This is a genomic window from Rhizobium indigoferae (assembly GCF_034554815.1).
In the GTDB taxonomy this organism is placed as follows: domain Bacteria; phylum Pseudomonadota; class Alphaproteobacteria; order Rhizobiales; family Rhizobiaceae; genus Rhizobium; species Rhizobium leguminosarum.
In genome coordinates this window covers 1063651-1288237 of sequence record NZ_CP140635.1, presented here as the reverse complement: position 1 = coordinate 1288237, position 224587 = coordinate 1063651, and the positions used below count along the sequence as shown (strand labels likewise).

Annotated in this window: 225 protein-coding genes, 1 tRNA gene and 1 pseudogene (2 of these 227 running past the window's edge); 129 read left to right on the top strand and 98 right to left on the bottom strand. The window is 60.9% G+C overall.

Annotated elements, in window-relative coordinates:
* Together U5G49_RS06590 and U5G49_RS06585 are read left to right on the top strand one after the other, a co-directional pair.
* Positions 1 to 63 carry the final stretch of an outer membrane protein assembly factor BamE gene (locus tag U5G49_RS06590; protein ID WP_003547220.1) on the top strand. The gene continues 471 nt to the left of window position 1, outside the view, so 63 of the gene's 534 nt are visible here — the last part of the coding sequence; the start codon falls outside the window, past its left edge; its stop codon occupies positions 61 to 63.
* Positions 64 to 142: 79 nt separating this feature from the next.
* Positions 143 to 1509, top strand: a protein-coding gene (locus tag U5G49_RS06585) for an IS3 family transposase (protein ID WP_370090368.1) whose coding sequence is annotated in 2 segments (ribosomal slippage) — positions 143 to 620 and positions 620 to 1509 — 1368 coding nt in all. Because the reading frame shifts where the segments join, the coding sequence is not laid out codon by codon here.
* 197 nt (positions 1510 to 1706) lie between these two features.
* Here U5G49_RS06585 and U5G49_RS06580 read toward each other — a convergent pair.
* The 3 genes from U5G49_RS06580 to ribH all read right to left on the bottom strand — a co-directional run bounded on the left by U5G49_RS06580 (position 1707) and on the right by ribH (position 4985).
* Positions 1707 to 3845: a sodium-translocating pyrophosphatase gene (locus U5G49_RS06580; protein ID WP_018447477.1), complete on the bottom strand. Its 2139-nt coding sequence runs from the start codon at positions 3843 to 3845 to the stop codon at positions 1707 to 1709.
* Between the two features lie 198 nt (positions 3846 to 4043).
* The gene (gene nusB, locus U5G49_RS06575) at positions 4044 to 4526 is read right to left on the bottom strand and encodes a transcription antitermination factor NusB (protein WP_018241520.1); all 483 of its coding nucleotides are present in this window, start codon (positions 4524 to 4526) and stop codon (positions 4044 to 4046) included.
* A 3-nt stretch (positions 4527 to 4529) separates the two neighbouring features.
* Positions 4530 to 4985, bottom strand: coding sequence for a 6,7-dimethyl-8-ribityllumazine synthase (gene ribH, locus U5G49_RS06570; RefSeq protein WP_018241519.1), 456 nt, complete (start codon positions 4983 to 4985; stop codon positions 4530 to 4532).
* 347 nt (positions 4986 to 5332) lie between these two features.
* Here ribH and U5G49_RS06565 point away from each other — a divergent pair, with 347 nt between their 5' ends.
* The 3 genes from U5G49_RS06565 (at position 5333) to U5G49_RS06555 (ending at position 6966) form a co-directional block, all read left to right on the top strand.
* Positions 5333 to 5692: a hypothetical protein gene (locus tag U5G49_RS06565; RefSeq protein ID WP_018447475.1), complete on the top strand. Its 360-nt coding sequence runs from the start codon at positions 5333 to 5335 to the stop codon at positions 5690 to 5692.
* Between the two features lie 209 nt (positions 5693 to 5901).
* Positions 5902 to 6423 carry a cupin domain-containing protein gene (locus U5G49_RS06560; protein WP_018241517.1) on the top strand — a complete coding sequence of 174 codons (522 nt, stop codon included), beginning with the start codon at positions 5902 to 5904 and terminating at the stop codon, positions 6421 to 6423.
* Between the two features lie 27 nt (positions 6424 to 6450).
* Complete coding sequence (locus tag U5G49_RS06555) at positions 6451 to 6966, top strand: GNAT family N-acetyltransferase (RefSeq protein ID WP_028733637.1); 516 nt, start codon at positions 6451 to 6453, stop codon at positions 6964 to 6966.
* A gap of 29 nt (positions 6967 to 6995) precedes the next feature.
* On the opposite strand, the gene U5G49_RS06550 is transcribed toward U5G49_RS06555, so the two are convergent.
* The 7 genes from U5G49_RS06550 to U5G49_RS06520 all read right to left on the bottom strand — a co-directional run bounded on the left by U5G49_RS06550 (position 6996) and on the right by U5G49_RS06520 (position 13557).
* Entirely contained in the window at positions 6996 to 7607 is a 612-nt protein-coding gene (locus U5G49_RS06550; RefSeq protein WP_193446108.1) for a riboflavin synthase, read from the bottom strand.
* Positions 7607 to 8728: a bifunctional diaminohydroxyphosphoribosylaminopyrimidine deaminase/5-amino-6-(5-phosphoribosylamino)uracil reductase RibD gene (gene ribD / locus U5G49_RS06545; protein WP_193446107.1), complete on the bottom strand. Its 1122-nt coding sequence runs from the start codon at positions 8726 to 8728 to the stop codon at positions 7607 to 7609. The genes U5G49_RS06550 and ribD overlap by 1 nt, the downstream gene beginning before the upstream one ends.
* A gap of 3 nt (positions 8729 to 8731) precedes the next feature.
* The gene (gene nrdR / locus U5G49_RS06540) at positions 8732 to 9208 is read right to left on the bottom strand and encodes a transcriptional regulator NrdR (protein WP_003547190.1); all 477 of its coding nucleotides are present in this window, start codon (positions 9206 to 9208) and stop codon (positions 8732 to 8734) included.
* Between the two features lie 9 nt (positions 9209 to 9217).
* On the bottom strand, positions 9218 to 10516 hold the full coding sequence (glyA, locus tag U5G49_RS06535; RefSeq protein WP_028733634.1) for a serine hydroxymethyltransferase: 1299 nt from the start codon (positions 10514 to 10516) through the stop codon (positions 9218 to 9220).
* Between the two features lie 216 nt (positions 10517 to 10732).
* A complete protein-coding gene (locus U5G49_RS06530) occupies positions 10733 to 12034 on the bottom strand; it encodes a L,D-transpeptidase family protein (RefSeq protein ID WP_018241513.1) in 1302 nt (433 codons plus the stop codon).
* Positions 12035 to 12475: 441 nt separating this feature from the next.
* Complete coding sequence (gene ldtR, locus U5G49_RS06525; protein ID WP_018241512.1) at positions 12476 to 12991, bottom strand: transcriptional regulator LdtR; 516 nt, start codon at positions 12989 to 12991, stop codon at positions 12476 to 12478.
* 128 nt (positions 12992 to 13119) lie between these two features.
* Complete coding sequence (locus U5G49_RS06520; RefSeq protein WP_018447468.1) at positions 13120 to 13557, bottom strand: DUF6163 family protein; 438 nt, start codon at positions 13555 to 13557, stop codon at positions 13120 to 13122.
* Between the two features lie 229 nt (positions 13558 to 13786).
* Between U5G49_RS06520 and hemB the strand changes: the two genes are divergently transcribed.
* The 5 genes and pseudogenes from hemB (at position 13787) to U5G49_RS06495 (ending at position 17867) form a co-directional block, all read left to right on the top strand.
* Positions 13787 to 14800: a porphobilinogen synthase gene (hemB, locus tag U5G49_RS06515; protein WP_193446106.1), complete on the top strand. Its 1014-nt coding sequence runs from the start codon at positions 13787 to 13789 to the stop codon at positions 14798 to 14800.
* A 281-nt stretch (positions 14801 to 15081) separates the two neighbouring features.
* Complete coding sequence (locus tag U5G49_RS06510) at positions 15082 to 15540, top strand: RDD family protein (RefSeq protein ID WP_003547150.1); 459 nt, start codon at positions 15082 to 15084, stop codon at positions 15538 to 15540.
* Between the two features lie 206 nt (positions 15541 to 15746).
* Positions 15747 to 16523, top strand: a complete 777-nt coding sequence (locus U5G49_RS06505; RefSeq protein ID WP_018241509.1) for an arginyltransferase — start codon at positions 15747 to 15749, stop codon at positions 16521 to 16523.
* Positions 16524 to 17395 (top strand): annotated as a pseudogene (locus tag U5G49_RS06500) (DMT family transporter).
* 82 nt (positions 17396 to 17477) lie between these two features.
* Positions 17478 to 17867 (top strand): type II toxin-antitoxin system death-on-curing family toxin, encoded by a 390-nt coding sequence (locus tag U5G49_RS06495; RefSeq protein ID WP_193446105.1) that lies wholly within the window; start codon positions 17478 to 17480, stop codon positions 17865 to 17867.
* Here the strand turns inward: U5G49_RS06495 and U5G49_RS06490 are convergent.
* The gene (locus U5G49_RS06490) at positions 17851 to 18309 is read right to left on the bottom strand and encodes an SRPBCC family protein (protein WP_018241505.1); all 459 of its coding nucleotides are present in this window, start codon (positions 18307 to 18309) and stop codon (positions 17851 to 17853) included. The genes U5G49_RS06495 and U5G49_RS06490 overlap by 17 nt on opposite strands.
* 211 nt (positions 18310 to 18520) lie before the next feature.
* Positions 18521 to 20776 carry a DNA topoisomerase IV subunit A gene (gene parC, locus U5G49_RS06485; RefSeq protein ID WP_018241504.1) on the bottom strand — a complete coding sequence of 752 codons (2256 nt, stop codon included), beginning with the start codon at positions 20774 to 20776 and terminating at the stop codon, positions 18521 to 18523.
* 235 nt (positions 20777 to 21011) lie between these two features.
* Between parC and U5G49_RS06480 the strand changes: the two genes are divergently transcribed.
* The gene (locus tag U5G49_RS06480; protein WP_028733632.1) at positions 21012 to 22199 is read left to right on the top strand and encodes a membrane protein; all 1188 of its coding nucleotides are present in this window, start codon (positions 21012 to 21014) and stop codon (positions 22197 to 22199) included.
* 104 nt (positions 22200 to 22303) lie between these two features.
* On the opposite strand, the gene U5G49_RS06475 is transcribed toward U5G49_RS06480, so the two are convergent.
* A complete protein-coding gene (locus U5G49_RS06475) occupies positions 22304 to 22945 on the bottom strand; it encodes a TetR/AcrR family transcriptional regulator (protein ID WP_193446104.1) in 642 nt (213 codons plus the stop codon).
* A gap of 66 nt (positions 22946 to 23011) precedes the next feature.
* On the opposite strand from U5G49_RS06475, the gene U5G49_RS06470 reads away from it, so the two are divergent.
* Complete coding sequence (locus U5G49_RS06470) at positions 23012 to 24181, top strand: serine hydrolase domain-containing protein (RefSeq protein WP_193446103.1); 1170 nt, start codon at positions 23012 to 23014, stop codon at positions 24179 to 24181.
* Positions 24182 to 24244: 63 nt separating this feature from the next.
* Here the strand turns inward: U5G49_RS06470 and aspS are convergent, their stop codons facing one another.
* Together aspS and U5G49_RS06460 are read right to left on the bottom strand one after the other, a co-directional pair.
* Complete coding sequence (gene aspS / locus U5G49_RS06465) at positions 24245 to 26035, bottom strand: aspartate--tRNA ligase (protein ID WP_193446102.1); 1791 nt, start codon at positions 26033 to 26035, stop codon at positions 24245 to 24247.
* 23 nt (positions 26036 to 26058) lie between these two features.
* Complete coding sequence (locus U5G49_RS06460) at positions 26059 to 26274, bottom strand: hypothetical protein (RefSeq protein ID WP_245275419.1); 216 nt, start codon at positions 26272 to 26274, stop codon at positions 26059 to 26061.
* Positions 26275 to 26288: 14 nt separating this feature from the next.
* On the opposite strand from U5G49_RS06460, the gene U5G49_RS06455 reads away from it, so the two are divergent.
* The 4 genes from U5G49_RS06455 to U5G49_RS06440 all read left to right on the top strand — a co-directional run bounded on the left by U5G49_RS06455 (position 26289) and on the right by U5G49_RS06440 (position 31817).
* Complete coding sequence (locus U5G49_RS06455) at positions 26289 to 27680, top strand: multicopper oxidase family protein (protein ID WP_193446101.1); 1392 nt, start codon at positions 26289 to 26291, stop codon at positions 27678 to 27680.
* A 176-nt stretch (positions 27681 to 27856) separates the two neighbouring features.
* Positions 27857 to 29002 carry a ribonuclease D gene (gene rnd / locus U5G49_RS06450; RefSeq protein ID WP_018241497.1) on the top strand — a complete coding sequence of 382 codons (1146 nt, stop codon included), beginning with the start codon at positions 27857 to 27859 and terminating at the stop codon, positions 29000 to 29002.
* Positions 29003 to 29188: 186 nt separating this feature from the next.
* Positions 29189 to 30250: an adenylate/guanylate cyclase domain-containing protein gene (locus U5G49_RS06445; RefSeq protein WP_193446100.1), complete on the top strand. Its 1062-nt coding sequence runs from the start codon at positions 29189 to 29191 to the stop codon at positions 30248 to 30250.
* Between the two features lie 208 nt (positions 30251 to 30458).
* Positions 30459 to 31817 carry an esterase-like activity of phytase family protein gene (locus U5G49_RS06440; RefSeq protein ID WP_193446099.1) on the top strand — a complete coding sequence of 453 codons (1359 nt, stop codon included), beginning with the start codon at positions 30459 to 30461 and terminating at the stop codon, positions 31815 to 31817.
* Between the two features lie 102 nt (positions 31818 to 31919).
* Here the strand turns inward: U5G49_RS06440 and ppx are convergent, their stop codons facing one another.
* The 4 genes from ppx to U5G49_RS06420 all read right to left on the bottom strand — a co-directional run bounded on the left by ppx (position 31920) and on the right by U5G49_RS06420 (position 37554).
* Positions 31920 to 33440, bottom strand: coding sequence for an exopolyphosphatase (gene ppx / locus U5G49_RS06435; protein WP_130716105.1), 1521 nt, complete (start codon positions 33438 to 33440; stop codon positions 31920 to 31922).
* A 12-nt stretch (positions 33441 to 33452) separates the two neighbouring features.
* On the bottom strand, positions 33453 to 35615 hold the full coding sequence (locus U5G49_RS06430) for an RNA degradosome polyphosphate kinase (protein ID WP_407693059.1): 2163 nt from the start codon (positions 35613 to 35615) through the stop codon (positions 33453 to 33455).
* A 108-nt stretch (positions 35616 to 35723) separates the two neighbouring features.
* The gene (gene hdaA / locus U5G49_RS06425) at positions 35724 to 36437 is read right to left on the bottom strand and encodes a DnaA regulatory inactivator HdaA (protein WP_018241492.1); all 714 of its coding nucleotides are present in this window, start codon (positions 36435 to 36437) and stop codon (positions 35724 to 35726) included.
* Positions 36430 to 37554 carry an AI-2E family transporter gene (locus U5G49_RS06420; RefSeq protein ID WP_018241491.1) on the bottom strand — a complete coding sequence of 375 codons (1125 nt, stop codon included), beginning with the start codon at positions 37552 to 37554 and terminating at the stop codon, positions 36430 to 36432. Before U5G49_RS06420 ends, hdaA begins: the two co-directional genes overlap by 8 nt.
* Before the next feature lie 245 nt (positions 37555 to 37799).
* Between U5G49_RS06420 and purM the strand changes: the two genes are divergently transcribed.
* Positions 37800 to 38873: a phosphoribosylformylglycinamidine cyclo-ligase gene (gene purM, locus U5G49_RS06415; RefSeq protein ID WP_193446097.1), complete on the top strand. Its 1074-nt coding sequence runs from the start codon at positions 37800 to 37802 to the stop codon at positions 38871 to 38873.
* Positions 38870 to 39541, top strand: a complete 672-nt coding sequence (purN, locus tag U5G49_RS06410; RefSeq protein ID WP_018241489.1) for a phosphoribosylglycinamide formyltransferase — start codon at positions 38870 to 38872, stop codon at positions 39539 to 39541. Before purM ends, purN begins: the two co-directional genes overlap by 4 nt.
* Here the strand turns inward: purN and U5G49_RS06405 are convergent.
* From U5G49_RS06405 to U5G49_RS06395, 3 genes are all read right to left on the bottom strand, one after another.
* Complete coding sequence (locus U5G49_RS06405) at positions 39538 to 40707, bottom strand: alpha-D-ribose 1-methylphosphonate 5-triphosphate diphosphatase (RefSeq protein ID WP_193446096.1); 1170 nt, start codon at positions 40705 to 40707, stop codon at positions 39538 to 39540. The genes purN and U5G49_RS06405 overlap by 4 nt on opposite strands.
* Before the next feature lie 145 nt (positions 40708 to 40852).
* The gene (locus U5G49_RS06400; protein WP_193446095.1) at positions 40853 to 41446 is read right to left on the bottom strand and encodes an NUDIX domain-containing protein; all 594 of its coding nucleotides are present in this window, start codon (positions 41444 to 41446) and stop codon (positions 40853 to 40855) included.
* Entirely contained in the window at positions 41443 to 43647 is a 2205-nt protein-coding gene (locus tag U5G49_RS06395; RefSeq protein WP_193446094.1) for a molybdopterin oxidoreductase family protein, read from the bottom strand. Before U5G49_RS06395 ends, U5G49_RS06400 begins: the two co-directional genes overlap by 4 nt.
* A 16-nt stretch (positions 43648 to 43663) precedes the next feature.
* Here U5G49_RS06395 and U5G49_RS06390 point away from each other — a divergent pair, with 16 nt between their 5' ends.
* Together U5G49_RS06390 and U5G49_RS06385 are read left to right on the top strand one after the other, a co-directional pair.
* Entirely contained in the window at positions 43664 to 44533 is an 870-nt protein-coding gene (locus U5G49_RS06390) for a 23S rRNA (adenine(2030)-N(6))-methyltransferase RlmJ (protein ID WP_003558248.1), read from the top strand.
* A 62-nt stretch (positions 44534 to 44595) separates the two neighbouring features.
* Positions 44596 to 45192 carry a glutathione S-transferase family protein gene (locus U5G49_RS06385; protein ID WP_018241482.1) on the top strand — a complete coding sequence of 199 codons (597 nt, stop codon included), beginning with the start codon at positions 44596 to 44598 and terminating at the stop codon, positions 45190 to 45192.
* 77 nt (positions 45193 to 45269) lie between these two features.
* Here the strand turns inward: U5G49_RS06385 and U5G49_RS06380 are convergent, their stop codons facing one another.
* A complete protein-coding gene (locus tag U5G49_RS06380) occupies positions 45270 to 45905 on the bottom strand; it encodes an outer membrane protein (protein WP_018241481.1) in 636 nt (211 codons plus the stop codon).
* 365 nt (positions 45906 to 46270) lie between these two features.
* Here U5G49_RS06380 and U5G49_RS06375 point away from each other — a divergent pair, with 365 nt between their 5' ends.
* The 5 genes from U5G49_RS06375 to U5G49_RS06355 all read left to right on the top strand — a co-directional run bounded on the left by U5G49_RS06375 (position 46271) and on the right by U5G49_RS06355 (position 50857).
* Complete coding sequence (locus tag U5G49_RS06375) at positions 46271 to 47038, top strand: SDR family oxidoreductase (protein ID WP_193446093.1); 768 nt, start codon at positions 46271 to 46273, stop codon at positions 47036 to 47038.
* Entirely contained in the window at positions 47035 to 49077 is a 2043-nt protein-coding gene (gene uvrC, locus U5G49_RS06370) for an excinuclease ABC subunit UvrC (RefSeq protein WP_193446092.1), read from the top strand. The genes U5G49_RS06375 and uvrC overlap by 4 nt, the downstream gene beginning before the upstream one ends.
* A gap of 215 nt (positions 49078 to 49292) precedes the next feature.
* A complete protein-coding gene (gene pgsA / locus U5G49_RS06365) occupies positions 49293 to 49883 on the top strand; it encodes a CDP-diacylglycerol--glycerol-3-phosphate 3-phosphatidyltransferase (RefSeq protein ID WP_003547103.1) in 591 nt (196 codons plus the stop codon).
* Positions 49880 to 50134: a molybdopterin converting factor subunit 1 gene (moaD, locus tag U5G49_RS06360; protein WP_017959832.1), complete on the top strand. Its 255-nt coding sequence runs from the start codon at positions 49880 to 49882 to the stop codon at positions 50132 to 50134. The genes pgsA and moaD overlap by 4 nt, the downstream gene beginning before the upstream one ends.
* Positions 50135 to 50395: 261 nt before the next feature.
* Positions 50396 to 50857, top strand: a complete 462-nt coding sequence (locus tag U5G49_RS06355) for a molybdenum cofactor biosynthesis protein MoaE (RefSeq protein ID WP_193446091.1) — start codon at positions 50396 to 50398, stop codon at positions 50855 to 50857.
* 102 nt (positions 50858 to 50959) lie between these two features.
* On the opposite strand, the gene U5G49_RS06350 is transcribed toward U5G49_RS06355, so the two are convergent.
* Positions 50960 to 51856, bottom strand: coding sequence for a branched-chain amino acid ABC transporter permease (locus U5G49_RS06350; RefSeq protein WP_193446090.1), 897 nt, complete (start codon positions 51854 to 51856; stop codon positions 50960 to 50962).
* 65 nt (positions 51857 to 51921) lie between these two features.
* On the opposite strand from U5G49_RS06350, the gene U5G49_RS06345 reads away from it, so the two are divergent.
* Positions 51922 to 52467 carry a CGNR zinc finger domain-containing protein gene (locus U5G49_RS06345; protein WP_193446089.1) on the top strand — a complete coding sequence of 182 codons (546 nt, stop codon included), beginning with the start codon at positions 51922 to 51924 and terminating at the stop codon, positions 52465 to 52467.
* On the top strand, positions 52464 to 52967 hold the full coding sequence (locus U5G49_RS06340) for a hypothetical protein (protein ID WP_193446088.1): 504 nt from the start codon (positions 52464 to 52466) through the stop codon (positions 52965 to 52967). Before U5G49_RS06345 ends, U5G49_RS06340 begins: the two co-directional genes overlap by 4 nt.
* 85 nt (positions 52968 to 53052) lie before the next feature.
* Here U5G49_RS06340 and ndk read toward each other — a convergent pair whose 3' ends face one another.
* Together ndk and U5G49_RS06330 are read right to left on the bottom strand one after the other, a co-directional pair.
* A complete protein-coding gene (gene ndk / locus U5G49_RS06335; protein WP_003547097.1) occupies positions 53053 to 53475 on the bottom strand; it encodes a nucleoside-diphosphate kinase in 423 nt (140 codons plus the stop codon).
* Positions 53476 to 53556: 81 nt separating this feature from the next.
* Positions 53557 to 54246 (bottom strand): glutathione S-transferase family protein, encoded by a 690-nt coding sequence (locus tag U5G49_RS06330; RefSeq protein WP_193446087.1) that lies wholly within the window; start codon positions 54244 to 54246, stop codon positions 53557 to 53559.
* Positions 54247 to 54384: 138 nt separating this feature from the next.
* Here U5G49_RS06330 and U5G49_RS06325 point away from each other — a divergent pair, with 138 nt between their 5' ends.
* From U5G49_RS06325 to U5G49_RS06260, 14 genes are all read left to right on the top strand, one after another.
* The gene (locus tag U5G49_RS06325; RefSeq protein WP_047621554.1) at positions 54385 to 54894 is read left to right on the top strand and encodes a DinB family protein; all 510 of its coding nucleotides are present in this window, start codon (positions 54385 to 54387) and stop codon (positions 54892 to 54894) included.
* Between the two features lie 273 nt (positions 54895 to 55167).
* Positions 55168 to 55944, top strand: coding sequence for an NYN domain-containing protein (locus U5G49_RS06320; RefSeq protein WP_193446086.1), 777 nt, complete (start codon positions 55168 to 55170; stop codon positions 55942 to 55944).
* A 382-nt stretch (positions 55945 to 56326) separates the two neighbouring features.
* Entirely contained in the window at positions 56327 to 57376 is a 1050-nt protein-coding gene (locus tag U5G49_RS06315; RefSeq protein WP_193446085.1) for a GGDEF domain-containing protein, read from the top strand.
* A 135-nt stretch (positions 57377 to 57511) separates the two neighbouring features.
* Positions 57512 to 59395, top strand: coding sequence for an ABC-F family ATP-binding cassette domain-containing protein (locus U5G49_RS06310; RefSeq protein WP_018447434.1), 1884 nt, complete (start codon positions 57512 to 57514; stop codon positions 59393 to 59395).
* Between the two features lie 241 nt (positions 59396 to 59636).
* Positions 59637 to 60482, top strand: a complete 846-nt coding sequence (locus tag U5G49_RS06305) for a polysaccharide deacetylase family protein (protein ID WP_131702334.1) — start codon at positions 59637 to 59639, stop codon at positions 60480 to 60482.
* 470 nt (positions 60483 to 60952) lie between these two features.
* Positions 60953 to 61783 (top strand): transporter substrate-binding domain-containing protein, encoded by an 831-nt coding sequence (locus tag U5G49_RS06300; protein WP_065276255.1) that lies wholly within the window; start codon positions 60953 to 60955, stop codon positions 61781 to 61783.
* 24 nt (positions 61784 to 61807) lie between these two features.
* Positions 61808 to 62554, top strand: coding sequence for an amino acid ABC transporter permease (locus U5G49_RS06295; protein WP_193446084.1), 747 nt, complete (start codon positions 61808 to 61810; stop codon positions 62552 to 62554).
* A complete protein-coding gene (locus U5G49_RS06290) occupies positions 62551 to 63333 on the top strand; it encodes an amino acid ABC transporter permease (protein ID WP_193446083.1) in 783 nt (260 codons plus the stop codon). The genes U5G49_RS06295 and U5G49_RS06290 overlap by 4 nt, the downstream gene beginning before the upstream one ends.
* An 11-nt stretch (positions 63334 to 63344) precedes the next feature.
* Positions 63345 to 64127: an amino acid ABC transporter ATP-binding protein gene (locus U5G49_RS06285; protein WP_193446112.1), complete on the top strand. Its 783-nt coding sequence runs from the start codon at positions 63345 to 63347 to the stop codon at positions 64125 to 64127.
* Between the two features lie 9 nt (positions 64128 to 64136).
* A complete protein-coding gene (locus tag U5G49_RS06280; protein WP_193446082.1) occupies positions 64137 to 65495 on the top strand; it encodes an MmgE/PrpD family protein in 1359 nt (452 codons plus the stop codon).
* Positions 65496 to 65509: 14 nt separating this feature from the next.
* A complete protein-coding gene (locus U5G49_RS06275; RefSeq protein ID WP_193446081.1) occupies positions 65510 to 66814 on the top strand; it encodes an LLM class flavin-dependent oxidoreductase in 1305 nt (434 codons plus the stop codon).
* Positions 66815 to 66868: 54 nt separating this feature from the next.
* Complete coding sequence (locus tag U5G49_RS06270; protein WP_193446080.1) at positions 66869 to 68911, top strand: prolyl oligopeptidase family serine peptidase; 2043 nt, start codon at positions 66869 to 66871, stop codon at positions 68909 to 68911.
* 98 nt (positions 68912 to 69009) lie between these two features.
* On the top strand, positions 69010 to 69936 hold the full coding sequence (locus U5G49_RS06265; RefSeq protein WP_047621543.1) for a Gfo/Idh/MocA family protein: 927 nt from the start codon (positions 69010 to 69012) through the stop codon (positions 69934 to 69936).
* A gap of 72 nt (positions 69937 to 70008) precedes the next feature.
* Complete coding sequence (locus U5G49_RS06260) at positions 70009 to 70512, top strand: hypothetical protein (protein WP_018241460.1); 504 nt, start codon at positions 70009 to 70011, stop codon at positions 70510 to 70512.
* 85 nt (positions 70513 to 70597) lie between these two features.
* On the opposite strand, the gene U5G49_RS06255 is transcribed toward U5G49_RS06260, so the two are convergent.
* Together U5G49_RS06255 and U5G49_RS06250 are read right to left on the bottom strand one after the other, a co-directional pair.
* Positions 70598 to 71047 carry a DNA polymerase III subunit chi gene (locus tag U5G49_RS06255; protein WP_193446079.1) on the bottom strand — a complete coding sequence of 150 codons (450 nt, stop codon included), beginning with the start codon at positions 71045 to 71047 and terminating at the stop codon, positions 70598 to 70600.
* Positions 71047 to 72537 carry a leucyl aminopeptidase gene (locus U5G49_RS06250; protein WP_193446078.1) on the bottom strand — a complete coding sequence of 497 codons (1491 nt, stop codon included), beginning with the start codon at positions 72535 to 72537 and terminating at the stop codon, positions 71047 to 71049. The genes U5G49_RS06255 and U5G49_RS06250 overlap by 1 nt, the downstream gene beginning before the upstream one ends.
* Positions 72538 to 72681: 144 nt before the next feature.
* Here U5G49_RS06250 and U5G49_RS06245 point away from each other — a divergent pair, with 144 nt between their 5' ends.
* From U5G49_RS06245 to rsmA, 7 genes are all read left to right on the top strand, one after another.
* Entirely contained in the window at positions 72682 to 73455 is a 774-nt protein-coding gene (locus U5G49_RS06245; protein ID WP_193446077.1) for a phosphatase PAP2 family protein, read from the top strand.
* A 100-nt stretch (positions 73456 to 73555) separates the two neighbouring features.
* A complete protein-coding gene (gene lptF / locus U5G49_RS06240; protein WP_026188342.1) occupies positions 73556 to 74737 on the top strand; it encodes an LPS export ABC transporter permease LptF in 1182 nt (393 codons plus the stop codon).
* Positions 74734 to 75822: an LPS export ABC transporter permease LptG gene (gene lptG / locus U5G49_RS06235; RefSeq protein WP_018241455.1), complete on the top strand. Its 1089-nt coding sequence runs from the start codon at positions 74734 to 74736 to the stop codon at positions 75820 to 75822. Before lptF ends, lptG begins: the two co-directional genes overlap by 4 nt.
* Positions 75822 to 78164: an LPS-assembly protein LptD gene (locus U5G49_RS06230; protein ID WP_193446076.1), complete on the top strand. Its 2343-nt coding sequence runs from the start codon at positions 75822 to 75824 to the stop codon at positions 78162 to 78164. Before lptG ends, U5G49_RS06230 begins: the two co-directional genes overlap by 1 nt.
* Before the next feature lie 184 nt (positions 78165 to 78348).
* The gene (locus tag U5G49_RS06225; RefSeq protein ID WP_193446075.1) at positions 78349 to 79293 is read left to right on the top strand and encodes a SurA N-terminal domain-containing protein; all 945 of its coding nucleotides are present in this window, start codon (positions 78349 to 78351) and stop codon (positions 79291 to 79293) included.
* Positions 79294 to 79299: 6 nt separating this feature from the next.
* Positions 79300 to 80328: a 4-hydroxythreonine-4-phosphate dehydrogenase PdxA gene (gene pdxA, locus U5G49_RS06220; protein ID WP_193446074.1), complete on the top strand. Its 1029-nt coding sequence runs from the start codon at positions 79300 to 79302 to the stop codon at positions 80326 to 80328.
* Positions 80328 to 81155 carry a 16S rRNA (adenine(1518)-N(6)/adenine(1519)-N(6))-dimethyltransferase RsmA gene (gene rsmA / locus U5G49_RS06215; protein WP_130652134.1) on the top strand — a complete coding sequence of 276 codons (828 nt, stop codon included), beginning with the start codon at positions 80328 to 80330 and terminating at the stop codon, positions 81153 to 81155. The genes pdxA and rsmA overlap by 1 nt, the downstream gene beginning before the upstream one ends.
* Positions 81156 to 81196: 41 nt before the next feature.
* Here rsmA and gmk read toward each other — a convergent pair whose 3' ends face one another.
* The 7 genes from gmk to fabD form a co-directional block, all read right to left on the bottom strand.
* Positions 81197 to 81859 carry a guanylate kinase gene (gene gmk, locus U5G49_RS06210; protein ID WP_018241450.1) on the bottom strand — a complete coding sequence of 221 codons (663 nt, stop codon included), beginning with the start codon at positions 81857 to 81859 and terminating at the stop codon, positions 81197 to 81199.
* A gap of 3 nt (positions 81860 to 81862) precedes the next feature.
* On the bottom strand, positions 81863 to 82750 hold the full coding sequence (locus U5G49_RS06205; RefSeq protein WP_047621529.1) for a YicC/YloC family endoribonuclease: 888 nt from the start codon (positions 82748 to 82750) through the stop codon (positions 81863 to 81865).
* 18 nt (positions 82751 to 82768) lie between these two features.
* Positions 82769 to 83986, bottom strand: a complete 1218-nt coding sequence (gene mltG / locus U5G49_RS06200) for an endolytic transglycosylase MltG (RefSeq protein WP_182566398.1) — start codon at positions 83984 to 83986, stop codon at positions 82769 to 82771.
* 179 nt (positions 83987 to 84165) lie between these two features.
* Positions 84166 to 85428 (bottom strand): beta-ketoacyl-ACP synthase II, encoded by a 1263-nt coding sequence (fabF, locus tag U5G49_RS06195; protein ID WP_182566397.1) that lies wholly within the window; start codon positions 85426 to 85428, stop codon positions 84166 to 84168.
* 93 nt (positions 85429 to 85521) lie between these two features.
* Positions 85522 to 85758, bottom strand: coding sequence for an acyl carrier protein (locus U5G49_RS06190; RefSeq protein WP_003547058.1), 237 nt, complete (start codon positions 85756 to 85758; stop codon positions 85522 to 85524).
* A gap of 287 nt (positions 85759 to 86045) precedes the next feature.
* Positions 86046 to 86783, bottom strand: coding sequence for a 3-oxoacyl-[acyl-carrier-protein] reductase (fabG, locus tag U5G49_RS06185; RefSeq protein ID WP_018241446.1), 738 nt, complete (start codon positions 86781 to 86783; stop codon positions 86046 to 86048).
* Positions 86784 to 86813: 30 nt separating this feature from the next.
* Complete coding sequence (gene fabD / locus U5G49_RS06180; RefSeq protein ID WP_018241445.1) at positions 86814 to 87758, bottom strand: ACP S-malonyltransferase; 945 nt, start codon at positions 87756 to 87758, stop codon at positions 86814 to 86816.
* Between the two features lie 201 nt (positions 87759 to 87959).
* Between fabD and U5G49_RS06175 the strand changes: the two genes are divergently transcribed.
* The 6 genes from U5G49_RS06175 to U5G49_RS06150 all read left to right on the top strand — a co-directional run bounded on the left by U5G49_RS06175 (position 87960) and on the right by U5G49_RS06150 (position 93715).
* Positions 87960 to 88997: an aldo/keto reductase gene (locus U5G49_RS06175; protein ID WP_193446073.1), complete on the top strand. Its 1038-nt coding sequence runs from the start codon at positions 87960 to 87962 to the stop codon at positions 88995 to 88997.
* Between the two features lie 375 nt (positions 88998 to 89372).
* Positions 89373 to 89840 carry a 30S ribosomal protein S6 gene (rpsF, locus tag U5G49_RS06170; protein WP_003547040.1) on the top strand — a complete coding sequence of 156 codons (468 nt, stop codon included), beginning with the start codon at positions 89373 to 89375 and terminating at the stop codon, positions 89838 to 89840.
* Positions 89841 to 89854: 14 nt separating this feature from the next.
* Positions 89855 to 90103, top strand: coding sequence for a 30S ribosomal protein S18 (gene rpsR, locus U5G49_RS06165; RefSeq protein WP_003547038.1), 249 nt, complete (start codon positions 89855 to 89857; stop codon positions 90101 to 90103).
* Positions 90104 to 90259: 156 nt separating this feature from the next.
* Complete coding sequence (locus U5G49_RS06160; protein WP_018241442.1) at positions 90260 to 91246, top strand: DUF2232 domain-containing protein; 987 nt, start codon at positions 90260 to 90262, stop codon at positions 91244 to 91246.
* Between the two features lie 22 nt (positions 91247 to 91268).
* Positions 91269 to 91847, top strand: a complete 579-nt coding sequence (gene rplI / locus U5G49_RS06155; RefSeq protein ID WP_018241441.1) for a 50S ribosomal protein L9 — start codon at positions 91269 to 91271, stop codon at positions 91845 to 91847.
* A gap of 371 nt (positions 91848 to 92218) precedes the next feature.
* Positions 92219 to 93715, top strand: a complete 1497-nt coding sequence (locus U5G49_RS06150) for a replicative DNA helicase (protein ID WP_026188341.1) — start codon at positions 92219 to 92221, stop codon at positions 93713 to 93715.
* 24 nt (positions 93716 to 93739) lie between these two features.
* Here the strand turns inward: U5G49_RS06150 and U5G49_RS06145 are convergent, their stop codons facing one another.
* From U5G49_RS06145 to U5G49_RS06135, 3 genes are all read right to left on the bottom strand, one after another.
* Positions 93740 to 94042, bottom strand: a complete 303-nt coding sequence (locus U5G49_RS06145) for an AzlD family protein (RefSeq protein WP_018241439.1) — start codon at positions 94040 to 94042, stop codon at positions 93740 to 93742.
* Positions 94039 to 94743, bottom strand: a complete 705-nt coding sequence (locus tag U5G49_RS06140) for an AzlC family ABC transporter permease (RefSeq protein WP_193446072.1) — start codon at positions 94741 to 94743, stop codon at positions 94039 to 94041. The genes U5G49_RS06145 and U5G49_RS06140 overlap by 4 nt, the downstream gene beginning before the upstream one ends.
* A 67-nt stretch (positions 94744 to 94810) precedes the next feature.
* On the bottom strand, positions 94811 to 95632 hold the full coding sequence (locus U5G49_RS06135; RefSeq protein WP_018241437.1) for an AraC family transcriptional regulator: 822 nt from the start codon (positions 95630 to 95632) through the stop codon (positions 94811 to 94813).
* A 191-nt stretch (positions 95633 to 95823) separates the two neighbouring features.
* On the opposite strand from U5G49_RS06135, the gene alr reads away from it, so the two are divergent.
* A complete protein-coding gene (gene alr, locus U5G49_RS06130; RefSeq protein ID WP_047621522.1) occupies positions 95824 to 96987 on the top strand; it encodes an alanine racemase in 1164 nt (387 codons plus the stop codon).
* 10 nt (positions 96988 to 96997) lie between these two features.
* On the opposite strand, the gene U5G49_RS06125 is transcribed toward alr, so the two are convergent.
* The gene (locus tag U5G49_RS06125; RefSeq protein WP_193446071.1) at positions 96998 to 97633 is read right to left on the bottom strand and encodes a LysE family translocator; all 636 of its coding nucleotides are present in this window, start codon (positions 97631 to 97633) and stop codon (positions 96998 to 97000) included.
* A gap of 163 nt (positions 97634 to 97796) precedes the next feature.
* Between U5G49_RS06125 and radA the strand changes: the two genes are divergently transcribed.
* The 4 genes from radA to U5G49_RS06105 all read left to right on the top strand — a co-directional run bounded on the left by radA (position 97797) and on the right by U5G49_RS06105 (position 102369).
* Positions 97797 to 99197 (top strand): DNA repair protein RadA, encoded by a 1401-nt coding sequence (radA, locus tag U5G49_RS06120; protein ID WP_047621520.1) that lies wholly within the window; start codon positions 97797 to 97799, stop codon positions 99195 to 99197.
* Positions 99198 to 99287: 90 nt separating this feature from the next.
* Complete coding sequence (locus U5G49_RS06115) at positions 99288 to 99914, top strand: CvpA family protein (RefSeq protein WP_018241434.1); 627 nt, start codon at positions 99288 to 99290, stop codon at positions 99912 to 99914.
* 148 nt (positions 99915 to 100062) lie between these two features.
* On the top strand, positions 100063 to 101553 hold the full coding sequence (gene purF, locus U5G49_RS06110; protein WP_180693299.1) for an amidophosphoribosyltransferase: 1491 nt from the start codon (positions 100063 to 100065) through the stop codon (positions 101551 to 101553).
* A 75-nt stretch (positions 101554 to 101628) separates the two neighbouring features.
* Positions 101629 to 102369 (top strand): SDR family NAD(P)-dependent oxidoreductase, encoded by a 741-nt coding sequence (locus tag U5G49_RS06105; protein ID WP_018241432.1) that lies wholly within the window; start codon positions 101629 to 101631, stop codon positions 102367 to 102369.
* A 113-nt stretch (positions 102370 to 102482) separates the two neighbouring features.
* On the opposite strand, the gene U5G49_RS06100 is transcribed toward U5G49_RS06105, so the two are convergent.
* Positions 102483 to 103232, bottom strand: coding sequence for a glycoside hydrolase family 25 protein (locus tag U5G49_RS06100; protein ID WP_193446070.1), 750 nt, complete (start codon positions 103230 to 103232; stop codon positions 102483 to 102485).
* 330 nt (positions 103233 to 103562) lie between these two features.
* Between U5G49_RS06100 and cysS the strand changes: the two genes are divergently transcribed.
* The 7 genes from cysS to rarD all read left to right on the top strand — a co-directional run bounded on the left by cysS (position 103563) and on the right by rarD (position 110253).
* Entirely contained in the window at positions 103563 to 104954 is a 1392-nt protein-coding gene (gene cysS / locus U5G49_RS06095) for a cysteine--tRNA ligase (RefSeq protein ID WP_193446069.1), read from the top strand.
* Positions 104951 to 105427: a GFA family protein gene (locus U5G49_RS06090; protein ID WP_193446068.1), complete on the top strand. Its 477-nt coding sequence runs from the start codon at positions 104951 to 104953 to the stop codon at positions 105425 to 105427. Before cysS ends, U5G49_RS06090 begins: the two co-directional genes overlap by 4 nt.
* The gene (locus U5G49_RS06085; RefSeq protein ID WP_193446067.1) at positions 105424 to 105912 is read left to right on the top strand and encodes a GFA family protein; all 489 of its coding nucleotides are present in this window, start codon (positions 105424 to 105426) and stop codon (positions 105910 to 105912) included. The genes U5G49_RS06090 and U5G49_RS06085 overlap by 4 nt, the downstream gene beginning before the upstream one ends.
* Positions 105909 to 106385 carry a GFA family protein gene (locus U5G49_RS06080; protein ID WP_033180450.1) on the top strand — a complete coding sequence of 159 codons (477 nt, stop codon included), beginning with the start codon at positions 105909 to 105911 and terminating at the stop codon, positions 106383 to 106385. The genes U5G49_RS06085 and U5G49_RS06080 overlap by 4 nt, the downstream gene beginning before the upstream one ends.
* Entirely contained in the window at positions 106382 to 107341 is a 960-nt protein-coding gene (pip, locus tag U5G49_RS06075) for a prolyl aminopeptidase (RefSeq protein ID WP_193446066.1), read from the top strand. Before U5G49_RS06080 ends, pip begins: the two co-directional genes overlap by 4 nt.
* A gap of 164 nt (positions 107342 to 107505) precedes the next feature.
* Entirely contained in the window at positions 107506 to 109119 is a 1614-nt protein-coding gene (gene cimA / locus U5G49_RS06070; RefSeq protein ID WP_193446065.1) for a citramalate synthase, read from the top strand.
* Positions 109120 to 109338: 219 nt separating this feature from the next.
* Positions 109339 to 110253 carry an EamA family transporter RarD gene (gene rarD / locus U5G49_RS06065; RefSeq protein ID WP_193446111.1) on the top strand — a complete coding sequence of 305 codons (915 nt, stop codon included), beginning with the start codon at positions 109339 to 109341 and terminating at the stop codon, positions 110251 to 110253.
* A 69-nt stretch (positions 110254 to 110322) separates the two neighbouring features.
* On the opposite strand, the gene U5G49_RS06060 is transcribed toward rarD, so the two are convergent.
* The 3 genes from U5G49_RS06060 to U5G49_RS06050 form a co-directional block, all read right to left on the bottom strand.
* Positions 110323 to 111255, bottom strand: a complete 933-nt coding sequence (locus tag U5G49_RS06060; protein ID WP_183606360.1) for a hypothetical protein — start codon at positions 111253 to 111255, stop codon at positions 110323 to 110325.
* A gap of 107 nt (positions 111256 to 111362) precedes the next feature.
* Complete coding sequence (locus tag U5G49_RS06055; RefSeq protein WP_183606359.1) at positions 111363 to 112370, bottom strand: alpha/beta hydrolase; 1008 nt, start codon at positions 112368 to 112370, stop codon at positions 111363 to 111365.
* Positions 112363 to 113256 (bottom strand): MBL fold metallo-hydrolase, encoded by an 894-nt coding sequence (locus U5G49_RS06050; RefSeq protein WP_193446064.1) that lies wholly within the window; start codon positions 113254 to 113256, stop codon positions 112363 to 112365. Before U5G49_RS06050 ends, U5G49_RS06055 begins: the two co-directional genes overlap by 8 nt.
* Positions 113257 to 113343: 87 nt before the next feature.
* Between U5G49_RS06050 and U5G49_RS06045 the strand changes: the two genes are divergently transcribed.
* Entirely contained in the window at positions 113344 to 114279 is a 936-nt protein-coding gene (locus U5G49_RS06045; RefSeq protein ID WP_168316233.1) for a LysR family transcriptional regulator, read from the top strand.
* A gap of 47 nt (positions 114280 to 114326) precedes the next feature.
* On the opposite strand, the gene U5G49_RS06040 is transcribed toward U5G49_RS06045, so the two are convergent.
* Positions 114327 to 114950, bottom strand: a complete 624-nt coding sequence (locus tag U5G49_RS06040; RefSeq protein ID WP_193446063.1) for an LOG family protein — start codon at positions 114948 to 114950, stop codon at positions 114327 to 114329.
* Positions 114951 to 115104: 154 nt separating this feature from the next.
* Here U5G49_RS06040 and U5G49_RS06035 point away from each other — a divergent pair, with 154 nt between their 5' ends.
* The 5 genes from U5G49_RS06035 (at position 115105) to U5G49_RS06015 (ending at position 121474) form a co-directional block, all read left to right on the top strand.
* Positions 115105 to 117129, top strand: coding sequence for a LysM peptidoglycan-binding domain-containing protein (locus tag U5G49_RS06035; protein WP_193446062.1), 2025 nt, complete (start codon positions 115105 to 115107; stop codon positions 117127 to 117129).
* Between the two features lie 313 nt (positions 117130 to 117442).
* A complete protein-coding gene (locus U5G49_RS06030; protein ID WP_193446061.1) occupies positions 117443 to 119320 on the top strand; it encodes an ABCB family ABC transporter ATP-binding protein/permease in 1878 nt (625 codons plus the stop codon).
* A 134-nt stretch (positions 119321 to 119454) separates the two neighbouring features.
* Positions 119455 to 120153: a phosphatidylserine decarboxylase gene (locus U5G49_RS06025; protein ID WP_193446060.1), complete on the top strand. Its 699-nt coding sequence runs from the start codon at positions 119455 to 119457 to the stop codon at positions 120151 to 120153.
* An 18-nt stretch (positions 120154 to 120171) separates the two neighbouring features.
* The gene (gene pssA / locus U5G49_RS06020; RefSeq protein WP_018447395.1) at positions 120172 to 121017 is read left to right on the top strand and encodes a CDP-diacylglycerol--serine O-phosphatidyltransferase; all 846 of its coding nucleotides are present in this window, start codon (positions 120172 to 120174) and stop codon (positions 121015 to 121017) included.
* A 310-nt stretch (positions 121018 to 121327) separates the two neighbouring features.
* The gene (locus U5G49_RS06015) at positions 121328 to 121474 is read left to right on the top strand and encodes a hypothetical protein (RefSeq protein WP_018447394.1); all 147 of its coding nucleotides are present in this window, start codon (positions 121328 to 121330) and stop codon (positions 121472 to 121474) included.
* Between the two features lie 225 nt (positions 121475 to 121699).
* Here U5G49_RS06015 and U5G49_RS06010 read toward each other — a convergent pair whose 3' ends face one another.
* Both U5G49_RS06010 and U5G49_RS06005 read right to left on the bottom strand, forming a co-directional pair.
* Entirely contained in the window at positions 121700 to 122464 is a 765-nt protein-coding gene (locus tag U5G49_RS06010) for an SOS response-associated peptidase (protein ID WP_193446059.1), read from the bottom strand.
* A 41-nt stretch (positions 122465 to 122505) separates the two neighbouring features.
* Positions 122506 to 122826, bottom strand: coding sequence for a YnfA family protein (locus U5G49_RS06005; RefSeq protein WP_193446058.1), 321 nt, complete (start codon positions 122824 to 122826; stop codon positions 122506 to 122508).
* A 182-nt stretch (positions 122827 to 123008) separates the two neighbouring features.
* Between U5G49_RS06005 and U5G49_RS06000 the strand changes: the two genes are divergently transcribed.
* The 8 genes from U5G49_RS06000 (at position 123009) to U5G49_RS05965 (ending at position 128072) form a co-directional block, all read left to right on the top strand.
* The gene (locus U5G49_RS06000) at positions 123009 to 123425 is read left to right on the top strand and encodes an NUDIX hydrolase (RefSeq protein WP_193446110.1); all 417 of its coding nucleotides are present in this window, start codon (positions 123009 to 123011) and stop codon (positions 123423 to 123425) included.
* Positions 123426 to 123459: 34 nt separating this feature from the next.
* Positions 123460 to 123903: a TIGR02301 family protein gene (locus tag U5G49_RS05995; RefSeq protein WP_018447390.1), complete on the top strand. Its 444-nt coding sequence runs from the start codon at positions 123460 to 123462 to the stop codon at positions 123901 to 123903.
* A gap of 103 nt (positions 123904 to 124006) precedes the next feature.
* Positions 124007 to 124264, top strand: coding sequence for a hypothetical protein (locus U5G49_RS05990; protein ID WP_003546972.1), 258 nt, complete (start codon positions 124007 to 124009; stop codon positions 124262 to 124264).
* Between the two features lie 18 nt (positions 124265 to 124282).
* Positions 124283 to 125035: a hypothetical protein gene (locus tag U5G49_RS05985; RefSeq protein WP_047621504.1), complete on the top strand. Its 753-nt coding sequence runs from the start codon at positions 124283 to 124285 to the stop codon at positions 125033 to 125035.
* A 98-nt stretch (positions 125036 to 125133) separates the two neighbouring features.
* Positions 125134 to 125997 carry a CAF17-like 4Fe-4S cluster assembly/insertion protein YgfZ gene (gene ygfZ, locus U5G49_RS05980; RefSeq protein WP_193446109.1) on the top strand — a complete coding sequence of 288 codons (864 nt, stop codon included), beginning with the start codon at positions 125134 to 125136 and terminating at the stop codon, positions 125995 to 125997.
* Positions 125994 to 126602 carry an HD domain-containing protein gene (locus U5G49_RS05975; protein WP_018241411.1) on the top strand — a complete coding sequence of 203 codons (609 nt, stop codon included), beginning with the start codon at positions 125994 to 125996 and terminating at the stop codon, positions 126600 to 126602. The genes ygfZ and U5G49_RS05975 overlap by 4 nt, the downstream gene beginning before the upstream one ends.
* Complete coding sequence (locus tag U5G49_RS05970; RefSeq protein ID WP_018241410.1) at positions 126599 to 127129, top strand: tyrosine phosphatase family protein; 531 nt, start codon at positions 126599 to 126601, stop codon at positions 127127 to 127129. The genes U5G49_RS05975 and U5G49_RS05970 overlap by 4 nt, the downstream gene beginning before the upstream one ends.
* Positions 127130 to 127187: 58 nt before the next feature.
* Complete coding sequence (locus U5G49_RS05965; RefSeq protein ID WP_018241409.1) at positions 127188 to 128072, top strand: mechanosensitive ion channel family protein; 885 nt, start codon at positions 127188 to 127190, stop codon at positions 128070 to 128072.
* 102 nt (positions 128073 to 128174) lie between these two features.
* Here U5G49_RS05965 and U5G49_RS05960 read toward each other — a convergent pair whose 3' ends face one another.
* Positions 128175 to 128690: a superoxide dismutase family protein gene (locus U5G49_RS05960; protein ID WP_193446057.1), complete on the bottom strand. Its 516-nt coding sequence runs from the start codon at positions 128688 to 128690 to the stop codon at positions 128175 to 128177.
* A gap of 219 nt (positions 128691 to 128909) precedes the next feature.
* Positions 128910 to 129251 carry a hypothetical protein gene (locus tag U5G49_RS05955; protein WP_246289385.1) on the bottom strand — a complete coding sequence of 114 codons (342 nt, stop codon included), beginning with the start codon at positions 129249 to 129251 and terminating at the stop codon, positions 128910 to 128912.
* 440 nt (positions 129252 to 129691) lie between these two features.
* On the opposite strand from U5G49_RS05955, the gene U5G49_RS05950 reads away from it, so the two are divergent.
* From U5G49_RS05950 to U5G49_RS05940, 3 genes are all read left to right on the top strand, one after another.
* A complete protein-coding gene (locus tag U5G49_RS05950) occupies positions 129692 to 131596 on the top strand; it encodes a putative bifunctional diguanylate cyclase/phosphodiesterase (RefSeq protein ID WP_193446055.1) in 1905 nt (634 codons plus the stop codon).
* A 137-nt stretch (positions 131597 to 131733) separates the two neighbouring features.
* Entirely contained in the window at positions 131734 to 132393 is a 660-nt protein-coding gene (locus U5G49_RS05945; protein WP_018241405.1) for an HD domain-containing protein, read from the top strand.
* Between the two features lie 9 nt (positions 132394 to 132402).
* On the top strand, positions 132403 to 133260 hold the full coding sequence (locus tag U5G49_RS05940; protein WP_112906457.1) for an MOSC domain-containing protein: 858 nt from the start codon (positions 132403 to 132405) through the stop codon (positions 133258 to 133260).
* 104 nt (positions 133261 to 133364) lie between these two features.
* Here U5G49_RS05940 and U5G49_RS05935 read toward each other — a convergent pair whose 3' ends face one another.
* The 12 genes from U5G49_RS05935 to rpoZ form a co-directional block, all read right to left on the bottom strand.
* Positions 133365 to 134360 (bottom strand): aldo/keto reductase, encoded by a 996-nt coding sequence (locus tag U5G49_RS05935; protein WP_193446054.1) that lies wholly within the window; start codon positions 134358 to 134360, stop codon positions 133365 to 133367.
* A gap of 101 nt (positions 134361 to 134461) precedes the next feature.
* A complete protein-coding gene (gene recO, locus U5G49_RS05930; RefSeq protein WP_026230827.1) occupies positions 134462 to 135232 on the bottom strand; it encodes a DNA repair protein RecO in 771 nt (256 codons plus the stop codon).
* 124 nt (positions 135233 to 135356) lie between these two features.
* Positions 135357 to 135842, bottom strand: coding sequence for a response regulator (locus U5G49_RS05925; protein WP_193446053.1), 486 nt, complete (start codon positions 135840 to 135842; stop codon positions 135357 to 135359).
* Positions 135843 to 136223: 381 nt separating this feature from the next.
* Complete coding sequence (locus tag U5G49_RS05920; protein ID WP_020049310.1) at positions 136224 to 136976, bottom strand: Crp/Fnr family transcriptional regulator; 753 nt, start codon at positions 136974 to 136976, stop codon at positions 136224 to 136226.
* A 72-nt stretch (positions 136977 to 137048) separates the two neighbouring features.
* Positions 137049 to 137990, bottom strand: a complete 942-nt coding sequence (gene era, locus U5G49_RS05915) for a GTPase Era (protein ID WP_018070602.1) — start codon at positions 137988 to 137990, stop codon at positions 137049 to 137051.
* A 7-nt stretch (positions 137991 to 137997) separates the two neighbouring features.
* Entirely contained in the window at positions 137998 to 138717 is a 720-nt protein-coding gene (gene rnc / locus U5G49_RS05910) for a ribonuclease III (RefSeq protein ID WP_131702306.1), read from the bottom strand.
* Positions 138714 to 139457 carry a signal peptidase I gene (gene lepB / locus U5G49_RS05905; RefSeq protein ID WP_018241399.1) on the bottom strand — a complete coding sequence of 248 codons (744 nt, stop codon included), beginning with the start codon at positions 139455 to 139457 and terminating at the stop codon, positions 138714 to 138716. Before lepB ends, rnc begins: the two co-directional genes overlap by 4 nt.
* A gap of 198 nt (positions 139458 to 139655) precedes the next feature.
* Positions 139656 to 140060, bottom strand: a complete 405-nt coding sequence (gene acpS, locus U5G49_RS05900; protein WP_018241398.1) for a holo-ACP synthase — start codon at positions 140058 to 140060, stop codon at positions 139656 to 139658.
* A gap of 38 nt (positions 140061 to 140098) precedes the next feature.
* A complete protein-coding gene (locus U5G49_RS05895) occupies positions 140099 to 140689 on the bottom strand; it encodes a DUF2062 domain-containing protein (protein WP_018241397.1) in 591 nt (196 codons plus the stop codon).
* A gap of 161 nt (positions 140690 to 140850) precedes the next feature.
* On the bottom strand, positions 140851 to 141000 hold the full coding sequence (locus U5G49_RS05890; protein ID WP_003558084.1) for a DUF3563 family protein: 150 nt from the start codon (positions 140998 to 141000) through the stop codon (positions 140851 to 140853).
* Between the two features lie 183 nt (positions 141001 to 141183).
* Complete coding sequence (locus U5G49_RS05885) at positions 141184 to 143418, bottom strand: RelA/SpoT family protein (RefSeq protein ID WP_193446052.1); 2235 nt, start codon at positions 143416 to 143418, stop codon at positions 141184 to 141186.
* A gap of 206 nt (positions 143419 to 143624) precedes the next feature.
* Positions 143625 to 144029, bottom strand: coding sequence for a DNA-directed RNA polymerase subunit omega (gene rpoZ, locus U5G49_RS05880; RefSeq protein WP_018241396.1), 405 nt, complete (start codon positions 144027 to 144029; stop codon positions 143625 to 143627).
* Positions 144030 to 144326: 297 nt separating this feature from the next.
* On the opposite strand from rpoZ, the gene U5G49_RS05875 reads away from it, so the two are divergent.
* Positions 144327 to 144908, top strand: a complete 582-nt coding sequence (locus U5G49_RS05875) for a LabA-like NYN domain-containing protein (RefSeq protein ID WP_018241395.1) — start codon at positions 144327 to 144329, stop codon at positions 144906 to 144908.
* Between the two features lie 72 nt (positions 144909 to 144980).
* On the opposite strand, the gene smpB is transcribed toward U5G49_RS05875, so the two are convergent.
* Positions 144981 to 145460: an SsrA-binding protein SmpB gene (smpB, locus tag U5G49_RS05870; RefSeq protein WP_018241394.1), complete on the bottom strand. Its 480-nt coding sequence runs from the start codon at positions 145458 to 145460 to the stop codon at positions 144981 to 144983.
* Between the two features lie 101 nt (positions 145461 to 145561).
* Positions 145562 to 146446, bottom strand: a complete 885-nt coding sequence (gene dapA / locus U5G49_RS05865; protein ID WP_018241393.1) for a 4-hydroxy-tetrahydrodipicolinate synthase — start codon at positions 146444 to 146446, stop codon at positions 145562 to 145564.
* A 214-nt stretch (positions 146447 to 146660) separates the two neighbouring features.
* Between dapA and U5G49_RS05860 the strand changes: the two genes are divergently transcribed.
* Together U5G49_RS05860 and U5G49_RS05855 are read left to right on the top strand one after the other, a co-directional pair.
* A complete protein-coding gene (locus U5G49_RS05860) occupies positions 146661 to 148736 on the top strand; it encodes a lytic transglycosylase domain-containing protein (protein WP_193446051.1) in 2076 nt (691 codons plus the stop codon).
* A 65-nt stretch (positions 148737 to 148801) separates the two neighbouring features.
* Positions 148802 to 149698, top strand: coding sequence for an alpha/beta fold hydrolase (locus U5G49_RS05855; protein ID WP_193446050.1), 897 nt, complete (start codon positions 148802 to 148804; stop codon positions 149696 to 149698).
* Positions 149699 to 149865: 167 nt separating this feature from the next.
* On the opposite strand, the gene U5G49_RS05850 is transcribed toward U5G49_RS05855, so the two are convergent.
* From U5G49_RS05850 to U5G49_RS05835, 4 genes are all read right to left on the bottom strand, one after another.
* Positions 149866 to 150930, bottom strand: coding sequence for a porin (locus U5G49_RS05850; RefSeq protein ID WP_284200489.1), 1065 nt, complete (start codon positions 150928 to 150930; stop codon positions 149866 to 149868).
* 557 nt (positions 150931 to 151487) lie between these two features.
* A tRNA-Ser gene (locus U5G49_RS05845) sits at positions 151488 to 151578 on the bottom strand.
* Positions 151579 to 151746: 168 nt separating this feature from the next.
* On the bottom strand, positions 151747 to 152964 hold the full coding sequence (locus U5G49_RS05840; protein ID WP_026188336.1) for an NAD(P)/FAD-dependent oxidoreductase: 1218 nt from the start codon (positions 152962 to 152964) through the stop codon (positions 151747 to 151749).
* A gap of 185 nt (positions 152965 to 153149) precedes the next feature.
* Complete coding sequence (locus U5G49_RS05835; RefSeq protein WP_193444690.1) at positions 153150 to 154265, bottom strand: Gfo/Idh/MocA family protein; 1116 nt, start codon at positions 154263 to 154265, stop codon at positions 153150 to 153152.
* Positions 154266 to 154471: 206 nt separating this feature from the next.
* Between U5G49_RS05835 and U5G49_RS05830 the strand changes: the two genes are divergently transcribed.
* From U5G49_RS05830 to U5G49_RS05795, 8 genes are all read left to right on the top strand, one after another.
* Positions 154472 to 155347 (top strand): MurR/RpiR family transcriptional regulator, encoded by an 876-nt coding sequence (locus U5G49_RS05830; protein WP_193444691.1) that lies wholly within the window; start codon positions 154472 to 154474, stop codon positions 155345 to 155347.
* A 92-nt stretch (positions 155348 to 155439) separates the two neighbouring features.
* Positions 155440 to 157374 (top strand): bifunctional 5-dehydro-2-deoxygluconokinase/5-dehydro-2-deoxyphosphogluconate aldolase, encoded by a 1935-nt coding sequence (locus tag U5G49_RS05825; RefSeq protein ID WP_193444692.1) that lies wholly within the window; start codon positions 155440 to 155442, stop codon positions 157372 to 157374.
* Between the two features lie 206 nt (positions 157375 to 157580).
* Positions 157581 to 159431, top strand: coding sequence for a 3D-(3,5/4)-trihydroxycyclohexane-1,2-dione acylhydrolase (decyclizing) (iolD, locus tag U5G49_RS05820; RefSeq protein ID WP_193444693.1), 1851 nt, complete (start codon positions 157581 to 157583; stop codon positions 159429 to 159431).
* Between the two features lie 64 nt (positions 159432 to 159495).
* The gene (iolE, locus tag U5G49_RS05815; RefSeq protein WP_018241384.1) at positions 159496 to 160416 is read left to right on the top strand and encodes a myo-inosose-2 dehydratase; all 921 of its coding nucleotides are present in this window, start codon (positions 159496 to 159498) and stop codon (positions 160414 to 160416) included.
* Between the two features lie 209 nt (positions 160417 to 160625).
* Entirely contained in the window at positions 160626 to 161423 is a 798-nt protein-coding gene (gene iolB / locus U5G49_RS05810) for a 5-deoxy-glucuronate isomerase (protein WP_193444694.1), read from the top strand.
* Positions 161424 to 161512: 89 nt separating this feature from the next.
* The gene (locus tag U5G49_RS05805; protein WP_018241382.1) at positions 161513 to 161740 is read left to right on the top strand and encodes a DUF1127 domain-containing protein; all 228 of its coding nucleotides are present in this window, start codon (positions 161513 to 161515) and stop codon (positions 161738 to 161740) included.
* Positions 161741 to 161806: 66 nt separating this feature from the next.
* Positions 161807 to 162643 (top strand): helix-turn-helix transcriptional regulator, encoded by an 837-nt coding sequence (locus tag U5G49_RS05800; protein WP_193444695.1) that lies wholly within the window; start codon positions 161807 to 161809, stop codon positions 162641 to 162643.
* Positions 162644 to 162842: 199 nt separating this feature from the next.
* Positions 162843 to 163004: a hypothetical protein gene (locus tag U5G49_RS05795; RefSeq protein WP_193444696.1), complete on the top strand. Its 162-nt coding sequence runs from the start codon at positions 162843 to 162845 to the stop codon at positions 163002 to 163004.
* 106 nt (positions 163005 to 163110) lie between these two features.
* On the opposite strand, the gene U5G49_RS05790 is transcribed toward U5G49_RS05795, so the two are convergent.
* The 3 genes from U5G49_RS05790 to U5G49_RS05780 form a co-directional block, all read right to left on the bottom strand.
* Positions 163111 to 164478 (bottom strand): MATE family efflux transporter, encoded by a 1368-nt coding sequence (locus U5G49_RS05790; RefSeq protein WP_193444697.1) that lies wholly within the window; start codon positions 164476 to 164478, stop codon positions 163111 to 163113.
* A gap of 85 nt (positions 164479 to 164563) precedes the next feature.
* The gene (locus U5G49_RS05785; protein WP_193444698.1) at positions 164564 to 165004 is read right to left on the bottom strand and encodes a glyoxalase superfamily protein; all 441 of its coding nucleotides are present in this window, start codon (positions 165002 to 165004) and stop codon (positions 164564 to 164566) included.
* A 100-nt stretch (positions 165005 to 165104) separates the two neighbouring features.
* Positions 165105 to 165296, bottom strand: coding sequence for a hypothetical protein (locus U5G49_RS05780; RefSeq protein ID WP_193444699.1), 192 nt, complete (start codon positions 165294 to 165296; stop codon positions 165105 to 165107).
* A gap of 63 nt (positions 165297 to 165359) precedes the next feature.
* Here U5G49_RS05780 and U5G49_RS05775 point away from each other — a divergent pair, with 63 nt between their 5' ends.
* Complete coding sequence (locus U5G49_RS05775) at positions 165360 to 165692, top strand: hypothetical protein (protein WP_018241377.1); 333 nt, start codon at positions 165360 to 165362, stop codon at positions 165690 to 165692.
* Here U5G49_RS05775 and U5G49_RS05770 read toward each other — a convergent pair.
* Positions 165643 to 165906: a hypothetical protein gene (locus U5G49_RS05770; RefSeq protein ID WP_246289012.1), complete on the bottom strand. Its 264-nt coding sequence runs from the start codon at positions 165904 to 165906 to the stop codon at positions 165643 to 165645. The two genes, U5G49_RS05775 and U5G49_RS05770, sit on opposite strands and share 50 nt — an antisense overlap.
* A 91-nt stretch (positions 165907 to 165997) precedes the next feature.
* On the opposite strand from U5G49_RS05770, the gene U5G49_RS05765 reads away from it, so the two are divergent.
* A complete protein-coding gene (locus tag U5G49_RS05765) occupies positions 165998 to 166864 on the top strand; it encodes a LysR family transcriptional regulator (RefSeq protein WP_193444700.1) in 867 nt (288 codons plus the stop codon).
* 123 nt (positions 166865 to 166987) lie between these two features.
* Here the strand turns inward: U5G49_RS05765 and U5G49_RS05760 are convergent, their stop codons facing one another.
* Positions 166988 to 167434 (bottom strand): baeRF12 domain-containing protein, encoded by a 447-nt coding sequence (locus U5G49_RS05760; protein ID WP_193444701.1) that lies wholly within the window; start codon positions 167432 to 167434, stop codon positions 166988 to 166990.
* Positions 167435 to 167596: 162 nt separating this feature from the next.
* On the opposite strand from U5G49_RS05760, the gene U5G49_RS05755 reads away from it, so the two are divergent.
* The 3 genes from U5G49_RS05755 (at position 167597) to U5G49_RS05745 (ending at position 169845) form a co-directional block, all read left to right on the top strand.
* Positions 167597 to 167998, top strand: coding sequence for a DUF2177 family protein (locus U5G49_RS05755; protein WP_193444702.1), 402 nt, complete (start codon positions 167597 to 167599; stop codon positions 167996 to 167998).
* Between the two features lie 234 nt (positions 167999 to 168232).
* Entirely contained in the window at positions 168233 to 168634 is a 402-nt protein-coding gene (locus tag U5G49_RS05750) for a pilus protein PilZ (protein WP_003578226.1), read from the top strand.
* A gap of 95 nt (positions 168635 to 168729) precedes the next feature.
* Positions 168730 to 169845, top strand: a complete 1116-nt coding sequence (locus tag U5G49_RS05745; protein WP_193444703.1) for a pyridoxal phosphate-dependent aminotransferase — start codon at positions 168730 to 168732, stop codon at positions 169843 to 169845.
* A 125-nt stretch (positions 169846 to 169970) separates the two neighbouring features.
* On the opposite strand, the gene U5G49_RS05740 is transcribed toward U5G49_RS05745, so the two are convergent.
* Positions 169971 to 170237 carry an SEL1-like repeat protein gene (locus U5G49_RS05740; RefSeq protein WP_018241371.1) on the bottom strand — a complete coding sequence of 89 codons (267 nt, stop codon included), beginning with the start codon at positions 170235 to 170237 and terminating at the stop codon, positions 169971 to 169973.
* Between the two features lie 446 nt (positions 170238 to 170683).
* On the opposite strand from U5G49_RS05740, the gene U5G49_RS05735 reads away from it, so the two are divergent.
* The 3 genes from U5G49_RS05735 (at position 170684) to U5G49_RS05725 (ending at position 173061) form a co-directional block, all read left to right on the top strand.
* Positions 170684 to 171022 carry a DUF2147 domain-containing protein gene (locus tag U5G49_RS05735; protein WP_003558027.1) on the top strand — a complete coding sequence of 113 codons (339 nt, stop codon included), beginning with the start codon at positions 170684 to 170686 and terminating at the stop codon, positions 171020 to 171022.
* Positions 171023 to 171291: 269 nt separating this feature from the next.
* Complete coding sequence (locus U5G49_RS05730) at positions 171292 to 171471, top strand: hypothetical protein (RefSeq protein WP_018241368.1); 180 nt, start codon at positions 171292 to 171294, stop codon at positions 171469 to 171471.
* Between the two features lie 87 nt (positions 171472 to 171558).
* On the top strand, positions 171559 to 173061 hold the full coding sequence (locus U5G49_RS05725) for an AMP nucleosidase (protein WP_026230822.1): 1503 nt from the start codon (positions 171559 to 171561) through the stop codon (positions 173059 to 173061).
* 9 nt (positions 173062 to 173070) lie between these two features.
* Here U5G49_RS05725 and U5G49_RS05720 read toward each other — a convergent pair whose 3' ends face one another.
* Positions 173071 to 173286, bottom strand: a complete 216-nt coding sequence (locus U5G49_RS05720) for a hypothetical protein (protein ID WP_246289014.1) — start codon at positions 173284 to 173286, stop codon at positions 173071 to 173073.
* Positions 173287 to 173441: 155 nt separating this feature from the next.
* On the opposite strand from U5G49_RS05720, the gene U5G49_RS05715 reads away from it, so the two are divergent.
* Genes U5G49_RS05715 through U5G49_RS05700 form a run of 4 tightly spaced genes read left to right on the top strand, consistent with a single transcriptional unit; the run spans position 173442 to position 175785 of the window.
* On the top strand, positions 173442 to 173801 hold the full coding sequence (locus U5G49_RS05715) for a YciI family protein (protein ID WP_193444705.1): 360 nt from the start codon (positions 173442 to 173444) through the stop codon (positions 173799 to 173801).
* Positions 173802 to 173811: 10 nt separating this feature from the next.
* Entirely contained in the window at positions 173812 to 174171 is a 360-nt protein-coding gene (locus U5G49_RS05710) for a YciI family protein (RefSeq protein ID WP_018447351.1), read from the top strand.
* Positions 174172 to 174174: 3 nt separating this feature from the next.
* Positions 174175 to 174534, top strand: coding sequence for a YciI family protein (locus U5G49_RS05705; RefSeq protein WP_193444706.1), 360 nt, complete (start codon positions 174175 to 174177; stop codon positions 174532 to 174534).
* A 9-nt stretch (positions 174535 to 174543) separates the two neighbouring features.
* On the top strand, positions 174544 to 175785 hold the full coding sequence (locus tag U5G49_RS05700) for an RNA polymerase sigma factor (protein ID WP_193444707.1): 1242 nt from the start codon (positions 174544 to 174546) through the stop codon (positions 175783 to 175785).
* On the opposite strand, the gene U5G49_RS05695 is transcribed toward U5G49_RS05700, so the two are convergent.
* Entirely contained in the window at positions 175753 to 176715 is a 963-nt protein-coding gene (locus U5G49_RS05695) for a lysylphosphatidylglycerol synthase domain-containing protein (RefSeq protein ID WP_193444708.1), read from the bottom strand. The genes U5G49_RS05700 and U5G49_RS05695 overlap by 33 nt on opposite strands.
* A gap of 180 nt (positions 176716 to 176895) precedes the next feature.
* Here U5G49_RS05695 and U5G49_RS05690 point away from each other — a divergent pair, with 180 nt between their 5' ends.
* From U5G49_RS05690 to U5G49_RS05665, 6 genes are all read left to right on the top strand, one after another.
* Positions 176896 to 178389 (top strand): ArnT family glycosyltransferase, encoded by a 1494-nt coding sequence (locus U5G49_RS05690; RefSeq protein ID WP_193444709.1) that lies wholly within the window; start codon positions 176896 to 176898, stop codon positions 178387 to 178389.
* A gap of 137 nt (positions 178390 to 178526) precedes the next feature.
* A complete protein-coding gene (locus tag U5G49_RS05685; protein ID WP_018241359.1) occupies positions 178527 to 179543 on the top strand; it encodes a glycosyltransferase family 2 protein in 1017 nt (338 codons plus the stop codon).
* A gap of 12 nt (positions 179544 to 179555) precedes the next feature.
* Entirely contained in the window at positions 179556 to 181055 is a 1500-nt protein-coding gene (locus U5G49_RS05680; protein WP_193444710.1) for a glycosyltransferase family 39 protein, read from the top strand.
* A 1-nt stretch (position 181056) separates the two neighbouring features.
* The gene (locus tag U5G49_RS05675) at positions 181057 to 182541 is read left to right on the top strand and encodes a glycosyltransferase family 39 protein (protein WP_193444711.1); all 1485 of its coding nucleotides are present in this window, start codon (positions 181057 to 181059) and stop codon (positions 182539 to 182541) included.
* 171 nt (positions 182542 to 182712) lie between these two features.
* Positions 182713 to 182964: a ribbon-helix-helix domain-containing protein gene (locus U5G49_RS05670; RefSeq protein ID WP_003546845.1), complete on the top strand. Its 252-nt coding sequence runs from the start codon at positions 182713 to 182715 to the stop codon at positions 182962 to 182964.
* Positions 182965 to 182968: 4 nt separating this feature from the next.
* A complete protein-coding gene (locus U5G49_RS05665; RefSeq protein ID WP_082933995.1) occupies positions 182969 to 183271 on the top strand; it encodes a type II toxin-antitoxin system RelE/ParE family toxin in 303 nt (100 codons plus the stop codon).
* A gap of 70 nt (positions 183272 to 183341) precedes the next feature.
* Here U5G49_RS05665 and U5G49_RS05660 read toward each other — a convergent pair whose 3' ends face one another.
* Together U5G49_RS05660 and U5G49_RS05655 are read right to left on the bottom strand one after the other, a co-directional pair.
* Positions 183342 to 184709, bottom strand: a complete 1368-nt coding sequence (locus U5G49_RS05660) for an aspartate aminotransferase family protein (RefSeq protein WP_193444712.1) — start codon at positions 184707 to 184709, stop codon at positions 183342 to 183344.
* 266 nt (positions 184710 to 184975) lie between these two features.
* Positions 184976 to 185476 (bottom strand): hypothetical protein, encoded by a 501-nt coding sequence (locus U5G49_RS05655; protein ID WP_193444713.1) that lies wholly within the window; start codon positions 185474 to 185476, stop codon positions 184976 to 184978.
* A 258-nt stretch (positions 185477 to 185734) separates the two neighbouring features.
* Here U5G49_RS05655 and U5G49_RS05650 point away from each other — a divergent pair, with 258 nt between their 5' ends.
* Complete coding sequence (locus tag U5G49_RS05650; protein ID WP_130759535.1) at positions 185735 to 186256, top strand: tetratricopeptide repeat protein; 522 nt, start codon at positions 185735 to 185737, stop codon at positions 186254 to 186256.
* A gap of 118 nt (positions 186257 to 186374) precedes the next feature.
* Here the strand turns inward: U5G49_RS05650 and U5G49_RS05645 are convergent, their stop codons facing one another.
* From U5G49_RS05645 to U5G49_RS05580, 14 genes are all read right to left on the bottom strand, one after another.
* Positions 186375 to 186935, bottom strand: a complete 561-nt coding sequence (locus U5G49_RS05645; protein WP_193444714.1) for a hypothetical protein — start codon at positions 186933 to 186935, stop codon at positions 186375 to 186377.
* 80 nt (positions 186936 to 187015) lie between these two features.
* Positions 187016 to 188320, bottom strand: coding sequence for an ATP-binding protein (locus U5G49_RS05640; RefSeq protein WP_193444715.1), 1305 nt, complete (start codon positions 188318 to 188320; stop codon positions 187016 to 187018).
* A gap of 15 nt (positions 188321 to 188335) precedes the next feature.
* Positions 188336 to 189280 carry a type II secretion system F family protein gene (locus U5G49_RS05635; RefSeq protein WP_112906422.1) on the bottom strand — a complete coding sequence of 315 codons (945 nt, stop codon included), beginning with the start codon at positions 189278 to 189280 and terminating at the stop codon, positions 188336 to 188338.
* A 7-nt stretch (positions 189281 to 189287) separates the two neighbouring features.
* Positions 189288 to 190241, bottom strand: a complete 954-nt coding sequence (locus tag U5G49_RS05630) for a type II secretion system F family protein (RefSeq protein ID WP_193444716.1) — start codon at positions 190239 to 190241, stop codon at positions 189288 to 189290.
* Positions 190238 to 191686, bottom strand: a complete 1449-nt coding sequence (locus tag U5G49_RS05625; RefSeq protein WP_193444717.1) for a CpaF family protein — start codon at positions 191684 to 191686, stop codon at positions 190238 to 190240. The genes U5G49_RS05630 and U5G49_RS05625 overlap by 4 nt, the downstream gene beginning before the upstream one ends.
* Positions 191687 to 191705: 19 nt before the next feature.
* The gene (locus tag U5G49_RS05620) at positions 191706 to 192278 is read right to left on the bottom strand and encodes a L,D-transpeptidase (protein WP_018241348.1); all 573 of its coding nucleotides are present in this window, start codon (positions 192276 to 192278) and stop codon (positions 191706 to 191708) included.
* The gene (locus U5G49_RS05615; RefSeq protein ID WP_193444718.1) at positions 192275 to 193417 is read right to left on the bottom strand and encodes a pilus assembly protein; all 1143 of its coding nucleotides are present in this window, start codon (positions 193415 to 193417) and stop codon (positions 192275 to 192277) included. The genes U5G49_RS05620 and U5G49_RS05615 overlap by 4 nt, the downstream gene beginning before the upstream one ends.
* 28 nt (positions 193418 to 193445) lie before the next feature.
* The gene (locus U5G49_RS05610; protein WP_193444719.1) at positions 193446 to 194069 is read right to left on the bottom strand and encodes a TadE/TadG family type IV pilus assembly protein; all 624 of its coding nucleotides are present in this window, start codon (positions 194067 to 194069) and stop codon (positions 193446 to 193448) included.
* Entirely contained in the window at positions 194063 to 194542 is a 480-nt protein-coding gene (locus U5G49_RS05605; protein ID WP_193444720.1) for a TadE/TadG family type IV pilus assembly protein, read from the bottom strand. The genes U5G49_RS05610 and U5G49_RS05605 overlap by 7 nt, the downstream gene beginning before the upstream one ends.
* Complete coding sequence (locus U5G49_RS05600) at positions 194539 to 196140, bottom strand: TadE/TadG family type IV pilus assembly protein (protein WP_193444721.1); 1602 nt, start codon at positions 196138 to 196140, stop codon at positions 194539 to 194541. The genes U5G49_RS05605 and U5G49_RS05600 overlap by 4 nt, the downstream gene beginning before the upstream one ends.
* Before the next feature lie 93 nt (positions 196141 to 196233).
* Entirely contained in the window at positions 196234 to 196539 is a 306-nt protein-coding gene (locus U5G49_RS05595; RefSeq protein ID WP_193444722.1) for a hypothetical protein, read from the bottom strand.
* Positions 196523 to 198010 (bottom strand): type II and III secretion system protein family protein, encoded by a 1488-nt coding sequence (locus tag U5G49_RS05590; RefSeq protein WP_193444723.1) that lies wholly within the window; start codon positions 198008 to 198010, stop codon positions 196523 to 196525. Before U5G49_RS05590 ends, U5G49_RS05595 begins: the two co-directional genes overlap by 17 nt.
* A 55-nt stretch (positions 198011 to 198065) precedes the next feature.
* Positions 198066 to 198983 (bottom strand): Flp pilus assembly protein CpaB, encoded by a 918-nt coding sequence (gene cpaB / locus U5G49_RS05585; protein ID WP_018241341.1) that lies wholly within the window; start codon positions 198981 to 198983, stop codon positions 198066 to 198068.
* A gap of 98 nt (positions 198984 to 199081) precedes the next feature.
* Positions 199082 to 199279, bottom strand: coding sequence for a Flp family type IVb pilin (locus U5G49_RS05580; protein ID WP_193444724.1), 198 nt, complete (start codon positions 199277 to 199279; stop codon positions 199082 to 199084).
* Positions 199280 to 199537: 258 nt separating this feature from the next.
* Here U5G49_RS05580 and U5G49_RS05575 point away from each other — a divergent pair, with 258 nt between their 5' ends.
* Genes U5G49_RS05575 through U5G49_RS05565 form a run of 3 tightly spaced genes read left to right on the top strand, consistent with a single transcriptional unit; the run spans position 199538 to position 201683 of the window.
* Positions 199538 to 200068 (top strand): A24 family peptidase, encoded by a 531-nt coding sequence (locus U5G49_RS05575; protein WP_193444725.1) that lies wholly within the window; start codon positions 199538 to 199540, stop codon positions 200066 to 200068.
* A 38-nt stretch (positions 200069 to 200106) separates the two neighbouring features.
* Positions 200107 to 200277, top strand: coding sequence for a hypothetical protein (locus U5G49_RS05570; RefSeq protein WP_165403084.1), 171 nt, complete (start codon positions 200107 to 200109; stop codon positions 200275 to 200277).
* Positions 200278 to 200333: 56 nt separating this feature from the next.
* A complete protein-coding gene (locus tag U5G49_RS05565; RefSeq protein WP_193444726.1) occupies positions 200334 to 201683 on the top strand; it encodes a glutamine synthetase family protein in 1350 nt (449 codons plus the stop codon).
* 19 nt (positions 201684 to 201702) lie between these two features.
* Here U5G49_RS05565 and U5G49_RS05560 read toward each other — a convergent pair whose 3' ends face one another.
* Positions 201703 to 202647, bottom strand: coding sequence for a diacylglycerol/lipid kinase family protein (locus U5G49_RS05560; RefSeq protein ID WP_193444727.1), 945 nt, complete (start codon positions 202645 to 202647; stop codon positions 201703 to 201705).
* Positions 202648 to 202942: 295 nt separating this feature from the next.
* On the opposite strand from U5G49_RS05560, the gene U5G49_RS05555 reads away from it, so the two are divergent.
* Positions 202943 to 204187, top strand: coding sequence for an MFS transporter (locus U5G49_RS05555; RefSeq protein ID WP_193444728.1), 1245 nt, complete (start codon positions 202943 to 202945; stop codon positions 204185 to 204187).
* Here the strand turns inward: U5G49_RS05555 and U5G49_RS05550 are convergent.
* The gene (locus tag U5G49_RS05550) at positions 204146 to 204550 is read right to left on the bottom strand and encodes a winged helix-turn-helix transcriptional regulator (protein WP_018241335.1); all 405 of its coding nucleotides are present in this window, start codon (positions 204548 to 204550) and stop codon (positions 204146 to 204148) included. The two genes, U5G49_RS05555 and U5G49_RS05550, sit on opposite strands and share 42 nt — an antisense overlap.
* Positions 204551 to 204653: 103 nt before the next feature.
* Between U5G49_RS05550 and U5G49_RS05545 the strand changes: the two genes are divergently transcribed.
* Positions 204654 to 205667, top strand: coding sequence for a zinc-binding alcohol dehydrogenase family protein (locus U5G49_RS05545; RefSeq protein WP_193444729.1), 1014 nt, complete (start codon positions 204654 to 204656; stop codon positions 205665 to 205667).
* A gap of 305 nt (positions 205668 to 205972) precedes the next feature.
* Entirely contained in the window at positions 205973 to 207346 is a 1374-nt protein-coding gene (gene mgtE / locus U5G49_RS05540) for a magnesium transporter (protein ID WP_193444730.1), read from the top strand.
* Positions 207347 to 207369: 23 nt separating this feature from the next.
* Here the strand turns inward: mgtE and U5G49_RS05535 are convergent, their stop codons facing one another.
* Positions 207370 to 207891, bottom strand: a complete 522-nt coding sequence (locus tag U5G49_RS05535) for an Lrp/AsnC family transcriptional regulator (RefSeq protein ID WP_193444731.1) — start codon at positions 207889 to 207891, stop codon at positions 207370 to 207372.
* Positions 207892 to 207987: 96 nt separating this feature from the next.
* On the opposite strand from U5G49_RS05535, the gene U5G49_RS05530 reads away from it, so the two are divergent.
* A complete protein-coding gene (locus tag U5G49_RS05530) occupies positions 207988 to 208893 on the top strand; it encodes a DMT family transporter (protein ID WP_193444732.1) in 906 nt (301 codons plus the stop codon).
* 97 nt (positions 208894 to 208990) lie between these two features.
* Here U5G49_RS05530 and U5G49_RS05525 read toward each other — a convergent pair whose 3' ends face one another.
* Complete coding sequence (locus tag U5G49_RS05525) at positions 208991 to 209605, bottom strand: L,D-transpeptidase (RefSeq protein WP_193444733.1); 615 nt, start codon at positions 209603 to 209605, stop codon at positions 208991 to 208993.
* Between the two features lie 135 nt (positions 209606 to 209740).
* A complete protein-coding gene (locus U5G49_RS05520) occupies positions 209741 to 211405 on the bottom strand; it encodes an electron transfer flavoprotein-ubiquinone oxidoreductase (RefSeq protein WP_193444734.1) in 1665 nt (554 codons plus the stop codon).
* A 252-nt stretch (positions 211406 to 211657) separates the two neighbouring features.
* Here U5G49_RS05520 and U5G49_RS05515 point away from each other — a divergent pair, with 252 nt between their 5' ends.
* Positions 211658 to 212446 (top strand): SDR family oxidoreductase, encoded by a 789-nt coding sequence (locus U5G49_RS05515; protein ID WP_193444735.1) that lies wholly within the window; start codon positions 211658 to 211660, stop codon positions 212444 to 212446.
* Positions 212447 to 212456: 10 nt separating this feature from the next.
* On the opposite strand, the gene U5G49_RS05510 is transcribed toward U5G49_RS05515, so the two are convergent.
* Positions 212457 to 213335, bottom strand: coding sequence for a phosphotransferase family protein (locus tag U5G49_RS05510; RefSeq protein ID WP_193444736.1), 879 nt, complete (start codon positions 213333 to 213335; stop codon positions 212457 to 212459).
* A gap of 304 nt (positions 213336 to 213639) precedes the next feature.
* Between U5G49_RS05510 and U5G49_RS05505 the strand changes: the two genes are divergently transcribed.
* The 6 genes from U5G49_RS05505 (at position 213640) to U5G49_RS05480 (ending at position 221110) form a co-directional block, all read left to right on the top strand.
* The gene (locus U5G49_RS05505) at positions 213640 to 214935 is read left to right on the top strand and encodes an efflux RND transporter periplasmic adaptor subunit (protein WP_193444737.1); all 1296 of its coding nucleotides are present in this window, start codon (positions 213640 to 213642) and stop codon (positions 214933 to 214935) included.
* Positions 214932 to 218048 (top strand): efflux RND transporter permease subunit, encoded by a 3117-nt coding sequence (locus U5G49_RS05500; RefSeq protein ID WP_018241326.1) that lies wholly within the window; start codon positions 214932 to 214934, stop codon positions 218046 to 218048. Before U5G49_RS05505 ends, U5G49_RS05500 begins: the two co-directional genes overlap by 4 nt.
* A gap of 219 nt (positions 218049 to 218267) precedes the next feature.
* Positions 218268 to 219560, top strand: coding sequence for an Hsp70 family protein (locus U5G49_RS05495; RefSeq protein WP_193444738.1), 1293 nt, complete (start codon positions 218268 to 218270; stop codon positions 219558 to 219560).
* A gap of 68 nt (positions 219561 to 219628) precedes the next feature.
* Positions 219629 to 220531 (top strand): uracil-DNA glycosylase, encoded by a 903-nt coding sequence (locus tag U5G49_RS05490; protein ID WP_193444739.1) that lies wholly within the window; start codon positions 219629 to 219631, stop codon positions 220529 to 220531.
* 131 nt (positions 220532 to 220662) lie between these two features.
* Positions 220663 to 220854: a hypothetical protein gene (locus U5G49_RS05485; RefSeq protein WP_003546802.1), complete on the top strand. Its 192-nt coding sequence runs from the start codon at positions 220663 to 220665 to the stop codon at positions 220852 to 220854.
* A 97-nt stretch (positions 220855 to 220951) separates the two neighbouring features.
* On the top strand, positions 220952 to 221110 hold the full coding sequence (locus U5G49_RS05480; RefSeq protein ID WP_017990856.1) for a hypothetical protein: 159 nt from the start codon (positions 220952 to 220954) through the stop codon (positions 221108 to 221110).
* 99 nt (positions 221111 to 221209) lie between these two features.
* Here the strand turns inward: U5G49_RS05480 and U5G49_RS05475 are convergent, their stop codons facing one another.
* Positions 221210 to 222082, bottom strand: coding sequence for a hypothetical protein (locus tag U5G49_RS05475; RefSeq protein ID WP_193444740.1), 873 nt, complete (start codon positions 222080 to 222082; stop codon positions 221210 to 221212).
* Between the two features lie 244 nt (positions 222083 to 222326).
* Complete coding sequence (locus tag U5G49_RS05470; RefSeq protein ID WP_018241322.1) at positions 222327 to 223265, bottom strand: DMT family transporter; 939 nt, start codon at positions 223263 to 223265, stop codon at positions 222327 to 222329.
* Here U5G49_RS05470 and U5G49_RS05465 point away from each other — a divergent pair.
* Positions 223264 to 223521, top strand: coding sequence for a hypothetical protein (locus U5G49_RS05465; protein ID WP_193444741.1), 258 nt, complete (start codon positions 223264 to 223266; stop codon positions 223519 to 223521). The genes U5G49_RS05470 and U5G49_RS05465 overlap by 2 nt on opposite strands.
* An 89-nt stretch (positions 223522 to 223610) precedes the next feature.
* Positions 223611 to 224587, top strand: partial view of a methyl-accepting chemotaxis protein gene (locus U5G49_RS05460; RefSeq protein ID WP_193444742.1) — the 5' portion only. 130 nt of this gene lie beyond the right edge of the window; only the first 977 of its 1107 coding nucleotides appear in the window; its start codon is at positions 223611 to 223613; its stop codon lies off the right edge, out of view.

Here is a 224587-nt window from a genome sequence, read left to right as displayed (position 1 = left end):
GCCCGCAGCCTGTTCGGTGGTGGCGCCGGCGGCACGCCCCAGAACCCAAGCAGCCTGCGCTGATAGGACACGCCTCATACGAAAAACCCGCCGGATCTGAACTGACCCCCGAAAGTTGGACATCCACCTTCGGGGGTTTTGCATGTCCAATCACAGCCTGGCTTTTAAGCTTTCTGTTGTGGAGTTTTATGAGAAGGGCGAGCGTAGTGCTCGGGAGGTCGGCGCGCACTTCGCGGTAGACCATGGGACGGTTCGCAAATGGGTAGCAAGCTATGAGGCGCATGGGGTTCCAGGTCTTGCGAAGAAGTTCAGCCACTACGATGCAGCATTCAAGCTATCGGTTCTCCAGCGGATGTGGAAGGATGGGCTCTCCTACCGCCAGACGGCGGCGCTGTTCGACATCCGCAATAAGGGTTGCCTTTCGGATTGGGAGCGACGCTACGAGACTGGTGGGATTGATGCACTGACCTCACGCCGCAAAGGAGGCCCCCGATCGATGTCCGAGCCGCCGATCCCCCGGGAGCCGCAAGCTTTGCAGAGCGACGAGGCGAAGAGCCGCGAAGAACTGCTGTCGGAACTGAACTATCTGCGCATGGAGAACGACTACCTAAAAAAACTCGAGGCCTTAACGCGCAAGCAACCAGCGCTCAAAAAGCGCAAGTCGTCCAGGCGTTAAGGCCACTCTATCCGCTTGACGACGTGCTGAAGCTTTCGGGCCTTTCCCGCAGCACGTTCTACTACCGGCAAAGGATGTCGCAGCTGGCCGACAGGCATGCTGCGCTCAAGGACAGGATCAAAGCCATCTTCGAGGCTCACAAGGGCTGCTACGGCTATCGCCGGGTGACGGCGGCGATCCGCCAGCTCGGGCAGACGGTCAATCATAAGACGGTCCAGCGCCTGATGGTCGAGATGGGATTGAAATCGCTGGTACGGCCGAAGAAATACCGCTCCTACAAAGGTGACGTCGGGCGCACAGCCCCCGACCTCGTCAAACGGCAGTTCACTGCGCAGGCAGCCAATCAGAAATGGGTCACCGACGTCACCGAGTTCAAGGTCGCCGGCGAGAAGCTCTATCTCTCGCCGGTCATGGACCTCTACAATGGCGAGATCATCGCCTACGAGACGACCACAAGGCCGGTCTTCAAACTGGTGGAAAGCATGTTGAACAAAGCCTTGAGCCGGCTGGGGAGCAATGACAAGCCGATCCTGCACTCCGATCAGGGATGGCACTACCAGATGCCAGCCTATCAGCGACAGCTTCAAAAATGCGGCATCGCCCAGAGCATGTCACGCAAAGGCAATTGCCTCGACAACGCCGCCATGGAAAGCTTCTTTGCCACCCTTAAATCCGAGCTCTTTCATCCCAATCGCTTCGTCAGCATCAAAAGCCTGAAAGACGGCATCGACGACTACATCCACTACTACAATCATCAGCGCATCAAGTTGAAACTCAAAGGGCTGAGCCCTGTGCAATACAGAACTCAGCCCTTAAATCTAACCAGCCTTTAAACCGTCCAACTTATTGGGGTCAGTTCAATCGCTCCGGCGGGTTTTTTACTGCATGATTCCTTAAATCGGAATCGATTTAAGGAATCATGCAGCCATTCAAAGTGTTACAGCGTCCTTTGCGCGTCTAGAAAGACGCGCGGCGCTGTAATTGCCTCTGCTTGGCGTGAAGTGTACCACGCCAAGCCGGCGGTCTTTGTTTATCCAGCGAGAACGGCGAGCAACAGCAGCGCGACGATGTTGGTGATCTTGATCGCCGGGTTGACGGCAGGGCCGGCGGTATCCTTGTAAGGATCGCCGACGGTATCACCGGTGACGGAGGCCTTGTGTGCATCCGAGCCCTTCATGTGGCGCACGCCGTCCTTATCGACGAACCCGTCTTCGAAGCTCTTCTTGGCATTGTCCCAGGCGCCGCCGCCCGATGTCATCGAGATGGCGACGAAGAGGCCGTTGATGATGACGCCGAGGAGCGATGCGCCGAGGGCGGCAAAGGCGGAGGCCTTGGAACCAGAGATAAGAAGAACGCCGAAATAGACGACGATAGGCGCCAGCACCGGCAGCAGCGAGGGCACGATCATCTCGCGGATGGCGGCCTTGGTCAAAAGGTCGACCGCCCTGCCGTAATCCGGCTTTTCCGTGCCTTGCATGATGCCGGGCTTTTCCTTGAACTGACGGCGCACTTCCTCGACGATCGCGCCGGCAGCACGGCCGACGGCGGTCATAGCGATGCCACCGAAGAGGTAGGGTATGAGACCTCCGAAGATCAATCCCGCCACCACGTAAGGGTTGGAAAGATCGAAGGAAATTTCGCCGATGCCGGCGAAATAAGGGAACTTGTCGCCATTCGCTGCAAAATATTTGAGGTCGTAGGAGTAGGCCGCGAAGAGAACCAGGGCGCCGAGACCGGCGGAGCCGATGGCATAACCCTTGGTGACGGCCTTGGTCGTATTGCCGACGGCATCGAGCGCATCAGTGGATTTGCGCACCTCCGGCGGCAGATGCGCCATTTCGGCGATACCGCCGGCATTGTCCGTCACCGGTCCGAAGGCGTCGAGCGCGACGATCATTCCGGCGATGCCGAGCATCGCCGTGACCGCAATACCGGTGCCGAACAGGCCGCCGAGCTGGTAGGTGGCGAGAATACCGCCGACGATGACGATCGCCGGCAGCGCCGTCGATTCCAGTGAGACGGCTAGGCCCTGGATGACGTTGGTGCCATGACCGGTGACCGAGGCCTGGGCGATCGAGACGACCGGACGCTTGCCCGTGCCGGTATAATATTCGGTGATCACCACGATCAGCGCAGTGACGACGAGGCCGACGATGCCGCAGAAGAAGAGGTGCGCGCCTGATATGTCGGCGCCTCCGACGGAACCGATCGATCCCCAGCCGATGGTGAGCGAAGTGGCAGCACCAAGTCCGACGATCGACAGTAGGCCGGTGACGATGAGGCCCTTGTAGAGAGCGCCCATGATCGAGCCGTTCGAGCCGAGCTTGACGAAGAAAGTGCCGATGATCGAGGTGATGATGCAGGCACCGCAGATCGCCAGCGGATAGACCATCGCAGACTGGAGGATCGGCGCGCCGGCAAAGAAGATCGCGGCAAGAACCATGGTGGCGACGACAGAGACCGCATAGGTCTCGAAAAGGTCGGCGGCCATGCCGGCGCAGTCGCCGACATTGTCGCCGACGTTATCGGCAATCGTTGCCGGGTTGCGCGGATCGTCTTCGGGAATGCCGGCTTCCACCTTGCCGACCAGATCGCCGCCGACATCGGCGCCCTTGGTGAAGATGCCGCCGCCAAGACGGGCGAAGATCGAGATCAGCGAAGCGCCGAAGCCGAGCGCCACCAGCGCATCGATGACTTCGCGCGAGCCGCTCTCATGGCCGAGCCCGACGGTCAAGACCGTATAGTAGATGGAGACGCCGAGCAGCGCCAGGCCAGCCACCAGCATGCCGGTGATCGCACCCGACTTGAAGGCGATGTCGAGGCCGGCGGAAAGGCTGACGGAAGCCGCCTGGGCGGTGCGCACATTGGCGCGGACGGAAACGTGCATGCCGATGAAACCGGCAGCACCGGAAAGCACGGCGCCGATCAGGAAGCCGATCGCGGCCTCGGCGGAAAGAAGCAGCCAGGCTAAAATGAAAACAACAACGCCGACAATGGCAATGGTTTTGTACTGGCGCGTCAGATAGGCTTGAGCGCCTTCGCGGATATAGCCCGCGATCTCCTGCATGCGGCTATTGCCCTGATCGGCGGCAAGCACCGACCGGGTTGCCCAGGCGGCATAAACCACCGAGAGCAGACCGCATGCGATTACGCATAAAAGAATCGTCATTTCGCTCTTTCCTCCCATAGGCCGGAGATCACTCCTTCTCCGGCAGATACGCCGCCGAATCGCCTTCCTCTCCACAGAAATGCCACAGCTAAGCGTTGCGGAGATTGCGTGGTCGATCACGTGGCGTCAAGACCGCAACGGGCGAAAACCATTGCGGTGCGAAGAAAGAAGCGGGAGGACTATTTGGCGGCGAAAGACTTATTTCTTCGCCTCGCCGCGAACCTGCTTTGCGATGCGGTCGAGCACGGCGTTTACGAGCTTCGGCTCGTCGTCATCGAAGAAAGCCTGGGCGATCTCGACATATTCGGTAACGATGACCGCCACCGGAACGTCCTTGCGGTCGGTGATCTCGAAGACGCCGGCGCGCAGGATGGCGCGCACGGTACTGTCGAGGCGCGACAAGGCCCAATCATCCTGCAGGGCTGCGGCAATCAGCGGATCGAGGCGGACCTGATCGCGCACGACGCCGGAGACGATGGAACGGAACCAGGCGGCATCGGCCTTCAGATAGGTCGCGCCGTCGAGTTCCTGGCCAAGACGGTGCGCCTCGTATTCGGCGACGATCTCCAGAACGCCGGTGCCGCCGACATCCATCTGATAAAGTGCCTGAACGGCAGCAAGACGGGCAGCGCCCCGCTGGTTTGCAGTCTTGACTGGCCGTTCCGTCTTGTCGTCGTTCATTCGTTATGCACCCAGTTTCTGCTTCAACTCGATCATGGTCAGAGCTGCACGAGCGGCAAATCCGCCCTTGTCCTTGTCCGAGCGGCGCGCGCGCGCCCATGCCTGTTCGTCGTTTTCGACGGTCAGGATGCCGTTGCCAATGGCAAGGGACTCGCTGACCGCGAGATCCATCAAGGCGCGCGAGGATTCATTCGACACGATATCGAAGTGATAGGTCTCGCCGCGAATGACCATGCCGAGGGCGACATAGCCGTCATAATGCGTTCCGCCATTGTCGTCTCCATCGAGCGACATGGCAATCGCCGCCGGAATTTCCAGTGCGCCGGGGACGGTGACGACCTCGAAGGTGGCGCCGGCCTCTGTCAATGCGAAGGTCGCGCCTTCGAGCAGGGCGTCGGCCATGTCGTCGTAGAAGCGGGCCTCAACGATCAAAATATGGGGAGCGGTCTCTCTCGACATGGTTCACCTTCGGTTGGCGGGACATTTACCCACTCGGCAGCCCGCGGTCAAAACATGCCTTCGTCTGAATGGCAAGCAATTTCGCCCGATGCCGCAATGGGAAAGAGGAAATATCTGCAAGGGGATAGCCGCGCCCTGTATGCACAGCTGGGCAAGCCTCTGAATTCAGCTTTCCCGGACGCCCGGAAAGCGGCAATTCGAAGGCAGTTTTCATGAACAATTCTTAATGTCTTTTCAGTGGCTTAACCCATTGAATCGCGAATGGGAGAACGCCAATTCCATGTCGTGACGCAGACGATCCCCTGCAACGACAGCCGACCGTCTAAGCAGATGAAAGGATACAAATCATGCACCGCGTTCTCACCATCACCCTCGCTGCCGCCCTCTCCTCCCTCGCCTTTGCCGGCGTCAGCCGGGCCGAAAGCCTCGGAATGAACACCCCTCAAGGCATCGAACAGACGCTCAGGGGTTTCCAGGGCAATGATTTCAATGTCCAGGAGGTTTACAACTGGCGCAACTTCGACGACGAGACGAGCGGCCCACACTCGGCACCGCAACGCTCCGGCGAGGCTATCCGTGGCATCCAGGCGTCGATCGATGCCAACAGGTCGCTTGCCCACCGTCTCAACAATGAAGGTGTCAACATTCGCAATGTGGTCAACGCCGAGCAGGCGGCCGATGGAAGCATAACCTTCTACGTTCGTTGACGGCTCCAGCGCATAACCTCGAAAATCGGAACGATCTTCGGGGGGGTATGCGTGGGTCGAAGTGATAGAGCGTCCTTCACGCGTCCTATTCGACGCACGGCGCTCGAAGCATGGGCGGCGGTCTCCTCTCCGCCCATGCTGGGGATATCGGAGATAAGCATTGAATTTTCCTGGGATGACGGCTTCTCTTGCTGAAACAGGAGGACGTTATGGCAACGGAACCGAAGGCGGTGATCAATACCGCCGATCTCAAGCTCGACCACTGGAAACAGGGCGAGCTCTATGAAAGCACCGACACCTCTTTCGGTGCGCTTCTTGGCTTGGCCAGCCTCGGCGTCAGCTACAACGAGGTACCTCCCGGCAAATCAGGCTGCCCCTTCCACAACCACCATGTCGAAGACGAGCTCTTCTATGTGATCGCGGGCTCTGGCGAATATCGCTTCGGCGACGCGCGCCATGTGATCAAGGCGGGCGACGTGCTCGGCGCGCCGGCCGGCGGGCCTGAAACGGCGCACCAGATCATCAATACCGGCACGGCCACACTCGTCTATCTCGGCATTTCGACAATGGCGAGGACCGAGATCGTCGAATATCCCGATTCCGGAAAGTTCCTTGCCAAAACGAACTGGGCAGCCAAGACCAACAGGGACAATACAGAAACCAAGCGCTTCCGTCATATCGGACGGCCGGAAGGCGATCTCGACTATTGGGACGGCGAGCCCGGCGCCTGAGGACACGTTATTTCACAAGGACCCGATGTGACCGACATTCCAACCCTCGAAACGGCGCGGCTGACGCTTCGCCCTCACCGCCTCGACGATTTCGACGCGCATGCGGCACTATGGGCGGACGAGGATGTCGTGCGCTTCATCACCGGCGTGCCATCGACACGCGAGCAGAGCTGGAGCCGCATGCTACGCGTTGCCGGCATGTGGCATCATATGGGCTTCGGTTTTCTGGCGATCGTCGAAAAGGGGAGCGGCCGGTTCATCGGCGAAGCGGGCTTCCTGGAAGCCCGGCGCGAGATGGAACCCTCGATCGAGGGGACGATGGAGGTCGGCTGGGCGCTGATGCCTTCGGCGCACGGCCGTGGTTATGCCACTGAGGCGCTGACCGTCCTGATCGGGTGGGCGGAAACGCATTTCCCGGGAAAACCGATGAGCTGCATCATCAGTCCCGAGAACCAGGCCTCATTGCGGGTCGCGGCCAAGCTCGGCTTCCGCGAGACGGCGCGCACCCAGTACAACGGCGATATCATTCAATTTTCGCGTTAGAGCGCCGCGTCCATTCCGATTTTCGACGGTTATGTGCTGGGGAACTCAGCCAGCCGGGCGGCATAACGCGCCATGGTGTCGACTTCGAAATTGACGAAATCGCCGGCCTTGCGCTCGCCCCAGGTGGTGACCTCTAGCGTGTGCCGAATGAGCAGCACGTCGAAATCCGTGCCGTCGACGGCATTGACCGTCAACGAAGTACCGTCGAGTGCAATCGACCCCTTGGGGGCGACGAATTTCGCCAGATGTTCGGGCGCGCGCAGGCGGTAGCGCGTGGCGTCGCCCTCTGCTGTCACCGAGAGGATTTCCGCCTTGCCGTCGACATGGCCGGAAACGATGTGGCCGCCGAGTTCATCCCCGATCTTCAGCGACCGTTCAAGATTGATGCGGCTGCCCTCCTGCCAGTTGCCGATCGTCGTCAGCCGCAGCGCCTCTTCCCAGGCCTCGACCTCGAACCAGCGGCCGTTGCTTCCCTCGGTCGGAAGTCCAGTGACAGTCAGGCAGATGCCGGCGTGAGAGATCGAGGCGCCCATATCGATGGTTGAGGGATCATAGGCGGTCGCGACCCGCAGCCGGATACCTTCCTTCAGCGGGGAAACGGATTCGACCGTGCCGACATCGGTGACTATTCCGGTGAACATCAAAGCCCTCTTTCGTATTCGTCCAGGCGATCGCCGCCGAACATCAGCGTGCCCGTATGGGCAAAACCCGATGGTATGTCGGTTGCATCAAGCGGGGATTCAATACCACCCTCGCCAATCATAACAGGCGCCTGATAAAGCTGGATGCGATCGACGAGGCCAGCCTCGAGGAAAAGCCGCGCCGTCTTTGCACCGCCCTCGACCAGAAGCGAGGAAATACCGCGCGTCGCGAGTGCCGGCAGCAGGACTTCCGGATGGTAGGGATTGCAATGGACGACCTCGACGCCGGCGGCCTCGAGGGCTGCGCGGCGAGATTCCATCTCTGTGGATGCGATATCACCCTCTGCCTGCGACAATGATCCTTCCTCACTCGTCACCACGATGACCGGCACCTCCCGCGCCGTCCCGACGAGCCTGCTGGTCAGCGGCAATGCCAGGGAAGGATCGAGGACGATGCGGATCGGCGATTGTGATTCAAGACCTGGCGAGCGCACAGTCAGCAGCGGATCATCCGCAATCGCGGTACCGATGCCGACCAGGATGGCATCGGTTTCGGCGCGCAGCGCCTGCACCTGGGCGCGGGCCTCCGGGCCTGTTATCGCCACCTGCCCTGCCCCCTGGCGGCCGATCATGCCATCGGCGGAAACGGCAAGTTTGAGAGTCACATAGGGCCGGTTCTTCGTCTGGCGGGTGAGATAGGCGGCAAGCGACTGCCGACCCTCCGCCTCCAGCACGCCGGCATCCACCTCTATGCTAGCTTCGCGCAGCCTGGCGATGCCGCGGCCGGAGACCCGCGGATCGGGATCGGTGACGCTGATGACGATGCGGGCAACACCATAGGCGATCAGCGCCTCGGCGCAGGGCGGCGTCTTGCCGTGATGCGAGCAGGGTTCGAGCGTCACATAGGCGGTAGCGCCGCGGGCCAGCGCGCCGGCTTCAGAGAGCGCCTGCGTCTCGGCATGCGGGCGGCCGCCGAGGGCGGTCACGGCACGGCCGACGATAACGCCGTCCTTGACGATCAGACAGCCGACGGAAGGATTGGTGGCGGTGCGGCCGAGATGCCAGCGCGACAGACGGATCGCCGCCGCCATGAAACGTTCGTCATGCGGCGTGAAGCTCATGGCTCACCTGTCCAGCGGGTCGCGGGCGATCTTGGCGTTGATTTCGGAAATAACCTTCTCGAAATCCTCGGCAAGCGAGAAATCCCGATAGACCGAGGCATAGCGCACGAAGCCGACATCATCGAGGCTCTTCATGGCTTCCAGCACCTGCAGGCCGATCTGCTCGGAGGAGATCTCGGTCTCGCCGGAGCTTTCAAGCCGGCGGACGATACCGGAGACGGCGCGCTCTATGCGGTCGCGCTCGACCGGGCGTTTGCGCAGCGCCACCTCGAAGGAGCGCACCAGCTTGTCGCGGTCGAAGGGCACTTTGCGTCCGGTCTTCTTGATGACCATCAACTCGCGCAGTTGCACACGTTCGAACGTGGTGAAGCGGCCGCCGCAATCGGGACAGATACGCCGCCGGCGGATGGACGTGTTGTCCTCCGCCGGGCGCGAATCCTTGACCTGGGTATCTTCCGAACCGCAATAGGGGCAGCGCATCCCTACTCCTTATCCCATGTAGCCGTACATGGGGAAGCGGTCGGTGAGGTTGACCACCTTGCCGCGCACAGCGGCTTCGACGGCAGCGTTGCCTTCATCGGAATTGGCGACCTTCAGCCCGTCGAGGACCTCGACGATGAGATTGCCAATCTCGCGGAATTCAGCTTCCTTGAAGCCGCGGGTCGTGCCGGCCGGTGCGCCGAGGCGCACGCCCGAGGTGACGAAGGGCTTTTCCGGATCGAAGGGAATGCCGTTCTTGTTGCAGGTGACATAGGCGCGGCCAAGCGCTGCCTCGGCGCGCTTGCCGGTGGCGTTCTTCTTGCGAAGGTCGACCAGCATCAGGTGGTTGTCGGTGCCGCCGGAGACGACGTCGAGGCCGCCCGATATCAGCGTTTCGGCGAGCGCCTTGGCGTTCTTGACGACCTGGGCGGCATAATCCTTGAATTCAGGCTGCAGCGCCTCGCCGAAGGCGACAGCCTTGGCGGCGATGATGTGCATCAGCGGGCCACCCTGCAAACCGGGGAAGACTGCCGAATTGAACTTCTTGGCCAGATCCTCGTCATTGGTGAGGATGACGCCGCCGCGTGGGCCGCGCAACGACTTGTGGGTCGTCGTCGTCGCGACATGGCAATGCGGGAATGGCGACGGATGAACACCACCGGCAACGAGGCCGGCAATATGGGCCATGTCGACCATGAGATAGGCGCCAACCGAATCGGCGATCTCGCGGAAACGCTTCCAGTCCCAAATGCGGGAATAGGCAGTGCCGCCGGCGATGATGAGCTTCGGCTTGGTTTCCTTGGCCTTGCGCTCGACTTCATCCATGTCGAGCAGGTTGTCGCCTTCGCGCACGCCGTAGGAGACGACGTTGAACCACTTGCCGGACATGTTGACCGGCGAACCATGGGTGAGGTGGCCGCCCGAATTCAGGTCGAGACCCATGAAGGTGTCACCCGGCTGCAGCAGCGCCAGGAACACCGCCTGGTTCATCTGCGAGCCGGAATTCGGCTGGACGTTGGCGAAATTGACGCCGAACAGCTTCTTGGCGCGCTCGATCGCCAGTTCCTCGGCGATATCGACGAACTGGCAGCCGCCGTAATAACGCTTGCCGGGATAACCCTCGGCATATTTGTTGGTCATGATGGAGCCCTGGGCTTCCAGCACGGCGCGGGAGACGATGTTCTCAGAAGCGATCAGTTCGATCTCGTGCCGTTGGCGACCGAGTTCCTTTCCGATCGCGCCGAAAATGTCCGGATCGACGTCCGCAAGCGAGCGATTGAAGAAGGATTCGGTGGAAGCATTGGTCATGGGCGGGCTCCTCAACTGGAATGCGCTGAGGTATTAGCCTTCCGCCGTGGCGAGGGCAATACGAAGAACGACATTTGCTGAGCAAAGCGCGCGCTCTCGCTCTTTTGTGGTCGCACCGCGCCGATCCTTGGCGACCACATCGAGGAGCGTCTCCTCGGACATAAAAAAACCGCGCCCGAAAGCGCGGTTCTCAAATCACAATACAGCGGTCGCCGCTTACTGGACCGGCTGCTCCATGCCCGCCGTGGTGTCGAGCGCCAGCTCGGCATTGCCGTCCATCTGATAGATGTCGTCGCGGAACTGGACGATGCCGTCGGGCATGCCCCAGGCGGAGATGTAAACGAAATATACAGGAACTTCGGCAGCGAGCTTGATCGGCGTGTTGACGCCGGTTGCAATCACCTGCTCCATCTGCTGGCGGCTCCAGCCGGGGGTCTCGCGCAACAGCCAGTTTGTCAGGTCGCGGACGTTCTGAACGCGGACGCAGCCCGACGATTCAAAGCGCATCAGCTTGTTGAACAGGCCCTGCTGCGGCGTGTCGTGCATATACTCGCCGTTCTTGTTGTAGAAGTTGATCTTCGTCGAGGCCATGGCGTTGATCTTGCCGGGGTCCTGACGGAACATCAGATTTGGCGCCTCGCCGTTCCAATCGACGGTTTCGGGGGCGACTTCATTGCCCTTGCCGTCGATCAGGCGGATGGCGTTCTTTTCGAGATAGGTCGGATCCTTGCGCATCAGCGGCATGATGTCTTTTTCGACGATCGAGCGCGGCGCCGTCCAGTAAGGATTGAGGATGACCTCGTAAATCTTCGAATTGACGAGATGCGTCGGGCGGCTCAAGCGGCCGACAACCGCGGTGTGGCGCGTCGCGACACTGCCGTCTTCGACAGCCTCGACATAAGCGGCCGGGATGTTGACCATCAGGTGACGGCGGCCCATGTCTTCGGGGAAGGTCTGCAGGCGGATCAGATTGGTGTTCAGCTGCTGCAGGCGGACATCGGCAGGAATGTTCATCGCCTTCAGCGTGAATTCGCCGAGAACACCATCGGACGGCAGACCGTGGCGGGCCTGGAAGCGCTTGACGGCGCCATCGACATAGGAATCGAAGGCGTTGGACATACCGGCTTCGCGCGGCAGGTCGCCGGTGATCGCAAGGCGCTGGCGCAGCGCCTGGACGGAAGGAGAGCTAACGCCGAGCTGCAGGCGCTGGTCACCGGGATTGACCTCAGGCCAGCCGCCGGCTGCGGCGATCTGCTGATACTGCATGATCGCCTGCTGCGCGCTCGCAACCGACTGCGGGCCGAGGATCGGCGTGTTGGAAACCATGGCGGTCGCCGTGCGCGAAGCCGCCTTGGCGTCAAACTGGTCGTCCCAGTTGCCGCGGCGCGGCGCATTGATCAGCGTATCGAGCGCCGATTGCGCGAATGCCGGCGCAGCAATCGCGCTGGCGCCAACCGTTGCCGCGGACGCAAGGAATGCGCGGCGCGAGAGAGCTTCAATTCCGTTTTTCTTCGACATAGTCCCAACCACTGACTGCGGCGATAAAGAGATGCCGCGGGCTCTTTGCGATATCACTGCGCTTTAACGCAGATCCCAGTCCATTCGTTGTCCCGGCGCATCAAAAAATTCCGCTTGCCCCATCACAAGATTGCGATGCGACAGCCAGCATTCCTGATCGGTCCATTGAAAGCGCCGGTTGTTAAGCCTTCCGCTGCCACACCAATATGGCCAATTCGTGTTGCCGGGCGGGTAGAAGGACTGCCGGCTACCGGAAACACGACACAACGAACCATATGACGGGGTAAAGCGTGCCGGTTAATAACGGCTAAAAAACGGCTTGAATACCGGGCTTTGCGCTTGCCTGCCATGCGTTGCAAAGATGCCACGCGGATCAAACGGCAAATCGGACGTGCAGGGAACACGTCCGATTTTCTGCAACCCTGAAGGAGGTCAGGAGTCTTAGAGACGGTACAGGATCTGGTCGTTCCAGAAACGGTCCAGACGCTGGAGCAGTTTGTTCATCTGCGTGAACTCGTCGGTGCCGATGCCGCCGACCTTGTCGATCGAGGCGATGTGGCGTTCGTAGAGCTTGGCCACCGTTTCGGCGATGTCCTGGCCGGTTTCGGTCAGGCTGATGCGGACCGAGCGGCGGTCGATGCGCGAGCGCTGGTGGTTGATGAAACCGAGATCGACCAGCTTCTTGACGTTGTAGGAGACGTTGGAGCCGAGATAGTAGCCACGCGAGCGCAGCTCGCCGGCGGTCAGCTCGGAATTGCCGATGTTGAAAAGGAGCAGCGCCTGGATGGCGTTGACGTCGCTGCGACCCTGACGGTCGAATTCGTCCTTGATGACGTCGAGAAGACGACGGTGCAGACGTTCAACGAGGTGAAGGGATTCCATGTAAAGATCACGGATGTCGTGGTCCTGCTGGTCACGGAAGTTCGATACCGCCTGCGGCTTAATTTTCGTGTTCATATTGACTGCCTCACTGTTTGTTTGGCGGTGTGTTTTCTTCCCGCCTTGAGTGAGACCCTATCGAATACATATAAAATTCGACTTAAACCGCAGGCTTAACGGAGCCTTACCGCTAACCCCACGTTGTCTCAGGGTAAATCAACACTTACCTGGCGGCGGTGCCGGCGCTTTTCCAGCCACAGCAGCAGGCGGAAAATCCAGTAGACGACGGCGACCATGAGATGCAGCAGGATGATCAGCTGGTTGGGGCCGAAAATATCCGGCAGCAGGCCATACATGAGGATCTGCCCGCCGGCGGCCAGCACCCAGATGACCGGTCCCCAGGAGACAGTGAGCCAGAGGCCGAGGGAGGCGACGGGGAAGAGCACGGCGAGGCTGGTGCTCGCCACCTTCCACGGCAGGCTCAAAAGATCGAAGCGGCCGGCGCCGACCAGCGAATAGCCGACGAGCATCGCCCAATATTGCAGGCCGAACCAGAAGCAGGATACGGCAACCAGCCTCAGGAAGAGAATGAAGAGGATATCCGCCAGTGTGCGTTTCGGTATCGTCGGGGATTCGGTTTCCATAGCGCAGACATCGGTTTGGGGTTGCATCTTCACAAGGGCGTCCGCGCGTCTGACAAGACGCGCCAGGGACGCTCTATAACATTGAGTTGGCGCATAACCCGAAAATCCATTCCGATTTTCGGGTTATGCGCCAGATGTTTTTCCGCCGCGGCCAATCGTCCGGTTTGGATTTTCCAGGCGCCATGATAATGAGCGCTCCGATAAATGGAATGGGCCAAGGACAGATATCATGCAGGACAGGACGCATCTCGTCGACGACATCACCGGTCATCGCCGCATGCGGCGCAACCGCAAGGCGGATTGGACACGCCGGCTGGTGCAAGAGAATCGGCTGACGGTCGACGACCTGATCTGGCCGATCTTCATCGTGCCGGGTTCCGGCATCATCGATCCGATCGCAGCCATGCCGGGCGTCAACCGCATGAGCATCGACAAGGCCGTCGAAGCCGCGCGGGAAGCGGCCGGCCTCGGCATTCCGGCCCTTGCCACCTTTCCGAATATCGAAATGGAACTGCGCGACGAGACCGGCTCGAACAGCCTCGAGGCCAACAATCTGATCAATCAGACGACGGCGGCGATCAAGAAGGCGGTGCCTGAGATCGGCGTCATTACCGACGTCGCGCTCGATCCCTTCACCAGCCACGGCCATGACGGCATTCTCAGGGGCGGCGAGATCGTCAACGACGAGACCGTTGACCAGGTCGCACGCGCCGCCGTCATGCAGGCGGATGCCGGCGCCGACATCATTGCGCCGTCGGAGATGATGGACGGGCGCATCGGCGCGATCCGCATGGCGCTCGATGCGGCCGGCCACCAGAGCGTCGGCATCATGAGCTATGCGACGAAATTCGCCTCCACCTTCTACGGTCCCTATCGCGAGGCGATCTCGACGGGCGGGCTGCTGAAAGGCGACAAGAAGACCTATTATATCGACCCCGCCAACGGCACCGAGGCAATCCGCGACGCGGCCCTCGACGTCGAAGAAGGCGCCGACATGCTGATGGTCAAGCCCGGCCTGCCCTATCTCGATATCTGCTGGCGGATGAAGGAGGCCTTCGGCCTGCCGACCTTCGCTTACCAGGTTTCCGGCGAATATACGCAGATCAAGGCGGCGGCGATGAACGGCTGGATCGATGGCGAGCGGGCAATGCTCGAAACGCTGCTGTCATTCAAGCGGGCAGGATGCGACGGTGTCCTCACCTATTTCGCGGTCGAAGTGGCGAAAATTCTCGCAAAGCGGTGACTGCATAATTCCTTAAATCGGAATCGATTTAAGGATAAAATTATGCAGCGATTCAAAGTGCTACAGCGTCCTTTGCGCATCTTAAAAGACGCGCGGCGCTGTAGTGCATGATGCCGAAAAGTGTCCGCGGTTTTCGGACGACATCATGCTCCATTTCTTTGATTTAGATGCGGACGGTTTTAGGTCGATCCGGCCTAAAACCATCCGCATCTGGGGCAGATTATTGCATTTTGCCCTGCCGATACCATATCAGCGGCATCGCTTTTCCTGAGGAGATTGAGATGAGCTACAACCCCAATCCGCTTTATGCCGCACCGGAGGACTGGCGCGCCTATAGCGGCGTGTTGAGCCGCCGGGTCTTCGCCTTCATTCTCGACTATGTCATCGTGGCGCTGCTCTGCATTCCCGCGGCGATCGTGCTGTTCTTCCTGTCGATCGTCACGCTGGGGCTCGGCTTCTTTCTCTACCCTGCCCTCTTCGTCATCGTCGCCGGCATTTACTTCGGCCTGACTGTGGGCGGGCCGAGCCAAGCCTCGCTCGGCATGCGCGCAATGGGAATCGCGATCGTGCGCGTCGATGGACGGCCGATGGATTTCATGACGGCGATCGTGCATCTGGCCCTGTTCTGGATCCTCAACTCGGTGCTGACGCCGCTCATTCTGCTTGCCGGCCTGTTTATCGAACGCAGCCGTCTCGTTCACGACCTGCTCGTCGGTACGGCGACGGTGCGCACGGCCTGAGATCTCGGCTGATCCCTAACTGCAATCCCCGGGGCGGAGACGAAATAAAGTCTCCGCCTTCCCTTTGCCGGCAGGCGCCGGCGCTCCATATCTATAATTAGAAGACTGATATGAAGGGCGAAAGGCGCCCCGCTGTTGACGTTTTTTATTCTTAGGTCATGCTGTCAGGAAACGGCACGGTCTCGACAAGGAAATTTCCGCGACAAATGAATACGCAGACGACGCCATCACCGCAGTTTTATCTGACGGCTCCGGCTGCGTGTCCGTACCTGCCGCATGAGATGGAGCGAAAGGTGTTCACCCATCTGGTCGGCCCGCGCGCCGCCGAGATGAACGACATCCTGACGCAGGGCGGTTTCCGCCGCTCGCAGAACATCGCTTATCGCCCGGCCTGCGAATCCTGTCGCGCCTGCGTTTCCGTGCGAATTCTCGCCCAGGAGTTCGAGCCGACGAAATCGATGAAGCGGGTGCTTGGCGCCAATTCCGACGTCATCGCCACCGAATTCGCAGCCCAGCCTTCCAGCGAACAATATTCGCTCTTCCGACGCTATCTCGATTTTCGCCACCAGCAGGGCGGCATGTCCGACATGACCGTGCTCGACTACGCAATCATGGTGGAAGACACGCATGTGAATACGAGAATCATCGAATATCGCCGGCGCGAGGAAGGCTCCGGACTGGAGCAGCGGCCAAAGGGCGAGCTGCTGGCCGCCGCCCTCACCGACACGATGAGCGACGGGCTGTCGATGGTCTATTCCTATTTCAATCCGGCGCTTGAACGGCGTTCGCTCGGCACTTTCATGATTCTCGACCATGTCAGGCGCACAAAAGCGCTGGGACTGCCGCATGTCTATCTCGGCTACTGGGTTCAAGGGTCGCGGAAAATGGACTACAAGACGCGCTTCCAGCCGCAGGAGCATCTGACCCCGCGCGGCTGGGAACGCTTCGATCCCTCGTCCATGCCCGAGAGCACCCACGACTGAATGTTCCCCACCGCTCTTTCCGACCATCGGAAGGGCCTGCTGCTGACGGCGATCGGCGGGCTGGCGCTTTCTGTGGATATCCCGACGGCGAGCTGTGGTCGATCCTTGCCGCGAGAAGCATCGCGACCCTTGGCGTGACGCTTCTGGTCGCCACAGTGCTCAGGATCGCCAACGGGCGGTGGCCAGTGCTCGTGCCGGGCTGGCCGGGCCTCGTCACCGGCCTGCTCTACGGGCTGACGACGGTGGTCTTCCTTCTTGCCGTTTTCAATACCTCGACGGCCAATGTCGTTTTCATCGTCGCCTTCAATCCGATGTTCGCCGCCCTGCTTTCCTGGATTTTCCTCAAGGAGCGGCCGGCGCTAGCTACGCTGATCGCCATGGCGGCGATGATCGTCGGCGTCGGCCTGATCGTCCAGGACGGGCTTTCGAGCGGCCATCTCTTCGGCGACAGCATGGCGTTGCTGACCGCCTTCATCATTGCCGCCGCCATCACCATCAGCCGCGCCTCGCGCCGGGAGATGGGCTTCGTCTCCCTGCTTTCGACGGTGCTGCCGGCGGCGGTCGGCCTGATCTCGGTCATGCCGGCAGGCGGTTTTTCGATCGAGCATCCCGCCTGGATCCTCTTCAACGGTGCAGTGATGATGCCGCTTGCCCTCTGGTGCCTGGCGACCGGGCCGCGTTACCTCTCCGCACCTGAAGTCGGCATGTTCTACCTACTCGAAACCGTGCTCGCACCGATCTGGGTCTGGCTGATCTTCGCCGAAACGCCGACGACCATGACAATGGTCGGGGGCGGCATCCTGGTGGCGGCGATCGCAGCCCATTCCGTCTGGATGGTGCGGAGGAAAAGCATCGTTCAAATGGCAGGCTAGGACGTTCTCGCCTGCTCAGCCTCAAGTTATAACGCCGTTATCACAGAGGATAAAACCGGGTGGCACTCCGCGAACTCGCGAAATGATACGGCTTCAGTGGCTGAGCCGCCAAGCGATTGAAAATATGCACGATAATCGCCGAGCAGGCGGTCTGCCTGGCCTGCGGGATGCCAATGCATTGGAAACCTTAGCGCGCCCACTTAACAAGGCTGCATACGGCGAGACCGACATCTTCGTACTCGCCGCAGCCTATCTCTATGCCATTGTTAGAAACCACCCATTCGCGGATGGAAACAGGCGTACCGGCTATCTCGCGGCGTTTACGTTTCTCTACATCAACCGCTATGTCATCAATGCCGACAACGCGCAGGTCATTGCATTTGTACTAGATGTAGCCGCAGGCGAGATCGACGAGGAAGGTGCGACCCGCTTCCTTCGAGATTTCAGCATACCGCTCAACCCGTCGCCTTGAACTGCTGCTGCTCCAGTTCCCTGCCAAGCCCTTCGACCACATGCGCCCAGCCTTGCCGGGTCTTTTCCTCGTGTTCGGCCCATTCGGCGCACATTTCGTGGGTCAGCGTCAGACGACTGCCCCCGCCAAGAGGCTCGATGTTGATTTCGACACGATCGCAATTGTGGTCGTGTTCCTCGACGGAAAAGCTGAAGACCATGCGCTGCGGGCGCTTCAGCTCCAGGAAGACACCCTGGTGGAAGGCGTCGCCGGTCGGGCGGCGGTCGACGACGAAGAAACGGCCGCCGACATGCGGATCGATATCGGCGCGGATGACGTGACCGTCATCGGTCGCAAACAGGAAGCGGCGGGCGATTTCGGGGTTAAGCCAGGCGTCGTAGACAACGGCGGGCGGCACCCTGTAGGTGTGGCTGACATGCAGTTTGATGGTGCTGGCGGGCATCGATTTTCCTCCGGTAATGGCGCGCACACTCCTCCCGTGCGCGGCCTGCGGCCATTCCGTCCGCCTCCGGAGCCGGCCTGCTCATATTTTTGCTAACAGGATTGAAATAGAGGAATTGTCGCGCCCGCCAAGACTCGGGCGCGGAATTTACTGCATCTAAGTTTTACAGCGTTCTTTGCGCGTCTGAAAAGACGCGCGGTGCTCTCGTGCCTCAGCCGGCGAATTTACCGCTGCGCGGGAAGCCCTTCGGCACGGTGCGGCCGGCGGTGGCGCGGTCGGCCAGCCATTCGGCAAGTTCATCCTTGTTCTTCGTGAAGGTGCGGCCGGCGCTGTCTTCCCAGACGAGGCCGTCTGATATCGCGAAGCAACGGACGTCGGAAATGCCGCCATCCTTGTAACGCTGCAGACGCACGCCCTTGCCGCGCGACATTTCCGGCACCTGCGCCAGCGGGAATACCAGCAGCTTGCGGTTTTCGCCGACGACGGCGACATGGTCGCCGCTGACGGGCACGAGCAGCTGCGTTTCCTCGGGCAGCCCGACGTTCATGATCTGCTTGCCCTTGCGCGTATTGGCGACCAGTTCGGCTTCAGGCACGACGAAGCCGTTGCCGGCGGTCGATACGATCAGCTGCTTGCGCGAGGGATCATGGACAAAAGCGGTCAGCACCGCCTGATCGTTATCCATGTCGACGATGATGCGTAGCGGCTCGCCATGACCGCGGCCACCCGGCAGCTTGTCACCACCGAGCGTGAACGCCTTGCCACCTGTCGTGACGATCAGGATCTTGTCCGTGGTCTGCGCCGGGAAGGCGATCTTCAAACCGTCACCTTCCTTGAAGGTCAGCGTTGCCGTATCGGCGATATGGCCCTTCAATGCGCGGATCCAGCCCTTTTCGGAAATGACGACGGTGATCGGTTCCTTCTCGATCATCGCCTGCTGGATTGCTTCCTCGTCGGTCTCGGGCGCGTCGGCAAACTGGGTGCGGCGGCGGCCGACCTCCGTTGCCTTGGCGAATTTCTTCTTCACCTCACCGATTTCCCAGGCGACCGTCTGCCATTGCTTGTCGTCGGAGGAAAGCAACGCCTCGATCTCGCCCTTTTCCTTGGTGAGTTCGTCGAATTCCTTGCGGATCTCGAACTCTTCCAGCTTGCGCAAGGCGCGCAACCGCATATTGAGGATCGCCTCGACCTGATTGTCGGTGAGATCCCACCGCGCCATCATGACCGGCTTCGGCTCGTCCTCCTCGCGGATGATGCGGATGACCTCATCGATGTTGAGGTAGGCGACCAGCAGGCCGCTGAGGATTTCGAGGCGTCTGTCGATCGCTGCCAGTCGGAAGCGCGAGCGGCGCTGCAGAACTTCGCGGCGGTGGTCCAGCCACTCCCTCAGCACCTCGTTCAGCGCCATGACCCGCGGGATGCGGCCCATGGACAGCACGTTCATGTTGAGCGGGAAGCGGCTTTCGAGCTCCGTCAGCTTGAACATCGATTCCATCAGGATCGTCGGATCGACGCTGCGGGTCTTCGGCACCAGCACGACACGAATGTCCTCGGCCGATTCGTCGCGGATATCTTCCAGCAGCGGCAGCTTGCGGGCGATCAGCAGCTCGGCGATCTTCTCGATCAGCCGCGATTTCTGCACCTGGAAGGGAATTTCGGTGATGACGATCTGGTAGCCGCCACGGCCGAGATCTTCCGTCTGCCATTTCGCCCGCACGCGGAAACCGCCGCGGCCGGTGCGGTAGCTCTCGATAATGCTGTCGCGGCTATCGATGATGATGCCGCCTGTGGGGAAATCCGGGCCGGGAATAAATTCGACGAGCTTTTCGACGGTCGCATCGGGATGCTTGATCAGATGCAGGGCAGCATCGCAAAGCTCATGGGCATTGTGCGACGGGATCGAGGTCGCCATGCCGACGGCGATGCCGGAGGAGCCGTTGGCGAGCAGGTTCGGGAAGGCGCCGGGAAGGACGACCGGCTCGGAATTCGATTCGTCGTAAGTGTCGCGGAAATCGACGGCATCCTGATCGATGCCTTCAAGCAGCAGCTCGGAGACCGCCGTCATCTTCGATTCGGTGTAACGCATGGCGGCGGGGCTGTCGCCGTCGATATTGCCGAAATTGCCCTGGCCGTTAACCAGCGTGTAGCGCTGCGAGAAATCTTGGGCGAGACGGGCAAGCGCGTCGTAGATCGACTGGTCGCCGTGCGGATGGTAGTTACCCATCACCTCGCCGACGATCTTGGCGCATTTTCTGAAGGCCGAGTTCGGCCTCAGCCCCATCTCGTTCATCGCATAGACGATGCGGCGGTGAACGGGCTTCAGCCCGTCGCGAACGTCAGGCAGGGCGCGGTGCATAATGGTCGACAGCGCATAGGCAAGGTAGCGCTGCTCGAGCGCCGCCTTGAGGTCGACTGGTTGGATGTGATCGTCGTCTCCGCCGGAAGGCGGCAAAATCTCTTGTCCCATAGGTTCTGACTAGCTCAGAAGAGGCCGGCGGGCAAGGAATCCGGGCCATTACGGCTGTGGATGAAGTCTTGGGACTGACATCAAAGGATGAGACAAACGTTCCGCCGCAATTTGGACTTCGTTTGCCGTTCCTCTCAACAGAAATTTAGAGATCCGCAAATATAAAGCGGGCCCAATCCGTAGTAGCGTAACTGCAGATTTCCAACCGCCACCACGCCACCAGAGGAATCACCCCATGAACTTTTCCCGGACAACGCGGCTGATGCTGTCGGGCGCCGCCTTTTTCTCGCTCGCCGGTTCGGCTTTCGCCCTCGACGGCGCCGATCTGCTGAAGAAGCTCAACGCCGCCTATGCCGTACAGGGCGGAACGATTTCGGCTGACGCCGTCGATATCAACGGCACGACCGCGACGCTGAAGAATGTCAGCGTCAAATCGGCCGGCGGCGAAAGCCTGGCCGTCGGCGAAGTCACCCTTTCCGGCGTCGAAGAAGACGAGGATGGCGGCTATTACATCGAAGAGGCCGCCTTCCCCGATATCAACACCACGAAAGACGGCGTCACGGTAACGGCGCAGGAGCTGACGCTCGGCGGCATCTCGATCCCGGCAACGGCGGGCGGCGACACGCTCGATACCATGATGCTCTACGAAACCGCCCATACCGGCCCGCTGAAGGTGGTCAAGGACGGCGCGGAAATGTTCTCGGTGCTCGAAAGCGACGTCAATTTGACACTGCGCGAAGACGAATCCGGCTTCGATTTCGACGGCGCCTTCAAAAGCATGAAGGCCGATCTCAGCAAAGCCGAGGATCCGCAGAGCAAAGACGCGATCGAGAAGCTGGCCCTGCAGCACATCCAGGGCGACATCACCATGAAGGGCGCCTGGGAACTTGCCCCCGGCACGATCGACATTTCGGAATTTGCCTTCGACTTCACCAACATCGGCAAGCTGAACCTTGGCTTCAAGATCTCGGGCTATACGATGGCCTTCGTGAAGTCGCTGCAGGATGCGATGAAGCAATCCGAAGCCAGTGCGAACAAGGAAGAATCGCAGCAGGCGCTCGGCCTTGCCATGCTCGGCCTGATGCAGCAGTTGTCCTTCGAGGCAGCACAGGTGCGCTTCGAAGATGCCTCGATCACCAAGCGTGCGCTGGATTATGCCGGTTCGCAGCAGAACATGTCGGGCAAGCAGATGGCGGATTCGCTGAAGGCCATGACGCCGATCATGCTGGCGCAGCTCAATATCCCGGAACTGCAGAACGCCGTTTCAGCTGCCGTCAACACCTTCCTCGACGATCCGAAGAGCCTGACCGTCAAGGCCGCTCCTGAAAAGCCGGTGCCGTTCCCGACGATCGTGGGCGCCGCCATGGGCGCTCCGAACACGCTGCCGCAGGTGCTTGGCGTCAAGGTTACCGCCAACGACTGATCGCTTCGAACTTTTGATGAAAGGCCCGGCAGCAGTGAACTGCGCCCCAAAGGTTGACGTCCAACTTTCGGGGGCAGTTCACGGACTGCCGGGCCTTTTCGTTTTCAGGCGCGGTGGCGGGCGACTTCAGAAATGGCGAAGCTTGCGATATCAAGCAATTCTTCAATAGATGCACCGTCCCTCGCCTGCACCGACATGCCCTGGATAATGGCACCGAGGAACCGTGCGAGTGCGCGAGGGTTCGTTCCGGCCTTGATATCACCCTCGCGGATGCCACGCTCGATCCTTGCAGTGAAAGCGTCCAGCGACCGACGACGCATCGCCGCAACATGGTCGGCGATCACGTCGTTCTCGCTGGCGCAGTTCAGCACAGCCGTCGAAATCATGCAGCCTTTAGGATGCTCCGGAGCCGAGAAAATCTCGGCCGAGCCCCGCAATATGCGCTCGAAGGCGGAGACGGTGTCGATCGGCTCGCCGAGTGCGGAAAACGTCTCGGAGCCCAGCGTTCGGTATTGCTCGAGCGCAGCGCGATAGAGATCGGCCTTCGAGTTGAAGGCGGCATAGAGGCTTTGCGGCGTGATGCCCATAGCGGCGGTGAGATCGGCGATCGAGGCGCCCTCATATCCATGCGCCCAGAAGGTCTCGCGCGCCGCCGACAGCACAGTCTCGCGGTCGAAAGCCGGTGGGCGGCCGCGGCGGCGGGTGGCAGGATTTTTCATGTCAGTGCTATTTTTCACAATGATCACTCTAGAAATTCAAAACGGCTTTCTATATTCAGGAACGGTCATTGTGATTATAGAAGGTTTAATCTGATGAGTCTTCCCCTCGAAATGGCAGACGCCGACAGGAATTCATCCCTTGCCGCAGCGGTTGATGCGGCAATCACAAGCGCGCTCGACGACAAACGGCTTGTGGGGACGGTGGTACTCGTTGCCCGCGACGGAGAGATCGTGCATCACCGCGCCGCCGGCCTTGCCGACCGCGAAAGCGGTCTGCCGATGCGCGAGGACACCATCTTCAGGCTTGCCTCGATCACCAAGCCGATCGTCACCATCGCCGCGATGCGGCTCGTCGAGCAGGCAAGAATCGGGCTCGACGACGCCGTGACGAGATGGCTGCCGGATTTCCGTCCGAGGCTGCCTGACGGCGGAGCGGCGATCATCCGCATCCGCCACCTGCTGACCCATACGTCCGGCCTCGGCTACAGCTTCTCCGAAGAGGACGGCGGTTCCTATATCAGCGCCGGCGTTTCCGACGGCCTTGCCGAACCGGGACTGCCGCTGGCCGAGAACCTGCGGCGGATCGCCAGCGTGCCGCTGCGCTTTGCGCCGGGCAGTGACTGGCAATATTCCGTCGCCATGGATGTTCTGGGCGGCATCATCGAGGCGGAAACGGGAGTGCCGTTGGGCGATGCCGTCGCTGATCTGGTGACGAAACCGCTTGGCCTTGCCGATACTGCGTTTTCCGTGCGCGACCGCCGTCGGCTTGCCGCGGCCTATATGAATGCCTCGCCGGAGCCGGCGCTGATGGGCGAGAATGCGCTGGTGATGTCGCTGATGGGTCCCATCCGCTTCGCGCCGAACCGCATCTTCGACCCCGCCTCCTATCATTCCGGCGGCGCCGGCATGGCGGGAACGGCGGGTGACGTGCTCGCCGTGCTCGATACCATCCGTAGGGGTGGCGCACCGCTGCTCTCGACCGAAACCGTAGGGATGATGATGACGGACCAGGCCGGCGGGCGCCGCCAGCAGCATGAACCAGGCTCCGGCTTTGGCTTCGGCTGGTCTGTTATCACCAATCCGGCCGAGGCAGGTGTCCCCTTCCCCAAGGGCACGCTGAAATGGGGCGGCGTCTACGGCCATAGCTGGTTCATCGACCCCGTCAACGGGCTGACCGTCGTTGCGCTGACCAACACGACGCTGGAGGGCATGTGGGGCAAGTTCACAGTCGATCTTCGCGAGGCGATCTACGCGGCATTGTGAGCGACCGAACCAAACGAAAAGCCCGGCGATTTGCCGGGCTTTTGCATTCGGGAGCAGACGATCTCAGTCCTTCTTGACCGGCGGGATCGGCCGGATAGAGAGCTCACGCAGTTGCGTCGGCGTTGCCGGGCTCGGCGCGCCCATCAGCAGGTCCTGGGCCTGCTGGTTCATCGGGAACAGCGAGATTTCGCGCAGGTTCTTCGCGCCGACGAGCAGCATAACGATACGGTCGATACCGAAGGCAGCACCGCCATGCGGCGGCGCGCCGTACTGGAAGGCGCGGTAGAGGCCGCCGAAACGGTCTTCGACATCCTGCTGGCTGAGGCCGACCTTCTCGAAGGCGGCGACCATGGTTTCCGGCGACTGGTTCCGGATCGAGCCCGAGGCGATTTCGAAACCGTTGCAGACGGCGTCATACTGGAACGCCTTGATCGTCAGCGGATCCTGGTTCTGCAGCGCATCGAGGCCGCCCTGCGGCATCGAGAACGGGTTGTGCGCGAAATCGACCTTCTTTTCTTCCTCGCTCCATTCGAAGAACGGGAAGTCGACGATCCAGCAGAGTTCGAAACGCTCGCGATCGACAAGGTTCAACTCTTCGCCGGCCTTGGTGCGGGCTTCACCGGCAAACTTGTAGAACTTCGCCGGATCGCCGGCAACGAAGAAGCAGGCGTCACCGTCATCGAGGCCGAGCTGGGTACGGATCGCGTCGGTGCGCTCCTCGCCGATGTTCTTTGCAAGCGGGCCGGCGCCCTCGAGCTTGTCACCTTCCTTGCGCCAGAAGATGTAGCCGAGGCCAGGCTGACCGGTCGACTGCGCCCAGGCATTCATGCGATCGCAGAACGCTCTGGAACCGCCGGTCTTGGCCGGAATAGCCCAGATCTCGACCTTCGGGTTGGAGGCGATCATGCCTGCGAAAACCTTGAAGCCGGAGCCGGCGAAATGTTCGGTGACCGCTTCCATGACGATGGGGTTGCGCAGGTCCGGCTTGTCCGAACCATATTTACGGATCGCCTCGTCGTAGGGGATGCGCGACCATTCCTTGGTGACCGGCTTGCCTTCGGCGAACTCTTCGAAAATGCCGGTCATCAGCGGACCCATCGTGTCCCAGACGTCTTCCTGGGTGACGAAGCTCATTTCGAGGTCGAGCTGGTAGAATTCGCCCGGCAGGCGATCGGCACGCGGGTCTTCGTCACGGAAGCAGGGCGCGATCTGGAAGTAGCGGTCGAAGCCTGCAACCATCAGCAGCTGCTTGTACTGCTGCGGCGCCTGCGGCAGCGCATAGAAGGTGCCGGGATGGATGCGGGAGGGCACGAGGAAGTCGCGCGCGCCTTCCGGCGAGGAGGCCGTCAGGATCGGCGTCGTATATTCGGTGAAGCCGACATTGCCCATTTCGCGGCGCATGGCGGAGATCACCTGGGTGCGCTTGACGATGTTCTTGTGCAGCGTTTCGCGGCGAAGATCGAGGAAGCGATACTTCAAGCGGACGTCTTCAGGATAGTCCGGCTCGCCGAAGACCGGCAGCGGCAATTCCTTGGCGGCGGAGAGGACTTCGATCTCCTGCGCGTAGAGCTCGATCTCGCCTGTTGCCATGGTTTTGTTGACGGTGTCTTCGGTACGGGCCTTGACGAGGCCGTCGATACGGATGACCCATTCGCCACGCACGGTTTCCGCCATCTTGAAGGCCGGGCTGTCGGGATCGGCGACGACCTGAGTGATGCCGTAATGGTCGCGAAGGTCGATGAAGAGAACGCCGCCATGGTCGCGAACGCGGTGAACCCAGCCGGAAATACGGACGGTCGAGCCGACATCCGTCTTGCGGAGGGCGGCGCATGTGTGGCTGCGGTAGCGATGCATGATCTCAAATCCTGGCATGTGGCTTAAGACGGCACAAGGGTTCCAAGACCCTCAAGCGCCGACAAGAAAATCGGGCGGAAAAGCGCATGGACGCTCCGATTTGTCAAGGCTTGGCGCACGCGGCCGGGCGTTTGGCACGCGTTTATGGCGAGGCTGCGACCGGTATGCTGCGGCAGTTTGGCCGCGTTTCCTGTATTGATGAAGATGTCGGTCAACTTTACAAGGATCGGCATTCTCATCGTGGAGCCTCCGCATGCCTCTCCTGACCCGCCGCAACCTCTTGAAGGCATCCGCTGTCGCGGGCGCCTATGGTGTCGGCATCGGCGTTGCCGGTAAATTCGGGCTTGCCGAGGCAGCTCCCGAGCCGCAGCTGCTGACGGCGGTGAAAACCGAAGCCATGCTGACCGAGGCGGGACCGACCAGGGATATCATGAGCTGGGGTCATGACGGCATGCCGCCGGTTCTGAGGATGACAAAGGGGCGACCCTATGCGGCGCGGCTGAAAAACGGGCTCGACGAGCCGACGACGATCCACTGGCACGGGCTTCGCATCGAGAATCGCATGGACGGCGTGCCGTTCATGACGCAGCCCTACATCTATACGGGCGACAGCTTCGACTATGCCTTCACGCCGCCCGATGCCGGCACCTTCTGGTATCATCCGCATTGCAACACCCTGACGCAGATGGGGCACGGCATGACCGGCATCATCGTCGTCGAGGATCCGACCGATCCGGAGTTCGATGCCGAGGTGGTGCTGAACCTGCGTGACTGGCGGCTCGGCGGCGACGGGCAATTCATCGCTCCCTTCCGGCCACGCGATGCTGCCAAGACCGGTACCTACGGCACGGTGCGCACCGCCAACTGGCACCAGGAACCGCGATATGATGCGCCGGCCGGCGGGCTGGTGCGGCTGCGCATTGCCGTGACCGACGTGACGCGGATCTTCTCGCTGAAGATTGAAGGCGCCGATGCGACCGTGATTGCGATCGACGGCAATCCGGTGCCGAAGCGTTTTTCCCTCGACCTCCTGCAGATCGGACCGGGTCAACGGCTCGATCTTGCCGTGCGCATGCCGGATGGTGAAGGTGCGGTCGCAACGCTCGAGGATATCCGCGGCACGACGCCGAAGACGATCGCCAGCCTGCGCGCGGTCGGATCATCGCTGAAGCGCGATATCGGCGATCTCGGGCCGCTTGTCGAGAATCCCGTCCCGAAGGCCGATCTAACCGCTGCCGAGCAGATCCCGTTGATACTGAGCGCCACCGCCGAGAATGCCGCAGTCGAGAGCATCTGCGGCACGCTGGGCTACAGTTTCTGGGCAATCAACAAGGTGCCGTGGCCAGGCGATACGCCCGATCCGACGGCGCCGCTTGCGGAATTGAAGCTCGGCAAGAGCTATGTCTTCAATCTGGAGAATACTACGCCGCATGCCCATCCGATTCATCTGCACGGGATGAGCTTCACGGTAGTCTCCTCCTCGACGCGCGAGGTGATGCCGCTGGTGTCCGATACCTATCTCATTCAGCCGGACCAGAAGGTGCAGCTTGCCTTCGTCGCCGACAATCCCGGCGACTGGCTGCTGCATTGCCATATCATCGAGCATCAGAAGACGGGGATGACGAGCTATCTCAGGGTAAGCTGAGACAGCCCGCGCTTTCGCCGCGATTGCAGCTTTGCTTCGCGCCGGCGTTCGCGCCATGCCTCAGTTTAGACGTGATTCTTCGCCAGCAATGCTCGAAGCGTATGCTGTTGTATTGACATATCGAACCGAAAGGAGAAGGAAGGTTTAACCGACCTTTTCCTTGCGAATGAAATGATATGATCGAAACCACCGCCGATTTGGCGGCCGCCTGCAAAGAGCTGGCCAAGTCCGACTTCATCACCATCGACACCGAATTCCTGCGCGAAACGACCTTCTGGCCGGAGCTCTGCCTGATCCAGATGGCAAGCCCGACGACGGAAGTTCTCGTCGATCCGCTGGCCAAGGGCATCGATCTCGCCCCCTTCTTCGAGCTGATGGCCGATCCGAAGGTGCTGAAGGTCTTTCACGCGGCGCGCCAGGACATCGAAATCATCTTCAATCGCGGCAATCTCATTCCGCATCCGATCTTCGACACGCAGGTCGCCGCCATGGTCTGCGGCTTCGGCGACAGCGTCTCCTATGACCAGTTGGTCAGCCGCATCAAGAACGTCCATATCGACAAGTCGTCGCGCTTCACCGACTGGAGCCGCCGGCCGCTCTCGGACAAACAGCTGGATTATGCGCTGGCTGACGTCACCCACCTGCGCGACGTCTACCTGTCGCTGAAGGCGGAACTCGATCGCGAGGGCCGCACCTCCTGGCTCTCCGAGGAAATGGACATTCTCGAGTCGCGCGAAACCTACGACATGCATCCCGACGATGCTTGGCAGCGGCTGAAGATGCGTCTGCGCAAGCCGCAGGAGCTGGCGATCCTGAAATATGTCGCCGCCTGGCGCGAACGCGAGGCGCGGGCTCGCAACGTGCCGCGTTCGCGGGTGCTGAAGGATGATGCGATCTACGAGATCGCCCAGCAGCAGCCGAAGGATACCGAGGCGCTCGGCCGTCTGCGCACCATTCCGAAGGGTTGGGAGCGCTCGACTTCCGGCGCAGCAGTCATCGAGGCCGTCAACACGGCGCTTGCTCTTCCGAAGGCCGATATGCCGCATGTGCCACGCCAGGCGCAGGCGCCCGAAGGGGCCGCTGCTGCCGTCGAATTGTTGAAGGTGCTGCTGAAGCTGATTTCGGAAAAACACGGCGTGGCGCCGAAGGTGATCGCCAACAGCGAGGATCTCGACAGGATTGCCGCCGAGGGCGAGAAGGCCGAAGTCGCTGCCCTGCACGGCTGGCGGCGCGATCTTTTCGGCGAGCCGGCACTCCAGCTGATCCAGGGCGCAATCGCCTTGCGTTTCGTCGACCGGAAAGTCGAAACCGTCAGCCTCTGAGGTTGCTGCCGAATTCCTTAAATCGGACTCGATTTAAGGATAAAATTATGCAGCAATTCAAAGTGCTACAGCGTCCTTAGCGGCTCTCGAAAAGACACGCTAAGGACGCTGTAGTTTCGAATTCGCTTGACGGTTTTTTCCGGCCTGAAACTATGGCGGGAGGTAACATCACGGCGCAGAGGCGGCATGCGGGAAATATCTCCGACGCAGAATTGGATCCTGATCGCGATCGTCCTCGCGGCCAGCGGCGTCATTTATGATCTGATGTTCTACTCCAACCAGACGCCGGTCATTGGCGCGATCTTCGCGCTCTTCATCGGCATGCCGATCATCGCCTTCGAGCGCAAGGTGCTGTTTCGCCGGCTCTACAGGCGCATCCAGAAGCTGCCGACCTTCGCCTTCATCATTACCGAGCTGGTGATCTACGAGATCCTGATGAGCATCGGCTTTGCCTGCGCCGGCCTGCTGCTCTGGTCGTTCGCCATGCTGAAGCCGGCATCGCTCCTCGATCTCGTCATCATGCCGTTCGAGGTCTTCCTCTATGCGTTGGCGGTCTGCGCGCTGCTGATCTTCGTCTTGCGCGTGCGAGAGCTGCTCGGCCGCGAGGTTTTCCTCAGCATGCTCATTAGCCGCTACCGCAACCCGGTTAGGGAAGAGCGTGTCTTCCTGTTCATCGATCTCGTCGATTCGACGGCCTTTGCCGAAAAGCACGGCGACCTCCGGGCGCAGCAGCTGCTGAGCTCGCTGTTTGCGACCTTTGCCGAGCCCGTCAGGCGCCACAAAGGCATGATCAACGACTATGTCGGCGATGCGGCGATCATCACCTGGCCGCTCGCCCGCGGTGTCAAGGATGCGCGTTGCGTGCGCTGCATCTTCGATATCCTTGCCGATATCGAAGCCAATGCCGCCGGCTGGCGGAAAAATTATGGGCAGGTGCCGAAGCTCCGCGCCGCCCTTCATGGCGGCGAAATCATCACCGCCGAAATCGGCGTCGACCATCACAAGATCAGCTATTTCGGCGACACGGTGAACACCACTGCCCGGCTGGAGACGCTCTGCCGCAGCCTGAACCGGCCGGTGCTGATCTCCACTGAGCTTGCCCGGCGCATGAACTTTCCCGACGCCATCAGTTGCGAGGATCTCGGCACTCACGCCGTGAAGGGGCGCGGCCAGGCGCTCGGCGTCATGGCGCTTTCCTCGCGCGCGGTCACCGTGTTGAACACGCCGGCGGTCATTCTGCACGGCTGAGCAAGGGTTCTGCCGCATCGGCCCGAAAATCGAAATCGATTTTCGGAAAGCACGATGCGAGAAATGAAAGTGTTACAGCGTCCTTTGCGCGTGTGAGGAGACGCGCGGCGCTGTAAGTACGTCACCAAAGCTTCACCCAACCGTCAATTCGCTGACATTAAAGCCCTGCTAAGCGGAAGGCCTTTGCAATCCGTTCCACGGGGATATTATGAAGAACGTCCTTTTTGCTTCCGTATCGCTTTTCATCCTGGTCGCCGGCTCCGCTTCGGCCGACCAGCAGCAGTTCCCGGCCAAGCTCGCCGGCCAGGCGATCCTGCCTGCCAACACCATGGTTCTGGCACCGGCCGATGCCCCCGAATTCCTCAAGCATGCCGGCAAGTTTACGACGCCTGACCGCAAGCGCACCGAAGCGCTCAGCACCGTTCCCGGTAAGGACGGCGCCCGTGTCACCGATCTGAAGCTTCCCTTCGACGGCCAACCGATCCAGGGTTTCTCGGGCGTCAAGACGATGGCCGACGGCACCTTCTGGACGCTCTCCGACAACGGCTTCGGCGCGAAGTCCAACTCGTCGGACTCCATGCTTTTCCTGCACCAGATGAAGTTCGACTGGGCCAGCAACAAGGCTGAAGTCGTCAAGAACCTCTTCCTCTCCGATCCCAACAAGATCGCTCCGTTCCCGATCGTGCTTGAAGGTACTGACACGCGCTATCTCACCGGTGCCGACTTCGACATCGAATCGATCCAGCCGGTTGCCGACGGCTTCTGGCTCGGCGACGAATTCGGTCCCTACATCCTGAAGTTCGACACCGCTGGCCGCCTCACCGACGTCATTCCGACGACGCTCGACGGCAAGCCGGTGCTTTCGCCCGACAATCCGCTTCTCTCGGTTCCAGCCAACCCGACCGCCAAGATGCCGGTCTTCAACCTGAAGCGCTCCGGCGGCTTCGAAGGCCTCGCCATGTCGAAGGACGGCGCCAAGCTCTACGGCCTGCTCGAAGGCGCCATCTACAAGGATGACGGCACTGTGGAGACCATCGATGGGCACACCGCCATCCGCGTCATCGAATTCGATGTCGCCTCCAAGAAGTGGACCGGCCGCAGCTGGCTTTATCCGTTCGAAGACAAGGGGGTATCGATCGGCGACTTCAACATGCTCGACGACACCACCGCTCTCGTCATCGAGCGCGATAACGGCGCCGGCACGACGGACAAGGCCTGCGCCGATCCGAAGCAGCCGAAGCCGGATTGCTTCGAAGCTCCGGCCGTGCTGAAACGCGTCTACAAGATCGAGTTCAACGATGCCGATGTCGGCAAGGCGGTCCGCAAGATCGGCTATATCGACCTCCTGAACATCCAGGACCCCGACAACAAGAAGAAGGCCGGCAGCAAGGACGGCGTCTACGACATGCCGTTCGTGACAATCGAAAACGTCGACCGCGTCGACGCCACGCACATCATCATCGGCAACGACAACAACCTGCCCTTCTCGGCCGGCCGCGCCGTCGACAAGGCTGACAATAACGAGTTCAGCCTGCTCGAAGTCGGCGAGTTCCTGAACGCGAAGTAATTCGGCGTTCTGGTGTGAAATACAGAGGGTGGCGCGAAGGCGCCGCCCTTTTTGTTTTTGGCTGCTTAGGTTGCGTTCCTGACGACGTGCCGTGGCACAGACCTATTCAAACCGAAACGCCAACCGCTTGTTTGTCAGCCTCGACAGCTGCTGCAGGCGGCCGTCAAGGCGCTCGCCGGCGAAATCGCGATATTCGGGAGGCACGACGAATTCGAGGTCGAGGTCCGGGCTCGACGATTTGCGGAAGGTCAGGTTCTTGACGATGCCGGGCATCGAGGCAGAGAAGAGGTAGACGACGCGCAGCATGCCGCCGAGCAGCTTGGCGCGCTCAATGAGCTGGGGCGTGGCAATCTGCGCCAGCGGACCGGTGGCGCCGTCGTCATGCAGGCCTTCGAAACGGTAATAGTTGGAAAGCGCGATAAAGGCGCGGCCGGGATGACTGATGCCAACGAAGGAAGAGTGGGCGATGACGTTCAGCGCCTGCAGGCCGCGATAGTCAGGATGGGCGCGCCAGCTGATATCGGCAAGCAGACAGGCGGCCTGGCGGTAGCGGCTTTCCTCTTCAGTTTCCTGGATGCCGAAAAGGGGCATCATGCGGCCGGTCCATTCCGCTAGCTCGCGGGCATGCTCCGGCGAACGGGCACGCAGAATTGCCAGTTCTCCGGCGGCGGCAAGCAGCGGATCGGCGCGGCGCTCGGCCTCCGACAGCAGCGAATAGAGATATCCCTCGCGCACACCCTGCGCCGAGAAGGAAATTAGCGACGGCTTCATCGCACTCAGAACTTCCTTCATGGCGACGGCGCCGAACGGCAGCAGCGAACGGCGGTGCTTGGAAACGGCCTGCAGTGCCGGCTCCCTGGAGTCGCGCGCGGTCACCACCTGGTCGAGGAACTGCATCATTCCTTCGAACGACACCTCATAGCCCTGCATCATGTGCAGCGGATAGTGGGTGATTTCCATGTGCAGCTTGGCGATGTTTCGCCAGGTGCCGCCGACGGCGTAGAAGGTGCGCCCCTCGCCTTTCGACAGCAGCTTTGCCGTCTTCAACTGCTTGCGGGCAAAGGTCTGGGCCTTGGAGAGCGATCCGCCGGCATATTCCGACAGGCGCAGGCCGCCGAGCGGCAGCGTGATGCCCTTGCCGAACTCCTTGCCCTTAATATCGATCAGTTCCAGCGAGCCGCCACCAAGGTCGCCCGCAATGCCGTCAGGATTGTAGAAACCGCTGATGATGCCGAGCGAGGCGAATTTCGCCTCCTCCTCACCCGAGAGTACGCGGACCTTGCGTTTAAGGATGGTTTCCGCCTGATGGATGAAATCAGGACCGTTGCTCGCCTCGCGCGCAGCCGCCGTCGCCAGCACATACATGGTGGCAGCGCGGGCCTGGTCTGACAGAGCCTTGAAACGGTGCAGCGCCGCCAGAGCCCGCGCGACGCTCTCTTCGTCCATCTTGCCGGTAAGAGCGACGCCCTTGCCGAGGCCGCAGAGGACCTTTTCGTTGAACAGGACGGTTGGCGAACGGGACATGCCTTCGTAGACGACAAGACGAATCGAATTCGATCCAATATCGACGACGGAGACCGGGGCGATCCCCGGAAGGCGCCCCTGGGCTTCAGATTCAACCATTTAGGTCCAGTTTTACTTGTTGTTGCGGCCTTCGAGCAGGCCGGCGATCAGCTTCGGCGCACTGGACTTCAGAGCTTCACCACGGCCCGACAGGCTCGGATTGGTCATGAAATACTGCTGCGCATTGAACGGTTCTTCGCCCCTGCGCACTTCCATGCGTCGCGACGTACCGTCGGGCAATATCTCGTAGCTTTGTTGATTGTCAATCACGTTGCCGAGCATAATCTGTGACAAGACCTGCTCGTGAACAGTCGGATTCGTCAGCGGAACCATGGTTTCGACACGGCGATCGAGGTTTCTCGGCATCATGTCGGCCGAGCCGATGTAAACCAGCGCCTTGTCGGACGGCAGGCCGTAGCCGTTGCCGAAGCAGAAGATGCGGCTGTGCTCGAGGAATCGGCCGACGATCGACTTGACGCGGATCTTTTCCGAAAGGCCGGGCACCTGCGGACGCAGGCAGCAGATGCCGCGTACGACGAGGTCGATCTCGACGCCGGCATGGCTGGCGCGATAGAGGGCGTCGATGATGTCGGGGTCGACAAGCGAATTCATCTTCATCCAGATCGCGGCCCGAGCGCCGTTCCTGGCATGCTGAATCTCTTCCTCGATGTGGCGCAGGATGCGCGGGCGCATCGTATAGGGCGAGATCGCGAGCTGCATGCCCTGCTCCGGTTCGCCGTAGCCGGTGATGAAGTTGAAGATGTTCGCCATGTCGTGGGCGATAACGGGATTGCAGGTGAAATAGGACAGGTCTGTATAGATCTTCGCGGTGATCGGGTGGTAGTTGCCCGTTCCGAGGTGGCAATAGGTTCGCAGCTTGCCTTCCTCGCGCCGAACGACCATCGACATCTTGGCGTGGGTCTTGAGCTCGATGAAGCCGAAGACGACCTGCACGCCGGCGCGCTCGAGATCGCGCGCCCAGCGGATGTTCGCCTCTTCGTCGAAGCGGGCCTTGAGCTCGACCAGCGCCGTCACCGACTTGCCGGCTTCGGCGGCGTCGATCAGCGCGCGGACGATCGGGCTGTCATTGGAGGTCCGGTAGAGCGTCTGCTTTATCGCCAGGACGTCAGGATCGCGCGCAGCCTGGAGAAGAAACTGGACCACGACGTCGAAAGATTCGTAGGGGTGATGGACGACCATGTCCTTTTCGCGGATGGCGGCGAAGCAGTCGCCGGCATGTTCGCGGACGCGCTCGGGAAATCGCGCATTGTAGGGGGCAAACCTGAGATCTTCGCGCGGCGCCTTGGTGATCTCGGACAGGGTGTTCAACGCCAGAAGGCCCGGCAGAACGGCGACGCGATTATCAGGGATATTGAGCGCCTGGACGACGAACTGACGCAGCGAGGCCGGCATTTCCGAGTCGGTCTCGATGCGGATGACCTTACCGCGGCGGCGGCGTTTCAGCGCCGTTTCGAAGAAGCGGACGAGATCCTCGGCCTCTTCCTCGACTTCGATATCGCTGTCGCGGATGACGCGGAACGTACCGGAGCCCTGCACCTCGTAACCCGGGTAAAGCCGGTGGATGAAGATGTTGGCGACATCTTCCAGCGTGATGTAGCGGATCGTGTTTCCATCATCCGGCAGACGGACGAAGCGGTCGAGCGCCACCGGCAGGCGCAGCAGCGCCGTCATCGGCTCACGGCCATTCTTGCTGACGAGCTGCAGACCGATCGAGAAGCCCAGATTTGGAATGAAGGGAAACGGGTGGGCGGGATCGATCGACAGCGGCGTCAGGACCGGGAAGATCGCCTGTTCGAATTCGGCGGCCAGCCACTGGCGGTCGGCATCGCTCAAGGCGCCGGGGCGCACGATCAGGATGTCTTCCTTGGCGAGATATTGTTGCAGGACGGCCAGCGAGGCCTGCTGCTCCATCTGCAGATGGTCGATCTCCTGCAGGATCGAATCGAGCTGCTCGGCCGGCGTCTTGCCGTCGGGACTGCGGATGGCGATGTTCTGGCGTACCTGGCCCTCGAGGCCGGCGACACGCACCATGAAGAATTCGTCGAGGTTGGCGGCCGAGATCGACAGGAAGCGAACGCGCTCAAGCAACGGATGCTCGGTGTTCAAAGTTTCTTCCAGGACACGGCGGTTGAACTGCAGCCAGGAGAATTCTCGGTTGATGAAGCGCTCGGGGCTCTTGAGCAGCTCTTCCAGCGGGGGGGTGTTGTCGTTAATTTCCGGAGTGAGTTCCTGATGTTCTGCGACTGCGCTGTCCATGGTCCACTTACCCCGTTTTCAATCGCCAAAGGCAACTATATCAGTTTGACGACGGAACTGTGACAGTCAATCGGCCGGTTCCGAATTTCCCAATTCATTCAATACTTCGGCAGCAAGAGACCGGGTGATTTTGGTGCCTCGCGACAGGGCCAGCCGGTCAAGCCTTTCGACGATCGTCTGGGCCGCGTTCAGCGACCGCTCCATCCGGTTCACGATATAGAGCACGAGTTTGTCATCTATATAAAGCTGCCGGTCGGCGAAGAGCTTGACGATCACCTGCGACAACAGCGCCTCATCGGGTTCGCCGATCTCGACGACGGTTGCCGCTTTCAGGCGCGAGCGCAGATCGGGCAGCAGAACTGGCCACGACATCGGCCAGAGGCGGCTGGTAATCAACAGGCTGGTGCCGTTTTCGCGCACGCTGTTGATGACATGGAAGAGCGCGTTGTCGTCGAAGCCGAGGCGGTCGGCGTCCTCGAACAGCACCGGGCCGGCGGCGGCGGCAACCGCGGCGTCCGAGCCAAGCTCGGGATGGATGTCGACGGCGCCGCTCAATTCCCGCCAGATGCGGGCGAGATGTGATTTTCCCGAGCCGACGGGGCCGGCGAGCACGACGACCGGTGATGGCCATGCCGGCCAGGCATCGACGATCGAAACGGCGGCGGCAAGACGCTCCGAGATCAGGAGGTCGTCGCGCCCGCTTGCGGCATCGTGCGAAAAGACCAGCGGCAGCTGCTCTCCGGCTTTGCGCTTCGGATCAGCGTTCTTCACGTCATTCATTGGGAACTGATTTCGTCTTCCGGGCGCGGCCACTGAGCGACCCGCCAAAATAAAGATCGCTCTGAAGGTAGCGTGAAAGCGCGAAACGAACAAGGACGCCGACGGCGGCGGCGGCGGGCACGGCGACCAGAAGCCCTACGAAACCGAAGAGCGCGCCGAAGGCAAAAAGCGCAAACATCAGCCAGACCGGATGCAGGCCGACGCTGGAGCCGACGAGCTTCGGCTGCAGAATGTTGCCTTCCAGGAACTGGCCACTGAAGAAGACGACGAGCACCAGGCCGATCCAGGGATAATCGGGCCAGAATTGCACAAGCGCCACGCCGATGGCGAGCACGAGGCCAACCATCGAGCCGACATAGGGAATGAAACTGATCATGCCGGCGAAGAGGCCGATCAGCAGGCCGAAATTCAGCCCGACGAGAGAAAGGCCGACGGCATAATAGATGCCGAGGATGAGGCAGAGCGAGCCCTGGCCGCGGATGAAACCGGCGATCGCCTGGTCGATCTCCTTGGCGATCTGGCGGACATCGCCGACATAATCGCGCGGGATCCACTGGTCGACCTTGGCAACCATACGGTCCCAATCGAGCAGGATATAGAAGGCGACGACGGGGGTGACCACGAGCAGCGATATGACGTCGACGATCGCCTTGCCGGAATTCCAGATCTGCGCGAAGAGCCCGGTGAGGAAGCCCATGCCCTCCGACAGGATGCCGGAGAGATTGTCCTTGATCGTGCCCATCTGGTTCTCGACCCAGTCCGGCAGCAGCGAATTCTGCGCCTGCGTGATGAACTGCTGTAATTGGCTGATATAACCCGGCAGACGCTGAGCGAAATCGTTGAACTGGCTGATGAGCACCGGAATGAGGATCATCAGCGCCAGCGTGAAGACGATGACGAAGGCGACGAGAATGCCGATGGTCGCCATCATGCGGCTCAGACCCAGGCGTTCAAGCCGGTCAGCCACCGGATCAAGGAAATAGGCAATCGCCATGCCTGCGATGAAGGGCAGCAGGATCGAGCTGAAGACATAGAGAAAGACGATGAAGAAGACGAGCACTACCAGCCAGAAGAAAATCTGACGCTTGAGACTGTTGCCGCTGACATGCTGTGGCATCGCTTCCCCGCTGATCACTCGCCGCCGCCAAACGCCGTATCCGAACCGGAGCGGCCATTCAGCACATAGGATGCAGGCGCAAAGATGGTCAACCCTGTCGTGCTAAATCCCCGAAAGGCTGGAGGAAGACGCGGGAAATTGGGGGCTTTTGCCATGCAACGCTTGCATAAACGCCCCTGTCATGCAATTGCGACCGGCAGATGACGCGGCACGTTTGCCGCCTGAAATAGCCATCGGAGACCAGCATGAGCCAGTCTGGGAAAAACGGCCTGACATATAGCGATGCGGGCGTCGATATCGATGCCGGAAACCTCCTCGTCGAGAAGATCAAGCCGGCGGTGCGCTCGACGCGCCGTCCCGGCGCCGACGGCGAGATCGGCGGCTTCGGCGGGCTCTTCGACCTCAAGGCCGCAGGCTTTACCGATCCGGTTCTCGTCGCCGCCAATGACGGCGTCGGGACCAAGCTGAAGATCGCGATCGATGCCGACTATCACGACACCGTCGGCATCGACCTGGTCGCCATGTGCGTCAACGATCTCGTGGTGCAGGGCGCCGAGCCGCTGTTCTTCCTCGATTATTTCGCGACCGGCAAGCTCGACCCCGACCAGGGCGCGGCCATCGTCGGCGGCATTGCCGCCGGCTGCCGCGAGGCCGGCTGCGCGCTGATCGGCGGCGAAACGGCCGAGATGCCCGGTATGTATTCCTCCGGCGACTACGACCTCGCCGGCTTTGCCGTGGGTGCTGCCGAACGCGGCAAGCTCCTGCCATCAGGCGATATTGCCCAGGGCGATGTGATCCTCGGCCTTGCCTCCTCCGGCGTCCATTCCAACGGCTTTTCGCTGGTGCGCAAGATCGTCGAACTGTCCGGCCTCGACTGGAGCGCAGCCGCACCGTTTGCCGAAGGCCGGCTGCTCGGCGAAGCCCTGCTCGAGCCGACCCGCATCTATGTGAAGCCGCTTCTAAAAGCGATCCGCGAGACCGGCGCCATCAAGGCGCTGGCGCACATCACTGGCGGCGGCTTTCCGGAAAATATTCCGCGCGTCCTGCCGAAGCACTTGGCGGCGGAGATCGATCTTGACGCCGTCAAGGTTCCGCCGGTGTTTTCGTGGCTCGCCAAGACGGGCGGCGTGGAATCCAGAGAAATGCTGCGCACCTTCAACTGCGGTGTCGGCATGATCGCCGTCGTCGCCGGTGAGAACGTCGCGGCCGTTTCCGCGGCACTCGAAACTGAGGGCGAGACTGTCATCACGCTCGGCCGCATGATCGCCCGCGACGAAGGCGCTGCCGGCACGGTCTACAAGGGTACGCTTGCCATATGAGCTCACCGCGCAAACGCGCCGTCGTCTTCATATCAGGCAGCGGCTCCAACATGATGGCGCTGGTTGCGGCGGCGAAGGCAGCCGACTATCCGGCCGAGATCGTCGGGGTGATCTCCGACAAGGCGGATGCCGGCGGGCTTGCCAAGGCTGATGCCGAAGGCATTTCCACCTTCGCTTTTCCCCGCAAGGACTACGCCAGCAAGGATGCGCATGAGGCGGCGATTTTTTCGGCGCTCGACGAGCTTAAACCCGATATTCTCTGCCTGGCAGGCTACATGCGGCTGCTGACGGCGACATTCATCCAGCGTTACCAAGGCCGAATGCTCAACATCCACCCTTCCCTGCTGCCCTTATTTCCGGGCCTGCATACGCATCAGCGAGCGATCGACGCCGGCATGCGGATCGCCGGCTGCACGGTGCATTTCGTCACCGAAGGCATGGATGAGGGGCCGGTGATCGGCCAGGCGGCTGTGCCGGTTCTCTTGGGCGATACGGCCGAAAGCCTTGCCGCGCGTGTGCTCACCATCGAACACCAGATCTATCCGCAGGCCTTGCGGCTGTTTGCCGAAGGTCGAGTGGCGATGGAAGGCGGCAAAGCCGTCGGCGCGGAGGCCGCGACCGCCGCTCCCAAGGCTCAACTGATTTCGCTCATCGGCGACCGCGCTTAAGCCGCCAAAGCCCGCAAGGGATGTAGCGTGCCGTCGCTGTAGACGAAGCGGCCGGCGCGGAAGGTGGCGCGGATGCGATTGATATCGCCCGGCTCGACCACGACGAGATCGGCGCGCCGGCCGACGGCGATCTCGCCGCGATCCGACAGTCCGGCGGAACGGGCCGCATTGCCAGTCGCCATGGCAACGGCTGCCGGCAGGCCGCCTTCCACCATGTCGGCAAGCTTGAAGATGCCGGGCACGAAGGCAGCCGGATGGTAATCAGCGGCGATGACGCTGAGCAGCCCGGCCTTGGCGGCGTCGAGCGCGCTGAGATTGCCCGACATCGACTGGCCGCGCAGCGCGTTCGGCGCACCCATCAGCGTCCAGAGACCGCGGCGGCGCGCCTCTTCCGCTGCAACTGCTGTGACCGGAAACTCGCTAATGGTGACGCCGAGATCATGCATCTCGGCGACTTTTTCGACGCTGTCATCGTCATGCGAGGCAAGCGACAACTTGTGCTTCAGCGACAGCGCGACGATTTCCCTCAGTTTGGCCTCGATGTCCGGATTGTTGCGCATAGCGATGCGCTTGGCGACGATCTCCGCCGCCATTTCCTCGGAGACGGCGCGGCGCTCAGAAATGCTGAGGATGTAGCTCTGCAGGTTGTTGTACTGGCCCTGGCCCGGCGTGTGGTCGGTCAGGGAGACCATGTCGATCTGGTCGGCATTCAGCAGGCGCTCAAGTGCGGGAGCTGCCCCGACATTGGTGATTTCGTAACGGGCGTGAACGCGGTGATCGATCAGCAGATCATCCCGCAAGCGATTGATGCCCTCGATCACTGCGGAGGTGGTCTCCAGCGAACGGACATGGCCGTAGACGCTCTCGGTCGCAAAGGAGACGGCGGCGAACGCCGTCGTGACACCGGCGGCGGCAAGCTTCTTGTCGAGTTCGTGGATGCCGAAATCGATCGGCATCGTCGCGTTTGGCCGTGGGGCGATCTCGCGCTCTATCATGTCGCCGTGCAGATCGACGAATCCGGGCATCAGCAGCCGCCCGCCGCCATCGATGGCAGCACCGGCGACCGGCTCCGGCCTGATCTCGGCGATGGCGCCATCCTCAACACGCACGGAACCTTCACTCACCACCTCGTTTGGGAGAACGAGGGTGAAATTGCTGAGCCACATGGGCTTTCTCCTGACCGCATCCAATGATTGACAAACCGCAGCGGATAGAACCGCTTCGTGACAGTCGTATGAAATTTCGCGCTGCATCATCTTAAAGCGGAAACTTGCGCTTTGGAAATGATCCGATGCGCTCGCCCCGGCAAATTCACGCCGTCAGCCTTGCCCTGTTCAACAGTGCCCACTGTAGAAGCACGATCGTTTTGGCGTCGACGATCTCGCCGGTTTCGATCATCGCCGCAGCCTCGTCGAGCGGGGTTTCGAGGACCTCGATATCCTCGTGTTCCTCGTCCAGACCGCCGCCTTCCGCCACGCGGTCGGCAGTGTCGATGAGGGCTGCGAAGAAGTGGATGACTTCGGTGATGGCACCCGGCGAGGTATAGGATTTGAAGAGGAAGCGCGCATCGCGCACGCGATAGCCGGTCTCCTCCATCGCCTCGCGACGGATCGCCGCTTCGGGATGGTCATCGTCGAGAAGGCCGGCCGGCACCTCGATCATCCAGGCGGGATCGCCGTTGAGATGGACGGCAAGGCGGAACTGGCGGACGAGAACGACGAGGTCGCGCTTGGGATCATAAAGCAGGATGCAGGCAGCGGGCGTGCGGTGATAGATCTCCCGCTTCAGCCGTTGGGTTGCGCCCTTGCGGTCGATATAGTCGAGTAGATAGCTGCTCAGCCGCGTCCACCCATTCGACAGTGTTTCTTCGCTGACGATCTTCACCCGTGATTTCGGCTGCATCATGCTGGGTCCCTGCGAAGCCAGACCTTGTTGTCGTGCACGGCCGCCCCACCATAGGGCGCGACAGGGTCGGCGCCAGTCAAGACATTGATGCCCTCGCCGTCGACATGCGCCTTGTTTGGCCAAAGCCCCTCGGCGATCAGCACGCCGGATTTCACCTCCGTGGTGACGCGGGCGTGGATGCGCAGATCGCCGCGGCTATTGCCGATTCGGACAAGATCGCCATGGGCGATGCCGTTGGCCTCGGCGTCAGCCGGATTGACCATCACTTCAGGGCGGCCCTCCTTCTGGCGAGAGGTCTTGGTCTCGGAGAAGCTCGAATTCAGGAAGTTGCGCGCCGGCGACGTGGCGAGCCGGAAGGGATGCTCGGGATCGGCGACTTCGATGACATCGACCTGATCCGGGAAGGGCGGAAGTTCGGCATGTGGCCCGAGCGCGCCGATAGAAACCGGCGGCTTGTTGGGAGCCGGCTGATTGATCCAGTCCGGGCGGAAATGAAACTTGCCATCCGGATGGGCAAAACCGTTCAGATAATGCGCCTCCTCGAAAACGGGCTGGCGATCGAACCATTTGTGTTCAAGGAAATGGTCGTAATCCGGCAAGCCACTCGATTCGAGAATGCGGTCGACCATTTCACGGGCAGTAAAGCCGAAGCCGGGGCGATCGGCGACACCGAGGCGTTTTGCCAGTTCCTCGATGACGAAGAGATTGGTGCGCACGGTTGGCGGCGGCTCGACCAGCTTCGGCCCCAGCAGGATATGGTTCTGGCCACCGGCCCGATAGATGTCATCGTGCTCAACGAACATCGTCGCGGGAATGACGATATCGGCGATCTCAGCCGTTTCCGTCATGAACTGCTCATGGACGGCGACAAAGAGGTCGTTGCGGGCGAAGCCGCGTCTGACGAGGCGCTGCTCGGGGGCGATGTTTGCGGGATTGGTGTTCTGGATCAGCATTGCCGTCACCGGGCCGCGATGGCGCAGCGCCACGGGATCGTCGGTCAGGACGCGGCCGATCTGCGACTGATCGAGCATGCGGATATCGGCATCCTTCATCGACCGGCCGGTCAGTTCGGCGCTGTTCATACGAAAGATATCGCTGTTCGAATGGAAGGCACCGCCGCCCTCATATTGCCAGGAGCCGAGAACGGTGGCGATCGAGGCGGCTGCATGCATGGCGACCGCGCCGTTGCGCTGGCGAGTGAAACCATAGCCCAGGCGGAAGAAGGTTTTCTTCGTCGTGCCGACGAGGCTGGCAAAGGCTTCGATCTCTTCGACCGAAAGGCCGGTGATGGCAGCGGCCCATTGCGGCGTCTTGGTTTTGAGATGCGCCTCGAGACCGGCGGGATCATCGGCATATCTCGCCATATAGTCACGATCGGCGTAACCGTCGCGGAAGGCGATGTGCATGACGGCGCAGGCGAGTGCGGCGTCGGTGCCCGGTTTGACGATCAGCGCCATGTCGGCCTGCTTCATCGTCGGATTATCGTAGATGTCGATGACGACGATCTTCGCGCCGCGCTCCTTGCGCGACTTGATGGCGTGGGTCATCACGTTGACCTGCGTCGAGACCGCGTTGGTGCCCCAGATGACGACACAATCGGTGCGGCCCATCTCGCGCGGATCGGGACCGCGCAGCGTGCCGGTCGCCATGGTGAAGCCGGTCCAGGCGGGGTTGGTGCAGATCGAGGAAAAGAAGCCGGAGTAACGCTTGGCATGACGCAGGCGATCGATGGAATCGCGCTGCACCCAGCCCATGGTGCCGGCGTAGAAATAGGGCCAGATCGCCTCGCTGCCGTCCCTTGCCTCGGCCTTCACAAAGGCTTCGGCGATCTCATCCAGCGCATCTTCCCAGGAAATCTGCTGCCACTGCCCTGCCCCTTTGGCGCCGGCGCGGCGTAGAGGATGCATCAGGCGGTCGGGATGGTAGAGCCGCTCGGCGTAGCGGGCGACCTTGGCGCAGATGACGCCCGACGTGTAGGAATGGTCATTGGCGCCGCGCACACGGCCGATGCTGCCATCCTCCGATATATCGACCTCCAGCGCGCAGGTGGAGGGACAGTCATGCGGACAGGCGGTGTGGCCCACCCTGTTGTCGGGCTTCGATGATTTGGCGTGGATGGGGGTCGCAATGTTCATGGCATTTGTATATTCCAAGGCTTGCACGGCCAAAAGCCACAAAAATTCCCCATGACGCGAATTCATACGGACATCAGCAAAAATGAACTACCGCCACATCTATCACGCGGGCAACTTTGCCGATGTTCTGAAACATGCCGTGCTGACGCGGCTGATCCGCTACATGCAGAAGAAGGATGGCGGATTCCGCGTGCTCGACACGCATGCCGGCATCGGGCTCTACGACCTTTCCTCCGAAGAAGCGCAGAAAACCGGCGAATGGGTCGATGGCATCGGCAAGCTGATGGAGGCAGACCTCGGCCCTCAGGTTTCCGAACTGCTGGAGCCCTACCTCTCGGCAATCCGCGAACTCAATCCTGAGGGCGGCATCCGCTTCTATCCCGGATCGCCGAAACTTGCGCGCATGCTGTTCCGGCCGCAGGACCGGCTGTCGGCGATGGAACTGCATCCCGAGGACTACGTCAGGCTGCACCGGCTGTTCGAGGGCGATCACCATGCCCGCATCACCGAGCTCGACGGCTGGCTGGCGCTCGGCGCGCATCTGCCGCCGAAAGAGAAGCGCGGCATCGTGCTCGTCGATCCGCCCTTCGAGGAAGAGGACGAATATCAGCGCCTGGCCGAGGGGCTGGAAAAGGCCTATCGGCGCTTTCCCGGCGGCACCTATTGCCTGTGGTATCCGCTGAAGAAGGGCGCGCCGATCAAGGAATTCCACGAGACGCTGCAGGCGCTCGACATCCCGAAAATGCTCTGCGCCGAACTCGCGGTTCGCAGCGACCGCGGCATTACGGGACTGACGGGCTCAGGCCTCGTCATCGTCAACCCACCTTTCACGCTGAAGGACGAGTTGCACCAATTGCTGCCCGCATTGAAGGACCATCTGGCACAAGACCGTTTCGCGTCGCACCGCGCCTTCTGGCTGCGCGGCGAGAACAAGGCGGTCAAGGACGATTGACCGCTTAAGCTGCTTGCGGAATAGTCCGCGCCGCAGCTCCACAATCTCATCAGGTGTCCCCCATGAAGCTCCTTTGTTCGCCCGCCTCGCCCTATTCCAACAAGGTGCGGATGGCCGCGCATTTTCTGAGCCTGGAGTTGAACGCCATTCGGGTCGACACCAATACCGCACCGGCAATCCTGGTGGACAATAATCCGCTCGGCAAGATCCCGACGCTTCTGACCGATGACGAGGTCTCGATATACGACAGCGTGGCGATCATGCATTATTTCGACCGGCTGACGAAGGGCGGGCTCTACCCTTCCAAGAAGGGCAAGCGCACGGATGCGGAAATCCTCGAGGCGCTCTGCGACGGCATCTGCGATTGCCTGCTGGCGATCGTCTACGAGCGGCGCTTCCGCGACGAGGAAAAGGTTCACCAGCCGTGGATCGACCGGCAATGGAAGAAGGCGACGAGCGGTCTCGCTCATCTCAGCGCCAATCCGCCGAAGCTCGGCAAAAAGCTCAACGGCGGACATTTTGCACTGGCGGCCACGCTTGATTATCTCGAGTTGCGCTTCAAGGACCAGTGGGAAGCCGATCATGCGCCGCTGACTGACTGGCTGCGGCAGTTCGACAAGAAATTCCCTGCCCATAGCGAGCTCAAGTCCCAGGGCTGAGCGCTTCAGAACAATGAGCAGACAGCAAAAAGCCGGGCGACGTGCCCGGCTTCTTTATGTCAGTATGTTCAGTCGGCTTAGAACTTGACGCCGATACCGAGCTTGACGCTGTTCTCGTCGTAACCGCGCGAGAAGCTGCCGGAGTCGAGGTCGTAGTCCTTGCTCTGGTAGTCGGTGTAGCGATATTCCAGGCGCGTCGTGATGTTGTTGGTCACGAAGGCTTCGACGCCGGCGCCGACCGTATAGCCATAGTTCGTCTTGCTTTCGTCCGAGGTGTCGTCGGAAACCTTGACGTCGCCGATGGCAAGACCGGCCGTGCCGTAGAGCAGGAAGGGGTTCATGTCGTAGCCCACGCGGCCACGGACGGAGCCGTTCCAGCCATACTTGTTCTTGACGCCGCCTGAGGAGACGTCGTCGCCGCTGTAGCCGAGATCGGATTCAACGCCGTAAACGATCTGGCCCTGCTGCCAGTTGTAGCCGGTGAAGACCTGGCCGCCGAAACCATAGGTGTGACGGTCGGAACCGAAGTCACCCATGTTGTAGGTGCCAGCGCCGCCGAGATAAAAGCCTTCCCAGTTGCCTGCCGGCTTGACTGGAGCGTCCTGGGCGACCGGTGCTTCCGGAACCTGGTCGACGGCATCGGCCGCCTGAGCTGCCGAGACGCCCGCAATTGCAAAAACGGAGGCCATGAGGCCAGCAATGAGTACACGCATACTTAGTCTCCTTTCAGTCCCGCGCCGCTTGTCATCTGTCTATCAGTGAAGCATTGGCGGGATATTGCCAGATGTCCCTTCCGGATCGAGACTGAAATTGGAACTCAAATGCGGATTTGAAAGAGCCAAATTGTGATATCATTGTGGCTGCCGCATGGCTGAAATTCGATGTTGCTTTGACGCAACATACACTTCATTAACCATACTGAAGTGTTAAACTGAAAATACTTATTTTAAGAACTCGCATTCTTAAATAATACATAGAATATCCGGCTCTCTGACGCAACCGCAACGGCCTATTTATATAATCTCCGTTGGCCCCTATATAGTCTGCAGACAGACTCGCGGGATCAGAAGGCAAGATTTTGAACCACAAAAGACTTCGCTCGGCCCTTATAACAGGGGCTGCTAAAAGAATAGGACGGGCAATCGCCGAAGACCTTGCTGCAAATGGCTTTTCCGTTGCGATCCACGCGAACGGCTCCATCGGTGAGGCCGAAGAGCTGGTGGCGGAATTGCGGCGAAGGGGATATCGGGCGACCGCCCTGCAGGCCGACCTCACCGATATCGGCGAAACAGCCGCCTTGGTCGCGAAGGCGTCGGAAGCGCTCGGGCCGCTCGATCTGCTCGTCAATAATGCGTCGGTCTTCCAGCATGATTCAGCGCGTAGTTTCAATGCCGCCACCTGGGCATTGCACTTCGACCTGCATGTACGTGCGCCCTCTATCCTTGCGGCCGCCTTCGCGCAGCAGATGCCCGCTGAGGCATCGGGGCAGATCGTCAATATCATCGACCAGCGGGTTTGGGCGCTGAGGCCCAGCTTCTATTCCTATACCCTCTCCAAATCCGCGCTGTGGACGGCGACGCAGACGCTTGCACAGGCATTGGCGCCACGCATCCGCGTCAATGCCATCGGCCCCGGCCCCTCGATGCCGAGCGAGCGGCAGGCGATGGAGGACTTCCAAGCGCAGGTCTCAGCCCTTATCTTGCAGCGAGGGCCGGCGCTGGTGGAATTCGGACAAACGATTCGCTTCCTTTACGACACGCCCTCGATCACCGGCCAGATGATTGCCCTCGACGGCGGCCAGCACCTCGCCTGGCAGACGCCCGATGTGGCGGAGATTACGGAATGAACGGACGAAAGCTGCCGGATGGCGGCGTTCTCTACGATGATACGGATGAGAGCGAAGACGATATCGAAGTGGAAGGCGACGTTTCCGCCGCCGCCCCGCTTGCGACGACGGTCGACTGGAATGCGGGCAGCCTCAATGAAACCGGGCTCATCGGCGCGGAACTGATCGGCGAATTCGTCAAGCGGCTCCCCAACAGTCCCGGCGTCTACCGCATGTTCAATGCCGAGGGCGACGTGCTCTATGTCGGCAAGGCGCGCAGCCTGAAGAAGCGCGTCAACAATTACGCCGTCGGCCGGGTGCATTCCAACCGCATCGCCCAGATGGTGCGCCAGACAGCCAATATGGAATTCGTGACGACGCGCACGGAAACCGAAGCGCTGCTTCTGGAAGCGAATCTGATCAAGCGCTTGCGGCCGCGCTTTAACGTGCTTTTGCGCGACGACAAGTCCTTTCCCTATATCCTCATCACCGGCGACCACCGGGCGCCGGCGATCTTCAAGCATCGCGGCGCAAGGGCGCGAAAGGGCGACTATTTCGGACCTTTCGCTTCGGCAGGCGCGGTCGGGCGCACGATCAATTCGCTGCAGCGCGCCTTCCTGATCCGCACCTGCACCGACAGCGTCTTCGAAACGCGCACACGACCCTGCCTTCTCTACCAGATCAAGCGCTGTTCGGGGCCGTGCACCCACGAGGTCAGCGATGGGGGTTACGGCGAACTGGTGCAGGAGGCGAAGGACTTCCTGTCCGGCAAAAGCCAGAAGGTGAAGTCGCATATGGCCGAGGCCATGAACCAGGCGGCCGAGGACCTCGACTTCGAGCGGGCGGCGATCTATCGCGATCGCCTGGCCGCACTTTCGCACGTGCAGAGCCACCAGGGCATTAATCCGGCCGGCGTCGAGGAGGCTGACGTATTCGCCATCCACCATGAGGGCGGCATCTCCTGCATCCAGGTGTTCTTCTTCCGCACCGGCCAGAACTGGGGCAACCGCGCCTATTTCCCGAGGGCCGATCCGCAGCTTTCCGGCGCCGAAGTGCTGAATTCCTTCCTGGCGCAGTTTTACGACGACAAGCCGGTGCCGAAGCAGATCATGCTGTCGCAGACGGTCGAGGAGCTGGAGCTGCTCGCCGCAGCGCTCAGCGAAAAAGCCGGCCACAAGGTTTCCATCCTCGTGCCGCAGCGCGGCGAAAAGCGCGATCTGGTCGACCATGTCGTCGGCAATGCGCGCGAGGCGCATGGGCGAAAGCTTGCCGAGACGGCGTCGCAGTCGCGGCTGCTCGAAGGTTTCAAGGAAACGTTCGGGCTTGCCTATGCACCGCAGCGCATCGAGATCTACGACAACTCGCATATCATGGGCACCAATGCCGTCGGCGGCATGGTGGTCGCGGGGCCGGAAGGTTTCGTCAAGAACCAGTACCGCAAGTTCAACATCAAATCGACCGACATCACGCCCGGCGACGACTTCGGCATGATGAAGGAGGTGATGACGCGGCGCTTCTCGCGGCTGATCAAGGAGGAAGGCATTCCTGACCGGACCGCGCAGGCGGCCACTCCCGATGCAGCCGACATGCCCTTCCCGACCTGGCCCGATGTGATCCTCATCGACGGCGGCCAGGGTCAGATGACAGCGGTGCGCGCCATCCTTGCCGAGCTCGGCATCACCGACAGCGTGACGGCGATCGGCATCGCCAAGGGCGTCGACCGCGACGCCGGGCGCGAACGCTTTTTCCCGCCGGGACGCGAGAGCTTCACGCTGCCGCCGCGCGATCCGGTGCTCTATTTCATCCAGCGCATGCGCGACGAGGCGCACCGTTTCGCGATCGGCTCGCACCGGGCACGGCGCAAGAAGGAAATGATCAAGAACCCGCTCGACGAGATCGGCGGCATCGGGCCATCGCGCAAACGCGCGCTGCTCCAGCATTTCGGCACGGCAAAGGCCGTTTCGCGCGCAGCCCTGTCCGATCTGATGGCGGTGGAAGGCATATCGGAAGCCGTCGCCAAGCAGGTCTATAACCATTTCCACGACGACGCCGCGAAATAACCGGCGTCCGTCGCAAATTCCACGCAAAGGCGGTGAAAAGACAGAAAGAATGTTGACGGTCCGCAGCCAAAGCCGTCATCTACCGCATCGGCCCGAAAATCGGAATCGACTTTCGGAAAGCTCGATGCGGATATTCTAAAGTGTTACAGCGTCCTTTGCGCGCCTGAAAAGACGTGCGGCGCTGTAGCGGCGCATCAATTCAGAGAAACGATCCCATGGCATCGCGTGCGTACAGCATTCCCAATCTTCTGACCTACGGCCGTATCCTCGCCGTACCGCTGATCGTTCTCTGCTTCTTCATCGAGGGCAGGCTGTCGATTAGCAACACGGCGCGTTGGGTGGCGCTGTGGATCTTCGTCATCGCCTCGCTCACCGATTTCCTCGACGGCTATCTCGCGCGCATCTGGAACCAGACGTCGAATATCGGCCGTATGCTCGATCCGATCGCCGATAAGCTGTTGGTCGCTTCGATCCTTCTTCTCGTCGCGGCCGACCAGACCATCGCCGGCTGGTCGATCTGGGCGGCGATCACCATTCTCTGCCGCGAGATCCTGGTTTCGGGCTTGCGCGAATATCTGGCGGCGCTGAAGGTCAGCGTACCGGTGACGCGGATCGCCAAGTGGAAGACGACGCTGCAGCTCGTCGCCATCGCCTTCCTGCTCGCCGGCCCGGCCGGAGACGAGATTTTCCCCTATACGACGCAGACAGGCATCGCGCTGCTGTGGATCGCGGCGCTGCTGACTATCTATACCGGCTACGACTATTTCCGCGCCGGGGTGAAACATATCGTGGATGACGAGGAATGACGCGGCTTGTCTATTTCGCCTGGGTGCGCGAGCGCATCGGCAAGGGCGAGGAGGAGATCGACCTCCCCTCCTCCGTCGTCACCGTCGCCGATCTCCTGAATCATTTGAAGACGCTGGGCGAAGAATATGAGACCGCACTTCAATATCCCGACGTGATCCGCGTGGCGCTCGACATGGAGCATGTCGAGCATGACGAGCCGATATCGGGCGCCCGGGAGATCGGGATCTTTCCGCCGATGACGGGGGGATGAGGCGGTGATGGTGGTGCCGTGTCGCTACCCCCCTCTGTCCTGCCGGACATCTCCCCCACAAGGAGGGAGATTGGCTGGAAGCACGAACTTCCCCAAGCAATCCACGTCGCAGCCCGGCAAAACTGTAGATGGGCACGATGGTCAAGCCACGCGTAATCTCCCTCCTTGTGGGGGAGATGCCCGGCAGGGCAGAGGGGGGTTGGCACGGCACGCCCTCTCCATAGCCTCCGGTACGACATCAAAGCAGTTGGGGATGTTATCATGACCATTGCCCCCACCATCCGCGTCCAGCATGAGGATTTCGACCTGCAGGCCGAGGTCGATCGCCTCTCGAAGGGCAAAGCCGGCATCGGCGCCGTCGTCACCTTTTCCGGCCTCTGCCGCGATGAAGGCGGCACGCTTGCGGCCCTCGAACTCGAGCATTATCCCGGCATGGCGGAAGCGGAGATGCGGCGCATCGGCGATCTTGCCATCGCGCGTTTCGGACTTCTCGGCCTCACTGCCATCCACCGCTACGGGAAGATCGCAGCAGGCGAGAACATCGTGCTCGTCGTCGCAGCCGCACCGCACCGGCAGGCGGCGTTCGACGGCGCCAATTTCGTCATGGATTTCCTCAAGACCGCAGCCCCCTTCTGGAAGAAGGAGCACGCTAGGGATGGCGCCACCGGCGACTGGGTCGCGGCGAAAGACGCCGACGACGCGGCGCGCGACAAGTGGAAGTAAATTAGCGCATTTCCTGATTTATCCGAGTGACGGAAATGCTCCATCTTTTTGTTTCACGCAATTCCGGCCGCAAAACCGCTGCGCACTTTTGCTGGGATTGCTTTAGAGAACCACGCGCTCCCTGCGGCTCATGACCAAGAGCAGGACGAGCAGCGAAAAGATGACCAGATCTCGCCAGACGAAGGGGCCGTAAGCGCCCCACATGGTTTCGACGACGGCAAGCCCGGCAGCGCCGCCTGCCGAGCGCAGCGGATCGGAATAACCGCCGACAGCTGCGATCAGCAGCACCTTCAGCCCGAACATCAGTCCGGCGCCGAAATCCATCGAACCGTAATAGAAGGTGGCGAGGATGCCGCAGATAGTGGCGACGAGGGCGGCGGTCGCATAGGCGACGAGGAAGACGCGGTTGGCGCTGGTGCCGCAGAGCTCGGCGGCCAGCGGATCATCAGTGACGGCGCGCCAGACGCGGCCCCAGCCCGTGCGCCTGAGGATCAGCGCACCCACAGCGACAATGGCGCACATCAGCGCCGTGTTGATCAGCTGGATATGGGTGAGCGTCACTTTGAACAGGCCGTCGCTCCAGAAGACGACCGTGTCGTTGAGGAACGGCGGCAGCCAGATAGCGCGGGTATTGGCGGCAAGCCTGGCCGTTTCCATCAGCACGATCATGATGCCGAGGGCGGCAACGATGACCGTATTCGGCGATTTATTGACCAGCGGCAGCATGATCGAACGGCCGATCCATAGGCCCGCCGCCAGCGAATAGACGATGGAAGCGCAGGCACCGACGGCAAGTGCCGCCGGCAGCACCAGCCAAAACCTGACATAGGCGAGTTCGCTGAAGAGCAGCAGGATCTGGCCGGCGAAGGCGAAGATCGCCCCATAGGTGATGTCAGCCCGCTTCGTCACACCGAAGGCTACGGCATAACCGAAGGCGAGCGCGGCATAGAGGGCGGCCAGCGGAACTGCATTCGCCAGCTGCTGCAGAAGATAGGCCATTCCAGACACTCCGCGTCACCAAAATTATAACTGGTAAAACCTATTTCGCTAGTTATAATTTCATCATGAGCTTTTCCTGGACCCCTCACCGCTTTGCCGGCGGCGCGCTGGCGCTCGATGTCGCCAACAGCGTCGTTTTGCGCCACGATGCAACGCGGCGGATCGACCGCTTTGCGGTCAGGGACCAGATGCGGAGCTTTCCGCGCGCCGCTGCCGAATTCTGCGCCGAGCGTGCCCTCTTCGGCGACATCGCGCCGGTGGCTAGGGAAAACGAGACGGGTTTCATCGCGCTACGGGAAGCCATCGACCTCTATTTCCGCAAGCGTATACTGAATGGCGGCGACGACCAATTGCTGGCCAGCCTGCTGGAAGCGTTGGCGAAGGTGTTGCGCGAAGCAAGCCCTGGCAGCGTGGCCGCGGCGACCGCCCATTCGGCGCTGCGGCTGATCGCCATGCCTGATCCCCAACGCATGAAGATCTGCGGCAATTGCGGCTGGCTGTTCATCGACCGCAGCAAGAACAGGAGCCGAGCCTGGTGCGACATGGCGGTCTGCGGCAACCGCGCCAAGGCGAACCGTCACTATCGCCGCAAGAAGGAGGAGACGCCATGAGGAAATATATGATCGTAACGGTGGCAGCAGCCGGCCTTCTGCTTGCCGGCTGTCAACGCCAGGCTGAAAACCTGGTCGAGGTCACCGGCCATCTCTTCGTCTTCAACTATCGGGTGGCCAGCGCCACCTATCTGCTGACGCTGAAGAAGGCAGGGCCTATCCCCGACGGTTCGGTCATCATCGCCGAATTCGAAAATCCTGAAGGCGGCGATCCGCTGGTGCTGAACCAGAAAATCTACCCGATCGACGACAAGATCGCGCTGCAGAGCGAAAAACTGCACTGCGTGCGCAAGGACCGCCCCTATTCCGTGAGTGTCCGGCTGGTCGACAAGGACGGCAAGGTGCTGCAGGAATTGAAGACGCAGTTCCGGTCCGACCTCGACCAGACCGTCCTGCCGAGCAAGCCGCTCGTGCTCGGCGCGCTTTATGAAAAGAACCCGGAGGTCTTCAAGCCTGACGGCACCGTCGATTTCTCGAACACCGACAAATGCCCTGCATAGAAGAAATGCATAGAAAAAGCCGGAGCAAGGCCCCGGCTTTCGAGAGTCAATTCAAGGCATTGCCGGCGAATGCCTTAGCGCGGCCTCAGCCGACGATTTCGGTATCGGAGAACCAGTACTTGATTTCCTGGGCGGCCGTTTCAGGAGCATCCGAACCGTGAACCGAGTTTTCGCCGATCGACAGAGCGTGAACCTTGCGGATCGTGCCTTCGTCAGCGTTTGCCGGGTTGGTCGCGCCCATGATTTCGCGGTTCTTGAGGATCGCGCCTTCGCCTTCGAGCACCTGGACGATGGTCGGGCCGGAGGTCATGCCTTCGACCAGTTCGCCGAAGAAGGGACGGTCCTTGTGAACGGCGTAGAAGCCTTCGGCTTCGCGACGGCTCATCCAGACGCGCTTGGAAGCGACGACACGCAGGCCGGCATCTTCGAGCATCTTGGTGATGGCGCCCGTCAGGTTGCGCTTCGTTGCGTCCGGCTTGATCATCGAGAAGGTGCGTTCAATCGCCATAGTCAAATCCTCTGTTTTCTCGGGAAAAGTGGGCGGTCTTTACCCGCCCCAACGCCCGAAAACAAGAGGTAGGCGGCAATTTCACGCCGCTGTCACAGTCCTGCCGCGGCTTTGGTGAAGATCGAGGCAGCGTTCGAACCAAAGCGTGACGGGATCGTCGGCAGCTAGCATGGCGAGACCGGCAGAGACACGCAGCCATTGCAGCGCGCCGAAGACGATATAGTCGGCAAAGAGCGGTGTCTGCCCGCCGATGAAGGGCTGGAACTTCAGCATATGCCGTAGCGGCTCCAGCTTGGCGGCGAAGGCGGCCTTCTCCGCCTCACTGTCGGCGGCAACCACTTCCAACGGCTTGCCGAGCCGAGCCTCCCGGCTTTGACGGAAATAGGCCTTGTCTTCCTCGTCGAGGTTCGCATGGATATCGAGAAGGGCGATGCGCATGATCGCCGGATGGATGATCATCTGCGAATAGCCTTCCACCATCCGCGATAGCGCCTTGCCGCCCTCGCCGTTGAACAGTGACGGCCGCTCGGGATAGGCCTCCTCCAGATGAAGGGCGATGTCGAAACTGTCGGGGATCAGCCGGCCGTTGTCGTCGAGAACGGGCACGATCGACGAGACGCCGCCGCCGATCGCGCGGATGCGGGCGTAGGTCGTCGGAATCTCCTCGAAATCGAGCCCCTTATGCGCCAGCGCCATCACCGCCTTCCAGCAATGGGGCGAAAAGAAGCGCCGCTCGTCGGCGCCGCAGAGGGAATAGAGGGCTCTGGTCATAACAGTCCTTTCGAGATCACGCTCCATCCATTCCACGACAGAAAGCGGCTGCGATCAAATCAGGAAATTTCATGGGCGCATCACTGCGATTTCCGGGAAAACGGGCTAGACTGCTGCGACCAATCCGGGAGGGACTGGATGCTCAGACATTACAGGATGTTCGCCGCCTATAATCGCTGGGCCAACACGCAAGTTTATGCGGCTGCGGCCGAACTCAGCGATGCGGAATTCCGCAGCGACCGCGGCGCTTTCTTCGGCTCGCTTCATCGCACGCTCAATCATCTGATCGTTGCCGACCGGATATGGATGAAGCGCTTCACCGGCACCGGCGAAGCGCCGACGACACTCGATGCCGTGCTCTTCGAAGAACTGGATGCTCTTGCCGCCGCACGCAAAGCAGAGGACGAGCGGATCATTGCCTGGACAGGCATGCTGGACGATAGAACCCTCGCCGCCAACTTCACCTATGTAACGGTGGTACAGCCGGTCGAGATCACCCAGCCTCTGTCGGCAGCGCTCGCGCATTTCTTCAACCACCAAACCCATCATCGCGGCCAGTGCCATATGACGCTGACGGCGCTCGGCAGGCCGAGCCTCATGCTTGATCTCATCTACTTCCTGCGCAGCGAGGGCCGCGAGTGGATGTGAGGCCCGTTCTCAATTAAATAGTTAGAACACAAGAACCCGACGAGCACTAACGTACCGTAAGCTAGGTTCACGCGCATAGCGCGACGAGGCCGATGATCATCGTAAGCCTAATGCCCTAAGCGATCCAGGACGCCTTTGGGTAGATATACTTCGCGGCGACCGCCCAAGTGTTCTTTCCGTTCTCGTTATCCTTATCAACCTCCTGTTTCCACATTGTCGCAGCTGCAATAGACTGCACGACATATAGTTTTGCGAGCATCGCGGGAGAGATAAATGGCAACAGAAAATTCCGGAACTAAACACCTAGCGCTGTTGATTGATGGCGACAACGCTTCGCCAAAGATCGTCCGCGGCCTCATGGCTGAGATTGCCAACTACGGAACCGCTAGCGTCAAACGCATCTACGGTGACTGGACCGCTCCCAACCTAAAGGGCTGGAAGGAATGCCTGCTCGAACATTCCATCCAGCCAATTCAGCAATTCGCCTACACGACTGGAAAGAACGCGACCGATGGCGCAATGATCATCGACGCCATGGACTTGTTGTATACTGGTCGTTTCGCGGGATTCTGTATTATCTCCAGTGACAGCGATTTTGCGCGGCTGGCGGTGAGAATCCGGGACCAAGCTGTCACCGTCTATGGGTTCGGTGAGCGGAAGACTCCGCGCCCCTTCATCACTGCCTGTGACAAGTTCGTCTATTTCGATGTGCTCAATGCTCAGGCTGCGGAGCTCGAAGAAGCAGCGGCTCCCACCCAAAACCCAGTCCAGGCCAAGCCTGCCGCCACCAAGGCGACGTCTAAAAAGGCGGACTTGAATAAAACGGCACGAGACATGTTGACCAAAGCGATTATCGCAACTGCTGATGAAGACGGTCGAGCCAATCTGGCCCAAGTGGGAGGGCATCTGGCGAAGCAAGCGCCCGACTTCGATGCACGCAATTACGGCTTCCCCAGACTAAGCGATCTCGTGAGGTCGTTCGGTATCGTCGATGTCGAGCGAGCACCGGACAACCCGAAAATAATATTAGTTCGCCTCAAGAAGGCTTAAGCCGGCAATACGAAATGTGAGACGAAGATGGTCCGCCAGCCGATCGGACATTGCCCCCAACTTTCACAGCGACTGATTTCCGTGTGTTCCGAGAGTCCAGCCTAGCAGCGTTGCTCTTCTTGAAACCAGCTATCACCAGGGGCCTTTTTTCAAGCCTTTTGGGGCCGGGAGATCAAAATACTCTGTAGCCATTCGATGTTGCGCGAAAAGCCATTCGATCTTGCACGCTACAGGGTGTGAGGCCTTCGCTCTCAACACGGCATTAACCGCCTTTGCCGGTTCCACCGCCAACCCAGGGCTTCGCCGTTGAAAATTCAGCCTCTCTTAAAAGCTTGCGGGCATAGCGGATGTGAGAGATGAGGCCGGGCCGCGAGGGATCGTCATGCAGAATGCAAGCGCAAACGCACTGGTGCCGCGCGAGGCTGTGCGCCCGACGCCGATGGCGGATATTCAGAAGATCGCCCAGCACATGGCGCGCCTGAACGTCGCGGCACTACCGCGCAATTACGAACTCTTTCATGAGGCGATCGTCGGGCTCAATGCCGGCCTTGCGCAGGATATCGCAGCACTGGGACCGCAGCCGCAACAGCCGATGCTCGACGAACTCGGCCTGAAATACCGCCTCGTCGGTCATTGCGGGCTGGCGGGCGAGACATCACGCAACGAAGCGAGCCGGATGCTGCGCGACGTGGCGGAAAGACTTGCCGAAGGGCTGAAACACAAGAACGCCTTTGCGCGCGCCTGCGGCACGATCCTGAAATCCGTTTCCGGCCATGACGACCAGAGCCTTGCCGCTTTCCTCGGCGAGGTCGACTACCTCACGGCTTCGCTTTCGACCGTTCTTGCGGCGGAGATGGAAATCGGCGCCAGGCTGCAGGACGACATCAAGACGCTGGAAACGCTGGAGCGCGGTATTTCCGCGATGCAATCGGCTGCGATCGCCGACAGGATCACCGGACTTCCGAACCGCATCGCACTGAACCGGACGATTGCCGACCTCTACGAGCGGGAAGAAGGTGCCGCCGGCAGCGCGCTGATCATGGTCGATATCGACAATTTCACCGATCTCAACAACAAATACGGCACCCAGGCAGGCAACAAGCTCCTGAAGAAACTCGCCGGCCTCCTCCAAAAGTCGGTCAAGAAGAACGATTTCATTGCCCGCACCGAGGCTGACGAATTCGCCCTCTTGTTTTCCAATGTCGGCATGCAGGATGCAATGACGATCGCCGAGCGCCTGCGCACTTCCGTCGAGGACAATCTGGTCTTCGCGACATCCGACAAGGCCGATCCCGGCAGGCTCACCATCTCGATCGGCGTGGCGCTCAGCACAGATGCGGCAACGCCAGGACAGTTGCAGGCCAATGCCCGGGTGGCGCTTCTCGCCGCGCAATCGAACCCCCGACTGCCGGTGCAGGCTTTCGGCCGCTGAGGCGGCGGACCAGCACGCTTGCGGTGGGACAAGCAGGCTTGTCCCCGGGATAAGCAGGCTTGTCAGCGCACAAGCAAGCTTGGCGCGGGATAAGCGCTCTTGCCTTGGCGAGCGCTTTCGGCCAAAACGCCGGCCATGATCACGCTCACCGATATTTCCGCCCGCATCGCAGGGCGCCTGCTTCTCGACAATGCCAGCGTTTCGCTGCCTTCAGGTACGAAGGCAGGGCTCGTCGGGCGCAACGGCGCCGGCAAGTCCACGCTTTTTCGCGTCATCACCGGCGATCTCGGCTCGGAGAGCGGATCGGTGTCGATCCCGAAGGCCGCACGCATCGGCCAGGTGGCGCAGGAAGCACCGGCGACTGAGGACGCTCTGATCGAGATCGTGCTTGCCGCGGACAAGGAACGCACCGCCCTCGTTGCCGAGGCGGAAACCGCGACCGACCCGCACCGCATCGCCGAAATCCAGATGCGCCTTGTCGATATCGACGCGCATTCGGCCGAAGCGCGCGCGGCGAGTATTCTTGCCGGCCTCGGCTTCGACAAGGCGGCGCAAGCCCGCCCCGCCTCCTCCTTCTCCGGCGGCTGGCGCATGCGCGTCGCACTCGCCGCCGTGCTGTTTTCCGAGCCGGACCTGCTTCTGCTCGACGAGCCGACCAACTATCTCGACCTCGAAGGCACGCTGTGGCTGGAAGACTATGTCAGGCGCTATCCGCACACCGTCATCATCATCAGCCACGATCGCGACCTCCTGAACAATGCGGTCAATGCGATCGTCCATCTCGACCAGAAGAAGCTTACCTTCTATCGCGGCGGATACGATCAGTTCGAGCGGCAGAAGGCGGAAGCCGACGAATTGCAGACGAAGGCCAAGGCCAAGAACGATGCGGCACGCAAACATCTGCAGGGCTTCATCGATCGCTTCAAGGCCAAGGCTTCCAAGGCCCGACAGGCACAATCGCGTGTCAAGGCGCTCGAGCGCATGGGAACGGTCGCTGCGGTGATCGAGGACCATGTGCAGCCGATCACTTTTCCCGAGCCGGAAAAGCAGCCGGCTTCGCCGATCGTCGCGATCCAGAGTGGCGCCGTCGGCTATGAGCCCGGCAATCCGATCCTGAAGAACCTCAATCTTCGTATCGACAATGACGACCGGATCGCCCTGCTCGGCTCAAACGGCAACGGCAAATCGACCTTCGCCAAATTCATCTCCGGCCGGCTCGCGCCGGAGAGCGGTGAAGTGAAGATCGCGCCGAGCCTGAAGATCGGCTTCTTCGCGCAGCACCAGCTCGACGACCTCATCCCCGAGCAATCGCCGGTGGAGCATGTGCGCCGGTTGATGCCGGGCGCGCCGGAAGCCAAGGTGCGCGCCCGCGTCGCCCAGATGGGGCTTGCGACCGAAAAGATGGCGACGGCCGCCAAGGATCTTTCCGGCGGCGAAAAAGCCCGCCTGCTGATGGGGCTTGCCGCTTTCAATGCGCCGAACCTGCTGATCCTCGACGAGCCGACCAACCACCTCGACATCGACAGCCGCCGCGCGCTGATCGAGGCGCTCAACGACTACGAAGGCGCCGTCATCCTGATCTCGCACGATCGCCATCTGATCGAGGCGACGGTCGATCGGCTGTGGCTGGTCAATGGCGGTACGGTGACGACCTTCGAAGGCGATATGGACGAGTACCGCGACCTCATCGTCACATCCGGTAAAAAAAAAGAAGAAAAGCCGCAGCTAACTGAAGACGCGACATCGAAGGCCGACCAGCGCAAGCTCAATGCAGAACGTCGCGCCTCACTGACGCCACTTAAGAAAAAGATCAACGAAATTGAATCCTTGACGGCGAAGCTGGAGAAACAGATTCAGGCGCTTGACGCGGAACTTGCGGATCCGGTCCTTTACGAGAAGACGCCCGCTAAAGCCGCCGAGAAGGCAAAACAGCGCGGCGAAGCTGCGGCAAAACTGGCTGCCGCCGAGGAAGACTGGCTGATGCTGTCGGCCGAATACGAAGAAGCGATGGCGGGATAGCCACAGGTCTTAGAACAGGATGATTTCAGGCCGGATCGGCCTAAAATCTGAATCCTATTCTAAATTAAAGAGTTAGAGCATGATGTCGCCCGAAAACCGCTCACACTTTTCGGCATCATGCACTCGCGAGAGCGTGGCGAAGTGCCGCGCATCAACGCAATTTCGGCCATTATCAACCGATCGTTAACCATAATCCGAAAGGTTGTCTCAACATTCGTTACCGATTTGTTGAGCCCTTTCCATGTATCGTCTTTTCGTTCTGTCCTGCATGGCCCTCACGGCCGCCCTCTCCGCCTGCAGCACCACCAGACAATCCGCTCCTGACACATCGATCAAGACCTCCTCGGTGATCGCGCCCGAAGAGCGGAAACTTGCCTATGCCGGCGACGATGCGACGCCGCGCCTAACCGGCTGGCACCATCTGGCCGGACGAACGCTGGAGGTCTCCTCGCTCGCCGATCTCAAGCTCCAGGACAAGGAAGTGATCCTCAGCTTCGACGATGGCCCGATCCCCGGCCGGACCGATAAGGTGCTGGCAATCCTCGACCAGTTCGGCGTCAAGGGCGCCTTCATGATGGTCGGCGAGATGGCCGAGATGCATCCGGCGCTCGCCCGCAAGGTCGCCCAGGACGGCAACACGATCGGCAGCCACACTTATGACCACGCCAACCTCGCTTCGCTGAGTTTCGACGCGGCGATGGCCGAGGTGATCAAGGGCGAATTGGCGGTGACCAAGGCGACCGAAACCGATGTCTCCTTCTTCCGCTTCCCTTATCTTGCCGAGAGCCACAGGCTGCGCGCCGCGGTCGCGATGCGCGACATGGTGGTCATGGATGTCGATATCGACAGCAAGGACTACTTCACCACGACGCCGGTCTCCATAACGCAGCGGACGATGAACCTCTTGCACAAGCGCGGCCGCGGCATCATCCTGATGCATGACATCCACAAACGCACGGCGACGATGCTACCAACCCTGCTCTCGAAACTCGAAACCGAAGGCTACAAGGTGGTGACGCTAAAATTCAAGAAGACGCCGGCGCCGAACAACGTCCTCGCCTCGGCCGATTTCGTGACGATCCGCTAAGGCGGGTTGCCCAGTCGGGATTAGCCGCAAGACGGCACGAGTTCGGCCGAGCAAAATCCGTTTTTTTGATGCCATTACCGGGCGGGAAGGTTACCGATCAGCAACCCTCTCGTGCACAAGATTTTTCAACGAACGCGCCTATTTCAGAAAATAAAATCTACAAAATCCATCACAATGATGATTTTCTCTGAGACAGAACGTTCCTTCTCTCTCTCATCGGTTCCCTATGCCTTTCAAAGCCGTCCAGTTGCCGATTCGCGCAGGAAAGAGATGCGGTCAGCGTCCTTTTCTATCAGCGCGGAGAAGCATGGCCAATATTGCGCGGGAAGCCGACGTCCATCTCATCACCAGCCTTTTCGGCCTCACCTCAAAGTGGCGCACATCCACGCCATAGCAGTCGAGCCAAAGAGTGCTGCAACTGCTCGGGGACCTGAACCGGTCCTTCTACCTTCCCAAGACGGAGCTCAAACATGTCACGCAAATTTCTCCCGAAGGCGCTCCTCGCCATGTCGATTGCCTTGCTGGCGGCAACGCAGGCATCCGCGGATGCCACGCTCGACCGCATCAAAGCCCGCGGCACCCTTACCGTTGGCGTCATCCTCTCGGGGGCGCCCTTCGGCTATATCGATCCGACATCGCAAACGCAGAAGGGATACAATCTCGATATTGCAAAAGCGCTCTCTGACGATCTTGGCGTCAAGCTGGAAACAGTCACCGTCACGCCCCCGAACCGGGTGCAATTTCTCCAGCAGGGCAAGGTCGATATCCTGATTGCGAACATGCAATATACCGAGGACCGCGCCAAAGTTCTTGATTGGGTGGCGACGCCGTATGATCGCAGCGGCGGTGCTGCCGTCGGACGCAAGGACAGCGGCCTGAAGGACTGGGCAGATCTCAAGGGAAAGCCGGTCTGCGTTTCGCAAGGGTCGAACTTCACGCAGCCGCTCATCGAACAATACGGCGCCGAGGTAAAGGGCTTGCCGAGCCAGCCGGAATCGCTGCTGGCGCTGCAGGGCGGCAATTGTGTCGCCGCCGTCCATGTCGGCGCAACCGTCGGCCTTCTGCTGGAGGACCGGCCAGAGGAGTGGAAGGACTACACTATTCTCTTCCCGACCGAACTGCTCCCTTCCGACTCGGTGATCTGGGTGCGAAAAGGCGAAAAGGAGACGGCCGAGGCACTCGATAAGTCGATCCGGCAGCTCCATACGTCAGGAAAGCTCCTGGAATTTGCGAAGGCGAACCGGCTCCGCAATACCGACTATCTCGAACAAGAGCGCAAGACCCTGTCGGCTGGCAAGTAAGACAGGTTACACTGGCGGATCGACATGCAGGACACCAGCATGACCAGCCTGTTCGTCAACCTGACGAACAGGCTTGGCCTTAACTACGAGTTCCTGGCGACGGGGTACGAGGCGCAGATATGGCGTGATGGTTTCATCACCACGCTCTATCTGATTGCCCTCTTGATCCCCGTCAGCCTGATTGTCGGGCTGCTGTTTGCCGCCTGCCTGACATCCGGCAAGCCCTGGCTATCGACACCGGTCCGCGCTTTCGTGGAAATCACCCGAAACACGCCGACGCTGGTACAGTTGATGTTCAGCTTCCTCGTTCTCAATACATTCGTATCGAACCTGGTCGGCGGGACGCAGAACAATCCGCTGACACCCTTCTTTTGGGTGGTGGCGGTGGTCGGACTGCACATCGCCGCCTTGCATGCCGAGGCGATCCGCGCAGGTATCGAGGCGGTGCCGTCGGCCACGGTGGAAGCGGCGCGCGGCATCGGCTTCAGCACGCTGCAGATCCTCCGTTACGTCGAAGTTCCCCTGGCATTGAGGGCATCGCTGCCCGCGATCGTCAACAATCTCATCAATCTCGTGAAGTTGACGACGGTGGGTAATGCGATTGCAGTCAGCGAGATTACCTATGCCTCGATCATGGTCTGGACGCAGCGCGACAACGTGGTGTCACTGATGATCGTCATCCTGCTGTTCTTCAGCATCATCAACCTTGCCGTTGCCCGCATCGGCCTGTGGGTGGAGCGCAAGCTCGCCATTCCGGGGTATGGCCTATGACGACTGCGGTACTTTCCGAGCAGCGCAGGAGTGGTCGCCTGCTGCGCAATATCGGCTTTACGGCACTCCCGCTTGTTATCGTCCTCTGGTCGCTGGCCGACCTGACGCTGGGGCGCGAACTGGTGACGTGGCTTCCCTATCTCGGCTCGGGCTTCATGATGAACGTCGTCATCAGCCTGTGCGCGATGACGCTTGGAACGACCGTCGGAGCCGTGTTCGGCATACTGGAACTGGTTTCCTTCAAGCTGGTGCGCTACCCGGTCGTCGCCTATGTGCAAGTCTTCCGCAATGCCCCGCATCTCGTGCTGATCTTCGCGACGACTTACATCTTTCCCTTCGAAATCGTGGTGGCCGGCAACTATCTGCCCTTCCCGGATTGGATGAAGGCGGTGATCGGCCTTGCCATACCGGCCAGCGCCTATGTGGCCGAGATCACCCGCGGCGCCATCCTTTCGATCCCGACCACGCAATGGGAAGCGGCAAAGGGGCTCGGTTTTTCGCGCGGCCAGGCCCTGCGCTGGATCATCCTGCCGCAATGCCTGCGGCGCTCGCTGCCGCCATGGATGAACATATTGGCCTCCATCACCATGGGCACGTCGCTCGCCTCGCTGGTTGGCGTGCACGAACTATTGCATGCGGCAACCGATGCCAGCACATCCGTGCGCCGCCTCGATTTCACGATCATCGCCTATATCGTGGTGATGGCCGCCTTCTTCACGCTTTGCTACCCGATCGCCCGCCTGACCCGACGCCTCGAGCGGCGCTTCAAGACGGCCTGAGGATTTGAATGATGAACGCAAAAACCGACGAAACGATCGTGCGACTGGAAGACGTGCACCTGTCCTTCGGCCAGACGGAGGTGCTGAAGGGCATAGACCTCACCGTCAACAAGGGCAATGCGGTTTCCATTATCGGCCCGTCCGGTTCGGGAAAGTCGACGATCCTGCGCTGCATCAACGCATTGGTGGCGCCGCAGCGCGGCCGCATCACGGTCGACGGCACCCGCGTCGATCAACTGGCCAAGGAGAGCGAACGCATCGCGCTGCGCAAGCGTATCGGCATCGTCTTCCAGCAATACAATCTCTTTCCGCACCTGAACGTGCTGGACAATATCGTGCTGGCCCCGACCCGCATCCTCGGCGTCAAGCGGCGCGAAGCGGAAAAACTCGCACGCGAACTGCTCGACAAGGTCAGGCTTTCGGAAAAAGCCGGCGCCTATCCCGGCCAGCTTTCCGGTGGTCAGCAGCAGCGCGTCGCGATCGCCCGCGCGCTGGCGATGAAGCCGGAACTGGTGCTGTTCGACGAAGTCACCTCGGCGCTTGACCCCGAGACAGTGGGCGAAGTGCTGTGGGTGATCCGCGACCTCATCCGCGACGGCATGACCAGCATCCTCGTGACCCACGAAATGCGGTTCGCCGAGGAGATCAGCGACATCGTCGTCTTCACCGAGAACGGCCGCATCGTCGACCAAGGCTCGCCTGAACAGATTTTCCACACCTTCGACAATCCCCGTATCCGCCAATTCGTCGGCGGGCTCGCCGGTGGGCGCGGGCCAGTGCGCGAAGGCATCTAGGATTTTTTCATGACGAGCACATTCGCGCCCCTGACTTCGGCATTCGCCCAGGCGATCATCTCCTCGGATCCATCGAAAGATCCGGTGGCATTGGACGCGGCGCGCACGGCGATCATCGATTTTCTCGCCTGTGCGATCGCAGGCGCCGGCGACCGCACGACCGGCATTCTGGCAGATACCGTCGGCGCCAATCTGGCGGGCGAAGCGATCCTGCTCGGCAGCTCGCGCCGAACCGATTCGCTGGTCGCGGCGCTCGTCAACGGCCATGCCGGCCATGTGCTCGATTATGACGACGTGCATGCAAGCGTGCGCGGCCATCCGACGACCGTGATCATCCCGGCCCTGCTGGCGTTCGCCGCCGAGCGCGGATTTTCCGCAGATGCGCTGATCGCCTCCTATATCGTCGGGCTCGAAGCCATGGCGCGGCTGGGGTTGTCGCTCGGCTCAAAGCACTACGAGAACGGTTTCCATGCCACGGCGACGCTCGGGACGATCGGCGCGGCGGCGGCAATCGCCCATCTGACCCGCGCCTCCATCGACGAGACCGCCGTCGCGCTGGGCCTTGCGGCAACGCAATCGTCCGGCCTGCGGCTGCAGTTCGGCACGGACGCCAAACCTTTCCACGCCGGCATGGCGGCGCGATCCGGGCTCCTGTCGGCGAGGATGGCCGCTGCAGGTTTCGGCGGCGCGCCGGATTTCCTCGACAATCCGGTCGGCTTCCATTCGGTCTATGCCTTCGGCGCGGAACGCCCGTCCGCCGTGACCGAGAACTGGGGTTCGCCATGGCAGATCGTGACGCCCGGGCTGACGCTGAAGGCCTATCCCTGCTGCACCGCCAGCCATCCGGTCGCGTCTCTCGGCATCGGCCTCAACCGGGAAGGTCTGGAGGCTGATGCGATCGAGCATATCACCTTCAGCTACCCGCCCGGCGCCGATGCCGCCCTGGTGGTGAGCAAGCCCGGCAATGGGATCGAGGCGCGCTTCAGTCCCGAATACGTGTTCGCCGCCGCCCTCATCGACGGGGCTCTGCGGCTCGACCATTTCGACGAGCGGCCTGTCTTGCCGCGCCTGATGGACCTTGCCCGGCGCGCCGGCCGCCGCCACGACGAGACTGCGCCGCGCATGTCGAGCGATCCACGCACCCGCTTCGTGATCGCCGATATCGTGCTTCGCGACGGCAGCGCGATACAGCGCCGCTTCGACGGCCTGCCGGGGCTGAGCGATCCGGCCGAAAAATTTCGCGACGCAACTGCGCGCAATCCCGCCTTCGCGGATGTCCCGTCGCTCGTCCGGACAATGAGCAGCACGGCCGACCTTCGCCAACTTCTGGCGCTGCTCAACCAGGATGCCGCCCAAAATCCAGAATGACGAAGGATATTGTCATGACTCGCAAAAGAGAAATCCACCTGGGCCTGTTTCTGCAAGGGGCCGGCCACCACGTATCCGGCTGGCGTCATCCTCACGCCGAGGCGGGAAGCGAGAATTTCGACTTGCTGAGACGCGTGTCCCAGATCGCCGAAGCAGCGAAATTCGACATGGTCTTTCTGGCCGACGGATTGACCAGCGGCATCGATGCTCATCCCTCGACGATCGCGCGTTTCGAGCCTTTGACGCTGCTTTCGGCGCTCGCCGTGGTGACAGACAAGATCGGCCTCGCGGCAACCGCATCCACGACCTATGGCGAGCCCTATCACACTGCCCGCGCCTTCGCCTCGATTGACCACTTGAGCCACGGCCGGGCCGCCTGGAACGTGGTCACGACATCCTATGCCCGCACGGCGAACAATTTCTGCAAGGCGCACCCGGAGCACGATGAGCGTTACGCCGTGGCCGAGGAATTCGTCGACGTCGTGCGCGGACTGTGGGACAGCTGGGATGACGACGCCTTCGTCAAGGACAAGCAGAGCGGCGTCTATGCCGACCCTGCCAAGCTCCATGTGCTCGATCACAAGGGCAAGTATTTCTCAGTCAAGGGGCCGCTGAACATTCCGCGCGCACCGCAGGGCCATCCAATCCTGATCCAGGCCGGCTCATCCGGTCCCGGCCAGGATCTTGCCGCCCGCACCGCCGACGTGGTGTTCACCGCGCAGCAGAGCCTCGAAGAGGCGCAGGCCTTCTACAAGAGCGTCAAGGAGCGCGTCGCGCGCTTCGGACGTCAGCCGGAGGAGGTCGCCATCATGCCGGGCTTCCTGCCGGTGATCGGCCGCACCGCCAGGGAAGCCGCGGACAAGCTTGCAGAACTCGACAAGTGGACTGACATCAAAAGCGCCATGCCGCTTCTGGAAGAACGCATCGGCCACAGCCTTGCCGATTACGATGTCGATGGCTCTCTGCCGGACCTTCCGATCTCCGACCAGTTGCGCAGCCGTGCCGAATTGCTGACCGCGCTTGCAAGGCGCGAGAACCTGACCATCCGTCAGTTGGCGCTGCGCGTTGCCGCCGGCCGCGGCCACCATATCGTGCTTGGCACGCCGGTCGAGATCGCCGACCGGATGCAGCAATGGTTTGAAAGCCGCGGCGCCGACGGCTTCAACGTCATGCCACCGTTTTTTCCCGAAGGGCTCGAAGACTTCACGCAGATGGTCGTACCAATCCTGCAGGAACGCGGCCTGTTCCGCACCCAATATGATGGCTCGACACTGCGCGAGCATCTCGGCCTTGCGCGGCCGGCACTATTTTCGCCCTAACTGTGCGAAATATTGGCTAGATACACCACGTCAATGGAATCAGGCAGGTCGAACATGAACCTTCATCTCGAAACGGACGACGATCCGCGTACCCGCCAATTCATCGACGAACATAACGGGCTTTCCGACAAGGCACTGAGAACACCGGAATTCGCTAGGGATCGCGATGCGATAAAAGCATTGATCGAACGGCAGGACAGGCTGATTGTCCCGATGCGCCGAGGCGGGTGGCTGTTCGATTTCCGGCAGAGCAAGGATAATCCGCTCGGCGTCTGGCTCCGCCTGCCCGCGGATCAGCAGCCCTTGCCCGATGCCGGCTGGGAACCGGCGTTCGATCTCGATGCCTTCTGCGTGCGCGAAGGCAAGCGCTGGAACTGGCGCGGTGCGGTCACCTGCCCATGGGAGCCGACGCGGGTGCTGCTCACACTTTCGGACGGCGGCTCCGACCTTCTCCGGCTGCTCGAATTCGACGCCGGGCGGAAACAGGTTGTCGAGGGCGGCTTCGATACGCCGGCTGCACGATCGCATGCCACTTGGCTGAGCCGCGACGAAATCTGCTATTTCGGTTCCATCGACCGATTTTCGGCGACCCGCTCCGGATGGCCACGGGTCGGGCGGCGATTGAAGCGCGGGCAGCGACCGGAAGAGGCTGCCGTCATGTTCGAAGCAGCAGATGAGGACGTCTACGGCTTCAATCTCGTCATCGACCCCGCCCTATCGGGCGCTTCGGCGGATCATGGATTGATCGACATTTTCGTCGCCGCCCACGAGATCGGCGTCGCCAGCGCTTTCCTGATCGCCAACGACGGCACGCAGCGGCGCATCGATTTGCCTAAGGAAGCCGATTTCCAGTTCAATCATGATCATTGCCTTTGGCGGGCAAAGACCGATGAGCGCGTTCCAACCGGCAGCCTCGTGCTGCAACGCTTCGATCCCGGCTCGGAGACGACCCTGCTTGGGCCGGATCGGATCCTGTTTCGGCCTGGCGAGGGCCAGTCGGTCTCGCAGATGATGCTGATGCGCGAGTGGTGCGTCTTCCTCATCTCCGATCGGCTGCGTCCGCGTCTCGTGGTGCTGGACCTGACGAGGCCCGACGCCGAGCAGCGCGAGATCGCACTGCCGGCGGACATGCAGACGGCTCATTTCAGGCCGCTCCATGCGGATCTGCATCTTGGCGACGATACGCTCTACATCGTCGGCCAGGGCTTCCTGCAGCCTCCGGCCTGTTACCGCCTCGAGCTGTCGGATCGCGGCAAGCAGGCCGAACCGATTTTCGTCGCCACAGCGCCGAGCTATTTCGATGCGACCGATATGTCATCCGAACTGCTGGAGGCTGTTTCCGAGGACGGAACGAAGGTTGCCTACCGGCTGGTCCTGCCGAAGCAGTGGACCAAGGGCGCGCTGCCGGTACTGCTTTACGGCTATGGCGGCTTTGATGTTTCGCTATCGCCGAACTATTCCGGGGTAACAGGACGCTGGCTGGAGCAAGGCGGCGCCTATGTGCAGGCCTATATCCGCGGCGGCGGCGAATTCGGTCCCGACTGGTATCGCAGCGCCAAGCGGCAGGGGCGAGACCGGGCCTTTGCCGATTTCGTCGCCATCGCCCGCGATCTTGTCGCCCGCGGCTATACCGTGGCATCGCGAATCGCCTGCCAGGGCGGCAGCAATGGCGGTCTGCTGACCGGCGTGATGCTGACGCGCTATCCCGATGATTTCGGCGCTGTCTGGTGCCAGGTGCCGGTTCTCGATATGACACGCTTCCACCTGTTCAGCGCAGGGCAAGCCTGGATGGACGAATACGGCGACCCGGAGACGCCGGTGGACCGGGATTTCATGCTCGGCTATTCGCCGATTCACAATGTCAGGCCGGCGACCGAGGTCACCTATCCGCCGATCTATGTCGAAAGCTCAGCCAATGACGACCGTGTGCATCCCTCGCATGCGCGCCGCTTTGCCGCGCGGCTGGAGGAAGAAGGACACCGGCCGCTCTTCCATGAATTCGGCTCCGGCGGGCATGGCGGCGACGGCAATTCCGAAGAACGCGCCGCCCGCGCAGCGATGGGTTACAGCTTCCTTCGCCAAACTATCATGCGATAGGATGTCATAGAATGGAGGAGGAGAGCTTGTCGGCACGCCTCTTTCTGATACAAACGCGTCAATAATCATACTTTTCATACAGGCTCGAGCGAAACACCATGTCTCCTATCAATCTCGCCATCGTCGGCGTCGGCAAGATCGTCCGCGACCAGCACCTTCCCTCCATCGCCAAGAACCCGGATTTCGCGCTCGTCGCCACGGCAAGCCGCCACGGCACGGTCGAAGGCGTCAAGAGCTATACGACGATCGAGGCGATGCTCGACGCCGAGCCCTCGATCGATGCCGTTTCGCTCTGCATGCCGCCGCAATACCGCTACGAGGCAGCCTATAAGGCGCTCGTCGCCGGCAAGCACGTCTTCCTGGAAAAGCCGCCCGGCGCCACGCTGAGCGAAGTGGCCGATCTCGAAGCACTGGCGAGCAAGCAGGGGGCGTCGCTCTTTGCCAGCTGGCATTCGCGCTATGCGCCGGCCGTCGAGGCCGCCAAGGCGTTTCTTGCCTCGACAACGATCAAAAGCGTGCATGTGATCTGGAAGGAGGATGTCCGCCACTGGCATCCGAACCAGGAATGGATCTGGCAGGCCGGCGGCCTCGGCGTTTTCGATCCCGGCATCAATGCGCTGTCGATCGTCACCCATATCCTGCCGCGGCCGATCTTCATCACCGAGGCCGTGCTCGAATTTCCCGAGAATCGCGATGCGCCGATCGCGGCCGACATTCACTTCCGCAATGCCGACGGCCTGCCGGTTCACGCCGAATTCGACTGGCTCCAGACCGGCAAGCAAAGCTGGGACATCGTCGCGGAGACGGCAGCCGGCCAGATGGTGCTCGCCGAGGGCGGCGCCAAGCTTCTGATCGACGGCGCGCTGAGATTCGCCGAGCCGGAGCAGGAATATCCCTCGCTCTACCGTCGCTTCGCCGAAATCATCAAGGCCGGCAAATCGGATGTCGACCTCGCGCCGCTACGCCACGTCGCCGACGCCTTCATGCTCGGCAAGCGGAAGTTCGTCGACGCGTTCCACGACTGAGGGTCGCAATAACGTCATAGAAACCGGCAAGATTTGCCGGCCTATGGCAATAATGTTCGGGGGCAGCCGCTCATGAGCAACAAAATCCGCCGCATGGGCCGATTTTTCCGCGTGTTGAAGATTGGCATCCTTGCGGTGCCGCTTCTCGGCCTTGCAGCCTGTTCGGGCGAACAGGTCGTCATGCCTCCTGATGCACCGGGCGTTTCCCGATCCGAGGAATATTCCTTCGGATCGGCGACCCAGGCCCAGGATTGGCAGGCCACCAAAAAGGTGCTGGACCAACTGGAAGGGCGGTTCGGAGAGAAATCCGTGCGTATCCTGGCGCGCAATCTCGACAGCACCACCAACCCGCAGAGCATCAAGGCTTATTATGCCGAACGCCTTGTCCATCAAGCCGGCTGGGCGGAAATGCCGGTCAGCCCTTTTGCCGACAGCGCGTGGGCATTCGCTTTCGTCAGTCCGAGCGGAAAGCGGGTTTTGGCAGTGGAGGCGCTCAATCCGTCGGAAGGTGCGGGAGGGATCGTCCCCCTCAACATCCTGACGAACCTCGACGAGGACAAAGGGTCGAACGGGTAATGGCTTCCATCGGCCGGTGAGAGGGAAGTTGGACGACTTCATGCAACAATTCAAAGTGTTACAGCGTCGTGTCGCGGTAAACCGCTTAGGCCTTTTTCTCCCACCGCCCCTCTGACGTCTGCTGCCAATAGGTGAGGTTATGCCCCTCGCCCTTCAGCTTCTTCCATTGCGCACGGGCGGCTTCCAGCTGCGCCTGGTCATGACCGTCGAACATGAAGACGATTCGCTCATAGGCATCGGCCGGCGGCGGCTCGGCGCCGTCGACGATGAAACGCACGGTCGCCGCATTGGTATTGCCTGATGTCACCGTCAAAAGCACCGGCTGGCTTTCGGCAAAATCTGCCTCGTCGGTGCCGTGCGGCAGGAAGCTCTCCTCGCGGAAAGTCCAAAGATGCTGATCGAGAGCGTCACGCCGCGCCGGCTCACGCGTCTGGACGGCAACGCGCCAGCCGCGCTCGACGCATTTGTCGATGAGCGGCGGAAGCGCGTCCTCCAGTCTGGTTTCGGTCAGATGATAGAAGAGAACGTCCGTCATCAGGATTCATAATGGGCGCGAACGAGCTCGTCGAGCAGGCGCACGCCGAAGCCGGAACCCCAGGACTGGTTGATCTCGTCCTGCGGCGAGCCCATCGCCGTGCCGGCAATATCGAGATGCGCCCAAGGCGTCTCCTGCACGAAGCGCTTGAGGAAATGCGCCGCCGTGATCGAGCCCGCCTGTCGCCCGCCGGTGTTTTTCATATCGGCGAACTTGCTGTCGATCAGCTTGTCGTAGTCCCTGCCGAGCGGCATGCGCCAAAGCTTCTCATTGCTCGAAAGGCCGGCTGCCGTCAGTTGGGCGGAAAGCTGGTCGTCATTGGAGAACAAGCCGGCATGCACATTGCCGAGCGCCACGACGATCGCCCCGGTCAGCGTGGCGAGATTGATCATGAACTGCGGCTTGAAGCGGTCGTTGCAGTACCAGAGCGCATCGCAGAGCACGAGGCGACCCTCGGCATCGGTGTTGATCACCTCGATCGTCTGGCCGGACATCGACGTGACGATGTCGCCTGGACGCTGGGCGTTACCGTCAGGCATGTTCTCGACCAGGCCGATGATGCCGACCGCGTTGACGGCAGCCTTGCGGGAGGCGAGCACATGCATGAGGCCGGTGACGGCTGCCGCACCGCCCATATCGCCCTTCATGTCCTCCATGCCGGCGGCCGGCTTGATCGAAATGCCGCCGGTATCGAAGACGACACCCTTGCCGATGAAGGCGACGGGACGATCCTTGCCCTTGCCGCCCTTCCACTGCATAACCGCCAGGCGCGGCGGGCGCACGGAGCCCTGGGCGACGCCGAGAAGGGCGCCCATCCCAAGACGGCGCATCTCCCGCTCCGTCAGGATTTCCACTTCAACGCCGAGCTTTTCCAGCTCCTTTGCCTTGGCGGCGAACTCGACGGGGCCGAGCACGTTCGGCGGTTCGTTGACGAGGTCACGGGCAAGATTGACGCCACCGGCGATCGCTTCGGAATCGGAAAACGCCTTCTTGGCACCACCCGGATCGGCGGTGACGATCGTCACCTTGACGGATTTCGCCGGTTTTTCCTCCTCGTCGCCCTTCTTTGTCTTGTAGGTATCGAAGCTATAGGCGCGTAGCAGCATACCCAGCGCGAAATCGGCGGCTGCCCGGGCGCTCGTCTCGAGCCCGGGCACGTCGATGAAGACAGCGGCCTTATCGGTATTCTTGATTCTCGATGCTGCGGCACCGCCGGCCTTCAGCCAGTCATGGGCGGTGAGTTCGGCGAGCTTGCCAAGCCCGATAACAACGATGCGGTCGACGGACGCGCCTTCGGGGGCGACAATATCGAGCGCGCCCATGGATTTCGCGGAGAATCGGGCGATCCTGGCAGCCTTGGCGATCACGCCTGCCGGGTCGACTGTTTCGGCACCGGCAGCGCTGTCGGCCTCCGCAGTCTTCAACAGGATCGCCAGGCCGCCACTGAGCTTTGCCGACTTCGAGAATGAAATTTCCATCTTTACTGACATGTCTTCTCCGCTGGGATTCTTTGAAATCCGTCCCTGGCGGATAATTTCGCGTTTGGCGGGTCTGTCAATGGCTTGCGACAATTGTTATGGTCACCCGCGGCCATCACGGCCCTCATGTTTTCGTCAGTTTCGTAGATATTCGCGTTGACAGTTTTTTCGAAAAATCGATGGCGGGACCTCGCAATCCGCCTGCCGAAAACGACTTTCGGTGCATTCATGCTGCTGTTTTGGACGTGGTGGGCGCTGCTTGCCGTCTTCCGGGCTTTCCCCGAAATAGACATCTATTTTTCCCAGCTTTTTTTCGTAGGCGCAGATTGCGACGCGGCTGCCGCCGCCGGGAGCATCTGCGGCGGCTTTCCCTATCGCGACGTCGCGGCCTTCGACCTGCTGCGCACCCTCTTCTTCCGCTTGCCCTATGTGGTGGCGATCGTGATGCTGTGGAAACTCGTCGAATGCTACCAACAGCATGGCGCAACCTTTAACGCCGAGCGGGCGCAGAAGCTCAAAGTCGCGCTCGGAACGCTGCTGATCGGGCCGGTGCTGCTCGTCAATGTCATCCTGAAGGAGCATTGGGGCCGGCCGCGGCCGATACAGACGGACATTTTCGGCGGTGCGCTGCATTTCGCCGAGGCAGGTTCGCTGGCCGGAAAATGCGTTTCGAACTGTTCGTTCATATCAGGCGAGGCAGCAAGCGCCGGCTGGCTCTTCTGCCTTCTGCTCTTCCTTCCGAAGCCCCTGCGTTATACACTGGCGGCGCCTGTGGCGGCGATCTCAATCCTCACCCCGGCGATGCGGCTATCCTTCGGCGCGCACTATCTTTCCGACGTCGTTCTTGGATGGCTTTCATCGCTTGTCGTCTTCGCCGCGTTGCTGGCGTTAACTGAGTCGCAACAGCATCAAAAAAATTCTGAAATTTGAATGAATTTTTGACACCAGCTTGTCGCAAAAGCGCGACAAAGAGCGTAGAGGGATTCTCCTGCAAAGCCGTTTGGGCGTGCAGGTGCTTTCAAGGGCAGGCATGAAACTACTCGAGACATACATATTGCGGCGCGTCGGCCAGATGTTTCTCGTGGCGCTCCTGCCCGTTCTGGCGATCATTTGGACGACTCAGGTTCTGCAGCGCATCAATCTGGTCACCGACAGCGGCCAGTCGATCGGCTCGTTCGCCAAGCTCGCGACGATGATCCTGCCGTCGATCATTCCCGTCGTACTGCCCTTCGCCCTCGTTATCGCGATCACCCAGACGCTGACGACGATGAACAACGATTCCGAGCTGACCGTCATCGACGCGGCCGGGGCGCGGCGCAGCGTGTTGATCCGCCCGATCCTGCTGCTTGCCGCCGTCATCAGCGTCTTTTCCTTCTTCGTCGACAACGTCGTCGAGCCGCGCGCGAAAACCGTCGTGCGCCAGATGATCGCCGAGACCTATGCTGATCTCCTCTCTTCGGTGATCGAGGAAAAGACCTTCCGCAAGCTTGATGAAGGCCTCTATGTGCAGATCTCGCAGCGGATGGCCGGCCGCATGCTGAAGGGCCTTTTCGTCGCCGACGAGCGCGATCCGGCCTACGAACTGATCTATTATGCGAAGGAAGGCGCCGTCGACGATACGGGCACGACCCTGATCATGCATGAAGGCGAAGTGCACCGCAAAACACCCGATGGCAACGTCTCGGTCATCAATTTCGATTCCTATTCCTTCGACCTCTCGGACATGACGGAGAGTCGCGGTCAGGCGACGTTGCGCGCCAGCGACCGTGACCTGTGGTTCCTGTTCAATCCAGATCCGGCCGACAAGGACTATACGATCCGGCCGCAAAGCTACCGCGCCGAACTGCACCGCCGGCTGACGGACTGGATCCTGCCCGTTGTCTTTGCCCTGTTTTCACTGGCGATCGCCGGCGATGCGCGCTCGCACCGCGAAGCGCGGCTGCATCCGATGGTGAGCGCTCTCGCCTATGCCTTCGCGATGCGATGGGCGGCCTTCTACGCGGCCAATCAGATCGACACCGACCCTGAATATATCGCCGTCCTCTATGCCATACCGATTGTCAGCAGCATCGTCTCGATCGTCTTCCTCGGCCTGCACAAACGACTGGTCATGCCTTCGTTCATTCGGGACCGGATTTCGTCTTTCTGGAGACAGATGCAGGAAAGGCTGCTTGCCGCGACCGGCAGGACCGGCGGGGGCACTGCCCAATGATGTTCGGGACATTGTCGCGTTATTTCTTTCGCCGCTACCTAGTAACGACGGGCTGGTTCCTGATCGGCGTCTCGGCGATTTCTTTCCTCCTCGATTTCAGCGAGACGGCAGGCCGCATGTCCGGTCTGCCCGGCTACACGATCAGCGGCGGCGTGCTGATGACCGCCGTGCGCCTGCCGCTCATCCTGCAGCAGACGGTGCCGTTCATCGCGCTGTTCGTCGGCATGACGGTGCTGATCGGCCTCAACCGCAAATATGAGCTCGTCGTGACGCGCGCAGCCGGGATTTCGGTCTGGCAGTTCATGTTCCCCTTCATCGCCGGCTCGCTGGCGCTCGGCCTGTTGACGATGGCGGCGCTCAACCCGCTTGCGGCCTGGGGACAGCGCCAGGCACTGCTGGTCGAATCCGACTGGCGCGGCGAGAACGCAGTTCTGCGCAAAGCCCCGCAGATTCCGTGGCTGCGCCAGATCAGTGGCCGGGACGATGTCATCATCGGCGCCCAGACGGTCCAGGATAACGGAACCAAGCTGATCGACGCCGTGCTGATCCATTTCGATTCAAGGGGTCAGGTCATTCTGAGACAGGACGCGGCCACGGCAAAATTGGAAGATGGTTACTGGCAACTTAACAACGTTGTCGAGCGCCAGCCTGGCGAAATCCCGGTGCGTAAAGCTTCGGTTCAACTTCGCACCAATCTGAAACAGGATTTCGTTCAGGAGCGGCTGACAGCGCCGGAAACAATTGGTTTCTTTGACCTTTCCAACCGGATTGCGGCGGCCAAATCCTTCGGCATCTCAACCAAGGCGTTGGAGACGCAATTCAACTCCCTGTTGTCCCAGCCATTGCTGCTGGTGGCCATGACTCTCATTGCTGCAACAGTGTCCCTAAAATTTAGCCGGTTCAACCAATCCCGCTCCGTGATTCTGGGTGGCATCCTTTCGGGCTTCATGCTTTATGTCATCACCGTGCTTGTAAAGGCATTTGGAAGCAGTGGAGTCGTGCCTCCCTTCGTGGCGACGTGGATACCGGTGGTCGTCGCGCTGGCCTTGGGTGCGACTATTCTGCTTCATCAGGAGGACGGCTAGTGGCGGTAGGCGACCGCAAGTATTTTAGTAAACAGCTGGTTGCCCTGCTTGTCGGCGCGACTCTATGTTCCTATTTCGGCAGTGTACCGGCCTCATACGGCCAGGTCAGCGCGCCCGAACAAACGATCGAGAAGAAGATTCCTGCAGAGGCCAAGCTTCTGCTTTCGGCCAATGAACTCGTCTATAACCGTGACGCCGATCTGGTGTCGGCGGTCGGCGGTGTGCAGATCAATTATGCGGGCTACAAGATGGTCGCGCAGAAGGTCGAGTACAATCAGAAGACCGGCCGGATGACGGCGATCGGCAATATCGAGCTGGTCAGCCCCGACGGCAACCGCATCTACGCCGACAACCTTGACGTGACCGACAATTTCGCTGACGGGTTCATGAATTCGCTGCGCATCGAAACTGCCGACAATACCCGTATCGTCGCCGAAACCGGCGAGCGCGTCGGCGGCACGCAGATGATTCTCAACAAGGGCGTCTACACGGCCTGCCTTCCTTGCGCCGAAGATCCGAAACGCGCGCCCTTCTGGCAGGTCAAGGCCAAGCGTGTGATCCAGAACGGCGTGACCCACACGATCCGCCTGGAGAGAGCCCGCTTCGAGCTGCTCGGCTATCCGATCGCCTTCGTGCCGGTCATGGAAGTTCCCGACAATACGGTGAAGCGCAAGTCGGGCTTTCTCTTCCCGACGATGAGCCTGTCGCAGAATCTTGGCTTCGGACTTTCCGTTCCTTATTATTATGTGATCTCGCCGAGCATGGACGCGACGGTCACCGCCACCGGCTACACCGCCCAGGGCTTCCTCGTCGAAGGCGAATTCCGCCAGCGCTTCGAAAATGGCACGCATATCCTGCGCGTCGCCGGTATAGACCAGGCAAAGCCGGACAATTTCAGCTCCGGCACCAGCGATGCCGAAGCCGGCCAGCGTGGCATGGTGGCATCGAAGGCCGAATTCCGCATCAATCCGCGCTGGACGTTCGGCTGGGACGTCATGATGCAGAGCGACAACAACTTCTCGCGCACCTACAAGCTGCGCGGCCTGACCAGCACCGATCGTACCAACCAGATCTACCTGACGGGACTTGGGAAACGCAATTATTTCGACATGCGGGCGTTCTATTTCGACGTCCAGGATGCCGACCGGAAGAACACTGCCGAAAAACAGCAGGCGATCGTCTATCCGTCGCTCGACTATCACTATGTGGCGCCGCAGCCGCTTGCAGGCGGCGAGCTTTCGGCTGATGTCAACCTGACGAATATTTCGCGCACCCATGACGACTTCTATACCGTCGACGGCTTCGACCGCTTCCGCGGCCTGAAGGGTCAGACCTCGCGGCTGACTGCCGAGCTGCAGTGGAAGCGCACCTACGTCACGCCGACCGGCCTCGTGATCACGCCGCTGCTGGCCGCGCGCGGCGACGCCTTCGCGCTGAACATGGACGATCCCACAGGTTACGCCGGCAACTACGACGACGGCAATTCCGCCACCCGCTCGATGGTCACGGCCGGGCTGGAGATGCGTTATCCGATCCTGATGACGACTGACAATAGCACTCATGTCCTCGAGCCGATCGCACAGATCTATGCCCGCCCCGACGAGCAACTCGCAGGCCGCCTGCCGAACGAGGATGCGCAGAGCTTCGTCTTCGACGCCACCTCACTGTTCGACCGCGACAAATTCTCGGGCTACGACCGCGTCGAAGGCGGTACCCGCGCCAATGTCGGCATCCAGTACACCGGTACGTTCGACAGCGGTTACAAGCTGCACGGCATTTTCGGCCAATCGTACCAGATCGCCGGTCAGAACTCGTTTGCGACCGATGACCTCGTCAATGTCGGCGCCGATTCCGGCCTTGAAACCACTCGCTCCGACTATGTCGGCCTCGGTGGCATCGAGACACCGTACGGCGTTTCCGTGACCGCCTCCTACCGCCTCGACGAGAAGGATTTCGATTTCCGCCGCGGCGACCTGACGACGGCCTACCAGAACGACACCTTCTCTTCGCAGGTGACCTTCACCCATCTCAGCGCCCAGCCGGCATATGGCTTCGACGAGGACAATGACGAGATCCAGACCAGCAGCAAAATCAAGTTCAAGGATTACTGGTCGATTTTCGGCGGCATCGCCTGGGATCTGAACAATGATGTGATTAGCCGCCGGACGCTTGGCCTGTCCTATGAGGACGAATGCACGATCTTCACGATCGCCTATACCGACAGCAGGGATTCCGACGACGAGTCGGCAAGCGACTGGACGATCGGCGCGCGGCTGACCTTCCGCACGCTCGGCGACATCAAGGTCGGCTATTCTGGAGACAGCTCGGATGGCCTCAACTGACGGACGGCCGGCGCAAACATGGCCTGAAGCCATTCTTTCGCCGTAAGCCTGTGCAGGACATTGCCGCCAGTCGGTATCTGAGGCATAGGGGTTTCGCGCCGTGATGGAAGCGATTTCCGCGTGTCTCGCACTGTGGTAAGAACGCCGCGAACAACGTCTCGCGGCGCTATCGGGAGGTCAACAGATGATTGACGCGAAAAAGGCCATAACCAAGTTCCTCGCCGGGGCAGCGCTTGCATTGCTGACAGGCCTTGCCGGTCCAACGCTTGCGGCAAGTGAAGTCAAGGCCGTGGTGAACGGCACCGCCATCACCAGCGGCGATGTCGCCAAGCGCCAGGCCTTCCTGCGCCTGCAGCATACGAAGGCCGATGCCAAGGCCGCTGAGGAGCAATTGATCGACGAGGCGCTCAAGCGGCAGGAGGTCGCCCGCGTTCATATGTCGGTTTCGCAGCAGGACGTCGATGCGTCTTTCGCGCGCTTTTCGAGCGGCAACAAGCTTTCCCCCGAGCAGATGTCGCAGATCCTCGATCGCGCCGGTGTCGGCGTCGACCATTTCAAGGGTTTCATCGCCGTGCAGATGAGCTGGCCGCGTGTGGTCAACGCCCGCTACGGCTCGACGTCGCGGCTGTCGAACTACGATCTCGTCTCGCGCATGATGCAGAACAACAAGCAGAAGCCGGTAACGACGGAATATATGCTGCAGCAGATCATCTTCGTCATTCCGCAAGCCAAGCGCGGGGCCATCACCGGCAAGCGCAAGGGCGAGGCCGAGGCGTCGCGCTCGAAATTTCCGGGCTGCGACCAGGCAAAGGTATTTGCCGCGACGATGCGTGACGTTTCCGTGCGCGATCTCGGCCGGATGCTCGCCCCCGAGATCCCGCCGGATTGGAAGCCGTTGGTCGAGCAGGCCAAGGGCAACACGACAGGGACCCGCGTCACCGACAAGGGCGTTGAATACCTGGCAATCTGCAGCCAGCGGCAGGTCTCCGACGACCAGGCCGCCGAAATGGTCTTCCGCCAGGAAGATCTCGACAAGTCCAAGGGCGGCAAGGACGCCAGCCCGGAAAACGAAAACAGCAAGAAATACCTGGATGAACTGCGCAAAAAGGCGCAGATCGCCTATCGCTGACCGACAATGGTGATACCGTTTTCGCGACCGCTTGCGCTGACCCAGGGCGATCCCGCCGGCATCGGGCCGGACATTACTCTGATGGCCTGGCTCCGGCGGCGTGAACTCGGGCTGCCGCCTTTCTTCCTGATCGGCGATCCTGATGTCTTGGCGCTGAGAGCCCGCCAGCTCAATCTGGCGGTTTCGATCCGCGAGACCGATAAAGCCAGCGAGGCCGCCGGCATGTTTGCCGACGCGCTGCCCGTCATGACCATACTGGCCGGCATCGAGGTGGTGGCCGGCGAGCCGCATGCGGCAACGGCGAAAGGCACGATCGCGGCGATCGAGAAAGCCGTGTCGCTTGTCATCACCGGCGAGGCGCTCGCGGTCGTCACCAATCCCATCGCTAAAGCCGTGCTATACGAGGCGGGTTTCCGATTTCCCGGCCATACCGAATTTCTCGCCGATCTCGCCGCCAGGGCGACCGGCCGGCCGGTGACACCGGTGATGATGTTATCAGGACCGAAGCTCCGGGCGATTCCCGTCACCATCCACATTCCTGTTAGGGACGTGCCGCAGGCGCTGACAGGCGAACTGATCGTTGAAACCTGCCGGATCGCCCATGAAGACCTGAGGCAGCGTTTCGGCATCGAGACGCCGCGGCTCGCCGTTGCCGGCCTCAACCCGCATGCGGGTGAAGGCGGGGCGATTGGCAAGGAGGACGAGGATATCATCCGACCGGCGATCGAGCGCCTGCGCGACGAGGGCATCGATGCGATCGGCCCCCTGCCCGCCGATACGATGTTCCATGACGAGGCGCGGGCGCGATACGACGTCGCCGTCTGCATGTATCACGACCAGGCACTGATCCCAGCCAAGGCACTTGGTTTCGACGACAGCGTCAACGTGACGCTCGGGCTTCCCTTCGTGCGCACCTCGCCGGATCACGGCACCGCTTTCGGCATCGCCGGCAAGGGACTGGCGCGCGAGCAGAGCCTTGTTGCGGCGCTGAAGCTCGCCGCCCAACTCGGCCGCAGTGCGGAAAGCTGCCGCTGATGGCAGCACTCGATGGCCTGCCGCCGCTTCGCGACGTGATCCAGCGTCACGGCCTCGACGCGCGCAAGGCGCTCGGGCAGAATTTCCTGCTCGATCTCAACCTCACCCAGAAGATCGCCCGCACGGCGGGGGCGCTCAACGATGCGACCGTTTTTGAGGTCGGCCCCGGCCCCGGCGGGCTGACGCGCGCGATCCTGGCGCTCGGCGCCAGGAAGGTTATCGCCATCGAGCGGGATACACGCTGCCTGCCAGCGCTCGCCGAGATCGCTGATCATTATCCCGGCCGGCTGGAGGTGATCGAAGGCGATGCGCTGAAGACGGATTTCGAGAGATTAGCGCCGGAAGGCCCGATCAAGATCATTGCCAACCTCCCCTACAACGTCGGCACGCAGTTGCTGGTCAACTGGCTGCTGCCGAAAGCCTGGCCACCGTTCTGGCAGTCGCTGACGCTGATGTTTCAGAAAGAAGTCGGCGAGCGCATCGTCGCCAACGAAGACGACGACCATTACGGCCGTCTCGGCGTGCTCTGCGGCTGGCGAACAGAGGCACGCATGGCCTTCGACGTGCCGCCGCAAGCGTTCACGCCGCCGCCGAAGGTGACGTCGACGGTCGTGCAGCTGACCCCTCGCGAAAACCCGATCCCCTGCGTTGTCGCCAATCTGGAAAAAGTGACGCAGGCCGCTTTCGGCCAACGTCGCAAGATGCTGCGCCAAAGCCTGAAATCGCTCGGCGGCGAGAGCCTGCTTGTCAAGGCCGGGATCGATCCGGCGCGGCGGGCGGAAACCCTATCTGTCGAGGAATTCTGCCTTCTGGCAAACAGCCTGTAGGGCAATTCCAGGAACGTGCGAAGCGGTTTCCAGGAGCTACTCTAAAGCGAGGGCGTCTCTTCCAGCAATGCGCGGACGAAGTCGAACATGCCATGGCGGCGGTCGCGGCGCAGGCGTTCGGCCTTGACGATCGACTGGACGGCGTCGAGGGCGGCGTTGAGATCGTCGTTTATGATGACGTAGTCGTATTCGCGCCAGTGGGCGATCTCGGCGCGGCTATTGGCGAGGCGCGTCTGGATGACCTCCTCGGAATCCTCGGCACGGCGATGCAACCGCGACTGGAGTTCCGTCATGGTCGGAGGCAGCACGAAGATCGAGACCACGTCGGCCGACATCTTCTCCTGCAATTGCTGGGCGCCCTGCCAATCGATATCAAAGAGCATGTCGCGGCCTTCGGCCATGGCCTGCTCGACCGGCTCGCGCGGTGTGCCGTAGAAATTGCCATGTACCTCGGCCCATTCGAGCAGCGCGTCGCTATCGCGCAGCCGCTCGAACTCGCGCACACTCTTGAAGTGGTAATGCACATCCTCGACTTCGCTCGGGCGGCGCTGACGTGTGGTGACGCTGACGGAAAGACCGATTTGCCTGTCGGTCTCCAGAAGCGTGCGCGCGATGGTGGACTTGCCGGCGCCCGACGGCGACGAGATGACAAGCATCAGACCGCGGCGGGCGATCTGCACGGGCGAGGATTTCGCCGGGTTCATGTCTTACTCCAAATTCTGGACCTGCTCTCGGAACTGGTCGATCACGACTTTCAACTCGATGCCGGCAGCGGTGACCGCCGAGGCGTTCGACTTCGAGCAGATGGTATTCGATTCGCGGTTAAATTCCTGTGCAAGGAAGTCCAGCCGGCGCCCGGCAGGCCCACCTTTCACCAGGAGATCGCGCGCTGCGGCGACATGAGCCTTGAGACGATCGATTTCCTCGCGCAGATCCGCTTTGGTCGCCAGCAGTGCGGCTTCGGCATGCAGCCTGTCGCGGTCGAGTGCGGCCATGCCATCCATCAACAAGGCGACCTGCGCGACCAGCCGCGCGGCGATCTCCTGCGGCGAGCGAGACGGATCGAGCTCGATCGTTCGTGTCAGGCCTTCGATCGTCGTGACATGGTCGAGGAGGATACGCGTCAGCGCCGAACCTTCCTGTTCGCGCATTGCTCTCAGATCGGAAAGCGCGGCCAGCAAGCCGGCAGCGATCTCGGCGTCACGGGCGGCAAGCGCCTCCTCGCCATCCTCGCTTTCGCGGAATTCCACGATGCCGCGCACCAGGAGCAGCGTATCGAGCTTCAGTGGCGACGGATCGATGACACCGTCCAACTGCTCGCGCATGGCCAGCACAGCGGCGAGCGCCTCCTTGTTCAGCACCGCCTCGAAACGGTTCTCGTCGGCGGTGACGGATAGCGATGCCTGCAGGTTGCCGCGGCTGAAGCTCTCGCCGGCGAGGCGGCGGACGTCTGCCTCCATGCGTTCGAGGCCAGGCGGCAGGCGCAGGCGCAGGTCGAGGCCCTTACCGTTGACCGAGCGCAATTCCCATGCCCAGCGCCAGCGGCCGCTCGTTCCTTCGCGCCGTGCAAAACCGGTCATGGACTGCAAAGCCATGCGTGCCTCCCGAAAGTATCAGTTGATCTTCTTTTTCTTCAGCGGCACGACGGTGGCGCCATTATCCGCCGGCTGCTCTTCCGGCTGGCCGTCGACTGCGATGTTCGGGTCCGAGCCCTTGTCGGCTTCGAGCTTGCGCCAGCGCTTGACGTTGGCATTGTGCTCCTCGAGCGTCGCAGCGAAAACATGGCCACCGGTGCCGTCGGCGACGAAATAGAGGTCCTGCGTCTTCCAGGGATTGGCGACGGCTTCCAGCGCATCCTTGCCGGGATTGGCGATCGGCGTCGGCGGCAGACCCTTGATGACATAGGTGTTGTAAGGCGTGTCCCGCTTGAGGTCCGACTGGTAGATGGGCCGGTCGGCCGGTTTGCCCTCGCCGCCGAAGAGACCGTAGATGATCGTCGGATCGGACTGCAGGCGCATGCCCTTGCCGAGCCTGTTCAGGAAAACGGAGGCGACATGGGCACGCTCGTCGGGAACCCCGGTTTCCTTTTCGACGATCGAGGCGAGTGTCACGAATTCCACTTTGGATCGCAGCGGCAGCGAGGAGTCGCGCTTGTCCCAGATCTGATCGACGAGCTTCTGCTGTGCAGCCGCCATCTGGTCGATGATCTCCGCGCGCTTGGTGCCGCGCGAGAATTTGTAGGTATCCGGACGCAGGCTGCCCTCGGTCGGCAGTGCGGCCGGCAAGTCACCTTCGAGCACGGTATCCTGCAGCATGCGGTCGAACATCTGGCGGACCGTCAAGCCCTCAGGGAAGGAAACGGAATAGAGAATGGACTTGCCCGATTTCAGAAGCTCCATGATATCGCTCATGGAGGCCTTCGCCTTGATCTCGTACTCACCCGCCTTCAGGCTCTCACCGGCAGAAAGATGCGTTGCCGTGAGATAGCGGAAAATGCGGGCATCGCTGATGATTGCGTTGCGCTCGAGGTTCGAGGCGATTTCGGCCAGACCAGCGCCGTTGCGGACGATGAAATTGGTGTTGGTCTGCAGCGGACCCGGGTTCCGATAGGTCGATGTGGCATAGTAGAAGCCGATGACGGCGACGACGCAGACCAGAACCGCCAGCGTCATGATGAAGTTCAGAAAAAGAACGACCTGGCCGCGGGCTTTCCTGGACCGCCGCGGCGGCTCCGGGACACGCTCAGGACGCAGGGCTTCGTTCGGCGACTTCGGGATGATCGGTCCCTTCTGCGCCTGGCTATCGTTGCTCTGGTTCGTCGTATCGCTCACCGGCAATCCTCTAAAACTTGACCCTCACTTCGCTATTTCGCGAAGCAATGCGGCAAAAGCAGGTTCTGCCGCCGTTCAAAGACGCCGTTGCCGGTCGTTATGCCTTCGCACGCCCTCCTACGCAACGTAGAGGACGGCCGGTTGCGGTGTAAGGGAGACCCGCTCACCGCACAGGACTTTTATTGCGCGTAACGGCGCAGCACGAGCGACGCGTTCGTGCCGCCGAACCCGAACGAGTTGGACAGCGCCACATTGATTTCCCGCTCACGAGCCTTGTGCGGAACAAGATCGATCGCCGTCTCACGTTCGGGATTGTCGAGATTGAGCGTCGGCGGCGCGATATTGTCGCGGATGGCGAGCGTAGTGAAGATCGCCTCGATGGCGCCGGCTGCACCGAGAAGGTGTCCAGTCGCCGACTTGGTCGAAGACATGGAGATCTTCGACGCCGCGTTGCCGACCAACCGCTCGACGGCGCCGAGTTCGATCGTATCGGCCATGGTCGAGGTACCGTGGGCGTTGATGTAATCGATATCGGCCGGCGTCAGCCCGGCGCGCTTCAGCGCCATCGCCATGCAGCGGCCGGCACCCTCGCCGTCTTCGGACGGCGCAGTGATGTGATAGGCATCGCCTGACAGGCCGTAGCCGACGATTTCGGCGTAGATCCTGGCGCCGCGCGCCTTGGCGTGTTCCAGTTCCTCGAGCACGACGATGCCGGCGCCTTCGCCCATGACGAAGCCATCGCGGTCGCGATCATAGGGGCGCGAAGCCTTCTGCGGGTCGTCGTTGTGCTGGGTCGACAGCGCCTTGCAAGCGGCAAAGCCTGCAAGCGAAATGCGGCTGACGGGGGATTCCGTGCCGCCGGCGACCATGACGTCGGCGTCACCCAGCGCGATCAGCCGCGCGGCATCGCCGATCGCATGCGCACCCGTTGAGCAGGCGGTGACGACCGAATGATTGGGTCCGCGCAGCTTGTGGCGGATCGAGACCTGGCCGGAGACGAGGTTGATCAGGCGGCCGGGAATGAAGAAGGGCGAGATACGGCGCGGGCCCTTGTCGCGCAGGGTGTAACCCGCTTCGACGATGCCTTCGATACCACCGATGCCAGAGCCGATCAGCACGCCGGTGGCGATCTGGTCGTCATCGGTTTCAGGATGCCAGCCGGCATCGGCAAGCGCCATGTCGGCGGCGGCCATGCCGTAGATGATGAAGGGATCGACCTTACGTTGCTCCTTCGGCTCCATCCACTGATCGACATTGAAGGTGCCGTCGGTGCCGTCACCGATAGGAATACGGCAGGCGATCTTGGCGGGAAGGTCATCGACCTCGAATTCGGTGACGAGGCGGGCGCCGTTCTGACCGGCAAGCAGCCGCAACCACGTCACCTCGGTTCCGCATCCCAAGGGTGATACCATGCCGGTACCGGTGATGACGACACGTCTCATCGCGTGCTTTCCCCCGCCTCTTATGTTCTATGGAGAAGTATGCCGAAAAGAAAAGGGCGGACTCCAGGCCCGCCCTTTCTCAAATTCACAGGATCAGGCCTGGGCCTTCTCAATAAACTTCACTGCATCGCCGACCGTCAGGATCGAGTCGGCAGCGTCGTCAGGAATTTCAACGCCGAATTCTTCTTCGAAAGCCATGACAAGTTCGACCGTGTCGAGCGAGTCAGCGCCCAGATCGTCGATAAAGCTGGCGCTCTCGACGACCTTGTCGGCATCAACGCCAAGATGATCAATAACAATTTTCTTTACGCGTTCTGCGATATCGCTCATGTCGGTTTCCTCGACCTTATGTCCTGATCGGAATGCCATCGCGGCACCCCTACCCTGCTTCAGCCTGCGATGTTTTCAGACATCCTCGGCAAACTCGTTTACCCGGCTTCAGAGATGTCCCAGGCTTGCAAAAAAGCCCGCCGGTCCGTCTGCTTTCTCGGGACGACTGTTGACAGTCATGGCCCGCTTAACATGCTTTATGTCTGCCGCAAAGCCAGAAAATCAACGGTTCGTGATTGCTCAACATGCTATTGGCGGAAATATTCCCATGCCAACAGTTTGTCGTTTCAGATCATCGCCATGCCGCCGTTTACGTGCAGCGTCTGACCCGTCATGTAAGCAGCCTCGGAGGACGCAAGGTAAGCCACCGCCGAAGCGACCTCGCCGCCCGTGCCCATGCGCTTCATCGGGATCGCCCCCATGATCGCTTCCTTCTGCTTGTCGTTCAGCTTGCCGGTCATGGCGCTCTCGATGAAGCCCGGTGCCACGCAATTGACCGTCACGTTGCGGGTGGCAATTTCCTGCGCCAAGGACTTGGTGAAGCCGATCATGCCGGCCTTGGAGGCGCAGTAATTGGCCTGCCCTGGATTGCCGGTGACGCCGACGACGGAGGTGATGTTGATGATGCGGCCATAGCGGCGACGCATCATCGGATGCGTCAATTCGCGCGTCAGGCGGAACGTCGATGTCAGGTTCACTTCGAGGACGGCGTCCCAATCCTCGTCGCTCATGCGTACAAAGAGCCCGTCGCGGGTGATGCCGGCATTGTTGACGAGAATATCGACGCCTTCGAGGTCGGCTTCGGCCTTCTGGCCGAGCGCCTTGACCTCATCGCGGTCGGACAGATTGGCCGGGAAGATCTTGACGCGCTCGCCGAGATCGGCGGCCAGCGCTTCCAGTTTCTCGACGCGGGTGCCGTGCAGGCCGACGATAGCGCCCTGCTTATGAAGAAGGCGGGCGATTTCCTCGCCGATACCGCCGGATGCGCCGGTGACGAGAGCCTTGCGGCCGGAAAGATCGAACATGGAAACGTTCCTTATATCTGGAGATACCAATCAGGCCATGAGGGCGGCGACGGCCGCGTCGATATCCGCCGGACCGTTGACGGAGATGCCGTTGATCGTCTTGTCGATGCGGCGGGCAAGGCCGGTCAGCACCTTGCCGGAACCGAGTTCATAAAGCGTCGTGACGCCATTTCCGGCGAACCATTCCACCGTCTCGCGCCAGCGGACCTGGCCGGTCACCTGCTCGACCAGGAGGCTGGCGATCTCGTCGGCGCCTGTCACGGGCGCAGCACGGACATTGGCGATGACAGGCACGACCGGATCGGATTTGGCGACAGTTGCCAGCGCTTCGCGCATGGCGTTGGCGGCCGGCGCCATCAGTGTCGAATGGAACGGAGCGGAGACCGGCAGCAGGATGGCGCGCTTGGCGCCCTTGTCGGTCGCAAGGCCGGCCGCCTTTTCGACGGCTGCCTTCTCGCCCGAGATGACGATCTGGCCGCCGCCATTGTCGTTGGCGATCTGGCAGGCGCCGGCAGCGGCCGCTGCCTCGCAAACGGCAACGACGTCGGCATGTTCGAGGCCGATGATCGCGGCCATAGCGCCGACGCCGACTGGGACGGCCGCCTGCATGGCATTGCCGCGGATGCGCAACAGCCGCGCGGTGTCGGCGAGCGAAAAGGTGCCGGCGGCGCAAAGTGCCGAATATTCGCCGAGCGAATGACCGGCGACGTAGGCGATCTTCGACTTCAGATCCAGCCCTTTGGCTTCGAGAACGCGGACGACGGCGATCGAGACGGCCATCAGCGCCGGCTGGGCATTCGCCGTCAACGTCAACGTATCCTCGGGACCGTTGAACATGACGTCCGAAAGCTTTTCACCGAGCGCCTGATCGACCTCTTCGAAAACGGCGCGAGCTTCCGCGAAATTCTCGGCGAGATCCTTGCCCATGCCGACGGCCTGACTGCCCTGACCGGGAAAAGTGAAAGCGATGGTCATTTTCATGTCCCTGATTACGCCCCTTAAGGCTGTTTTGCCTCCAATTGACATTCTTTCCGGCAGAGTCAAGTGGCGCCTCATTCTCCGCAAAGCCTTTCGCACCGGCGCAAAAGCCCGGTTTTTGCTCTTGCGCTCCGCCAAATCCAGCCTAGATTTGCGCGGACCTCCCCAAGGCTTTCACCTCTCTCCCAAGGTTTTTTCATGAAGTACAATTCACTAGGCCGCACCGAGATTTCCGTTTCAGAGATTTGCCTTGGCACCATGACCTGGGGTTCGCAGAACAGCGAAGCCGATGCTCATGCGCAGATGGACTACGCCGTCGAAAAGGGCGTCAATTTCTTCGACACGGCCGAGCTTTATCCGACCACCCCGGTTTCGGCGGCGACACAGGGCTGGACCGAAGACTATATCGGCAGTTGGTTCAAGAAGACCGGCAAGCGCGGCGATATCGTGCTCGCCACCAAGGTCGCCGGCCGCGGCCGCGACTATATACGCGGCGGCGAAGGTGCCGATGCAAAGAATATCCGCCTGGCGCTCGAGGCCAGCCTGGCGCGGCTGAAGACCGATTATATCGACCTCTACCAGATCCACTGGCCGAACCGCGGCCATTTCCATTTCCGCCAGAACTGGAGCTACAATCCCTTCAACCAGGATCGCGACAAGGCCGTCGCCAATATGCTCGACATCCTGGAAATGCTCGGTACGAAGGAAGGCAAGATCCGCGCGATCGGTCTTTCCAACGAGACCACCTGGGGCATACAGAAATATCTGACGCTCTCCGAACAGAAGAACCTGCCGCGCGTTGCGAGCGTCCAGAACGAATATAATCTGCTCTACCGCCATTTCGATCTCGATCTCGCCGAGCTCTCGCATCACGAGGATGTCGGGCTGCTCGCTTATTCGCCGCTCGCCGGCGGCATCCTCTCCGGAAAATATGTCGATGGTGTCAGGCCGAAGGGTTCGCGCGGTTCGATCAACCCCGATATCGGAGGCCGCCTGCAGCCCCTGCAAGAGCCGGCGACCAAAGCCTACCTGCAGATCGCGGCCAGATATGGTCTCGATCCGGCAGCGATGGCGCTTGCCTTCTGCCGATCAAGGCCGTTCATGGCGTCGGTCATCATCGGCGCAACCTCGATGGAGCAGTTGAAAGTCGATATCAGTGCGGCCGACCTGACGCTTTCGGACGAGGTGCTCACGGAGATCGCCAAGGTGCACCGGCAGTATCCGCTGACGCTTTGATCATATTCCTTTAACGCCTGCCCGACGCCGAACGGGATGAGAGCATGATGTCGCCCGAAAACCGCTCACAGTTTTCGGCATCACGCTCTACTCACTGGTCTGCGTCGGGTTCGATTGTCCGATTGCGCTTGCCTTTCCCCGAAAAATCCGTATAAGCCGCGCTGTTCGTTAACCCGGTCTTCTGGCTGGTGGCTGAACGGAGGGCCGGTTTCCTTTCGGAAATCGTTCGGAACGGAAGCGTTCCAGCCTCCCGTGTCTCCGCTCTCGACCGTCTCGGAAACGCTTTCTTGCCTGGGTCCGCCCAATCAGGAGCAGTCGTTGAGGCTTAGCCGCCGAATATCGGGTTGAACCAAACGCAAGAAAGGCAAAGCTGTCATGGCTCTTTATGAACATGTATTCCTTGCCCGGCAGGATATTTCCGCTCAGCAGGTCGATGCCCTCGTAGAACAGTACAAGGGTGTGATCGAAGCGAATGGCGGTAAGGTCGGGCGTATCGAGAACTGGGGCCTTAAGTCCCTCACCTACCGCATCAAGAAGAACCGTAAGGCGCACTACGCCCTGATGGACATTGATGCCCCGGCGGCTGCCGTCCAGGAAATGGAACGTCAGATGCGCATCAGCGAAGACGTTCTTCGCTACATGACGATCGCCGTCGAGAAGCATGAAGAAGGTCCGTCTGCCATGATGCAGAAGCGCGACCGTGACGACCGTCCGCGTGAAGGCGGCCGTGGCCCGCGTGAAGGCGGCTTCGGTGATCGCGACCGCGGCCCGCGTCCGCCGCGTGAAGGTGGCTTCGGCGACCGTGACGACCGTCCGCGCCGTCCGCGCGAAGATCGTGTATAAGGGAGATCTGAGATATGTCTGAAACTTCCTCCGCTCCGGTCCGCCGCCCGTTCCATCGCCGCCGCAAGACCTGCCCGTTCTCCGGCGCCAATGCGCCGCGGATCGACTACAAGGACGTACGCCTGCTGCAGCGCTACATTTCCGAGCGTGGCAAGATCGTTCCGTCCCGCATCACGGCCGTTTCCCAGAAGAAGCAGCGCGAACTCGCCCAGGCGATCAAGCGCGCCCGTTTCCTCGGCCTGCTGCCCTACGTCGTCGCCTAATCGGTCGACGCCGACACCTTTTAGGGAAGGCATTCGTGCCTTCCCTTCTCCCTTCCGCGATGGGCGCGGATCGGAACTCTTAAAACCCATGTTGAGACGTTTCTGAATTTGATTCAGCAACATCCTCTAACTGCTTGATGAAGCAGGACAGCGACCTTGAAACGACCGAACATTAGAACGCTGCTGATCGGCGCACTCGCCGGATTGACCGCCGCCCTGCTGGTGCTGGGCGCGAGCATGCAGCCGTCGTTTTTCAGCGCGCTTCTCTACACGGCCTCGGCGCTGCCGATCCTGATCGTCGGGCTCGGATGGGGCAATGCCGCCGCGGTCTCGGCCGTCGTCACCGCTGCGGCCCTCGGGGCGATCTTGATCTCGCCCTCCTTCGCGCTGATCATGACGCTGGTGACGCTTCTGCCGGCCGGTTGGCTCAGCCATCTCGCCAATCTGGCGCGTCCGGCCGCCGAACTCGGCGGCCCCGACCATCTGCTTGCCTGGTATCCGCTCTCCGATATCCTGCTGCATCTCTGCGGTCTGGTGACGCTCGCCGTCATCGTCATCGGTGTGATCATCGGCTACGGGCCTGAGATTACCGATCCGATCGTCGATCTGCTGATCACCTCGCTCAAGCAGCAGCAGCCGGAATTCATGCCCGATCCGGCGGCGACTGCGCAGACCAAGTCGCTGATCCTGCTGATGCTGCCGGCTTTGCAGGGCGGCATGTGGGTCAGCATGTTATTTGCCGCCTATTACTTCGCCGTGCGCATCGTCTCAGCGTCCGGCCGCGGCCTTCGCCCGCGCGAGGATATTCCCTCGTCGCTGCGCATGAACCGCAACTCGATCTTCATCTTCCTGGCCGGGCTTGCCGCCTGCTTTTTCGGCGGCATTCCGGCGCTGGTCGGTGCGACCGTGATCGGCACCTTCGGCGCCGGCTTCATGCTTTCCGGTTTCGCCTCGCTGCATTTCCGCACGCGCGGCAAGGACTGGCGCATACCGGCTCTCATCCTCTGCTATCTGGCCTCGATGCTCATGCTGCTGCCAGCTCTCCTCATCCTCGTTCTCGGTCTCAGCGATACGCGCAAGGCGATCGCGCTGACCCCGACGAAAGATGCTGATGCCCCCAAACAATCCGATACGAAAATCTGAGACACAAGAAAGGAAAAAGAAAATGGAAGTCATCCTTCTCGAACGCATCTCCAAGCTCGGCCAGATGGGCGAAACCGTAAAGGTTCGCGACGGCTTTGCCCGTAACTACCTGCTGCCGCTCGGCAAGGCGCTGCGCGCCAACGCCGCCAACAAGACCCGCTTCGAAGCCGAGCGTGCGACGCTCGAAGCCCGCAACCTCGAGCGCAAGTCGGAAGCCCAGAAGGTCGCCGACGTTCTCGACGGCAAGTCCTTCATCGTCGTGCGTTCCGCCGGCGAAACCGGCCAGCTCTACGGTTCGGTTGCTGCCCGTGACGTCGTCGAGATTCTCGCCGCCGAAGGCTTCAACATCGGCCGCAACCAGGTTCACCTCAACACGCCGATCAAGTCGATCGGCCTGCACAAGGTCGAACTGCAGCTGCATGCCGAAGTCGAAATCCACGTCGAGCTGAACGTTGCCCGTTCGGCCGAAGAGGCAGAGCGCCAGTCCAAGGGCGAAGAACTCACCTCGGTCGACGCGATCTACGGCGTCGACGAAGACGCGCTGCGTCCGGAAGACTTCTTCGATCCGGAAGCCGACGGCGTCGACGAAGACGAAGCATAATTTCGTCGGAGCGATCCGCGACAGGGAAGCCCGGCCACCGCGCCGGGCTTTTTCGTTTCCATCCCTTCCATAGGCGTAGTGGACTGGGTCGCTTTTTAAGGGGATTGTCCGGATGTTTTTGCTGCGTGCCTTATGGCATCGCGCTAAAGTAGCGTTCTCCGAAACGGATGGGCTGAGTCGGCGCCATACCGTGTCGTGCGGGTGACACTGCCAGTATTTCTCCTTTGTGTCGCCCAAGACTGTGGAGAAGTCGAACAACGTGCACAGCGTTCAGGATTTAGGCGAAGCGAGCCCCCGCTCCTTTCGTAGCCTCTTGATTTTCGCGTCCGGAATTGCAAATCCGGAGCTGGAAAAAGACAGAACGGATGATGATGAACGACGCCGCTCGAAAGATTACAGCTGTTGCCCCGTCGGAGCAGCATTATCGCGAAGCACCCAACAATATCGAAGCCGAGCAGGCGCTTCTGGGTGCGATCCTGATGAACAACGACGCCTATTACCGGGTGTCGGACTTCCTGAAACCGATCCATCTCTATGAACCGCTGCACCGGAAGATCTTCGAGGTTGCCGGCGATATCATCCGCATGGGTAAGATCGCCAACCCGGTGACGATCAAGACCTTCCTGAAAGCCGACGAGAAGGTCGGCGACATGACGGTTTCGCAATATCTGGCGAGTCTCGTCAGCAATGCCGTCACCGTCATCAATGCCGAGGATTACGGCCGGGCGATCTACGACCTGGCGCTGCGCCGGGCGCTGATCACCATCGGCGAAGATGTCGTCAATATCGCCTATGACGCGCCGCTCGACATGCCGCCGCAGTCTCAGATCGAGGATACGGAACGCCGCCTCTTCGAATTGGCGGAGAACGGCCGCTACGACGGCGGCTTCCAGGCCTTCAACGATGCGGTTGCGCTAGCCATCGACATGGCGGCTGTCGCCAAGGAACGTGACGGCGGGCTTTCCGGCATTTCCACCGGCATCCATTCGCTGGATTCCAAGATGGGCGGCCTGCAGCGTTCGGACTTGATTGTGCTGGCCGGACGCCCCGGCATGGGCAAGACCTCGCTTGCCACGAACATCGCCTACAATATCGCCGCCGCCTACGAAGGCGAAGTCCAGTCGGACGGCAGCATGAAGGCGAAGAACGGTGGCGTCGTGGGCTTCTATTCGCTCGAAATGTCGTCGGAACAGCTCGCCACCCGTATCATCTCCGAGCAGACGGAAGTCTCCTCCTCGAAGATCCGCCGCGGCGACATCAACGATGCCGATTTTGAAAAGCTCGTCGCCTGCTCGATGATGATGCAGAAGGTGCCGCTCTATATCGACCAGACCGGCGGCATCTCGATCGCCCAGCTTTCGGCGCGCGCCCGCCGCCTCAAGCGCCAGCGCGGCCTCGACGTGCTTGTGGTCGACTACATTCAGCTGATGACCGGTTCGGGCAAATCCAGCGACAACCGCGTGCAGGAAATCACCCAGATCACCACCGGCCTCAAGGCGCTCGGCAAGGAGCTCAACGTTCCGATCATCGCGCTGTCGCAGCTCTCGCGTCAGGTCGAAAGCCGCGACGACAAGCGGCCGCAGCTGTCCGACCTTCGCGAATCCGGCTCGATCGAGCAGGATGCCGACGTTGTGCTCTTCGTGTTCCGCGAGGAATATTACGTCAAGAATTCGGAGCCGCGCGACATCCACGATCCGAAATATCCGGAATGGGAAGCGCTGTTCGACAAGGTGAAGGGCACGGCCGACGTCATCATCGCCAAGCAGCGCCACGGGCCGACGGGCACGGTGAAACTCGCCTTCCAGTCAGAATTCACGCGCTTTGCCGATCTCGCCGATCCTTCCTTCACACAGTACGAGGAACATTGACGCGGTTTTCCGGGTCAATTTCCCTTAGAAAACTGCGGCCCGCAACAAGGCCACCGCCACAACGCCGACGACGACGCTGGCAAGCATCGGCAGGCGGCGGGCGGCCAGCGCCGTTGCGGCACATGCCAGTGTCTCCGCCCAGCCGGTCGCAAAGGCGGTCGGAGCTATCACGGCCATCAGGACCGCCGGCGGGATCGCCTCAATCGCCGTTTTCCAGCGTTCGTCCAGCTGCACATGACGGATGAGGACGAGACCACTGATGCGCGTGAAAATCGTCGCGAATGCCATAGCGAGGATGGCAAGCAGGGTATTGATATCAAGCGTCATGCGGCCTGCTCCTGTACCCGACCCTTCCAGAAAGCCATCACCAGTCCGGCCAAAGCACCGGCTGCGATATACCAGACGCCCGGCACGAAATGATGGACGACAACGGCTGCAATTCCGCTCGCGGCCAGAATTGCGCCCGTTTCCGGTCCCTTCCAGAAGCCCATGACCAGCACGACAAACACGGCCGGAAAGGCGAAATCGAGACCGATGACCGCGGGATCGCCCAGAAAGGCGCCGAGCAACGCGCCTGCCAGCGAAGAGCCGACCCAGGCGGCATAGAAGGGCGTGACGATACCGGCATACCATACGGGCGTCAGCCGTGTGCTGCCGGCGCGGAACTCCGCCATGGCCCAGAGTTCGTCGGCAAGGAACAACATGGCGGCATAGCGCCTGATGGTGGAGAAGGACTGCATCTTCATGCCGATGGAGGCGCTCATCAGCACATGGCGGATGTTGACCAGAAGGGTGGCAAAGCCGACGCCGACCCAGCTTGCCGGATGCGCCCATATATCCATTGCCACGAACTGCGAGCCACCGGCAAAGACCAGCGCGCTCATCAGCGCTGTTTCCAAGACCGAAAGCCCCTTGGTGGCCGAAATCCCGCCGAAAACCAGGCCTATCGGAGCAACGGCGACGACAAGTGGAAAGATGGCGCGCATTCCGGCAAGAAATTCGCCGGCCGGCCGGCTCTGCTGCAACATGGCAACCTCCCGATTAAGATCGCGGAGCAGTAGCCCAGCCCGACCCAGCCGTATTGAACGTAAGTGATCAGCCCGTTCGGAATTGACCGGGTGTTACGCCTGTGCGCGCCTTGAAGTGCCGGGTGAAATGCGCCTGATCGGCAAAACCGCATTCGAACGCAATATCGGCCGGCATGCGCCCCTGCCGCAGCAACCTGCGGGCCACCTGCACGCGCCGGTCCGTCAGGAAGGCATGCGGCGTGATGTGGTATTCCTTGCGGAAGGCGCGGATGAGATGCGCGCGGCTCAACCTCGCCACCCCGGCCAGTTCCTCAAGGCCGACGTCGCTGTCGAAATTCTCGATGAGGTATTCGCGGGCGCGGGCGACGGCGCTTCGCTCCTGTGTATCGACAGGCACGACCATGGTGCTGCCGTGGCGCGCAAAGATCGCCGCCAGCACCGAGAACATGCTTTCATCGGACTCCAATGCACCTGCACCCCTTTCGAGCGTGCGATGGGCGGAGTGAAAAGCATTGGCGAGCTGCGGATCGCGTGGAAGCCCGCCGGAAAAAGACGGCGTCGCGTGAAAGGCCTTGCCGGTCACATCCTCCAGAATATCGATGAATAATTTCATGTCCGGATAGATCATGCGGTAACGGTAGCCCTCGCCGCCGGGAGCACCGTCATGAATGACGCCGGGATCGATAAGATAAAGGTCGCCCGGGCCGGTTTCCTCCCGCCTGCCGCTCAGCGTGGCGATCTGGCTGCCGCTTTCAATCGCGCCGATGCTGAATGTATCGTGCGCATGCGGCGCATATTCATGAGTGAGGAAGGTAGCGCTCAGACACTCCATGTCGCGGAAGCGGCTGTCCCGCCAAAAGCGGGCCGATTCCACGTTGGCGAGCGGCATAGCCTCCGCCGCCTCTTTCTGAGATACGTTCTGCATGCGGGTAGATTAGCGCCGAAGCCGCCATGCGTCTTGAACAAAAGTGATCGTACAGGCGGCAAAGGATGGTATGTGACCGCCCCGCGCTTTCCCTTGGTCACAATGCTCACTAGACTGGGTGAGGTGATTTTCCCTTCATTTCTTCACGGCGATTCATGACAGATTTTCCCATTCCCTTCGACGACGACGATCTTTTCGCTTCCGCAGGCCTGCGGCTGACCGTCGACTTGACCGCGCTGACGGAGAACTGGCGCGATATGGCGCACCGCTCCGGCGCAGCGCGCGCCTCGGCCGTCGTCAAGGCGGATGCCTATGGCATGGGCATCGAGGATGCCGGCGAAGCGCTCTATATGGCGGGCGCCCGCGACTTCTTCGTCGCGACCGTCGACGAGGGCGTCACCCTTCGCCTCTATGCGCCGGAGGCGCGCATCTTCGTGCTCTCCGGCATCTGGCCGGGCACCGAGCGGCGCTTCTTCGACAATGATCTGGTGCCGGTGATTTCCTCCGACGAGCAACTCGCCTTCTGGATGGCGGTGCTGGCCGATTACGGCGACTATCCCTGCGCGCTGCATGTCGATACTGGTTTCAATCGGCTCGGACTGCATATCGACGATGCGATCGCGCTCGTCGACGACGTTTCGCGGCCGGCGAGTTTCGCGCCGGTGCTTGTCATGAGCCATCTCGCCTGCGGCGACGATCCCAGCCATGCGATGAACCGGCGGCAGCTCGAATCATTCCACAGGGTTAGCGCCGCCTATGAAGGCATCGATTCAAGTCTTGCCGCCTCGGCCGGCATCTTTCTCGGCGAGGATTATCACTTCGACTTGACCCGCCCCGGCATTGCGCTTTATGGCGGCGAAGCGGTCTGCGGCATGACGAACCCGATGCGGCCGGTGGCAACAGCGGAAGCGCGCATCATCCAGGTGCGAAATGTCGAGGCCGGCGAGACCGTCAGCTACGGGCGGGCGCTGCAGCTCAACCGCAAAAGCCGGCTGGCGATCGCCTCGGCCGGTTATGCCGACGGCTATATGCGCAGCCAGTCGAGCGGTGGCGTACCGCTGCGCCAAGTGGTGCCGCAAGGCGGGCAAGGTTTCATCGCCGGACACAAGGTGCCGGTTGCCGGCCGCATCACCATGGACCTGACGATCTTCGATATCACCGACCTGCCTGACAATGCCGTGCGTGCCGGGGATTATGTCGAGCTGTTCGGCAAGAATATGCCAGTCGACGACGTGGCGCGGGCAGCAGGCACGATCGGATACGAGATCCTGACCAGCATGGGGCTCCGCCACGAGCGGCGCTATGTCGCCGACGAGTAGAGTTCGCCCGTCAACGGCTGCTGAGCGCAAGCCGGACCCCGAGCGCCACGAAGAGCGCGCCGAGGCTGCGATCGAGCCATAGCCCGACTTTCTGATTATGCCTGAGCGCATCGGCAAGGCGCCCTCCGAGAAGGACGAGCGGCGGCTCGATGAAGGCAGCGACGACAATGATGAGCCCGCCATGCAGCAGGAGTTGGACCCATGCCGGTCCTGCCCCTTCGACGACGAATTGCGGCAGGAAGGCCAGGAAGAAGATCGCCACCTTCGGATTGAGCAGCGACACAAGGATTCCTTGCCGGTAGATCCTTGCGACCGGCATTTCTTCACCGGCAGCCTTTATCAGTCCATTGCCGCCGCCGGCGCGCAACGCCTGAATGCCCAGCCAGACGAGATAGGCGGCGCCGATCCATTTGACCGTCGAGAAGGCGGCAGCGGAAGCGGCAAGCACGGCGGAAAGGCCGAGTGCCGCCATCAGCACGTGCAGGCAGGCGCCAGACCAGACGCCGAACAACGCGGAAAAACCGGCACGTTTTCCGCCTCTCATTGTGTGACCGAGGATGAAGGCGATGTCGGGGCCGGGCGAGAGGTTGAGCAAAACCGCCGCCGACAGAAATGCAAGCCAGTGTGCGAGCGAATAATCGAACATCTTCCACCGTTCCGAATGACTAGGAGCAAAGGATAGGCACGGGTGTGCTGATGGGGAAATCATTAGTTTTGATCCGTCGCGATAGTCATTATCTCAAGCACGACAATGATTCGATGAAGCGGCGCGTCTGCTTGCCTCGAAACCCGGACTGAAAGAGTAATTGATGGCGAAGGCCAGGACACAATTCATCTGCCAGAATTGCGGCACGGTTCATAACCGCTGGGCCGGCAAATGCGAAAACTGCGGCGAGTGGAACACCATCGTCGAAGAGGACCCGATGGGCGGGATCGGCTCCGGTCCGGGCAAGACGCCGAAAAAGGGCCGCCCGGTGGCGCTGACGGCGCTGTCGGGCGAGATCGAGGAAGCGCCGCGCATCCACACCGCCATGTCGGAGCTCGATCGGGCGCTTGGCGGCGGCTTCGTGCGCGGCTCGGCGGTGCTGATTGGCGGCGATCCCGGCATCGGCAAATCGACGCTGCTCATGCAGGCGGCCGCCGCCCTTGCGCGGCGCGGCCATAAGATCATCTACGTCTCCGGCGAAGAAGCCGTGGCGCAGGTGCGGCTGCGGGCGCAACGCCTTGCGGCGGCCGATACCGACGTGATGCTGGCGGCCGAAACCAATGTCGAGGATATTCTGGCGACGCTCGCCGAGGGCAAGCGGCCGGACCTCGTCATCATCGATTCCATCCAGACGCTGTGGAGCGAACTTGCCGAATCCGCGCCGGGAACGGTGACGCAGGTGCGCACCGGCGTCCAGGCAATGATCCGTTTCGCCAAGCAGACGGGCGCCGCCATGGTGCTCGTCGGCCACGTGACCAAGGACGGGCAGATCGCCGGGCCGCGCGTCGTCGAGCACATGGTCGATGCCGTGCTCTATTTCGAAGGCGATCGCGGCCATCACTACCGCATCCTGCGCACGGTCAAGAACCGGTTCGGCCCGACCGACGAGATCGGCGTCTTCGAAATGTCAGACAAAGGCTTACGCGAAGTCGCCAATCCCTCGGAGCTCTTCCTCGGCGAGCGCAACGAGAAATCGCCGGGTGCTGCCGTCTTCGCCGGCATGGAGGGCACGCGTCCCATTCTCGTCGAAGTGCAGGCGCTTGTTGCGCCGACCTCACTCGGCACGCCGCGGCGCGCCGTGGTCGGCTGGGATTCGGCCAGGCTGTCGATGATCCTGGCGGTGCTTGAGGCTCATTGCGGCGTCCGGCTCGGCCAGCACGACGTCTACCTCAACGTCGCCGGCGGTTACCGTATCTCCGAACCGGCGGCCGATCTCGCCGTTGCCTCGGCACTCGTTTCCTCACTTGCCGGTATTGCCCTTCCTGCCGATTGCGTCTATTTCGGCGAAGTCAGCCTGTCGGGCGCCATCCGACCGGTTGCGCACACCGCCCAGCGTCTCAAGGAAGCCGAGAAGCTGGGTTTTTCCGCAGCACTGCTTCCATCCGCCTCCGCCGAACTGCCGAAGGGCTCCGGCGGGCGCTGGAGCGAAGTCGGAAGCCTGCCGGATCTGGTCGCGCGCATCGCCGGATCGAAGGGAGCGCTGCGTGTGGAAGACGATGTTTGATCCTTTCATTGCCAGGAATGGTGATGATATAGGAGGCACACGATAAGGCACGACACGGCCGCCAAGCGGCAGTCCTGGAGTTGAATTTACATGCCCATTACGATTTTCGACGGTATTGTCATCGGCGTCGTGCTCTTCTCCGCCGTGCTGGCGATGGTCCGCGGCTTTTCGCGCGAGATCCTCTCGATCGCCAGCTGGGGCGGTTCGGCCGCCGCTGCCTATTACCTCTATCCCTACCTGCTGCCCTACGCGAAAAAATATACCGATGACGACCGCATCGCGATCGTCGGTTCGGCAGCGGTCGTCTTCCTGATTGCGCTCATCGTCATCTCCTTCATTACGATGAAGATCGCCGATTTCATCATCGACAGCCGCGTCGGCGCGCTCGACCGCACGCTCGGCTTCCTGTTCGGGGCAGCGCGCGGCGTGCTGCTCCTGGTCGTCGCCGTCGCCTTCTGGAACTGGCTGGTCGATGTCGACCACCGCCCGGCCTGGGTTAACGAAGCGAAGTCGAAACCTTTCCTGGATTCGATGGTCGTGAAGCTGAAATCCGTTCTGCCGGAGCAATTTGCCCAGATGATACCGGAAAGCATCCGTGATAAGCTGCAGCCGCCGACACAGGGCGCCGAAGGTACCACTCCGCCGGCGGGCGACCAGGCTCCGGCGGAAGACGCACCGACCGCGCCTGCAGACGGCGCACAGCAGCCGGCGAATTGACACAGTGTTCAAGAGCTTGACCCGCCCTCCGGCAATTGCCATTTGAGCGGAACATGAAATGAGGGTCCGGCCGGGCATTCCAGCTCCGCCGGGCTCAGCTATTTCTGGAAATGCCGATCCATTCTTGTGAGAGCAGAGGCCCGCAGAAATGAACCAGTCCCATTCCTTCCCGACCGACGATCCGCTCGACGGAGATACGCTGCATGAAGAATGCGGGGTTTTCGGAATTTTGGGACATCCCGATGCCGCCGCGCTCACGGCGCTTGGCCTGCATGCGCTCCAACATCGCGGACAGGAAGCGGCCGGCATTGTTTCCTTCGACGGCAAGCGTTTCTACCAAGAGCGCCATATGGGCCTCGTCGGCGACCACTATACCAATCCGATGACGCTCGCCCGCCTGCCCGGCAGCATTACGATCGGTCATACCCGTTACTCGACAACCGGCGAAGTGGCCATGCGCAACGTGCAGCCGCTCTTTGCCGAACTGGAAGAAGGCGGCATCGCCATTGCCCATAACGGCAATTTCACCAACGGCCTGACGCTGCGCCGCCAGATCATCGCGACCGGCGCCATCTGTCAGTCGACGTCCGATACTGAAGTCGTCCTCCACCTCATCGCCCGTTCCCGCCACGCTTCCACATCCGACCGCTTCATCGATGCCATTCGCCAGATGGAAGGCGGCTATTCGATGCTCGCCATGACGCGCACGAAGCTGATTGCCGCGCGCGACCCGACCGGCATCCGCCCGCTGGTGATGGGCGAACTCGACGGCAAGCCGATCTTCTGTTCGGAAACCTGCGCGCTCGACATCATCGGCGCCAAGTTCATCCGCGACGTTGAGAACGGCGAGGTCGTCATCTGCGAAATCCAGCCTGACGGCTCGATCAGCATCGATGCGCGCAAGCCGAGCAAGCCGCAGCCGGAGCGCCTCTGCCTGTTCGAATATGTCTATTTCGCCCGCCCGGACTCGGTCGTCGGCGGCCGCAACGTCTATACGACGCGTAAGAGCATGGGCATGAACCTTGCCAAGGAATCGCCCGTCGATGCCGACGTGATCGTGCCGGTGCCGGATGGCGGCACGCCTGCGGCGCTCGGCTATGCCCAGCAGAGCGGCATTCCCTTCGAATACGGCATCATCCGCAACCATTATGTCGGGCGCACCTTCATCGAGCCGACGCAGCAGATTCGCGCCTTCGGCGTGAAGCTGAAGCATTCTGCCAACCGGGCGATGATCGAAGGCAAGCGCGTGGTACTGGTTGATGATTCCATCGTGCGTGGGACGACGTCTCTCAAGATCGTCCAGATGATCCGTGAAGCCGGCGCGCGCGAAGTCCATGTCCGCGTCGCAAGCCCGATGATCTTCTTCCCGGATTTCTACGGCATCGACACGCCTGACGCAGACAAGCTACTGGCAAATCAGTATGCCGATGTTGAAGCCATGGCCAAATATATCGGTGCGGATTCGCTCGCCTTCCTGTCGATCGACGGCCTCTATCGCGCCGTTGGCGGCGAGGATCGCAATCCGGCTCGGCCGCAGTTCACCGACCACTATTTTACCGGCGACTATCCGACCCGCCTGCTCGACAAGAACGGCGAATCCATGGGCAACAAGATTTCCATGCTCGCCAGCAACGGCTGACACGGCTCGGCTTTCCCATTATCCATCCCGAGGGGTTCACCGCACCCCTCTCCCCTCGTGAGGGAACACGACATCATGAATATCAATCTTGAGGGCAAGATCGCACTGGTCACCGGTGCGTCGCGCGGCATCGGATATTTCACGGCGCTGGAGCTTGCGAAAGCCGGCGCACATGTGATTGCCTGCGCCCGCACGGTCGGCGGGCTCGAGGACCTCGACGATGCGATCAAGGCCATTGGTGGCGCGGCGACGCTCGTGCCCTTCGACCTTGCCGACATGAACGCGATCGACGCGCTCGGCGGCTCGATCTTCGAGCGCTGGGGCAAGCTCGACATCCTCGTCGCCAATGCCGGCGTGCTCGGCGTCATTTCGCCGATCGGCCATATCGAAGCAAAGGTGTTCGAGAAGGTGATGACCATCAACGTCACCGCGACATGGCGGTTGATCCGCTCAGTCGACCCACTGCTTGCCCGCTCGGATGCCGGTCGAGCGGTGATCATCTCTTCGGGTGCTGCCCACAAGTGCCGCCCCTTCTGGGGCGCCTATTCCGCTTCCAAGGCTGCGGTCGAAGCGCTGGCACGTACATGGGCCGGCGAAAGTCAAAGCACACCGCTGCGGGTCACCAGCGTCGATCCGGGAGCGACACGCACGGCGATGCGAGCGCAGGCGGTGCCGGGCGAAGATCCGCAGACGCTGCCGCATCCCTCCGAGGTCGCAAAGGCGATCCTGCCGTTGCTGGGGCCTGGTGTGACCGAGACGGGTAAGCTGTTCATCGTGCGGGAGAACAAGCTCGTCGATTACCGCCTGCCGGAATAAGCACCTGCATGATTCCTTAAATCGGACTCGATTCAAGGACAAAGTGATGCAGCAATTCAAAGTGCTACAGCGTACTTTGCGCGTCCGAAAAGACGCGCGGCGCTGTCGACGTCTCAGTTCGCTGCAACGGCTGAGAATAGATGCGCCAGGCCGGCTTCCGACGGGCATAGCGCATTGAGGTCAACCGGTCCCTGGATGCCGTCCAAGGTGCCGTTGTCGGCAAATTGCCAGATTGACCAACGACTGCACTCTTCCTGTCTCGGTTCCCTGAACACACTACGCAGCCACAGATAGTGGTCAGGAAAGCGCGATTCATTGCCTTTCAGAAATTGATCGAAGAACTCCTGAGTGACGTAAAATATAGGCTTCTCCGGAAAAGTGCCCTTCAGCTCGGTGAAGAAGGCGTTCACCTCGGCAGCCATTTCCTCGAGCGTCGGGACTTTGTTGCAATTGCCGACAAACTCCAGATCGATGGCGATGGGCAGAGTTCCCTGCTCCTTCGGCACGGTCGCCAGGACATTCTGCGCCTGATCCTTGCCCGGTCGGCAGAAGGTGAAGAAATGATAAGCGCCCCTGACCAATCCAGCATCTCCGGCGCGCTGCCAGTTGTCGGCGAATTTGGAATCCCGATGATCTCCACCTTCGGTCGCCTTCATGAAGGCGAAGCGGACATTCGCCTGCGAGGCAACCACCTCCCAATCGATATCACCTTGGTGATGGCTGACATCGATGCCTTGGATCGGATAGCTGCTTAAGGAGGGATTGTTGAAGCGAAGCATTCCGAAATCGTATGCGAAATATGCCGCGAATGCGACAACCAGAATTGCAGTCGCTCCGATCGTCGATCGAGCCAGTTTCCGCATCCTTCCTCCCTATTAACAACAGTTTCTCAACCGGCCATGCGAATTTTGCGCCGCGAAAATGGCGAGGGAATTTCAAGGGCGCGCCAACGGGTTTCATCATCGGATGGATATATCCTGTTGCCGCTGGATCGCTCTTCGCCCCCCTTGACCGGAAGCGCGAACCGGGCCATAAAACCCGCCATGAAAACGGTTATCTGCATTATCTGCCGGAAGATTATTCGCTAGCGCGAGCGCTGGCCCGGCCGTTTTCGTCTCCCAAATAGTCAAGATGCGAAACGCCCCGGTCCGCCGGTCGCGATATTTTTCTGATCGTGCATTTGGGAGAGTGAAATGGACGCGACGCCGGAACTGAAGCTGTACAACACGCTGACACGGGAAAAATCGGTGTTTTTGCCGATCGATCCCAACAATGTCCGCATGTATGTCTGCGGCCCGACCGTCTATGACTTCGCTCATATCGGCAATGCCCGGCCGGTCATCGTCTTCGACGTGCTGTTCCGGCTGCTGCGCCATGCCTATGGCAAAGACCACGTCACTTATGCCCGCAACATCACCGACGTCGACGACAAGATCAATGCGCGGGCGCTTCGGGACCATCCGGGCCTGCCGCTCAATGACGCGATCCGCGCGGTCACCGAAAAGACCGAGACGCAATTTCACGCCGATGTCGCCGAACTCGGCTGCCTGGAGCCGAGCTTCGAGCCGCGCGCCACCGACAATATCGTTGAGATGACCGAGATCATCGAGAAGCTGATCGGCAACGGTCATGCCTATGTCGCATCGGGCGAAGTGCTGTTCGACACCAAATCCATGGCGGATTACGGTCAGCTTTCGAAGCGCCCGCTCGACGAACAGCAGGCCGGCGCCCGCATCGCCGTCGACGCACACAAGAAGAATCCTGGCGATTTCGTGCTCTGGAAGCTGTCGAGCCACAACGAGCCCGGCTGGGAGAGCCCTTGGGGCCGCGGCCGGCCCGGATGGCACATCGAATGCTCTGCGATGAGCAAGCGTTATCTCGGCGATGTCTTCGACATTCACGGCGGCGGGCTGGACCTGATCTTCCCGCATCATGAAAACGAGATCGCCCAGTCGCGCTGCGCCCACGGTACCGAGGTGATGGCGAATGTCTGGATGCATAACGGCTTCCTGCAGGTCGAAGGCCGCAAGATGTCCAAATCCGAAGGCAATTTCGTCACCATCCACGAGTTGCTGCACACGGAAACCTTCGGCGGCCGCAAATGGCCGGGCGAGGTGCTGCGCCTTGCCATGCTGATGACGCATTACCGCGAGCCGATCGATTTCTCGATCAAGCGACTGGAAGAGGCCGAACGTCTGCTCGCTAAATGGCCGGCAACAGATGCCGGCGATGCGGCGCCCGATGAAAGCGTGCTGAACGCGCTTTCGGACGACCTCAATACGGTGGCGGCGGTGCAGGCATTGCATGCGTTGGCGCAAGCTGCCCATACGGATCCCGCCGTGGCTGCCACTTTTGCCGCAACGGCGGACCTTCTGGGCCTGCTGCCGAAAAAGATGGAGATCGACGAAGCCGTCGCATCGGCAATCGATGCGCTGATCGCAATGCGTCTCGAAATGCTGAAGGCGAAGAACTTCACTGAGGCCGACAAGATCCGCGACGAGCTGACGGCGAAGGGCATCCAGTTGAAGGACGGCAAGGATCCGGTGACGGGCGAGCGCGTGACGACGTGGGAGGTCAAGAGATGACCACCTATACCGGCGGCTGCCAATGCGGAGCGATCCGTTTCCGCGTCAGCGGCGACCTCAAGGATTCGTCGATCTGTCATTGCCGCATGTGCCAGAAGGCATTCGGGGCCTATTATGCGCCGCTGATCTCGGTGCGCGGCGCCGATTTCGAATGGACACGGGGAGAGCGGAAAAGTTTCCGCTCTTCCAATTTCGTCGAGCGCGGCTTCTGCGGCGATTGCGGCACGCCGCTGACCTACGAGGCGCCGGATGGAATGGCGATTGCCGCCGGCGCCTTCGACGACCCTTCGGCATTTCCGCCGGTGGTCCAATTCGGCATCGAGGGCAAGATCGGTTTCGTCGATCATCTGCACGAATTGCCGGGGCACCGGACGGAGGAGGATGCGCAAGCCGCCCCCTTCCTGCTCGAGCTCGTCTCCTACCAGCATCCCGATCATGAGACGCAGGCATGGCCACCGAAGGAGCTCAGATGACAGCGGAATCAGACAGAAGCGGCGGGTGCCAGTGCGGGGCGGTGCGCTACCGCGCCAACGGTGAACTCGGCTATCCCCATCTTTGCCATTGCCGCATGTGCCAGAAGGCGGCCGGCAATTATTTCATGCCGCTTGCCGCCGCGATGCGCAGCGATTTTGCCCTGACGCGCGGCGCACCGAAATGGTTTCAGTCCTCGGATCTTGTGCGGCGCGGCTTCTGCGGCGATTGCGGCACGCCGCTGTTCTACGACATTCCGGAGACTGATTTCATCAACATCACGCTCGGCTCGCTCGACGATCCCGATGCGGTCAAGCCGGTGATGCAATCGAACACCGGCCGCAAGATGTCCTGGTTTCACGCGCTGGATGGCCTGCCGCTGGAACCAGAGCCTGAAACTCCCGACCGCGAGAATGTGATCGCGGCAAGCAACCATCAGCACCCCGACCACGACACGAAAAGCTGGCCCCTCGGAGAAAGCTCATGACGGACACGATAAAGACAGGCGGATGCCAGTGCGGCGCCGTGCGCTTCCGCATTTCGGGCAGACTAGGACGCCCCTCGATCTGCCATTGCCGCATGTGCCAGAAGCAGTTCGGCGGTTTCTTCTCGGCGCTCGTCACCGCGCCTGAGGAAGGGATGGAATGGACGCGCGGCGAGCCGAGCTACTTTCAGTCCTCGGTCAATATCGAACGCGGCTTCTGCAGCAATTGCGGCACGCCGATGACCTATCGTCATCCGGGCGGCCTGGAGCTTGCGATCGGCACCTTCGACGACCGCAGCGACCTCGCACCGCTGATCCAGGTCAACTACGAGGCCCGCCTGCCCTGGGTCGAGGAAATCTTCGAGGCGCCGGTGCTGAAGGATCAGGATTTCTACGCACGGCAGGAGGCGATCATCTCCTTCCAGCATCCCGATCACGACACAGAAGTCTGGCCCGCGAAAGGCGTGAAGATATGACCGAGAGACTGCGCACGCTCTATCCCGAAATCGAGCCGTATGCTTCCGGCCATCTCGATGTGGGCGACGGCCATGTGATCTATTGGGAGCGCTCGGGAACGCCTGGCGCCAAGCCCGCCGTCTTCCTGCATGGCGGCCCGGGCGGCGGCATCTCGCCCGCCCATCGCCGACTCTTCGACCCTGCTCTTTACGACGTTATGCTGTTCGACCAGCGCGGTTGCGGCAGGTCGACGCCGCATGCGGAACTCCATGCCAACACGACCTGGCACCTCGTTGCCGATATCGAGCGGCTGCGCGAGATGGCAGGCGTCGACAGCTGGCAGGTATTCGGCGGCTCCTGGGGCTCGACGTTGGCGCTCGCCTATGCCGAGACACATCCGGAGCACGTGTCCGAGCTTATCCTGCGCGGCATCTATACGCTGACCAAGGCGGAGCTCGATTGGTACTACCAATTCGGCGTCTCGGAGATGTTCCCTGACAAGTGGGAGCGGTTCATCGCGCCCATTCCGGCGGAAGAGCGGCAAGAGATGATGCATGCCTATCATCGTCGCCTGACTCATGAGGACAAGAACGTGCGCCTCGCGGCCGCACAGGCCTGGAGCATCTGGGAAGGCGAAACGATCACGCTGCTGCCGGAACCTTCGACGAGCTTCAAGTTCGAGGAGCCGGAATTCGCCTATGCATTTGCGCGCATCGAGAACCATTTCTTCGTCAATGCCGGCTGGATGGACGAGGGACAGTTGATCCGCGATGCCGGCAGGCTCAGGGATATTCCCGGCGTCATCGTACATGGACGCTACGACATGCCCTGCCCGGCCAAATATGCCTGGCTGCTGCACAAGGCCTGGCCGAAGGCGGAATTCCACCTGATCGAGGGCGCCGGCCATGCCTATTCGGAGCCGGGGATTCTCGATCAACTGATCCGGGCGACGGATAAGTTTGCCGGGAAGGTATAAGGCATGCCGTGAGGCCCCCTCACCCTAACCCTCTCCCGAGGGGAGAGGGGACAAGGCAAACGACGCGGCTACCCCTTCCCCCCTCGGGGAGAAGGTGCCCGTAGGGCGGATGACGGGGCTTCCGCACAACAGAAAACAACACCCGCTTGGCGGGAGGAAACGACATGAAAGAACGCATCTACCTCTTCGACACGACGCTCCGGGACGGGCAGCAGACGCCCGGCATCGATTTCTCCGTCGAGGACAAGATTGCGATCGCCGCCATGCTGGACGAGTTCGGCCTCGATTACGTCGAGGGCGGATATCCCGGCGCCAATCCGACGGATACGGCCTTCTTCAGCGACAAGCGCACCAGCCAGGCCAGCTTCGTCGCCTTCGGCATGACGAAGCGGGCGGGCGTTTCGGTCTCCAACGATCCCGGCATTGCCGGGCTGCTGCAGGCAAAATCCGACGCCATCTGTTTCGTCGCCAAGAGCTGGGATTATCATGTCGCGGTGGCGCTCGGCTGCACCAACGAGGAAAACCTCGAATGCATCGCCGAAAGCGTCAAGGCGGCGGTTGGCGCGGGCAAGGAGGCAATCGTCGATTGCGAGCATTTCTTCGACGGCTTCAAAGCCAATCCGGCCTATGCGCTCGCCTGCGCCAAGACGGCCTATGAGAGCGGCGCGCGCTGGGTGGTGCTCTGCGACACCAATGGCGGCACGCAGCCGCCGGAGGTGCGGGCGATCGTCGAGGCGGTGATCGCTTCGGGCGTTCCCGGGCACTGTCTTGGCATCCATGCGCATAACGACACCGGCCAGGCGGTCGCCAATTCGCTTGCCGCCGTCGAAGCCGGTGTCCGGCAGATCCAGGGCACGCTGAACGGCATCGGCGAGCGCTGCGGCAATGCCAATCTGGTGACGCTGATCCCGACGCTGGCGCTGAAGAGCACCTACAACACACGTTTCGAAACGGCGATAGACGAGGAGCGGCTGCTCAACCTCACCCGGCTCTCGCATGCCTTCGACGAGCTGCTCAACCGCTCGCCCGACCACCAGATGCCCTATGTCGGCGCTTCCGCCTTCGCCACCAAGGCCGGCATCCATGCATCGGCGCTGATCAAGGACCCGCGGACCTACGAACACGTGCCGCCGGAAACCGTCGGCAACTTCCGCAAGGTCATGGTGTCCGACCAGGGCGGCAAAGCGAACTTCATCAATGCGCTGAAACGGCGCGGCATCGCGGTCGCCAAGGACGATCCGAAGCTCGACCTGCTGATCTCCATCGTCAAGGAACGTGAATCCATCGGCTATGCCTATGAGGGCGCGGATGCGAGCTTCGAACTGCTGGCGCGCCGCACGCTCGGCACGATCCCGGAATTCTTCACCATCGAAGGCTTCCGCGTGATGATCGAGCGCCGCTTCGACAGTCTCGGCCGTGTGAAGATCGTCTCGGAGGCAGTGGTCAAGATCACCATCGACGGCCAGACGCTGATGTCGGTTGCCGATGCCGAAGGCCCCGTCAATGCGCTCGACCTCGCGCTACGGAAGGATTTCGGCAAGTACCAGCACGAGATCGACGATCTCGTGCTCGCCGATTTCAAGGTGCGTATCCTCAATGGCGGCACGGAGGCGATCACCCGCGTGCTGATCGAATCCACCGACAGCGACGGTGTGCGCTGGTGGACGGTCGGCGTCTCGGAGAACATCATCGACGCTTCGTTCCAGGCGTTGATGGATTCCGTCATCTACAAGCTGATGAAGAACCGGCAGTTGGCGGGCAAGATCGCGGCGGAATAAACCTATTCCGCCGGCTCGGCGACGAGACGCCAGCCCTCGCCCGAATGCCATTCGCTTCCTTCGGACGCCGCTCTCCACCACAGGGCGTCGGATATCTTCGCGTCCATCGCTTCGTCTTCTGCTTCAAATCCTCTCACCCTTCATTCAACGAAATGAATTGGCCTATTCACGGCGCTTAAGCTAGGCCGGATCAGAAGAAGAACAAAGATGGAAACACCGATGTCGACCGATGCATCCGTTCCGTTGGCCAAGAACGAAGACAGTCCGCGCGGGTTCGCCTTCGCGCTGACGGCCTATCTGCTCTGGGGCTTCCTGCCGATCTACATGAAGGCGGTGGCGCATATCTCGCCGGCCGAGGTGATCGCGCATCGCATCGTCTGGTCACTGCCGCTGGCGGGCATCGTGCTGATCGTGCTCGGGCGCACACAGGACATCCGCGCAGCACTCAGCTCACCGCGGATGCTGGCGATGGCGGCGCTGACGGCGGCGCTGATTACCGTCAACTGGGGCACCTATGTCTGGGCGATCGGTGCCGGCCATTCGCTCGATGCAGCACTCGGTTATTTCATCAATCCGCTGTTCAGCATCTTCCTCGGCGCGGTGTTCCTCAAGGAAAAGCTGCAGCCGCTGCAGATCGCCGCGATCGTGCTTGCGGCGCTTGCCGTCGCCATTCTCGCGCTGGATAGCGGCGGCATCCCGTGGGTGGCGCTGACGCTGGCGATCAGCTGGGGTTTCTACGCCCTGTTGCGCAAGACGCTGCCACTCGGACCGAACCAGGGCTTCTTCCTCGAAGTGCTGATCCTCAGCGGGCCGGCCCTCCTCTATATCCTCTATCTGGAATTCGGCAGCGGCCAGGGCCACTTCTATCGCACCGGTCTTGCCGACACGACCCTGCTGCTCGGCTGCGGCGTCATCACCGCCGTGCCGCTGATGATTTATGCGAACGGCGCCAAGCTGTTGAAGCTCTCGACGATCGGTATCATGCAGTATATCGCGCCGACGATGATCTTCCTGATCGCCGTCTTCGTCTTCCACGAGCCGCTCGGCACAGCGCGCATGATCGCCTTCCCGCTGATCTGGGCAGGGCTGTTCCTCTATAGCTGGTCGATGCTGCAGGCAAGCCGCGGGCGCTAGCTGCTCGGTCCCGCCATTTTATGGGCATTATTCCTTCGGAGCGGAGGCATCATGGCGGAGCGCATAGGCTCAAAGCCATGATACCAGCGCCACGCGAATAATGATTCCGGCCAGCGCACACAAGACGGCGACGCCTGCAACGGGTCGGAGCGCAGGTACTGAAGCGGTAAGAATGGAGATACCGGGAAGGTCGAGAGGGTTCAGCAGCAATGCGGAACTATGAATGATTTTCTCGGTTGGGAGGCTTAGCTCCTTGTGAATGTCGAATAACAGTGTGACGGCTGCGCTCGATCCTGCCAGGCACTTCGTCAGGAAGAACAGGACATCCTGTTGCGAAACGCCGAGCAACTGCAGCAGGGGCTGCGTAACGGACGTGAATGCTGAGAGTGCTCCTGTACTTTGGATTAGTCTTACTAGCGCAAGAGAGATCACGAGCACCGGCAGGACCGCGGAAATGACCCGAATGGCATCTGCGCCACCGCGATTTATCGCCGCGAGCAGGTCAAGCCTTGCGGCGACGTGGTAATCCGCTTTGTCATCGGAACAAATCTTTCCAGACACAGGACGGCGCCCAAGCATCCAATATGCAAGAGTGGACGCGACAAGCGCTCCGCAAATGCCGTTCAATATGATCAATGCGGGATCGACACCGAGACCGGCGAGCGGAAAGCTGGCATTTGCCGGCGCCGCCGCAAGCACTGCGGCGAGGGCGGCGGCCATAAATCTGTCCGATGTTTTTCTGTGCGCCATGAGCGACAGGGCCGCAATCGGGGCAGCCGAACTTACGAGGCTGAGCTGTAAGACCGCCAAGGCTCCCAAACCATCCAAGCCGAAAGACCTGAAGAGCGGATTGGCTCGGCCGGCGACCCATCGCAATGCGCTCATTCCTTCGAGGTAACGCATCAGCGAGAATGTCACGATCATCAGCGGCAGAAACGTAAATATCGCAATATCGACGGCACTGCGCCCTGCATCCAGGATAGCATTGATCAGAATCGTCATAGAACACGAGAGGATTTGACGGCCAGGCTGAAATTCTCGGCCGGCCTGATAGGAGAAGCGCGGCCCCCGGGGATGTCGGATCCCCGGGGCCCCTTGTCGTTCAATTCCTATTCCGGTTTGAAAGTCTCATCGAAGAAATCCGCAACTTCGGAATAAACCTGCATGCGGTTGCTTTCCATGAGGGCGAGGTGTGTCGTCTCTCCGATTTCGACCCATCGCCGGTAAGGGGTGCCGGTGAGTTGCTTGAAATAGGCCTGCGCCAGATCAAGCGGAACGTCGATGTCCCACTCCCCATGCAACAGCAGCACCGGAGAGCGGATCTCGCTCGGCTGATAGTAAGGATTTCCCGCTCTCCAATAGGTGCGGATGTCCTGGATGGGACCGTTGGTGGCTCGGAGTTTTCCTTGCTCCCTGTCAGCTTCCGAGGTCTCTTCTGAAAGCGTGAATTTTGCCCAAAGATCGAACCAGCCCTCGGGAACAAGACGTTCACGCGCGTATTCGGGTGCCGTGCTCAACCAACGAGCCAAGGCGGCGTGAACCGGAACAAGCCGATAGGAACCCAGGGGGCCGCCCTGGTCAATCGGGATGGGAATGTCGCTGAGCCATTGCGGCGCGAGCAGCGCGAGCTTGACAACCTTGTCCCCGTTGCGCGCGGCATATGCGCCCGCCACGGTACCACCCCACGACATTGCGAAGACGTTGACGGCCTTGAGACCGCGAAGTCGGAGGACGAAATCGACCGCCGTAGCGAAGTCCGCAACACCAGTGTCGGTGGCGACAAGTGGCGGGTTCAGATCGGGCTCCGCCAGCATTTCCGGCGGTCGGCCGGACTTTCCGTAGCCCCGGACATCAACCGCAAAGACGTCGAAGCCTTGATATGCAAGGAAGTCAATGAAGGAGATCCCGTTGAAAGGAACATCGTAAAGACTTCCGGATGAGAAGGTCGCCCCGTGCACCATCACGATGGTTCTCTCCGCGAGAAAGGCTTTATGGTCTTTCCTTCTCTTGTTGCGGACATAGAGCTTGATGCCATCGGTTCCGCTATCGACGTAGTGCTCTTCGAATGCAATCTCGCCGGCGTGAAAACCTGAAAATGTGAGCTTGTTCTTAGACATAGGACCACCTGAATTTTTCGCCATCGCGGGTGACATATCCGGCAGACGAGCCGGGGAAATGCGTTGAGAAGTACATCGCGTGTTTGTCGGCTGTGAGTTCAAGTACGCGCCGTCTGGACTGGGCCGCCAGGTCCAAAAACTCGCAGAAGACCGTGTTGAAGTCCGGACGTTCCACCTGGATTGGGTGATGCATGACATCGCCTGCGAATATTGCCGATTCATTATCCGCTTCCAGCAGAACGGACATGTGGCCGATGCTGTGCCCGGGCGTCGGCAAGAAGGTGAAGCGATCCAGGAATGTGCCACCTTCGCTGTCGATGAAATCAGCAATCCCCGCGTCGATTACGGGCCATACGCTGTCTTCATAGACGCCGGAACTGGGAATATTGACGTCGTTGTGGCTGGCCGTTGACGAGTAGTATTCCTGCTCGACGCGCGGAAAGATGTAACGCGCATTCTTGAAAGTGGGGACCCATTTCCCATCCTGCAGCACGGTATTCCAGCCGGAATGATCGACGTGGAGATGGGTATTTATGACGAAGTCAACATCTTCCGGCGCAACACCTGCACGACGCAGTCTGTCGAGAAATGGAATGGTCTGATGATGAAAACCGGGGTTGCGAGGCCTTTCCTTGTCGTTACCCGAACCCGTATCAATCAGAATGACGTGATCGGGCGTCTTTACCAGCCAGGTGTGTATGCTGACGACAAGGGTGTCGCGGTCCTCGTCCATATCGATCCCGGCGAGCCTGGGCCCGATCGCTTTGATATCTTCAGATTTGGCGCTCGGGTAAAGAAACGAGGGCGGTACATCGTGCAGGTACTGTTCCTGCACTTTCCTCACCGTAACGCCGGCAATATGATATTCCTTTCCAAGATCGCTCATGGAACTTCCTTTCAAATTGAACTGAACCGGGACAGCGCTGTCTGATGGCCATGGACAATAAGAAGAATTCGTGCAACGATCAAATCGATGAATGAGATTGTCTCCATCGATCATTTCAATTTGTGGTCCTTCGACCTGAACCTGCTTGTTGCGTTCGATGCGCTCATGAAGGAGCGGAGCGTGACGAAGGCTGCTGTTCGCCTGAAAATCCAGCAGCCTGCCATGAGCCACAATCTCGGAACTCTTCGGACATTGCTCCAGGACGAGCTCTTTGTGCGTGTCGGCCAGGTGATGCAGCCAACCCATCGAGCGCTACAGTTCGCGGAAGCCGTAGAGCAGATACTGAGCCGCACACAGCAAGCAATTGTAACTTCGACGACCTTCGAACCTGGTCGGGCGGAGCAGATATTCCGCATCGGTTTTTCCAGTGAGCTGGAGGTGTTGCTGGTGCCGCGTCTGGCGGCCATGCTGAACGAGACAGCCCCGGGTATCAAAGTGCTTGCCCGTTCGGTCGATCCGGAACTGGTTCACAAGCTTCTTGACGACACCGTCATCGATCTTGGCGTCGGCTGCTTTGATGACGGCAACAATAGACATCGGCGAAGCCTGCTATTCGAGCAGTCTCTGATGTGTTGCTACAATCCGAGGCTTGTTGAACTTCCCGAAATATTGGATCGTGACACCTATCTCGGGCTGAAGCATGCACTGGTTTCACAAAAGGATGCCATCGAAGGCTGCATTGATACAGCCCTCAAGCGCATTAACGTGCATCTCGACGTGTCGGTGGCGGCTCCGGAATTTTTGACTGTGCTTACCGCTGTCCTGGAAGCGCCCTTGATCGCGACCCTGCCGACCAGAATCGTGAAGCGGTATGCCGGCCTGTTTGGCTTGGCGGTCGCCGACGTTCCCCTCGATTTAACGGTAAGCCCGATATCGATGGTCTGGTCGGCGGCAAGCGACAATGATCCCGCCAACCGATGGATGCGATCTCAGGTGACGCAGCTTGTTTCGGCTTATAGCTGAATTCGCCTGCAATATAGCTTGACCGCGCCAGGGGCCCCCTGCCCCGCCTACATCTTCGAAATCACCTCGTCCTCGCCGTTACGATCGGCTGCGAGTTGGGCTGCCTGGGCCATGATCGCCGGAATGATACCGGAGATCTCGTCGACGACGAGCGGCTGCACCCGATGGGCGGTGTGCAGGAAGCCTTCTTCGGTCATATGGCGGATCAGCTCCATCATCGGATCCCAGAAAGCGTTGACGTTGGCAAAGACCATCGGCTTCTCGTGGCGGCCGAGCTGCGCCCAGGTCATGATCTCGACGATCTCCTCCAGCGTACCGATGCCGCCGGGCAGCGCGACGAAGGCATCGGAGCGCTCGAACATGGTGTGTTTGCGCGCATGCATGTCAGGGGTTACAATGAGTTCGTTGAGTTGACCAAGCGAATGGCGAGTCGCTTCCATATCGATCAGGAATTCGGGAATGATGCCCGTGACCTGACCGCCGCCTGAAAGCACGCCGCTTGCAACCGCGCCCATGATGCCTTTGGTACCCCCGCCATAGACGAGGCGCAGGCCGTATTCGGCGATCTCTCTTCCGAGAGCACGCCCGGCCGCCATGTGGGAAGGATCGCGTCCCGGCCTTGAGCCGCAGTAAACGCAGATGGATCGAATCGATACAGATTGTTCGGTCATAGAGGCAAACAACTATTCCATTTCAATGCAGTCAAGAAAATTGACTGAAAAGCAGCGTGCCTAGCTTGCCTAATTGCTTTGAATGCTTGTGAAAAGCAACGGGAATCGCTAGCAATTTCGGTTACTACGGCAAATTGCCGCTCTGGGAGACATAATGATGAAGAACCGTGCCGGCTTGCTGGCCCTTGCAGTGCTCGTAATCGCAATCCTACTGATGGTATTTTTCGTCATGCCGCGCATCGGCGGCGATGCAACCAAGGTCGGCGACGCCATCAACCAGGCGAGCACGGAGCTCAAGAACACGGTTAACGAGGCCGCAAAGACATCGCGCTCCGCCGTTGCCGACTCGGCTGCGGTCGCCGACCAGGTGGGTCGCCTTTCGGCGGATGCCGGCATGTCGCTCAGCGAGCTCAAAGCGCTGTTTGCCGACGGCAAAGGCCCCGCCATCGATGTCTTCACCGCCGCCAAGACCAAGGCCGTCAGCGCGCTGACCGCACTTGCCGATTTCACAATTCCCGAGGGCCTCGATCCCGCGACCCAGACCCTTGCCACCAAAGCCAAGGACGGCGGCGCGAAAGCGCTCGCCATCGTCCAGTCGCTGCCCGAGAATATCGCCGATGCGCTTGCCGCGATCGCCAAGGCCGAAACTGCGCTAACCGGTGCGCCGGAGGCTGCCCCTGCGGCGAACACGGCAGCGGAGAATACCGGCCCGAAGCTTCCGGCCTTCGACGTATTGCGCGTTGAGCCCGACGGCTCGACGGTGATTGCCGGCTCCGCCGAACCGAACGGCAAGCTCGAGGTGCTCGACGGCGAAAAGGTGGTGACGACGGCCAATGTCGATGCGACCGGCGATTTTGCCGCCGTCCTCGACGATCCGCTTCCGGCGGGCGACCACCAGCTCGTGCTCAAGTTCACGGGCAAGGACGGCAAGAGCATGCTTTCCGAAGAAGTCGCGACCATTTCCGTGCCGAAGGACGGCAATGGCGCCAATCTGCTCGCCATGGTTTCCAAACCCGGCGCAGCGAGCCGCATCATCACCGCGCCGAAGGCCGGAACCGAAGTTGCCGATGCCTCCAATCCGATGGCGCCGCCTGCGGACAAGCCGGCAACGGGCGAAAGCTCGGCTGCGCCTGCTGCAACACCTGCACCAACCGGCGAGCTGGCGTTGCAGACGCCGAACCTCACCGACACCTCCTCCAATGGCGCAGCTACGGCACCGGATAAGACCAATGTGCCCGATGTGATGGTCAATGCCGTCGAAATCGAGGGCAACAAGATCTTCATCGCCGGCACGACTCGTTCCAATGCCAAGGTCATCGGTTATGCCGATGACAGCCTCGTCGGCCAGGATACCGCCGGCTCCGACGGGCATTTCGTCATCGACGGTGTGGTGTCGCTCTCGGTCGGCGACCACAAGATCCGCGTCGATGTCGTCGATCCCACAGGCAAGGTGATCGTGCGTGCGGCGGTGAACTTCAATCGCCCGGCCGGCGATCAGGTCAGGGTCGCCGCGCAATCGGTCCCCGCCGAAGCGAACGGCGCTTCCTCGATGGTGCCGCTCGACGAAGGCGAGCTTGGCAAACTCAAAGCGGAGGCCGGCAAGGCCTACGGCCTGCTGAAGGGACTGTTTGCCGATGGCAAGTTGCCCGGGGCCGAACAGCTTGCGGCGGCGCGCTCGGCAACGGAATTCGCGCTGCGCTCCGTCGCCGACTTCCGCCCGGCCGCCGATGCGCCGGACAGCTTCAAGCAAGCGTCCGGCTCGTCCTCGCAGATCGCCGGCAATGCGCTGAAGCTGCTACAGGGCCTGCCTAAGGATGCAAAGTCCGTCGGCGCCGCGCTCGAAAGACTGGGCGGGATGATCGCCGAACTCACCGCTGCACCCCTGCCGGCAGCGCCATCTGCAAACGATGTCGGAAGCAGCCAGCCGAAGACGATCGAACAGGCGCCGCTGACGGCGAACAACGCAGCGGTCATCATTCGTCGCGGCGACACGCTGTGGCAGATCTCGCGCCGCACCTATGGCCTCGGCGTTCGTTACACGACGATCTATATCGCCAACGAGGACAAGATCATCAATCCCGACCGCATCCGCCCCGGTCAGATCTTCGGCCTGCCGAAGGATGTGTTGCCGAATGCCGAAGAGCTGCACCGCAAGCGCCTTTCCGGCCAGCACCTCTAAGCAGCAGACATCATGACGAGGCCGGGCAGGCTATTGCATAATTTCTTAAATCGGAGTCGGTTTAAGGATAAAATCATGCAGCAGTTCAAAGTGCTACAGCGTCCTTTGCGCGTCTGAAAAGATGCGCGGCGCTGTCGTCGCCCGGCCTGTCTTTTCCTCAGCCCTGCAATTGTTGTATTCGTCCGCCTGGCACCCTATCTGGCGGTGGCGGCTGCGGGCTATGGGAAGCGCTTTCAGGCACATCCCGGTTCCGTGCTCTTGCCGGCATCGAAGCGCCCCAATCGCGGTAAGCCCATCCGGGCTGGAGACAAGCATGGCAAACGGCAAGACAGTCTCGGAATCCAACCTGCTGCAGACGCTTCTCAACCTCTGGCCCTATATGTGGCCGGCCGGCAGACCCGACCTCAAGATGCGCGTCGTCTGGGCCTCGGTCTTTCTGCTGATCTCCAAGTTCGTCCTGCTGCTCGTTCCCTATTTCTTCAAGTGGTCGACCGATGCGCTGAACGGCAGGATGGATCTTGCCGGCTCGGTGCCGCCGCTGCTGGCCGGCGCCATCGCGCTAGTGATCGCCTATAACATCACCCGGCTGATCCAGCTTGGCCTCAATCAGCTGCGCGACGCGCTCTTTGCCAGCGTCGGGCAACATGCCGTGCGCCAGCTCGCCTACAGGACCTTCGTGCATATGCACCAGCTGTCGCTGCGCTTCCATCTGGAGCGCAAGACTGGCGGGCTTTCGCGCATCATCGAGCGCGGCACCAAGGGCATCGAGACGATCGTGCGCTTCACGATCCTAAATTCGGTCCCGACGGTCATCGAATTCCTGCTGACGGCAGTGATCTTCTGGTGGGGCTACGGCTTCTCCTATCTCGCCGTTACCGCCTTTACCGTCTGGGCCTACATCTGGTTCACGATCCGCGCATCCGACTGGCGCATCGCCATCCGCCGGTCGATGAACGACAGCGATACCGACGCCAATACCAAGGCGATCGACTCCCTCCTCAATTTCGAGACCGTCAAATATTTCGGCAATGAGGAGATGGAGGCCAAGCGCTTCGACAAATCGATGGAACGCTATGAGAAGGCCGCGACCGATGTCTGGACCTCGCTCGGCTGGCTGAACTTCGGCCAGGGCGTCATTTTCGGCATCGGCACGACGATCATGCTGGTGCTGTCGGCGCTGGCCGTGCAGCGCGGCGAGCAGACGGTCGGGGATTTCGTCTTCGTCAATTCGATGCTGCTGCAGCTTTCCGTGCCGCTCAACTTCATCGGCTTCGTCTATCGCGAAATCCGCCAGGGGCTGACCGATATCGAGCAGATGTTCGACCTGCTTGAGGTGAAGGCCGAGGTCCATGACGCGCCCGATGCAACGGAGCTTCGGATCGGCCAGGGCGCGATCTCTTTCAAGGACGTGCACTTCTCCTACGATCCGGCCCGCCCGATCCTGAAGGGCATTTCCTTCGAGGTGCCGGCCGGCAAGACGGTCGCCGTCGTCGGCCCGTCGGGTGCCGGCAAATCGACGCTGTCGCGCCTGCTCTATCGTTTCTACGATATCCAGAGCGGCGCGATCACCGTCGACGGCCAGGATATCCGCACGGTGACGCAGAAGAGCCTGCGTACGGCGATCGGCATGGTGCCGCAGGATACGGTGCTCTTCAACGACACGGTCGCCTACAACATTCGCTACGGCCGCACATCGGCCAGCGACGGCGAGGTCTTTGCAGCCGCCGAGGTGGCGCAGATTGCGCATTTCATCGAAATGCTGCCCGAGGGGTTCGAAACCAAGGTCGGCGAGCGCGGGCTGAAGCTTTCGGGCGGAGAGAAGCAGCGGGTGGCGATCGCCCGCACCATCCTCAAGGCACCGCCGATCCTGATCCTCGACGAGGCGACGTCGGCGCTCGACACGACGACGGAACGGGAAATCCAGGAGGCACTCGACCTGGTTTCGAAGAACCGCACGACGCTTGTCATCGCCCACCGGCTTTCGACGGTGATCGGCGCCGATGAAATCATCGTGCTCAAAAGCGGCGAGATCGCCGAGCGCGGAACACATGCCGCCCTCCTCGAAAGAAACGGCCTTTATGCCTCGATGTGGAACCGCCAGCGCGAAGCGACACAGGCGGAGGAACATCTGAAGCAGGTGCGCGAAAGCGACGACCTCGGCGTGATAACGCGGCTTGCTCCGGCAAGCTGAGCCGGGAGACCGACGCCGGCCGGCTTTTGTTGTTCAGAACCCCGGCATGGGAACCAGGGCCGAGGCCGCAGCATTGCCCCGGAGACGGTTTTTCGCTAACCAGCAAAAATGAAAACGCAAGGAGACCGGCAGCCATGAGCCTGTTCAACACGGTTCGCAACACGATCGTTCCCGTGCACAAGGAGGGTTATCCCTTCGTTGCCGCCTTCTTCGTCGCGTCGCTGGTCTTGGGCTGGATCTTCAAGCCGCTCTTTTGGATCGGCATGATCTTCACGCTCTGGTGTGCCTATTTCTTCCGTGATCCCGACCGCGTGACTCCGCAGGACGACGACCTGGTGATCTCTCCCGCCGACGGCAAGGTCTCGGCGATCCAGATGGTGACCCCTCCGGCAGAGCTCAACCTCGGCTCCGAGCCGATGCTGCGCATCTCGGTCTTCATGAACGTCTTCAATTGCCATGTGAACCGGGCGCCGATGCGCGGGCGCATCGTCAGCATCAACTACCGCTCCGGCAGCTTCGTCAACGCCGAGCTCGACAAGGCGAGCGAGGACAATGAGCGCAACGGGCTGGTGATCGAAACCCGGCACGGCCAGATCGGCGTCGTGCAGATCGCCGGCCTCGTGGCACGGCGCATCCTCTGCTGGGCGAACCCCAACGAGCCGGTGGATGCCGGCGAGCGCTTCGGGCTGATCCGCTTCGGCTCGCGGCTCGATGTGTTCCTGCCCGCCGGTGCCGCGCCACGCGTCTCGCTCGGCCAGACGGCGGTTGCGGGAGAAACTGTCATCGCCGAATTCGCCTCCGCCAAGGGTCCCGTCATCAGCCGCCGCAGCTAGGAACGATTGGAACGCGATATGGAAACGCCTTTTCCGCCTTTCGAGCCCAATGGACCGGATGATTCCGCCCGCGGCCCGCGTCTGCGCGAAATCCCGCTCCGGCTCGTCTTTCCGAACCTCATCACCATTCTGGCGATCTGCGCCGGACTGACCGGCATCCGGCTGGCTTTTGAGAATCGTTACGAGCTCGCCGTCTCCATGGTGCTGCTCGCTGCCTTCCTCGATGGCATCGACGGACGCGTAGCGCGGCTGATGAAGGCGACTTCGAAGTTCGGCGCGCAGATGGATTCGCTTGCCGACATCGTCAATTTCGGCGTCGCGCCCGCCCTCGTCGTCTATGTCTTCGCGCTCGACCAGGCACGCTCGCTCGGCTGGATTGCCGCCCTGATCTATGCGATCGCCGCCGGGCTTCGCCTTGCTCGCTTCAATGTCATGGCCGAACGCGAAAACAAGGCGAGCTGGCAATCGGAATATTTCGTCGGCGTGCCGGCGCCGGCCGGCGCCATGCTGGTGCTCTTGCCGGTCTATCTCGGCTTCCTCGGGCTGGCGACGGACCGCACCTTCGCCTATCTCTCGTCGATCTACACCGTGCTCATCGCCTTCCTGCTTATCAGCCGGCTGCCGGTCTGGTCGGGCAAATCGGAAGGCAACCGCCTGCGGCGCGATCTCGTGCTGCCGATGATGCTCGGCGTCGTGCTCTACGTGGCTCTGCTGATGAGCTACACCTGGGAAGTGATGGTCTTCACCGTTGCCGCCTACCTCGTATCGCTTCCCTTCGGCGCCCGGAAATGGCGGCGGAAATACGGGACGCTGACGATCGAGGAGCCGGGCATCGGCGACGACGATATCGGCCGGCACATCTGACCTCCGAGCATTTCCGGATTTCTTCGAATGACGGAAATGCTTCTCTCCCTTCGTTCTGACGGATCCCCGGGAAAAGCATGCGCTTTATCCGGGTGAAAACCGTTCCGCGCTTTTCCCCGAAAACCGCTTTCGGACTTTTATTGGAACTGCTCTCTTCAGTAAGTATTAACCAACGTAGGCTTCAGTTAAGCCTCGCGAATTATGGTGGGCGTTTACAAATCCTGATAAGCGACGCCCCCGTTTTGTCGCTATTCGTGACGAAACATCAAACTATAAAATACCCAGGAAAGAACCACGCAAGGAGAGTATCGTGACTTCGAAGAAGAGCAGTACCGGCGAACAGCAGGTGGCCAAGCCAGACCTCGCCGCCAACTATCGCCCCGTCGGCCTGAAGGCTGTTGCCGCAGCATCGCTGATGGCCAAGCATAAGCCGACCGGCGTCAAAAAATCCGCTTGAGGCGGAAAGCTTCAAATCGGAATCATGCGTGCTTTCGGGTTACATGCGTTAGGCACCGCTGACGAAGTGAGTGACGAGGCGATCGCCGGAAATCTCCCGACAACGCTCTGGCGACATAAGCACAACCCGAAAAACCTGATGGACGAAGCGACGCATCGCCGCCGCCTATGTGAGACGTCGGCGCCGATCGGTCACCGACGGGCCCGCAGGTGCGGCGGATAGTGTTCAGAAGAAGCTGAGCTGGCCGTCGTCAGGCTTTTGCTTCTCGGGCGCCCTCAGCGGCTTTTCGATGACGACCGGCTCCTGCAGGTCGGGACCCATATTGGCGACCTTGTTGACCTTGTCGGAGACCGGGACGGCCTCGAAGAAATCATCCTGAACGGGCTGTAGCAGGTCGGCCACCTCGCGCGGTTCCTGGGTCTTGCAATCGAGCCAGCGGGAGAAATCCTCAGGTCTGATGACGACAGGCATGCGATCGTGGACCGCTGATATGGCTGAATTGGCTGCTGTCGTCAGGATCGCGCCGGTATCGACCTCGGAGCCGTCGGCCGACGACCATGTCTCCATCAACCCGGCAAAGGCGATGACCCCACCCTGGCGCGGCCTGATCCAATAGGGCTGCGGCCGCCCGCCGCTTTCCTTGGACGGGCGATGCCATTCATAAAAACCGGAGGCCGGAATGAGCACGCGACGATGACGCATGGCTGCGCGGAAAGAGGCTTTGCCGATCGCGGTTTCGGAGCGCGCGTTGATTAGCAGCGGGAAATCCTTCGGGTCCTTGACCCAACCCGGCGTGAGGCCCCAGCGCACGAGCACGGCGCGCCGGTCGGCCAAGTTGCTGCCCTGCTCCCTGCCCTCGCCTGATATGACGACGAGGATCGGTTGCGTCGGCGCGATGTTGTAACGCGCCGGAAAGTCGTCGAGATCGAGACCGGAGAAGACGTCGCGCAGGTCGGCGCTGGAGATTGTCAGGGCGAAACGTCCACACATCGGCTTGTCTTTGCACCCGGCTGGTGTTCGGTCAAGACACCTCAGCCTCTCGGCGCGAAGAGGATGAGGCTGGCGCCGGCAAGGCAGATCAGCGCACCGCCGATATCATAACGATCAGGCACGCGGGCTTCGACCAGCCACAGCCAAAGCAGCGAGGCGAGGATATAAATGCCGCCATAGGCCGCGAAGGTACGGCCGGCGACCTCGCTCGGCACCAGCGTCAGAAGCCAGGCGAAAAGCACCAGAGAGACCATACCCGGCGCCAGCCACAAGATGGACTTTTCGAGCTTCAGCCATGCCCAGAAAGCAAAGCAGCCGGCGATCTCGAAGACCGCGGCAAAGGCATGGATGATGTAGGTCACGGAAGCCCTTTCGAATCCTTCGGCTTTTTGCTTCATGCATGTCGCTATCTCAAAACCGCTGCACACTTTTGAGCGACATGCATTGGCAACTATCCCTGCGAAAAGTGTGGAAGCCAAGCAGCGCCGGCATGCAAATGTCGGTTCATCGGATAGGATAGGTGATCACAGCAAGAGCAGTCCCGATGACCTCCACCGCCAAACCCGGCTCCGCCGCCATCCTCGAACGCGACGGACGATTCCTTCTGGTGTTGCGCCGCAACCCGCCTTCCGCCGACATGTACGCCTTTCCCGGCGGGCGCGCCGAGCCCGGCGAAACGCCGGAGCAAACGGCACTGCGCGAATTCCATGAAGAGACCGGCATTTCGGCACGGAATCCGCGGTTATTTTCGACCTACGACCTGAAGACGCATGCGGCCGACGGCAGCGTCAACAGCCATTTCCTGCTGTCGGTCTTCCGCGTCGACGCGGATCGGGACGCGGAGGCGGAAGCCGCCGACGATGCAGCCGCCCTCGGTTGGTACACGGTGGAGGAAATCCGGCGGCTGCCCGTGCCACAGAGCGTACTTGAATGCGCTGAGCGGCTGGCGGGCGGCGAATAGACGTGGAAACTTTCAAGCACGCCTTGTTGCCGTCATGCTCAGCGTATCAACTACGAACATGATTCCCGTTCGACGTGTTTTTCTGTCCCTGCTCGTCCTCGCCGGCCCCACGATGGCGCAGGGCAAGAATACGCCGCCTCCACAGGAGGAGCAGATTGCACCGCCGATCGTGAACGTGCCCTATGACGACAAGCTGGCGCGGTTCGCCGAGGTGCTGGGTTCGGTGCATTATCTCAGAACGCTCTGCAAGGCGCCTGGCGGCGACGAGTGGCGAAACGGCATGCAGCAGCTGCTCGATTCGGAGACCGGTAACGAGCAGCAGCGCAAGGAAAAGCTCACAGCGGCCTTCAATCGCGGCTATCGCGCCTTCGCCTCGGTCTATACGGATTGCACCCCGGCGGCCATCGTGGCAGAAGAGCGCTACCGTAACGAAGGTGCAACACTTGCCACAGAAATTACCTCGCGCTTTGGAAATTGACGTTTAATTAACCTGTTTTCGCATGCGGACGTGTCGTTTTGGGAAAAGGCTGTTAGTGTTGTTAACGGTGCAGTAAGACATGAGAAGTGCTGAGGAAAAAACAATGGAAGCAAGCCTCAACGACATCGACGACATGATCGTCCACGAAAAGATGCAGGCAGCTCTGGAGTACCAGAACGAGGCTTGGGCCGACGGCATGGCCGACGGGATCGAGCCTGAAATCATCGCTGATGCCGCCATTGCACATGCGCTGCGCGAGACGATCAGATTGCATGGGGAAAAGAGCGCCGAAGCCCTGCTGGATTCGCTGCGTGAGCGCATGCTTGCCGGCGAATTCTCCGCGAACCGCACCCTGCAATAATTGTTATCAGAGAGTTTGATGCACACCGGTAAAGAGAAAGTTTCGCGAATTTCGCTCGCGCCGGTGCTGCTTGCGTTCAGCCTCGCCGCCGGCAATGTTTTCCTTGCGCCGGCCGCCTACGCGCTTTCCGAACTGCACAACATCCCCGGCCAGGCGGCCAACGAGACGCCGCCCGCACAGGGAAGCGCTCAAGGACAGAGCCAGCCGCAGACCACTCCCGGCGTTCCCATGGCCGATCCGTTGGTCAACAGCCAGAACAATCAGGGTGTCGACAAGACGCCCGGCACCCAGGATAATTCCAAGCCCACCGAGGTGATCTACGACATCAGCAAGGTGCCAGAGCCGGTTCGCAAGATGCGCGAGCAGATCGTCGAAGCGGCCGCCTCCGGCGATCTCGAACGGCTGCGGCCACTGATGGGCACCGGCACCGACCAGACACAGGTGACGGTGGGTGAACCGACGGACGACCCGATCGGTGCGCTGAAGGATCTGTCGGGCGATCCTGATGGCGACGAGATCCTTGCCATCATGCTCGATATCGTCTCGACCGGCTTCGTGCATGTCGGCCAGGGCACAGCAGACGACATGTATGTCTGGCCCTATTTTGCCGAGAAGGACCTAAAGTCGCTGACGCCGCCGGAGCGCGTCGAGCTGCTGCGCATCGTCACGGCCGGCGATCTCTCCGACATGCAGGAGTTCGGCGGATATAATTTCTACCGCCTCGGCATTACGCCTCAAGGCAAATGGAAATTTTTCACAGCAGGCGATTGATGCCCGTCTCGCCTGCGCTTTTCACGTTACGCATGGCGCTTGCGATCCACCTCATGAAGACATACCTCTGAGCGATGACCAACGCGACAGGTTCCGCCATGCCAGCCGTATTCCTGAATGACCGCTCATTGCTCCTTGTCAGCGGCGCGGAAGCCCAATCCTTCCTGCAGAACCTGATCACAACCGATATCACCTCGCTCGGCGCCGACGAGGCACGGCCCGGGGCACTCTTGACCCCGCAGGGCAAGATCCTGTTCGACTTCATGATCTGGCAGGACGGCGACGGCTACATGATCGAAACCGATGCCGGCCAGCGCGACGGCCTGCTGAAGCGGCTGACAATGTACAAGCTGCGCGCCGCCGTCACACTTGCGACAAGCACCGAAGAGGGCGTCACCGTTTCCTGGAGCGAGGATGCCGAGGGCAGCCAGGGCGTCCGGGACAGCCAGGGCGTCCGAGACAGCCGCTTCGCCATGGCGGGCGTCACGCTGATCCGCCGGCCCGGCAAACATGGCGATGGCAAAGAGGCGCTCTACTACGCGCTGCGCATCAGCCACGGCATCGTCACATCAGGATCGGACTTCGCCCTGCAGGACGCCTTCCCGCATGACGTGCTGATGGATTTCAACGGCGGCCTCTCCTTCAGGAAAGGCTGCTATGTCGGGCAGGAGGTCGTCTCGCGCATGCAGCACCGCGGCACCGCGCGCCGGCGCGTCGTCACGGTGTCCGCCGCGACAACCTTGCCGGAGACCGGGACGGAGATCACCGCCGGCGGCAAGCCCGTGGGAGCGCTCGGTTCTGTCGAAGGCGGCAGCGGCCTTGCGATCGTGCGCATCGACCGCGCCGGCGCCGCGATGGCGGCAGGTACGCCGCTGCTCGCCGGCGAAACGCCCGTTTCCCTCGTCCTGCCGGCATGGTCCGGCCTTGTCTTTCCCACAAGCGGCGACGAGGCCAGCGCGTGACAACGACGAAAGCTCCGCGTGCCTGGCAACGCATGCTGTCCGGGCGCAGGCTCGACCTGCTCGACCCCTCGCCGCTCGATGTCGAACTCATCGACATCGCCCATGGGCTTGCGCGGGTTGCCCGGTGGAACGGCCAGACCTCCGGCGATCATGCTTTTTCGGTGGCGCAACACAGTCTTGTCGTCGAGGATATCTTCCGCCGCTTCAACGATGCGCGGCCGCAGGAGTGCCTGATGGCGCTGCTGCACGACGCACCCGAATATGTGATCGGCGACATGATCTCGCCGTTCAAATCGGTGGTCGGCGGCGGCTACAAGACGGTGGAAAAGCGGCTGGAGGCGGCCGTGCACTTGCGCTTCGGCCTGCCGCCACATCCTTCGCGCGACCTCAAGGACCGGATCAAGAAGGCCGACACGATCGCCGCCTATTTCGAGGCGACCGTGCTTGCCGGTTTCACACCCGCCGAGGCGCAGAAATTCTTCGGCCAGCCGCGCGGCATCAGCAAGGACATGCTGATGATCGAGCCCCTGCCTGCGCTCGAAGCGCAGCGATTGTTCTGCGCGCGCTTCGCGGCGATCGAGGCCGAGCGGGGGATGGTATCGTGAGCTTCATCGTCGTCTCGCCGCTGTCGCGCATCGCGGAAATGGCGGTGCGCCATAAGGCGCGCGATATGATCAGCCTGATCGCCAAGAATCAGGCCTTTCACCGGCCGGGCGTGATTGCGGCCGAACGTCATCTGACACTTGGTATGAACGATATCCTCTTCAAGGGCACCGGCGATCTCGTGGCGCCTGACGAGACGCATGTCCGCGGGATTATCGACTTTGCCGCATCGTGGCAGCAAGAGACGCCGCTGCTCATTCATTGCTGGATGGGCGTGTCGCGATCACCGGCCGCAGCCCTCATCGCCGCGCTGTCGCTGGCACCGGATCAGAGCGATGAAACGCTTGCTCGCCGACTCCGAGCCGCCTCACCTTTCGCGACGCCCAACGCCCGGCTGATCGAGATCGGTGACGCGCTGCTCGGCCGCAGCGGCCGGCTGGTCGCGGCGGTACGGGCAATCGGACGTGGTGCGGATGCCGACGGCAATGCGCCCTTCGTGCTTGCGATCCGGGACGCCGTTGGCGGTTGACGCTGCCGCCAGCCGCTCCATCTAGCCCCCGACCACGCACAATCGACAGGGCCAGATCATGGAACAACAGGCAGCCGATGTCCTCCTCGCCACGCAAACGGCACTCAGCCAGGCAAGCGCGCTTGCGGTGCAATATTCCTTCTCCGTCCTCGGGGCGGTGATCCTGCTCGTTCTTGGCTGGGCGCTGGCCGGCTTTACCAGCCGCTGGGCCTATGAAGGCCTGTCGCGCGTTCATGGCATTGACGAGACGCTGGCGCGTTTCTTCACCAATGTCCTGCGCTATGCGCTGCTCATCCTGGTGTTCATCACCGTCCTCGGTCAATTCGGCGTCCAGACCGCCTCGATCATCGCAACCCTCGGCGCAGCGGGCCTGGCGATCGGACTAGCGCTGCAAGGGACGCTGCAGAATATCGCCGCCGGCATTATGCTGCTGATCCTCAGGCCTTTCCGCGTCGGCGAATATATCGAGACCAGCAGCGTGGCCGGCACGGTGCGCGAAATCGGATTGTTTGCCACCGAGCTCAAAACCGGCGACGGGCTCTACCGGTTGGCGCCGAATTCGACGCTCTGGAATACGCCCATTACCAATTTCACCCGCGAGCCCACCCGGCGGAACGAGCTGAAAATCAGCGTCGCCTATGAGGATGACATCGATCTGGCAATGGAGACGCTGATGAACCTTGCCAAAGCCGATTCCAGGGTGCTGACGTCACCGGCACCCAGCGTCTTCATCGACAGCCTCGGTGATGGCACGATCTCCGTCGCGCTGCGCTACTGGGCAAAGACAGGTGACTGGTGGCTGGTCAGCCGTGACATGGTGAAACGCGTGAAACTCGCCTTCGATGACAATCCTGACGCCGTGCCGGATGCTTCAGATGCCGCGCCGGCAAAAAAGTCCAACGGCAAGGTGACGGCCGAAAAACCGACGCCGACGCGGCAGTAAGACATTGCAGCGCCACGGATCTTTTTAAGACCCGTGGCGCTGTGCAGTTTGAATTCCTAATTTTGTCCCTAAATCGATGCCGATCAAGAGTTGCGCCGTAGCCTATTGGATGACGCCGCAGGAGAGTCTTTCCCCGGCATCACCCGAAGGCTGGCTGCGATAATCATCCGAATTGGCGTGTACCATCAATGCGCGGCCGCGAATGCCGTCAGTCTTGCCGTCGAGCGTGACCATGCTGTCGAAGATATGTGCCCGCAACCTGCCGTCCTGCCCGACATATTGATTGGGCATATCGCCGGCGTGCGGTCCCTTGGCGGCAAGGATGCCATGCTCGGCCTTATCAGGGTTGAAGTGACCGCCCGCTGATTCGTGATGGGTCGCGGCGTCGCAGCGGCCGGTCTCATGAACATGGAACGCCACCCATTTGTTCGCCGGCAATCCCGATATCTCGACTTCGATCAGGACGCCGCCATTGGCGGCAGCCGTCAGTTGCGCGCGACCGTCCTCCTTGCCGTCCTTGCCGACGAAATTGGCGACCGCCGTTTGCTTGTCCTGAGCGCCTGCCGGCAATGCAACCGCAAGCAGGCTCAAGGTGGCGATAATGCTCATGGCTTTCATGGAGATCTCCTTGCGTCCGGTTGTCCTTCTGAACGTGTCAAACCGGAAGGTGTTCCTGAGCCGCGCGTCCGATAGGACGCGCTAAGGACGCTCCAGCACTTTGCGTGGCGCATAATCCTTTCCGAAAATCACTCCGATTTTCGGGTTATGCGCAGGAATATCGAACGAGAAAAGCCGGCCAACCGGCCGGCTTGCAGATCTCTCGAATTGAGACGCCGCTCAGGCGACGGCGTCGAAATCGAATTGACCGTAGGTCTTGCGGTAGAGATCGTCGGACTGATCGCCTGATGTCGGCGCGGCCTGCTGCAGCGGATAGGGAACGGCGATGCTGCTTGCACTGCCGCTGTCACGGGAGTCCATCATCAGCGCAATCAGGCTGCCGGAAAATTTCGGCTGCGTGTCGCTGGCCTTATCGTCTTCGAGGAGCTCCTTGATGATGCCTGGCTTCTCATCGGCGGCACGTTCGCCGCGGCTGAGTACGCCATCGCCATTGGCATCGAGCCGCGAAAGCGTCGCCAGATATGCGTATGAGGTGTCTGAAACGGATGTGGTGCTGGTCATACAAACCTCCATTCACCGCCTTCTGCCGGTGGTGTTTGTACGCAATACGAACGTTGGAAAATCACTGTTGACTCGGTGGTTAAACTGATTTGCGCAGTGCGTCAATAAGTTGTTAACTTCTCATTAACGATGATTGACAAAAGTTAACGGAACGCCTGAACGCAGGCCTCCGCCAGCGTCAGAAGGCCGCTTTCCTGCGTATTTCAGCTATTTTTCACATATAAAACAAACGTCTAACGCAGCGACCCCGCTGCTGCACTGCAACCGAATATTAATCCGGCCCATACAAAATGGACATCACGCATCACCAGCAGGCGTCCAGCGTATAAAAAATCAATCTCTGTATTCATTTTAGAAAGGTCTTTCATGTCCGGCGAAATGAGGCACGTTCATCAAACGAGGACGCTTTCCTCTGCTGTCGTCCCGCGAGACGTATGCACATGAAAGCTGAAGCGCTCTTCTGGCGGCAATGCACCGAGGCCGTCACCGCCGACGGATCGATCGATGCGCAGCGCCTGATGGATCTTGTGATCGCGACCTATCGCGTCCATGAAAGCGACTATGACGAAATCGAGAGAAGCGCGGAAACGCTGCTGAGGGAAAACCATGCGCTGAGGGGCAATCTATCAGCCCTTAGCCAGGCGTTCGACGGACAGAAAAAACTCTTCGAAGTCATTCTCAACAACCTGCCGCTCGGTCTCAGCGTCTTCGACGCCGACCAGCGACTGACGCTTTCCAACATCCGCTTCCGTCAGCTCTTCGACCTGACGGACGAAGATGTCATTGCCGGCGCGACAATCGCCGATCTCACGGCTAAAATGCGCGGCACGGAGAGCGCTAGCACCAAGCCCGGTCGGCGCACCGGGAGACATTCCTCCGCAACCACAAGAAGCAGTAGTCTCCGTCGGCGCGAATGGTTGATGGACGATGGCCGCATCATCCAGAGCATGGTGACCATCCTTTCCGACGGCAGCAACATTTCCATTCACGCCGACATTACCGAGGATCGAAGGGCGGCCGAACGCATCACCTATCTCGCCCACCACGACCCGCTGACCGGCCTTCCGAACCGCATCCATTTCCGCGAGCAGGTCGATGCGACGCTCGCAGAGCGCAGGCCAGATCAGCAGATTGCCCTCGTTCACCTCAATCTCGACGGTTTCAAATCGATCAACAACACGATGGGCGTTTCGGCCGGCGACAAAATCCTGCAGCAGGTCGCCGAGCGCATCCGAGCCTCGGCCGGTTCGGAAAACACCCTGGCGCGCCTCGGCTCGGACGAATTCGCCATCCTGCAGACGGGCAAGCAGCAGCCGCGGAACGTGACGGCGCTTGCAGAGCAGATCCGCCGTGAGCTTTCCGAACCATTCCTCCACGGCGAGAAGCAGCTGGAGCTCAGCGTCTCCATGGGCATCGCAATCGCCCCTGATGATGGTGAGGAAACCGATATCCTGCTGAAAAATGCCGGCGTGGCGCTGTCACATGCCAAGGCGGACGGGCGCAAACGCGAGCGCTTCTTCGCCAGTGAGATGGAAGCGCAGATGCAGTTGCGACACGCGCTGGAGGCAGACCTCCGAGCAGCCGTTGAGAAAGAGGAATTCGAGCTGCATTATCAGCCGCTCTATGACCTCTCGCAGCGACGTATCTGCGGCTTCGAAGCGTTGATCCGCTGGAACCATCCGGTCCGAGGCCGCGTTCCGCCGATGGATTTCATTCCGCTGGCAGAGGAGGTCGGCCTCGTCGTCGATATCGGCCGTTGGGTTTTGCGTCGGGCCTGCAACGATGCAGCGCAATGGCCGGAGGGCATCAAGATCGCCGTCAACGTTTCGGCAATCCAATTCAGCAGCAGCGATCTGACGCGAGATGTCAGCGAGGCACTTGCCGCCGCCGCGCTATCGCCGTCGCGGCTTGAACTCGAAATCACCGAGAGCGTGCTGATGGAAAATCTCAGCGAAGTGCTGCCGATCCTGCATGCCCTGAAGGAGCGCGGCATCCGCATCTCGATGGACGATTTCGGAACCGGCTATTCCTCACTGAGCTATCTCTCGAGCTTCCCCTTCGACAAGATCAAGATCGACAAGTCCTTCGTCAACGACATCGTCGACAACAAGGAAGCGCATGCGATCATGCATGCGATCATCCTGCTCGGCGATGCGCTCGGCATGCGCGTCACCGTCGAGGGCGTCGAGACGGCCGCGCAGCTGGCGCTGCTCGAATGCGAGGAATGCGACGAGATCCAGGGCTATCACATCAGTCCGCCGCGACCGGCGCGTGACGTGCCCCATCTTCTCTCCCTGCCGCCGAAGAATGGCGGCGTGACCCAACTTCCTGGAGCCAAGCACTGAGATCCCCCTCGATTGCGACTCGCATGGCAAGCCGCTACAAAATCGGCTGCGACTCCTGAGATCTTCGTTGTCGCATCCTTTTACCGCCCGCATTCAATTCCGCGCCGATCCCCTATCGGCGGAAAACGATCTTCCTCATGACAGGTGGCGCTATGTTCGCGGCTGAAGCCTTCTCCCCACACGAAACGCTTGCGGCGGCGCTGATTGCGCATGCGGCCGATGGCGACGACGGCTCGCACGACCTTGCCCATATTCTGCGCGTCTTCAGAAATGCCATGCGCATCCATGCGGGAGAAGGCGGCGACGGGCGGGTTCTTGCCGCTTCGGTGCTGCTGCATGACTGCGTCGCCGTCGAGAAGAATTCGCCGCTGCGGGCAAAAGCATCGACTTTGGCGGCTGAGAAGGCATCGGCGATCCTGGCGGAACTCGGCTGGAGCGAGGCGGATATCGAAGCCGCGGCCCACGCAATCACTGCACACAGTTTCTCCGCCGGGGTGGCACCGCAAACGCTGGAGGCGAAGATCCTGCAGGATGCCGACCGGCTGGACGCGATCGGCATGGTCGGCGCCGCCCGCTGCTTCTATATCGCCGGGCGACTGGGATCCGGGCTCTACGATCCATTCGACCCGGCGGCAGCGGACCGCCCGCTGGATGACAAGCGTTATGCCATTGACCATTTCCAGACGAAGCTGTTCAAACTGGCGGAAGGTTTCCAGACCGAGACCGGCCGCAGGCTGGCCGCCGCGCGTGATAAAAGCCTGCGCGACTTCCTCTCGGCCTTCATGGACGAAATCTAGGAGCACAACATGCGTGTCAGCGACCTCTTCATCTACCCGCTCAAGAGCGCCCGCGGCATTGCGCTGCCCGCCGCCGACATTGACGCCTATGGGCTTCCCGGCGACCGGCGGGCGATGATCACCGATGCCCAAGGGCACTTCATCACCCAGCGCGAGTTGCCCGACCTCGCACGCATCGAGGTACGACCGGAGGCGACCGCCTTTCGGCTGCTGATGCAGGGGAAAACGGACATATCGGTAACACCGCCTCAGCCCGAAAACCGCATGGATGTGACCGTGTGGAAATCTGCCGTCAGCGCCGCCGTCGCCGATCCGGAGAGCAACCGGCAGCTTTCCGAATGGCTTGGCCGCGAGGTGCGCCTAGTCTTCTTCGACGGCCAGGCACGGCGGACGGCAAATGCTGAATGGGCCGGCGAAGCCACGCCCGTCACCTTTACCGACGGTTATCAGATCCTGGTGACGACGACGGGCTCGCTGAAGGCATTGAATGCCGATCTCGCCGCCCATGGCGAAGGCAGTGTCGGCATGGAACGCTTCCGTCCGAACATCGTCATCGATACCGACGAGGCCTGGCCGGAGGACCGCTGGGCGGCGATCGAGATCGCCGGCATCCGCTTCGATCTCGTCAAACCCTGCTCCCGCTGCATCATGACGACTCAAGACCAGTTGACCGGGTCCCGCGAGGGACCAAACCCAATGCCGGCCATGGGCCGCATCCGCATGTCCGCCGACCGGCGCGTGCCCGGCCCGCTTTTCGGGTGGAACGCCACGCCACGCGGCAATGGCAAGGTCACGATCGGTGACACCGTCAACATCATTGAAGAGAGGCCGGAAGGCTGGGCGCTCAAGCGTCGCGCCGCGGCTTGAAGGGCATCGCGTCAAACCGGATTCATCCGATGCGCTTTGAGTCTTTGATTTATGCATGTCGCCCAAAACCGCTGCATGCTTTTGGGCGACATGTACTAAAACCCTCAGAAGCGATCGAGCGCGGCATCGATCCCCGCCATGACATCAGCTGGCAGTGGTCCCTTCTCCAGGGCGCCGGCATTTTCCTCCACCTGAGCGACGGTGCGGAAGCCCGGAATGGGAAGGGTGCGCGGCGAGCGTGCCCAGAGCCAGGCAAGCGCGCCCTGCGTCAGCGTGCGGCTGCCTGACGTCAGGAGATCGCGGACGGCATCGAGCCGTGCGGCGAATTCCGGGGCCATACGTCCATCCTTGAAATAGACCATCCAATCGAGGGCAGCACCGCGGACATCCCTCGCGCCCACCGCTTTGTCGGCGGTGAACTTGCCGGTCAGCAGCCCCATCGCCAGTGGGCCACGATTGATGGAGATCAGGCCCTTCCCCTCGATCACCGAGATCATCTCCGGCACCGGTTCGAAAACATTCATCGTATGCTGGATCGAGACATAGCCCTGTCGGCCGACATGACGGGCGGCACGATCCGGAAAATCGGTACTCCAGCCGAACGCATCGATCTTGCCTTCGGTGCGAAGCGCCTCCAGCGTATCGAAGACGGCATCCGATTGATCCATCGGAAAATCATTGAGGTGGAACTGCAACAGATCGAGGCGATCGCGCTTCAGGCGGCGCAACGAGGTCTCGACCGAACGGCGGATGAAGGCCTCGTCGGCAAAGGCGCCGGTTGCCTGCTTGCTTGCCGGATCGGTGGCGAAGCCGAACTTGGTGGCGATGACGACATCGTGGCGATTACCGATCGCCCGGCCGAGCACTTCCTCCGAGTGGCCGGCGCCGTAGTTCGAGGCCGTGTCGAAGAAGCGGATGCCGAGTTCGATGGCACGGTCGATCGCCTCCACGGATTCATCGTCGTCGACATCGCCCCAGCCGAGCGGCGTGTCGCCGGCGAAGAAGGGGCCGCCGATCGCCCAGCATCCCATGCCGAGACGCGGAATTTCGCGGCCGTTCCAGAGCGTGATCGTCGTCGGTGATGCGGTCTTGGTTAGCATGGGGTCCTCCTTGATTGGCAATCCTGTGAAGACATAGGAAGCGCTCATCAGCAGGTAAACCGCCAAATCCGGAGGATGTTTTGCACCCGTAAAAAACGAGGTCAGGCGGAAATACCGTTCGGGCCGGAAAGCGTCCGCAAGGCTGGATTAAGCGCCTTGAGCGCCGCCTGAACGAAACCGTCGCGGGCAGCTGCCGCCTCGATGCCGCGCGGCTCGTAGACATGACGATGCAGGAAGAACCCTGTCAGACGGAATGCAGCTGAGAGACTATCAAAGTCGGCTGCATGATTGCCTTCGATGCTGAGGAACGGCGGCAGGAGCAGCATTTTGTCCGCCCAGGGCTCACCCGCGGTGCGGCTGACGGCGCGGCCAGATTTCGGCGAGACATAGACGAGATCGGAACGGGCGCCGGTCGCAGCGCATTCGGCAAGATCGAGGCCGAAGCCGAGATCATTCAGCACAGCAAGCTCGAAACGCACGAAGAGTTCGCCGGCATCGGCCGGATTATGCAGGTGATCGAGGATGACCTCCAGCGCATCGAAGAGGTGTGGATGCGGGTCACGCTCCGGCAGCAGCCGCAGCAGCGCGCCCATCGCCTGGACACCGTAGACGGCGGTCGCCGTTTCCATCAGGCGGGCGGCGCGCAGTGTCACCGGCTCGACGCGGAATTCACCGAGATGTTCGTCAAGCCGGGCACGCCAGTTGACCTCCACGGCATTGCCCGCCTGCAGCACCGGCTGCATGGCGCGCGAGCGGCCGGAACGCACCAGGCCGAGATGGCGGCCGCGATCACGCGTCATCACCTCGGCAATGACGCTCGTCTCGCCGTGGCGCTTGACGCCCAGAATGATCGCCTGGTCCTGCCATTGCATCGAAAGAAGTCCCTGCGGGTGACGAATCCATCCTACTGCATAATTCAAGGCGTTACAGCGTCCTTTGCACGTCTGAAAGACGCGCGGCGCCGTCAGCAAGGACTGGATTCTGTCACGGACCGTGTCAGGCTACAGCCGGGAAAAGCCTCTGCAGGAATTCCCGCATCGCCGTTTCGTCGAACGGCTTTACCAGAAGCGGTATCTGTTGCAGGTCGGGCGGGAAATCGCCGGTATCGGAATAGCCACTGACGAAGCCGAAGGGGATGCCGATATCGAGAAGATGGCGGGCAAATCCGAAACTCATTCCCTCGCCGAGGTTGACGTCGAGCAGGGCGAAATCATACGTCTCCTCAGCAATGGCGGCCCTCGCCTGTTCCACACTGCCGACGATATCGATACTCTCGACGCCGGAAAGACGCAGAATATCCTCCGCCTCCATCGCGATGATCAGACTGTCTTCAAGAACCAGAACACGGATTGCGCTCATGATTCGATGCCCCCCGTCGGGCGCCCGTCGCAGCGCCCCGGCCGTTTCGCCAACATCATTGCCCTCCGGTGCCCCGCATGGCACGCTATCGGTGAATTCCGCCACCTTGTCTGAATAAACCATTTTTCTGCCCGGTCGATAAGAATCAAAATCGGAGGAGAGATCACGGCCGACCTTATTTTCCCTACAGCTAATGCGCATTTAAAAAAGACATACGCAGGCCGGTTGGATACGGCATATTGGTGCAGCCATTCAAAGTGCTACAGCATCCTTTGCGGCGTCTCGAAAAGACGCGCGGCGCTGGAGAGCAATTCCAGTAAGACTGCGCAGTGGTTGGCGTCCGGAATTGCGCCAAACAAGACGGAGCATATCCGTCACCCGGGAGAAATCAGGAATGCTCTAAAGCGCGTCGCAATCCTTCAGATACGCTCCTCGCGCTTTAGCTCTATATTTCCAACGCAGGCCGTTATCGCAAAACCGCTGCACAGTTTTGCGCGACATGCTTTAGATGAACGGGCGTTTGCCCTCTCCGAGCCCTTCCCAGCCGGCGATCGCCATCAATTCCTCGCCGTTCAGCACCTCGCAGCCACGCTCCTGCCAGCGGATCAACCCACGTTCGCTGAGCTTTTTCAAGGTTTTGTTGGTATGAACGATCGAAAGACCGAGCGTGTCGGCAATGTGCTGCTGGGTGATGGGGATGAATTTTCGGCCGTTGAAGATATTCAGCTTCCGGCCGCGCTCAAAGAGGAAAGCGATCAGGTAGGCTGCTCGTTCCAGCGCCGTGCGACGGCCGATGCTCAAGAGATGCTCATCCAGGATGCGCTCCTCGCGCGCGGCGATCCAGGTAATGTCGAAGGCGAGCGAGGCGTGCTTGTTGTAGAGCGTCATCAGCCTGTCACGCTCGAAGACACAAAGGGAAACGGGAGAAAGCGCTTCGACGGAATGCTGCATCTCGCCGGCGATCGTTCCCTGCAGGCCGATCAGGTCGCCCGGCATGATATAGTTTAGAATCTGGCGGCGCCCGTCCTCCAGCATCTTGTAGCGGAAGCCCCAACCGGCGAGCACCGTGAAGAGATGAGCGCTATGCGCGCCCTCGACGAGGATGGTCGAGCCGGCATCGACGGCAAGCTCACCCCTTTTGAAGCTCGAGACGAATTCCAGCTCGTCGCGGCTGAATTCCCTGAAATGCGGCAGCGGCCGCAAGGGACATTGCTCGCAAGGGGTCTTGAACGAATTGATGGGTCTCGACGTCGCCATACTTGCCCTTGCCGTCGCAAAACCGGCGCGCCAGCAGGGGCCAGCGTCTACCCGATGAAATCCTTGCCATGCTTATTTCGGAAAATCGAGACCCATTTCGCGGAACCGCTCGGGATCATCACCCCAATTCTCGCGAACCTTGACGAACAGGAAGAGATGGACCGGCTGTTCGAGGATCTCCGACAATTCCTTGCGCGACGCAGTCGATATCGCCTTGATGGTTTCACCGCCCTTGCCGAGCGCGATCTTCTTCTGACTGTCGCGCTCGAGATAGATCACCTGCTCGATTCGCACCGAGCCGTCCTTGCGCTCTTCCCACTTCTCCGTTTCGACATGCGAGGCATAGGGAAGCTCCTGGTGCAGGCGCAGAAACAGTTTCTCGCGAGTGATCTCGGCCGCGAGCTGGCGCATCGGCAGATCGGAGATCTGGTCTTCCGGATAATACCACGGCCCCTCCGGGAGCGTTTTCGCCAGATAGTCCATGAGGTCGTCGCAGCCGGAGCCGTTTTCGGCTGATATCATGAAGGTGCGCTCGAAAGCGATCTTCTCGTTGGCGGCAGCGGCCAGCGCCAGCAGATCCTCACGGTTGACGCGGTCGATCTTGTTGAGCAGCAGGATCTTCGGCTGCCGGACTTCTTTGAGGCCTTCGAGGATGGCTTCGGCATCGCCGCGCAAGCCGCGCTCGCTGTCGATCAGCAGCACGATCAGATCGGCATCCCTCGCACCGCCCCAGGCCGAAGTCACCATGGCGCGGTCAAGCCGGCGGCGCGGCTTGAAGATACCAGGCGTATCCATGAAGACGATCTGGGCATTGTCGTGGATCGCGATGCCGCGAACGATGGCGCGCGTCGTCTGCACCTTATGGCTGACGATCGAGACCTTGGCGCCGACGAGGCGGTTCACCAGCGTCGACTTGCCGGCATTGGTCGGACCGATCAGCGCGACGAAGCCCGAATGCGTCGGACCATTGGTTTCTGCGGCAGCTTCGGCCGCGATATCTTCTTCTTGTGTCATTGTCCCGTCAGTTTCCGGCAGACGATTGCTGCCAAATGCCTTCGCGCTCGAGCATCTTCGTTGCCGCGACCTGTTCGGCGGCACGCTTCGACCGCTCTACGCCGGTTTCCGGCTTAATGCCAGCAACTTCCACCGTCACCTTGAAGCGCGGATCATGATCCGGTCCGCTGCGTTCATCAACCCGGTAGATCGGCGTGACGCCGAATTTCGCGTGCGACCATTCCTGCAGCTCGGTCTTGGCGTCGCGCTTAGCGCCATCGGCCCGCACTGCCCTGCCCTGCCAGTAACGCAGAATGAACCGGCGGGCAACTTCGAGGCCGCCGTCGAGATAGATCGCGGCGATCAGGCTTTCGACGACGTCGGCGCGCACGTTCATCATGCGCTTGCCGGTCAACTTCTTCACATCGGCGCCGGTGCGGATATAGAGGTGAAGATTGAGTTCGTCGGCAACCGCGGCGCAGGTTTCAGCGCTGACGAGCTGGTTGAGGCGAACCGAGAGCTCGCCTTCTCCAGCCGCCCCGAAGGTGCGAAACAGGAGCTCGGCGATGCAGAGCCCAAGGACCCTGTCGCCGAGGAATTCGAGCCGTTCGTAATTGCCGCCCTTTTCGGTGCGGGCGCTGGCATGGGTCAGCGCGCGATCCAGGCGTTCCTTTTCAGCGAAGTCATGACCGATCAGGCCTTCAAGCTTTGCGCGGTCCGCCGCAGAAAGCGTCTGCGCCTTGCTCATTCAACAACCTTGAAGAGGCGGTCCCAACGCATGTTCGTCGGCCACTTCCAGATTTCGCGGAAGGAGGTATCGTTGCCGAGCGAGAAGAAGATAACGCTGGCGCGGCCCACAAGATTTTCCGCAGGCACGAATCCGACGTCGAAGCGGCTGTCGAGCGAGTTGTCGCGGTTATCGCCCATCATGAAATAATGGCCTTCCGGCACGATGAATTCGCGGGTGTTATCGCCGCGCGACACCGGAGACTGATCAAGCGTGTCGTAGGTCTTGCCGTTGTCGAGCGTTTCGCGGAACACCGGCACATCCGCGCCCGGATCAAGCTTGTAATCCGAGGTGAAGCTGCCGTCCGCCACCTTCGGAACCGGCTTGCCGTTGACGTAGAGCACGCCGTCGGTAACCTGGATATGGTCGCCCGGCAGGCCGATGCAGCGCTTGATGTAGTCGATCTCGGGGTTTGGCGGGAAGCGGAAGACGACGATGTCGCCACGCTTCGGATCGGCGCCGAACAGGCGGCCGCTGAAGAGATCAGGCGAGAAGGGCAGCGAATATTTCGAATAGCCGTAGGCGAACTTGTTGACGAAGATGTAATCGCCGACGAGCAGCGTCGGCATCATCGAACCGGACGGAATGGTAAAGGGCTGGAATAGCACCGTTCGGATCACCATCGCCAAAATCAGCGCCTGGATGATGACTTTGATATTTTCCCAGAGGGCGTTCGGCTTGGCTTCGACTTTTTCGGACACGCAGTCTTATTCCTTCAAGACGCCGCGGCGGCGCAATTCTTTCTGTCGTTCTCTCTAGCGGCTTCGGCCGGTTGCGGCAATGGCGACAACATCAAAAGCGACGAGAGGTCGCGTCAAACGCTTCCGGGGTCGCGATCAACGCTCCCGAGGTCGCGATCAACGCTCCCGAGGTCGCGATCAACGCTCCCGCGGTCACGATCAGAGGCTCTCGGGCAACGCCTCGATAATGACGAAGGCCTGCGCCAAGGGATAATCATCCGTTATTGTCAAATGAATGGCGGGCCTGTGACCCGCGGGCAGCAGCGATTCGAGGATCAGGGCGGCCGCGCCTGATAAAACCATGGTCGGCTTGCCGCTCGGCAGGTTGACGACGCCCATGTCCTTCCAGAAGACGCCCTGCGCTATGCCGGTGCCGAGCGCCTTGGAACAGGCCTCCTTGGCGGCGAAACGCTTGGCATAAGATTCGGCACGGTTTGCCCGGCGGTCGGAACGCGCGCGCTCGATCTCGGTAAAGCAGCGATGGGTGAAGCGCTCTCCGAAGCGCTCGATGGATTTCTCGATACGGCGAATGTCGATCAGATCGCTGCCAATGCCGATGATCATGCCGGAACCTTCCGTCGCTTAAGAATTCTTGATCGGGTTCATATGCTCGGCATGTCGCCGGCCGGAACGGCAAGGCGCAGGCGCGCCCGCTCCATCAGCCGTATATGGCGGCGCGTCTGAAAACCCTTCACGGTGTAGAATGTCAGCGCATAGAGCGCAACGGAGGTGACGGCCGCCGGCGGAATGGCGCCGACCAGCATCGGCTCCAGCACCGGCTTCCATAGCTCAGTGAAGTTCAGCTTGTGGAAAAGGGCGGCGAGATCCACCGTCTGACCGGCCAGGTGGTCCTCGCGGCTCAACAGCAGATGTCCGATCTCCCAGGTGATGCCCCAGATGAAGGGATAGGTCAGCGGATTGCCGAAGGCGGCGCAACCAAGGGCGGCGGCCACCATGCTGCCGGAGAGGAAGTAGGTGATGACGAAAGCCATGACGAAATGCACGCCGATGAAAGGCGTCCACGAGACGAAGACACCCGCAGCGACGCCGGCGGCAACTGCATGCGGCGAAGCGCTCAGGCGCAGGACACGCATTGTCAGGTAACGGATCGGGCGAAGGAAACCCTTGCGAGGCCATAAAAGCTCCCGCATCTTTTCCTTGAATCCCGCAGGTTTGCGACGGCGAAACAACATGGCCGGTATTTAGTGCAGCGCACACCGCCATGACAAGAGCGGCAAATGATACCGCTCGAAAAACAGCCCCTCAGTTCTCTCTGCGAAGAGGAGCTTCTTCATGCCGAGGGGCGTCCGTTATGCATAACGTCCCTCACCCGCCTCAAGTATAAAGTTCAGTATCAGCGATTTCGGAACAGACCGCGGTCGACCTGGCGCTGACGAAACTCGAGATCGATACGATCGAGCGAGCCGTTCAAATATGCCATTTCACGTTCCTGCGTGGTCGGAGCGCGAAAGGCGCGAGCGAATTTCTTGATAGGGTCAAACATTACCTTGTCTCATCTTCTGTTTGCGTTTCGAAGACCAGAAGATAGGCTCGGCAAAGGTTAATTACCACCGCCGCAACATGGAGACAGCCATGCGCTGAGCGCATCGCTTGCCTTTTTGATGCGCCGTCACGATCATAAAATGTGCAATTTTCCGTCCAAACCCCTGAAGGGCTTAACAAAAGCTTACTCGTAGAGCCGCCGGACCGTGGCGATGCAATCCAGTTCCTTCATCTGGGCGAGCAACTGATTGAGCTGGCGCAGATCCCAGACCTCAACCTCGAGCATCATTTCGGTGAAATCGGCAGCCACCCGCACTGTGTTCAGCAAGCGGATATTGACGTCGAGGCCTGCGACCGTCTGGGCGACCTTGGCAAGCGTGCCGGGTTCATTCAGCCCATTCACCATGATGCGCGCCATGAAACGCGACTTGTTGGCTTCGTCGAGATCCCAGCGCACGTCGATCCAGCGGTCGGGCTGATCGTCAAAGCGCTGCAGGCTCGGCGACTGGATCGGATAGATGGTGATGCCCTTGCCTTGATCCATGATGCCGACGATGCGATCGCCGGGCACGGCGCCGGTTGGCGCGAACTTGACGTCGACATTGCCGGACAGTCCGCGGATCGGCCCGATATCGGCATCCGCGTCGATTTCCGCATGGCCACCGTCGTGCCCGGCCTTGGTCTTGCCGGGGATCTTGAAGATCATGCCGGCAGCGCTGCGGACGTTGAACCAACCGTCGTCGCCGGAGGGCTTCACGGTGACGCGCTCATCCTGATGATCTGGATAAACGGCGCGCAGCACGTCGAGCGAGGACATCTCGCCGCGACCGACGGCGGCGATCGCATCCTCGACATCCTTCTGGCCAAGACGGTGCAGCGCCGGCTTCATCGCCTCACGCGAGAAGATCTTGCCGGCCCTATTGAAGGTGCGCTCGAGAATGCGGTAGCCAAGGCCGGCATATTGCTTGCGGATCGCCATACGGGTGGCCCGGCGGATGGCGGCGCGCGCCTTGCCGGTCACGACGATCTCCTCCCAGGCGGCGGGCGGAACCTGCACGCCGGAGCGGATAATCTCGACCTCGTCGCCATTTGCAAGCCGCGTCACCAGCGGCATGATACGGCCGTTGATCTTGGCGCCCACGGTGGTATCGCCGATATTGGTGTGCACCGCATAAGCGAAATCGATCGGGGTGGCGCCACGCGGCAAGGCAATCAGCTTGCCCTTCGGCGTGAAGCAAAAAACCTGATCCTGGAAGAGCTCGAGCTTGGTGTGCTCGAGGAATTCTTCCGGGCTGTCCCCCTCGGCGAGGGCCTCGATCGTATGGCGCAGCCAGGAATAGGCATTGGATTCGCGAGAAAGGATGTCGCCATCGGCATTGGTGGCGCCGTCCTTATAGAGTGTGTGGGCGGCGATGCCGAATTCGGCGATTTCGTGCATGCGCTTGGTGCGGATCTGCAGTTCGATGCGCTGGCTGGAAGGACCGACGATGGTGGTGTGCAGCGAACGGTAATCGTTCTGCTTCGGCGTCGAGATATAGTCCTTGAAGCGGCCGGGCACGACGCGCCAGCGCGTGTGGACGATGCCGAGCGCCCGGTAACAGGAAGGTATATCCTCGACGATCAGGCGGAAGCCGTAGACATCTGAAAGCTGCTCGAACGAAAGCGACTTCGATTGCATCTTGCGGAAGACCGAATAGGGCTTCTTCTGCCGGCCCTTGACGTAGGCGCTCGTCAGACCGCTTGCCACCAGCAGATCGCGCAGTTCGGCCTCGATCTTCTTGACGATGCCCTCGTTGCGCTTCGAAAGCTCTTCCAGTCTTTTGGTGACGGTCTCATAGGCTTCCGGGTTCATATGCCGGAAGGAAAGCTCCTCGAGTTCCTCGCGCATGTCCTGCATGCCCATGCGGCCGGCGAGCGGCGCATAGATTTCCATCGTCTCCTCGGAAATGCGGGCACGCTTGTCGGCCGACATGTGATCGAGGGTGCGCATATTGTGCAGGCGATCGGCCAGCTTGACGAGCAGCACGCGCACATCGTCGGAAATGGCGAGCAACAGCTTGCGCAGGTTTTCCGCCTGCTTGGCCTTCTTGGTGACGAGATCGAGCTTCTTGATCTTCGTCAGACCCTCGACCAGGCGGCCGATATCCTCGCCGAAGAGTTCATCGATCTCGGCGCGTGTCGCCGTCGTATCCTCGATCGTATCGTGCAGCAGAGCAACCGCGATCGTCGATTCATCGAGGTGCATGTCGGTGAGGATGGCAGCGACCTCGAGCGGATGGGAAATATAGGGATCGCCGCTCGCGCGTTTTTGCTGGCCGTGCTTCTGCATGGCGTAGACATAGGCTTTGTTCAGCAGTGCTTCATTGGCATCGGGCTTGTATTGCTGAACCCGCTCCACGAGCTCGTACTGCCGCATCATTCCAAAGCCACTCCGATAAAAATAAAAGCGCGCCAATCAACGATTGGCGCACACATGGGCAATAATATGCCTAAGCAATAAAGGTGCAAGATTGACGATTGGTAATCGTCGCTCTTTTGCATCGCATGAAGCAATTTTCCGGATCGCATCAATGCGACCGGGAGGATCATACTCAAGCGATGCGACCGGGGATCCGGCCGACGCGCTTAGTAGTCGTCGCTCTTTTCCGGCGGCACGAGGCCTTCGATGCCGGCAAGCAGCTCTTCTTCCGACATCTGGTCGAAAGTGATCGTCTCCGGCAGGTCGTCCTGCTCTTCGCTGTCGGCTGCGGCGACACTGCCGGCGGCGATCATGCTTGCCGGATCGGGCTCGGGCTCGTCGACTTCGACATGCTTCTGCAGCGAATGGATCAGATCTTCCTTGAGGTCGTCGGGCGAAAGCGTCTCGTCGGCGATTTCGCGCAGGGCCACAACGGGATTCTTGTCATTGTCACGATCGATGGTGATCGAGGCACCCTGGGAAATCAGCCGGGCGCGGTGGCTGGCGAGCAGAACCAGCTCGAAGCGGTTCTCCACCTTGTCGATGCAATCTTCAACTGTGACACGGGCCATTGCCTGTCCTTTACGGTCGTCATTTCGGGATTAGCACGCCCGATACAATTAAAACCGGGCAAATACAAGTTTTTCATTCCGGCTCCCCTCGTCTTTATCCGCGGCTGAGCTAGATTTCCATGGAGAATGTCATAATTCCACCGAAGGTTGCTTGGAATATGTCGAATCGTGCCCTAAATCTTTCATATATGAATAATTCATAAAGTAAGGATCAAATCGAAATCGAAACACAAGCTATTGTTTTTATTGAAGTTTGGCACCTGCGAATTTCGATTGCTCTCATTGGATTGGTAAGCGATGTTTGACCCACGCGAAAAAATTGCACTCTTCATTGACGGCGCCAACCTCTACGCTGCATCCAAGAGCCTGGGATTTGACATAGATTACCGCAAGCTCTTGAAAGCATTCCAGAAACGCGGATACCTGCTGCGCGCATATTATTATACCGCTCTGATCGAGGATCAGGAGTATTCATCGATCCGGCCTCTGATCGACTGGCTCGATTACAACGGCTACAAAGTCGTCACCAAGCCTGCCAAGGAATTCACGGATTCCATGGGTCGCCGAAAGATCAAGGGCAACATGGACATCGAGCTTGCGATCGACGCGATGGAACAGTCCGAAACGGTCGATCATCTCGTCATCTTCTCGGGCGACGGCGACTTCACGAACCTGGTCGAGGCGTTGCAGCGCAGAGGCCGCAAGGTCTCGGTGATCTCAACCATGGCAACCCAGCCGCCGATGATTGCCGACGACCTGCGCCGTCAGGCCGATCATTTCATCGATCTCTTGTCTCTGAAGGCTGAAATCGGTCGCGATCCCTCGGAGCGGGCGCCACGCCAGGCCGAAGTCGCCCCGGCCAGCGATTTCGAAGACTGATCTCGTCGGGCGACTCGAAGTCGAGCGATAAGGGCCGGATTGGACTGGTGATCGTCAGCCACGGCGTCGTGGTCAGCCTCTATCCTTCAGCAGGCGGCTCTTCTGCCGATTCCAATCGCGTTCCTTCTCCGACTCGCGCTTGTCGTGCAATTTCTTGCCCTTGGCCAGCGCCAGCTCCATCTTCGCCCGACCGCGATCGTTGAAATAGATCTTCAACGGGATCAGCGTCATGCCTTCGCGGTTGATGGCCGAGCGCAGGCGATGGATTTCACGGCCCGACAGCAGCAGCTTGCGGCGTCGGCGCGGTTCGTGATTGAAGCGGTTGGCTTGCAGATATTCCGGCAAGTAGGAATTGATCAGCCAGATCTCGCCGCCCTCATCCGAGGCGTAGGATTCGGCGATATTGGCCTTGCCTTCGCGCAGCGCCTTGACCTCCGTGCCCATCAGCACGAGGCCGGCCTCGTAGGTATCGATGATCTCGTAGTTGAAGCGGGCCTTGCGGTTTTCGGCCACGACCTTGTTCACCACGCGCTGGCTGCCTTTGGGGGCCATGACGACATTCCAATTTCTTTTTAGGGCGCGAAAAGCCGCGCCCTCATTTCTTGCCCTTTATGTAAGGGAGAGACCCCGTCTTGTGAAGAAGGCCGGCCCCGTCAGTTCAAAAGGCCTGCATGGCGCATAGCGGCGTCGATCGCTGATTCCGTTGCCGGCTCCAGCGTCGAAAGCAGCGGCGAGCGGACGTTGCGGCTCATCCGACCAAGCTTGGAGAGCCCGTATTTGGCACCGCAAAGACCCGGCTCAAGGAAGATCGCCTTGTGCAGCGGCATCAGCCGATCCTGAAATTCCAGCGCGCGGGCATAGTCGCCTGCCAGTGTCGCCGCCTGGAAGTCGGCACAGAGGCGCGGGGCGACATTGGCGGTTACCGAAATACAGCCGACACCGCCATGGGCGTTGAAGCCGAGCGCCGTCGCATCCTCTCCAGACAGCTGCCTGAAATCCGTGCCGCAGGTGATGCGCTGTTCGGAGACGCGCTCGATCTTGCCCGTTGCATCCTTGACGCCGACAATATTCTTGTGCGCCTTGGCGAGCGCACCCATCGTTTCCGGCGTCATGTCGACCACCGAGCGGCCGGGGATATTATAGATATAGATCGGCAGATCGACGGCCTCCGCGATGGCTGAAAAATGCGCGATCAAACCCTTCTGCGTCGGCTTGTTGTAATAGGGAGTGACGACCAAAACGGCGTTCGCACCGACCTTTTCGGCATGCTGGGCGAGCTCGATCGCCTCCCGTGTATTGTTCGAGCCGGCGCCGGCCATGACGGGAACGCGCTTTGCGGCAACTTCGATGCAGAGTTCCACCACCCGTTTGTGTTCGGCATGCGACAGCGTCGGGGATTCGCCCGTCGTGCCGACCGGGACGAGACCGGCGCTGCCTTCCTTGATCTGCCAGTCGACATGCGCGGCGAAGCTATCTTCGTCGATCAGTCCGGCATCGGTGAAGGGGGTGACGAGGGCGGGAATGGACCCATTGAACATGCAAAGCTCCTCACGACCAAATCCTTGCTTCGGCCGCATTCCATGAATAAGAGTTGCGCACCATAGAGCGCCGAAATCATCGCGACAAGCGCGTAGAGTTCGGTTTAGGGCAAATTCCGATAGCAGATGTGAATGAATTTTACCTGGTACGGTAAGGTTTCGTTAAGATGCCTCTAGCCTAATGGCAGGGCGTGTTTTCGTTGCGAGATCCCGGATGAATAAAGCTGTCCTGATTCTGTCCGCCTTCGGCTTTGTTGCCGCCGCGTGGGGCAGTGTTGCGTCGCCGCTTCCCGGCGAGAGCACTCCTATGCCTGATGTCAAGCCGCTCGGCTTCATTCCCGAGACAGCCATACCGGAATCGATGACAACGGGCGCCATTCCGCGCAACCCGGCTATCGCGCCTGTCAGCGGCGACCTGAAAGCCGGCCTGGATGCGCTTTCCGACAAGGACCCGCAACTGGCGCTTTCGATCCGTGACAGCATGCGCGACGCTACGCTCGACCGGCATATCCTCACCTGGGCGATTGCCGTTTCCGGATTAAAGGGCGTTCCCTCCTATGAAATCGCCAGCGCCGCGCAGGAGCTCAAGGGCTGGCCGGGTCTTTCGCGGCTGCGCGCCTATTCCGAGCGCGCGCTCTATGACGAAAATCCCGCCCCTTCCGCCATACTTGCCGCCTTCGGCGATACCGCGCCTGAGACGATGCAGGGCGCCGTCATCCTCGGCCGCGCGCTGGTTGCATCAGGCAAGCAGGCGCAGGCGGCAAAACATATCCGCAAAGTCTGGCGAGGAGAGGCTCTCGACAAGGCGACCGAGGACAAGATCCTCGTCGAGTTTTCCGCGCTGTTGACGCCCGCCGACCATAAGGCGCGGATGGACTATCTGATGTATCGCGGCCGGGTGGCGCAGGCCAAGCGCTTCGGCGACATGGGCCAGGCCCAGTCGCTCTACAAGGCCTGGGCTGCCGTTGACGCCAAAGCCGGCAATGCCGGCGCCTTGCTCAACGCCGTCGATGCGAAGTGGCGAGCCGATGCCGGGCTGTTGTTTGCGCGGATCGAATATCTGCGCAAACAGGACAAATATGCCGAGGCGGCAGCACTTCTCGAGCAGATGCCGCCCGAGCGTAGCGAACTCGTCAATTCCGGCGAATGGTGGAACGAGCAACGTATCGTCAGCCGTGGTCTCGTCGACCAGGGACAATTCAAGCCGGCCTATCGCATCGTCGCAAACTACGCCGCAACGAGCCCGACGGAGATCGTCGAGGCTGAATTCCACGCCGGATGGTACGCGCTTCGCGGCCTGCAGGACCCGACAACGGCGGAAAAACACTTCCGCAAGATCCTCGAGACCTCAAACGGGCCGATCTCGGTCTCACGCGCCTGGTATTGGCTGGGACGCGCAGCGGAGGCCGGAGGCCCCGGCAAATCCAGCGAATTCTATGCGAAGGCCGCGAATTTTCCCGGCACCTTCTATGGCCAGCTCGCGGCGGAAAGGCTGGGGCGAAAGACGCTTAATGTCACCTATCCTGCACCGAGCACGGCTGACCGGCAACGCTTCCAGGCACGCGAAGCCGTGCAGGCGATCGCCCGACTGGAGGCCGCCGGCCATGGATGGCGGGCCGCCATTCTCTATCTCGCGCTCGCCGACCAACTGCAAAGCCCCGGTGAATTGGCTGTCCTTGCGGCACAGGCCGAGCAATCCGGCGATCATCATCTGTCGCTGCAAATCGGCAAGATCGCCTATGGGCGCGGCATCGATGTCGCAGCGCTTGCCTTTCCGATCGGCGTGATCCCGGCGAACGCCAATATATCTGGCTCCGGCAAGGCACTCGCCTATGCCATCGCCCGGCAGGAAAGCGCCTTCAACCCGGCCGCCGTTTCGGCGGCGAATGCGCGCGGCCTGCTGCAGCTTCTGCCGGGCACGGCCCAGGCGGTAGCCAAGCGCAATAACATCGCCTTTTCCAAGGACAAGCTGACGGCCGATGCCGGTTATAACGCGACACTCGGTGCGCATTATCTCGGCGAGCAGATCGACGCCTTCGGCGGTTCCTATATCCTCACCTTCATTGCCTATAATGCCGGGCCGAAGCGGGTGCCGGAATGGATCGGCCGCTACGGCGATCCGCGCGGCAGGCCGATCGACGAGATCGTCGACTGGATCGAGCGCATCCCCTTCCCCGAAACGCGCAACTATGTGCAGCGGGTGATGGAGAATTACGAAGTTTACAAGGCTCGCCTCGGCCAGCCCACCGATATCGAGCGTGACCTGATCGGCGGACGCAGCGCCTCCTGAAGCCGTTTGGCGCGGCTTGAAAAGCAAGTTACATCTTCGGGGTCAAACAGGTCTCGAGGGATGTGATGCCGGATACGGATGCAGGTGGTTTCCAGGAGCGATTTTTCACTTCTTCTGATGGGCTGAGGCTTTATGCCCGCGACTACCCACCCGACCAGGCAGCAACTGCCGGATGGCTGCCGGTGATCTGCCTGCCCGGCCTGACCCGCAATACACGGGATTTTCATCCACTTGCGCTGCTTCTCTCCCGGGATATGACAGCACCGCGCAGGGTGATCGCGCTCGATTCGCGCGGGCGGGGAAACTCGGCATGGGACGACAACAAGGCGAACTACAATCTCGCCGTCGAGGCCGGCGACGTCATTGCCGCCTGCGCAGCGCTTGGCATTGAGCGGGCGATTTTCATCGGCACCTCGCGCGGCGGGCTGATCCTGCATCTGATCGCAGCGACGCGGCCGGATCTTCTCGAAGCCGTCATCCTCAACGATATCGGACCTGTGCTCGAGGCTGAGGGGCTGGCACAGATCCGCGATTACCTCAACAGCGTCAGGAAGCCAGCGGACTGGAACGAGGCAGTCGATCTATTGAAGGAAAATCATGGCGCGTCGTTTACCGCGCTTGCAGAGGAAGACTGGCGCGAGATGGCGCTTGCCCTTTATCGCGATATCAGCGGAAGGCCGATCGCCGATTTCGACCCGGCGATCGCGGAGGCACTGAAATCGATCGATTTCAGCCAGCCGCTGCCTGATCTCTGGGGGCAATTCGAAAGCCTGAGCCGGCTGCCACTCATGCTGATCCGCGGCGAAAATACGTCGCTGCTTTCACAGGAAAGCGCCGGCGAAATGGCGCGGCGGCATTCGGGAATGACCCTTCATGCCGCCGGAGGACAAGGACATGCACCCCTTCTCCATCTTTGCAATATCCCTGCGGCAATTCGGGCTTTCCTCAACAGTTGCCGCTGATCTTATGCGCGTCTGGATCTTTATCCTGCTCTTTAGTTCTTCGGTTTTTAGGCGTGCCGCTATCGCAAAAACGTGACGCATTTTTTCGGGACAAGCTTTGAAGACCGAGCAATAAAAAAGCCCGGCTCGAGAGCCGGGCTTTCCTGATCGACCGAAGTCAGATCAGATTAGAACGAACGCTGCAGACGGAAGTAGCCCGTCGTGGAGTCGTCGCCATCATCCGGATCGAGGTACTGAACCGAAGCCTTGGCGTAGAAGTTGTCGACGATCTGGTAATCAACGGTCAGACCGACCTTCCATGCATCACCGGCACCGTCGTAATCGCTAGGAACGGTGTCAAACGCGCTGGCACCGCCGATGTAGTTGCCGTAGTACTGAACACCCGGGGTGATTTTCAGCTTGTCGGTTGCCTTGATGGCGTATTCGGCAGCAACTGCCCATTCAGCCGTCGAGTAGTACGAGTTCGGGCCGGAAGAGTACACAGCAGCGAGGCCGAGCGTACCGGGACCGATGTCAACCGTACCCATTGCACGGACAGCGCCGTCTTCGTTGTCGACGTCCCAGCCGGCAGTGATCTGGTAGCTGAAGGCACCAGCCTTGCCACCGAGACCAACGGCAACGCCGACATTGTTCGGACCATCGTTCGGAACAAGGAGGCCGGTGACGGGATCCACGTCACCCTGATAAACGCCGTCTTCCAGTTCATCGACGCTGATGCCAGCGTAGAAGGTGCCGCTTTCATACTGATAGCGGATCGAGTTGTGGAGCGTTACGACCGAGCCGATGTCGTCGGTTTCGCCGGAGAGGCCATCGTCCCACCAGCTGTAGAAGAGACCAGCGCGGAAGCCGGCGATGTCGAGGTAAGCGGAGTCGAGCTTGGACGTCTGAACCGTGGCGTTGTCAGCGTTGAACTGCATGACGATGACGCCGGTCAGCGGACCATATTCGGTGTCGCTCTTGGCCGTGAACTGAACCTGACCGCGGGTGACAGCATCCCAATCCGAATCGCCGCCGACGTCTTCGCCAACGTTAACCTGGAAACGGATGTAACCGTTGATCTTGAGGCAGGTTTCAGTGCCCGGGATGTAGAAGTAGCCGGTGCCGTAGGCGTCGCAGACGCGAACATATTCAACCGGTTCCGGTTCGGCAGCAACGATAGCGTCAGCAGCCTGAGCACCGGAAACTACTGCGAGAGCAGCAGCGGAGCCGAGAAGAAGGCTCTTGATGTTCATAAATGACCTCCAATTCAAAGTTTCGATCGGGTTTGGGATCTTTCGCTGAGCAGCGTTCCCTGCCCCATCCCCGTGTTTCAAGAAGTGGACGATCAGTCGCCCTTGCTTCCGAGGTTGAAAATACAAGACGGAAGCCGTCACGCAATCACCAACTTACTCGGATGGGGGATTTGAGGGAGCCTTCCCGACATTCTGTTGCTGAAAGGACACAAGTCGGGCAACCGACCTCGATTTCCTTTATGCTTTGTTAAGAAAACCCTGATTTTGCGGAGGCTTAGGTCCAGCCAACAAAGAATTGGACATGCGCTCTGCGACACATTCGTGACACTTTTTTGGCAAAATGCGGCTCTTGCGGCGATTCAGGATTGCCGAAAGCGTAACCGGACGTGCACCGATCCACTTTCGCCACCTGCCGGAGGCTTGAGCGCGGGAGGTGATTCCCGCAGGCGATTCTCTCGCTCAAGGCAGAGAGATTTTTCGTCGCCGGCCTAGCCCGACTAAGCGAACGTGATTCCCTGCCGGAAACTAACGATCGACGCACACTCAGAAAATCGGAATGGCGGAGAAGATGGGATTCGAACCCACGATACGCTTTTGACGTATACTCCCTTAGCAGGGGAGCGCCTTCGACCACTCGGCCACCTCTCCGGTGCGGCCTAACTATGGCGACCGCTCTGTGAATGCAAGGGTTTTTTGAGTTTTCACCAGAAGAAATGCAGCGGCTGCCATTTCGGCTGGTTACGCAAACAGACCACATTTCCTGCCGCGTTCCGCGGAATTTGATCGCGCTTCGTTCTCGTGATGAAGAAGCCGAGCTCAGCCGAGCAGGCTCTTGAGGTCAGCAGAAGGGTCGGCGAGAATCGTTTTATCGGGGTTGGTCCCGGATTCCAGCAGCTTTTTGCCGGTCACATAGGCTTTCGCGTCGTTGATCGCATCGACGGCGATCAGCCGGCCTTCCCTGAAGTACCAGACCGAATGGGCGCCTTCGCGGGTGCCGGGGCGCAGCAGCGTCTCGTCATAGCCGAGATTGAAGCCGGCAATCTGCAGCTTGACGTCATACTGGTCGGACCAGAACCACGGCTTCGGCGCATAAGGCTCGCTGCCGCCAGCGATGACGGCCGCCGCTGCTTCGGCCTGGTCGACGGCGTTCTGCACCGATTCGAGCCTGATGCGGCCGCCCTCCCAGGGAAGTGCGGCGCAATCACCGGCCGCAAAGATCGCCGGATCGGAGGTGCGGGCGAATTCGTCGACCACAATGCCGTTGGCGACTTCGAGGCCGGCTTCCTTGGCGAGCTGGTCGTTCGGCGCGACGCCGATGCCGACGACGGCGAAATCGATGTCAATCACCGATCCGTCTGAAAGCGCGGCACCAACGACACGGCCATCCTTGCCGACCAGATGCTTGAGCCCTGTCTTCTCGCGGATCACCACGTCATGGGTCTCGTGAATCCTGCGCATGATGTCGGCGGTCTCCTTCGCCGCGACGCGCTGCAGGATGCGGTCGGCCATCTCGATGACGGTGACTTCCAGGCCGCGATGGCGGGCAACGGCTGCCGCCTCGAGACCGATATAACCGCCGCCGATGATGAGGACGCGGCGACCGGGGCGCATCTCGTCAGCAAGCAGGTCTGCATCGCGCTTGTCGCGGGCAACATAGACGCCTTCGAGATCGCCGCCGATTGCGGCCGGCAGCCGGCGCGGCGTCGAGCCGGTGGCCAGCGCCAGCGTGCCGTAATCAAGAACGGAGCCGTCCTGCAGCAAAACCTGCTTGCTGTCCGGCTTGATCTGCTCGGCCCAGGTCGACAGGCGAAGGTCGACGTCATTGTCCGCATACCAATGCTCGGCACGGAACAGCAGGCGGTCGAAGGCCATTTCGCCGAGCAGGTATTTCTTTGAAAGCGGCGGGCGCTGATAGGGCGCGACGTCTTCCGCGCCGATGAGGGTGATCGGGCGCGTATCCTTCAACGCACGCAGCTTGGCCGCCAATGCGAAACCGGCCTGTCCCGCGCCGATGATCACCAGTCTATCCGTCACGATCTCACTCCTGAAGCTGCGCCCGACAACCACGCCAAGGCCTATCCCCTACACCGCCGCGCGTCTTTCAGACGCGCGAACGACGCTGTCGCATTTTGAGTTTCTGCATAATCCCTGAAATCGATTTCGATTTCAGGGATTATGCAGTAGCCCGTGCGCCGTCAACGGAAAGCGGCCTCTTACATTCAGGCGATCTCGATCCAGCGGCGCTCGTGGAAGGACTGTGCCATGGCATGTACCGACTTCTCTATCCTGAGACCGTCTTCGAATGTCACGATCGACGACGGTCCGCCTGAAATTGCCCGGATCAGCTCGCGGCATTCGATGATCTTCAGATCGTTGAAGCCGAGGCCATGGCCGGGCGCTGGAATGAACCGATCATAAGGCCGATGAGCGGGTGCCGCCAGTATCTTGCGGAAACCCTGTTCGGAGCCGCGACCCTCGGCCTGATAGAGTTCGAATTCGTTCATGCGCTCCTGATCGTAGACGATCGAGCCCTTCGAGCCGAAAATCTGCAGGGCGATGCGGCCCTTACGACCCCAGGCGGCGCGATTCGCCATCAACACGACTGAGATGCCGCCGCCAAGCCGCATCAGCACGTTGGCGCCATCGTGGTTTTCGACGGCACGGCGACCACCCCCGCCCAGCGGGCGGTCGGCATAGGGTTTTACCATATCCGTTATGACGGCCTCCACATGGCCGAAGAGATACCAGAGCAGCGACAGCGGGTGCACGGCGAAATCGTCGAGCGCGCCGTAGCCGGCGGAAAGCTCGCTCTTCCAATAAAAGAAGACATCGGGATCGGCCATGAAATCCTCGTCCATCTCGACGCGGATATGATTGACCGTGCCGATGGCGCCCTCGCCAATCAGCGTCCTGATATGCCGCATGACGGGATTCTGAATGTAATTATAGCCAAGAGCGGCAACCTTGCCGGATCGCTTCGCCGTTTCCAGCATGCGCTCGGCATCGGCATAGGCCGGCGCCATCGGCTTTTCGCACCAGACATGCTTGCCGGCCTCAAGGGCAGCAATCGCCATCTCGGCGTGGAACTGATTGGGCGTGGTGACGGAGACGACGTCGACCTCGGGGTCGGCGATCAGCGCCCGCCAGTCGGCCGTCGCCTTCTCGAAACCGAATTCACCGGCACGAGTCTCAGCGAGCCCGGCATTGGCTTCGGCCAGATGCACAAGACGCGGACGCTCGACATCGCCGAACACCGTCTTTACCGCGTTCCACGCCAGCGCATGGCACTTGCCCATATAACCGGTGCCGATCAAACCGATGCCGAGTGGCTTCATTTCCGTCTCCTCCAGAGCTGCGCGGATTTTTGGAATATTTGGATCATTTTGACAAGGGACCTATTCACAAGCATTTCTTCGCCATTCCCGAATGGAACTGTTCAAAACCCTTCAATTACAGGGGATTAAAAACAATTAGCCGTGCCGTTTGAAATCGTTTATGTTCAATAATATGGAATATTTGTTTCATCTCCCGAGCTGCAAGCATGGATAACGATCCCCAGAGGCACGCGCGCGTACCGCGCGATTTCGAAAGCCTGCGCAGTACCATCATCGAGCGCAAGGCGAACATGCCGAAGCGGCTGGCGCAGGTCGCCGCCTTCGCCCTCGGCAATCCCGACGAGATCGCCTTTGGCACGACGGCGAGCATTGCGGCCGCCTCCGACGTCCAGCCCTCGACGCTGGTGCGCCTGGCGCATCATCTGGGTTATGGAGGGTTTTCCGACCTGCAGAGCATCTTTCGCGAAAGATTGCGCGACCGGACGCTAAGCTACGAAGAGCGCCTCGTTACGCTGGAGCAAGCGAGCGGCGACGATGAGGACGCCAATCTGCTCTCCGGCTTCATCGCCGCGGCAAACCAGTCGGTCAATCGGCTGGCGGCGACGGTGCAGAGCGATACTTTCACCAAAGCCGTGGATATCCTTGCTAACGCCGAGACGATCTATCTGATCGCCAAACGGCGCTCCTATCCGCTGACGGCGCACATGACCTACGCTTTTTCCAAGCTCAACATCCGCCACCAGATCGTCGCCTCGCCGAACGGCGTTGACCCTGAGATGGTGCAGTTCGCAACACCGAAGGATGCGGCGATCGCGGCGAGCTTTTCGCCCTACGCGGCCGACAGCCTCAACCAGAGCCAGGAGCTTGCCGACCGCGGCGTCCCCGTCATCGCGATCACCGATTCGGCCTTCTCGCCGCTTGCCGCCTGCGCCACGCACTGGTTCGAGGTGGCGGAAGCCGATTTCGCCGGCTTCCGCTCGCTTTCGGCCTCGATGGCGCTCACCATGGCACTGCCGGTTGCAATTGCCGAGCGCCGGCGCAAGCATCAACAGTCGAAACCTGTAAAAGGCAAAATGGAATAAACATTCCGAATTGACAAAATATCGGAACCAATGTTTCATTATTGAAAATTCGCAGGCACTGGAAGCCGCGCAAAATCTAGCGGGAGGACATCATGGTACAATCGAATCCGGGTTCACAGCCGGAGCCGGCGCTTGATGTGATCACCATCGGCCGTTCCTCGGTCGATCTTTACGGCCAGCAGATCGGTTCGCGGCTGGAGGATATCGGCTCCTTCGCCAAGTCCGTTGGCGGCTGCCCGGCCAATATCGCCATCGGCACGGCACGGCTCGGCCTCAAATCTGGCCTCATCACCCGCGTCGGCGACGAACAAATGGGACGCTTCATCCGCGAGCAGTCGGCGCGCGAAGGTGTGGCGACAGACGGCATCGTCACCGACAAGGAGCGACTGACGGCGCTGGTGCTGCTTGCGGTCGAGGCCGAGGGCGTGTCGCCGATGATCTTCTATCGGTCGGACTGCGCCGACATGGCGCTCGATGAAGGCGATATCGACGAAGATTTCATCAGATCGTCGCGCGCCGTTCTCGTTTCCGGCACGCATTTCTCGCGGCCGAATACCGAGGCCGCCCAGCGCAAAGCGATCCGCATCGCCAAGGCGAACGGCCGCAAGGTGATCTTCGACATCGATTACCGGCCGAATCTCTGGGGCCTTGCCGGCCATGCGGAAGGCTTCGAGCGCTATGTGAAATCCGACCGGGTCTCCTCGAAGATGAAGGAGACGCTGCCGGATTGCGATCTCATCGTCGGCACCGAAGAGGAAATCCTGATCGCGTCCGGCGCCGACGATGTGCTCGGCGCGCTGAAGGAGATCCGCCGCCTGTCGCCGGCGACGATCGTGCTCAAGCGCGGCGCCATGGGCTGCATCGTCTATGACGGGCCGATCGCCGACGATCTTGAAGCCGGCATCATCGGCCAGGGTTTCCCGATCGAAGTCTTCAACGTACTCGGAGCCGGCGACGCCTTCATGTCCGGCTTCCTGCGCGGCTTCCTGCGCGACGAGCCTCTGAAGACCTGCGCCACCTGGGCCAATGCCTGCGGCGCCTTCGCGGTCTCCCGACTGCTCTGCTCGCCGGAATATCCGACCTGGGCGGAACTCGACTTCTTCCTGACGACCGGCAGCAAACATCGGGCGCTGCGCAGGGACGAGGAGATCAACCATATTCATTGGGCATCAACCCGGCGCGGCGAAATCCCGCTTTTGATGGCACTGGCGATCGACCATCGTTCGCAGCTCGTCAGCGTCGCCGATGAACTCGGCGTCGGCCACGAAAAGATCGTCGCCTTCAAGCGGCTGGCAGTCGCGGCAGCGGCGCGGGTTTCGAATGGCCGCGACGGCTATGGCATGCTGATCGACGAACGCTTCGGCCGCGATGCCTTCTTCGATGCGGCGACGAAGAATTTCTCCTGGATCGGCCGGCCGGTGGAATTGCCGGGCTCGAAGCCACTGCGCTTCGAATTCAGCCAGGATATCGGCTCGCAGCTGGTGGAATGGCCACTCGCTCATTGCATCAAGTGCCTGTGCTTCTATCATCCCGATGATCCGGCTGAATTGAAGACGGAGCAGCAGGAGAAGCTGCGCACGCTGTTCGAGGCTGCCCGCAAAGTCGGGCGCGAGCTGCTGGTGGAGATCATCGCCGGCAAGAACGGGCCGCTTACCGACTATACCATTGCGACCGCGCTGGAGGAGCTCTATGCGCTCGGCATCAAGCCGGACTGGTGGAAGCTCGAGCCGCAGGCATCCCGTGAAGCCTGGAAAAAGATCGATGCGGTGATCGCCAAAAATGATCCATGGTGCCGCGGTATCGTGCTCTTGGGGCTCGAGGCGCCCGCCGACGAGCTGATCTCCTGCTTCGAGGCGACGCTGGCGGCTCCCTCCGTGAAGGGTTTCGCCGTCGGCCGAACGATCTTTGCCGATCCGGCACGCGCCTGGCTTTCGGGCGAAATGAACGACGAGGAGGCGATCGCCGACATGGCCGGTCGCTTCCGGCAACTGACGGAGGCGTGGCTGAAGACCCGCGGACATCAGTAGAAACCGAATTGAGACCCCTCCCCAACCCCTCCCCATAAGGTGGGAGGGACTTAACTTGGGGCACTACCTCACGCCGTGAACGAGCGTCCTTTTGGACAAGACGTTGCGGCGAGAATGTAGAGAGCCCGGCAGGTTAGCCCCTCCCCTCGTGGAGAGGAGTTGGGAAGGGGAAAACAGATAGAGAGTCAAAAGTCCGGGAGGACCCGATGGGCAAGACGATACGGTTGACGATGGCGCAGGCCGTCGCGCATTTCCTGAAAGTACAGATGACGATCGTCGACGGCAAAAAGGTGCCGATCTTCGGTGGCGTCTGGGCGATCTTCGGTCACGGCAACGTCGCCGGCATCGGCGAGGCGCTCTATCAGGTGCGCGGCGAATTGACGACCTATCGCGCCCACAATGAACAGGGCATGGCGCATGCCGCGATCGCCTATGCCAAGGCGAATTTCCGCACGCGCTTCATGGCCTGCACGAGTTCGATCGGCCCTGGCGCGCTGAACATGGTGACGGCCGCCGGCGTGGCGCATGTCAATCGTATTCCCGTTCTCTTCCTGCCGGGCGATGTCTTCGCCAACCGCGCGCCGGATCCGGTGCTGCAGCAGATCGAAGATTTCGGCGACGGCACGGTTTCCGCCAATGATGCCTTCCGTTCGGTTTCGCGCTATTTCAACCGCATCACCCGACCCGAGCAGATCATCACGGCGCTGAAGCGCGCCATGCAGGTCCTGACCGACCCTCTGGATTGCGGCCCAGTGACATTGTCGCTCTGCCAGGACGTCCAGGCAGAAGCCTACGATTATCCGGAAAGCCTGTTCGATGAAAAAGTCTGGACGACCCGCCGGCCGCAACCGGATGCGGACGAGCTGGCGAATGCCATCGCACTGATCAAGGCGTCGCAGAAGCCGGTGATCGTTGCCGGCGGCGGCGTGCTTTACTCTCAGGCGACGACGGAGCTTGCTGCCTTTGCCGAGGCGCATGGCGTTCCCGTCGTCGTCACCCAGGCCGGCAAGTCGGCGATCAACGAGACCCATCCGCTGGCGCTCGGCTCGGTCGGCGTCACCGGCACGTCGGCGGCCAATGCGATCGCCGAAGAGACGGATCTCGTCATTGCCGTCGGCACACGCTGCCAGGATTTCACCACCGGCTCCTGGGCGCTGTTCAAGAACGACAGCCTGAAGATGATCGGCCTCAACATCGCTGCCTATGACGCACTGAAGCACGACAGCCATCCGCTGGTGACTGACGCCCGCGAAGGGTTGAAGGCGCTTTCGGCAGGGCTTTCGGGCTGGAAGGCGCCGGCCGCACTCGCCGAGAAGGCGACTGCGAAGAAGAAGGTCTGGATGGAGGCCGCTGCCAAGGCGATGGCGACGACCAATGCCGCCCTGCCCTCCGATGCCCAAGTGATCGGCGCGGTGGCTCGCACGCTCGGCGGCGAGAATACGACGGTGCTTTGCGCTGCGGGCGGCCTTCCCGGCGAATTGCACAAGCTCTGGCCGGCGACGGCGCCGGGCAGCTATCACATGGAATACGGCTTTTCCTGCATGGGTTACGAGATCGCCGGCGGGCTCGGCGCCAAGATGGCGCATCCTGAACGGGATGTCGTCGTCATGGTCGGCGACGGTTCCTACATGATGATGAATTCCGAGCTTGCCACCTCGGTCATGCTTGGCCTCAAGCTCAATATCGTCGTGCTCGACAATCGCGGTTATGGTTGCATCAACCGGCTGCAGATGGGAACCGGCGGCGCCAACTTTAACAATCTGCTGAAGGACTCCTATCACGAGGTGATGCCGGAGATCGATTTCCGGGCGCATGCCGAAAGCATGGGCGCCATCGCCGTAAAGGTCGCCTCGATCGCCGAGCTGGAGCAGGCGATCGCCGACTCGAAGAAGAACGACCGGACCTCGGTCTTCGTCATCGACACCGATCCGCTTGTTACCACGGAGGCCGGCGGCCACTGGTGGGATGTCGTGGTGCCTGAGGTCAGCTCGCGCGAACAGGTCAACGAAGCGCGCAAGGGCTACGTCGAAGCACGCGCCGCCCAGCGCATCGGCTAATTATCGCCGTCATTTTTCGGAAGAGCGGAGCCGCTCTTCCGCAATGCTTTTAAGGAGAATGTTGATGAAGGCCAAACTTGGCATGTCGCCCATCGCGTGGTGGAACGACGATCTTCCTGAACTCAGCGACGATGTGTCCCTCGAGGAATGCCTGCGGCAATCGCGCAGTGCCGGCTTTACCGGGATGGAGCAAGGCCGCCGTTTCCCTAGCAATCCGGAAGAGATGCTCCCGATCCTCCGCGCCGCCGACGTGACGCTATGCGGCGGCTGGTTCTCCGGCACGCTGGTCAATGAGGAGCTTTCCGCCAACAAGGACCGCATCGCGCCGATGATCTCGCTGTTCAAGGCGGTCAATGCGCCTTGCATCGTTTACGGCGAAGTCGGCCGCTCGATCCAGGGCGACCGTTCCAAGCCGCTCGCGACCAAGCCGCGCCTCTCCGATGACGAGATGAAGGCCTATGCGCGTCGTGTCACGGAATTCGGGGAATGGTGCGCCGAGCAGGGCATGCCGCTTTCCTATCACCATCACATGGCCGCCGTCGTCGAAACCGAGCCGGAACTCGACGCCTTCATGCGTTACTCGGGCGAAGGTATTCCGCTGCTGCTTGATGCCGGGCATCTTGCTTTTGCCGGCGGCGACGTGTTGCGCGCCATCGAGAACCACCACGCCCGTATCAACCATGTTCACGTCAAGGATATCCGCAAGCCTGTCGTGGATGGGCTGGACCGCAGCCGGCAGTCCTTCCTCGATGCGGTGGCACTTGGCGCCTTCACCGTGCCGGGCGACGGCTCGCTCGATTTCGGTGCCATCGTCCAGCGGCTGGCCGATCACGGCTATGAAGGCTGGTTCGTCGTCGAGGCCGAACAGGATCCGCGCAAGGCCCCTCCGCAGAAAATGGCCGAGATCGGTCACGCCGAGTTGATGCGCGTCATGACGGCTGCTGGCTATACCGTGGAAACGGAAGGCTTCCCCAAGGGGTCGTAAAGCCTGGTTGTCCGGGCGTCCTCCCACAAGGGGCTCGCCTTTCCGGACCGCTGGAGCAAGAAGCCCTCTCATCCGCCCTCCCGGCAGCTTCTCCCCGGTGGGAGAAGAGGAACGGAAAGGGCGCGGCATGTCGCTTCTCCCCTCGGGGAGAAAGGTGGCGGCAGCCGGATGAGGGAGCCGCACCCGCCAACTTACGAGGAAAAACACCAATGCCAAATCTCAAGGTGAAACCGTCCGGCACGCGCGGCCGTGTCACGCATGTCACTCCGCAAAATGCCGGATGGACCTATGTCGGCTTCGATCTGCATCGGATGAAGCCGGGCGAGACCGTTTCGGGAGAGACGGGCGATCGCGAAGTCTGCCTCGTCTGGGTAACCGGCAAGGGCAAGGCATCTGCCGGCACCAAGGATTTCGGCACGCTCGGCGGTCGCATGAGCCCGTTCGATGGTGCGCCGCATGCGCTCTACATCCCGATGGAATCGACGTGGTCGGTGACGGCGGAGACCGACCTGGAACTCGCCGTCTGCTCGGCGCCCGGCGGCGGCACCTATCAGGCAAAGGCAATCCCGCCCGGCACGCATCCGCAGGTGACGCGCGGCAAGGGCACGAACGTGCGCTATGTCAACAATATCATGCCGGAAGACGACAGCTCGGCGCATTCGCTGCTCGTCGTCGAGGTGATCACGCCAGGCGGCCACACCTCCTCCTATCCGCCGCACAAGCACGACCAGGACGACCTGCCGAACGAAAGCTTCCTGGAAGAGACCTATTACCATCGCCTCAACCCGCCGCAGGGCTTCGCTTTCCAGCGCGTCTACACCGACGACCGCTCGCTCGACGAAGCGATGGCGATCGAGGACGGCGATGTGACGCTGGTGCCGAAGGGCTACCACCCCTGCGCTGCCTGCCATGGCTATGATCTCTATTATCTCAACGTCATGGCCGGCCCGCAGCGGATCTGGAAATTCCACAATGCCGCCGAGCATGAGTGGCTGCTGAAGGCGTGAAGGCGTCCTCAGATCGCTAAATAATCTGACAGCGCGAAACTGCCGCTGATGGTTCACTGCCTCCATCCAAACACGGATGGAGGATCACCATGTACAGCTCGAATTTCACGATACCGGCCCGGAATATTCGCTCTTCGCGTCATATCCGACCCGGCTTGCTTCTTGCCGTCATCACGGCAGCCCGCTGGCTGGCGCGCAAAATAAACGAACGACGCAACCTGAATGCGTTGATGGAGCTTTCCGACGAACAGCTGAAGGATATCGGCCTTTCCAGGGGGCAGACGGAAAGCGACGTCCACGTCTATAGTCGCTACTGAAACTTAAGCGTGATATTGTGCCGCCAGGTCGCCTCATCGGGCGGCCTGTCTGACCTGGAAGATGCAATGTCCCAGTTTTCAACAGCACCGCTCCTGAAAACGAAGACGGTCACCATTCGTGACATCGTCTGCAATGGCGAGTGCCGTCATAAGAGCGACGAGGAATGCGCCCACAGGACGAGCCTCGTCTATCCCTATCGCGGCGTCTTCATGCGGCATGTCGGCCGCAATGATACGGTGGCTGAAGCCAATCAGGTCTTGTTCTTCAATGCCGGCCAGGGATATCGAATCAGCCACCCTATCGAGGGTGGCGACGCCTGCATCGATCTGGCGATCGACGAATCCATGCTCGAAGAGCTTACGCCGAAGGAGCAGGCGCAGCCCGGCCCGCCCTTTTCCTTCCGCCGCCAGCGCCGGCGGATCGATCCGCGCGCGCAGGCGCTGGTTGCGCTCCTGCGTCATGGTCTCAGCCGCAACGTCGCCGAGACACTGGAAGCCGAAATATTGGCGCTGACGCTGGTGCGCCGCTCGCTCGGCGAGCGCACATCGCATGCGGCGGGCGCCAGCGCCGGCCGGCAGAAACTCGTTGACCGGGCAAAGCTGGTGCTTTCCTCCGATCTCGCGCGGCGCTGGACTCTTTCAGAAATCGCCTCAGAAGTGGGCGTCTCGCCCGTGTATCTCACCCAGGTCTTCCAGCAGGTCGAGGCGACGCCACTTTACCGCTATCAGTTGCGGCTGCGGCTTGCCCGGGCGCTCGATCTGCTCGGCCAGTATGAGGATCTGACCGCGCTCGGTCTCGATCTCGGCTTTTCCAGCCACAGCCATTTCAGCGCTTCCTTCAAGCAATCCTTCGGGCAGACTCCGGCCGAATTCCAGCGTTCGGCGCAGCTGCGGCGCAGGTGAAAGCCTACAGCGCCGCGCGTCTTTTCAGACGCGCAATGGACGCTGTAGCACTTTGAATCCCCGCATAATTCCTTAAATCGATCCCGATTTAAGGAATTATGCGGGGTCGATCGCTAAAGATTTCGACAGCGGCAATGCGGTCTTCGATGATCTTATGAGCCTGTCCCGATCCGGGGACGACCAACAGGAGGATCACCAAATGAAGAAGACCACATGCGCTGCCTGCGACTGCGAACTCGGCGCGGAGACCATCACCGTCAAGCTCGGCGGCAAGACTGTCGAAGTCTGCTGCCAGGAATGCGCCGAGGCGTTGAATGAGGCGGAAGCTGCGACATCGGCCGCTTCGAATGGCACGGAATAGCCGACAATCGACAAAAGCCGCGCTACGGAGCGCGGCTTTTCCGTCTAAATCTTTGCTTTGCGCAATTCCGGACACAAAACCGCTGCGCACTTTTGTTGGAATTGCTCTAGACGGGCAGAAGCCCGTAGCGCCAGCCGCGGCGTTTCGCGTTCTGCGACAGCACCAGGAAAGCAAGGATGAACATGCCTGCCTCGGCAAAGACCGGCACCATCCAGATTCCCTGTTCACCGAAGACGAAGGGCAGCAGGAAGGTGAGCGGCAGGGTGAGCAGATAGGGCCGCGACAGACCGAAGATCGCCGCGCGCGGCGCATCGCCGATCGACTGGAAATAGGACGACAGGATCAGCATCTGCCCGAAGAGAAAATAGGCGCCGATCGTCCAGGGCAGAATTCGCCTGACCTCGGCGATGATCGCGGGATCGGTGACGAAGACCGCACCGAGGCGGCTAGCCAGCAATTCGACGGTGATCTCCACCAGTGTGCAATAGACGAGTGCTGCGAGCATGGCGATCTGCAGGCTGCGGCCGACGCGGAGCCCAAGGCCGGCACCGTGATTGTTACCGGCAATCGTCTGCAGGGCGATGCTGAGTCCGAGCAGCGGCAGATATGTAAAGGTCATGATCCGGGTGATGATGCCGTAGGCGGCCACCGTCGCGATATAGTCATGCGCGCTCCAGAGCGAGACGTTGATTAGAATGGCGGCCGAGGCCAGCGATATGCCGATGAAACCGAGGCTCATCGGCGCGCCGAAGGCGACGATGCCGCGCCATTCGGCGAGAGCCAACCCCGGGAAAGGTCTTAGTGCCGCCGGCCGGCGCCAGCGATAGGCGAGCACCGCTGCTAGGCAGACGAATTGCGACGCGATGGAGCCGACCGCCGAACCGAGCACGCCCCTATGCATCACAGCCATGAACAGCCAATTGGCGAGGATATTGAGCAGCGAGGCCGACAGCGTCACCAGCGTCATGAAGCCGATCTTGCCTTCGCAGCGCAATGCGTCGAGATGCAGCGATAGGAAGAAACTGATCGGCGCAAAAGCGATCATCGCGCCCATGAACAGCATCGCGCCCTGGGCAACAGTGGCATTGCCGGCAGCACCGGTACCGATGATCTGTCGGCCCACGCTCCAGTAGACCAGATTGAGGATGAGGGTGACGGCGAGCGCCAGCGCATGCGCGCCGGCAAACACCCGACGTGCCCCATCGCGATTGCCGGCACCCAGCCGGCGGGCGAGGATACTCGCCATGCCGTTCGAGACCAACGATTGCAGAGCGATCAGCAGCATCAGCCCCGGGAAAATCAGGCTGACGGCAGAGAGCGCGTCCGGGCCGACATAGGCGCCGAGGAAATAGGCGTCGACGACGGTGAACAGGCCGTTGACGGTGGTGATCGCGACGATCGGTGCCGCCGTTTTGATGAAGACGCCCGGCAGCCAGCCGGTAAGAAAAGCATTGCCTTGGGAAAGATCGGTCATGGAGAAATCCGTGCGATATGAGGCAGGGTCCGATCCAGCTTAAAAGTCATGCGGATCTGGACGGCCTCAAAAGGACAAAAACAATCTAGAGATCGATCACCAGATGCGGCACGCCGTTCGAGGTCTTCCTCGGCGAGATACCGTCGGCATCGATCTGCGCGTTCACACGCTGGCGAAAGGCCGAAAAGCTCTCGAAGGTGACGACATCCACCGGCTCGTCGAAATGGATGGTGATCCTGTGCAGATCGCCGCCCGGCAGGGCCGAAAGCGCCAGAACTTCGCCGGTGAACGGCTGATTGAGATAACGGCCGCGAATATGCGCGCCGACGAAGAGCGGCGTCTTCGGAGCGGCATTGGGCTTTGCCGCCAGGGCCGCGAGCGTGTTCCAGTTGCGCGCGCCGTGCTGGCGGGCGATCATTTCCAGGGCCGCACTGTGGGTGAGCGGGGTGCCGCGATCGTTCATCGCCTGGCGCAGGCGCTTGGCCTGAGCCTTCAATTCGTCGATGGCAGGATAGGTCGTCGTCATGGAGTCAGCCTTCGCAAGGCATGCTCTTCGACTGTGGATGGGAGCTCGCATTGCCGCCAGTCAGCATGCACAAGGGGCCGTGACCATAATCGCGAGGGCTTCACCATGGATTTTCATCCGCGAGCGGCCGGTGCCTCGAACCGGCCTTTGTATGCGCGAACGCCGCCGACATGTCAAGAATGGCGCGGATGCGCTGGGGAATGCGCAACTTTGGGGCAAATCTGCACGAAATCGGTGCGATTTTCCCGCAGGTTTCACAGAAGCATTCAATTTTACCGATGTTCTTCAGCAAGTGTCAGCATTCTTCCGCTAATATCTTGTCGTAGAACAGGCGGAGGCTAAAAGGGCCTTTCAGATGCACCTCGACACAGAACACCCCAAGCCGGAACGTGCTTACAGGGAATTCAATCTCGACAGGCCCGGCAACATCATCTTCGTCGGCCATCACCTCAGCACCGGAACGCAGGTGCGCTGCCTGATCCGCACGATCACGCTTGCCGGCGCATTGCTCGAAGTCAGCCCGAACCTGGAAATACCGAGCCATTTCTTCCTCGAAATCCTCGGCATCCATGACGAGATCGGCGCGACCGTGGTCAAACGCGAAGGCGAATTGGTGACGATCAGCTTCAACATGCTGATCAATCCGGAATTCCTGCACCACGTGTTGCGATTGAACTTCGAAACCTGAGGCTTTTTCCGATCCGTGAATCATCGCGGCGCGTCTCCTTTGTTTCGCCGCTTCGTCTTGCGGCGAGACGTGCGATGATCGGAACGGCCCAGAGAAATCCGCGCCATTCCGGACGATCAAGCGGGTCGGCAAGCGGATCGGCAGAGCGATCGCAGCGGATCCGCCGATTGCGGATTTCGATTTCCCTGAAGAGAACAACCCAGTTGAGATCCATTGCTTCATCCTCCATCTATTTCCTGGAGCACTTGAGCTAAGCCTTCGCGCCCTTCCGATGTAGAGGCGTTGGGGAAAGGGGGTTTTCATCCATGAAAGATGCGAGCTGGGACGACCTGCAACTTTTCTTCCATGTTGCGACAGGCGGCGGGCTTTCGGCGGCGGCGGCCCGCACCGGGCTCAGCGCGCCGACGATCGGCCGGCGCATGCTGGCGCTCGAACGGGTGACGGGCCGATCGCTGTTCAGCCGCGGCCCTACCGGCTATCTGCTGGCCAAGGATGGGCAGGCGTTGCTCGATCGCGTCCGGCTGATGCAGGATGCGGCGCGTGCGATCTCGGACTGGCGCGGCGAGGTGCTGACGCTGCCGATCGTCTCGACGGCCGCCGACAGCTGGACCTCGCGCTTCATCGCCGATCATCTGGCCAGCGTCTGGACGCCGAAGGACAGCTTCCGCATGTGCTACAAGACCTGCGACACCAGCGTTGATTTCACTTACCGCGAGGCGCATATCGCCATTGGCCACAGCCGGCCGGAGAGCGGCAACGTCGCCATCCGCCGTTCGGTCCAGGTGGCGCATGCGGCCTATCAGGCGGCCGGTTATGACGAGACGAATTGCAACTGGATCTCGCTCGGCACCGATACCGCCGTCACCCCGGCCGACAAATGGACTTTCGAGCAGCCGGATTATTGGATCACCAGCTGGACGAACACGCCACATATGCTCTTCTACCTCATCCGCGGCGGTGCCGGCCGCGGCGTGCTTCCCTGTTTCATCGGCGATCAGGAGCGCAGGCTCGTCCGCGCCGGGCCAGTGATCGACGAACTGACCTACGAGATGTGGATCGTTGCGCATGACGACGAACGGCAACGGCCGGAGGTCAGGATCGTCATCGACCGTCTGGCGGCGCTCTTTGCCGATCATGAAGAGCTGTTTGGTGGGCAGAGACGCTCGATATAACACGAAAACGCGGGCCCTCCCGACCCGCGTTTCCTCGCTAGAGCGGTAACCTCTATCCTTTTGTTTCTACGCAAATCCGGACGGAAAACCGCTTCATACTTTTCCTGGAATTGCTCTAATGGCTCAGGCGGCGAGATGCCGCTCGATCTCGTCGACCGGCATATTGGTATAGTCTTTCGCCACTTCCGCGGTGATCACCGCCTGCGTATCGGCGCGGAGTGCCGGCCGCAGCGTGCCAAGCGCCTTCGGCGGTGCGACGAGGACGATGCGACGGGCCTTCTTTTCCTGCACCAAGTCGTCGAGCTTTCCCGCCACCTGTTTCAGAAATTCGGCTTCGGCCTGATCCTGCCAACTGGTCTCCTCGACAGCGCTGCCGCTCAGTCCGTCTGCAGCATGGGTTCGGCCTGGCTTATCGGCGCCAATCTCGCGATCCGGCGCGCTCGGCTGCGTCAGGGTTTCCAGCACCTTCAGGTTCACCAGTTGGGCATCGCCGGCATTCTGCATGATCAGAGCCTTGGCTCCATTGCAGACCACGACCCATGATTCCCAAGGGATTTTGACATCAGTCATCTTCAACTCCTCGCTGTCGTCATTCGAAGCGCGCCGTGCTTCATCGATCAAGACACAACGCTCGGCCATTGAAAGAGTTCGGGAAAATTGCGCCGAGATCGAACGGGGCGGCGATCCGGCCGGCCGTTGCTGCGTAGAAAGGCCAAGTTCGGGAGATTGACAATGAAGACATCACTGCTCGCCTATGCCGGCGCCTTTCTCACCCTTCTCATCTGCGACGGGATATGGCTCGGCCTCATCGCCCGCGACTTCTACCGCGACCAACTGGGAACGCTGATGCTGCCCTCGCCCAATCTTGCGGTCGGCGCACTGTTCTACCTGTTCTTCGCCGCCGCAGTGGTTGTGCTTGCAGTGCTGCCGGCGCTGTCGACAGGCTCGATCGCCACCGCATTTCTCCACGGTGCCATTCTGGGACTGGCGGCCTATGGCACCTATGACATCACCAATCTTGCCACGCTTCGCAATTGGCCATTCGTCATGAGCCTGGTCGACATGGCCTGGGGCACGGCTCTGACGGCGCTGACCGCCGCAGGCGGATATCTTACCGTCAGATTTTTTGGCTGAAACGGGAGGCTCGGAATCGAAAGCGCGTCCCGATAATGAACATGAAGGCGTCCCGCTTGGGAACAAAGTTTGAACTCGTTAAAATTGTAATTTTATATTTGACGAATGTGCAAAACATTCATGTGACCTTGGTTGGGATCAAGACCAGTTGCTCGATCAAGCCAGCCTGAATGAGATCAAGGTCAGCTTGATTGAGATAAACCCCCAATGCGTCCTGACTGACGGAGAATGTGAATGACTATGCTCCGCGCTACACACCTTGCCACGGTCAAATCCGCCGTCTACGACCTGCGCTGGGAAGAATTCAGCGTCAAACGGCCAGCCCGCATCGTCGCCGTCCGGCCGTGCCTCACAGGCGTCTCCATGCGAAGCGCCGAGATCATCGATATCTCCCAGGGTGGCGCCACCTTCGTCGTCTCGACCACGGCCGGCCTGCCAAAGCACTATTATCTCAACATTCTTGGCCTCGCCTATCGCATCGGCTGCGCCGAGGTCTATCGCCATAAGGAACGCATCGGGGTGCGGTTCATCAACATCATGGACCCCGAGGTTCTGCGCCGCGTCGTCCGCACCGATTTTCTCGTCGGCAACATGGAAGCAATTGCTGCCCGGCGTGCGCCGATCTTCCGGGCCTGAACAGGCCGCAGTTGCGGAAATAATCTTGCTTGCGTTGGCCGTACCCGGGCCTATTGTTGCGCCAATTGTCATTATGTCCGGGAAACTGCCGTCGCATGTCCGCCTTTTCGCGCTTCACACCTCTTGCCAGCGCCCTGCCTTCCACAGTCCCTTTCGTCGGCCCCGAGGCGATCGAGCGCCAGCGCGGGCTTGCCGTTTCGGCGCGCATCGGCGCCAATGAGAACGGCTTCGGCCCGGCCGCCTCCGTGTTTGCAGCGATGCGCGAGGAAGCCGGCAATATCTGGAAATATAACGATCCGGAGAACTTCGCGCTCAGGGAAGCGCTAGCCTCCCATCTCGGCGTCTCGGCCGCCAATATCGCCATCGGCAGCGGCATCGACGAATTGCTCGGTCAGATCGTCCGGCTGGTGATCGAGCCGGGCGCGCCCGTCATCACCTCGCTCGGCGCCTATCCGACCTTCAATTTCCATGTCGCCGGTTTCGGCGGTCGGCTGGTGACCGTTCCCTACGCAAACGACCGCGAGGATCTCGACGGCCTGCTCGATGCCGTCAAGCGCGAGAATGCGCCGCTCGTCTATTTCGCCAATCCTGATAATCCGATGGGCAGTTGGTGGGATGCCGACAGCATCGTCGCTTTCGCCCGTTCGCTGCCCGAGACGACACTGATGGTGCTCGACGAGGCCTATAGCGAAACGGGGCCGGCAGGTTCACGGCCGTCGATCTCCTCGCTGATCGAACTGCCGAACGTCGTTCGCACCCGCACCTTCTCCAAGGCCTACGGACTTGCCGGCTCACGCACCGGCTACGTGATCTCGACAGCAGGCACGGCGCAGGCCTTCGACAAGATCCGCAATCATTTCGGCATGAACCGGCTGGCAACGGCCGCAGCGCTCGCCGCCCTCAAGGACCAGGCCTATCTCGTCGAGGTGGTCGGGAAAATCCATGCGGCGCGGGAGCGGATCGGCGGTATCGCCCGGGCGAACGGTCTTGAGCCCCTGCCCTCGGCCACGAATTTCGTGGCGATCGACACCGGCCGCGACGGCGCTTATGCCAGGGCGATCGTCGACGGGCTGATGGAGCACGGGGTTTTCATCCGCATGCCTGGCGTGGCGCCGCTCAATCGCTGCATTCGCGTCAGCGTCGGGCCGGAGAGCGATATGGCGCTCCTCGACGAAGCACTGCCGCGGGTGCTGAAAGAGATCGGCCGATAAAACGGAAAAACCGCGGCCGGTGGAGGATATCCGGTCGCGGTTCTCTTCTCCCGGCGTCTGCCCAGTCCAAAGCGCCTCGCCAGCCCCTCTTTTTGGGGTTGTTATTGCTGCTCTTGTCGAATTCCTTAGTGAACCGTCATCCACTCGCGGGCGGCGCGCAGCGCTGCTGCGAGCTGCATCTTGTCCATGGCGGCGGCCACGTCGGCACGAAGCTCGGCGGCGCGATCGTTGCCCTTGATTGCGGCGATGTTCAGCCATTTGTGGGCTGAGACGAGATCGACTTCGCAGCCGCGGCCGGTCGCATACATCAGACCCATTTCGCAGAAGACATCGGCGCTGTTGTCGCCACCCATGGTGGCCGTTTCAGCATTGTGCATTTCAAAGCGTGCCATCGGTTTTATCCCTGTTAGCCTGTTTATGACTTACCCTGTTTTACCTCTGGGCCTTGCCGTCTATCGCGGCTTGTGGCCCTTGCGGTCCGGCGGGTTTACCCCGCTCGTTTGATGGGTTCACTATGCCAAACGGCTTTCAAAAAACGCCTAAAATGCATGATTAATTTGCGACAAACAAAGTGCAAATGCTTGGTAAATTTGGGTTTTTGTTAAACATCAGATTCCTTGCGAATTAAGGATTTTCGCTCGAATTTTACGAAAGATTCAGATTTGAAAATAAAGGGATCGTTCATCATGAAATCAGCAGGCGATATCTTTACAAGCTCGCCGCATGGTTTTTTTTCTCCTGTTTTTTATCCGATCCGCAAGATAGCAATCGGGCTTATTTACCTTTACGTTCGCGTCAGTTATTTTCGCGACCGATCTAGGACATCATGGAGGAAAAGATGATCCGCAGCTTCGTTCTCGCCGGCGCCATCGCCATGATCGCGGGTATCGCGCATGCCGAAGAGCCGATCGTCGGCAACTGGAAGACGGCCGCCGGTGATACGGCGGTGATCGCATCGTGCGGCGGCAGTTACTGCGTGACGCTGAAGACCGGTAAATATGCCGGCCGGAAGATCGGCACACTGGCGGGAACCGGCGGCAGCTATGCCGGCGAGATCACCGACCCGGCCGCCGAGAAGACCTATAGCGGCGCGGGCAAGGTTTCCGGCAATTCGCTGAGGATGCAGGGCTGCGTGATGAAGATCCTCTGCAAGTCGCAGACCTGGACGCGGCTCTGAGGCCATAAGAAGGCGCAACGATCATCCGAAACGCTGAAGCATGCCGGCGCGCCGGCATGCCTCGAAGCCCTTTGCGGTCTCCTCCGCTACGCCAGCCGGCGAATGCTTATGGCGTCGAATTCGCCCAGCGACCCCTTCTAATCCTCTCCGCAACCTAGCCGAGCCTGCCCGGCAAGCTGAACGGCTGATGAACCGGCATCTCAGCACTCGTTCAGCCATCGCATGGCAAAACTATTGTCACGATAGAGTTGCGTGTCGGGGACAAGGGGATGAACATCTATATTCTGGCAAGACGCTTTAGCATCATCACGCTGTTTGCTGCGATCTTCGCGATCACGTTTTCGGCGGTCGTGGTGCACCAGGGTGGCGGCGGTGCGCAGTCGCATTTCGGAGCAAGCTACACCTGCCTGGAGAGAAACGGCACCTTCTGCGCGCCTACGGTGCGATGACTGGAATCCGACACGGAAAAGGATAAAAAATCGGAATCCGCCGGCGCGCGTCGTTTGCTTGTCAAAAACAACTCTCTATAATGCGTCATGAACAAACGAATCTCCCCTTTGTCGCCCCTCGAAATATCCTCTCCACCACCTTTCCAGCCTGAGAGTTTCGATGATCCCGCCAAGGCGGTCGAGACGCTGATGGCGCTTTACGAGCGCAATACGGCGTTCCTGATCAAGAGCTTCGCCGAACTTGCGCAGGGTGCTCCGATCTCCTCGCGCTACCGCGCTTTTTATCCGCAGGTCAGCATCGAGACGACAAGCTTCGGCCATGTCGATTCGCGGCTTTCCTATGGCCATGTCACGGCACCCGGCATCTATACGACGACAGTCACGCGGCCGAAGCTCTTCAAGCATTACCTGAAGGAGCAGCTGGCGCTCTTGATGAAGAGCCACAATGTTCCTGTCATCGTCTCGGAATCGACGACGCCGATCCCCTTGCACTTCGCCTTCGGCGAGGGCGCGCATGTGGAAGCATCGACGACCGCATTCGTCGACATTCCGATGCGCGATATCTTCGACACGCCCGACCTCAATACCACCGACGACGAGATCGCCAATGGCGAATATATCCCGCCGCCGGGAGAGCCCTCGCCGCTCGCGCCGTTCACCGCGCAACGCATCGACTACTCGCTCGCCCGATTGTCGCATTATACGGCGACGCATGCCGAGCATTTCCAGAATTTCGTGCTGTTCACGAACTATCAGTTCTATATCGACGAATTCTGCAGCTGGGCGCGCAAGATGATGGCGGAGGACGGTGACGGCTATACCGCTTTCGTCGAGCCCGGCAATGTCGTCACCCTGCCCGGCTCGAAGGCACCGGAAACGGATGCCGCCCTCACCCGCCTGCCCCAAATGCCGGCCTACCATCTAAAGAAGAAGGGCCATGCCGGGATCACCATGATCAATATCGGCGTCGGCCCGTCCAACGCCAAGACAATCACCGACCACGTCGCAGTGTTGCGTCCGCATGCTTGGCTGATGCTCGGCCACTGCGCCGGTCTTCGCAACAGCCAGCGGCTCGGCGATTATGTTCTGGCCCATGCCTATATGCGCGAGGACCATGTTCTCGACGACGACCTGCCGGTCTGGGTACCGATCCCGGCGCTGGCCGAGGTGCAGGTGGCGCTCGAAGCCGCCGTTGCTGAAATCACCGGCTATGAGGGTTTCGAGCTGAAGCGCATCATGCGCACCGGTACCGTCGGCACGATCGACAACCGCAACTGGGAACTGCGCGACCAGCGCGGACCGGTGAAGCGGCTCTCCCAGGCGCGCGCAATCGCACTCGACATGGAATCGGCAACGATCGCCGCCAACGGCTTCCGCTTCCGCGTGCCCTATGGCACGCTGCTCTGCGTCTCCGACAAGCCGCTGCATGGCGAATTGAAACTGCCGGGCATGGCAACGGCCTTCTACCGCACGCAGGTCAACCAGCATCTGCAGATCGGCATCCGCGCCGTCCAGAAGCTTGCCGCCATGCCAAAGGAAGCGCTGCATTCACGCAAGCTGCGCAGCTTCTTCGAAACTGCCTTCCAATAGGCCGTTTCCTCATCTGCCCGTCACGACTGGCGCCGAACCGTCGGCCAGCATCTGCGGCCTGCCGGCTACAAGGTTCAGCCCTGATATCAGCAGGGTGAAGGCCACGAAGACGAAAGCGATGCGCAGAAGAACCTTCAGCGCATCGGCATCGTCGAGCCCCAGCGGACGCTTCTCACGGCGGCGTGCCCAGATGTGGCTTGCCAACGCAATTTCAAGAATGCTCATTACAGGTCTCCTCGACAAGTTTCGATGAAGCCTTGTCGAGTGCTGCCTTGCGATTTCGACAGCCGGCCGGCACAAAGATTTTTGCCGCCGCTGTCGAAATGCGTGGAGCTCGGTCGTCCAGGGTTATTGAAACGCTCACAAGGAGGCTGTCCGCGATGAAATATCTCTGTCAGGTCTGGTTCGATGGCGGGGTACTCGACGCCATGACGAAAGAAGAGAAGGCCGAACTCGACACCAATTCCTTGAACTATGACAAGGACCTCGTCGAAAGCGGCCATATGATCGTCGCCCAGGCACTGCAGTCGCCGAAATCGGCAGTGACTGTCCGAGTGCGCAACGGCGAGATGTCGGTGACGGACGGTCCCTTCGCCGAGACGAAGGAGGCGCTCGGCGGCTTCATCCTGATCGAGGCCAAGGATCTCAACGAAGCGATCCGCATTGCCGCCGGCATCCCGTTCGCCAGGCTCGGCGCGATCGAGGTGCGACCCATTCATTCCTTCGGCAAAGACGCGTGAGGAGACGGCGATGAAATATCTCTGCCAGGTCTGGTTCGAAACCGCAAAGATCAGTGCCATTTCAGCCGAGGACGGCGAAAAGCTGACACGGGATTCGATCATCAACGACGACAGGCTACGCGACAGCGGCCACCTGCTGGTGGCGTTGGCGCTACGCGAACCTTCGACGGCAATGACGGTCAGGGTCCGCAACGATGCGGTGACGACGACCGACGGCCCCTTCGCCGAAATCAAAGAGCATCTCGGCGGCTTCGTGCTGATCGAGGCGAAAGACATGGAAGAGGCAACTGATATCGCCGCCACTTTTCCCGTAGCGCGATACGGCTCCATCGAAGTGCGGCCAGCCTATTCGATCAAGGAGGAATGCTGAGCCATGCGTTACATCTGCCTGATCTACAATTGCGCCGACACCGACGGCACGCTGACATCGGAAGAGACCGATGAACTCGTCAAAGCGCATTTCGCCTTCGACGAGGAGCTGCGCCGCGACGGCATCATGATCCATGCCGATGCGTTGGAGATGCCTGAGACGGCGACCGTGCTGCGCGTTCGGAACAACACGCTGTCGGCCACCGACGGCCCCTATGTCGAGACGAAGGAGCATTTGGCCGGCTTCTATGTCATCGAGGCACCGGATATGGTGAAGGCTAGCGAAATTGCCGGTCGGATCCCTTCGGCACGTTACGGCGCCGTCGAACTGAGGCCCGTGCGAATGCTGACCCTGCCGGACTGAGGTGCCCTTTTGGAACGCGTCATCGAGGAGATCTACCGAACGCAATCGCGCCGGGTGCTGGCGACGCTGATCCGCCTGCTCGGCGATTTCGACCGGGCGGAGGAAGCGCTTCACGACGCCTTCGCCGCAGCTGCCCGGACATGGCCAACGGACGGCATTCCCGGCAAGCCCTTCGCCTGGCTCGTTTCCACGGGGCGCTTCAAGGCGATCGACACGATCCGGCGGCGGGCGCGTTTCGATGCTTCACAGCATCACATCGAGGACAGCCTCTACTCGCCCGACGCAACTTACATCGGCGACATGGAACCGATCGAGGACGACATGCTGCGGCTGATCTTCACCTGCTGCCATCCGGCCATCCCGGCCGATGCGCAGATGGCGATGGCACTCAGAGAAATCTGCGGGCTAACCACCGAAGAAATCGCCCACGCCTTCCTCACGCCGGCGCCGACGGTAGCGCAGCGGATCGTGCGCGCCAAGAGCAGGATCCGAGCTGCGAAGATCCCCTACGAGGTTCCGGGCCACGAGGCGCTGCCGCCGCGGTTCGACCAGGTGCTGCACGTCATCTACCTGGTCTTCAACGAGGGCTATTCGGCCTCTTCGGGTGAAGACGTGGTCCGGGCCGACTTGACCGCAGAGGCGATACGTCTGGCGCGGCTGCTTCTGGCGCTGCTGCCGCATCCCGACGTCTCCGGCCTGCTGGCGCTGATGCTGCTGCAGGATTCCCGTCGCACCGCCCGCCGCGGCGAGCAGGGATCGCTGGTGCTGCTTGCCGATCAGGACCGCTCGCTCTGGGACCGTGCGAAGATTGCGGAAGGCCTGGTGCTGCTCACAGAAGCAATGCGGACGGGAGAGGTCGGCACCTATACGCTGCAGGCGGCGATCGCCGCCGAGCATGCCAAGGCGCCGGCTGCCGAAGAGACCGACTGGCGACGGATTGCCTTCTATTACGATCTGCTTCTGGCGGCGCAGCCCTCCTCGATCGTCGAGCTCAACCGCGCCGTGGCGATCGCGATGGCGGAAGGGTCGGCCAAGGGGCTGGAACTGGTCGATGCCATTCTGGCACGCCGGGAGCTGCAGGCCTATCACCTCGCCCATTCGGCACGTGCCGATTTCCTGCGCCGTCTCGGCCGGAAGCAAGAGGCGATCGCGGCCTATGAAACGGCGCTGTCGCTCTGCCGGCAGGAGCCGGAGCAGGCGTTTCTGAGAAAACGGATTTCAGAGCTTGCCGCGACGTCCGAGCGGCAGTGAGATCGCGGTGCCGGTCAGCGCCGAAACGATGATCAGCAGGTGGGCATTGACGCTCGCCTGTGCCAGCGCGGCAAGGGCCAGCCGCTCGCTCGATGCTCCCAAGGCGATGGCGCCGGCGGTGATGCCGGCCGGATAGGTGCCGACGCCGCCGGGCGCATGCATCGGCAACACGGAAGAGAGTTCACCGCCGAGCGCGCCGCCGAAGCTCGCCGCCATTGGCAGCACGCCCATCAGGCCGAGCGCCCATGCCAGCACCATCACCTTCACCAGCCAGTTGACGATGGTCATCGCCCAGGCGCGCGCAAAGGCGATGGCATCGAGCGGCAAGCCGTTTTCGATCTCGGCGACGAATTTCTGCGCCTTCTCAGGCAGCAGCCTGGCGGCAAGGCGCAGCAGCGGCTTGCGGGCGGCGAAAGCTGCGACCGGCAACAGCAGGAAGGCTGTCCAAAGCGACCAGGCAACAGCCGCATCGGCCGAAGCGACGGCAAAGCCGATGCCGGCAGCGGCCAGGAGGGCGTGCAGGTCGAGCAGCCGCATGACGAACAGCGCCGAGGTTCCGCGCGTCAGCGGAATGCCGAATTCAGTGCGCATCAGCAGCGGAAAGCTGGTCTCGCCGGTGCGGAAGGGCAGCATGATGTTCAGCAGGTTGTGGATCTGCGTGACGCGGAAGAGGACCGCGAACCGGCCGGCCGTTTCGTTCGGAAAATAATCATAGATGCGCCAGGTGCGCAGGAAATAGGTGCTCGTCAATAGCACGAGCGCGCCGATCACCGGACCCGCGCCGACATCGGCCCACTGCCTGATGATAACAGGCCAACCCCAGAACCATTGGATGAAGAGGCCATAGGCTGCGACGATGACGACCGTCAGCACCGTCATGCGATTGCGCATAAACCAGGATTGCCGGCTTTCAACGATCGAAGTCTTCATGTAGTAGGCATTCCTCGCTTGGGTCGGCATGGGCCGATACCATCGCCAGGCCTTTTAAGAGAAATGAAGGTTGCGCACAACGGCGGAGTGATGGCGATGGCGGTGAAAACGCCTCCACGCCGACGATCCGAGCGGCCGACCGGTAAATGATGGCGCCTTGCCGGCTTGACGTGGAGATCGATGTTGAAGCGGATTACCAGAAGCATTACCAGCGCAAGCATTTTTCTGGCAGCCTATTTCCTGCTGAACATCGCGCTTCGCATCGCCTTGCCGCATACGCTCGATCTCGACGAGGCGGAGCAGTCCTTCTACTCGCAATATCTGCTTGCCGGCTACGGTCCGCAGCCGCCCTTCTACAACTGGATCCAATATGCCATCGTTTCGGTGACCGGCATATCGATGTGGGTGCTCTCGGTGCCCAAGAACATCATTCTCTTTGGCTGCTATCTCTTCTACGGGCTTGCTGCCCGCGAGGTGCTGAAGAGCCGTTCGCTCGCAGCCGTTGCCATGCTGAGCCTGATTACCCTGCCGCAGGTTGGCCTGATGGCGCAGCGCGAACTGACCCATACGGTTGCCCTGCTGTTTGCGACCTCGCTCTTCCTCTTCGGTTTTTTCCGCACGCTGCGCCAGCCGACGATCGGGAGCTACCTCCTCATCGGCATCGCCACCGGCATCGGGCTCATCTCGAAGTATAATTTCGCCATCCTGCCATTTGCCGCCCTCATTGCCGTGCTGCCGGAGCGGGAATGGCGCAGCCGTCTCATCGACTGGCGTTTGCTGACGGCGGCCGTCCTTGCCATTCTGATCGTGCTGCCGCATGCGCTCTGGCTGCCTGACAATCTCGCCAGCGCCTCTGCGCCGACGCTGGAGCGGATGACCGCCGAACACCTGGCCCCGGCCGGCCTCCCCCGCATCGGGCAAGGACTGCTGTCTCTCATCATCGCCGTCCTCGGCTTCGTCGCATTGCCGATCGTTCTCATCGCGGCCGCTTTCCGGCGCGACTTCCTTCGCGCGCTCTCCTCTTCCAGCCCGATGATCCGGGTGATCGAGCGGATGATGGTCATCAGCCTGCTCGCCTTCGTCGGCGTGGTCCTCTTCGCCGGCGCCAGCGATATCCACGAGCGCTGGCTCGACCCATGCCTGCTCGTCCTTCTGATCTATCTGTTCCTGAAACTGCAAACCGCAGGTCTCGATCTTTCCGCCGGTCTTGCGCGCTTCCGGCCCGTGGTGCCGGTCTTCATGGTCGTCATCCTGTCGATCCTTCTCTTCCGGATCGTCGGCATTCAATATATCGGCACGTATACAAGAACGAACGTACCCTTTTCCGGTTACGTGGCTGAATTGACCGCGACCCGCAAGCCGGTTCTCATCGTGGCGGCAACCAAGTTCGTGGCCGGCAACATGCGGCTGGAGTTTCCCGATGTTCCCGTCGTGATCCCGTTCTTCCCCGGTCCCGGAGTTCCCGAATATGCGGACGCGAAGGGGCCGGTGCTGGTTATCTGGCGCGGCGAGACCGCAGATGATCCAACAATTTCCCCCGGCTTCGCCAATGACCTCGTCAAATCTGGCATTCATCTGCAAGAGTTGAAGACGCTGACGCTGCCCTATCTCTTCGGTGACGGCAAACGCAGCTTCTCCATTGGTTACTCCTGGGTAGAAGGCGGCGCGAAATAGCGCCCAGGCAGATCGGCCGATTGCGGGAAACCGGCATTGCCCGCTGGCAACCGGCGGACACTTCATGTAGTAGCCTTCCGCAAGTGCGGCGGCAGCAGTAAAGGTTACCAGGCCGTCCGGCCTTTTGGAGATGAAAGTTGCAGACAACGGTAGAGCCCATTCGCGGTACGAATGACCCGGTACAATCGCTCGAGCTGTCGCTGGTCGTACCCATTTTCAACGAAGAGGAAAGCGTCGGCCCGCTCATCGAGCGTGTCGTGGCTGCGATGGTTAGCTACCCCCATCGCTGGGAGCTGATCCTCGTCGATGACGGCAGCACGGATGCGACGCTCGTCAACGCCCGCAAGTACGTCGGGCGCGAGGGGCTGGCGCTCAGGATCGTCGAGTTGCAGCGCAACTTCGGTCAGACCGCCGCCATGCAGGCCGGCATCGACACGGCCCAGGGCCGCCTGATCGCGACGATGGACGGCGACCTGCAGAACGATCCGAAGGACATTCCTTCGATGGTCTCCGAGCTGGAACGGCGTGAACTCGACCTCTTGGTCGGCTGGCGCAAGAACCGCAAGGACGGCCTGTTCCTGCGCAAGATCCCCTCCTGGTGCGCCAACTATCTGATCGGCCGCATCACCGGCGTCAAGCTCCACGATTACGGCTGCAGCCTGAAAATCTACCGTGCCTCGATCATCAAGCAGGTGAAGCTGATGGGCGAGATGCACCGCTTCATCCCCGCCTGGGTCGCCGGTGTCGTTCCGAGCTCGCGCATCGGCGAGATGGCCGTCACCCACCATGCCCGCGAGCACGGCGTTTCGAAATACGGCATTTCGCGCACCTTCCGCGTCATCCTCGACCTGCTATCGGTGATGTTCTTCATGCGCTACAAGGCGCGGCCGGGGCATTTCTTCGGTTCGCTCGGCCTGGGTCTCGGCGCGCTCGCCATGCTGATCCTGCTCTATCTCGGCTTCGACAAATTCATCATGGGCAACGATATCGGCACGCGCCCGATGCTGATGGTCGGCGTCGTGCTGCTGCTGTCGTCGGTGCAGATGATCACCACCGGCATCCTGGCGGAAATGATTGCGCGCACCTATTATCGCGACGACGCCTCTCCGAACTACATCGTGCGGCAGATCTTCGACGATCAAAGCCAAGCCTAAGCCGGCAGCACGATGCTGGAGCGCGTGACGAGCACGATCAGAACCGCAGGCCTGCTGCTTGCAGCCTATTTCGTGCTCAACATCGCGCTGCGCATCGCGCTTCCGCATTCGCTGGAGCTCGACGAGGCCGAGCAGTCCTTCTTCTCGCAATATCTGCTGGCCGGCTACGGCCCGCAGCCACCCTTCTACAACTGGATGCAATATGCCGTCGTTTCGGTGGCGGGCATGTCGATCGGCGCGCTGATCGTTCCGAAGAACATCCTGCTGTTCCTATCCTATCTCTTCTACGGCCTTGCCGGGCGGCGGGCGCTGAAGGATCAGGCGCTTGCCGCCGTCGCTATGCTGGCGCTGATCACCCTGCCCCAGGTCTCCTACATGGCCCAGCAGGACCTGACCCACACGACGGCGCTGCTCTTTGCCAGCTCGCTTTTTCTCTACGGCTTCTTCCGCACGCTCGATCGGCCCGATATCGGCAGCTATCTCCTGCTCGGGCTTGCGACCGGCATCGGGCTGATCTCGAAATATAATTTCGCGCTGATGCCTGTCGTCGCTTTGATCGCCATCCTGCCCGATGCCGAATGGCGGCGCAGGGCGCTCGACTGGCGCATGCTGGCGGCGATCACTGTCGCACTCGTCATCGTCCTGCCGCACGCGGTCTGGCTGCAGGGCAATCTCGCATTCGCCTCCTCCGACACTCTGGTCAAGATGGCCGCCGGCAGCGAACCGGCCGGCGCCGTGCGGATCGGCAAAGGCCTTGTCGCCTTTCTCGTCGCCATCATCGCCTTTGCGGCGCTGCCGGTGCTGATCTTCGCCGCCACCTTTCGCCGGGATTTTGTCCGGGCGCTTTCGGCGGGCAACCGCTGGACGGGGATGATGGAGCGGATGATGCTCGCAAGTCTCGCCGGCATTGCTCTCATCGTGCTTTTCACCGGCTCCACCACGGTTCGCGAGCGCTGGCTCGACCCGTTCCTGCTGGTGCTGCCGATCTATTTCCTGGCGAAGATGCAGGCGGCCGGGCTCGACCTTTCCGCCGGGCTGCGCCGCTTCCGGCCGGTGCTGCCGGTGCTGATGGCCTGCGTGCTGATCGCCCTCGGTTTCCGTGTCGTCGGCGCCGGGCTGATCGGCACCTACAGCCGGCCGAATGTGCCGATGGCGGGCTTTTCGCGCGAAATGACGCGACAGGCGCAACCCGCACTTGTGATCGCTTCCGACCCCTATATCGGCGGAAACATGCGGCTGCAATTTCCCGATGTGCCGGTGGTGATCCCGGATTTTCCGGCACCGGGCATTCCGGCCTATGCCGAGGCCAAGGGGCCGGTGCTCATCGTCTGGCGCGGCAAGAAAACGGCGACGGCTGCCGATGCGATCATGCCGGAGCGGTTTTCATCAGCGCTGACGGCGGCCGGCATCGCGCTGCAGGAGATCGGCTCGCTGTCGCTTCCCTATTATTTCGGCCGCCAGGGCGACAATTTCGCGCTCGGTTACGCCTGGGTTCGGCCGGAGAGCAAATAGAATGACCGAGAGCAGCCGTCGCGACATTAGTTGGATTTTTGCCCTGCTGGCGGCCTATTTCGTGCTTCAGGTCGGCGTGCGGCTCGCAACCTCGCATTCTCTCGATCTCGACGAAGCCGAACAGGTCTTCCGCTCACAATGGCTTGCCGCCGGCTACGGCCCGCAGCCGCCCTTCTACAATTGGCTGCAATACACGGTCTTCCAGTTCGCCGGCGTCTCGCTAACCGCCCTTTCGGTGGTGAAGAACCTACTGCTGTTCAGCTCCTACGTGCTCTACGGCCTGACGGCGCGGCTTATCCTGCGCGACAAGGTGCTGGTGGCGATCACCACGCTCGGGCTGCTGACGATCCCGCAGTTGGCTTTCGAGATGCAGCGCGACCTGACGCATACGGTAGCCGTGTTCTTCTCGGCCAGCATCTTCTTCTACGGCTTCATCCGCAGCCTGAAGCAGCCGAGCCTCGCCTCCTATCTCATCGCCGGCATCGGCATCGGTTTCGGCCTGCTCGCTAAATATAATTTCGCGATCTTGCCGGCGGCAGCCCTGATTGCCGCGCTTTCGGATGCGCGCCTGCGGCCGCGGATCTTCGACTGGCGACTGATGCTGACGGCGGCGGTGGCGCTCGTCATCATCCTGCCGCATCTCTTCTGGCTGAAGGATAATCTCGATTTCGCCACCGCACGCACCCTGGAGAAGATGACCGCGAGCGGCCATGCGAGCTATCTCACCCAGGTGGCCATGGGCGTCAGTTCACTGGCTCTCGCCATCATCAGCTTTGCCGGATTGACCGTGGCGGTATTCGCGCTCGTCTTCGGCAGGAGCCTTCGTCCGACACTCGGCTCCGGTTCGGAATGGACGCGGCTCCTCGAGCGGATGATGCTCGTCTTCTTGGCCGGCATTCTGCTTCTGATCGTCTTCGGCGGCGCGGCCGGCATCAAGGATCGCTGGCTGGTGCCGATGCTCTTCATCCTGCCGCTCTATTTCTGCCTGAAGATCGAGGCGGCAGGCGTCGCGACAGACAGGGCGTTCCGGCGTTTTATGCCCATCGTCGCCATCATCATGATCGGCGTGCCGTCGGCCCTTTACGGGAGCGTTGCGGCAGCACGCTTCACCGGTCATTACGAGCGGCTGAACAGGCCTTATGCCGGCATGCTGGAAATATTGCGCAGACAGGCCGAACCGGCGGCGATCCTTGCCGGCGACAGCTTGCTTGCCGGCAATGTCAGGCAAGATATTCCCGGTGTGCCGGTCGTCTCCGTCGATTATCCCGGCTTCCAACCGGATCTTGCGGGTCGGCGACCGCTTCTCCTGGTTTGGCTCCTCCCCAAAGGCGGAAGCGAAGCGCTGCCGCCTGATATGGCTGAATGGCTGCAGGCCAATCTCGGCGCGTCCGCACCGCAGGCATCGGCGATCGACGTGCCCTATTTGTATCGGCGCGGCGGTGACAGCTATCGTTTCGGCTATGCCTGGGTCAATCAGCCGGGTTAGAGCGCAATCATCAGCTCCTCCCATGCGGCATCCAACGCCGGTTTCGTGATCTCGCTATCATTCACTGTGCTCGGAGGCGCTGAGCCATCGGCTCGTTGGCCATATCTAGCACGTTCAAATATTGTAAAAGTATTGTATTTGTCATATGGTGTGAGCAGGGAGTAAATTTAAATGGCACGGGCAAAAACCTTTTCCCTTGGCGATACCTATGACGGGATTCTATCGGATCTTGTCCGCAATGGCCGGTTCGGCACCGAAACCGAGGCCGTGCGGGCAGGCATCCGTATGCTCGCCGACCACGAGCTGAAAATGCAGGTGCTGCGTAAGGACATTCAAGCGGCGGACGCCGAGATCGAAGCCGGCCTCGGCAAGGAATACGCTACCGGCGCGGATCTCCTCAAAGACGTCATGAACGAAAGCTAGGGCCATCAAACCGAAACGCCTGATTATCGCTCCATCCGCCATTGAGGATCTGCGGAATATTCGGCGCTATATCGCCGAGAGCAGCCCCCACTATGCGCAGGAGTTCCTGGCCGATCTGACCGCGAAGATCGCCTGGATCGCCGAAGTGGACTTCACCGGATCTCCCCGCGACCACATTGCGGAAGGCCTGCGCGGCCTGCCCTATCGGAACCGCTGCATCTATTACCGCTCCTATCGCGACCGCATCGTGGTCCTACGGGTGAAACACGGCGCCGAAGATATCAAACCGCAGGATTTTGAGCTTTAGGCCCGAAGGCTTTCGCTAGACAGATAGCGGCTTCGCCTGTGGCTGGTTTAGCGAGCATGGCTGAGTGAAATCAGGATTTGAGCTCCTTCCAGGCCAAATCCAGCGCCAGCCTGGTAATCCTTGCCATCTCGTCCACCTCGGCGTGGCTGATAATGAGCGGCGGCGAGGCGAGCATGCGGTCGCCGGTGGCGCGCAGCACGAGGCCGTTCGCCAGCGCGTGGTTGCGCACCAGCGCACCGACCTGATCGGGCTTGGCATAACGTGTGCGCGTGCTCTTCACGGCGGCAAGCTGCAGGCCGCCCATCAGGCCGATGCTGTCGGCCTCACCGACGAGATCATGTTCAGCGAGCGCTGCCCAGGCCCTGCCGAAATAGGGTCCGATATCATCGCGCACCCGTTCGACCAGTCTTTCCTCTTCGATGATGCGCAGGTTCTCGAGTGCGGCGGCGGCGCAGACCGGGTGGCCGGAATAGGTGAAGCCATGATTGAAGTCGCCGACCTCGTTGATCAGCACATCGGCGATACGGTCACTGACGAGCACGCCACCGATTGGCAGGTAACCGGAGGAAAGCCCCTTGGCGATCGGCGCCAGATCGGGCTCGACGCCGAAATGCTGGTGGCCGAACCAGGCGCCCAGCCGGCCGAAACCGCAGATGACCTCGTCGGTCACCAGCAGGATATTGCGCGCCTTGCAGATGCGGTCGATCTCCGGCCAGTAGGTTTCCGGTGGGATGATGACGCCGGCCGCCCCCTGCACCGGCTCGGCGACGAAGGCTGCGACATTCTCCTCGCCCAGCTCATCGATCTTCGCTTCAAGCTCGCGGGCGACCTTGAGACCGAATTCGGCGGGCGTGAGATCGCCCCCCTCGCCGTACCAATAGGGCTGGCCGATATGGACGATACCAGGTATCGGCAGGTCGCCCTGTTCGTGCATGTATTTCATGCCGCCGAGGCTGGCGCCGGCAACGGTGGAGCCGTGATAACCGTTCTTCCTTGATATCACGATCTTCTTCGACGGCTTGCCGACAGCGCTCCAGAAGACGCGGGCCATGCGAAACCAGGTGTCGTTCGCCTCGGAGCCGGAGCCGGTGAAAAAGATATGGTTGAAACGCTCACCGGCATGGGAAGTAACCTTTTGCGCAAGCAGGGTCGCTGGGGTCGAGGTCGTGCCGAAGAAGGTATTGTAATAGGGCAGCTCGTTCATCTGCGTTGCGACGGCATCCGTGATCTCCCGGCGGCCATAGCCGATATTGACGCACCAGAGGCCAGCGAAACCATCGAGATATTTCCTGCCGTGATTGTCGAAGATGTGGACGCCCTCGCCGCGCTGGATAATGCGCGTGCCTTCGGCATTCAGCTTCTTCATATCGGCGAAGGGGTGCAGGTGGTGTGCGGCGTCGATCGCCGCGAGGTTCGAGGGCGGGTAGGTATCGGGCATGGTGGTAAAGACCCTCGCGGATTGAAAGGCTGATGTCGATGGGATAGGAGCTTGGCCTTGTCCCGGGGGATTTTCAAGGTGATGGCGAGCGACAGGATAGATGGCAAGGCCAACGGCGGCGATCCGGGCGAAACCGAAAATCTTCAAGGCGGCTGCGCCAAGCTTCGGCTTCTCCTGCGCCTTGGCTGGAGCCGGTCCTGCCTGCGCTGCCGCAACTCGAGATACGTCTTGCCGCGCCTCCGGCGGGGCGGTTCAACCCTTTTCCATCACGCCGATATTGCACGCTTGATGACTGTTAAATGGCAGCAAATGCACGCCAAAAACACGGATATGAAAAGGAAGGTCCCAAGCGGTTGGGATAGCGGCAGGAACGACCAGTCGCCTCGTTGAAATTGAGGCAGCGCAAAGTCGGAAAGGCCGGCCTGGCCAACGGCTGCCCGCCCCATAGTTAGACCGGTCGCGATCAGCGCAATATGGGCATGGATGAAGCCTGAACGGTGGTGTCTTTGCGGCTGCATGGCCACACGAACCCCGAAAATCGATGCAAGCATCAACAGGACCGTGGCGCTCCAAATTCCAACGCCGGGTACCGCCAAAAGCAGATAGATGGGCTCGCGCATGACCGGAAGGATTGTCATATACAGCCACCAGGCAGTGGCACTTGAGGGGTGGCTTTCCAAGAGCGGTATGCTGAGAACGAAGATCGATGCTATCGCGTAAGCCAGTGATGGCCCAAGTCGCATCAGCGTGAAAATAGCGATCCGCATACGGCGTTCCATCCTTTGACCTGACGAGCAGGATAGGCGACGTTGATTGATTTCCACTCAAGGAGTCACGCGGCAGATGATGCCTACTTTAGATAGCAGGCGTTTTATCATACTGTCGCATTCCGTCGAAGACCGTATCTGTCGCTTTTTTGCGACTATTTGCTCAAATTCTTGAGTTGTTAGCTTTTTTTTACGATGATTTCCGGTGAACACATCCGAGTCTTAGGTAAGAATGTCTGATGGGGGATAAAATTGCCAATGTTGCAGATCAGAGCTGGGACTAAATGCATAGCGTTTTTGATAGCGACTGGGGCGATTTTAGCTGGTTGCCAGTCATCCAGCGTTGATGGTCTGGCTGCTTATGGCGATAGTGCAAAGACCCTTGAGGATGACTCAGCCGTCGCCTTCTATAAGAACGACGAGTTGATAACCACCGGCAAACTGCAATTTCAGGAAAAGAACTACGGAAAATCTTACGCCATTTACAAGCGAGCAGTTGACGTTTTTCCGCAGGATCCGGCCGCTTGGCTGGGCTTAGCTGCATCCGCCGACATGGTTGCCCGCTTCGACACGTCCGACCGCGCCTACCAGCAACTCTCGCGAATGATCGGCAACACCCCGGTCTACTACAACAATATCGGATATTCTCACCTTTTACGCGGTGACTTGCGCACTGCCAGACGGTATTTCCTGAAAGCCTATGAGCTTGATCCCGGAAACGAAGTCACTGCCCGTAATCTCGAATTGATGAAGAACAGCGTAAATTACGCTCAGCGGTGATGGGCCTTGCAGCGATCGGCAATCTGGGTCGAGATGAGATTGCCCTTGCGCATTGCGAGCATCGGCGCCCCCTGGCAGCATCCACCGATTGCTTTGGAGATTTCGGCGAAGGCGGTGTTTACCGGGCCTTCCGAAGGATGAGCTGGCCTTCCGGCGAGAGTGTGCGCTCGTAACGCGGCAGGTCACTGACGGCAATGCCCCCGGCTTCGAGGGACGCAAGGCTGCTATCCGAAGCTTGAGCTTCCGCCGGCACGGAACGGGGTGCGAAAAATTGTGCTGGCTCCTTGCCGGGTGCGCTAAGGACCAAAGCTGAACCCATCCGAAGACCACTTGTGTCGTTTCGCAGTTCGTTCATCATAGTCTTTTGCAGCCCATCCATCCCCTGGCGGATAAGTGCGACTTCGTCAGCCTTGGCATTATCCGCGATGTTGCGCGACTGCTTTTCCATTTGTCCCCTCAGACCATCGATGGACCTCTTAAGCGCGGCGATGGTCTCGCGGCTCTCGCGAACATCGGCTGAGTTTTTGGCGGTATAGACGAGAACGCCAGCATTCACAGGCAAGAGCATCAGCAGCAAACCGACGAATAGCGAGCTTTTTGAGCCCCGCTGCTCTATCACTCGCAAATTGCTTGGTATTGCGCGGTCTGCTTCGACCTCAATGCCCGGAATGCTAGTCATTCGTTTACTCCCCGTAAGTCATCAAATCTGCGTTGGACACATTGTCCAGGAACACGCCGTGTCCAGTGACAAGCCCGCAATCATTCCGACGTAAATACACCTTCCCACGCCCGTTCGAGCATATCGAGCGAAGCGTTTCCTGCTATCCCGTTGAACTCGCAGTAAGAACCGACGAAATCCAGAAGATATTTCGGATGATAGCAAGACGCGAGCACATCGCCGTTGTACTTGCGATCGTAGAACAGGCTCAGGTCTGGATCAGAGACAGCCAATCCGGCGTCGCTGGCATAGGATTTGAAAATTCTGATATATTCGTCGCGCGACGGGGTGTTCACAAAGATCTTATACTTGAGTCGCCGCAAGCCCGCCTCGTCGGAAAGGTCCTTCGGAGCGATATTCGTCGAAAATACTACCAGTTCGTCAAAGGGAACCCTGAACTTCTTGCCGGTGTGCAGCGTCAGGAAGTCATATCCGCGCTCGAGCGGCACAATCCAGCGATTGATGAGCGCCTGCGGCGCCACTTGTTGACGCCCGAAGTCGTCGATGATGAAAACGCCGCCTGATGCCTTCAAGTGTATGGGCGCTTCGTAGACATTCGGTCCTTCGTTGAAGGTGAGGTCGAGCTGATCGAGGGTCAATTCCCCGCCCGTCTTGATCACCGGACGGCGGCATTCGATCCATCGTTGATCCGCTTTCGGATGGGATTCCGTGTCAACCTCCGATACGGGGTGATGCACTGCTTCGTCATAGAAACTGATGACATGGCCGCCGACCTCGATGGCATAGGGCACCCAGATCGTTTGGCGAAACAGTTGCGACGTCCGCTCGGCGATGCTCGTCTTTCCGTTGCCGGGTGGGCCGTAAAGCAGGATAGAGCGACCGGAGTTGATGGCCGGGCCGAGCTTTTCGACCAAGGCATCCGAGAGCACCAGCCCGTCAAGGCTGTCGTTCAGCCGCTCCGGGGTCACGCGCTCGTGATGGATGGACTGCAAACCGACTTGCCGGCAGAACGCGTCCAGCGACACCGGCGCCGGGCCGACATATTGGCATTGACGCGACGCCGCGTGGGCATATTCGAACCCCTTCATGGAAAGCGCATATCGAATATCGGATCTCACATCCTCACCAGCCAAGCCGCGCGCCTCGAGATAGGCGAGTTTCACGAGCTCCTTGATCAGGATATTGACGATCACTTTCGGCAATTTCATTCGGTCAGCGAGATGAGATGCCGTGGTGGTGTCCTGCTCGGCCGCGCATTTTGACGCCAGCCGAAGCAGGAACGACGGATCCAGTCCGGCCTGTTCGATGCTTGCCGGTGCCATCGGCATGCGCGGATCGAGGGAAATGATGGCCTCGTTACGATTCTGTTCGAGCGAATACTGCATACGACCTCGCTTGGCTCAACCGCCGGGTTTCATGCCGATGAGAAGACTGATGACACGGATAACAATGGGAACGAGAACGATGATGAGGCTTACCGGAAAAAGAAACGCGCCGAGCGGCAGCAGCATCTTGACCGGCAGGGCGTTTGCCTTTTCCTCGGCGCGAACAATACGGAGGTCGCGCATTTCCTTGCAGTAGACCCTCAGCGTCTGCGTTACGCTGGTCCCGAGCTCTTCCGATTGGCGGAACAGAACGGAAAGGGCTCGGGCTTCGTCAATCCTCAGGCGGATGGCGAGGTTAGCGAGCGCCTCGCGCAATCGCCGGCCGCCCCGCACTTCCAGCATCATGATCGAGAGATGCAGGCCGAAGTCCTGCTGCTTGGCAACGAATTCCCGGGCAACACGGTTCGCCGCCGCCTCGATGCTCATCCCCGCATCGAGGCAGACGATCAGCATATCCATGAAATCGGGAAAGAGGCGGCGGTACTCCCTCTCCTTGGCGGCACCACGCCGGTCGATATAGATGTTGACCAGAATAAAGGTCATGCCCGCAGCAAACGTGGCAACGATCAGTGTAGCCAACCGCGACATGTCCGGCACGACCCGGTTTAGAACCCAGACCGCCGCGACCAGCACGCTGATACAGACCATCGCGCGAACCACCTGGAAGGCAGTCACGGCGCCGGCAGCGAAATACCCCGCCCGGATCAGCCGGTTCTGGGTGGAGTTCACATTCGTGTCACGTCGAGTAATCTCGAAATAGCGACGGATCAGACGGTTTTCCGCCTCGCCGAGATCGGCAATCGTCGTATCGCCAAGGTGGAATTCCTCGCCTGATGCCGCCGAGCTCTTCGACACGCGAACCGAGACCTCGCGCTGTCGAAAAAACAATTCCGATGCTGCTGCTGAAAATATCAGCACTGCAAAGAAGACGATCAGGTAAATTCCATACTCACTCGACATGACTGCCTCAGTACTCGAAGTTGACCATCTTGTAGAGAATGACATTCCCGATCGCCATGACGGCCAGCAGCGCGCTCACCACGACGGTTCCGTGGCCGCTATCCCAGAGGGGATCGAAGTAGGTCGGCGACAACGCCTTGATCATCGCGTAGAGCAGAAACGGATAGACCGACATGAAGATCGCCGTGATGCGTCCTTCCGAGGAAATCGCCTTGACCTTTGCCTTCAGCATCGTCCGGTCTCGCAGCGTCTTCGAAAGGTTCTGCAAGATCTCCACGAGGTTTCCGCCGGTTCCGGCCTGTACGCTCAGCGATATCGCAAGCAGGTTCAGATCCTCGACGCCGACCCGGTCGGCTAAGTTGACGAGGGCATCGTCCAGCGTCACGCCGTAGGTCAGTTCATCCGAGAGGAGGCCGAACTCGGTGCCGATCGGATCAGGCATCTCGCGTGCCACCAAAGAAATCGCCGCCGGCAGCGGATGGCCGGCGGCCAAGCTGCGATTGGCGACATCGAGCGCTTCAGGAAGCTTCAGTTCGAATTTCCTCATGCGGCGCGCCCGGGCGCGCCAGACGACGAGTGCAGGGATGAGGAGACAGATCAGGAGAAAGACGGGGATCCTGAACAGAGTGCTCGGCACGAGGAACCCAACGGCCAGCCACGTCAAAAGGGCACCCGCGATCGCGAAGAGAGCAAATCGCATGGCATCGAACTTGATTCCCGACTGGGCGTAGAACTGCAGCAGCCGCTGCATGATGGGGGTTTGCCGCCAACTGTCGCCGGCACCGCGCTCCTTCAGCATATCGCTATAGGTCTTGCGATGATCATCGCTGACCTCGAGCAAGCTCAGCCGATGGTTCACGGCGCGGTGTCGTTCGGAGCTCTTGAAGTAGCTGCGCATGATCGCTTCGACAGCAACCAGGGCGGCAGTGAAAACGGCCGCATAAAGGAGAGTCAGGGTCATTGAACAGGTCCCGTTTGCAGCGGTTTGCCGGGATCAAAAATCGTCAAAGGGATCTCGATTCCGAGTTCGGCAAATTCCTCGACGAACCGCGGCCGGATGCCGGTGGCGCGGAATTCTCCATGAATCCGCCCGCCTTCATCGGCGCCAATTTTCTTGAATTTCATAATCTCCTGCATCTGCACGACTTCGCCCTCCATGCCGGTGATCTCGGAAATCGAGACAATCTTGCGGCTGCCGTCGCTCAGGCGCTGGACCTGCACAATCATGGTGATGGCGGACGAGATCTGCGAGCGAATGCTCAACTGCGACATCGGCATCCCTGCCATGCCGACCATCTGCTCAAGCCGACCGACGGCGTCGCGCGGCGTGTTGGCGTGAATGGTCGTCATCGACCCTTCGTGACCGGTATTCATCGCCTGCAGCATGTCGAACGCCTCGTCGCCGCGTACTTCGCCGACGATGATGCGGTCGGGACGCATGCGCAGGGCGTTTTTCAAAAGTTCGCGTTGACGGATCTCGTTGCGTCCGTCGAGCGTCGGCGGCCGGGTTTCCAAACGCCCGACATGTGGCTGCTGCAGTTGAAGCTCGGCCGCATCCTCGATGGTGATCAGACGCTCCTTTGGAGAAATCTGCGACGAGAGCGCGTTGAGCAAGGTGGTCTTGCCAGAACCGGTGCCGCCTGAAATGACCATGGACACCTTGCCCTTGACCGCGGCGCTAAGAAGGATGCGCATCGCATCGGCCATAGCGCCATATTGCACGAGGCGCTCCATTGTCAGCGGCTTGCGCGTGAATTTGCGAATGGAAACGAGCGGTCCATCGACCGAGATCGGCCTGATGGCGACGTTGACACGCGAGCCGTCCTTGAGGCGGGCGTCAACCATCGGCGTTGACTCGTCGACACGGCGGCCAACCGCCGATACGATCTTGTTGATCACCCGAAGCAGATGGTCCTCATCTTTGAACCGCACGGCGGTGCTCTCGAGCTTGCCGCTTCGCTCGACATAGACGCTGTTGTAGCCGTTGATGAGAATATCTGCGATCGTGTCATCGGCCAGCAGCGGCTCGATCGGTCCCAGCCCGAGCATCTCGTCGGTGATATCGCGGATCAGATCATTGATTTCCTTGGCATTCAGCGGAAAGTTGTTGTTCCGGATATAGTCCTTGACCAACGGCCGGATCTCGGTGGCGATCTCCTCGTTGTCGAGTGTGTCGAGGATCCCGAGGTTGATGCGATCGAGCAGGTAGCGGTGCAGATTGACCCGCTCGGAAACCATGTCCGGCCCGAACGAAGCCTCTTCGCCGCTCGCCGTGGCGCTGTCGGAGGCCGGTTGGGCAGGCATGTTTTCAACTGCGCCGACCAAAGACAGTTCGGCCGCCTCACGATGTTCGCGGCTTTCCGGCTCCCGCTGCTTGTAGAAACGCCCAATGATACCGTTCGCCATGTTTCCCACCCCTGAACTCTTATTTTACAATGACCGTGGAACCGACTTTCACCCTCGCATAGAGATCGATGACGTCGGCATTGCTCATGCGAAAACAGCCCGATGACGCGAAACCGCCGACCGTCGACTGCTCGTTCGTTCCATGAATGCGATAGAGCGTGTCGGTCCCGCCCTTGTAGAGATAGATCCCGCGGGCACCCAAGGGATTAAGCGGTCCGGCAGGTACCAGGTCCGGAAGTCCGGCTGAGCGCGCCTTCATCTCGGCAGGCGGGCGCCAGTCAGGCCACTCTGCCTTGCGTCCAACCTTGACGGTACCGCTCCAGCGAAATCCGTCTCGTCCGACGCCGATTTTGTAACGGATCGCGCGTCCTTCGGAGATGACGAGATCCAGCGTACGATTGCCGCTGACGATGACGATTGTCCCAGCCGCATAGCTTTTTTCGATCGTCACCACGGCGCTCGTCGTCGGCCCAAGGCTTCGCGGCACAAGCCCGCCTGCCGCAGCGTTCCCGACAGCGGCCAGAATTGCCAAAACCGCAAGACCGACATCGGCGGCGCGGGACCGTATGCGCCCACTGTCGATCGCCGTCATCGCACCAGTGCTCCAAGTTTGCCGACCGCGCCGCAGAAGCGCGCCCGGGAATTCACTTGAGCTGGCAGCACGCCGCGGTTGACTGCCTCGCTCAGAGTATCCCAGTCATCCGCAATGACATGCGTCGGGATCTCCTTGAAGATCTTCTCCGTTTGTTGTCGGCGCAGGCCGAGGCCGAAAAGCTTGCTGCGGTATTTGTTGATGACGACGAATATCTGATCCGAACTGCCGCGCAGCCGTACCAGATTGGCAAACAAATCCTTGGCTTGAGAAAGCGCAGGGACCGTCATTTCGGTGACGATGCAGATGCTGTTGACCGAGCTGAGCACCTCGTATTTCCACGGCGTGTCATAATAGGGAATGTCGATGATCGTGTGGTCGCTCTCGAAGGCGGCTACGTCGAGCATACGCAGCACGAGTTCCCGGCCCTTGGGTGCCAGAAGGACTGCTGGCTGCTTGAAGGACAGCAGTGAAAAGCCCCCCGAATGACGCTTTCGAACCAGATCGATGAATTCCAGATCGACCCGGGAAGGATTGGCGATGACTGGTTTTAAGTCGTAGTCGTTGACGAGGTTGAGATAATAGCCAAGCATCCCGGAGCAAAAATCCGTGTCGAACAAGTCAACCCGCGGCGTCGAGTTCTTGGTCGGCTGGGCCAGCGCATGCGCAAGCGACGAAGCGATCATGCTGGCGCCCGCGCCACCGACGGCTGAGACCACGGCATGCACCCGGCTGTCGCTGGCCCCAGTGCCTGGGGCATGGGTCGAAATCATGTCGATCAGTGCGCGGCGCTCGAGCGGTTTCTTCAGCCAGTCATTGCCGTTCAGGCGGAAGAGCAGCCGCAGCATGTCGTCCGGCAGGTCTTCGGAAACGACGACGAGCGGAATGTCCCGATAGCTGGTGCGAAACGCGAAGAGTTCCGGCTGGTGCAGCAATTTCCCGTTGTCGACGTCGAGAACGATCAGGTCGAACTGCGTCGGATCGAACCGGCCCTTTTCTCCGAGCGCCTTCAGCGAGAGATGGCGGACATCGTAACGCGAAAGCGACCCAAACGTATCGAGCATGAAGCTCGCTGCAGCCGCGTCGTCGGAGAGAACCAGGATCTTGGTGGATGCGGCAATGTTCATGTGAGCTGTCATTTCGCTTTCCTACGCATACTTTAAGGAGTCAGCAGGTTGAGCACGTCTTTAGATCTTCCGTCGTGATCGTCACCGGATGGGCCGGGATGGTGATGTCGTTAAGTCCCAGCAGCCCGCCGAGGATCGGCAGATCGAAAGTGATATCGCGTACCTCCAGCCGCATCGTCAGCACGGGCCCGTCCGGCCGGCCCCAGTAGCCGAGCCCCGATCGCTGGTAGGTGACCATCAGCTTATCCGGCGTGATGCGCCAATTGAGGTCGCAAATGCCGGGGTGAGGATCAGTTCCCGCGTTGCAAAGGCCGTCACTTCCCAGGACGATCCGGTTCAATGCCGCCGTGCAGTTCGCCAGAGCCGGCCCGCAGGTCGAGGATATCGTGGCATCGTTCGGCGCCGCTTTGCCGTTGTTGAGTGGATCGGCAGCTCCGATCGGGAAAACGGCATTGAAATTCGTCGTCACCGGATCGGATACGGCCGCCAGACGGGCACCATATTGCAGTGCCTTGACGGTCTGGTTCCACTGCGACATGGCATAGCCGAACTCGATGAAGGCGGCGAATACCAGCATGACGATCGGAAAGGTCAGCAATGCTTCGACAAGGCTGGCACCGCTGCTATCCTGCCAGAAGGTCTTGATCGCCCTAGAGGTCACCATCCGATGTATCTCTCTTCATGGAATGAGCTGATCGTGATGGCGTCGATTCCGAGAAAGCCGAACACCGGCGAGGTCTCGTAGAGATGAGCAGTGGAAATGGTGATGTTCCCGTCTGCATCGGGTGCAGTGATGGTGATGTCGGCAGCGTCCTTCCAGCCGGGGACACGGGGTATGGCGCCTGCCGCAGGTGTTTGCGTTCCGTAAAAGGCGATCGTCTTCGCAGTCGCCTGATTGCATGTCGGCACATAGGTTCCCGACTCCGGCCGGCATCGCGAAAGGTAACGCCCCGCATCGCGCAAGCCTGCGTCGATCTGCATACGCTCCCAGAAGATGCTGCCAAACTCCAGTATCCCCGCCGCAAAGAGCGTCACAAAGGGGATGGCGAGCAGCGCTTCGGCAAGCACCGCGCCTTCCTCCCGCCGCCAGAAGCCGAGGCAAAGCCGATGCCGGATGAAATTGCGGAGCGCCGTCATCTGACCAACTCCGCTTCTTCCCGCAGGAATTCGTCGAGCGTACCGCGACCACCCTTGCCGGTGATGTCGATCATCTCCAGGGAAAGGTATCGTTCGCCGCCCTCCTTTATCGCCGGCTTGGTCAGGAACATGCGCGCGAAGGCCACGGCGCGCGTGGCCTTGTGACCGTTTAAATGGCCGACCGAGGCTTCATAGCCGCAATTGACAATGGCTGAGAAGATCTCGCGGCGATCACCATATTCGGCCGCCGTATAGTTCGAAAGGTCCGGGCCGGTATAGCACTGGCCGCCGGTTGCCGGTGTCCCGGTCTCACCATTGGCCGAGGCATGGCTGATGAGAGACGGGTTTGCGAGCTCGTAACGATAAACATCGTAAGCGGAGGGTTGGCTTGGTGTTCCGGTCGGCGCCGGATAACTGGAGTGGCTGCCGAGGACCGTGCTCACCGAGGGCGCGGCCGTTCCCTGCGCGACATTCCAATAGGTCATGTACTGCCAATTGTTGCTGCTGCTGATCTTGCCGCCGGCAAGCGAGGTCATGGACGCTCCGTAGCCGAGCGGCAAAGCCTTGGTGGCATCGCCGACAACGGCTCCCACCGTGACCGGATCATAAGTATCGCAGCCCTTCTTTCCGTTGCCGCTGATCGACTGGGCGGAGCGCACATTTTGGGCCGGTCGGTAATGATAGTCGCCGTTCGCCTTGTTGAACGACGAGGAGTAAAAACCGAAGCGCGTATTCACGCCGTCCTCGACTGGCCCCGCCTTTGCGCCGGTCTCCGTATCGAGGCTGTCCTGCGTGTAGCAGGTACCGGGATTGCCGGTGGCGAGAGCCTCCGCCAGCACGGACGCACCATTGCCCAAGGGGGTCCGCAGGAACCCGAAATTGCCGGGGCCGGGATTGGACGCCGAGGTGCTGTGAAGCTCGATCTGTCGCCCGTAGAGATTGCCGGCCGCAAAATTGGTGTGCAGGGCCGCGGCTGCAACTTCGCTGGCGCTTTCACTCGTGTTGCCCGCCGGCTCGAACGGATTGCAGATAAAGATCGGCGTCACGTCGCAGGCGCTGGCGTGGTATACCGCCACGGCGTCGGCGGCGATATTGATCGTACTGCGAGTGAAACCAACCGGGATCGGAAAGATCGTCTGCATCGCCTGCGGCTTGGCGATGACCCAGGCGTAGGACGCTTCGCTGGCCGTGGTCGTTTGCATCGAAGACGGGATGGGCGTATCGTCGTTGGCGGGGATGCTATTCAGAAAAAGCACGGTGACCGTGCTCCCGGCATCGTTGCCGGCGTGGTAGGCCACGGTAATATGCGAGCCAAGCGACATGCCGGCCCCGCCCCCGGAAAAAGCCGCACTATTGGCGATTTTCTCGATCGCCGTCTGCGCCCTCGAAATGGCATCATCGCGGCCATCGAGTTCGCGGGCTCCGGCCAGCGCCATCGCATCGACCGCGTTCTGAAGATCGGTATGCAGGTTGCTGCTGCGGCCGACATCGATGATCAGCAGCGAAAAACCGAGAAGCATCGGCATGGCGATGAGCGTCAAGGCGATGACATAGCCACGATGATCGTTCCAGAACCGTCTGATAACCCTGCTCAGCATTGGCATACCCCCATCGCGGCGCTATCGCCGTGACGACCCTGTTTCGTGCATTTCCCCTTCGGCGCGCTGCCGCCGTTCATGCCTTTCGAACAGCTACTGGCTGACGGTGGCCCCACTGGACGCCCCATTGGCCTCCATGGCCGGCGACGGCTGAATAACGCCCACCCCGCCGTTCTGATACTGAGTGACCGCCCTGCGGATTACCTTGCCGTCGCTTGCGATACGGGTTCGCTGAGCTTCCGGCGGGAACGGGTCCTCGGTATGGATGGCCTTGTTTGCTTCCATGGCGTTGCCGGCCCCGAAGGTGATCGTATCGCGATGGTTCATGTAGTCGGCACAGCCGGAAGCGAGGCCGGCGGTTGCAAGGACGAGAAGGACGCGTTTAGCGTTTTGTAGCAACGGCTTGGACTCCCTGGTTCAGGTCGAGACGGTGGCCATAAGGCCCAGTCACGCCTACGCCATTGCGAAAGCGTCGGAGCATGTCCTTGTCGACTTCCAGGACACCGAGCGCAAAAAGCTCGACGTCGTTGGACGAACGCGTCTGGTCGAGCGGACTATAGAGGTCCTCGCCCGGGCGAGCCGGTCGCACTATGTGCGGGGTGACGACGATGACGAGGTCGGATTCCTTCTTCTGGAAACTCGTCGAACGGAACAGTGCGCCGAGGATCGGTATCTTCCCGAGGCCCGGCAGCTGCTGGATGTCTTTGGCATTGATCGACTGCAGCAGGCCCGCCATGGCAAAGCTCTGGCCGTCGCGAAGCGCTACCGTGGTGCTCGCAGCACGCGAGATGAAACCTGGATTGCCGTTGACGTTGATCGACGGATCAAGCTCGGAAACCTCAGGCTCGATCTCCAGATTGATGACGCCGTCGTCAAGCACCACCGGCTTGAAGGTCAACCGCACACCAAAGGGGCGATAGTCCGTCTCGGTGGCGACTGTCGTGCCGTTGTTCGTCGTCTTCAGGATCGGCACTTCACCGCCGGCATGGAAGCTGGCGGTCGAGCCGCTCATGGCGATAAGGTTCGGCTGAGCCAGACGACGCACCAATCCCTTCTGCTCGAGCGCATTGATGACCACGTCGATGCGCCCGCCGGAGATTTCCAGCACCTTGGCGATCAACTGGCCGAAGGGCAGCATACCCGTTGCCGCACCCTTGGGGTCAAGGAGGCTACGGGCCAGGCTGCCGTCATCATTCACGGTGATACCTTGGCTGGTCGTTGCCTTGCCGATGCCGTTGTTGCCGTGCCCGGACCAACCGATCCCAAGGTCACGACCCGTCTGGCGGGAGGCTTCGATGACACGGACTTCCAGCATCACCTGCTGGCTGTCGCTGACGCGCAACTGGTTCAGCACCGGTTGGTCGGAATAGGACTGGGCGACTTCCATCACCCGCTGCAATTCAACGCCGTCACGGACCATGCCTGTCAGGCGAATACGATCGTTGGAGTTGACCACTCTGACCCGGGCCGAGGGTGCGGCAGACCGAATGGCGGCGGCGACCTCGCTGAAATCGCTGGCAACGCGGATGTCGATGACGCCGAGAAGCGCTTTGTCGTCGCCATAGACCGAGATATTGGTGGCGCCGATCTTCTTGCCGCGAATGAACAGCGATCGATCGGAAAGCGGCACCACGTCGATCATATCGGCGCTGCCGATGACCAGATCACCGAAGGGCTGGCCGGTATTGAGCGTCAGCGTCTCGTTCGGAGGCAACGTCACATGCTGGACCGATTTGCCGAGGGTGACCGACTTTTCCTGTGCGTTGGCGCAGCCGGCAAATCCAGGCCCTAAACACACACAGGCCGAAAACACTGCCGCCAGTGCCGCAAGGCTTTTCATCCTTGCGATTCGTCTCTTACCGTTCGCCATGCCTGCTTTAGCCCCCTCCTTCGGCTGGCCGCACCCGCGGCAGGCCGCATAAACATCACTGGATCAGGCCGACTCGGTGCTCCTCGCGCTTCGTCGTGTTCCAGACCCCCACTGTTACCCACTTAGGCTCGACCGACAATACCGGCTCAACCTTTGGCTCCACAATCTGCACTTGTTTTTCGGGTTCTGGCAACTTATTCTTTTCCAGATCATTGCCGAGCTCCGCCGCCATCGCCCCGCCACCGAGGTCGGCGACGGTGATCTGTCGTGTTTGCTCGATAGAGGAAGAGGCAATATTGCGAAGCGCCAGGGACAGCGTGCCGATACTGGAGCCGAGAGTAAGGCGCTGCGCCTCATCGGTCGTGACCTCAAAGGTCACGGTTTTCACGACGGACGGCTCGTCCTTGCGCTCGTCTGCCGTCTGGTCCACCGCCAGCACCTTGACGCCTTGCAGCAGCACATCAACCAAGCTCTGATCGTTGCCCGCCGGCCCGCGTACGACCCGTGTCAGAAGCACGTCGACGCGATCGGAAGGCCTGACGAAGCCGGCAACGCCGAGCACGTCGTTGACGCGGATGGAAACCGCCTTCATGCCCTGGTCGAGCGCCGCCGACAGCGTGGCGCGTTCGCCGGCACCAGTGATTTTCGAGGATAGCACCGGCTCGCCGGGGTCGATCGCCGCCATGGCATAACGCGGCTGGGCATCGCTGCCAACGACCGCCTCGATGCTGACGAACGAGCCTGCGGGTGTTTCATTCGAGGGCCACGGAATGGCTCTGAGGTTTTCGGATCGGATCCGGTCACCGAAGCGCATTGGCTTGTCGGCGACAACGAGTGTTCTTTCCTCGGCCTTCATGCCGTTCATCGCCAGCAGCAGGGCCTTCTGATCGGAGAGATACTCGCGCATGCCGAACACTGCTGCTGCTGCGAGCACAAACGCAATAACGAGACTTAAAATCGTTGAGGAACGCATCGCGGTTACTCGCTACACTGGACGGAGCGCATCCATTCATTGATGCTAATTTAGAAGAGAGGGGTTAATAAAACCCCTCGCTTTTTCGGACGCCAATATCAGGCGGCTGGGACAGTCAGCTTGGCCGTAAACCAGCCTGCCCAGCCGTTCCAAACGGCAGCCAGATTGGTGCCGGCCAATGTCACCGCCGTGATCACACCGCCAACCAGCAAGGCAAGCAGAATGAGGTATTCAGTGAGTGCGACGCCGTCTTCTTCTCGCGCGAAAGCGCGTACGCTATTTACAAAGGCTTTCATCGAGAATTTCCTCCCAGATAAGTTGTGCGCCGTATTCCCCCCGGCCGCCTTGTCGTCGAGACCGCCTCTTCGACTGGGACCATTAATAATCTCTTAACTCTAAATTAGTCAATCGTTTTATACGCAAGCTCTCGAAATCTATACTTTATGGTTAAGACCAAAGTCCCGGTGCGCATTCGTAAAAACTGACTCAGTCGTCTGTATTTACTGTAGAGCAACTTGAAAATCAGGCTATAATAGCCCAAAAGGGTGAATACCATGCCGCAAATGATCGCTGTTATTAGTTCGCTTTCGGTATTTCTTTTTCTCTACGCCGCCTGGACCGATTTCCGCACATGGAAGATCCCCAACACGATCGTGCTCGCGCTCGTTGCACTTTATGCATTGCGCACGGTCGCCGTGATCCTTGGCTCACAGGATGTCGGCGCTGCGCTGTTTGCTTCAAGCGGAATTGGCGGCGACGTCGGAGCCGGTCTGCTGATGTTCGCCCTTGGGGTGGCGCTCTGGGCGTTCCGGCTGTTTGGCGCAGGAGACGCCAAGCTTTTCCTGCCGATCGGCCTTTTTATCGGATGGCACGGAATGCTGCCGTTTTCGTTTTTGCTCCTCGTGCTCGGCGTCGTGACGCTCCTGGTCCTGCGGCTGCCGGTGCCGCTGCCCGTCGCACATCTCGCCTTTTTCATGCGCGTCGAGGAAATCCGGGCGAGCCGGAAGGTACCTTATGGTGTCGTCATGGTTTTCGCCGCGCTCCTCACCTTGGCTTTGCCCATTATCCGACAGCAGCTACGTTGACCCGGCATCGACATAGCTGCTTTCTCGCAAGAGCCCCATTGCCAAAGGAGGATGTTGCGCGCCTTGCGGATGCGGTCGATCTCTGGCCAATAGGCATTCAGCTTCCTGATGTCCGCGAAGGGATGCAGATGGTGCGCGGCGTCGATCGCGGCAAGCTTGGAGGGGGGGCAAGTGTCGGGCATGACTGGGAAAAGAGCCCCGCGGATTGAAAGGCCTCTATCGATGGGATAGGAGCTTGGCCTTGCCCCGGAGGATTTTCAAGGTCATGGCGAGCGACAGGATGGACGGCACTGCCGACGGCGACCCACGTTTCGAGATCCTGATCGTCGGCATGAACGGCGACCTGCGCGGCAAGCAGCTTCCGCCCAGCGCCGAAGACAAGGTCTGGGCCGGCGACATCCGCCTGCCGACGTCGACGCAATCGCTCGACATCTGGGGTGACGACAATGACGACATCACCGGCCTGTCGCTGACGATCGGCGACCCTGATGGCAAGCTCGCCCCCGACCGACGCAGCCTGGCGCCGATGCCCTGGGCGCCGGAGGGCTCGATGCAGGTGCTCGCCACCATGCACGAATTCGACGGCAGCCCGAGCTTCATGGATCCGCGCGCCATCCTCGCCGCAGTGCTGGAGCGCTATGCCACGCGCGGCCTCACGCCTGTTGTGGCAACCGAGCTGGAATTCTACGTGATGTCGGGAGACTGGCGCGAGACCGGACGCCCTTCCCCGCCCGAAAGCCTTACTTATCGCGGCGAACCAAACGGTTTCCAGCTCTACGACATGAGCGCTGTCGACGCGCTCGACGGCTATCTCAGGACGCTGAGGGCCTATGCGAGCGTACAGGGGCTGCCGGCGGATGCGACGACGGCGGAATTTGGTCCGGGCCAGTTCGAGGTCAACCTGCTGCACCGCGCTGACGCGCTGGCAGCCGCCGATGATTGCCTCTATCTCAAGCGCATCGCCGAACAGGCGGCGCGCCGCCACGGGTTGAAATCGACCTGTATGGCCAAGCCTTATTCCGACCATGCCGGCTCCGGCCTGCATGTGCACGCGAGCATCATCGACCGGCAAGGCCGCAACATCCTCGACGCCAAGGGCGGCGAGCCGAAGCGGCTCAAATCGGTGACAGCGGGCCTGCTTAACACCATGCGCGAGGCGCAGCTGATCTTCGCTCCCTTCGCCAATTCCTACCGGCGCTTCCAGCCGGGCTCGTTTGCGCCTGTCGATCTGACCTGGGGCAGCGGTCATCGCGGCACGGCGATCCGCATACCCGACAAGGATGGGCCGGCCGCACGCATCGAACACCGCGTCGCCGGCGCCGATGCCAATCCCTATCTGCTGCTCGCCGCAATCCTTGGCGGCATGCTCACCGGTCTCGATGGCGAACTCGACCCCGGCGAAGAGACCACGCCCTCGCACACGTCTGTGAATACGACGCGACTGACGCATGATTTCCTCAGCGCCGTCGAGACCTTCCGCACCTCGCCCTTCATCGCCGATATCTTCGGCGCACGTTATCAGGCGCTCTATGGCGACACCAAGCGCAAGGAAGCGCTTGCGCATCTGCGCACGGTTTCGGATTTCGACTACCGCACTTATCTGCCGCGGCTCTGAAGACTATGCAGCGGCCGACTTATGCTGCGGGCTCGCGGCGTTCGCTGGCGTCCACCTGCGCCGCAAGGCCCTGCTTGACGAGGACCTTCAATTCGCCCGGATGCAGCCGGATCGAGACATCGCGTTGGAGCGGCAGCAACTCGCCGTCCATGACGCAATTGGCCTTGAAGCGCAGTTTGGGGAAATGCAGGTGCACTTCGGCCGGGTGCAGCACCATGACATCGGCATTCTCGCGGACCTTGCCGCGCAGCATGTCGACGGCGAGGCGGGCGACACCCAGAGGCTTCAGCGGATTTGCCGTGTAGAAGCCGAGTTCGCCGCTTGTCAAATTATCGGCGTAGAGCAGCGCATTCTCACCGAAGGGATTGTTGGAGACCGAGATCGCCGACACCCTGCGGCGCTCCCGCATGCCGGCCGCCTCGAACTCGACCTCGAATTCCGGCGGGTTGAAGATAACACCCAAAGCCGCCTTCGTGCTTGCCCGGATCTTGCCCAGCCGGGAACGATAGCTGTAGGCGTTGCGGTAGCGCACCATGCGGGCATGCAGGCCGGCGGAAAACTGGTGGATGAAGGGCCGGCCGTTGGCGCTGGCGATATCGACATTGTCGACCTCGCCGGAAGCAAGCACATCAAGCGCCTGCCAGATATCGAGCGGCACCCGCAGCGAGCGGGCAAAGAGGTTCATCGTGCCGGCGGGGACGACGCCGAGCGCAATTCCGTTTTTCCAGGCGATCGATGCCGCTGCCGAAATCGTGCCGTCGCCGCCGCCGGCGACGATACCGTCGATATCATCGCGCTTGGCCGCCCGCTCCATGGCGGGAATGATTTCCTTTCCTGAGAAGACGATGGCGTCGAAATCGTGTCCCGCTTCGCGGAAAGCCGCTTCCGCCCTCTTCTCATAGGCCGGCATGTCGGTGGTCTTGAAGGTACCGCCGTCGCGATTGAAAAAGCCTACAAGCTTCATGAGAGCTCCCGTCTCTGGCGCGGAAAATACTCCTGCCTTGCCCTTGAGATGGTTGCGGTATCGGCGATTTCAAGCGCAGCCATCTTTCCGGAGAAGGGACAGAAATGCAAAAATTGCAATAGACGTATGCACATAGCAGGACGCTGCACTGCAAAAAATGCACTCGACGGCGGCCGAGAGGTCACGGATAGATGGCGTATTGGAGACCTCGTCTCCACCTCCCGCCATTTCCCACCGATCGGCTCGCGTCTGTGCCAGGGCCATTGCCAAGCAGAAACCGCCTCGAGGAGCTCTCGTGAGTGAGATTGCCGCCAATATTTCAGTCGATAGTCGGGACTCCGTCGATAGCCAGGATGGAGAACTGCCGTCGGCAATGACCGTGGCGCTGGTCCAACTGGCGCTCGCCTGCGGCGGCTTCGGCATCGGTACCGGCGAATTCGCGATCATGGGGCTGCTGCCCAATGTCGCCGACACCTTCTCGGTCACGACGCCACAAGCCGGCTACGTCATCAGCGCCTATGCGCTCGGCGTCGTCGTCGGCGCACCCGTCATTGCCGTGCTCGCCGCGAAGATGGCGCGCCGCACGCTGCTTTTGACGCTGATGCTGATCTTTGCCGCCGGCAACATATCAAGCGCCATGGCGCCGACCTTCGAAAGCTTCACGCTGCTGCGCTTCGTCAGCGGCCTGCCGCACGGCGCCTATTTCGGCGTCGCGGCCCTTGTCGCCGCCTCGATGGTGCCGGTGCATCGCCGCGCCCGTGCCGTTGGCCGCGTCATGCTCGGCCTGACCGTTGCGACACTTCTCGGCACTCCGTTGACGACATTCTTCGGCCAGTCGCTCGACTGGCAGGTGGCGTTTTTCTCGGTCGGCGTGCTCGGCCTGCTGACGGTGGCGCTGATCTGGTTCTACGTTCCGAAGGACAGGGTTTCCGAGGAAGCTGGCTTCCTGCGCGAACTCGGCGCCTTCCGCCGGCCGCAGGTGTGGCTGACGCTCGGCATCGCCGCCGTCGGTTACGGCGGCATGTTCGCGATGTTCAGCTATATCGCCTCGACGACGACTGAGGTGGCTATGCTGCCGGAAACAGCCGTTCCGATCATGCTGGTCCTTTTCGGCGTCGGCATGAATGCGGGCAATTTCATCGGCTCGTGGCTCGCCGACAAATCGCTGCTGGGCACGATCGGCGGGTCGCTCATCTATAATGTCGTCGTGCTGACCACCTTCTCGCTGACCGCCGCCAACCCCTATATGCTCGGCCTTTGCGTCTTCCTCGTCGGTTGCGGTTTTGCCGCCGGTCCGGCGCTGCAGACGCGGCTGATGGATGTCGCCGCCGATGCGCAGACGTTAGCGGCAGCTTCCAACCATTCCGCCTTCAACATCGCCAATGCGATCGGCGCCTGGCTCGGCGGTCTCGTCATCGCGGCGGGCTACGGTTTTGCGGCGACCGGCTATGTCGGTGCGGTGCTATCCTTTCTCGGCCTCTTCGTCTTTGCAGCCTCGCTACGCCTCGAGCGCCGCGACCGGAGCGCGCAGGCCGTCTGAGGCCAAGCGCAGCTCGCGGCCTTCCGGGCTGCAGAAGACATAATCGTCACCCCAGGCGGCCAACGCCTGGATGACAGGCTTCAGCGTCATGCCGAGCGGCGTCATTGCATATTCCACCCTCGGTGGCACGACCGGATAGACGGTGCGTGATACCAGACCGGACTCTTCCAATTCACGCAGTTGCTTGGTCAGCATGCGCTGGGTCACGGCCGGCAGCTTACGCCGCAATTCATTGAAGCGCAGGGTTCCTTCCATCAGATGAAAGAGGATGACGCCCTTCCACTTCCCGTCGAGGTAAGTCAGCGTCGCTTCGACCGGGCAGCCGGGGAAATTCTTGACGAGCTTGGCGCGCGGCAATGACATTTTACAGTATCCTTTTGGGTACTACGTACAGAATTTGTGCATTCTTGCGTTGTCAGAACATAGTGCGCATCTAGCTTCCGTGCAACGAACACAGGAGTTTCCCATGCGCGCCGTCGCCTATAAAACGCCCCAAGCGATCTCCGCCGAGACCTCGCTGATCGATGTCGAGCTGCCGATGCCGGAGGCTAGGGGCCACGATCTGCTCGTCGAGATCAAAGCCGTTTCGGTCAATCCCGTCGACGTGAAGGTGCGCGCCCATTCCGCACCGCCCGCGGACGAGCTCAGGGTGCTCGGCTGGGATGCCGCCGGCATCGTCAAGGCCATCGGCACTGATGTCACCCTGTTCAAGCCCGGCGACGAGGTGTTCTACTCCGGGGTCATCAGCCGCCCGGGCAGCAATGCCGAATTCCATCTCGTCGACGAGCGCATCGTCGGCACCAAACCGAAAAGCCTCGATTTCGCTGCTGCGGCCGCCCTGCCGCTGACCTCGATTACGGCCTACGAAGCGCTGTTCGACCGGCTAAAGGTGCAGGACGCGGTTTCAGGAGCGGGACGCTCCATCCTGATCATCGGCGGTGCTGGCGGCGTCGGCTCGATCGCCATTCAGATCGCCCGAGCATTGACCGATCTGACGGTGATCGCCACGGCCTCGCGGCCGGAGACGCAGGACTGGGTGAAGGAACTCGGCGCGCATCACGTCGTCGACCATTCCAAACCGATCGCGCCGCAGGTGGCAGCGCTCGGCATCGGCGCGCCGGGATTCATATTCTCGACCACCAATACCGACAGCCATATTGGCGACATCGTCGAAGCGATTGCGCCGCAGGGCCGCTTTGCATTGATCGACGATCCGAAGACGCTCGACATCGTGCCCTTCAAGCGAAAGGCCGTCTCAGTTCATTGGGAGTTGATGTTCACCCGCCCGCTCTACGGCACGCCTGACATGATCGAGCAGCACAAGCTGTTGAACAGGGTTTCCGAGCTCGTCGACGGCGGAAAGATCCGCACGACGCTTTCAAAGATCGTCGGGCCAATCAATGCGGCAAACCTCAAGACGGCGCATGCCATGGTCGAAAGCGGCAGGATGAAGGGCAAGGCTGTGCTTGCACGATTCTGAGATTCCAGCCAGCAGGCCCGGTATTTCCCGCAAGGTCGTATAAACCCGCCTGGAATGCCGCATCGCAGGGTGCGACATTCTGGCGTTAAGCATTTACCCCGCTTGACTTTTTCCGCGTTCGGGACCACCTAGCACTGACGTGGACGACACTCGTCAGCCACGGATTTCAACGGAGCCATCATAACGATGCCAAGCGACAGTAGCAGTCGATTGCCCTTGCCGTACGCGACCCTCGTGCGCTGACCGACTCCTGTCGGCTCGCCCGATCGGACGCTACGGCGGATCGACGGAAAGGCGAGCCTCAAATGAATATCAATCGCTTCCCTCTTCGGGCAGGCCATGCCGCCCGTGCCTTCATCAACAACAGCCGCGGCGCAACGATCGCCGAACGCGTCGAAGCGTTGAACGCGCTGAGCGTCCAGGACGCCGGGCGTGTTCTATGCGGCATGCCGCTCGACTATGCGGTCAACATTCTCGACCGGCCGGAGCTTCGCAACGCCGCACAGATTCTTGCGCTGATCAGCGCCGAGGACGCCGCACGGCTGCTGCACGGCATGTCCAACGACCGCGTCGCCGACGTGCTGCTTGAACTCGACGGCGAGACTCGCGCCCGGCTGTTCTCCAGCCTCGACGAACCGGTGCGCATCGCGATCCAGCACCTGATGGGCTATCCGCCGCGCACGGCCGGCGGCATCATGACGACGGAGTTCGTCAGCGTGCCTGATAGCTGGACCGTCGCCCGCACACTCGACCATGTGCGCCAGGTCGAACGCTCGCGCGAGACCGTCTACGCCATCTATGTGCTGGACGAGGTCAGCCATGCGCTGCTGCATGTGGTGACGCTGCGTCGCCTCATCACCGGCGAGCCGGACGCTTCAATCCTCTCGGTGGCACAGAAGGGCGCGCCTGTATCGGCGGATCCGCTGATGAAGCAGGAGGATGTCGCCCGGCTGATCCGCAAGCACGACCTGCTCGCGCTGCCGGTGACCGACGAACATGGGCAGATGCTCGGCATCGTCACCGTCGATGACGTGATCGACACGATGATATCGGACACGACGGAAGCGGCCCAGAGGTTCGGCGGCATGGAGGCGCTCGGCCAGCCCTACATGAAGATCAGCTTCGCTGGCATGATCCGCAAGCGCGCCGGCTGGCTCGCAGCCCTGTTCCTCGGCGAGATGCTGACGGCAAGCGCGATGCAGCATTTCGAAGGCGAGCTGGAAAAGGCCGTGGTGCTGACGTTGTTCATCCCGCTGATCATGAGCTCGGGCGGCAATTCCGGTTCGCAGGCGACCTCGCTGATCATCCGGGCGCTGGCGCTCGGCGAGCTGAAGCTTTCGGACTGGTGGAAGGTGCTTTTGCGCGAACTGCCGACGGGCATCGTGCTCGGCGCGATCCTCGGCCTCGTCGGCTTCGTCCGCATCGTCTTCTGGCAGTCGGCCGGGCTCTACGATTACGGCCCGCACTGGCAGATGGTCGCCGTCACGGTGTTTGCCGCCCTGATCGGGATCGTCACCTTCGGCTCGATCTGCGGCTCGATGCTGCCCTTCGTGCTGCAGAAGCTCCGGCTCGATCCGGCCAGCGCCTCGGCCCCCTTTGTCGCCACGCTGGTCGATGTCACCGGGCTCGTCATCTACTTCTCGGTGGCGCTGCTCATCCTCAGCGGGACGCTGCTCTAACCTGCAAGCATGCCCGAGGGGAATTATTTTCCCTCGGGCAGTTTCAGCGGCCCGTGCGTCTTGATGCTGCGGATGGCGAAATTCGAGCGGATGTCGCTGACATTCGGCAAGGTCAACAGCGTTTCGGTCAGAAGCCGTTCGTAGGCGGCGAGATCCTCCACCACCACTTCTGCAAGGAAATCGGCCGTGCCTGAAATCAGGAAGCAGGAGACGATCTCGGGGATGGCGAGCAGAGCCTTCTGCTGCGCCTCGGAATTTTCGCGGCTGTGCTGGACGACCTTGAATTCGACGAAGACGGTGAGGCCGAGACCGACTTCCTTGCGATCGATATCCGCGGTGTAACCGCGGATGATCCCGGAGCGTTCGAGATTGCGGATGCGGCGCAGGCAGGGCGACGGCGAAAGGTTCACCTTCTCGGCGATCTCGACATTGGTGGCCCGCGCATCCTCCTGCAGGCACTTCAGGATGGCGATATCGAATTTATCGAGATTTGGCATTTTCATGATCCCTGCTGGCATCAATTGGCAGAAGATTGCGCATAACATGATTTTTGAGCTAGAGATAGCAAGGACATGCCCTGACCTCTGGCGCTAGTCTTCTCTTCAACCGGACAGGCTCCGGATGAAAGAAAGGACAGGACGATGACCACCATTGCTTTCACGAACGACAAGTCGCCGTCGCAGGTACTGGGTTATGCCGGCGGCACTATTACCGTGCTGATCTGGGCGACATGGTTTCTTGTCACCCGCCATAGCGCAGCAACGCCGCTCGGCTCGATCGACATTGGGCTGATCCGCTTCGGAATTCCGGCGCTGGTGCTTTCACCCGTCTGGCTGAAGACGGGGCTGCTGCCGAAGGCCATGCCACTTCACCTGCTGGCAATCATGGTATCAGGCTCCGGCGCCGTCTTCTTCCTGCTGACGACGCTGGCAATCCACTCGACGCCGGCCGCCTCCTCAGGGATCCTGCTCGGCGGCTCCATGCCGCTTGCCGCGGCGCTGATCGGCATTGTGCTGTTTCGCGAAAGACCCGACAGCACCCGCATCGCTGGGCTCGTTGCGATCGTCGCCGGCGTGCTGATCCTGCTCACGCGCAGCCTTGCGGACGCCTCGCTGCCATGGACGAGCTTCGTGCTGTTGCCGGCCGGCGCCGTTTTATGGGCAAGCTATACGCATGCCTTCCGCCGCTCGGGCCTGACCGCCGTGCAGGCGAGCGCCTTGATCGCCGTCTGGTCCTTCCTGATCATGGGCGCGCTCGCCCTCATCTTCGGCATCTCGCTGCCACAGGTTCCTCTTCAGGAGATCGGCCTGCAGGTGCTGAGCCAGGGCATTCTTTCCGGCCTCGTCGCCATGGTCGCCTACGGCACCGCCGTCAGAACACTCGGGGGAACACAGGCCGCCGCCTTCACGGCGCTGACGCCGGTGCTCGCAACGCTTGGCGGCGGCTTGCTGCTTGGCGAAGCCATCGGCATGACGGAAATCAGTGCCGCCGTGATCACCGGCATCGGCGTGGCGCTTTCGACGGGTATTGCGGCACCGCGCCGCTGAAATCCAACACCAACGGCAGATGAAAGCCGCCTGCAGCAATCGCTGCGGCGGCTTTTTCACTAGAGACGGCGTCCTTATCGAGCTTCGAACGGCCAAGTCAGGCCTGGATGACGACGACCCTGGCGCCGACCTCGACGCGGCTATAGAGGTCGATCACGTCGTGGTTCATCATGCGGACACATCCGCTCGACATGGCCAGACCAATCGATTGCGGCTGGTTGGTGCCATGAATGCGAAAATGGGTGTCGTTGCCGCCGCGAAAGAGATACATGGCCCGCGCACCGAGCGGGTTGTTCGGGCCGCCCGGCATGCCGCCGGCAAGCTTGCGATAGCGCTCTTCACGGCGCTGCATGTTTTCGGTAGGCGTCCAGCTCGGCCACTCGGCCTTGCGGCCGATATAGGCGTTACCTGCAAAGGCCAGCCCCTCGCGACCGACACCGACACCATAACGCATTGCCCTGCCCCCGCCGAGGACGTAATAGGCGCGGCGCGCGGGTGTATCGACGATCACGGTGCCGGCAGCATGGGTGGTTTCGTAGGCCACTTCCTGGCGGCGGAGCTCCGGCTTGATCTTGTCGATCGGCACCTGCTTCAACGGGAATTTTTCGTCCGGAAGTGCAGCATAATTGGTCTGGTTGTTCAGACCGGTCGAAGAGCAGCCGGCCACGAAAAGCGGCAGGGCGATCAAGAAGCCCCGGCGGGAGATCGTCATGAATGTGTCCTTAGTGCGTCAACACGATGTCGCAAGCTAAGGAAATTATGGTTAACGAACGGCTAACAGCCTCCGGCAGGAGGCGATCACGAAGGCGTCAGCACGTGAAATTGTCGGCCGCGAGGACAAGCCGCCTCACATGTTCGGATAGACCGGCCCCTCGCCGCCCTGCGGCGGCACCCAGTTGATGTTCTGGTTGGGGTCCTTGATGTCGCAGGTCTTGCAGTGCACGCAGTTCTGGGCGTTGATGACGAAGACGTCCTTGCCATCCTTTTCCACCCATTCATAAACGCCGGCCGGACAGTAGCGCGTCGACGGGCCGCCATAGATGTCGTGTTCCGAACTCTTCTGCAGCGCCATGTCCTTGACCTGCAGATGCACCGGCTGGTCTTCCTCGTGATTGGTGTTCGACAGGAACACCGAGGACAGCCGATCGAAGGTCAGGACGCCATCGGGTTTCGGATAGGCGATCGGCTTGTGCATCGAGGCAGGTTCGAGCGACTGCGCATCGGTCTTGCCATGTTTCAGCGTGCCGAAGACGGAAAGGCCGAACAGCGTGTTGGTCCACATGTCGAAGCCGCCGAGCGCTACGCCAAGTGCGGTGCCGAACTTCGACCACAGCGGCTTGACGTTGCGCACCCGCTTCAAATCGCGGCCGATGTCGCCCTTGCGCCATTCATTCTCTATCTCGGCGACCTCGTCATGGCTGCGGCCTGATACAATCGCGGCGGCGATCTTCTCGGCCGCCAGCATGCCCGACAGCACCGCATTGTGGCTGCCCTTGATGCGCGGCACGTTGACGAGACCGGCCGAACAGCCGATCAGCGCCCCGCCGGGGAAGGAAAGCTTCGGCACCGACTGATAGCCGCCCTCGGTGATGGCGCGAGCGCCATAAGACAGCCGCTTGCCGCCCTCGAAGGTGGTGCGGATCGCCGGATGGGTCTTGAAGCGCTGGAATTCCTCGAAGGGATAGAGATAGGGGTTCTTGTAATTGAGGTGGACGACGAAGCCGACGGCCACCAGATTGTCTTCCAGGTGATAGAGGAAGGAGCCGCCGCCGGTCTTCATGCCAAGCGGCCAGCCGAAGGAGTGCTGCACCAGGCCCGGCCGATGGTTCTCGGACTTCACCTGCCAGAGCTCCTTGATGCCGATACCGAACTTTTGCGGTTCACGGTCTTTCTGCAGATCGAACTTGGCGATCAGCTGCTTGGCGAGCGAGCCGCGCACACCCTCGCCGATCAGCACATATTTGCCGAGCAGTTCCATGCCGCGGGTATAGTTCGGGCCGGGTTCGCCGTTCTTCTCGATGCCCATGTCGCCGGTGGCGACCCCGATGACGGCACCCTCGTCATTGTAGAGCACCTCGGTTGCGGCAAAACCCGGATAGATCTCGACGCCGAGTTCTTCGGCCTTGGCCGCCAGCCAGCGACAGACGAGGCCAAGCGAGACGATGTAGTTGCCGTGATTGTTCATCAGGGGCGGCATCAGCACATTCGGCAGGCGAACAGAGCCGGCCGGACCAAGCAGCAGGAAGTGATCTGATGTGACCTTGGTCTTGAACGGATGATCGGCCTCGTCGCGCCAGCCGGGCAACAGCCGGTCGATGCCGATCGGGTCGACCACGGCGCCCGAGAGGATATGCGCGCCGACTTCCGCGCCCTTCTCCAGCACGACGACCGACAGCTCCGGATTGACCTGCTTCAACCGGATCGCCGCCGCAAGACCGGCAGGACCGGCGCCGACGATCACCACGTCGAATTCCATGCTCTCGCGTTCGGGCAGCTCAGTCGTCTCGGTCATTCACTCGTCTCCGCTTGGCGGCACGCGGCCGTCATCCCCGTCATGGCACTTTCTTGTCAAAACGAGAAAGCATTGTCGAGCCGGGATACGACAGCCAATCTTCCAATTCGCACAATGATGACGTCTCATAAGGCAGAATTACATAACGCTTACGTCAACGTCAATTATCAAACGCTGCCGAACCGGTCACATTCCCTTTCCTTTTCCGCTGCTTGCGCCTTATACATCGCTCTGACATATCGGAGGACAATCATGGATCTCGGCATCAAGGGCAAACGGGCACTCGTCCTCGCCTCTTCGCGCGGCCTCGGCCTCGGCATCGCCGTGGCGCTGGCGCGGGAAGGCGCAAACGTGCTGCTCTGCGGGCGCAGCGGCGAACAGCTGGACGCCAATTGCAAGGCGATCAATGGCGAAGGCAAAGGCCGGGCCGACTGGATCTGGGCCGACCTCGGGGACGAACGCTTCGTGGAGATGACGACGACGGCGGTGAGGGAGAAGTTCGGCGGGCTCGATATCCTTGTCAACAATACCGGCGGACCGACGCCCGGCACGACCGAGGACATGACGGGCGAAAAGCTCGAAAGCTATTTCCTCTCCATGGTCGCTCGGGTGATCACGCTCACCAATGCGCTGCTGCCCGGCATGAAGGCGCAGGGCTGGGGCCGCATCCTCACGGTTGCCTCATCCGGCGTGGTCGAACCGATTGCCAATCTGGCGCTGTCGAATACGCTACGCCCGGCCCTTGCCGGGTGGAGCAAGACGCTTGCCTCCGAAGTGGCGAGCTTCGGCGTCACCACCAACCTGCTCCTGCCGGGCAGTATCCTGACGGCGCGGCTCGACGATCTCGATGGGGCTGCGGCAAAGCGGACTGGCAAGAGCCTCGAGGAGATCCGTACCGACAAGGAAGCGCGCATTCCGGTCGGCCGCTACGGCAGGGTCGAGGAATTTGCCGCAACCGCTGCCTTCCTGTGCAGCCAGCCGGCAAGCTACATCACCGGCTCGCTGATCCGCTGCGACGGCGGCGCGGCGCGGTCCGTCTGAGCATTTCCTCTCAGCCAACGCGGGCCGCCGCCGCCCATGTCGCCGCACTTAGGATCATCTGTTCGACGTAAGCCGGATCGTCCGCAAATTCGGCGAGTTCGGAAAGACGATGGAAACCCGTCAGGATCGCAATGCGCCGCCGGTCGAGCCTGCGTCCAGTCAGCATTTCATAGGCCGATACGATGCGGGCGGTCAGATCGGGCGAGATGAAGTTCGAATAGATGAATTCCTGGTGCAACGGGCCAAAGCCTGAATCGCCAAAATCATAAATGCCATTCAGCCGCTTTTGCGTATGGTCGAAGGCCATGTTCCAGCCGTGACCATCGAAGAAGCCGTAGATGCTGCCGTAAGGATCGGGCGGCAAGGCTTCGAAATCGGAAATGATGGCCTGGGCAAAGCTCTTGATGTCAGGCGGCAGCAGCGGCAAAGCCCTCGTTCGCACCGTCTCCGGCGATTGCCATGGCTGGATCGCGCCGGCACCGGCCGAGCGCAGGCGATCGGCATCGAGCACGTGCAACTCGGCGTAAAAGCGGGCGAGATCTTCGGCGAGATGCTGACGATCGCCTTCGCCAAGCGCATCGTAATCTTCGGCGATGAGATGTTCGCCGTCGAGCTTGGCATGGCTGGAGAAGATCGGCGGCCCGTCATGAATGCGCATGTCTGGAACCGCCATCGACAACGACGGCCGAACGATGTCGAGCAAGGCGGCTTCCTTCTGCAGCGCTCTTTCCGCGCCGAGATTGCGAGGAAACTTGAAGATCAGCGTGTCGTCAACGTCGACCGCCATCGAATCCCAGCCCTTCGCCGCCAGCTTGAAGACGGAGGCCGTGAGTTCAGGAAACACACTTATGATGAGAGAACGAAATTCGCTGGCGTCCAACTCGGTCATGACGACCTGCCTTCTCTGGTTTTTTCCGCGTTCTTCGCGGGGGCAAATGACGGCGCACGGATCGACATGGTCTTGTCGCGAGCCGCCTGCCCTCCGCCGTCAAACGGCGTCGGGTTACACTGGGACTATATTAGTCTAGTTTGAATATTACGGAATATTCATTACAAAAATTTAAGCCGTTATAACCACTTAGTGATCACGACCCGGGAATTATGTCTTTTTTGCGCCGCAATATAAGTGGCTCAATCGGGGCATAAATTCGCAACCTTGCCCCCGCAACCTTGCCCAAAGACCGGTATCGCCCATGAAGAAATTTTGGATCACCATCAGCGTTATCGCCGTTGCCGCCGTCGGCGTCTGGCAATTCGGGAATCGGGTCCCTTATGCCTCTCGCATTCCCTACCTCTCGCAGTTCATCAAGCAGCCGGAAACCGGCAATGGCGGCGGGCAGCAGGCACAGGCAGATCAGGGGCAAGATGGCGGGCAACATCAGGGCGGCGGGCGCAGACGCGGTGGCGGCGGCCCGACCGTCGTCAAAACAGTCGCGGCCGTGAAGACGACGCTACCGATGGATGTGACGGCGTCCGGCTGGGCCGATGCCGATGACAATACGACCGTTGCCGCACAGGAACAGGGCCTGATCGTCAGCATCAATGCGCAGGATGGGGCGACCGTCAAAGCCGGTGACCTGATCGCCAAGCTGGACGACCGGACGGCCAAGGCGACCGTCGACAAGGACAATGCGATGGTCGTGCGCGACACGGCAACCCTTTCGGAAGCCGAGACCGCATTAACGCGTGCACAGGATCTCTTCGATCAGAAGGCCGGCACCCAGCAGAGCCTCGACCAGGCGGTCGCCGCCCGTGATACCGCTGCAGCCACGGTCGACGCCGACAAGGCGTCGCTGGCTTCCGATCAGATCTTGCTCGAGCACACCGATATCCGCGCTCCCTTCGACGGCCGGCTCGGCGATATCGCTGTCAGCAAGGGCGCTTTCCTCAGTGCCGGCGCGGCAATCGTCACTATTGCGAAATACGATCCGATCTACGTGAAATTCCACCTGCAGGAACGCTATCTCAGGGAGCTGAAGAGCGCCTTGGCAGCCGGTCCGGTCGAGGTCAGCACCGCCCCCAATTCCACCAAGGGGCAAGTGCGAAAGGGCGAAATCAGCTTCTACGACAACACGGTCGATACGGCCTCGGGCACGATCCTCGCCAAGGCGAAATTCGAGAATGCCTCCGGCGCTCTCTGGCCCGGCCAGTCGGTCAACATCGTCGTGCATTTCAACAATGACGAACAGCAGGTGGTGGTGCCGACGGTTGCCGTCAGCCCTGGTCCGGAGGGTTTCTTCGCCTTCGTCGCCAAGGACGGCAAATCGCATCTGACGGCCGTCACCGTTGCCCGCGCGAACGGCGGCTTCACCGCCATAGAATCGGGCCTTGAGGCAGGCGATCACGTCGTCGTCGAGGGCCAGGGCCAGCTCAGCGACCAGCAGGCGATCAACGAGCAGTTCGATGAAAAGACGCTTGATGTCGCCTCCGCCGAAGAGCCTCGGCAACAGCAGCCATCCGAGACGATCGCGGTGGGAGCTCAGCAATGATCCCGAATTTCTGTATCCAGCGCCCCGTCGCGACGACGCTGCTTGCGATCGGCGTCATTCTGGCCGGTCTTGCCGGTTATCAGCTCGTACCCGTCGCAGCGCTACCGCAGGTCGACTTTCCCACCATCAACGTTTCGGCGCAGTTGAGCGGTGCCTCGCCGCAGACGATGGCGACCTCGGTTTCGACGCCGCTGATCAAGCAGTTCGAGACCATTCCCGGGATCACCGAAATCAGCGCCTCCAGTTCGCTCGGCAGCACCAGCATCGTGCTGCAGTTCGACCTCAGTCGTAATATCGATGCGGCCGCAGCCGACGTGCAGGCCGCGATTTCGCATGCCACCCGGCAACTGCCCGACAATCTGACGACGCCGCCCAGTTATCGCAAGACGAACCCGGCCGATGCGCCTGTCATGCTGCTCTCGGTGCAGAGCAACACCATGCCGCGCAGCAAGCTTGACGACATCGCCGAGAACATCATCTCGCCGTCGCTTTCGACGCTTCCCGGCGTTGCCCAGGTCAGCGTCTACGGTGCGCAGACCTATGCCGTGCGCGTCGAGGTCGATCCCAACAAGCTTTTGACCCGCGGCATCGGCATCGACACCGTGAACAAGGCGCTTGCTGCCGCCAACAGCCAGCAGCCTGTGGGAACGCTGCAGAACAATTCGCAGAGCATGACCATCACGGCGAACACGCAGCGCACCAGCGCCGAACAATTCCGTTCGCTCGTCATTGCCAATCCGAACGGCGCGCCGATCCACCTCGGCGATATTGCCGATGTGCAAGACAGTGTTGAGAACCAATATACCGGCAGCTGGTATGACGGCCAACGCGGCATCATCCTCGCCATCCAGCGCCAGCCGGATGCCAACACGGTCGATGTCGTCGATGCGATCAACGCCAAGCTGCCGCAGCTTCACGCCGAAATCCCGCCTTCCGTCAACACGGTCGTCATGAATGACGCCGCAAAGCCGATTCGCGATGCCATCTCCGACGTGAAGTTCACGCTGCTCCTAACAATCGGCCTCGTCGTTCTCGTCATCTACCTCTTTACCGGCCATGCGACAGCAACGATCATTCCCGGGCTTGCCGTTCCGCTGTCGCTGATCTCGACCTTCGGCATGATGTATGTGCTCGGCTACAGTATCGACAACATCTCGCTGCTCGGGCTAACGCTCGCGGTGGGGCTCGTGGTCGATGACGCCATCGTCATGCTCGAGAACATCCTGCGCCATGTCGAGGATGGCATGCCGGTGCGGGAAGCGGCGATCAAGGGTGCGGGCGAAGTCAGCTACACCATCATTTCCATGTCGGTTTCGTTGATCGCGGTCTTCATCCCGATCCTGCTGATGGGCGGCGTTGTCGGCCGCGTGTTCAACGAATTCGGCATGGTGGTTGCGATTGCGATCATCTCTTCGGCAATCGTCTCGCTGACCGTGACGCCGATGCTCGCCTCGCGTCTGTCCAACCACCAGAGCCGCCCGCCGCTCATGATCCGCATCTTCGATGCCGGCTTCGAACGGACGCTGCGCGGCTATGACAGGGCTGTCGGCTGGTGCCTTCGCCACCGCCCCACGATCCTCGGCGTTTTCCTCGCCTCGGTGGCACTGACGATCTATTTCTTCATGACGCTGCCGACAAGCTTCTTCCCACAGGAGGATATCGGCCGCCTGACGATCAGCACGCAGGCCCGGCAGGACATTTCCTATTCGGCCATGGCGGCGCTGCAGCAGCAGGCGGCAGCCGTCGTCAAGGCGAACCCGGCGGTCAACCATGTGATGTCGACGATCGGCGGCAACCCCAACAAACCGCAGAACAACGGCTCGATGTTCGTCGAACTCAAAGACAAGACGGAGCGTGCGCCGCTTGACCAGACGCTGCGCGAGCTGCGCACGGCGATCAACAAGATCCCCGGCCTGCAGGCGTTCGTGACACCGAACCAGAGCCTGCGCTTCGGCGGTCGCCAGACGGCCAGCCAATATCAGCTGGTGGTGCAGGCGCTGAGTGCTGATCAGACCAACCTGTGGGCCGGCAAGATCCAGGCGGCGATGCGTAAGGACCGGCTGTTCACCGACGTGACCTCGGATGCCCAGAACAACGCCCTGCAGGCCAACATCGTCATCGATACCGAGCGGGCAGCCGCCTACGGGATCGACAATGATACGCTGCGCACGACGCTGCAGGAATCCTTCAGCGGATATGCAGCGGCGGAAATCCAGTCTACCGGCGACAGCTACGACGTCATCGTCGAATACGACACCAGCAAGCCCTGGGACGACCAGAAGCTCTCGGAAATCCGTGTCGCCTCGGCCAATGGCAGCCTGGTGCCGCTTTCAAACTTCGCGCATGTCGAGCGCACGGTCGGCCCTGTAACAATCAACCAGACGGGCCAGCTCGTCTCGACCACCGTTTCCTTCAACCTGCCGGAAGGCGTCTCGCTCAGCGACGCGACGGCGGCAATCGACCAGATCAAGACGGAAATGAGCATGCCGGCCGACGTTTTCACCTCCTATGGCGGTACAGCTGAGATTTTCGAGCAGTCTCAGGGCAATACGCCATACCTCATCCTGGCGGCGGTGCTGACCATCTATGTCGTGCTCGGCGTACTCTACGAGAGCTTCATCCACCCGCTCACCATTCTGTCCGGTCTGCCGGCCGCGGCATTCGGTGCGCTGCTGGCGCTTGATATCATGGGTTTCGACCTGTCGATCATCGCCCTTATCGGCCTGCTGATGCTGATCGGCATCGTCAAGAAGAACGCGATCATGATGATCGACGTGGCGGTGGAGACCATGCGCACGACTGGCGAAAAGGCGACGGTGGCGATCCACGAGGCCTGCGTGCGACGCTTCCGACCGATCATGATGACGACCTTCTGCGCCCTGCTCGGCGCCCTGCCGATCGCGCTCGGCACCGGCGCAAGTTCCGAACTGCGCCAGCCGCTCGGCATCGCCGTCGTCGGCGGCCTGATCGTCTCGCAGATGCTGACGCTCTTCATCACCCCGGTCATTTTCGTCGAGATGGACCGCTTCGGAAGCTTCCTCGGCCGACTGATCGGCCACAAGAAGGTCGAGGAGCCGGAGGTGCAGGAGGCAAGGGCAATGGCCGCCGAGTGATGACGGCCCTCTGAGTTCGGCATTGCCGATTGACCCTTGCGGCGCACTTCTTCTTCCAACCGGGAGAAGAAGTGCGCCCGCGATCACATCAACTTCCGCTCCTCTTGAATGTGTCACGCCTCTGTGGCATCACCCGCCCTCCTGAATCCGGGCGTCCTGACGCCCTTTCGCGGAGCGATGCTCCGTCTCCAATAACAATCGGCATGAAGAGGTGCGGGCATGGCTCAGGCGCTGGGTTTCGACTTCGGCACGACGAATACGGTTCTCGCCATGGCGGATGGCGGGGCGACGCGCTCGATGGCGTTTACGAGCACGGAGGGTACGGCCGACAGCATGCGCACGGCGCTTTCCTTCATGAAGGATGCCCAGCTCGGCGCTTCGGCGCTGAAGGTGGAGGCGGGCCATGCGGCGATCCGCCAATTCATCGACAATCCCGGCGAATGCCGCTTCCTGCAGTCGATCAAGACCTTTGCGGCGAGCGCGCTGTTCCAGGGCACGCTGATCTTCGCAAAACGGCATAATTTCGAAGATCTGATGGAGATCTTCGTCCGGCGCCTGCGCAACTATGCCGGCGACCACTGGCCTTCCGATGTCAGCCGTATCGTCACCGGCCGGCCGGTGCATTTTGCCGGCGCCAGCCCCGATCCGGCGTTGGCGACCGAACGATACAATGAGGCGCTATCGCGCTTCGGTTTTCCCGAGATCCACTATGTCTATGAGCCGGTCGCCGCTGCCTTCTACTTCGCGCAGAACCTGAAGCAGGATGCCACCGTACTGGTTGCCGATTTCGGTGGCGGCACGACCGACTATTCGCTGATCCGCTTCAAGACCGTTGCCGGCAAGCTGACGGCAACACCGATCGGCCATTCCGGCGTCGGCGTCGCCGGCGATCACTTCGACTACAGGATGATCGACAACATCGTCGCACCGCTGATCGGCAAAGGCAGCCATTTCAAGAGCTTCGACAAGATTCTCGAAGTGCCGTCCAACTACTATTCCAGTTTCGGCCGCTGGAACCAGCTGTCGATCTTCAAGACGACGCGCGAATTCGAGGATCTGAAGAAGCTGGTACGCACCAGCCTGGAACCGGAAAAGCTCGAAATCTTCATCGACCTCATCGACCATGACGAGGGCTACCCGCTCTATCAGGCCGTGTCAGCGACGAAGATGGCTCTCTCGGCCTCGGAGGAGGCGCCTTTCGATTTCGCGCCGCTTGGTCGCGGTGGACATCGCAGCATCAAGCGTAGCGATTTCGAAGGCTGGATCGCCGATGATCTCGCCCGCATCGAAGGCGCGCTGGACGACGTGCTCGACAAGACCGAGACGAAGCCTGCGGAGATCGATAAGGTGTTCCTCACCGGCGGCACCTCCTTCGTGCCGGCGGTGCGCCGCATCTTCACCGAACGCTTCGAGCGCGACCGGATCGAAAGCGGCGGCGAGCTGTTGTCGATCGCCCACGGCCTGGCGCTGATCGGCGAACGCGAGGACATCGCGCAATGGACTGTGCAATAGAGCAGACAAGGGCGGGCAATCTGCCGCCGACCCTTTCAATGCCCCTGTCACTCCGCTAAGCTTGCCGCATGATCTCCGCCAACGACCTCTCCCCCGCCGAGCTTGCAGCGCTTCTGCATTTCCATGCGGATGCCGGCGTGGAATGGCTGCTGGAGGAAGAGGCTATCGACCGTTTCGCCGAGTTCGAGGCGATGAAGGCCGCCCGCCGCCCGGCGGCGGCACAGGCGCAGCCGCAACGTCCTGCCGCTGGGGAACGCCCTGCCCCAGGCCAGGTACCGCCGCGTCCGAATACAGCGGCACGCCCGGCGCCTGCCGAACGTGCATCTTCCAGCCCGCAACCGGCGATCCCGGATGGCGAGGCGGTGCAGCAGGCGCGCTTCGTCGCCGAAACCGCGCGATCGCTCAGTGAGCTCAAGACCGCGATCGAATCTTTCAACGGCTGCAACCTCAAGCACAGTGCCCGCTCGACCATCTTTGCCAGCGGCAATGCCGAAAGCGGGATCATGGTGATCGGCTCGGCGCCGAGCGCCGAAGACGATCGCGAGGGTGTGCCCTTCTCGGGAAAATCCGGCCAGCTGTTCGACAAGATGCTGACGGCGATCGGGCTGACGCGCTCAGCCGTTCTGTTGACGCAGGTCATCCCCTGGCGACCACCTGGCAATCGTGCGCCCTCGGCGGCGGAAATGGACATCTGCCGCCCCTTCATCGAGCGGCAGATCGCGCTTGCCGAACCCAAGGCGATCCTGCTGCTGGGCAATTTTTCGGCGCGCTTCTTCTTCGGCGAAAGCGATACGATTCACGGCCTGCGCGGCCATTGGAAAGAGATTGGCGTTGCGGACTGTGTCATTCCTGCCATAGCCAGCCTGCATCCGCAGGATCTCTTAACCGCACCTGTAAACAAGCGGCTGGCCTGGAATGACCTGCTCGCCTTTCAAGCGAAGCTTAAGTCCCTCTCTTTGCTTAGAAATTAGCCAAAGTTGAATAATTTGTGAATCAATCTATGCGATTTTCGCATGGCTGCATCCCGCCGTGATGCATTGCGGAATCTATGTTGCATCGCAATATCAGCTGTGTCTTGGGAGGAATCACAGGAACCAAGGCCATGAACAAGCGTTTTCGTCCTATCCATAGCGGGTTTGAAACCCTTCGCCTCGCCGGCGACCAGGTTCGTTCCACTCAAGGCTACAGCCGTTTCGGCTTTGCCACGAACGAACAGATGATTGCCCGCGGCACCGGCATCAACAGCCGCACGGCGCGCCCGAACGCCATTTTTTCGGACTTCCAGCAATATTGAGCAGGAATTCAACGTGTCGCAGCGTCCTTTGCGCGTCTTAAAAGACGCGCAGCGCTGTAGGCGCTTCGCCTGCCCTTCGTCTCAAGAGTACCCCAACATGTCGACGATCCTGATATCGCTTCTGCGCAACATCGAAACATTCGAGCATATCCGCGTTGCCGTCTGCGCCGCGCGGGAATATGAGCGCGAGCTTTCGGTCAAGCCGGCCGATGCCGGAACGCGCAATGGCGCAGGTACAGCGGCGATCGTTCTCTAGAGCAATTCCGTTTTTCCGAGTCACGGAAATGCTCTATCTCCTTGTTTTCGCGCATTCCGGACGCAAAACCACTGCGCACTTTTACTGGAATTGCTCTAATCAGATGGCCATCTCGTCGATCTGGGCCTTCGCCCATTCGAAGGCTTCGTCGACATAGGCGAACTTGACCGCCTGCCAAGCGCAATATTCCTCGACGAAATCCCGCGATATCCATAGGTGCGTCTTGCGCGGCTCGTCATACCAGCCGACGCAGCCGCGTTGCGCCGCTTTTGCCAGCAGCCGCTGCAGATGGGTGCGCGACATCATGAAATCGGCAGCGAGCGCACGGGTTTCGACACGGCCGACAGACAGCCTCCCCGGCTCGCTGCTTTCCAAATCCATCCGGGCGATGAAGTTGTCGACGACGAGGCCGCCGGCTTCCGTCCAGAGGAACAGCGCCACCTGCTCCGGCGGTTCGCGCCAGGCGGCATCTTCGAGGCAATGGCGGGCAATGCGCGGCTGAATGAGCCGCATCAGTGATGGATTTGCCTGAAAAAACACTGCCCTTTGACCGCCGTCGAGCAGGTCGAGGGCGCCGAGATTGGAGAAAATCCAGGCAAACATCCCCTGATGGCTGACGTCGGCCGGTTCGAAATGACGTGGCCGCCGCCGCTCGTCGCCGGGCGTGTGAGTTATGAAGCGGTAGGTATAGAGTTCCTCGATGAAGGCGAGCACGGTGTTGCGGCTCGCCACCTTGTGCGCGGTGATGCGCCGGGTCAGCCGCACGGCGGTGAAACCCGACGTCGGGTCGCGCGGATCATATTCCAGGTGGAGGGCATAGGCAGTCTGGGTCAGAAGCCAGCGCTGATGCGACGCGAGCAGTCGCGCCAACCGCGGACCAGCATCAAACATGCCGCGCATCTGCCCAGCCAAAAAGCGAATGCTCATCAGAAAGGAAGAGTTCCCCACCAACTGCTCCGCTGTGAATGCCATTATGCTTTTCTCCACCTCCGCTCGCCGGCCAGCGTTCGGAGCAACGACACCCAGAGCCCCTCCGGCATCAGCGGCCATTCAGACATGCACAGCTTGGAATAAATGATACTCTCTCATGTTCAACAATCATATTCCACAGGCCGGCGGTATCCCAAGAATTCACCATTCTTTTCACCCTGTGAGCGCAAGTTTCAACCCACCGCAATCGCCGCGTTAAAACCTTCTATATCATACGCTTGCCGCGTCAGGCTTGCGGCGTCGTGGCCTTGCGCGCCTCTCTCTGCTCGATGCCCAACTGATGCTCGCGAAAGATGATGAAGATGCCGGCGGCGATGACGATGACGGTGCCAATCAGCATGGTAACGCTCGGCACGTCGCCGAAGACAAAATAGGCGACGATACCGCCGAGCAGGATCGACGTATATTCGAACGGCGCGATGGTGGAGACGTCGGCATGGCGGTAACTTTCCGTCAGCAGGATCTGCGCGACGCCGCCGCAAAAACCGGCGGCGATCAGACAGAGCGCTGTCGGCCATGGCAGGATGAGCCAGCCGAAGGGAACAGAAGCCAGCGAGAAGACCGAGGCGGTGATCGAGAAATACAGCACGATCGTCGCCGTCTTCTCTTCCTCGACGAGGCGGCGCACCTGGATCATCGCCATGCCGCCGAGAACGGCCGAGAGCAGCACGCAGAGTGCGCCGACGGCCTGTTCTGCTTCCATGCCGCCGTCGCGAAACAGCGTGAGTTTCGGCCAGGAAACGATGGCGACGCCGACGATGCCGACCAGGACGGCGCTCCAGCGATAGATGCGCACGGTCTCGCCGAGAAAAACGGCAGCGAAGATGACGGCGACGAGCGGCAACGCGTAGCCGAGCGCGATCGCCTCCGGCAGCGGCAGATGCAGCAGGCCATAGAAACCGAAAGCCATCGACAAGATGCCGATCGTGCCGCGCTTCAGGTGACCGATTGGGTTGGCCGTGTAGAAGGCGGCGCGCAGCTGCCTGTTATAGGCGAGATAGGCCATGATCGGGAAGAGCGCGAAGAACGACCTGCAGAAGGTGACCTGACCGGGCGGGATGTCTGAGCCGGCCAGCTTGATGAAGGTCTGCATGGCCAGGAAGACCACGACCGACGAGACTTTCAGCGCAATGCCTCTCATCGGGTTTCTGAGAACCGAGTGCATGATCCTGGCTCTTAATACTGCTCAAGCGGAACGGGGGGACGCGTTCGACTCGGGAACGCAGCGGGTGACGTCTCCCATCGTAGCGAAAGAAAAAACCGATTGGCGAAAAAACCGCAAGCAACATCAGAGAATCACAGAAACGCCGTCAGCGGCAGGCTCAACCGTGCTGCTTATGCGCCACCGCTCTGAAATTTCTCGTTTTCAGCGATTCACCCCGAAAATGTTCATCTCGCGGGGCCAGCCGTTAACCAATTGAAAACCATAGGCAAGCATCGTTTTTTATCGCTGATCTCGAAATTTTCTTCACCACACAAACAATTGCCCGCTCCTTCCAGGATCCTTTTGATGAAGCCGCTTAGCGCCGAAACCATTGCCCAGTCGCAGAATGCGACACCGCGGTCCATGCGCGTCGTCACGGACGGCATCAGCACCGATCTCGAGCGCTTCAGCGCCGACAACACCAATATCGTCAAGCAGATTAAGCTGCTGGCGATCAATGCGCTGATCGAGGCAGCCAGAGCCGGCGAGACCGGAAAGGGCTTCGCTGTCGTTGCCAACGAGGTGCAGCGGCTGGCGCAGATCGCAACCGACATTACCGGCAGGTTCGAGAGCAACGTGCTTGGCCGCATCGGCCTCAGCCGCGCCATGGCGGATTCGCTGGTCGAGGAGATGGAGGGCGTTCGCCTTACCGATCTGGCGCAGACACTGGTGCAGCTCATCGTCCGCAACCTTTTCGAACGCACGGCCGATGTGCGCTGGTGGGCGACGGACCCGGCACTCTGGCAGGCACTGCAGGAACCGGGCCGGGAAACCGTAGCCTTTGCGGCGGAGCGTCTCGGCGCCATCAACCGCTTCTACACCGTCTATCTCGATCTCGTTATGACCGATCTCTCGGGCAAGGTGATCGCATCCGCCAATCCCAAGTTCCAGCGCAAGATCGCAGGCACGAGCCTTGCCGGCGATCCGTGGTTCCGGGCGGCGTCGGCCTGCTCCTCCGGCGACGCGTATATCGTCGACGATGTCAAAGCGAGCCCGCTGCACGACAACAGGCATGCGCTCGTTTATGCCACAGGCATCCGCGAAGAGGGCAAGCTCGATGGGCGGCTGATCGGCACCCTCGGCGTCTATTTCGACTGGCAGAACCAGGGCCAGGCGATCGTCGAGAAGGAGGCCAACCTGCCGCCGCAGTTGGCGGAAAGAACGACTGTCATGCTGCTCGACGGCAAGAGCCGGGTCATCGCCACCACCAATCCCACCTTGCTCTTTTCCCATTTCGCGCTCGCCAACCCGTCCAGTCAGGCGAAAGGCAGCTACTACGACAA

What these genes read in the sequence shown, in the direction of transcription:
- U5G49_RS06580 (WP_018447477.1), bottom strand. Translation starts at nt 3,845, where the DNA reads ATGACGATTCTTTTATGCGTAATCGCATGCGGTCTGCTCTCGGTGGTT.
- nusB (WP_018241520.1), bottom strand. Translation starts at nt 4,526, where the DNA reads ATGAACGACGACAAGACGGAACGGCCAGTCAAGACTGCAAACCAGCGG.
- ribH (WP_018241519.1), bottom strand. Translation starts at nt 4,985, where the DNA reads ATGTCGAGAGAGACCGCTCCCCATATTTTGATCGTTGAGGCCCGCTTC.
- U5G49_RS06565 (WP_018447475.1), top strand. Translation starts at nt 5,333, where the DNA reads ATGCACCGCGTTCTCACCATCACCCTCGCTGCCGCCCTCTCCTCCCTC.
- U5G49_RS06560 (WP_018241517.1), top strand. Translation starts at nt 5,902, where the DNA reads ATGGCAACGGAACCGAAGGCGGTGATCAATACCGCCGATCTCAAGCTC.
- U5G49_RS06550 (WP_193446108.1), bottom strand. Translation starts at nt 7,607, where the DNA reads ATGTTCACCGGAATAGTCACCGATGTCGGCACGGTCGAATCCGTTTCC.
- ribD (WP_193446107.1), bottom strand. Translation starts at nt 8,728, where the DNA reads ATGAGCTTCACGCCGCATGACGAACGTTTCATGGCGGCGGCGATCCGT.
- nrdR (WP_003547190.1), bottom strand. Translation starts at nt 9,208, where the DNA reads ATGCGCTGCCCCTATTGCGGTTCGGAAGATACCCAGGTCAAGGATTCG.
- glyA (WP_028733634.1), bottom strand. Translation starts at nt 10,516, where the DNA reads ATGACCAATGCTTCCACCGAATCCTTCTTCAATCGCTCGCTTGCGGAC.
- U5G49_RS06530 (WP_018241513.1), bottom strand. Translation starts at nt 12,034, where the DNA reads ATGTCGAAGAAAAACGGAATTGAAGCTCTCTCGCGCCGCGCATTCCTT.
- ldtR (WP_018241512.1), bottom strand. Translation starts at nt 12,991, where the DNA reads ATGAACACGAAAATTAAGCCGCAGGCGGTATCGAACTTCCGTGACCAG.
- U5G49_RS06520 (WP_018447468.1), bottom strand. Translation starts at nt 13,557, where the DNA reads ATGGAAACCGAATCCCCGACGATACCGAAACGCACACTGGCGGATATC.
- hemB (WP_193446106.1), top strand. Translation starts at nt 13,787, where the DNA reads ATGCAGGACAGGACGCATCTCGTCGACGACATCACCGGTCATCGCCGC.
- U5G49_RS06510 (WP_003547150.1), top strand. Translation starts at nt 15,082, where the DNA reads ATGAGCTACAACCCCAATCCGCTTTATGCCGCACCGGAGGACTGGCGC.
- U5G49_RS06505 (WP_018241509.1), top strand. Translation starts at nt 15,747, where the DNA reads ATGAATACGCAGACGACGCCATCACCGCAGTTTTATCTGACGGCTCCG.
- U5G49_RS06495 (WP_193446105.1), top strand. Translation starts at nt 17,478, where the DNA reads ATGATACGGCTTCAGTGGCTGAGCCGCCAAGCGATTGAAAATATGCAC.
- U5G49_RS06490 (WP_018241505.1), bottom strand. Translation starts at nt 18,309, where the DNA reads ATGCCCGCCAGCACCATCAAACTGCATGTCAGCCACACCTACAGGGTG.
- parC (WP_018241504.1), bottom strand. Translation starts at nt 20,776, where the DNA reads ATGGGACAAGAGATTTTGCCGCCTTCCGGCGGAGACGACGATCACATC.
- U5G49_RS06480 (WP_028733632.1), top strand. Translation starts at nt 21,012, where the DNA reads ATGAACTTTTCCCGGACAACGCGGCTGATGCTGTCGGGCGCCGCCTTT.
- U5G49_RS06470 (WP_193446103.1), top strand. Translation starts at nt 23,012, where the DNA reads ATGAGTCTTCCCCTCGAAATGGCAGACGCCGACAGGAATTCATCCCTT.
- aspS (WP_193446102.1), bottom strand. Translation starts at nt 26,035, where the DNA reads ATGCATCGCTACCGCAGCCACACATGCGCCGCCCTCCGCAAGACGGAT.
- U5G49_RS06460 (WP_245275419.1), bottom strand. Translation starts at nt 26,274, where the DNA reads ATGAGAATGCCGATCCTTGTAAAGTTGACCGACATCTTCATCAATACA.
- U5G49_RS06455 (WP_193446101.1), top strand. Translation starts at nt 26,289, where the DNA reads ATGCCTCTCCTGACCCGCCGCAACCTCTTGAAGGCATCCGCTGTCGCG.
- rnd (WP_018241497.1), top strand. Translation starts at nt 27,857, where the DNA reads ATGATCGAAACCACCGCCGATTTGGCGGCCGCCTGCAAAGAGCTGGCC.
- U5G49_RS06445 (WP_193446100.1), top strand. Translation starts at nt 29,189, where the DNA reads ATGCGGGAAATATCTCCGACGCAGAATTGGATCCTGATCGCGATCGTC.
- U5G49_RS06440 (WP_193446099.1), top strand. Translation starts at nt 30,459, where the DNA reads ATGAAGAACGTCCTTTTTGCTTCCGTATCGCTTTTCATCCTGGTCGCC.
- ppx (WP_130716105.1), bottom strand. Translation starts at nt 33,440, where the DNA reads ATGGTTGAATCTGAAGCCCAGGGGCGCCTTCCGGGGATCGCCCCGGTC.
- hdaA (WP_018241492.1), bottom strand. Translation starts at nt 36,437, where the DNA reads ATGAATGACGTGAAGAACGCTGATCCGAAGCGCAAAGCCGGAGAGCAG.
- U5G49_RS06420 (WP_018241491.1), bottom strand. Translation starts at nt 37,554, where the DNA reads ATGCCACAGCATGTCAGCGGCAACAGTCTCAAGCGTCAGATTTTCTTC.
- purM (WP_193446097.1), top strand. Translation starts at nt 37,800, where the DNA reads ATGAGCCAGTCTGGGAAAAACGGCCTGACATATAGCGATGCGGGCGTC.
- purN (WP_018241489.1), top strand. Translation starts at nt 38,870, where the DNA reads ATGAGCTCACCGCGCAAACGCGCCGTCGTCTTCATATCAGGCAGCGGC.
- U5G49_RS06405 (WP_193446096.1), bottom strand. Translation starts at nt 40,707, where the DNA reads ATGTGGCTCAGCAATTTCACCCTCGTTCTCCCAAACGAGGTGGTGAGT.
- U5G49_RS06400 (WP_193446095.1), bottom strand. Translation starts at nt 41,446, where the DNA reads ATGATGCAGCCGAAATCACGGGTGAAGATCGTCAGCGAAGAAACACTG.
- U5G49_RS06395 (WP_193446094.1), bottom strand. Translation starts at nt 43,647, where the DNA reads ATGAATTCGCGTCATGGGGAATTTTTGTGGCTTTTGGCCGTGCAAGCC.
- U5G49_RS06390 (WP_003558248.1), top strand. Translation starts at nt 43,664, where the DNA reads ATGAACTACCGCCACATCTATCACGCGGGCAACTTTGCCGATGTTCTG.
- U5G49_RS06385 (WP_018241482.1), top strand. Translation starts at nt 44,596, where the DNA reads ATGAAGCTCCTTTGTTCGCCCGCCTCGCCCTATTCCAACAAGGTGCGG.
- U5G49_RS06380 (WP_018241481.1), bottom strand. Translation starts at nt 45,905, where the DNA reads ATGCGTGTACTCATTGCTGGCCTCATGGCCTCCGTTTTTGCAATTGCG.
- uvrC (WP_193446092.1), top strand. Translation starts at nt 47,035, where the DNA reads ATGAACGGACGAAAGCTGCCGGATGGCGGCGTTCTCTACGATGATACG.
- pgsA (WP_003547103.1), top strand. Translation starts at nt 49,293, where the DNA reads ATGGCATCGCGTGCGTACAGCATTCCCAATCTTCTGACCTACGGCCGT.
- moaD (WP_017959832.1), top strand. Translation starts at nt 49,880, where the DNA reads ATGACGCGGCTTGTCTATTTCGCCTGGGTGCGCGAGCGCATCGGCAAG.
- U5G49_RS06355 (WP_193446091.1), top strand. Translation starts at nt 50,396, where the DNA reads ATGACCATTGCCCCCACCATCCGCGTCCAGCATGAGGATTTCGACCTG.
- U5G49_RS06350 (WP_193446090.1), bottom strand. Translation starts at nt 51,856, where the DNA reads ATGGCCTATCTTCTGCAGCAGCTGGCGAATGCAGTTCCGCTGGCCGCC.
- U5G49_RS06345 (WP_193446089.1), top strand. Translation starts at nt 51,922, where the DNA reads ATGAGCTTTTCCTGGACCCCTCACCGCTTTGCCGGCGGCGCGCTGGCG.
- U5G49_RS06340 (WP_193446088.1), top strand. Translation starts at nt 52,464, where the DNA reads ATGAGGAAATATATGATCGTAACGGTGGCAGCAGCCGGCCTTCTGCTT.
- ndk (WP_003547097.1), bottom strand. Translation starts at nt 53,475, where the DNA reads ATGGCGATTGAACGCACCTTCTCGATGATCAAGCCGGACGCAACGAAG.
- U5G49_RS06330 (WP_193446087.1), bottom strand. Translation starts at nt 54,246, where the DNA reads ATGACCAGAGCCCTCTATTCCCTCTGCGGCGCCGACGAGCGGCGCTTC.
- U5G49_RS06325 (WP_047621554.1), top strand. Translation starts at nt 54,385, where the DNA reads ATGCTCAGACATTACAGGATGTTCGCCGCCTATAATCGCTGGGCCAAC.
- U5G49_RS06320 (WP_193446086.1), top strand. Translation starts at nt 55,168, where the DNA reads ATGGCAACAGAAAATTCCGGAACTAAACACCTAGCGCTGTTGATTGAT.
- U5G49_RS06315 (WP_193446085.1), top strand. Translation starts at nt 56,327, where the DNA reads ATGCAGAATGCAAGCGCAAACGCACTGGTGCCGCGCGAGGCTGTGCGC.
- U5G49_RS06310 (WP_018447434.1), top strand. Translation starts at nt 57,512, where the DNA reads ATGATCACGCTCACCGATATTTCCGCCCGCATCGCAGGGCGCCTGCTT.
- U5G49_RS06305 (WP_131702334.1), top strand. Translation starts at nt 59,637, where the DNA reads ATGTATCGTCTTTTCGTTCTGTCCTGCATGGCCCTCACGGCCGCCCTC.
- U5G49_RS06300 (WP_065276255.1), top strand. Translation starts at nt 60,953, where the DNA reads ATGTCACGCAAATTTCTCCCGAAGGCGCTCCTCGCCATGTCGATTGCC.
- U5G49_RS06295 (WP_193446084.1), top strand. Translation starts at nt 61,808, where the DNA reads ATGCAGGACACCAGCATGACCAGCCTGTTCGTCAACCTGACGAACAGG.
- U5G49_RS06290 (WP_193446083.1), top strand. Translation starts at nt 62,551, where the DNA reads ATGACGACTGCGGTACTTTCCGAGCAGCGCAGGAGTGGTCGCCTGCTG.
- U5G49_RS06285 (WP_193446112.1), top strand. Translation starts at nt 63,345, where the DNA reads ATGAACGCAAAAACCGACGAAACGATCGTGCGACTGGAAGACGTGCAC.
- U5G49_RS06280 (WP_193446082.1), top strand. Translation starts at nt 64,137, where the DNA reads ATGACGAGCACATTCGCGCCCCTGACTTCGGCATTCGCCCAGGCGATC.
- U5G49_RS06275 (WP_193446081.1), top strand. Translation starts at nt 65,510, where the DNA reads ATGACTCGCAAAAGAGAAATCCACCTGGGCCTGTTTCTGCAAGGGGCC.
- U5G49_RS06270 (WP_193446080.1), top strand. Translation starts at nt 66,869, where the DNA reads ATGAACCTTCATCTCGAAACGGACGACGATCCGCGTACCCGCCAATTC.
- U5G49_RS06265 (WP_047621543.1), top strand. Translation starts at nt 69,010, where the DNA reads ATGTCTCCTATCAATCTCGCCATCGTCGGCGTCGGCAAGATCGTCCGC.
- U5G49_RS06260 (WP_018241460.1), top strand. Translation starts at nt 70,009, where the DNA reads ATGAGCAACAAAATCCGCCGCATGGGCCGATTTTTCCGCGTGTTGAAG.
- U5G49_RS06255 (WP_193446079.1), bottom strand. Translation starts at nt 71,047, where the DNA reads ATGACGGACGTTCTCTTCTATCATCTGACCGAAACCAGACTGGAGGAC.
- U5G49_RS06250 (WP_193446078.1), bottom strand. Translation starts at nt 72,537, where the DNA reads ATGTCAGTAAAGATGGAAATTTCATTCTCGAAGTCGGCAAAGCTCAGT.
- lptF (WP_026188342.1), top strand. Translation starts at nt 73,556, where the DNA reads ATGAAACTACTCGAGACATACATATTGCGGCGCGTCGGCCAGATGTTT.
- lptG (WP_018241455.1), top strand. Translation starts at nt 74,734, where the DNA reads ATGATGTTCGGGACATTGTCGCGTTATTTCTTTCGCCGCTACCTAGTA.
- U5G49_RS06225 (WP_193446075.1), top strand. Translation starts at nt 78,349, where the DNA reads ATGATTGACGCGAAAAAGGCCATAACCAAGTTCCTCGCCGGGGCAGCG.
- pdxA (WP_193446074.1), top strand. Translation starts at nt 79,300, where the DNA reads ATGGTGATACCGTTTTCGCGACCGCTTGCGCTGACCCAGGGCGATCCC.
- rsmA (WP_130652134.1), top strand. Translation starts at nt 80,328, where the DNA reads ATGGCAGCACTCGATGGCCTGCCGCCGCTTCGCGACGTGATCCAGCGT.
- gmk (WP_018241450.1), bottom strand. Translation starts at nt 81,859, where the DNA reads ATGAACCCGGCGAAATCCTCGCCCGTGCAGATCGCCCGCCGCGGTCTG.
- U5G49_RS06205 (WP_047621529.1), bottom strand. Translation starts at nt 82,750, where the DNA reads ATGGCTTTGCAGTCCATGACCGGTTTTGCACGGCGCGAAGGAACGAGC.
- fabF (WP_182566397.1), bottom strand. Translation starts at nt 85,428, where the DNA reads ATGAGACGTGTCGTCATCACCGGTACCGGCATGGTATCACCCTTGGGA.
- U5G49_RS06190 (WP_003547058.1), bottom strand. Translation starts at nt 85,758, where the DNA reads ATGAGCGATATCGCAGAACGCGTAAAGAAAATTGTTATTGATCATCTT.
- fabG (WP_018241446.1), bottom strand. Translation starts at nt 86,783, where the DNA reads ATGTTCGATCTTTCCGGCCGCAAGGCTCTCGTCACCGGCGCATCCGGC.
- fabD (WP_018241445.1), bottom strand. Translation starts at nt 87,758, where the DNA reads ATGACCATCGCTTTCACTTTTCCCGGTCAGGGCAGTCAGGCCGTCGGC.
- U5G49_RS06175 (WP_193446073.1), top strand. Translation starts at nt 87,960, where the DNA reads ATGAAGTACAATTCACTAGGCCGCACCGAGATTTCCGTTTCAGAGATT.
- rpsF (WP_003547040.1), top strand. Translation starts at nt 89,373, where the DNA reads ATGGCTCTTTATGAACATGTATTCCTTGCCCGGCAGGATATTTCCGCT.
- rpsR (WP_003547038.1), top strand. Translation starts at nt 89,855, where the DNA reads ATGTCTGAAACTTCCTCCGCTCCGGTCCGCCGCCCGTTCCATCGCCGC.
- rplI (WP_018241441.1), top strand. Translation starts at nt 91,269, where the DNA reads ATGGAAGTCATCCTTCTCGAACGCATCTCCAAGCTCGGCCAGATGGGC.
- U5G49_RS06150 (WP_026188341.1), top strand. Translation starts at nt 92,219, where the DNA reads ATGAACGACGCCGCTCGAAAGATTACAGCTGTTGCCCCGTCGGAGCAG.
- U5G49_RS06145 (WP_018241439.1), bottom strand. Translation starts at nt 94,042, where the DNA reads ATGACGCTTGATATCAATACCCTGCTTGCCATCCTCGCTATGGCATTC.
- U5G49_RS06140 (WP_193446072.1), bottom strand. Translation starts at nt 94,743, where the DNA reads ATGTTGCAGCAGAGCCGGCCGGCCGGCGAATTTCTTGCCGGAATGCGC.
- U5G49_RS06135 (WP_018241437.1), bottom strand. Translation starts at nt 95,632, where the DNA reads ATGCCGCTCGCCAACGTGGAATCGGCCCGCTTTTGGCGGGACAGCCGC.
- alr (WP_047621522.1), top strand. Translation starts at nt 95,824, where the DNA reads ATGACAGATTTTCCCATTCCCTTCGACGACGACGATCTTTTCGCTTCC.
- U5G49_RS06125 (WP_193446071.1), bottom strand. Translation starts at nt 97,633, where the DNA reads ATGTTCGATTATTCGCTCGCACACTGGCTTGCATTTCTGTCGGCGGCG.
- radA (WP_047621520.1), top strand. Translation starts at nt 97,797, where the DNA reads ATGGCGAAGGCCAGGACACAATTCATCTGCCAGAATTGCGGCACGGTT.
- U5G49_RS06115 (WP_018241434.1), top strand. Translation starts at nt 99,288, where the DNA reads ATGCCCATTACGATTTTCGACGGTATTGTCATCGGCGTCGTGCTCTTC.
- purF (WP_180693299.1), top strand. Translation starts at nt 100,063, where the DNA reads ATGAACCAGTCCCATTCCTTCCCGACCGACGATCCGCTCGACGGAGAT.
- U5G49_RS06105 (WP_018241432.1), top strand. Translation starts at nt 101,629, where the DNA reads ATGAATATCAATCTTGAGGGCAAGATCGCACTGGTCACCGGTGCGTCG.
- U5G49_RS06100 (WP_193446070.1), bottom strand. Translation starts at nt 103,232, where the DNA reads ATGCGGAAACTGGCTCGATCGACGATCGGAGCGACTGCAATTCTGGTT.
- cysS (WP_193446069.1), top strand. Translation starts at nt 103,563, where the DNA reads ATGGACGCGACGCCGGAACTGAAGCTGTACAACACGCTGACACGGGAA.
- U5G49_RS06090 (WP_193446068.1), top strand. Translation starts at nt 104,951, where the DNA reads ATGACCACCTATACCGGCGGCTGCCAATGCGGAGCGATCCGTTTCCGC.
- U5G49_RS06085 (WP_193446067.1), top strand. Translation starts at nt 105,424, where the DNA reads ATGACAGCGGAATCAGACAGAAGCGGCGGGTGCCAGTGCGGGGCGGTG.
- U5G49_RS06080 (WP_033180450.1), top strand. Translation starts at nt 105,909, where the DNA reads ATGACGGACACGATAAAGACAGGCGGATGCCAGTGCGGCGCCGTGCGC.
- pip (WP_193446066.1), top strand. Translation starts at nt 106,382, where the DNA reads ATGACCGAGAGACTGCGCACGCTCTATCCCGAAATCGAGCCGTATGCT.
- cimA (WP_193446065.1), top strand. Translation starts at nt 107,506, where the DNA reads ATGAAAGAACGCATCTACCTCTTCGACACGACGCTCCGGGACGGGCAG.
- rarD (WP_193446111.1), top strand. Translation starts at nt 109,339, where the DNA reads ATGTCGACCGATGCATCCGTTCCGTTGGCCAAGAACGAAGACAGTCCG.
- U5G49_RS06060 (WP_183606360.1), bottom strand. Translation starts at nt 111,255, where the DNA reads ATGACGATTCTGATCAATGCTATCCTGGATGCAGGGCGCAGTGCCGTC.
- U5G49_RS06055 (WP_183606359.1), bottom strand. Translation starts at nt 112,370, where the DNA reads ATGTCTAAGAACAAGCTCACATTTTCAGGTTTTCACGCCGGCGAGATT.
- U5G49_RS06050 (WP_193446064.1), bottom strand. Translation starts at nt 113,256, where the DNA reads ATGAGCGATCTTGGAAAGGAATATCATATTGCCGGCGTTACGGTGAGG.
- U5G49_RS06045 (WP_168316233.1), top strand. Translation starts at nt 113,344, where the DNA reads ATGAATGAGATTGTCTCCATCGATCATTTCAATTTGTGGTCCTTCGAC.
- U5G49_RS06040 (WP_193446063.1), bottom strand. Translation starts at nt 114,950, where the DNA reads ATGACCGAACAATCTGTATCGATTCGATCCATCTGCGTTTACTGCGGC.
- U5G49_RS06035 (WP_193446062.1), top strand. Translation starts at nt 115,105, where the DNA reads ATGATGAAGAACCGTGCCGGCTTGCTGGCCCTTGCAGTGCTCGTAATC.
- U5G49_RS06030 (WP_193446061.1), top strand. Translation starts at nt 117,443, where the DNA reads ATGGCAAACGGCAAGACAGTCTCGGAATCCAACCTGCTGCAGACGCTT.
- U5G49_RS06025 (WP_193446060.1), top strand. Translation starts at nt 119,455, where the DNA reads ATGAGCCTGTTCAACACGGTTCGCAACACGATCGTTCCCGTGCACAAG.
- pssA (WP_018447395.1), top strand. Translation starts at nt 120,172, where the DNA reads ATGGAAACGCCTTTTCCGCCTTTCGAGCCCAATGGACCGGATGATTCC.
- U5G49_RS06010 (WP_193446059.1), bottom strand. Translation starts at nt 122,464, where the DNA reads ATGTGTGGACGTTTCGCCCTGACAATCTCCAGCGCCGACCTGCGCGAC.
- U5G49_RS06000 (WP_193446110.1), top strand. Translation starts at nt 123,009, where the DNA reads ATGACCTCCACCGCCAAACCCGGCTCCGCCGCCATCCTCGAACGCGAC.
- U5G49_RS05995 (WP_018447390.1), top strand. Translation starts at nt 123,460, where the DNA reads ATGCTCAGCGTATCAACTACGAACATGATTCCCGTTCGACGTGTTTTT.
- U5G49_RS05990 (WP_003546972.1), top strand. Translation starts at nt 124,007, where the DNA reads ATGGAAGCAAGCCTCAACGACATCGACGACATGATCGTCCACGAAAAG.
- U5G49_RS05985 (WP_047621504.1), top strand. Translation starts at nt 124,283, where the DNA reads ATGCACACCGGTAAAGAGAAAGTTTCGCGAATTTCGCTCGCGCCGGTG.
- ygfZ (WP_193446109.1), top strand. Translation starts at nt 125,134, where the DNA reads ATGCCAGCCGTATTCCTGAATGACCGCTCATTGCTCCTTGTCAGCGGC.
- U5G49_RS05965 (WP_018241409.1), top strand. Translation starts at nt 127,188, where the DNA reads ATGGAACAACAGGCAGCCGATGTCCTCCTCGCCACGCAAACGGCACTC.
- U5G49_RS05960 (WP_193446057.1), bottom strand. Translation starts at nt 128,690, where the DNA reads ATGAAAGCCATGAGCATTATCGCCACCTTGAGCCTGCTTGCGGTTGCA.
- U5G49_RS05955 (WP_246289385.1), bottom strand. Translation starts at nt 129,251, where the DNA reads ATGACCAGCACCACATCCGTTTCAGACACCTCATACGCATATCTGGCG.
- U5G49_RS05950 (WP_193446055.1), top strand. Translation starts at nt 129,692, where the DNA reads ATGAAAGCTGAAGCGCTCTTCTGGCGGCAATGCACCGAGGCCGTCACC.
- U5G49_RS05945 (WP_018241405.1), top strand. Translation starts at nt 131,734, where the DNA reads ATGACAGGTGGCGCTATGTTCGCGGCTGAAGCCTTCTCCCCACACGAA.
- U5G49_RS05940 (WP_112906457.1), top strand. Translation starts at nt 132,403, where the DNA reads ATGCGTGTCAGCGACCTCTTCATCTACCCGCTCAAGAGCGCCCGCGGC.
- U5G49_RS05935 (WP_193446054.1), bottom strand. Translation starts at nt 134,360, where the DNA reads ATGCTAACCAAGACCGCATCACCGACGACGATCACGCTCTGGAACGGC.
- recO (WP_026230827.1), bottom strand. Translation starts at nt 135,232, where the DNA reads ATGCAATGGCAGGACCAGGCGATCATTCTGGGCGTCAAGCGCCACGGC.
- U5G49_RS05925 (WP_193446053.1), bottom strand. Translation starts at nt 135,842, where the DNA reads ATGGTTTATTCAGACAAGGTGGCGGAATTCACCGATAGCGTGCCATGC.
- U5G49_RS05920 (WP_020049310.1), bottom strand. Translation starts at nt 136,976, where the DNA reads ATGGCGACGTCGAGACCCATCAATTCGTTCAAGACCCCTTGCGAGCAA.
- era (WP_018070602.1), bottom strand. Translation starts at nt 137,990, where the DNA reads ATGACACAAGAAGAAGATATCGCGGCCGAAGCTGCCGCAGAAACCAAT.
- rnc (WP_131702306.1), bottom strand. Translation starts at nt 138,717, where the DNA reads ATGAGCAAGGCGCAGACGCTTTCTGCGGCGGACCGCGCAAAGCTTGAA.
- acpS (WP_018241398.1), bottom strand. Translation starts at nt 140,060, where the DNA reads ATGATCATCGGCATTGGCAGCGATCTGATCGACATTCGCCGTATCGAG.
- U5G49_RS05895 (WP_018241397.1), bottom strand. Translation starts at nt 140,689, where the DNA reads ATGTTGTTTCGCCGTCGCAAACCTGCGGGATTCAAGGAAAAGATGCGG.
- U5G49_RS05890 (WP_003558084.1), bottom strand. Translation starts at nt 141,000, where the DNA reads ATGTTTGACCCTATCAAGAAATTCGCTCGCGCCTTTCGCGCTCCGACC.
- U5G49_RS05885 (WP_193446052.1), bottom strand. Translation starts at nt 143,418, where the DNA reads ATGATGCGGCAGTACGAGCTCGTGGAGCGGGTTCAGCAATACAAGCCC.
- rpoZ (WP_018241396.1), bottom strand. Translation starts at nt 144,029, where the DNA reads ATGGCCCGTGTCACAGTTGAAGATTGCATCGACAAGGTGGAGAACCGC.
- U5G49_RS05875 (WP_018241395.1), top strand. Translation starts at nt 144,327, where the DNA reads ATGTTTGACCCACGCGAAAAAATTGCACTCTTCATTGACGGCGCCAAC.
- smpB (WP_018241394.1), bottom strand. Translation starts at nt 145,460, where the DNA reads ATGGCCCCCAAAGGCAGCCAGCGCGTGGTGAACAAGGTCGTGGCCGAA.
- dapA (WP_018241393.1), bottom strand. Translation starts at nt 146,446, where the DNA reads ATGTTCAATGGGTCCATTCCCGCCCTCGTCACCCCCTTCACCGATGCC.
- U5G49_RS05860 (WP_193446051.1), top strand. Translation starts at nt 146,661, where the DNA reads ATGAATAAAGCTGTCCTGATTCTGTCCGCCTTCGGCTTTGTTGCCGCC.
- U5G49_RS05855 (WP_193446050.1), top strand. Translation starts at nt 148,802, where the DNA reads ATGCCGGATACGGATGCAGGTGGTTTCCAGGAGCGATTTTTCACTTCT.
- U5G49_RS05850 (WP_284200489.1), bottom strand. Translation starts at nt 150,930, where the DNA reads ATGAACATCAAGAGCCTTCTTCTCGGCTCCGCTGCTGCTCTCGCAGTA.
- U5G49_RS05835 (WP_193444690.1), bottom strand. Translation starts at nt 154,265, where the DNA reads ATGAAGCCACTCGGCATCGGTTTGATCGGCACCGGTTATATGGGCAAG.
- U5G49_RS05830 (WP_193444691.1), top strand. Translation starts at nt 154,472, where the DNA reads ATGGATAACGATCCCCAGAGGCACGCGCGCGTACCGCGCGATTTCGAA.
- U5G49_RS05825 (WP_193444692.1), top strand. Translation starts at nt 155,440, where the DNA reads ATGGTACAATCGAATCCGGGTTCACAGCCGGAGCCGGCGCTTGATGTG.
- iolD (WP_193444693.1), top strand. Translation starts at nt 157,581, where the DNA reads ATGGGCAAGACGATACGGTTGACGATGGCGCAGGCCGTCGCGCATTTC.
- iolE (WP_018241384.1), top strand. Translation starts at nt 159,496, where the DNA reads ATGAAGGCCAAACTTGGCATGTCGCCCATCGCGTGGTGGAACGACGAT.
- iolB (WP_193444694.1), top strand. Translation starts at nt 160,626, where the DNA reads ATGCCAAATCTCAAGGTGAAACCGTCCGGCACGCGCGGCCGTGTCACG.
- U5G49_RS05805 (WP_018241382.1), top strand. Translation starts at nt 161,513, where the DNA reads ATGTACAGCTCGAATTTCACGATACCGGCCCGGAATATTCGCTCTTCG.
- U5G49_RS05800 (WP_193444695.1), top strand. Translation starts at nt 161,807, where the DNA reads ATGTCCCAGTTTTCAACAGCACCGCTCCTGAAAACGAAGACGGTCACC.
- U5G49_RS05795 (WP_193444696.1), top strand. Translation starts at nt 162,843, where the DNA reads ATGAAGAAGACCACATGCGCTGCCTGCGACTGCGAACTCGGCGCGGAG.
- U5G49_RS05790 (WP_193444697.1), bottom strand. Translation starts at nt 164,478, where the DNA reads ATGACCGATCTTTCCCAAGGCAATGCTTTTCTTACCGGCTGGCTGCCG.
- U5G49_RS05785 (WP_193444698.1), bottom strand. Translation starts at nt 165,004, where the DNA reads ATGACGACGACCTATCCTGCCATCGACGAATTGAAGGCTCAGGCCAAG.
- U5G49_RS05775 (WP_018241377.1), top strand. Translation starts at nt 165,360, where the DNA reads ATGCACCTCGACACAGAACACCCCAAGCCGGAACGTGCTTACAGGGAA.
- U5G49_RS05770 (WP_246289012.1), bottom strand. Translation starts at nt 165,906, where the DNA reads ATGGATCTCAACTGGGTTGTTCTCTTCAGGGAAATCGAAATCCGCAAT.
- U5G49_RS05765 (WP_193444700.1), top strand. Translation starts at nt 165,998, where the DNA reads ATGAAAGATGCGAGCTGGGACGACCTGCAACTTTTCTTCCATGTTGCG.
- U5G49_RS05760 (WP_193444701.1), bottom strand. Translation starts at nt 167,434, where the DNA reads ATGACTGATGTCAAAATCCCTTGGGAATCATGGGTCGTGGTCTGCAAT.
- U5G49_RS05755 (WP_193444702.1), top strand. Translation starts at nt 167,597, where the DNA reads ATGAAGACATCACTGCTCGCCTATGCCGGCGCCTTTCTCACCCTTCTC.
- U5G49_RS05750 (WP_003578226.1), top strand. Translation starts at nt 168,233, where the DNA reads ATGACTATGCTCCGCGCTACACACCTTGCCACGGTCAAATCCGCCGTC.
- U5G49_RS05745 (WP_193444703.1), top strand. Translation starts at nt 168,730, where the DNA reads ATGTCCGCCTTTTCGCGCTTCACACCTCTTGCCAGCGCCCTGCCTTCC.
- U5G49_RS05740 (WP_018241371.1), bottom strand. Translation starts at nt 170,237, where the DNA reads ATGGCACGCTTTGAAATGCACAATGCTGAAACGGCCACCATGGGTGGC.
- U5G49_RS05735 (WP_003558027.1), top strand. Translation starts at nt 170,684, where the DNA reads ATGATCCGCAGCTTCGTTCTCGCCGGCGCCATCGCCATGATCGCGGGT.
- U5G49_RS05730 (WP_018241368.1), top strand. Translation starts at nt 171,292, where the DNA reads ATGAACATCTATATTCTGGCAAGACGCTTTAGCATCATCACGCTGTTT.
- U5G49_RS05725 (WP_026230822.1), top strand. Translation starts at nt 171,559, where the DNA reads ATGAACAAACGAATCTCCCCTTTGTCGCCCCTCGAAATATCCTCTCCA.
- U5G49_RS05720 (WP_246289014.1), bottom strand. Translation starts at nt 173,286, where the DNA reads ATGAGCATTCTTGAAATTGCGTTGGCAAGCCACATCTGGGCACGCCGC.
- U5G49_RS05715 (WP_193444705.1), top strand. Translation starts at nt 173,442, where the DNA reads ATGAAATATCTCTGTCAGGTCTGGTTCGATGGCGGGGTACTCGACGCC.
- U5G49_RS05710 (WP_018447351.1), top strand. Translation starts at nt 173,812, where the DNA reads ATGAAATATCTCTGCCAGGTCTGGTTCGAAACCGCAAAGATCAGTGCC.
- U5G49_RS05705 (WP_193444706.1), top strand. Translation starts at nt 174,175, where the DNA reads ATGCGTTACATCTGCCTGATCTACAATTGCGCCGACACCGACGGCACG.
- U5G49_RS05695 (WP_193444708.1), bottom strand. Translation starts at nt 176,715, where the DNA reads ATGAAGACTTCGATCGTTGAAAGCCGGCAATCCTGGTTTATGCGCAAT.
- U5G49_RS05690 (WP_193444709.1), top strand. Translation starts at nt 176,896, where the DNA reads ATGTTGAAGCGGATTACCAGAAGCATTACCAGCGCAAGCATTTTTCTG.
- U5G49_RS05680 (WP_193444710.1), top strand. Translation starts at nt 179,556, where the DNA reads ATGCTGGAGCGCGTGACGAGCACGATCAGAACCGCAGGCCTGCTGCTT.
- U5G49_RS05675 (WP_193444711.1), top strand. Translation starts at nt 181,057, where the DNA reads ATGACCGAGAGCAGCCGTCGCGACATTAGTTGGATTTTTGCCCTGCTG.
- U5G49_RS05670 (WP_003546845.1), top strand. Translation starts at nt 182,713, where the DNA reads ATGGCACGGGCAAAAACCTTTTCCCTTGGCGATACCTATGACGGGATT.
- U5G49_RS05660 (WP_193444712.1), bottom strand. Translation starts at nt 184,709, where the DNA reads ATGCCCGATACCTACCCGCCCTCGAACCTCGCGGCGATCGACGCCGCA.
- U5G49_RS05655 (WP_193444713.1), bottom strand. Translation starts at nt 185,476, where the DNA reads ATGCGGATCGCTATTTTCACGCTGATGCGACTTGGGCCATCACTGGCT.
- U5G49_RS05650 (WP_130759535.1), top strand. Translation starts at nt 185,735, where the DNA reads ATGTTGCAGATCAGAGCTGGGACTAAATGCATAGCGTTTTTGATAGCG.
- U5G49_RS05645 (WP_193444714.1), bottom strand. Translation starts at nt 186,935, where the DNA reads ATGACTAGCATTCCGGGCATTGAGGTCGAAGCAGACCGCGCAATACCA.
- U5G49_RS05640 (WP_193444715.1), bottom strand. Translation starts at nt 188,320, where the DNA reads ATGCAGTATTCGCTCGAACAGAATCGTAACGAGGCCATCATTTCCCTC.
- U5G49_RS05635 (WP_112906422.1), bottom strand. Translation starts at nt 189,280, where the DNA reads ATGTCGAGTGAGTATGGAATTTACCTGATCGTCTTCTTTGCAGTGCTG.
- U5G49_RS05630 (WP_193444716.1), bottom strand. Translation starts at nt 190,241, where the DNA reads ATGACCCTGACTCTCCTTTATGCGGCCGTTTTCACTGCCGCCCTGGTT.
- U5G49_RS05625 (WP_193444717.1), bottom strand. Translation starts at nt 191,686, where the DNA reads ATGGCGAACGGTATCATTGGGCGTTTCTACAAGCAGCGGGAGCCGGAA.
- U5G49_RS05620 (WP_018241348.1), bottom strand. Translation starts at nt 192,278, where the DNA reads ATGACGGCGATCGACAGTGGGCGCATACGGTCCCGCGCCGCCGATGTC.
- U5G49_RS05615 (WP_193444718.1), bottom strand. Translation starts at nt 193,417, where the DNA reads ATGACAGCTCACATGAACATTGCCGCATCCACCAAGATCCTGGTTCTC.
- U5G49_RS05610 (WP_193444719.1), bottom strand. Translation starts at nt 194,069, where the DNA reads ATGGTGACCTCTAGGGCGATCAAGACCTTCTGGCAGGATAGCAGCGGT.
- U5G49_RS05605 (WP_193444720.1), bottom strand. Translation starts at nt 194,542, where the DNA reads ATGACGGCGCTCCGCAATTTCATCCGGCATCGGCTTTGCCTCGGCTTC.
- U5G49_RS05600 (WP_193444721.1), bottom strand. Translation starts at nt 196,140, where the DNA reads ATGCTGAGCAGGGTTATCAGACGGTTCTGGAACGATCATCGTGGCTAT.
- U5G49_RS05590 (WP_193444723.1), bottom strand. Translation starts at nt 198,010, where the DNA reads ATGGCGAACGGTAAGAGACGAATCGCAAGGATGAAAAGCCTTGCGGCA.
- cpaB (WP_018241341.1), bottom strand. Translation starts at nt 198,983, where the DNA reads ATGCGTTCCTCAACGATTTTAAGTCTCGTTATTGCGTTTGTGCTCGCA.
- U5G49_RS05580 (WP_193444724.1), bottom strand. Translation starts at nt 199,279, where the DNA reads ATGAAAGCCTTTGTAAATAGCGTACGCGCTTTCGCGCGAGAAGAAGAC.
- U5G49_RS05575 (WP_193444725.1), top strand. Translation starts at nt 199,538, where the DNA reads ATGCCGCAAATGATCGCTGTTATTAGTTCGCTTTCGGTATTTCTTTTT.
- U5G49_RS05565 (WP_193444726.1), top strand. Translation starts at nt 200,334, where the DNA reads ATGGCGAGCGACAGGATGGACGGCACTGCCGACGGCGACCCACGTTTC.
- U5G49_RS05560 (WP_193444727.1), bottom strand. Translation starts at nt 202,647, where the DNA reads ATGAAGCTTGTAGGCTTTTTCAATCGCGACGGCGGTACCTTCAAGACC.
- U5G49_RS05550 (WP_018241335.1), bottom strand. Translation starts at nt 204,550, where the DNA reads ATGTCATTGCCGCGCGCCAAGCTCGTCAAGAATTTCCCCGGCTGCCCG.
- U5G49_RS05545 (WP_193444729.1), top strand. Translation starts at nt 204,654, where the DNA reads ATGCGCGCCGTCGCCTATAAAACGCCCCAAGCGATCTCCGCCGAGACC.
- mgtE (WP_193444730.1), top strand. Translation starts at nt 205,973, where the DNA reads ATGAATATCAATCGCTTCCCTCTTCGGGCAGGCCATGCCGCCCGTGCC.
- U5G49_RS05535 (WP_193444731.1), bottom strand. Translation starts at nt 207,891, where the DNA reads ATGTTATGCGCAATCTTCTGCCAATTGATGCCAGCAGGGATCATGAAA.
- U5G49_RS05530 (WP_193444732.1), top strand. Translation starts at nt 207,988, where the DNA reads ATGACCACCATTGCTTTCACGAACGACAAGTCGCCGTCGCAGGTACTG.
- U5G49_RS05525 (WP_193444733.1), bottom strand. Translation starts at nt 209,605, where the DNA reads ATGACGATCTCCCGCCGGGGCTTCTTGATCGCCCTGCCGCTTTTCGTG.
- U5G49_RS05520 (WP_193444734.1), bottom strand. Translation starts at nt 211,405, where the DNA reads ATGACCGAGACGACTGAGCTGCCCGAACGCGAGAGCATGGAATTCGAC.
- U5G49_RS05515 (WP_193444735.1), top strand. Translation starts at nt 211,658, where the DNA reads ATGGATCTCGGCATCAAGGGCAAACGGGCACTCGTCCTCGCCTCTTCG.
- U5G49_RS05510 (WP_193444736.1), bottom strand. Translation starts at nt 213,335, where the DNA reads ATGACCGAGTTGGACGCCAGCGAATTTCGTTCTCTCATCATAAGTGTG.
- U5G49_RS05505 (WP_193444737.1), top strand. Translation starts at nt 213,640, where the DNA reads ATGAAGAAATTTTGGATCACCATCAGCGTTATCGCCGTTGCCGCCGTC.
- U5G49_RS05500 (WP_018241326.1), top strand. Translation starts at nt 214,932, where the DNA reads ATGATCCCGAATTTCTGTATCCAGCGCCCCGTCGCGACGACGCTGCTT.
- U5G49_RS05495 (WP_193444738.1), top strand. Translation starts at nt 218,268, where the DNA reads ATGGCTCAGGCGCTGGGTTTCGACTTCGGCACGACGAATACGGTTCTC.
- U5G49_RS05490 (WP_193444739.1), top strand. Translation starts at nt 219,629, where the DNA reads ATGATCTCCGCCAACGACCTCTCCCCCGCCGAGCTTGCAGCGCTTCTG.
- U5G49_RS05485 (WP_003546802.1), top strand. Translation starts at nt 220,663, where the DNA reads ATGAACAAGCGTTTTCGTCCTATCCATAGCGGGTTTGAAACCCTTCGC.
- U5G49_RS05480 (WP_017990856.1), top strand. Translation starts at nt 220,952, where the DNA reads ATGTCGACGATCCTGATATCGCTTCTGCGCAACATCGAAACATTCGAG.
- U5G49_RS05475 (WP_193444740.1), bottom strand. Translation starts at nt 222,082, where the DNA reads ATGGCATTCACAGCGGAGCAGTTGGTGGGGAACTCTTCCTTTCTGATG.
- U5G49_RS05465 (WP_193444741.1), top strand. Translation starts at nt 223,264, where the DNA reads ATGATCCTGGCTCTTAATACTGCTCAAGCGGAACGGGGGGACGCGTTC.
- U5G49_RS05470 (WP_018241322.1), bottom strand. Translation starts at nt 223,265, where the DNA reads ATGCACTCGGTTCTCAGAAACCCGATGAGAGGCATTGCGCTGAAAGTC.